The sequence below is a fragment of the Allobosea sp. TAF32 genome, assembly GCF_052113585.1.
In the GTDB taxonomy this organism is placed as follows: Bacteria; Pseudomonadota; Alphaproteobacteria; order Rhizobiales; family Beijerinckiaceae; genus Allobosea.
Map to the genome: position 1 here is coordinate 112474 of NZ_JBFRDM010000005.1, position 225948 is coordinate 338421.

General features: G+C 66.4%; 209 protein-coding genes, 2 tRNA genes and 1 riboswitch (1 of these 212 only partly in view). Of the genes, 100 read left to right on the top strand and 111 right to left on the bottom strand.

Annotated elements, in window-relative coordinates; genetic code table 11:
- Positions 1-128: 128 nt before the first annotated feature.
- Both AB4Z16_RS12300 and AB4Z16_RS12305 read left to right on the top strand, forming a co-directional pair.
- Positions 129-1331 carry a winged helix-turn-helix domain-containing protein gene (locus AB4Z16_RS12300; RefSeq protein ID WP_441511633.1) on the top strand — a complete coding sequence of 401 codons (1203 nt, stop codon included), beginning with the start codon at positions 129-131 and terminating at the stop codon, positions 1329-1331.
- A gap of 103 nt (positions 1332-1434) precedes the next feature.
- A complete protein-coding gene (locus AB4Z16_RS12305; protein WP_441511634.1) occupies positions 1435-2133 on the top strand; it encodes a DUF930 domain-containing protein in 699 nt (232 codons plus the stop codon).
- A gap of 12 nt (positions 2134-2145) precedes the next feature.
- Here AB4Z16_RS12305 and AB4Z16_RS12310 read toward each other — a convergent pair whose 3' ends face one another.
- The 5 genes from AB4Z16_RS12310 to AB4Z16_RS12330 all read right to left on the bottom strand — a co-directional run bounded on the left by AB4Z16_RS12310 (position 2146) and on the right by AB4Z16_RS12330 (position 6324).
- On the bottom strand, positions 2146-2550 hold the full coding sequence (locus AB4Z16_RS12310; RefSeq protein WP_441511635.1) for a (deoxy)nucleoside triphosphate pyrophosphohydrolase: 405 nt from the start codon (positions 2548-2550) through the stop codon (positions 2146-2148).
- Positions 2551-2561: 11 nt separating this feature from the next.
- On the bottom strand, positions 2562-3032 hold the full coding sequence (locus AB4Z16_RS12315; RefSeq protein ID WP_441511636.1) for a carboxypeptidase regulatory-like domain-containing protein: 471 nt from the start codon (positions 3030-3032) through the stop codon (positions 2562-2564).
- A 41-nt stretch (positions 3033-3073) separates the two neighbouring features.
- Positions 3074-4003: a DMT family transporter gene (locus AB4Z16_RS12320; RefSeq protein WP_441511637.1), complete on the bottom strand. Its 930-nt coding sequence runs from the start codon at positions 4001-4003 to the stop codon at positions 3074-3076.
- On the bottom strand, positions 3984-5234 hold the full coding sequence (gene argJ / locus AB4Z16_RS12325) for a bifunctional glutamate N-acetyltransferase/amino-acid acetyltransferase ArgJ (RefSeq protein WP_441511638.1): 1251 nt from the start codon (positions 5232-5234) through the stop codon (positions 3984-3986). Before argJ ends, AB4Z16_RS12320 begins: the two co-directional genes overlap by 20 nt.
- A gap of 232 nt (positions 5235-5466) precedes the next feature.
- Complete coding sequence (locus tag AB4Z16_RS12330; protein WP_441511639.1) at positions 5467-6324, bottom strand: peptidylprolyl isomerase; 858 nt, start codon at positions 6322-6324, stop codon at positions 5467-5469.
- 370 nt (positions 6325-6694) lie between these two features.
- Here AB4Z16_RS12330 and secA point away from each other — a divergent pair, with 370 nt between their 5' ends.
- Entirely contained in the window at positions 6695-9478 is a 2784-nt protein-coding gene (secA, locus tag AB4Z16_RS12335; protein ID WP_441511640.1) for a preprotein translocase subunit SecA, read from the top strand.
- A gap of 99 nt (positions 9479-9577) precedes the next feature.
- Here the strand turns inward: secA and AB4Z16_RS12340 are convergent, their stop codons facing one another.
- Both AB4Z16_RS12340 and AB4Z16_RS12345 read right to left on the bottom strand, forming a co-directional pair.
- A complete protein-coding gene (locus AB4Z16_RS12340; protein ID WP_441511641.1) occupies positions 9578-10630 on the bottom strand; it encodes an acyltransferase family protein in 1053 nt (350 codons plus the stop codon).
- Positions 10631-10808: 178 nt separating this feature from the next.
- Complete coding sequence (locus tag AB4Z16_RS12345; protein WP_441511642.1) at positions 10809-11306, bottom strand: c-type cytochrome; 498 nt, start codon at positions 11304-11306, stop codon at positions 10809-10811.
- Positions 11307-11861: 555 nt separating this feature from the next.
- Here AB4Z16_RS12345 and AB4Z16_RS12350 point away from each other — a divergent pair.
- The 4 genes from AB4Z16_RS12350 to serA all read left to right on the top strand — a co-directional run bounded on the left by AB4Z16_RS12350 (position 11862) and on the right by serA (position 16438).
- Entirely contained in the window at positions 11862-12863 is a 1002-nt protein-coding gene (locus AB4Z16_RS12350; protein WP_441511643.1) for a DMT family transporter, read from the top strand.
- Between the two features lie 773 nt (positions 12864-13636).
- Complete coding sequence (locus AB4Z16_RS12355; protein ID WP_441511644.1) at positions 13637-14617, top strand: SPFH domain-containing protein; 981 nt, start codon at positions 13637-13639, stop codon at positions 14615-14617.
- A gap of 7 nt (positions 14618-14624) precedes the next feature.
- Positions 14625-15071, top strand: coding sequence for an NfeD family protein (locus tag AB4Z16_RS12360; protein WP_441511645.1), 447 nt, complete (start codon positions 14625-14627; stop codon positions 15069-15071).
- Between the two features lie 107 nt (positions 15072-15178).
- Positions 15179-16438, top strand: coding sequence for a phosphoglycerate dehydrogenase (gene serA, locus AB4Z16_RS12365; RefSeq protein ID WP_441511646.1), 1260 nt, complete (start codon positions 15179-15181; stop codon positions 16436-16438).
- Between the two features lie 18 nt (positions 16439-16456).
- On the opposite strand, the gene AB4Z16_RS12370 is transcribed toward serA, so the two are convergent.
- The gene (locus tag AB4Z16_RS12370; RefSeq protein ID WP_441511647.1) at positions 16457-16633 is read right to left on the bottom strand and encodes a hypothetical protein; all 177 of its coding nucleotides are present in this window, start codon (positions 16631-16633) and stop codon (positions 16457-16459) included.
- A gap of 190 nt (positions 16634-16823) precedes the next feature.
- On the opposite strand from AB4Z16_RS12370, the gene AB4Z16_RS12375 reads away from it, so the two are divergent.
- Both AB4Z16_RS12375 and AB4Z16_RS12380 read left to right on the top strand, forming a co-directional pair.
- Positions 16824-17831, top strand: a complete 1008-nt coding sequence (locus tag AB4Z16_RS12375) for an LLM class flavin-dependent oxidoreductase (RefSeq protein WP_441511648.1) — start codon at positions 16824-16826, stop codon at positions 17829-17831.
- A 154-nt stretch (positions 17832-17985) separates the two neighbouring features.
- A complete protein-coding gene (locus tag AB4Z16_RS12380) occupies positions 17986-18453 on the top strand; it encodes a Fur family transcriptional regulator (RefSeq protein WP_441511649.1) in 468 nt (155 codons plus the stop codon).
- A 24-nt stretch (positions 18454-18477) separates the two neighbouring features.
- Here the strand turns inward: AB4Z16_RS12380 and AB4Z16_RS12385 are convergent, their stop codons facing one another.
- Positions 18478-18750, bottom strand: a complete 273-nt coding sequence (locus tag AB4Z16_RS12385; RefSeq protein WP_441511650.1) for a GNAT family N-acetyltransferase — start codon at positions 18748-18750, stop codon at positions 18478-18480.
- 16 nt (positions 18751-18766) lie between these two features.
- Positions 18767-20386, bottom strand: coding sequence for an OpgD/OpgG family glucan biosynthesis protein (locus AB4Z16_RS12390; RefSeq protein WP_441511651.1), 1620 nt, complete (start codon positions 20384-20386; stop codon positions 18767-18769).
- 278 nt (positions 20387-20664) lie between these two features.
- Here AB4Z16_RS12390 and AB4Z16_RS12395 point away from each other — a divergent pair, with 278 nt between their 5' ends.
- From AB4Z16_RS12395 to AB4Z16_RS12410, 4 genes are all read left to right on the top strand, one after another.
- Entirely contained in the window at positions 20665-21225 is a 561-nt protein-coding gene (locus tag AB4Z16_RS12395) for a glyoxalase superfamily protein (RefSeq protein WP_441511652.1), read from the top strand.
- 793 nt (positions 21226-22018) lie between these two features.
- Positions 22019-23164: a type III PLP-dependent enzyme gene (locus tag AB4Z16_RS12400; protein ID WP_441511653.1), complete on the top strand. Its 1146-nt coding sequence runs from the start codon at positions 22019-22021 to the stop codon at positions 23162-23164.
- Between the two features lie 233 nt (positions 23165-23397).
- On the top strand, positions 23398-23934 hold the full coding sequence (locus AB4Z16_RS12405) for a GNAT family N-acetyltransferase (RefSeq protein ID WP_441511654.1): 537 nt from the start codon (positions 23398-23400) through the stop codon (positions 23932-23934).
- Positions 23935-24085: 151 nt separating this feature from the next.
- Positions 24086-25522: a homospermidine synthase gene (locus tag AB4Z16_RS12410; protein WP_441511655.1), complete on the top strand. Its 1437-nt coding sequence runs from the start codon at positions 24086-24088 to the stop codon at positions 25520-25522.
- A gap of 15 nt (positions 25523-25537) precedes the next feature.
- Here AB4Z16_RS12410 and AB4Z16_RS12415 read toward each other — a convergent pair whose 3' ends face one another.
- The 4 genes from AB4Z16_RS12415 to AB4Z16_RS12430 form a co-directional block, all read right to left on the bottom strand.
- On the bottom strand, positions 25538-26935 hold the full coding sequence (locus AB4Z16_RS12415) for an MFS transporter (RefSeq protein ID WP_441511656.1): 1398 nt from the start codon (positions 26933-26935) through the stop codon (positions 25538-25540).
- Positions 26932-27603 (bottom strand): LON peptidase substrate-binding domain-containing protein, encoded by a 672-nt coding sequence (locus tag AB4Z16_RS12420; protein WP_441511657.1) that lies wholly within the window; start codon positions 27601-27603, stop codon positions 26932-26934. The genes AB4Z16_RS12415 and AB4Z16_RS12420 overlap by 4 nt, the downstream gene beginning before the upstream one ends.
- Before the next feature lie 23 nt (positions 27604-27626).
- The gene (trxA, locus tag AB4Z16_RS12425; protein ID WP_441511658.1) at positions 27627-28526 is read right to left on the bottom strand and encodes a thioredoxin; all 900 of its coding nucleotides are present in this window, start codon (positions 28524-28526) and stop codon (positions 27627-27629) included.
- Positions 28527-28607: 81 nt separating this feature from the next.
- Positions 28608-29135, bottom strand: coding sequence for a prolyl-tRNA synthetase associated domain-containing protein (locus AB4Z16_RS12430; RefSeq protein ID WP_441511659.1), 528 nt, complete (start codon positions 29133-29135; stop codon positions 28608-28610).
- Between the two features lie 233 nt (positions 29136-29368).
- Here AB4Z16_RS12430 and AB4Z16_RS12435 point away from each other — a divergent pair.
- Positions 29369-29443 (top strand) — tRNA-Gly (locus AB4Z16_RS12435).
- A gap of 203 nt (positions 29444-29646) precedes the next feature.
- Here AB4Z16_RS12435 and AB4Z16_RS12440 read toward each other — a convergent pair.
- From AB4Z16_RS12440 to AB4Z16_RS12475, 8 genes are read right to left on the bottom strand one after another with little or no spacing between them, the layout of a single operon-like run.
- Complete coding sequence (locus AB4Z16_RS12440; RefSeq protein WP_441511660.1) at positions 29647-30432, bottom strand: SDR family oxidoreductase; 786 nt, start codon at positions 30430-30432, stop codon at positions 29647-29649.
- Positions 30432-31361 carry a dihydrodipicolinate synthase family protein gene (locus tag AB4Z16_RS12445; RefSeq protein WP_441511661.1) on the bottom strand — a complete coding sequence of 310 codons (930 nt, stop codon included), beginning with the start codon at positions 31359-31361 and terminating at the stop codon, positions 30432-30434. Before AB4Z16_RS12445 ends, AB4Z16_RS12440 begins: the two co-directional genes overlap by 1 nt.
- Before the next feature lie 8 nt (positions 31362-31369).
- The gene (locus tag AB4Z16_RS12450) at positions 31370-32794 is read right to left on the bottom strand and encodes an FAD-binding oxidoreductase (RefSeq protein ID WP_441511662.1); all 1425 of its coding nucleotides are present in this window, start codon (positions 32792-32794) and stop codon (positions 31370-31372) included.
- A 3-nt stretch (positions 32795-32797) separates the two neighbouring features.
- On the bottom strand, positions 32798-33481 hold the full coding sequence (locus AB4Z16_RS12455) for an aspartate/glutamate racemase family protein (RefSeq protein ID WP_441511663.1): 684 nt from the start codon (positions 33479-33481) through the stop codon (positions 32798-32800).
- The gene (locus AB4Z16_RS12460) at positions 33478-34140 is read right to left on the bottom strand and encodes a flavin reductase family protein (RefSeq protein WP_441511664.1); all 663 of its coding nucleotides are present in this window, start codon (positions 34138-34140) and stop codon (positions 33478-33480) included. The genes AB4Z16_RS12455 and AB4Z16_RS12460 overlap by 4 nt, the downstream gene beginning before the upstream one ends.
- 4 nt (positions 34141-34144) lie before the next feature.
- On the bottom strand, positions 34145-35389 hold the full coding sequence (locus AB4Z16_RS12465; RefSeq protein ID WP_441511665.1) for a Zn-dependent hydrolase: 1245 nt from the start codon (positions 35387-35389) through the stop codon (positions 34145-34147).
- Between the two features lie 5 nt (positions 35390-35394).
- On the bottom strand, positions 35395-36744 hold the full coding sequence (locus tag AB4Z16_RS12470) for a dihydroorotase (protein ID WP_441511666.1): 1350 nt from the start codon (positions 36742-36744) through the stop codon (positions 35395-35397).
- Between the two features lie 51 nt (positions 36745-36795).
- Positions 36796-37893, bottom strand: coding sequence for a DUF917 domain-containing protein (locus AB4Z16_RS12475; RefSeq protein WP_441511667.1), 1098 nt, complete (start codon positions 37891-37893; stop codon positions 36796-36798).
- A 178-nt stretch (positions 37894-38071) separates the two neighbouring features.
- Between AB4Z16_RS12475 and AB4Z16_RS12480 the strand changes: the two genes are divergently transcribed.
- From AB4Z16_RS12480 to AB4Z16_RS12500, 5 genes are all read left to right on the top strand, one after another.
- Positions 38072-38998, top strand: a complete 927-nt coding sequence (locus AB4Z16_RS12480) for a LysR family transcriptional regulator (protein ID WP_441511668.1) — start codon at positions 38072-38074, stop codon at positions 38996-38998.
- A gap of 144 nt (positions 38999-39142) precedes the next feature.
- Complete coding sequence (locus AB4Z16_RS12485; RefSeq protein ID WP_441511669.1) at positions 39143-40018, top strand: substrate-binding periplasmic protein; 876 nt, start codon at positions 39143-39145, stop codon at positions 40016-40018.
- A gap of 14 nt (positions 40019-40032) precedes the next feature.
- Positions 40033-40782, top strand: coding sequence for an amino acid ABC transporter ATP-binding protein (locus AB4Z16_RS12490; protein WP_441511670.1), 750 nt, complete (start codon positions 40033-40035; stop codon positions 40780-40782).
- Between the two features lie 9 nt (positions 40783-40791).
- Positions 40792-41466 carry an amino acid ABC transporter permease gene (locus tag AB4Z16_RS12495; RefSeq protein WP_441511671.1) on the top strand — a complete coding sequence of 225 codons (675 nt, stop codon included), beginning with the start codon at positions 40792-40794 and terminating at the stop codon, positions 41464-41466.
- Complete coding sequence (locus tag AB4Z16_RS12500; RefSeq protein WP_441511672.1) at positions 41463-42140, top strand: amino acid ABC transporter permease; 678 nt, start codon at positions 41463-41465, stop codon at positions 42138-42140. The genes AB4Z16_RS12495 and AB4Z16_RS12500 overlap by 4 nt, the downstream gene beginning before the upstream one ends.
- A gap of 20 nt (positions 42141-42160) precedes the next feature.
- Here the strand turns inward: AB4Z16_RS12500 and AB4Z16_RS12505 are convergent, their stop codons facing one another.
- Positions 42161-43012 carry an NHL repeat-containing protein gene (locus AB4Z16_RS12505; protein WP_441511673.1) on the bottom strand — a complete coding sequence of 284 codons (852 nt, stop codon included), beginning with the start codon at positions 43010-43012 and terminating at the stop codon, positions 42161-42163.
- Positions 43013-43086: 74 nt separating this feature from the next.
- On the opposite strand from AB4Z16_RS12505, the gene hydA reads away from it, so the two are divergent.
- Positions 43087-44529 carry a dihydropyrimidinase gene (gene hydA, locus AB4Z16_RS12510; RefSeq protein ID WP_441511674.1) on the top strand — a complete coding sequence of 481 codons (1443 nt, stop codon included), beginning with the start codon at positions 43087-43089 and terminating at the stop codon, positions 44527-44529.
- 18 nt (positions 44530-44547) lie between these two features.
- Here hydA and AB4Z16_RS12515 read toward each other — a convergent pair whose 3' ends face one another.
- Together AB4Z16_RS12515 and AB4Z16_RS12520 are read right to left on the bottom strand one after the other, a co-directional pair.
- The gene (locus AB4Z16_RS12515; protein ID WP_441511675.1) at positions 44548-45495 is read right to left on the bottom strand and encodes an N-carbamoyl-D-amino-acid hydrolase; all 948 of its coding nucleotides are present in this window, start codon (positions 45493-45495) and stop codon (positions 44548-44550) included.
- A 342-nt stretch (positions 45496-45837) separates the two neighbouring features.
- Positions 45838-47076 carry an MFS transporter gene (locus tag AB4Z16_RS12520; RefSeq protein ID WP_441511676.1) on the bottom strand — a complete coding sequence of 413 codons (1239 nt, stop codon included), beginning with the start codon at positions 47074-47076 and terminating at the stop codon, positions 45838-45840.
- A 336-nt stretch (positions 47077-47412) separates the two neighbouring features.
- Between AB4Z16_RS12520 and AB4Z16_RS12525 the strand changes: the two genes are divergently transcribed.
- Both AB4Z16_RS12525 and AB4Z16_RS12530 read left to right on the top strand, forming a co-directional pair.
- Positions 47413-48126 (top strand): orotate phosphoribosyltransferase, encoded by a 714-nt coding sequence (locus AB4Z16_RS12525; protein ID WP_441511677.1) that lies wholly within the window; start codon positions 47413-47415, stop codon positions 48124-48126.
- A gap of 4 nt (positions 48127-48130) precedes the next feature.
- Positions 48131-48766 (top strand): TIGR00725 family protein, encoded by a 636-nt coding sequence (locus AB4Z16_RS12530; RefSeq protein ID WP_441511678.1) that lies wholly within the window; start codon positions 48131-48133, stop codon positions 48764-48766.
- An 11-nt stretch (positions 48767-48777) separates the two neighbouring features.
- Here the strand turns inward: AB4Z16_RS12530 and AB4Z16_RS12535 are convergent, their stop codons facing one another.
- Positions 48778-49290, bottom strand: a complete 513-nt coding sequence (locus AB4Z16_RS12535) for a MarR family winged helix-turn-helix transcriptional regulator (RefSeq protein ID WP_441511679.1) — start codon at positions 49288-49290, stop codon at positions 48778-48780.
- A gap of 45 nt (positions 49291-49335) precedes the next feature.
- Between AB4Z16_RS12535 and AB4Z16_RS12540 the strand changes: the two genes are divergently transcribed.
- Positions 49336-50220 carry an alpha/beta hydrolase gene (locus AB4Z16_RS12540; protein WP_441511680.1) on the top strand — a complete coding sequence of 295 codons (885 nt, stop codon included), beginning with the start codon at positions 49336-49338 and terminating at the stop codon, positions 50218-50220.
- A 95-nt stretch (positions 50221-50315) separates the two neighbouring features.
- Here the strand turns inward: AB4Z16_RS12540 and hemH are convergent, their stop codons facing one another.
- On the bottom strand, positions 50316-51380 hold the full coding sequence (hemH, locus tag AB4Z16_RS12545; RefSeq protein WP_441511681.1) for a ferrochelatase: 1065 nt from the start codon (positions 51378-51380) through the stop codon (positions 50316-50318).
- A 184-nt stretch (positions 51381-51564) separates the two neighbouring features.
- Here hemH and AB4Z16_RS12550 point away from each other — a divergent pair, with 184 nt between their 5' ends.
- Positions 51565-53085, top strand: coding sequence for a bifunctional metallophosphatase/5'-nucleotidase (locus tag AB4Z16_RS12550; protein WP_441511682.1), 1521 nt, complete (start codon positions 51565-51567; stop codon positions 53083-53085).
- Positions 53082-53780 (top strand): uracil-DNA glycosylase, encoded by a 699-nt coding sequence (ung, locus tag AB4Z16_RS12555; RefSeq protein ID WP_441511683.1) that lies wholly within the window; start codon positions 53082-53084, stop codon positions 53778-53780. Before AB4Z16_RS12550 ends, ung begins: the two co-directional genes overlap by 4 nt.
- A 115-nt stretch (positions 53781-53895) precedes the next feature.
- On the opposite strand, the gene AB4Z16_RS12560 is transcribed toward ung, so the two are convergent.
- The 11 genes from AB4Z16_RS12560 to AB4Z16_RS12610 form a co-directional block, all read right to left on the bottom strand.
- Positions 53896-55128 (bottom strand): phenylacetate--CoA ligase family protein, encoded by a 1233-nt coding sequence (locus tag AB4Z16_RS12560; RefSeq protein WP_441511684.1) that lies wholly within the window; start codon positions 55126-55128, stop codon positions 53896-53898.
- Positions 55129-55284: 156 nt separating this feature from the next.
- A complete protein-coding gene (locus AB4Z16_RS12565; protein WP_441511685.1) occupies positions 55285-56130 on the bottom strand; it encodes an ABC transporter ATP-binding protein in 846 nt (281 codons plus the stop codon).
- 67 nt (positions 56131-56197) lie between these two features.
- Positions 56198-57529 (bottom strand): ABC transporter substrate-binding protein, encoded by a 1332-nt coding sequence (locus tag AB4Z16_RS12570; RefSeq protein WP_441511686.1) that lies wholly within the window; start codon positions 57527-57529, stop codon positions 56198-56200.
- A gap of 104 nt (positions 57530-57633) precedes the next feature.
- Positions 57634-58713: a branched-chain amino acid ABC transporter permease gene (locus AB4Z16_RS12575; protein WP_441511687.1), complete on the bottom strand. Its 1080-nt coding sequence runs from the start codon at positions 58711-58713 to the stop codon at positions 57634-57636.
- 13 nt (positions 58714-58726) lie between these two features.
- Entirely contained in the window at positions 58727-59641 is a 915-nt protein-coding gene (locus tag AB4Z16_RS12580; RefSeq protein ID WP_441511864.1) for a branched-chain amino acid ABC transporter permease, read from the bottom strand.
- Between the two features lie 364 nt (positions 59642-60005).
- Positions 60006-60806: an ABC transporter ATP-binding protein gene (locus AB4Z16_RS12585; protein WP_441511865.1), complete on the bottom strand. Its 801-nt coding sequence runs from the start codon at positions 60804-60806 to the stop codon at positions 60006-60008.
- Between the two features lie 11 nt (positions 60807-60817).
- Entirely contained in the window at positions 60818-62803 is a 1986-nt protein-coding gene (locus AB4Z16_RS12590; RefSeq protein ID WP_441511866.1) for an AMP-dependent synthetase/ligase, read from the bottom strand.
- A 331-nt stretch (positions 62804-63134) separates the two neighbouring features.
- A complete protein-coding gene (locus tag AB4Z16_RS12595) occupies positions 63135-63440 on the bottom strand; it encodes a hypothetical protein (protein ID WP_441511688.1) in 306 nt (101 codons plus the stop codon).
- A 79-nt stretch (positions 63441-63519) separates the two neighbouring features.
- The gene (locus AB4Z16_RS12600; RefSeq protein ID WP_441511689.1) at positions 63520-63726 is read right to left on the bottom strand and encodes a hypothetical protein; all 207 of its coding nucleotides are present in this window, start codon (positions 63724-63726) and stop codon (positions 63520-63522) included.
- Between the two features lie 80 nt (positions 63727-63806).
- Positions 63807-64481 (bottom strand): Crp/Fnr family transcriptional regulator, encoded by a 675-nt coding sequence (locus AB4Z16_RS12605; protein ID WP_441511690.1) that lies wholly within the window; start codon positions 64479-64481, stop codon positions 63807-63809.
- Between the two features lie 167 nt (positions 64482-64648).
- Positions 64649-68206 carry an indolepyruvate ferredoxin oxidoreductase family protein gene (locus AB4Z16_RS12610; protein WP_441511691.1) on the bottom strand — a complete coding sequence of 1186 codons (3558 nt, stop codon included), beginning with the start codon at positions 68204-68206 and terminating at the stop codon, positions 64649-64651.
- Positions 68207-68521: 315 nt separating this feature from the next.
- Between AB4Z16_RS12610 and AB4Z16_RS12615 the strand changes: the two genes are divergently transcribed.
- Positions 68522-69166 (top strand): DUF1007 family protein, encoded by a 645-nt coding sequence (locus tag AB4Z16_RS12615; RefSeq protein ID WP_441511692.1) that lies wholly within the window; start codon positions 68522-68524, stop codon positions 69164-69166.
- On the top strand, positions 69157-70179 hold the full coding sequence (locus AB4Z16_RS12620; RefSeq protein WP_441511693.1) for a nickel/cobalt transporter: 1023 nt from the start codon (positions 69157-69159) through the stop codon (positions 70177-70179). The genes AB4Z16_RS12615 and AB4Z16_RS12620 overlap by 10 nt, the downstream gene beginning before the upstream one ends.
- A 107-nt stretch (positions 70180-70286) precedes the next feature.
- Here the strand turns inward: AB4Z16_RS12620 and AB4Z16_RS12625 are convergent, their stop codons facing one another.
- From AB4Z16_RS12625 to AB4Z16_RS12645, 5 genes are read right to left on the bottom strand one after another with little or no spacing between them, the layout of a single operon-like run.
- Positions 70287-70670 carry a nitrile hydratase accessory protein gene (locus AB4Z16_RS12625; RefSeq protein WP_441511694.1) on the bottom strand — a complete coding sequence of 128 codons (384 nt, stop codon included), beginning with the start codon at positions 70668-70670 and terminating at the stop codon, positions 70287-70289.
- Positions 70657-71316 carry a nitrile hydratase subunit beta gene (gene nthB / locus AB4Z16_RS12630; protein WP_441511695.1) on the bottom strand — a complete coding sequence of 220 codons (660 nt, stop codon included), beginning with the start codon at positions 71314-71316 and terminating at the stop codon, positions 70657-70659. Before nthB ends, AB4Z16_RS12625 begins: the two co-directional genes overlap by 14 nt.
- Complete coding sequence (gene nthA, locus AB4Z16_RS12635) at positions 71313-71939, bottom strand: nitrile hydratase subunit alpha (protein WP_441511696.1); 627 nt, start codon at positions 71937-71939, stop codon at positions 71313-71315. The genes nthB and nthA overlap by 4 nt, the downstream gene beginning before the upstream one ends.
- Before the next feature lie 12 nt (positions 71940-71951).
- Entirely contained in the window at positions 71952-73148 is a 1197-nt protein-coding gene (locus AB4Z16_RS12640) for an amidase (protein WP_441511697.1), read from the bottom strand.
- Between the two features lie 3 nt (positions 73149-73151).
- A complete protein-coding gene (locus AB4Z16_RS12645; RefSeq protein WP_441511698.1) occupies positions 73152-74741 on the bottom strand; it encodes a gamma-glutamyltransferase family protein in 1590 nt (529 codons plus the stop codon).
- Between the two features lie 401 nt (positions 74742-75142).
- Here AB4Z16_RS12645 and AB4Z16_RS12650 point away from each other — a divergent pair, with 401 nt between their 5' ends.
- On the top strand, positions 75143-75382 hold the full coding sequence (locus AB4Z16_RS12650) for a hypothetical protein (protein WP_441469324.1): 240 nt from the start codon (positions 75143-75145) through the stop codon (positions 75380-75382).
- Between the two features lie 106 nt (positions 75383-75488).
- On the opposite strand, the gene AB4Z16_RS12655 is transcribed toward AB4Z16_RS12650, so the two are convergent.
- The 3 genes from AB4Z16_RS12655 to AB4Z16_RS12665 form a co-directional block, all read right to left on the bottom strand.
- Positions 75489-75884 carry a DUF1850 domain-containing protein gene (locus AB4Z16_RS12655; RefSeq protein WP_441511699.1) on the bottom strand — a complete coding sequence of 132 codons (396 nt, stop codon included), beginning with the start codon at positions 75882-75884 and terminating at the stop codon, positions 75489-75491.
- Positions 75851-78151, bottom strand: a complete 2301-nt coding sequence (locus AB4Z16_RS12660; protein WP_441511700.1) for a TRAP transporter permease — start codon at positions 78149-78151, stop codon at positions 75851-75853. Before AB4Z16_RS12660 ends, AB4Z16_RS12655 begins: the two co-directional genes overlap by 34 nt.
- A gap of 73 nt (positions 78152-78224) precedes the next feature.
- Positions 78225-79193, bottom strand: a complete 969-nt coding sequence (locus AB4Z16_RS12665) for a TAXI family TRAP transporter solute-binding subunit (protein WP_441511701.1) — start codon at positions 79191-79193, stop codon at positions 78225-78227.
- 227 nt (positions 79194-79420) lie between these two features.
- On the opposite strand from AB4Z16_RS12665, the gene AB4Z16_RS12670 reads away from it, so the two are divergent.
- Positions 79421-81055 carry an OpgD/OpgG family glucan biosynthesis protein gene (locus tag AB4Z16_RS12670; protein ID WP_441511702.1) on the top strand — a complete coding sequence of 545 codons (1635 nt, stop codon included), beginning with the start codon at positions 79421-79423 and terminating at the stop codon, positions 81053-81055.
- On the opposite strand, the gene AB4Z16_RS12675 is transcribed toward AB4Z16_RS12670, so the two are convergent.
- Positions 81034-81900 (bottom strand): hypothetical protein, encoded by an 867-nt coding sequence (locus AB4Z16_RS12675; protein ID WP_441511703.1) that lies wholly within the window; start codon positions 81898-81900, stop codon positions 81034-81036. The two genes, AB4Z16_RS12670 and AB4Z16_RS12675, sit on opposite strands and share 22 nt — an antisense overlap.
- 13 nt (positions 81901-81913) lie before the next feature.
- On the opposite strand from AB4Z16_RS12675, the gene AB4Z16_RS12680 reads away from it, so the two are divergent.
- The 7 genes from AB4Z16_RS12680 to AB4Z16_RS12710 all read left to right on the top strand — a co-directional run bounded on the left by AB4Z16_RS12680 (position 81914) and on the right by AB4Z16_RS12710 (position 87284).
- Positions 81914-82060: a hypothetical protein gene (locus AB4Z16_RS12680; RefSeq protein WP_441511704.1), complete on the top strand. Its 147-nt coding sequence runs from the start codon at positions 81914-81916 to the stop codon at positions 82058-82060.
- Positions 82061-82073: 13 nt separating this feature from the next.
- Positions 82074-82808, top strand: a complete 735-nt coding sequence (aztA, locus tag AB4Z16_RS12685) for a zinc ABC transporter ATP-binding protein AztA (RefSeq protein WP_441511705.1) — start codon at positions 82074-82076, stop codon at positions 82806-82808.
- 186 nt (positions 82809-82994) lie between these two features.
- On the top strand, positions 82995-83825 hold the full coding sequence (locus AB4Z16_RS12690) for a metal ABC transporter permease (RefSeq protein WP_441511867.1): 831 nt from the start codon (positions 82995-82997) through the stop codon (positions 83823-83825).
- A 36-nt stretch (positions 83826-83861) separates the two neighbouring features.
- Positions 83862-84821, top strand: a complete 960-nt coding sequence (locus tag AB4Z16_RS12695) for a metal ABC transporter substrate-binding protein (RefSeq protein ID WP_441511706.1) — start codon at positions 83862-83864, stop codon at positions 84819-84821.
- Positions 84822-84995: 174 nt separating this feature from the next.
- A complete protein-coding gene (locus AB4Z16_RS12700) occupies positions 84996-85958 on the top strand; it encodes a CobW family GTP-binding protein (RefSeq protein ID WP_441511707.1) in 963 nt (320 codons plus the stop codon).
- 14 nt (positions 85959-85972) lie between these two features.
- Positions 85973-86980, top strand: coding sequence for a WD40 repeat domain-containing protein (locus AB4Z16_RS12705; RefSeq protein ID WP_441511708.1), 1008 nt, complete (start codon positions 85973-85975; stop codon positions 86978-86980).
- Between the two features lie 7 nt (positions 86981-86987).
- Positions 86988-87284: a hypothetical protein gene (locus AB4Z16_RS12710; RefSeq protein ID WP_441511709.1), complete on the top strand. Its 297-nt coding sequence runs from the start codon at positions 86988-86990 to the stop codon at positions 87282-87284.
- A gap of 145 nt (positions 87285-87429) precedes the next feature.
- Here AB4Z16_RS12710 and AB4Z16_RS12715 read toward each other — a convergent pair whose 3' ends face one another.
- Complete coding sequence (locus tag AB4Z16_RS12715) at positions 87430-87582, bottom strand: OmpA family protein (RefSeq protein ID WP_441511710.1); 153 nt, start codon at positions 87580-87582, stop codon at positions 87430-87432.
- 94 nt (positions 87583-87676) lie between these two features.
- Between AB4Z16_RS12715 and AB4Z16_RS12720 the strand changes: the two genes are divergently transcribed.
- From AB4Z16_RS12720 to AB4Z16_RS12730, 3 genes are all read left to right on the top strand, one after another.
- Positions 87677-89491 carry a glucan ABC transporter ATP-binding protein/ permease gene (locus AB4Z16_RS12720; protein ID WP_441511711.1) on the top strand — a complete coding sequence of 605 codons (1815 nt, stop codon included), beginning with the start codon at positions 87677-87679 and terminating at the stop codon, positions 89489-89491.
- Positions 89492-89619: 128 nt separating this feature from the next.
- Entirely contained in the window at positions 89620-90732 is a 1113-nt protein-coding gene (locus AB4Z16_RS12725; protein WP_441511712.1) for a calcium:cation antiporter, read from the top strand.
- Positions 90733-90831: 99 nt separating this feature from the next.
- Entirely contained in the window at positions 90832-91167 is a 336-nt protein-coding gene (locus AB4Z16_RS12730; protein ID WP_441511713.1) for a DUF1330 domain-containing protein, read from the top strand.
- 6 nt (positions 91168-91173) lie between these two features.
- On the opposite strand, the gene aroB is transcribed toward AB4Z16_RS12730, so the two are convergent.
- Entirely contained in the window at positions 91174-92313 is a 1140-nt protein-coding gene (gene aroB / locus AB4Z16_RS12735) for a 3-dehydroquinate synthase (protein WP_441511714.1), read from the bottom strand.
- A gap of 5 nt (positions 92314-92318) precedes the next feature.
- Positions 92319-92912: a shikimate kinase gene (locus tag AB4Z16_RS12740; RefSeq protein WP_441511715.1), complete on the bottom strand. Its 594-nt coding sequence runs from the start codon at positions 92910-92912 to the stop codon at positions 92319-92321.
- Positions 92913-93087: 175 nt separating this feature from the next.
- Between AB4Z16_RS12740 and AB4Z16_RS12745 the strand changes: the two genes are divergently transcribed.
- Positions 93088-93234: a histidine kinase gene (locus AB4Z16_RS12745; protein ID WP_441511716.1), complete on the top strand. Its 147-nt coding sequence runs from the start codon at positions 93088-93090 to the stop codon at positions 93232-93234.
- Entirely contained in the window at positions 93231-94178 is a 948-nt protein-coding gene (locus AB4Z16_RS12750; RefSeq protein WP_441511717.1) for a site-specific tyrosine recombinase XerD, read from the top strand. Before AB4Z16_RS12745 ends, AB4Z16_RS12750 begins: the two co-directional genes overlap by 4 nt.
- 110 nt (positions 94179-94288) lie before the next feature.
- Here the strand turns inward: AB4Z16_RS12750 and AB4Z16_RS12755 are convergent, their stop codons facing one another.
- The 4 genes from AB4Z16_RS12755 to AB4Z16_RS12770 form a co-directional block, all read right to left on the bottom strand.
- The gene (locus AB4Z16_RS12755; protein WP_441511718.1) at positions 94289-95179 is read right to left on the bottom strand and encodes a hypothetical protein; all 891 of its coding nucleotides are present in this window, start codon (positions 95177-95179) and stop codon (positions 94289-94291) included.
- 318 nt (positions 95180-95497) lie between these two features.
- Complete coding sequence (locus AB4Z16_RS12760) at positions 95498-95854, bottom strand: HdeA/HdeB family chaperone (protein WP_441511719.1); 357 nt, start codon at positions 95852-95854, stop codon at positions 95498-95500.
- 60 nt (positions 95855-95914) lie between these two features.
- A complete protein-coding gene (locus AB4Z16_RS12765) occupies positions 95915-97345 on the bottom strand; it encodes a DUF1254 domain-containing protein (RefSeq protein ID WP_441511720.1) in 1431 nt (476 codons plus the stop codon).
- Positions 97346-97574: 229 nt separating this feature from the next.
- Positions 97575-97907 carry a helix-turn-helix domain-containing protein gene (locus tag AB4Z16_RS12770; RefSeq protein WP_441511721.1) on the bottom strand — a complete coding sequence of 111 codons (333 nt, stop codon included), beginning with the start codon at positions 97905-97907 and terminating at the stop codon, positions 97575-97577.
- A 197-nt stretch (positions 97908-98104) separates the two neighbouring features.
- Here AB4Z16_RS12770 and AB4Z16_RS12775 point away from each other — a divergent pair, with 197 nt between their 5' ends.
- The 5 genes from AB4Z16_RS12775 (at position 98105) to AB4Z16_RS12795 (ending at position 103009) form a co-directional block, all read left to right on the top strand.
- A complete protein-coding gene (locus tag AB4Z16_RS12775) occupies positions 98105-99106 on the top strand; it encodes a helix-turn-helix transcriptional regulator (protein ID WP_441511722.1) in 1002 nt (333 codons plus the stop codon).
- Positions 99107-99441: 335 nt separating this feature from the next.
- The gene (locus AB4Z16_RS12780; RefSeq protein ID WP_441511723.1) at positions 99442-100206 is read left to right on the top strand and encodes an ABC transporter permease; all 765 of its coding nucleotides are present in this window, start codon (positions 99442-99444) and stop codon (positions 100204-100206) included.
- Positions 100199-100969 carry an ABC transporter ATP-binding protein gene (locus AB4Z16_RS12785; protein ID WP_441511724.1) on the top strand — a complete coding sequence of 257 codons (771 nt, stop codon included), beginning with the start codon at positions 100199-100201 and terminating at the stop codon, positions 100967-100969. Before AB4Z16_RS12780 ends, AB4Z16_RS12785 begins: the two co-directional genes overlap by 8 nt.
- Positions 100966-101922: an ABC transporter substrate-binding protein gene (locus tag AB4Z16_RS12790; protein WP_441511725.1), complete on the top strand. Its 957-nt coding sequence runs from the start codon at positions 100966-100968 to the stop codon at positions 101920-101922. Before AB4Z16_RS12785 ends, AB4Z16_RS12790 begins: the two co-directional genes overlap by 4 nt.
- A gap of 55 nt (positions 101923-101977) precedes the next feature.
- The gene (locus AB4Z16_RS12795) at positions 101978-103009 is read left to right on the top strand and encodes an MsnO8 family LLM class oxidoreductase (protein WP_441511726.1); all 1032 of its coding nucleotides are present in this window, start codon (positions 101978-101980) and stop codon (positions 103007-103009) included.
- Between the two features lie 64 nt (positions 103010-103073).
- On the opposite strand, the gene AB4Z16_RS12800 is transcribed toward AB4Z16_RS12795, so the two are convergent.
- The 4 genes from AB4Z16_RS12800 to AB4Z16_RS12815 are packed head-to-tail and all read right to left on the bottom strand — an operon-like array spanning position 103074 to position 107155.
- On the bottom strand, positions 103074-104015 hold the full coding sequence (locus tag AB4Z16_RS12800) for an amidohydrolase family protein (RefSeq protein ID WP_441511727.1): 942 nt from the start codon (positions 104013-104015) through the stop codon (positions 103074-103076).
- A gap of 27 nt (positions 104016-104042) precedes the next feature.
- Positions 104043-105242 (bottom strand): M24 family metallopeptidase, encoded by a 1200-nt coding sequence (locus tag AB4Z16_RS12805; protein WP_441511728.1) that lies wholly within the window; start codon positions 105240-105242, stop codon positions 104043-104045.
- A gap of 46 nt (positions 105243-105288) precedes the next feature.
- The gene (locus tag AB4Z16_RS12810; protein WP_441511729.1) at positions 105289-106644 is read right to left on the bottom strand and encodes an LLM class flavin-dependent oxidoreductase; all 1356 of its coding nucleotides are present in this window, start codon (positions 106642-106644) and stop codon (positions 105289-105291) included.
- Positions 106645-106654: 10 nt separating this feature from the next.
- A complete protein-coding gene (locus tag AB4Z16_RS12815) occupies positions 106655-107155 on the bottom strand; it encodes a flavin reductase family protein (RefSeq protein ID WP_441511730.1) in 501 nt (166 codons plus the stop codon).
- A gap of 173 nt (positions 107156-107328) precedes the next feature.
- Here AB4Z16_RS12815 and AB4Z16_RS12820 point away from each other — a divergent pair, with 173 nt between their 5' ends.
- On the top strand, positions 107329-107841 hold the full coding sequence (locus AB4Z16_RS12820) for a MarR family winged helix-turn-helix transcriptional regulator (RefSeq protein ID WP_441511731.1): 513 nt from the start codon (positions 107329-107331) through the stop codon (positions 107839-107841).
- Here the strand turns inward: AB4Z16_RS12820 and AB4Z16_RS12825 are convergent.
- Entirely contained in the window at positions 107829-108797 is a 969-nt protein-coding gene (locus AB4Z16_RS12825; RefSeq protein ID WP_441511732.1) for a D-2-hydroxyacid dehydrogenase, read from the bottom strand. The two genes, AB4Z16_RS12820 and AB4Z16_RS12825, sit on opposite strands and share 13 nt — an antisense overlap.
- 133 nt (positions 108798-108930) lie before the next feature.
- Here AB4Z16_RS12825 and AB4Z16_RS12830 point away from each other — a divergent pair, with 133 nt between their 5' ends.
- On the top strand, positions 108931-109905 hold the full coding sequence (locus tag AB4Z16_RS12830) for a Bug family tripartite tricarboxylate transporter substrate binding protein (RefSeq protein WP_441511733.1): 975 nt from the start codon (positions 108931-108933) through the stop codon (positions 109903-109905).
- 320 nt (positions 109906-110225) lie between these two features.
- Here the strand turns inward: AB4Z16_RS12830 and AB4Z16_RS12835 are convergent, their stop codons facing one another.
- The 4 genes from AB4Z16_RS12835 to AB4Z16_RS12850 all read right to left on the bottom strand — a co-directional run bounded on the left by AB4Z16_RS12835 (position 110226) and on the right by AB4Z16_RS12850 (position 113632).
- Positions 110226-111725, bottom strand: a complete 1500-nt coding sequence (locus AB4Z16_RS12835) for a tripartite tricarboxylate transporter permease (RefSeq protein ID WP_441511734.1) — start codon at positions 111723-111725, stop codon at positions 110226-110228.
- Positions 111726-111741: 16 nt separating this feature from the next.
- Positions 111742-112188: a tripartite tricarboxylate transporter TctB family protein gene (locus tag AB4Z16_RS12840; RefSeq protein ID WP_441511735.1), complete on the bottom strand. Its 447-nt coding sequence runs from the start codon at positions 112186-112188 to the stop codon at positions 111742-111744.
- Positions 112189-112531: 343 nt separating this feature from the next.
- Positions 112532-113230: a carbonic anhydrase gene (locus tag AB4Z16_RS12845; protein ID WP_441511736.1), complete on the bottom strand. Its 699-nt coding sequence runs from the start codon at positions 113228-113230 to the stop codon at positions 112532-112534.
- Between the two features lie 69 nt (positions 113231-113299).
- Positions 113300-113632 carry a DUF167 family protein gene (locus AB4Z16_RS12850; protein WP_441511737.1) on the bottom strand — a complete coding sequence of 111 codons (333 nt, stop codon included), beginning with the start codon at positions 113630-113632 and terminating at the stop codon, positions 113300-113302.
- 131 nt (positions 113633-113763) lie between these two features.
- On the opposite strand from AB4Z16_RS12850, the gene AB4Z16_RS12855 reads away from it, so the two are divergent.
- Positions 113764-115257, top strand: a complete 1494-nt coding sequence (locus tag AB4Z16_RS12855) for an amidase (RefSeq protein ID WP_441511738.1) — start codon at positions 113764-113766, stop codon at positions 115255-115257.
- Between the two features lie 44 nt (positions 115258-115301).
- A complete protein-coding gene (locus tag AB4Z16_RS12860; RefSeq protein WP_441511739.1) occupies positions 115302-116882 on the top strand; it encodes an ABC transporter substrate-binding protein in 1581 nt (526 codons plus the stop codon).
- A gap of 179 nt (positions 116883-117061) precedes the next feature.
- On the opposite strand, the gene AB4Z16_RS12865 is transcribed toward AB4Z16_RS12860, so the two are convergent.
- Positions 117062-118669, bottom strand: coding sequence for a gamma-glutamyltransferase (locus AB4Z16_RS12865; RefSeq protein ID WP_441511740.1), 1608 nt, complete (start codon positions 118667-118669; stop codon positions 117062-117064).
- A 109-nt stretch (positions 118670-118778) separates the two neighbouring features.
- Positions 118779-119069 (bottom strand): YggT family protein, encoded by a 291-nt coding sequence (locus AB4Z16_RS12870; protein ID WP_441511741.1) that lies wholly within the window; start codon positions 119067-119069, stop codon positions 118779-118781.
- 118 nt (positions 119070-119187) lie between these two features.
- Between AB4Z16_RS12870 and AB4Z16_RS12875 the strand changes: the two genes are divergently transcribed.
- From AB4Z16_RS12875 to AB4Z16_RS12895, 5 genes are all read left to right on the top strand, one after another.
- Positions 119188-119263: transfer RNA gene (locus tag AB4Z16_RS12875), tRNA-Ala, on the top strand.
- A 442-nt stretch (positions 119264-119705) separates the two neighbouring features.
- The gene (locus AB4Z16_RS12880; RefSeq protein ID WP_441511742.1) at positions 119706-120638 is read left to right on the top strand and encodes a LysR family transcriptional regulator; all 933 of its coding nucleotides are present in this window, start codon (positions 119706-119708) and stop codon (positions 120636-120638) included.
- 131 nt (positions 120639-120769) lie between these two features.
- Entirely contained in the window at positions 120770-121192 is a 423-nt protein-coding gene (locus tag AB4Z16_RS12885; RefSeq protein ID WP_441511743.1) for an organic hydroperoxide resistance protein, read from the top strand.
- Between the two features lie 108 nt (positions 121193-121300).
- Entirely contained in the window at positions 121301-122506 is a 1206-nt protein-coding gene (locus AB4Z16_RS12890; protein WP_441511744.1) for an HlyD family secretion protein, read from the top strand.
- Positions 122507-122564: 58 nt separating this feature from the next.
- Positions 122565-124169, top strand: coding sequence for a DHA2 family efflux MFS transporter permease subunit (locus AB4Z16_RS12895; RefSeq protein WP_441511745.1), 1605 nt, complete (start codon positions 122565-122567; stop codon positions 124167-124169).
- Between the two features lie 32 nt (positions 124170-124201).
- Here the strand turns inward: AB4Z16_RS12895 and AB4Z16_RS12900 are convergent, their stop codons facing one another.
- The 3 genes from AB4Z16_RS12900 to AB4Z16_RS12910 all read right to left on the bottom strand — a co-directional run bounded on the left by AB4Z16_RS12900 (position 124202) and on the right by AB4Z16_RS12910 (position 125871).
- Positions 124202-124651, bottom strand: coding sequence for a MaoC family dehydratase (locus tag AB4Z16_RS12900; RefSeq protein WP_441511746.1), 450 nt, complete (start codon positions 124649-124651; stop codon positions 124202-124204).
- Positions 124652-124799: 148 nt separating this feature from the next.
- Positions 124800-125558 (bottom strand): sulfite exporter TauE/SafE family protein, encoded by a 759-nt coding sequence (locus AB4Z16_RS12905; RefSeq protein WP_441511747.1) that lies wholly within the window; start codon positions 125556-125558, stop codon positions 124800-124802.
- Between the two features lie 73 nt (positions 125559-125631).
- Complete coding sequence (locus AB4Z16_RS12910; protein ID WP_441511748.1) at positions 125632-125871, bottom strand: YjiS-like domain-containing protein; 240 nt, start codon at positions 125869-125871, stop codon at positions 125632-125634.
- A gap of 178 nt (positions 125872-126049) precedes the next feature.
- Here AB4Z16_RS12910 and AB4Z16_RS12915 point away from each other — a divergent pair, with 178 nt between their 5' ends.
- The gene (locus AB4Z16_RS12915) at positions 126050-127393 is read left to right on the top strand and encodes an aminotransferase-like domain-containing protein (protein ID WP_441511749.1); all 1344 of its coding nucleotides are present in this window, start codon (positions 126050-126052) and stop codon (positions 127391-127393) included.
- An 81-nt stretch (positions 127394-127474) separates the two neighbouring features.
- Here the strand turns inward: AB4Z16_RS12915 and AB4Z16_RS12920 are convergent, their stop codons facing one another.
- Positions 127475-128272 (bottom strand): SDR family NAD(P)-dependent oxidoreductase, encoded by a 798-nt coding sequence (locus tag AB4Z16_RS12920; RefSeq protein ID WP_441511750.1) that lies wholly within the window; start codon positions 128270-128272, stop codon positions 127475-127477.
- Between the two features lie 356 nt (positions 128273-128628).
- Here AB4Z16_RS12920 and AB4Z16_RS12925 point away from each other — a divergent pair, with 356 nt between their 5' ends.
- The 4 genes from AB4Z16_RS12925 to AB4Z16_RS12940 are packed head-to-tail and all read left to right on the top strand — an operon-like array spanning position 128629 to position 131337.
- The gene (locus AB4Z16_RS12925) at positions 128629-129582 is read left to right on the top strand and encodes a metallophosphoesterase family protein (protein ID WP_441511751.1); all 954 of its coding nucleotides are present in this window, start codon (positions 128629-128631) and stop codon (positions 129580-129582) included.
- A 32-nt stretch (positions 129583-129614) separates the two neighbouring features.
- The gene (locus tag AB4Z16_RS12930; RefSeq protein ID WP_441511752.1) at positions 129615-129962 is read left to right on the top strand and encodes a cupredoxin domain-containing protein; all 348 of its coding nucleotides are present in this window, start codon (positions 129615-129617) and stop codon (positions 129960-129962) included.
- Between the two features lie 47 nt (positions 129963-130009).
- On the top strand, positions 130010-130540 hold the full coding sequence (locus tag AB4Z16_RS12935; RefSeq protein WP_441511868.1) for a sigma-70 family RNA polymerase sigma factor: 531 nt from the start codon (positions 130010-130012) through the stop codon (positions 130538-130540).
- Complete coding sequence (locus AB4Z16_RS12940) at positions 130537-131337, top strand: anti-sigma factor family protein (protein WP_441511753.1); 801 nt, start codon at positions 130537-130539, stop codon at positions 131335-131337. Before AB4Z16_RS12935 ends, AB4Z16_RS12940 begins: the two co-directional genes overlap by 4 nt.
- Before the next feature lie 47 nt (positions 131338-131384).
- Here the strand turns inward: AB4Z16_RS12940 and mctP are convergent, their stop codons facing one another.
- Both mctP and AB4Z16_RS12950 read right to left on the bottom strand, forming a co-directional pair.
- A complete protein-coding gene (gene mctP / locus AB4Z16_RS12945; protein ID WP_441511754.1) occupies positions 131385-132932 on the bottom strand; it encodes a monocarboxylate uptake permease MctP in 1548 nt (515 codons plus the stop codon).
- Positions 132933-132986: 54 nt separating this feature from the next.
- Positions 132987-133193, bottom strand: a complete 207-nt coding sequence (locus AB4Z16_RS12950) for a DUF3311 domain-containing protein (RefSeq protein ID WP_441511755.1) — start codon at positions 133191-133193, stop codon at positions 132987-132989.
- 315 nt (positions 133194-133508) lie between these two features.
- On the opposite strand from AB4Z16_RS12950, the gene AB4Z16_RS12955 reads away from it, so the two are divergent.
- Together AB4Z16_RS12955 and AB4Z16_RS12960 are read left to right on the top strand one after the other, a co-directional pair.
- Positions 133509-134981 carry a DUF2252 domain-containing protein gene (locus tag AB4Z16_RS12955; RefSeq protein WP_441511756.1) on the top strand — a complete coding sequence of 491 codons (1473 nt, stop codon included), beginning with the start codon at positions 133509-133511 and terminating at the stop codon, positions 134979-134981.
- A gap of 240 nt (positions 134982-135221) precedes the next feature.
- Positions 135222-136211, top strand: a complete 990-nt coding sequence (locus tag AB4Z16_RS12960) for a LysR family transcriptional regulator (protein ID WP_441511757.1) — start codon at positions 135222-135224, stop codon at positions 136209-136211.
- On the opposite strand, the gene AB4Z16_RS12965 is transcribed toward AB4Z16_RS12960, so the two are convergent.
- The gene (locus AB4Z16_RS12965) at positions 136180-137424 is read right to left on the bottom strand and encodes a Zn-dependent hydrolase (RefSeq protein WP_441511869.1); all 1245 of its coding nucleotides are present in this window, start codon (positions 137422-137424) and stop codon (positions 136180-136182) included. The genes AB4Z16_RS12960 and AB4Z16_RS12965 overlap by 32 nt on opposite strands.
- Before the next feature lie 895 nt (positions 137425-138319).
- On the opposite strand from AB4Z16_RS12965, the gene AB4Z16_RS12970 reads away from it, so the two are divergent.
- Positions 138320-144496, top strand: coding sequence for an ExeM/NucH family extracellular endonuclease (locus AB4Z16_RS12970; RefSeq protein ID WP_441511758.1), 6177 nt, complete (start codon positions 138320-138322; stop codon positions 144494-144496).
- A 234-nt stretch (positions 144497-144730) separates the two neighbouring features.
- Here AB4Z16_RS12970 and AB4Z16_RS12975 read toward each other — a convergent pair whose 3' ends face one another.
- Positions 144731-145489, bottom strand: coding sequence for an AraC family ligand binding domain-containing protein (locus AB4Z16_RS12975; protein ID WP_441511759.1), 759 nt, complete (start codon positions 145487-145489; stop codon positions 144731-144733).
- A gap of 95 nt (positions 145490-145584) precedes the next feature.
- Here AB4Z16_RS12975 and AB4Z16_RS12980 point away from each other — a divergent pair, with 95 nt between their 5' ends.
- The 4 genes from AB4Z16_RS12980 to minE all read left to right on the top strand — a co-directional run bounded on the left by AB4Z16_RS12980 (position 145585) and on the right by minE (position 148828).
- A complete protein-coding gene (locus tag AB4Z16_RS12980; RefSeq protein WP_441511760.1) occupies positions 145585-146781 on the top strand; it encodes an MFS transporter in 1197 nt (398 codons plus the stop codon).
- 202 nt (positions 146782-146983) lie between these two features.
- Complete coding sequence (gene minC, locus AB4Z16_RS12985) at positions 146984-147718, top strand: septum site-determining protein MinC (protein WP_441511761.1); 735 nt, start codon at positions 146984-146986, stop codon at positions 147716-147718.
- Positions 147719-147752: 34 nt separating this feature from the next.
- A complete protein-coding gene (gene minD, locus AB4Z16_RS12990; RefSeq protein ID WP_441511762.1) occupies positions 147753-148568 on the top strand; it encodes a septum site-determining protein MinD in 816 nt (271 codons plus the stop codon).
- Positions 148565-148828 (top strand): cell division topological specificity factor MinE, encoded by a 264-nt coding sequence (minE, locus tag AB4Z16_RS12995; protein WP_441511763.1) that lies wholly within the window; start codon positions 148565-148567, stop codon positions 148826-148828. The genes minD and minE overlap by 4 nt, the downstream gene beginning before the upstream one ends.
- Positions 148829-148870: 42 nt before the next feature.
- Here the strand turns inward: minE and fhuB are convergent, their stop codons facing one another.
- Positions 148871-150868, bottom strand: coding sequence for a Fe(3+)-hydroxamate ABC transporter permease FhuB (fhuB, locus tag AB4Z16_RS13000; RefSeq protein ID WP_441511764.1), 1998 nt, complete (start codon positions 150866-150868; stop codon positions 148871-148873).
- Positions 150861-151751, bottom strand: coding sequence for an ABC transporter substrate-binding protein (locus AB4Z16_RS13005; RefSeq protein WP_441511765.1), 891 nt, complete (start codon positions 151749-151751; stop codon positions 150861-150863). The genes fhuB and AB4Z16_RS13005 overlap by 8 nt, the downstream gene beginning before the upstream one ends.
- A 301-nt stretch (positions 151752-152052) precedes the next feature.
- Here AB4Z16_RS13005 and AB4Z16_RS13010 point away from each other — a divergent pair, with 301 nt between their 5' ends.
- Positions 152053-152859 carry an ATP-binding cassette domain-containing protein gene (locus tag AB4Z16_RS13010; RefSeq protein WP_441511870.1) on the top strand — a complete coding sequence of 269 codons (807 nt, stop codon included), beginning with the start codon at positions 152053-152055 and terminating at the stop codon, positions 152857-152859.
- A 36-nt stretch (positions 152860-152895) separates the two neighbouring features.
- Here the strand turns inward: AB4Z16_RS13010 and AB4Z16_RS13015 are convergent, their stop codons facing one another.
- From AB4Z16_RS13015 to AB4Z16_RS13075, 13 genes are all read right to left on the bottom strand, one after another.
- On the bottom strand, positions 152896-153756 hold the full coding sequence (locus AB4Z16_RS13015; RefSeq protein WP_441511766.1) for a glycosyltransferase family 2 protein: 861 nt from the start codon (positions 153754-153756) through the stop codon (positions 152896-152898).
- A gap of 16 nt (positions 153757-153772) precedes the next feature.
- Positions 153773-155236, bottom strand: coding sequence for a polysaccharide pyruvyl transferase family protein (locus AB4Z16_RS13020; protein ID WP_441511767.1), 1464 nt, complete (start codon positions 155234-155236; stop codon positions 153773-153775).
- Positions 155233-156417: a glycoside hydrolase family protein gene (locus AB4Z16_RS13025; RefSeq protein WP_441511768.1), complete on the bottom strand. Its 1185-nt coding sequence runs from the start codon at positions 156415-156417 to the stop codon at positions 155233-155235. Before AB4Z16_RS13025 ends, AB4Z16_RS13020 begins: the two co-directional genes overlap by 4 nt.
- Complete coding sequence (locus AB4Z16_RS13030; protein WP_441511769.1) at positions 156414-157595, bottom strand: polysaccharide pyruvyl transferase family protein; 1182 nt, start codon at positions 157593-157595, stop codon at positions 156414-156416. The genes AB4Z16_RS13025 and AB4Z16_RS13030 overlap by 4 nt, the downstream gene beginning before the upstream one ends.
- 32 nt (positions 157596-157627) lie before the next feature.
- A complete protein-coding gene (locus AB4Z16_RS13035) occupies positions 157628-158932 on the bottom strand; it encodes a glycosyltransferase family 4 protein (RefSeq protein WP_441511770.1) in 1305 nt (434 codons plus the stop codon).
- A gap of 2 nt (positions 158933-158934) precedes the next feature.
- Entirely contained in the window at positions 158935-161121 is a 2187-nt protein-coding gene (locus AB4Z16_RS13040) for a glycosyltransferase family 2 protein (RefSeq protein WP_441511771.1), read from the bottom strand.
- A 4-nt stretch (positions 161122-161125) separates the two neighbouring features.
- A complete protein-coding gene (locus tag AB4Z16_RS13045; protein ID WP_441511772.1) occupies positions 161126-161878 on the bottom strand; it encodes a hypothetical protein in 753 nt (250 codons plus the stop codon).
- A complete protein-coding gene (locus AB4Z16_RS13050) occupies positions 161875-163122 on the bottom strand; it encodes a glycosyltransferase family 4 protein (RefSeq protein ID WP_441511773.1) in 1248 nt (415 codons plus the stop codon). Before AB4Z16_RS13050 ends, AB4Z16_RS13045 begins: the two co-directional genes overlap by 4 nt.
- A complete protein-coding gene (locus AB4Z16_RS13055) occupies positions 163119-163952 on the bottom strand; it encodes a class I SAM-dependent methyltransferase (RefSeq protein ID WP_441511774.1) in 834 nt (277 codons plus the stop codon). Before AB4Z16_RS13055 ends, AB4Z16_RS13050 begins: the two co-directional genes overlap by 4 nt.
- A complete protein-coding gene (locus AB4Z16_RS13060; RefSeq protein WP_441511775.1) occupies positions 163949-166240 on the bottom strand; it encodes a glycosyltransferase in 2292 nt (763 codons plus the stop codon). Before AB4Z16_RS13060 ends, AB4Z16_RS13055 begins: the two co-directional genes overlap by 4 nt.
- A 118-nt stretch (positions 166241-166358) precedes the next feature.
- Entirely contained in the window at positions 166359-167153 is a 795-nt protein-coding gene (locus tag AB4Z16_RS13065; RefSeq protein ID WP_441511776.1) for a calcium-binding protein, read from the bottom strand.
- Between the two features lie 287 nt (positions 167154-167440).
- Positions 167441-168796, bottom strand: coding sequence for an HlyD family type I secretion periplasmic adaptor subunit (locus tag AB4Z16_RS13070; RefSeq protein WP_441511777.1), 1356 nt, complete (start codon positions 168794-168796; stop codon positions 167441-167443).
- Positions 168793-170547 carry a type I secretion system permease/ATPase gene (locus AB4Z16_RS13075; protein ID WP_441511778.1) on the bottom strand — a complete coding sequence of 585 codons (1755 nt, stop codon included), beginning with the start codon at positions 170545-170547 and terminating at the stop codon, positions 168793-168795. The genes AB4Z16_RS13070 and AB4Z16_RS13075 overlap by 4 nt, the downstream gene beginning before the upstream one ends.
- A gap of 324 nt (positions 170548-170871) precedes the next feature.
- Between AB4Z16_RS13075 and AB4Z16_RS13080 the strand changes: the two genes are divergently transcribed.
- The 15 genes from AB4Z16_RS13080 to AB4Z16_RS13150 all read left to right on the top strand — a co-directional run bounded on the left by AB4Z16_RS13080 (position 170872) and on the right by AB4Z16_RS13150 (position 184743).
- Positions 170872-171486: a MarR family winged helix-turn-helix transcriptional regulator gene (locus AB4Z16_RS13080; RefSeq protein WP_441511779.1), complete on the top strand. Its 615-nt coding sequence runs from the start codon at positions 170872-170874 to the stop codon at positions 171484-171486.
- The gene (locus AB4Z16_RS13085) at positions 171435-172628 is read left to right on the top strand and encodes a glycosyltransferase (RefSeq protein ID WP_441511780.1); all 1194 of its coding nucleotides are present in this window, start codon (positions 171435-171437) and stop codon (positions 172626-172628) included. Before AB4Z16_RS13080 ends, AB4Z16_RS13085 begins: the two co-directional genes overlap by 52 nt.
- 92 nt (positions 172629-172720) lie before the next feature.
- Positions 172721-173635: a LysR family transcriptional regulator gene (locus tag AB4Z16_RS13090; protein WP_441511781.1), complete on the top strand. Its 915-nt coding sequence runs from the start codon at positions 172721-172723 to the stop codon at positions 173633-173635.
- 91 nt (positions 173636-173726) lie between these two features.
- The gene (locus AB4Z16_RS13095) at positions 173727-174551 is read left to right on the top strand and encodes an NAD(P)-dependent oxidoreductase (protein WP_441511782.1); all 825 of its coding nucleotides are present in this window, start codon (positions 173727-173729) and stop codon (positions 174549-174551) included.
- The gene (locus AB4Z16_RS13100; protein WP_441511783.1) at positions 174551-175537 is read left to right on the top strand and encodes a Bug family tripartite tricarboxylate transporter substrate binding protein; all 987 of its coding nucleotides are present in this window, start codon (positions 174551-174553) and stop codon (positions 175535-175537) included. Before AB4Z16_RS13095 ends, AB4Z16_RS13100 begins: the two co-directional genes overlap by 1 nt.
- Positions 175538-175541: 4 nt before the next feature.
- Positions 175542-176660 (top strand): 4-oxalomesaconate tautomerase, encoded by a 1119-nt coding sequence (locus AB4Z16_RS13105; protein ID WP_441511784.1) that lies wholly within the window; start codon positions 175542-175544, stop codon positions 176658-176660.
- A 22-nt stretch (positions 176661-176682) separates the two neighbouring features.
- Complete coding sequence (locus AB4Z16_RS13110) at positions 176683-177408, top strand: PIG-L deacetylase family protein (RefSeq protein WP_441511785.1); 726 nt, start codon at positions 176683-176685, stop codon at positions 177406-177408.
- Positions 177405-178088: a 4-carboxy-4-hydroxy-2-oxoadipate aldolase/oxaloacetate decarboxylase gene (locus tag AB4Z16_RS13115; RefSeq protein WP_441511786.1), complete on the top strand. Its 684-nt coding sequence runs from the start codon at positions 177405-177407 to the stop codon at positions 178086-178088. The genes AB4Z16_RS13110 and AB4Z16_RS13115 overlap by 4 nt, the downstream gene beginning before the upstream one ends.
- A gap of 49 nt (positions 178089-178137) precedes the next feature.
- Positions 178138-179313 (top strand): ABC transporter substrate-binding protein, encoded by a 1176-nt coding sequence (locus AB4Z16_RS13120; protein WP_441511787.1) that lies wholly within the window; start codon positions 178138-178140, stop codon positions 179311-179313.
- A 34-nt stretch (positions 179314-179347) separates the two neighbouring features.
- Complete coding sequence (locus AB4Z16_RS13125) at positions 179348-180205, top strand: branched-chain amino acid ABC transporter permease (RefSeq protein WP_441511788.1); 858 nt, start codon at positions 179348-179350, stop codon at positions 180203-180205.
- On the top strand, positions 180202-181206 hold the full coding sequence (locus AB4Z16_RS13130) for a branched-chain amino acid ABC transporter permease (RefSeq protein WP_441511789.1): 1005 nt from the start codon (positions 180202-180204) through the stop codon (positions 181204-181206). Before AB4Z16_RS13125 ends, AB4Z16_RS13130 begins: the two co-directional genes overlap by 4 nt.
- The gene (locus tag AB4Z16_RS13135) at positions 181206-181958 is read left to right on the top strand and encodes an ABC transporter ATP-binding protein (RefSeq protein ID WP_441511790.1); all 753 of its coding nucleotides are present in this window, start codon (positions 181206-181208) and stop codon (positions 181956-181958) included. The genes AB4Z16_RS13130 and AB4Z16_RS13135 overlap by 1 nt, the downstream gene beginning before the upstream one ends.
- Positions 181951-182658, top strand: a complete 708-nt coding sequence (locus AB4Z16_RS13140; protein WP_441511791.1) for an ABC transporter ATP-binding protein — start codon at positions 181951-181953, stop codon at positions 182656-182658. Before AB4Z16_RS13135 ends, AB4Z16_RS13140 begins: the two co-directional genes overlap by 8 nt.
- A 25-nt stretch (positions 182659-182683) precedes the next feature.
- Positions 182684-183793 (top strand): 5-methyltetrahydropteroyltriglutamate--homocysteine S-methyltransferase, encoded by a 1110-nt coding sequence (locus AB4Z16_RS13145; RefSeq protein WP_441511792.1) that lies wholly within the window; start codon positions 182684-182686, stop codon positions 183791-183793.
- Positions 183790-184743: a catechol 2,3-dioxygenase gene (locus AB4Z16_RS13150; RefSeq protein ID WP_441511793.1), complete on the top strand. Its 954-nt coding sequence runs from the start codon at positions 183790-183792 to the stop codon at positions 184741-184743. Before AB4Z16_RS13145 ends, AB4Z16_RS13150 begins: the two co-directional genes overlap by 4 nt.
- A gap of 16 nt (positions 184744-184759) precedes the next feature.
- Here the strand turns inward: AB4Z16_RS13150 and AB4Z16_RS13155 are convergent, their stop codons facing one another.
- The 6 genes from AB4Z16_RS13155 to AB4Z16_RS13180 are packed head-to-tail and all read right to left on the bottom strand — an operon-like array spanning position 184760 to position 190584.
- A complete protein-coding gene (locus AB4Z16_RS13155; RefSeq protein ID WP_441511794.1) occupies positions 184760-185527 on the bottom strand; it encodes an SDR family oxidoreductase in 768 nt (255 codons plus the stop codon).
- Positions 185524-186516 carry an ABC transporter substrate-binding protein gene (locus AB4Z16_RS13160; RefSeq protein ID WP_441511795.1) on the bottom strand — a complete coding sequence of 331 codons (993 nt, stop codon included), beginning with the start codon at positions 186514-186516 and terminating at the stop codon, positions 185524-185526. Before AB4Z16_RS13160 ends, AB4Z16_RS13155 begins: the two co-directional genes overlap by 4 nt.
- Positions 186517-186520: 4 nt before the next feature.
- Complete coding sequence (locus AB4Z16_RS13165) at positions 186521-187270, bottom strand: ABC transporter permease (protein WP_441511796.1); 750 nt, start codon at positions 187268-187270, stop codon at positions 186521-186523.
- A complete protein-coding gene (locus AB4Z16_RS13170) occupies positions 187267-188046 on the bottom strand; it encodes an ABC transporter ATP-binding protein (RefSeq protein WP_441511797.1) in 780 nt (259 codons plus the stop codon). The genes AB4Z16_RS13165 and AB4Z16_RS13170 overlap by 4 nt, the downstream gene beginning before the upstream one ends.
- A gap of 7 nt (positions 188047-188053) precedes the next feature.
- Complete coding sequence (locus AB4Z16_RS13175; RefSeq protein WP_441511798.1) at positions 188054-189502, bottom strand: acyl-CoA reductase; 1449 nt, start codon at positions 189500-189502, stop codon at positions 188054-188056.
- Positions 189503-189507: 5 nt separating this feature from the next.
- Positions 189508-190584, bottom strand: a complete 1077-nt coding sequence (locus tag AB4Z16_RS13180) for a LuxE/PaaK family acyltransferase (RefSeq protein ID WP_441511799.1) — start codon at positions 190582-190584, stop codon at positions 189508-189510.
- An 89-nt stretch (positions 190585-190673) separates the two neighbouring features.
- A riboswitch (TPP riboswitch) is annotated at positions 190674-190801 on the bottom strand.
- 139 nt (positions 190802-190940) lie between these two features.
- On the opposite strand from AB4Z16_RS13180, the gene ggt reads away from it, so the two are divergent.
- Together ggt and AB4Z16_RS13190 are read left to right on the top strand one after the other, a co-directional pair.
- The gene (ggt, locus tag AB4Z16_RS13185) at positions 190941-192617 is read left to right on the top strand and encodes a gamma-glutamyltransferase (protein WP_441511800.1); all 1677 of its coding nucleotides are present in this window, start codon (positions 190941-190943) and stop codon (positions 192615-192617) included.
- Positions 192618-192636: 19 nt separating this feature from the next.
- Complete coding sequence (locus tag AB4Z16_RS13190) at positions 192637-193602, top strand: 2-hydroxyacid dehydrogenase (protein ID WP_441511801.1); 966 nt, start codon at positions 192637-192639, stop codon at positions 193600-193602.
- 140 nt (positions 193603-193742) lie between these two features.
- On the opposite strand, the gene AB4Z16_RS13195 is transcribed toward AB4Z16_RS13190, so the two are convergent.
- From AB4Z16_RS13195 to pobA, 6 genes are all read right to left on the bottom strand, one after another.
- Positions 193743-194459 carry an ABC transporter ATP-binding protein gene (locus AB4Z16_RS13195; RefSeq protein ID WP_441511802.1) on the bottom strand — a complete coding sequence of 239 codons (717 nt, stop codon included), beginning with the start codon at positions 194457-194459 and terminating at the stop codon, positions 193743-193745.
- Positions 194440-195204 carry an ABC transporter ATP-binding protein gene (locus AB4Z16_RS13200; RefSeq protein WP_441511803.1) on the bottom strand — a complete coding sequence of 255 codons (765 nt, stop codon included), beginning with the start codon at positions 195202-195204 and terminating at the stop codon, positions 194440-194442. The genes AB4Z16_RS13195 and AB4Z16_RS13200 overlap by 20 nt, the downstream gene beginning before the upstream one ends.
- Positions 195201-196208 (bottom strand): branched-chain amino acid ABC transporter permease, encoded by a 1008-nt coding sequence (locus AB4Z16_RS13205; protein WP_441511804.1) that lies wholly within the window; start codon positions 196206-196208, stop codon positions 195201-195203. Before AB4Z16_RS13205 ends, AB4Z16_RS13200 begins: the two co-directional genes overlap by 4 nt.
- 1 nt (position 196209) lies before the next feature.
- Positions 196210-197073, bottom strand: coding sequence for a branched-chain amino acid ABC transporter permease (locus AB4Z16_RS13210; protein WP_441511805.1), 864 nt, complete (start codon positions 197071-197073; stop codon positions 196210-196212).
- 84 nt (positions 197074-197157) lie between these two features.
- Positions 197158-198285, bottom strand: a complete 1128-nt coding sequence (locus AB4Z16_RS13215; protein ID WP_441511871.1) for an ABC transporter substrate-binding protein — start codon at positions 198283-198285, stop codon at positions 197158-197160.
- Positions 198286-198608: 323 nt separating this feature from the next.
- On the bottom strand, positions 198609-199781 hold the full coding sequence (gene pobA, locus AB4Z16_RS13220; protein WP_441511806.1) for a 4-hydroxybenzoate 3-monooxygenase: 1173 nt from the start codon (positions 199779-199781) through the stop codon (positions 198609-198611).
- A 128-nt stretch (positions 199782-199909) separates the two neighbouring features.
- Here pobA and AB4Z16_RS13225 point away from each other — a divergent pair, with 128 nt between their 5' ends.
- Positions 199910-200785, top strand: a complete 876-nt coding sequence (locus tag AB4Z16_RS13225) for a helix-turn-helix domain-containing protein (RefSeq protein WP_441511807.1) — start codon at positions 199910-199912, stop codon at positions 200783-200785.
- Between the two features lie 6 nt (positions 200786-200791).
- On the opposite strand, the gene pcaDC is transcribed toward AB4Z16_RS13225, so the two are convergent.
- The 5 genes from pcaDC to AB4Z16_RS13250 all read right to left on the bottom strand — a co-directional run bounded on the left by pcaDC (position 200792) and on the right by AB4Z16_RS13250 (position 205129).
- Positions 200792-201973 carry a bifunctional 3-oxoadipate enol-lactonase/4-carboxymuconolactone decarboxylase PcaDC gene (pcaDC, locus tag AB4Z16_RS13230; protein ID WP_441511808.1) on the bottom strand — a complete coding sequence of 394 codons (1182 nt, stop codon included), beginning with the start codon at positions 201971-201973 and terminating at the stop codon, positions 200792-200794.
- 10 nt (positions 201974-201983) lie between these two features.
- The gene (locus tag AB4Z16_RS13235) at positions 201984-203123 is read right to left on the bottom strand and encodes a lyase family protein (protein ID WP_441511809.1); all 1140 of its coding nucleotides are present in this window, start codon (positions 203121-203123) and stop codon (positions 201984-201986) included.
- Positions 203120-203782, bottom strand: coding sequence for a 3-oxoacid CoA-transferase subunit B (locus AB4Z16_RS13240; RefSeq protein WP_441511810.1), 663 nt, complete (start codon positions 203780-203782; stop codon positions 203120-203122). Before AB4Z16_RS13240 ends, AB4Z16_RS13235 begins: the two co-directional genes overlap by 4 nt.
- Positions 203782-204492, bottom strand: coding sequence for a CoA transferase subunit A (locus tag AB4Z16_RS13245; RefSeq protein WP_441511811.1), 711 nt, complete (start codon positions 204490-204492; stop codon positions 203782-203784). The genes AB4Z16_RS13240 and AB4Z16_RS13245 overlap by 1 nt, the downstream gene beginning before the upstream one ends.
- Before the next feature lie 196 nt (positions 204493-204688).
- Positions 204689-205129 carry a PACE efflux transporter gene (locus AB4Z16_RS13250; protein WP_441511812.1) on the bottom strand — a complete coding sequence of 147 codons (441 nt, stop codon included), beginning with the start codon at positions 205127-205129 and terminating at the stop codon, positions 204689-204691.
- A gap of 87 nt (positions 205130-205216) precedes the next feature.
- On the opposite strand from AB4Z16_RS13250, the gene AB4Z16_RS13255 reads away from it, so the two are divergent.
- From AB4Z16_RS13255 to AB4Z16_RS13275, 5 genes are all read left to right on the top strand, one after another.
- Positions 205217-206104 (top strand): LysR family transcriptional regulator, encoded by an 888-nt coding sequence (locus tag AB4Z16_RS13255; protein ID WP_441511813.1) that lies wholly within the window; start codon positions 205217-205219, stop codon positions 206102-206104.
- A gap of 243 nt (positions 206105-206347) precedes the next feature.
- Positions 206348-207913 carry an ABC transporter substrate-binding protein gene (locus AB4Z16_RS13260; RefSeq protein WP_441511814.1) on the top strand — a complete coding sequence of 522 codons (1566 nt, stop codon included), beginning with the start codon at positions 206348-206350 and terminating at the stop codon, positions 207911-207913.
- A gap of 95 nt (positions 207914-208008) precedes the next feature.
- Positions 208009-208950, top strand: coding sequence for an ABC transporter permease (locus AB4Z16_RS13265; protein ID WP_441511815.1), 942 nt, complete (start codon positions 208009-208011; stop codon positions 208948-208950).
- Positions 208951-208960: 10 nt separating this feature from the next.
- Entirely contained in the window at positions 208961-209806 is an 846-nt protein-coding gene (locus tag AB4Z16_RS13270) for an ABC transporter permease (RefSeq protein ID WP_441511816.1), read from the top strand.
- Positions 209807-209912: 106 nt separating this feature from the next.
- Complete coding sequence (locus AB4Z16_RS13275) at positions 209913-210896, top strand: MurR/RpiR family transcriptional regulator (RefSeq protein ID WP_441511817.1); 984 nt, start codon at positions 209913-209915, stop codon at positions 210894-210896.
- Between the two features lie 117 nt (positions 210897-211013).
- On the opposite strand, the gene AB4Z16_RS13280 is transcribed toward AB4Z16_RS13275, so the two are convergent.
- A complete protein-coding gene (locus tag AB4Z16_RS13280) occupies positions 211014-211886 on the bottom strand; it encodes a MurR/RpiR family transcriptional regulator (RefSeq protein ID WP_441511818.1) in 873 nt (290 codons plus the stop codon).
- Between the two features lie 92 nt (positions 211887-211978).
- Between AB4Z16_RS13280 and AB4Z16_RS13285 the strand changes: the two genes are divergently transcribed.
- The 8 genes from AB4Z16_RS13285 to AB4Z16_RS13320 all read left to right on the top strand — a co-directional run bounded on the left by AB4Z16_RS13285 (position 211979) and on the right by AB4Z16_RS13320 (position 220117).
- Complete coding sequence (locus AB4Z16_RS13285) at positions 211979-213592, top strand: ABC transporter substrate-binding protein (RefSeq protein ID WP_441511819.1); 1614 nt, start codon at positions 211979-211981, stop codon at positions 213590-213592.
- Positions 213593-213671: 79 nt separating this feature from the next.
- Entirely contained in the window at positions 213672-214649 is a 978-nt protein-coding gene (locus AB4Z16_RS13290) for an ABC transporter permease (protein WP_441511820.1), read from the top strand.
- Positions 214646-215554, top strand: a complete 909-nt coding sequence (locus AB4Z16_RS13295; RefSeq protein WP_441511821.1) for an ABC transporter permease — start codon at positions 214646-214648, stop codon at positions 215552-215554. Before AB4Z16_RS13290 ends, AB4Z16_RS13295 begins: the two co-directional genes overlap by 4 nt.
- Positions 215551-216531: an ABC transporter ATP-binding protein gene (locus AB4Z16_RS13300; RefSeq protein ID WP_441511822.1), complete on the top strand. Its 981-nt coding sequence runs from the start codon at positions 215551-215553 to the stop codon at positions 216529-216531. Before AB4Z16_RS13295 ends, AB4Z16_RS13300 begins: the two co-directional genes overlap by 4 nt.
- Positions 216528-217547, top strand: coding sequence for an ABC transporter ATP-binding protein (locus AB4Z16_RS13305; protein WP_441511823.1), 1020 nt, complete (start codon positions 216528-216530; stop codon positions 217545-217547). Before AB4Z16_RS13300 ends, AB4Z16_RS13305 begins: the two co-directional genes overlap by 4 nt.
- Positions 217544-218419 carry an alpha/beta hydrolase family protein gene (locus tag AB4Z16_RS13310; protein ID WP_441511824.1) on the top strand — a complete coding sequence of 292 codons (876 nt, stop codon included), beginning with the start codon at positions 217544-217546 and terminating at the stop codon, positions 218417-218419. The genes AB4Z16_RS13305 and AB4Z16_RS13310 overlap by 4 nt, the downstream gene beginning before the upstream one ends.
- A gap of 225 nt (positions 218420-218644) precedes the next feature.
- Positions 218645-219289, top strand: coding sequence for an outer membrane protein (locus tag AB4Z16_RS13315; RefSeq protein WP_441511825.1), 645 nt, complete (start codon positions 218645-218647; stop codon positions 219287-219289).
- 144 nt (positions 219290-219433) lie between these two features.
- Positions 219434-220117, top strand: coding sequence for a response regulator transcription factor (locus AB4Z16_RS13320; RefSeq protein WP_441511826.1), 684 nt, complete (start codon positions 219434-219436; stop codon positions 220115-220117).
- Positions 220118-220123: 6 nt separating this feature from the next.
- On the opposite strand, the gene AB4Z16_RS13325 is transcribed toward AB4Z16_RS13320, so the two are convergent.
- Positions 220124-221467, bottom strand: a complete 1344-nt coding sequence (locus tag AB4Z16_RS13325; protein ID WP_441511827.1) for a sensor histidine kinase — start codon at positions 221465-221467, stop codon at positions 220124-220126.
- A 147-nt stretch (positions 221468-221614) separates the two neighbouring features.
- On the opposite strand from AB4Z16_RS13325, the gene AB4Z16_RS13330 reads away from it, so the two are divergent.
- Complete coding sequence (locus AB4Z16_RS13330; RefSeq protein ID WP_441511828.1) at positions 221615-222346, top strand: EipA family protein; 732 nt, start codon at positions 221615-221617, stop codon at positions 222344-222346.
- Positions 222347-222368: 22 nt separating this feature from the next.
- Here the strand turns inward: AB4Z16_RS13330 and AB4Z16_RS13335 are convergent, their stop codons facing one another.
- The 4 genes from AB4Z16_RS13335 to AB4Z16_RS13350 all read right to left on the bottom strand — a co-directional run.
- Entirely contained in the window at positions 222369-223052 is a 684-nt protein-coding gene (locus AB4Z16_RS13335) for a lysophospholipid acyltransferase family protein (protein WP_441511829.1), read from the bottom strand.
- A 124-nt stretch (positions 223053-223176) separates the two neighbouring features.
- Positions 223177-224298, bottom strand: a complete 1122-nt coding sequence (locus tag AB4Z16_RS13340) for an amino acid ABC transporter permease (protein WP_441511830.1) — start codon at positions 224296-224298, stop codon at positions 223177-223179.
- 1 nt (position 224299) lies between these two features.
- Entirely contained in the window at positions 224300-225472 is a 1173-nt protein-coding gene (locus AB4Z16_RS13345; RefSeq protein WP_441511831.1) for an amino acid ABC transporter permease, read from the bottom strand.
- A 184-nt stretch (positions 225473-225656) separates the two neighbouring features.
- On the bottom strand, positions 225657-225948 hold the 3' end of the coding sequence (locus AB4Z16_RS13350) for an amino acid ABC transporter substrate-binding protein (RefSeq protein ID WP_441511872.1). 731 nt of this gene lie beyond the right edge of the window; only the last 292 of its 1023 coding nucleotides appear in the window; the start codon falls outside the window, past its right edge; the stop codon is at positions 225657-225659.

Sequence of the window (225948 nt, forward strand, 5' to 3'; positions counted from 1 at the left end):
ACGCGAACCGGTGTCCGCCTCGCTCGAAAATGCTCTGGCGGCCGGGGCTCTCGCTCCCGCCACGGGCTGTCAGCGGCTGCGGGCTGCGCCCCTTACGGCGCGGCGCGGACGAGGCTAGCCTGCGGATCATGCCTCCACGACCCCGCAAGCCCCTTTCCCTGACGATCCAACAGGCCCGGCGCATCTGGCTGCACGCCCAGCGTCTCGATACGCGCGAGCCCTTCGGGGCCGGGCCTGCCGCGGCGCGGGCGGCGGTCGAGCAACTCGGCTATGTGCAGATCGACACGATCAACGTGATCGAGCGCTGCCACCATCACATTCTCTATGCCCGCATTCCCGGTTATCGCCGGGCCGATCTCGCCCATCTGCAATCGATCGAGAAGAGCGTCTTCGAATACTGGACGCACGCCCTGTCCTACGTGCCGACCCGCGACATCCGCTATTTGCTGCCGGAGATGAAGGCGCATCGCGCGGAGCCGAAGCGTTGGTCGGCAGTCGGTGCGCGCGAGGAGACGCGCAAGCTCCTGCGCCGCATCCGCAAGGACGGTGCGCTGACGATCCGGGACATCGAGGAGGAGCTGATCGAGAAGGCGCATCTATGGGCCAGCAAGAAGCCGTCCAAGGGCTTGCTGGAGCGCGCCTTCTACGACGGCGAGCTCGCGATCTCCGCGCGCTCCGGCATGCTCAAGACCTATGAGCTGTTCGACCGGCACTTCCAGTGGGAGAAAAAGCCGACACCGGCGAGCGAGCGGCAGGTCACCGCCTACAAGCTCGACCGTGCCCTGCGCGCGCAGGGGCTCGTCAGCCTCGATTCCGCCTGCCATCTCGACGCGCCCAGCAAGAAGGCGGTGGCCGAGCTGATCGCGGCCCGCGTCAAGCGCAAGGAACTTGTCGAGGTCGCGGTGGAGGGCGCCGGCAAGACGCAGCATTGGGCGACGCCGGCATCGCTGGAGCTGTCGGAGGCGCCGGAAGAGACGCTGATCCACATCCTCTCGCCCTTCGATCCGCTGATGATCCAGCGCAAGCGGGCGAAGCTCTTCTTCGATTACGCCCATATCTTCGAGGCCTATCTGCCGAAGGAGAAGCGGGTCTACGGCTATTTCGGCCTGCCGGTACTGGCGGGGGACCGTATCGTCGCGGTGCTCGACCTCAAGACCGACCGCGCCGCCGGCAAGCTCCTGATGCAGCAATGGAGCTGGCTCGACGGTTATGAGGCGCCGGCGCTGAAGGCCGCGATCGAGGAGGAGCTGCAGCGCTTCGAGCGCTTCCAGCTCGGGCGGGGCGAAGCCGAGGTCGAGCCGCTGCCCGAGATCACAAAAATGTCGGCTTGATCGGCGCTGTTGCGCCCATCGGGGGCGGAAGGCGCGAAACGAGCGGATGACGGCGAATTTCCGGACCGGTGATTTCGTGCCGCCGCAGGATGCGGCCTGAGCCATGTCGGCCGCGATTCGCATGCGCCGGGCGATGCCCGATCCCGGCCTGCCAACCGCATTGCTCGTCCATGTGGCACTGCTGGCCTGGCTCGCTTTCGTCACTGTCCAGCAATTCGACCAGACCCCGGCCTTCGTCGAGCAGAGCGTCGATGTCGAGCTGCAGACGCCCGAGCAGTTCGAGGCGATGATGCGCCCGCCGCCACCGCCACCCGCGCCGCCGGCCGAGCCTGCTCCGGTGCTGCAGTCGGCTCCGCAACTGCCCCTGCCGTCAGCCCCGGCACCCGCGGAGCCGCGGGCCTCGGCCGAAACGGACGGGCTGGTCCGGCCGCGGCGCCTGCTGTCGCAGCAGGTTCTGGCCGATCCGCGCAGCCGGGAGACGTTGGCGCTGCTGCCGCGGCTGGCGCCAGATGAGCGCGCCGAGCAGCTCTGCGGGCTGGAGGCCATGGGCCAGATCCATGCCTGGCAACGCAGCTACGAGCCCGACCGCGTCAGTGCCTATGCAACGGCCGACACCCGCTATGCCGGCCATATCATGCGGGCGGAGGGGGCGGCTTTCCGCAGCAGGCGTCGCTGGTACGGACTGCGTTTCGAGTGCACGATTTCCCCCGATCTCAAGCGGGTGACGGCGTTCGCCTTCCAGGTTGGCGATCCGATTCCGCAGGCCCGCTGGGAGGCGCTCGGCCTGCCGGCCGTGCACTGAGGCAGCGCGTCGTCAGGCGCCCAGCAAGTCGATCAGCGGCGGAATCAGCGGCTCGTCGGCCGGCGGCATGGCGAGATCGCGCAGCTTGCCGGGGCGGACCCATTTCAAAGCCTGGCCCTCGCGGGAGGCGACGCTGCCTTCCCAGCGCCGGCAGATATAGAGCGGCATCAGCAAGTGAAATTCGGGAGAGGCGTAGCTGGCGAAGGTCAGCGGCGCGAGGCAGTTCTCCTTCACGGCGATACCGAGTTCTTCATGAAGCTCGCGGATCAGCGCCGGCTCCGGCCGCTCGCCGGCTTCGAGCTTGCCGCCGGGGAATTCCCAGAGGCCAGCGAGCGCCTTGCCCTCGGGGCGCCGCGTGACGAGCACGCGGTTGTCGGCATCGATCAAAGCGCAGGCGACGACGAGGAGCAGCTTCACGGAGGTGGGACTCAGTTGCCGGAGAGGATGACCTGGACGGGCTCGGTTTCTTTGCCCGTCAGCGTGACGCTGTCATAGACCAAGCCGCCCTCCCGCGTGAAGGCGTTCTCATCGCCCCAAATCACCTGGGTGGTGACGAAATAGGAGCCCGGCGCGACCTTGTCGAAGGCGAAGCGGCCATTGGCCTCGGCCTTGGTCGTGCGGGTGTATTCGGCATAGGCCGGATCGACCGTGTCAGCAGCCGGGTAGGCGTGATGCGGGACGTATTTGCCCTGGCCGTAGAGATTGGCGAAGCGCTCGCGGGCAAAACCGGTGGCGGGGATGAGGCGCACGACCTGGCCGGCGGCGTTGACCACCGTGCCGCTCGGCTTGGTGCGGAAGGCATGTCCGGCGATGACCCCGTTGCCCGGCTTCTTGATGACGGCAGCCTCGTCCGTGGAGAACGCCACAGTAGCCGGCTGGCGCTCGACGCAGCCAGCCATGGCGGCTCCAGCCAAGATGGCTGCCGCGATAGTCCCGATCCTCATGAGGCCCCCACCTTGCGCGGCGCCGTCGTGACGAGGAAGACGCCGGCCAGGATGATGCAACCGCCCAGGATTTGACGCAACCCCAGGTGTTCATGCAGGACGATGACGCCGAGGATCACCGCTACCGTTGGCACGAGATAACCGGTCATCGCGGCCCGCGTCGGCCCCGCCGCGCGGATCAGCCGCATGAAGACGGTCACCGGGATAGCGGTGGCGACGATGCCGAGGGCCAGCATCGCCGGCAGATGGCCGCCAAGCGGGACGAAGGCCGCGGGGCCGAGCACGACGAGCGTCAGCGCGGTCGCGATGGTGCCGGAGAACATCTGCTGGCCCAATGCGAGCCGGGCCGGATCGCCCGTCGCGGTCGGCACGGTGCGGACATAGAGATTGGCGACGGCGTAGCTCAGCGTCGCGCCGATCATGGCGAGGACGCTCAGCGCGGTGCCGCCGCCCTCGAACAACCGAGGGCCGATCAGCAGCGCGACGCCAGTCATTCCAAGCAGGATGCCGCCGAAGCGACGCCGGCTCAGCCGCTCCTCGGAGAAGATGAGATGGGCGGCAAGCGCGGTGACGAGCGGTCCCGCCGACTGGATCATCGCTGCCGGCCCGCTGGCGAGCTGGATCAGCGCGTAGCCGACGAGCACGTTCGGCAGCCAGCCATTGGTGGTGCCCAGTACGAGCCAGGGCAGGATCTCGGCGCGCCGCGGCAAGGGGCTGCGCCCCCGCCCCAGGCTCCAGAGCGACAGCACGGCAGCGCCGAGCAGGCCGCGGCTGGCGGCGATCGCCAGCGCCGAAACCTCGCCGCTCATCAGCTTGATGAACAGGTAGCTCGACCCCCAGAGCAGGGAGCAGATCGCGAGGTTGACGGCGATGAAGCTGCGGCTGGGTTCCTGCTGCGGCGCGGCCTCAGGAGCGATAGTCGCCATTGATCTCGACATAGGCCTTGGTCAGGTCGCAGGTCCAGACCGTGGCCTTGCCGCGTCCGATGCCGAGATCGGCTGTGATGACGATACTGTCGCCCTTCATGTAGTCCGACACCGCCTGCTCGTCATAGGACGGAGCGCGAGCACCCTGCTTCGCCACGAGGATGTCGCCGAAGCCGATATCGAGCCTGTCGCGATCGGCCGGCTCGCCGGCCTTGCCGACGGCCATGACGACGCGGCCCCAATTGGCGTCCTCGCCGGCGATGGCGGTCTTGACCAGCGGCGAATTGGCGATGGAGAGCGCGACCCGCTTGGCCGAGCGGGCCGACGCCGCGCCGCTGACGCGCACCTCGACGAATTTCCGCGCGCCCTCGCCGTCCTTGCAGACGAGATGGGCGAGTTCCAGCAGGATCGAGTTCAGCGCCCGCTTGAAGCCGGAGAGGCGGGTATCGTTGATTTCGGTGATGGCGGGCACGCCGCGCTCCGCTGCCTTGCCGGTGGCGAACAGCATCAGGGTGTCCGAGGTCGAGGTGTCGCTGTCGACGGTGACCGCGTTGAACGAACCCTTCACGCCCTTGGAGAGCATGGCCTGGAGCACGGGCGCGGCAATCGGGGCATCGGTGAAGACGAAGGAGAGCATCGTCGCCATGTCCGGCGCGATCATGCCGGCGCCCTTGGCGATGCCGGCGATGACCACTTCCTTGCCGTCGATCTTGGCCTTGCGGGTCAAGGCCTTCGGAAAGGTGTCGGTGGTCATGATCGCCTTGGCGGCGTCGATCCAGGGGCCCTCAGCGGCACGCTTGGCGCAATCGTCGAGCACACCCGTGAACTTGGTCGCGTCCAGCGGTTCGCCGATCACGCCGGTCGAGGCGATGAAGACCTCCTGCGGCTTGCAAGCCGCAGCCTTGGCGGCGATCTCGGCGGTGAGCTTGACCGCGTCACGACCTTTCAGGCCCGTGAAGGCGTTGGCATTTCCGGAATTGACGACGATGGCGCGGGCAGAGCCTTGCGCGAGGTTCTCGCGGCACCAATCGACCGGGGCCGACGGGCATTTCGAGCGCGTGAAGACTCCGGCGACCTGGGTCCCTTCGTCGAGCAGCGCGAACCAGACGTCCTGGCGGCCCTTGTAGCGGATGCCCGCCTCGGCGGTGGCGAAGCGCACGCCCGGAACCGGCGGCACCTTGGGCTGGCGCTTCGGCGCGAGCGGGGAAACGGGGACATCCTTGCCGGCCATCGGAGCTCCTCCTGCGGAGCACTGCTCGAAGACCGGCGAATCGTTTACTCACCGGGGCAGTGCGTCTCGTTCAGAAGCCGTCTGCCGCAGGCCGATGACGAAAACAAGAAGGGCGGCCGCAAGGGCCGCCCGCAAAATTGAGGGTTTGCGCCATGCTCGGGCTCGCCCGAGCACCTCTCACCGGAGATTCTCGGCTCTGCGCTTTGCCTCGCCCGAGAATGACGACGTCGGATCAGTTCTTCTTCGGCTCGGCAGGCTTGGCGGCATCCGGGGCCGGAGCGGCGGGCACCGCCGGCTTGTCGAGGCGCTCGATCTTGGCCTTCTCGCGCATGGCAAGCACGAGGTCCTGCTGGGCCTTGCGCTCGAGATACTGGTCGATCTGCGGCTTCACCGAGGCGAAGTCGGGCAGCGGCTTGGAGCGCTTGTCCTCGAGCCTGATGACGTGCCAGCCGAACTGGCTCTTCACCGGCTCGGAGACCTCGCCCTTCTTCAGCTTGAAGGCGGCCTCGGCGAATTCCGGCACCATGCGGTCCTTGGTGAACCAGCCGAGATCGCCGCCCTCCTTGCCGGAGCCCGGATCCTTCGAAACGTCGGCGGCGACCTTGGCGAAATCTTCGCCCTTCTTCAGCCGCTCGACCACGGCCTTGGCCTGGGCCTCGTCCTCGACGAGGATGTGGCGAGCATGAACCTCTTCCTCGGGCGTCATCGCCTTGGTGGTCTCGTCGAAGAGCTTCTTGGCGGCGTCGGCGGTGACGGCCTTCTTGCCTTCGCGCGTCAGGTACTCGTCGAGCAGCACCTTCTCGCGATAATAGGCGAGGCGGGCCGCGAAATCGGGCGTATCGGTGATCTTGGCGTCGGCCGCGGCCTTGGCCCCGAGCTTGAGGTCGACGAGATAATTGATGACCTCGTCGCGCTTGCGGTCATCGGGGAGCTGGGCGAGGCGCTCGCCGAGATCCTCGCTGGCAAGCTGGATGTCCTTCTCGGTAATGGCGATGCCGTCGACCTTGGCGACGACCTTGTCGGCCTGGGCGAAGGCCGGTCCAGTCAGCAGCGCGAAGCCGAGGAAGGCAATGAGACGGGCTGAGTTCATGAGTGACGGCCTTTCGTCGGAAAACCCGAGACGCTTTGGCGGCTGCACTGCCAGCTGAACGCGGCAAAGGCAAGGCGGTTCAAGCGATTGCAGCGACCGATCACGCAGCTTTGCACCGCCCGGAGGGGCGCGCGATGCCGCAACGTCGTGCGATCTCAAGCTTCCGCCCTTGGAAGCAGCCGGGAAAACACCCACATCCAGAGCCGAATTCACTTGCCGTTTCGCTGCCGATTGGACGAAACGCACGCTGGACCCTGCCCGCGCACGCGTCTAAACACGCGGTCGCATTTCGAGAATACCGGGCTTCCGACCCAGGCGCGAAAGAGGTCCGCGCCGGCCGGGGGCTCAAGCATCACCTGAAAGGCCCAACATGCTTGGCGCGCTCGCAAAGAAACTCTTCGGCTCGTCGAATGACCGCCGCGTCAAGGGCTACCAGCCCCGCGTCGCCGCGATCAACGCCCTCGAGAACGAGATCGCCGCGCTGAGCGACGAGGCGCTGAAGGCGCGCACCGACGAGTTCAGGCAGCAGCTTGCCAATGGCGCCAAGCTCGACGACCTGCTCGTGCCGGCTTTTGCCACCGTTCGCGAGGCGGCCAAGCGCGTGCTCGGCCAGCGCCCCTACGACGTCCAGCTCGTCGGCGGCATGGTGCTGCACGAGGGCGCCATCGCCGAGATGAAGACCGGCGAAGGCAAGACGCTGGTCGCGACCCTGCCGACCTATCTCAATGCGCTCGAAGGCAAGGGCGTCCACGTCGTCACCGTCAACGACTACCTCGCCCGGCGCGACGCCGAGTGGATGGCGAAGCTCTACAACTTCCTCGGACTCACGGTCGGCATCATCGTGCACGGCCTCGATGACGAGGAGCGCCAGCGGGCCTATGCCTGCGACATCACCTACGGCACGAACAACGAATTCGGCTTCGACTATCTCCGCGACAACATGAAATACGACGTCGCGCAGATGAGCCAGCGCGGCCACCACTTCGCCATCGTCGACGAGGTCGACTCGATCCTGGTCGACGAAGCGCGCACGCCGCTGATCATTTCCGGCCCGCTCGACGACAAGTCCGAACTCTATGTCGCGATCGACAAGGTGCTGCCGGGCCTCGTCGCCGGCGATTACGAGGTCGACGAGAAGCAGCGGACGGTGGCACTGACCGAGACCGGCAACGATCATATCGAGGAGCTGCTGCGCGAGGCCGAGATATTGAAGGAGGGCGATCTCTACGACGCCCATAACGTCACGCTGGTCCACCACGTCAACCAGGCGTTGCGCGCGCATTCGCTGTTCACCCGGGACAAGGACTACATCGTCCGCAATGACGAGGTGGTCATCATCGACGAGTTCACCGGCCGCATGATGCCGGGGCGGCGCTATTCGGAAGGGCTGCACCAGGCGCTTGAAGCCAAGGAACAGGTCACCGTCCAGCCCGAGAACGCGACGCTGGCCTCGATCACCTTCCAGAACTATTTCCGGCTCTACGGCAAGCTCGCGGGCATGACCGGCACGGCGGCGACCGAGGCCGACGAGTTCTTCCAGATCTACAAGCTCGAGGTCGTCGAGATTCCGACCAACGTCCCGATCGCCCGCAAGGACGAGGATGACGAGGTCTACCGCACCTTCGAGGAGAAGGTCCGCGCCATCATCCGCGAGATCCAGGCGGCGCAGGCCAACGGCCAGCCGATCCTGGTCGGCACCACCTCAATCGAGCGCTCCGAGCTCGTCGCCGGCATGCTGGAGAAGGCGGGCTACAAGCTGCTCGACTTCACCGACCCGACGGCGCTGGAGCCGGTCTACCAGGCGGCGCGCGAGGGCAAGACGACAAAGGCCTTCGCCGTTCTGAACGCCCGCTTCCACGAGCAGGAGGCCTATATCGTCGCGCAGGCTGGCGTGCCCGGCGCGATCACCATCGCCACCAACATGGCCGGCCGCGGCACCGACATCCAGCTCGGCGGCAATGCCGATATGCGGATCAATCACGACCTTGCCGGCATCGAGCCGGGCCCGGAGCGCGACGCCAAGGCGGCGGCGATCCGCGCCGAGGTGGCCGATTTCAAGCAGCGCGTCCTGAAGTCCGGCGGCCTCTACATCGTCGGCACCGAGCGCCATGAGAGCCGGCGCATCGACAACCAGCTGCGCGGCCGCGCCGGGCGCCAGGGCGACCCCGGCCGCTCGAAGTTCTTCCTGTCGCTGCAGGACGATCTGATGCGCATCTTCGGCTCCGACCGGATGGACGGCATGCTGACGAAGCTCGGCCTCAAGGAGGACGAGGCGATCGTCCACCCCTGGATCAACAAGGCGGTCGAGAAGGCGCAGGGCAAGGTCGAGGCGCGCAACTTCGACATCCGCAAGAACATCCTGAAGTACGATGACGTCATGAACGACCAGCGCAAGGTGGTCTTCGAGCAGCGCCGCGACTTCATGCGCCAGGCCAGCGTGCGCGAGACGATCGACGACATGCGCCACGGCGTGGTCGAGGATGTCGTCGCCCGCCACATCCCGGAAGACGCGTATCCCGAGCAGTGGGATACTGCCGGCCTCAAGCAGGAGGTGATCCAGTCCCTCAACCTCGACCTGCCGGTCGAGGACTGGGCCAAGGAAGAGGGCATCGCCGACAGCGAGATCCGCGAGCGCATCCGCAAGCTCGCCGACGAGGATTATGCCGGCCGCATCGAGCGCAACACCGACGAGGTCATGACCTATGTCGAGAAGCAGGTGCTGCTGCAGTCGCTCGACCATCTCTGGCGCGAGCATCTGGTCACGCTCGACCATCTCAGGCAGGTCATCGGCTGGCGCGGCCTCGCCCAGCGCGACCCGCTGCAGGAATATAAGCAGGAAGCCTTCGAGCTGTTCGACGGGCTGATCGGCCAGCTGCGCCAGCAGGTCACCGGCCATCTCTCGCGCGTCGAGGTCCGCTTCGAGCAGCCGGAAGATCAGCAGGCTCAGCAATTCGCGCAGGACGGTGCCGGCTCAGGCTTCGGCGGCGGCGACTACGGGGGCGGTGGCGTGCAGTTCGCCGCGGTCGATGCCGATACGGAGGTTCTGGACCGCAACCCGGCCGATCCGGCGACCTGGGGCAAGGTCGGCCGCAACGAGCCCTGCCCCTGCGGTTCCGGCAAGAAGTTCAAGCACTGCCACGGCCAGTTCGTCTGAGGCAGCTTTTCCCGCTGACGATCCCCGCGCCCGGCCCTGTGCCGGGCGCAATGCGTTTCAGGGCCGCTTGCGACGTTTCGCGGCGACATTTGCCGCCGATCAGAGCGAGGAGCCGATCTCCTGCTGTCTCGCCGAGCGGGGCCGCGTGCCGAGCCATGCCGGGCGTGCGAAAAGAAAAGCCAGCGGCGTGCCCCTGACCAGCCGGTGCAGCAGCAGCGGCACGGCGACTGAGATCGCGGTCAGCAGCAGCGCGGCGACGCCGGGGTCGAGCGGGATGCCGGAGCGCAGCAGCACGGCCCGCCCGATCACCATCGGCAGGAAGAAGGCGAGATAGATCGGCAAGGAGTTGCGTCCGCAATAGTCGAGCCAGGGCAGCTGCCCGGCCACCAGCACCGCGCTGAGCAGGATCCCGGCCACTCCGGCGATGCCCAGGAGCAGGTGCACGCCCGGCGCCGCATTCTGGACGTCGTGGCCGAGAAAGGGCGTAGCGAGCGCGCTGAGCGCGAACCAGCCGGCCCAGATCGCGAAGGTCTTGCGGCGATGGTCCGCAGCCCTGTCCGCGGCGGCGCGGATTTGCGCCGAGAACACGGCTCCGGCGAGGAAGAAGACGAAATAGGCGGTGAACTGGTCGGGCACCATCCAGCCGGTGCTCAGCGGGGCGAGCGCCAGCAGCGCTGCCGCGATCAGCGCCGCATGGCGCCAGCGCCAGACGGCCTTGGCAACGGCGAAAAACACGGTGAGCAGATAGATGAACCAGAGCACGCCGAAGGGATCGACGAGACCGAGCGCATAGTCCTGCGCGAACCCGGAGAAGCCTGCCTCGCCCCAGGGCGGAAAGCGCATGAGCGCGTTGATGGAGAACCAGAGCAGGTAGAAGTAACTCAGCGGCACGATCTTCCGGTCGAGGAAGGCGTTCCAGCCGAGCCCGACGAGACGTGGCACGAACAGGCCCGAGAGCAGGAACAGGCCGGGCATGCGGAACTGCTTGGCCCAGGCGATCAGCGGGTCGATCCAGCTCTCCTGCCCCGTGGCGCCTTCGAGCCCGCCGGCCACATGCATCAGCACGACCAGGATGATGCAGATGCCCTTGCCCGTATCGACCCAGCCGATGCGGCTGGCCGGGCGATGGGGCGTTGCAGTCGTTTCAGCCATGATGCCGGTTCCTCCAAGCGGAGCTTGGCACGGCCGGCTTAGCAGGGGGTTAGCATCGCTGCCGGGCAGGATCGGGTGCCGTTAAGCTTCCAGCAAGGGTGGCGAGCAGCCTTGTGAGGGGCAGACACGGCTTGGATGGCCCGGCCGCTTCGAGCCGACAATCCGGCCGGGATTGTGCTCACTGCTCCTTCTCATAGGCGGCATATTGCTCGGCCGACATGCCCGGAAGCTTTTGCACGAAGGCGACGACGGCCCGCAGGTCCTCGTCGCTATGGGATTCGGCGAAGGCCGGCATCCCCGTCATCCGAACGCCGTTCTTGACGATCCAGAAGATCTCGGCAGCGCTCCAGCGCTGGATCGTGTCAGGCAGGAATGGTGGCTCTGGATTGAGGCCCTTGCCGATATCGACCGGGTCCTTCCCCGGGCCGCCATGGCAATAAACGCAGGTCTCGTCGTAGAGGCGGAACCCGCGGGCCATGTCGGTGGACGGTGCCGGCGCGGGCACGCTGGCCGCCTGGCGAGCCACCGATTGGCGCATGGCGGTCTGCAGCAGGAAGAAGACCGGTGCGCTGTGTGGTTCGCGGGCGGCGATATTGACGAGGCCGCCGAAGACGACGGCGAGGCCTGCGATGGCCAGGAGGATGAAGGCTGAGACGAAACCGGCGATGAATCGCATGGCGCCCTCCCGCGCGGGATGCGGCCCGGCTGTCGCTTCGTTGCCGGGCGACCGTTATGCTGCGGCTGATCGATGCTACCTGAATGATAGAGGGGCGAACAGCGCCTGCCGGCCGAGGCTGGCTTCATCGTTGTCCGAATTGTCCCGCGACTGGCCTTTCACCGTCCGGGCGGGCAGATTGCGCTCCTGAACTAACGAAAGGCATTCCCGAACATATCCGTCTGACGAGCCGGCGCGCCTATGCCCGGCTGCATATAGGCCGGCCCATCCGCCCTTTTGCTGGGAACGGTATCTTGCGTGACGCAACCGACTGGCCCGAGAAGGATGAGCACCACGGTGACACAGCGTTTCAGCACGGCGAACTCCTTCGTTGCATTTCGGAACCAGCGCCAGGCGCCTTCTTCGGAGCGCTCCGCATTTCCCCTATTATTCGTACGCCTTGAAGCTGGAAAGCTGTCCCTTGGGACGATCTGCGACAGGAGATCGAATTTCGCTGTCGCATGACGGCAGGCGCGTGACGGTGACAATCGAGAGCAGACATGACCGAGGTCCGGCTTGGGTCGGGAGCTGCCATGCTGTTGGCGTAGCGACTGGCCTGCGATAACGCTCGGATCATCCTGCCACCGGCGACTGCCCCTCATGAACGATGCCTCTGTATCTGCCTCCGTCGTCTCCGCACGGAGCCTTGGCGCCGCGCTTTTGCTCGCGGTTATGTGGGGCTTGTCGATCCCGATCACGAAGTTGGGCCTGTTGACCTTGCCGCCGCTCGTTCTTACCGGGCTGCGGTTCCTGATTGCGATACCGCTGATGTTTCTTCTCGTAGTCGGGAAGCAGCGATTGCCTTTGAAGGCTTTACCTCGCGTAGCGGCGCTGGGAATTCTTGGCATTGGCATCGGCCAAGTCGCACAAACATTCGGCGTAGCCGGTACATCTGCTTCGGTGGGCACGACGATCTCGGCGGCTATCCCGGCTTTCGTCGTCATCTTCGCGGCCCTGCGGTTGCGGCAACCGGTGACCATCGTGCAGGCGCTCGGCATTGCCGCGGCCTTCATCGGCATCGGTTTTGTCGCTTGGGGGCGCGGTGAGGCTTCCTCGGCCGCGACGCAAACGAGCCTGTCCGGTGCCGCGCTCGTACTGCTTTCAGCGCTGACGATCGCCTTCTACTATGTCTGGAGTGTCGAACTGTCGGAGCGGCACGGCACAGTTGTCGTCGCTGCGTGGAGCACGCTGTTCGGCTTCCTCGCACTCTCGCCTTGGACGATCTGGGAATTGATAGAAGTGCCGTTCCAGTTGACGGTCGTCGGAGTGTCGTCCGCTCTCTATCTCGGCGTCATGGTCACGGTTGCCGGGCTCTTCCTCTGGCTACATCTGCTACGCACTCTTCCTGCCCGGATTGCCGCCAGCATCCAATACCTCCAGCCGATCATCGGCGTGGCTGCCGCCGCCCTGATCTTCGGGGACCGGCTGGGACCGCTCTTCATCGTCGGCGTCGTCCTCGTGCTCGCGGGGTTGACGCTCACGGTCGCGACGAAGCGGAAGGGGCAGCTGTCCGCTTAGGGTCGAAAGCGGACTCCCACTGTGCGACCATGGCGGTGGTTTTCGCACGAACTTATCCTCGCCTCACAATCCATGCCTATGCTCGGCCCACCTCATCCCCGAGGGGCGGCCACCCGGAGGTATGCCAGGGGCGGGAGGAGGTTCGGCGCCTGCGGGTGGAGTTACGATCCACTCCCGGGAGGCTTCGGGGCACCGCCCTGGGGGTACTACGGCCCCTGTGCGAGGAGCTCGCTGGAAGGTTGGGGCAACCAGGGTCTGGCGCGGAACGGATGACAAGGCGATGAGCCGAACTGATCCGCGAGGCGCCGGGCACGAGTGCCCCAGCCGTATAAGCGCGGCCCGGAGTCAGAAATCGCCGATGAGCGGAGCGCCACGGGGCGTGCGGAAGGTGGCTCGATCCTTCCGCGCCGCATCCTGGCTCAATGGAAGCGGCCCGATACCCACGCGCCTCGCGGCGCTCCGCTGCCCCTCAGATTGAAACGACCGCGCGCGAGCACGGGCGGGTGAAGACCTATGGGCGGGAGGCGCTGCCGTCATGGTCGGGCCTGTCCCGACCATCCACGTCTTGGAACCGGACTGCCGCTCGACGCGCGCAAGACGTGGATGCTCGCCACAAGGGCGAGCATGACGGTGGTGTTCCGTTCGATGGCGCAGGCCGGCCAGCGGAAGGCAGCGTTTGGCCGCCAGCCCTCCTTGCATCCGCTCGCGTCAACCGCCAGTTTGGGCGCTGTCACGGGCAGGGGCGGCGCCGACAGCGCCGCGAGGGGCGTGGGATGGATCTGTCGGGCTACAATATCGCTGTCATCGTCGTCGTGGCGTTGGTCATCCTGACGATCGCGCGCGGCGTCCGCACCGTTCCACAGGGCTACAATTACACCGTCGAGCGCTTCGGCCGCTATTCGCGCACGCTGAGCGCCGGGCTGGGCCTGATCGTGCCCTATATCGACCGCATCGGCCACAAGGTGAATGTGATGGAGCAGGTGCTCGATATTCCCTCGCAGGAGGCGATCACCAAGGACAATGCCGGCGTGCGCATCGACGCCGTCGCCTTCTTCCAGGTGCTCGACGCGGCAAAAGCCAGCTACGAGGTCGCCGCGCTCCACGATGCGCTGATGCTCCTGACCATGACCAATATCCGCACCGTCGTCGGCTCGATGGACCTCGACCAGCTCCTCTCCCACCGCGACGAGATCAATGAGCGGCTGCTGCGCGTCATGGACGCCGCCGCTTCGCCCTGGGGCGTCAAGGTCACGCGCATCGAGATCCGCGACATCCTGCCGCCGGCCGACATCGCCGGCGCCATGAACCGGCAAATGAAGGCCGAGCGCGAGAAGCGCGCCACCGTGCTGGAGGCCGAGGGGCAGAGGCAGTCCGAGATCCTCAAGGCCGAGGGCCAGAAGCAGGCGCAGATCCTCGCCGCCGAGGGCCGCAAGGAAGCGGCGCTGCGCGACGCCGAGGCGCGCGAAAGGCTGGCCCAGGCGGAGGCGACCGCGACCGCCATGGTTTCGGAGGCGATCAGCCGCGGCGACATCCAGGCCGCCAATTTCCTCATCGCCGAGCGCTATACCGATGCGCTGAAGGCGATCGCCAGCAGCAACAACAGCAAGGTGGTGATCGTGCCGATCGAGGCCGCAGCGCTCGCCGGCACGGTCGGTGGCATCGCCCAGCTCACCAAGGCCGTGTTCGGCGAGGAGGCGGTGGCGCAGCGCCGCGGCTCGGGTTCGGTGCCGGCCGCGAGCCGGACGGGCGGCTGAGGCGGCCATGCCGGAGTGGCTGATGAACCATAGCGGCTGGCTCTGGGCGATCCTCGGCCTGCTGCTGATCGGCGGCGAGGTGCTGGCACCCGGCGTCTTCCTGATCTGGCTCGGCCTTGCCGCGCTCGTCACCGGCGCGCTCGCCGGCCTCACCGGCATGGGCTGGCAGGCGGCGATGCTGGTCTTCGCTGTGCTCGCCGTCATCTGCGTCCTCGCCGGACGTCTGCTGACCCGCCGCCGGAGCGAGGAGCCGGATGCCGCGACCGGCCTCAACGACCGTGGCCGCCAGCTGATCGGCAAGGTGTTCCGGCTGGAGGCGACGATGACCGGCGGCGAGGGCCGTATCCGCGTCGGCGATTCGTCCTGGCGGATCATCGGGCCGGAGCTACTGGCAGGGACGGAGATCAAGGTCGTACGCGTTGAGGGCTCGACGCTGGTCGTGGAGAAGGCATGAGGTTTTTGCATCCGATGCGGGGTTTTTCGCGTCGACGTTGCGTCTAAGGCGTTGGCCTCGCGCGCCACGAGGACTATAGCAACCGCTCCCTCACGAGCGCAGCAGCCATGACCAGCCTCAGCGAACGCCTTTCCCTTCCGAAGGACCGCATCAAGGTCCTGCTGCTGGAAGGCATCAACGATTCCGCCGTCGAACTGCTGCAGCAGGCCGGCTACTCCAATCTGGAGCGGCTGCCCAAGGCGCTCGACCGCGAGGCGCTGCTCAAGGCGATCCAGGGCGTGCATGTGCTCGGCATCCGCTCGCGCACGCAACTGACTCCGGAGGTCTTCGCCGCTGCCGACCGGCTCTTCGCCGTCGGTTGCTTCTCGGTCGGCACCAATCAGGTCGATCTCGAGGCGGCGCGCCAGCAAGGCGTGCCCGTCTTCAATGCGCCGTTCTCCAACACCCGCAGCGTCGCGGAACTCACCATCGGCGAGATCGTGATGCTGCTCCGGCGCATTCCGGACCGCTCGCGTTCTGCGCATGATGGCGGCTGGGACAAGTCGGCCAACGGCTCCTTCGAGGTGCGCGGCAAGACGCTCGGAATCATCGGCTACGGCAATATCGGCAGCCAGCTCTCGACGCTGGCCGAGGCGATGGGCATGCGCGTGATCTACTACGATCACACCGACCGGCTGCGCCATGGCAACACCGAGCCTACGAAGAGCCTGAACGCCCTGCTCGGCGCCGCCGACATCGTTTCGCTGCATGTGCCGGAGACGCCGCAGACCGCCGGCATGATGGGCGCCGCCCAGGTCGCCAAGATGAAGCAGGGCGCCTACCTCATCAACAACTCGCGTGGCACCGTCGTTGATCTCGACGCGGTCGCGGCGGCGCTGAAGAGCGGTCATCTCGCGGGTGCCGCGGTCGATGTCTTCCCGATCGAACCCGCCTCCAACGCGGAACGCTTCGTCTCGCCGCTGCAGGGCTGCGCCAACGTGATCCTGACGCCGCATATCGGCGGCTCGACCGAGGAGGCGCAGGAGCGTATCGGCGCAGAGGTCGCACGCAAACTTGTCGACTATTCCGATGTCGGCTCGACGGTCGGCGCGGTGAACTTTCCGCAGGTGCAGATCCCGGTGCGCGCTGTGGGCACGCGCTTCATCCATGTCCAGAGAAACGTGCCGGGCATGCTGCGGCGCCTCAACGACGTCTTCGCGAACCGGCAGGTCAACATCGCCGCGCAGAATTACCATACCGACGGCGAGGTCGGTTATGTCGTCATTGAGGCCGACAAGGTCTCGATCACCGAGGCGCGCGACATCCTGCGCGAGATTCGTGCTCTCGACGGCACGATCCGCGCCCGGCTGCTCTATCAGCGCGACTGACACGCCGGGGAGGGCATTTCAGTCGCGGCCGCCCGGCTTGGTCGGCGTTTCCAAGGCGACAGGGTCACTGGCGGGGAAGGTGTCCTTCAACGCCTGGTTGAGATCGGCGTCCTTGCCGTGCCTGCGCTCAGCCTTGCGCTGTTCCTTCTGCTCCTTGCGCAGGCTTTCCTTGGCCGGATTGGCGGTCGTGGTCATGGTCGCTCCTTCGGCGTGGGTGGCTTTGCAAATCAACTCCGCAGGGCGAGGGGCGTTCCGCCATAACGTCAGCGCAGGCGCGCCATGACGAGCCGCGCCTGCCTCTGGACCAGAGCGCGCAGCCTTCCCATCTGGTGAAGCTCAGCCTTCCCGCCGGCCCTTCGTCCGGCGCCAGCCAGCAGGGGCCGTCATGGTCGCGATCTCCGTCCTCGATCTCGTTCCCGTCGTCGAAGGGGAGGGGCCGCGCCAGGCGCTGCTCAAGTCGATCGATCTGGCGCGCCATGCCGAGAGGCTCGGCTACACCCGCTACTGGGTGGCAGAGCACCACAACATGGTCGGCATCGCCAGCGCGGCGACCTCGGTCGTCATCGGCCAGCTCGCGGCGGCGACCAGCACGATGCGCATCGGCGCCGGCGGCATCATGCTGCCAAACCACGCTCCGCTCGTGATCGCAGAGCAGTTCGGCACGCTGGAAGCGCTCTTCCCCGGGCGCATCGATCTCGGTCTCGGCCGGGCGCCCGGCACCGACCAGCTGACGCTCAGGGCGCTGCGCCGCAGCCCGATGTCATCAGACAGCTTCCCTCAGGACGTACTGGAACTGCAGGCGCTGTTCGCGCCGGCCGGGCCCAACCAGGCGATCCGCGCGGTGCCGGGGGAGGGGCTGAACGTGCCGCTGTGGATCCTCGGTTCCAGCCTGTTCGGCGCGCAGCTCGCGGCGGAGCTCGGCCTGCCCTACAGCTTCGCCTCGCATTTCGCGCCCGATGCGCTGTTGCAGGCGCTCGCGGTCTATCGCGAACGCTTCAAGCCTTCCGAGCAGCTCGCAACGTCCTATGCGATGCCGGGCATCAATGTCGTCGCCGCCGAGACCGACGAGGAGGCGCGCCATCTCGCGACCTCCCTGCAGCAGCGTTTCGTCGGAATGGTCCGCGGCGCGCGTGGCAAGCTCCAGCCGCCGATCGACGATATCGAGCAGTACTGGTCACCGGCGGAGAAGGCGCATGTCTCGCAGATGCTGCGTTATGCCTTCATCGGCTCGCCGGAGACGCTGAAGCGTTCTCTCGGCGCCTTCATCCGCGAGACCGGCGCTGACGAGATCATGATCACCGCGCCAATCTTCGACCACGAGAAGCGCAAGCGCTCGTTCGAGCTGGTGGCCGGAATCGCGGCTGATCTCCGCGCGGCGCGGAGCGCAGCCTGAGAGCGGCAAACCTGCCGGATGGTCCGTCATGTTGCGCAACATGACGGACGTAGCGGCCATTGCGATAGAAAATCATTTGCAATAATAATGCAAATGAGAGTGATTATCATATAGGCGAATTTGCAAAATCACTCGTTCGCGGTATCTCCGTGACATGATCGAAGTGGACCGGCGCGTCGCCGTTTTCGAAAACCAGCTCAAGGGGGCCGGGCTGCGCATGACGCAGCAGCGGCGGTTGATCCTGCGCGTGTTGGCGGAGGCGGATGATCACCCCGATGCGAAAGGCATCTTCACGCGCGCCTTCGCCCTCGATCCGACACTCTCGCTCTCGACAGTCTATCGCACGATGAAGGTGCTGGAGTCGCAAGGGGCGATCGAACGCCACGCCTTCGAGGACGGCGTCTCGCGTTATGAGCATGCCGGCCAGGAGCATCACGACCATCTGATCGACATCGATTCCGGCGAGGTGATCGAATTCTCCTCGGACGCGATCGAGGAGCTGCAGCGGCGTATCGCCGCCGAGCTCGGCTATGAGCTCGTCCGGCATCGGCTGGAGCTCTATGGGCGCAAGATGCCGCCGGCCAAGACGCCGGCGCAGCGCAAGAGCCGCAAGCAGAGCTGACGCGCTCCGACCTGGGCCGATGCTTCAGCCGTCGATGATGTCGTCGTATTCGCGATGCTTCGCGATCCAGCCCTTGAGGAACTCGCAGCGGACCACGGCCTTGCGTCCGCTCGCGCGGAGCAGCTCGAAGACGCCCTTCGCCAGACGCGAGCCGACGCCCTGCCCGGCGAACTGCTCGGGCACCTCGGTATGAACAAGCACCACCCGATCACCGTCCAGCCTGTAGGCAACGAGGGCCGTGCCGCCATCGAGCGCCAGTTCAAATCGGTTCTGTTCAGGTCTCTCGACGACGTCCATGGTCGGCTCCTTCAGATCAGCCTTGCGCGTCCGAACGCCAGGGATAGCTCCAGGTTTCGGTCAGGGCCTTGCCGCCGCTCTTGAGGAAGGCGCGCATCTCGGCGAGCTGGCCGGGCTCGACCACGACATCGATGAAGGCGCGGAAGCCCTTGGTCTTCTGGTTCGGCACGATGAAGGCGCGATCGATGCGGCCATAGGCGATCGAGGGCACGATCTCGACCTTTTCCGGCTGCTTGACGTGATAGTCGAGGTCGCCGCCGGCGAAGTCGACGATGAAGCGGCGGGCGCCCTCCGTCACCGGCTCGCCCGAACCCAGCGCCTTCGGCTTGGCCTGGTAAGTGTTGATCACCCGCCCGCCCGGGTGCAGATCGCTGGAGTCAAGCATGGCGGTGAGCTTGTAGGCGAAAGAGAATTCCTTGCCGGGTTCAAGCGGCGTCTTCGGCGCCCAGAGCGCAACGACATTGTCGTTGGTCTCGTCCGAGGTCGCCATCTCGATCAGCTCGACGACGCCCTCGCCCCAGTCGCCCTGCGGCTCGATCCAGTAGGACGGGCGCAGCTCATAGGCGAGGTCGAGATCCTGATAGTGCTCGAAGGTGCGGTCGCGCTGCATCAGGCCGAAGCCGCGGACATTGCGCTCGACGAAGGAGGAGACGGCCTGCTGCTTGGGATTGCGCAGCGGGCGCCAGATCCACTCACCGCTGCCGGAATGGATCATCAGCCCGTCCGAATCATGCAGCTCGCTGCGGAAATCGTCGAAGAAGCGGCGGTCGTTCTCCCCCGTGAAGAACATCGAGGTCAGCGGCGCAAGGCCGAGCTTCTCGATCGGGACGCGCGGATAGAGTGTCGCCGCAACATCGATCACCGTGTCGAGATCGGGATAGATGGTGAAGCGGAAGGCGCCGGTCACCGAGGGGGAGTCGAGCAGCGTGTGGATGATGACGCGCTCGGCATCGGCCGTGGGTTGCTCGACCCAGAACTCGCGGAAGACCGGGAATTCCTCATTTGCCGTGCCAGCCCCGATCGAGAGCCCGCGTGCCGAGAGGCCGTAGCGCTGGCCGCGGCCGAGCACGCGGAAATAGCTGGCGCCGATGAAGGAGATCAGCTCGTCGAAGACGCGGGGGTCGTTGAGAGGATAGTGCAGCCGGAAGCCGGCGAAGCCGAGATTGACCGGCAGCGGCTTGTCGAACTTGACCTTGCCGTAATCGAACAGGTTGGCGGCATAGGGCACAGGGGTCGGCACGCCGTCGCGGACTACGTTCACCGTGACCGGCCGGGTGAACAGGAAGCCCGGATGGAACATCTGCATGCGGAAGGGCGAGCCGTTCTGAGCGAGCAATGCCCGCTCGGGCCGGAAGCGGATGTCGCGCCAGGCATCGTAGTCGAGCTTCGCCAGCGCCTCGGGCAGGCTCGCGCTCGGCTCATAGGCGACGGCGGCGATCTCGCGCGCCCGGCGCTGCACGTCCTCGAAGCTGAAGCGCGGCTGCGGCGCCGCGTTCTGAGGCGGCTGCGGCTGGGGCTGGCCTTGCGGCGGTGTCTGAGGCCGCGGCTGCTGCGCCAGAAGGACGGAGGGCGCTGCCGAAAGGCAGAGCGCGGCTGAGAGTCCCCCCAAAACCCGGCGGCGATCTGTCATGGTCATGCGTGGTCCGTATTCCCCGTCGCGGCTGTCCGCGAAATTGAGCAGCAGCCGAGACTTAAGGCCATCAAATGGGGCCGGTCTAGGGCATCCGCCATTGACAGGAGATGAAGATATCGCAACCTTCGCGACCGGCCGGATGCGGCCAGCCGCTCGCGCCCCGAAGGGGCAAGGTGAACGCATCCAGATGAAGTCCCTGTCCTGATCCCGATCGACTCGTGGACGGATATCGGCAAGGCGAGCCCCGATCACTCCCGTCCGCAGCGAGAAGGATCACGACGATGCGTAGCTTCCGCGATGCGAAGCAGATGGCGAAGAGCCTGCGCGAGACCATGGCCGCGAGGCAGGTGACGCTCTCCCATTCCGAAACCCTCGAAATCGTGGCGCGCCAGTTCGGCTATGACGACTGGAACGTGCTGGCGGCGAAGATCGGGGACACCGCGCCCGATGCGCCGGCTGCGGCGACCGACGGGGCCGTACGTCTGCAGATGGGGATTCCGGTCCTCAGGATCTTCGACGAGGCCAAGGCGAAGGAGTTCTACCTCGACTTCCTCGGCTTCACGATGGACTGGGACCATCGTTTCGGACCGAACATGCCGCTTTATATGCAGGTGTCGCGCTCCGGCCTGCAGCTCCATCTCTCCGAGCATCACGGCGACGCCAGCCCCGGATCGACCGTCTTCGTCTGGATGGTGGGGATCCATGCCCTCCATGCCGAGCTGATCGGCAAGCGCTATACCTATTCGAAGCCGGGCATCGAGGAGGATGGGCCGGGCGGGCGCACCCTGCAGGTGCCGGACCCCTTCGGCAACCGAATCCGGTTCTGCGAAAAGCGTGGCTGACGCGTTCGACGAATGATCGGTGCCGAAGCGCGCACCGCACCGCCATGCTCGCCCTTCTGGCGAGCATCCACGTCTTGAACCCGGTGTTCGACCAGCGAAGACGTGGATGGTCTGGACAAGCCCGACCATGACCGGAGGGACGTGTTCATAGACTCCGTGCTTCTCTCTCAGCGAAGCCCGGAGCGCACGGCATGAATTCCGCATCGACATGGCACATGCTAACCCATAGCCGGCGAAGAGCTTTTTGCCGTTAATCCGTTCCCGAATGGGCTCGGATCGACCCTGCAAAAAAATGCGGCTCAGGGTGCACAAAACACTTGTGGTCCGGGGCCGGCATCCGTATATCGCGTTCACCCAATTCGCACGTGCCTGTGGCCGCGTGCTGGTCGGTGGGCATCCGGACAAGAGGCCGGACAGCCGCCAGGGGTTGGAAGACGGATGGAGGGGATGGACATCCCTCAAATCACGCTTCCCGTTTCTCGCAAGAGAGACGTTCCCCGACACAGACCAGCAGCCGGAGGCAAAACCGGCGAACCCCGAATCTCCACGGGGGACGCAGCTTAAAGCAACGACGGAGCGGGCTTTTTTGGTCTCGCCGGCTTTCCACAGGCCGGCACCGAAGAGGCTTGTCCTTCATTGCCGGCCGTGCGGGGTCTTCCCCAATCGAACGGTGTTTCGGGTCCGGACGTTTCGTCCGTTGTCGAAGGCGTCTCCACAGCGCCTTGCGATGACAGCGATTCGTTCGGCGATACATCGCATCGACGCCGCTTGCGTCGTAGGGGAGTCGCGTCTCATGACCGACCGCATCCGTGAGTTTCTTCGCACCCGACGTGAGGACGGGCCCTGCGTCGTCATCGACACCGATGTCGTGCGTGAGAATTATCATGCCTTCGCCCGCGCGCTGCCCGACACCCGCGTCTTCTACGCGGTGAAGGCTAATCCGGCGGCGGAAGTGCTCGCCCTGCTGGCCAAGCTCGGCTCCTGCTTCGATTGCGCCTCGGTCGTCGAGATCGAGCTCGCGCTCGCTGCCGGCGCCACCGCCGACCGCATCTCCTTCGGCAACACCATCAAGAAGGAGCGCGACGTCGTGCGCGCCATGGAGCTCGGCGTGCGTCTTTTCGCCGTCGACTGCACGGCCGAGGTCGAGAAGGTCGCTCGTTCTGCCGAGAAGACCGGCACGACGGACGCGCGCATCTTCTGCCGTATCCTCTGCGACGGCGCCGGCGCCGACTGGCCGCTGTCGCGCAAGTTCGGCTGCGTGCCCGAAATGGCCGCGGACGTGCTCGAGCACGGCCATCGCCTCGGCCTGCTGGCCTATGGCATCTCGTTCCATGTCGGCTCGCAGCAGGCGAATGTGAACGCCTGGGATTCCGCCCTGGCCTCGGCCTCGGCGATCTTCAAGGAGTGCGCCACCCGCGGCATTTCGCTGTCGATGGTCAATTTGGGCGGCGGCTTCCCGGCGCGCTACCTGAAGCCGATTCCGGGCGTGCCGTCCTATGGCGATGCGATCTTCCGGGCGCTGTCGAAGCATTTCGGCAACCAGCTGCCCGAGACGATCATCGAGCCGGGCCGCGGCATGGTCGGCGAAGCCGGCCTGATCGAGGCCGAGGTCGTGTTGATCTCGAAGAAGGCCGAGTCGGACGAGGTCCGCTGGGTCTATCTCGACATCGGCAAGTTCAATGGTCTCGCCGAGACCATGGACGAGGCGATCCGCTACCCCATCCGCACGACGCGCGATGGCGATGCGACCGTCCCGTGCGTGCTCGCCGGCCCGACCTGCGACTCTGTCGACGTCATGTACGAGAAGACCCCATACATGCTGCCCTTCTCGCTGGAGATCGGCGACAAGGTGCTGATCGAAGGCACGGGCGCCTATACGACGACCTATGCGTCCGTCGCCTTCAACGGCTTCCCGCCGCTGAAGCAGTACGTCATCTGACGGAAAGTACGGGGCGGCTTCCGCCGCCCCCATGCCAATCGGGTCCGGCGAAGCGCCCTGCCGCATGGCAGGCTGTCCGACGCCAGTCGGGTGGAGCGTTCGTATCTCCAGAACGGAGATGCGGGCGTGGCTCCCGCCGGACCCCCTTCCACACAATCCATCCGCTTGTGGCCGCGCTCGCGCGGCGCCGGGAAGGTCTGCGTGAGCGCAGGCGCTCCGGCAGGAGGTGCGTCATGATCACGATCCGCGACGAGATCGCCAACGACATTCCCGCCCGCGAGGCGCTGCTTGACCGTTGCCTGGGCGAGCGCCGCACCGCCAAGTCCAGCGAGCGCCTGCGCGAGGGCCGTCTGCCGGCGCAGGGGCTTGCCCTGACCGCCGAGCGTGACGGCGAGCTGCTGGCGACGGTCCGCCTCTGGCATGTGGAAGCCGATGGCGTGCCGGCGCTGCTGCTCGGCCCGCTCGCGGTCAAGCCGGAACTCCAAGGCGAGGGGCTCGGCAAGGCGATGATGCGCGAGGCGCTCTGGCGTGCGGCCTGCCGCGGGCATGGCGCGGTCATCCTCGTCGGCGACGCGCCCTATTACGCACGGTTCGGCTTCGATGCGGCGTTGACCCGCGACCTCGCCATGCCCGGCCCGGTCGAGCGCGAGCGCTTCCTCGCCATCGAATTGCGCGAGGGCGCGCTCGATGGTGCAAGCGGCGTGCTCGTAGCCGGCGGTGCCATGATCCCAGCGGCCGTGGAAGCGGACGAGGTGGCGCAGGCCGCCTGACGCTTCACATCCATCGTCATCGCGCCGTCATCGCCCGGCGCTTTCCATGCGCTCACCCGCATGGAAGGCGTTCCGGCGATTGACGGCGCGATTTTGCGCCCATACGACCCTTTCGACCTTTTTTACCCCCAGAACCCAGGAGTTACAGAGAATGACGAATTGGCCCGTCTACGGCGAGATCACCGGCCCGATCGTGATGATCGGCTTCGGCTCGATCGGCCGCGGTACGCTGCCGCTGCTCGAACGGCACTTCAAGTTCGACAAGAGCCGCTTCGTCGTCATTGCTCCCGATGATTCCAATCGCCACCTGCTCGACGAGCGCGGCATCCGCTTCATCCAGGAAGCGCTGACGCCGGCTAACTACAAGGAGATCCTGGAGCCGCTGCTGACCGCCGGCGGCGGGCAGGGCTTCTGCGTGAACCTGTCCTGCGATACCGGCTCGCGCGATCTGATGGAACTCGCCTCCAGCCTCGGTGCGCTCTATATCGATACGGTCAACGAGCCCTGGCTCGGCTTCTATTTCGACGAGAGCAAGGGCCCGGCCGAGCGCTCGAACTATGCGCTGCGCGAGATGACGCTCGCCGCCAAGCGGGCGCGCCCGGCGGGCAGCCCGACGGCCGTCTCCTGCTGCGGCGCCAATCCCGGCATGGTCTCCTCGCTGGTGAAGCGGGCACTGACGAACCTTGCCGCCGATATGCGTCTCAATGCGACGCAGCCGAACACCCGTGAGGAATGGGCGGCGCTGATGCAGCGCGTCGGCGTCAAGGGCATCCATATCGCCGAGCGCGATACGCAGCGTTCGAAGAACCCCAAGCCGCCGGGCGTCTTCGTCAACACCTGGTCGGTCGAGGGCTTCATCGCGGAAGCCGTGCAACCCGCCGAACTCGGCTGGGGCACCCACGAGAAGTGGATGCCGGCGAATGCCCATGGCCACGAGACAGGCTCGCAGGCGGCGATCTATCTGATGCAGGCCGGGGCCGAGACCAAGGTCCGCAGCTGGTGCCCGACGCCCGGCCCCCAGTACGGGTTCCTCGTGACGCATAACGAGTCGATTTCGATCGCGGACTATTTCACCGTGCGCGACGAGACCGGCAGCGCCATCTTCCGGCCGACCTGCCACTACGCCTACCACCCGGCGAACGATGCCGTGCTCTCGCTGCACGAGATGTTCGGCAATGCCGGCCGCCCGCAGGAGGAGCAGCACATCCTCGAGGAGAACGAGGTTGTCGACGGCATCGACGAGCTCGGCGTGCTACTCTACGGCCATGAGAAGGGCGCCTACTGGTTCGGCTCGCAGCTCTCGACCGAGGAGGCGCGTTCGCTCGCGCCCTACCAGACCGCGACCGGTCTGCAGGTGACCTCTTCCGTGCTCGCCGGCATGGTCTGGGCGCTGGAGAATCCGCGCGCCGGGATCGTCGAGGTCGAAGAGCTCGACTTCAACCGCTGCCTCGAGATCCAACGGCCCTATCTCGGGCCGGTGAAGGGCTATTACACCGACTGGACGCCGCTCGATGGCCGTCCGGGGTTGTTCCCGGAGGATATCGATACCAGCGATCCCTGGCAGTTCCGGAACATCCTGGTTCGCTGACGATCAGAACGGGCGCTACGGCGCCCGTTTCACTGTGACGCCGGCGAGCAACGCCGCGCCTGCCAGGAAGAAGACGATCAGGACGGCAAGCCCCGCCCGCTGACTGGCGAAGACGCTGGTCGCCAGCGCGACCAGCGTCGGGCCCATGAAGGACGTGACCTTGCCCGACAGGGCGAAGAGCCCGAAGAACTCGCCGATGCGGCCGGGCGGCGCGAGCCGCGCCATCAGGCTGCGGGAAGCCGCCTGCAACGGGCCGGCGACGAGGCCGATCAGCAGGCCGAGACCGAGATAGACCCGCTCCGGCAGCGAAGCGTAGAGCCCGTCGCCGGGAGCGTGCGGGGTGGCCGGGATCACGAACAGGATATGGTCGGCACTCAGCGAGAGGATGCCCAGGCAGGCAAAGAGCAGGCAGGCGATCGCCCCTAGAATGACCGGCTTGCCTCCGATGGCGTCGTCGAGCTTGCCGCCGAGCCAGGCGCCGAGCGTGCCGGTGAGGGTGAGCAGAATGCCGAAGACGCCGAGCTCGATGGTCTGCCAGCCGAAGACGCCGGCCGCATAGATTCCGCCGAAGGCGAAGAGCGCGACCAGCGCATCCTGGTAGATCATGTTGGCGAGCAGGAAGCGGCCGAGCGATGGCAGCTTCGGCAGCTCGGCCAGTGTCGCCTTCAGCCGCCCGACGCCACCGCTGGCCGCCTCGGCGAGGCTCAGGCCCGTCTTGCGCGAATTCGGGGTGAGCAGGAACATCGGCGTGACGAAGATGACGAACCATAGCGCCGTGAGCGGGCCGGAGAAGCGGTCGCCCTCCCGCGCGGCCGCGTCCAGCCCGAAGATCGGCGCGATGCCTGCCAGCGTCTTGCCGGTATGCGGATCGGCCGCAAGCAGCCCGAGCGTTATCGCGAGCGACAAGAGCCCGCCGAGATAGCCGACGGCCCAGCCTGTGCCGGAGAGCCAGCCCAGCCGCTCCGGCGGCACGAGCCGCGTCATCATCGCGTTGTTGAAGGTCGTCGCGAACTCGGCGCCGATCGTCGCGATGACGAAACCGGCGAGTGCGATCGTCACCGCGAAGGCCGAGCCCGGCACCGCGAACCAGAGCATCGCCGAGCCGACCACCAGCAGCGCCCCGAAAGCCGCGATCCAGGGCTTGCGCGGCCCGGTCCTGTCGGCGATGCCGCCGAGCAGGGGCGAGAGCAGAGCGATGCAAAGGCCCGCTAGCCCGGTCGCATAGCCCCACAGCGCCTGCCCCTCCGCCGGATCGCTCGTCAGCACCGAGGCGAAGAACGGCGCGAAGACGAAGGTGGTGATCAGCGTGAAGAAAGGTTGCGCCGACCAGTCGAAGAAGATCCACGCCACGACCGCGCGGCGCGGCGGCCAGACTGTCGGCGGAGCTTCGGCAGGTGGCGCGGCGACGGTCACTGCAGGGTGGTGTCCGGGTCGCTGCCGCCGCGGGCCAGCTCGATCTCGGTGATCGCGACCAGCACCTCCGCCCGATCCTTCAGCGTCCGCGCCTCGAGAAGTGCCTGTTTCTCGCGCGGCCCGAACGGGCACATCATCGAGAGCGCGTTGACGAGGGCCTCATTGGGAGCCTCGTTGACGCCCTTCCAGTCGATCTTGAGGTCGTTCGCCTTGGCGAAGTCTTTGAGCGCTTTGAGCAGGCCCTTGCGATCGACCTCCTCCTCGCCGGTGCGGGCGACGAAATCCGCGGCGAAGGGCTCGTAATCGACGCGTGCCTGCCGGTAGGGGGTTGTGACCGACAATTCATCCAGCAGCCGGAACCGGCTGATCCCGGTCAGGGTGATGATGTAGCGCCCGTCGCCGGTTTCCGCGAGCTGAGTGATCCGGCCGAGGCAGCCGACCTTGAGCAGCGGAGGGATTTCCGGCTGGCGGCCAACCTCTGGCTCGGGCTGAATCATGCCGATGACCCGCTCGCTCTTCAGCGCGTCGTCGATCATGGCAAGATAGCGCGGTTCGAAGACGTTGAGAGGCATCTGGCCGCGCGGCAGGAGCAGCGCGCCGCTCAAGGGGAAGAGCGGGATCACCTCAGGGCAATCCCCGGCCCCCTCATAGACGGCGTTTATGCCCATGTGCGGTTCCGTCCTCTCGGCGGTCAGGAGAACAACAAGGTCGACAGCTTGCGGCGGCCGGCGACGCTCGCGTCATCCATCGGGCCCCAGGCCTCGAAGAACTGCAGGAGCTGCTTGCGCGCGCCATCATCGTTCCACTTCCTGTCGGCCCCGATGATGGCGATCAGATGGTCGACCGCCTCGTCGCGCCTGTCGCGGGCATTCAAGGCCAGCGCCAGATCGAAGCGGGCCTGATGATCCTTCGCATTGGCCGCGACCTTCGCCTCGAGCTCGGCGGTGTCGCCGAGCGAGGCAGCCTGCTCGGCGAGTTCGATCGCGGCGCGCAGGGCCGTGACGGCCGGGTCCGCAGCCTTGTCCTGCGGTGCCATGGCGAGGATGCCCTTGGCCCCTTCGATATCGCCGTTGTCGAGATGCAGCCGCGACAGCCCGGCGATGGCGGCGAGATTGTCAGGTTCCACCTGCAGCACGCCGGCATAGAGCTCGCTGGCGCCGGCCGGGTCGCCGGCCTCGATGGCGGCCTGCGCAGCCGTGATCAGTTCCTCCGTCGCGCCGGGGCCCATCGGGCCGACGAGGCGCTCGATGAAGGCCTTCACCTGGCTTTCCGGCTGGGCGCCCATGAAGCCGTCGATCGGCTGGCCCTGCTTGAAGGCGATGACGGCCGGAATCGACTGGATGCCGAGCTGGCCGGGAATCTGCGGGTGATCGTCGATATTCATCTTGACGAGCTTGACCTTGCCGCCGGCAGCCTTGACCACCTTCTCGATGACGGGGGTGAGCTGCTTGCAGGGGCCGCACCAGGGCGCCCAGAAATCGATCAGCACCGGCTGCTTCATCGATTCGGCGATGACGTCCTCGCGGAAGCCCTGTGTCGTGGTGTCCTTGATCAGGCCGGGTTGCTCGGCCGCCTCGCCATTGACCAGCATGGGTCGCCCTTCGTGATGCTTCGTAGAGGCGCCGGCGCGCCGGAACGGGCGCCTGCGCAGTTGCCCCATAGATGGGATGCTTCAGCCGTTCTGTCCATCGGGCGGGACGGGCAAATCGACGATCAGCGGCTCATGGCCGGTCTGCCTGAGGAAAGCGAGGAAATCGTCGCGGCCGACCCTGAGCGTGGCCGTATTGATCAGCGGGTGGAAGTTGACGTCCTCGCCGGTCATCAGATTGGCGTCCAGCACCATGGTGACGTCGCAGGCACGGTCGTTGACCACGGCGAAGGCGGTGACCGAGCCCGGCGTGACGCCGAGCTTCTCCATCAAGAGCTCGGCGGAGCCGAAGGAGAGCCGGCCGCTGGCGCCGATCGTCTCGTGCAGCCGCTTGAGATCGATGCGCGCGTGAGCCTCGGCCGAGACCAGGAACAGCCGCCCCTTCTTGTCCTTGAGGAACAGGTTCTTGGTGTGGTGGCCGATCATCTCGTCGCGGTGCGGCGCCGTTTCGGCCACGGTGAACACGGCTGGATGATCGGTGCGGTGGAAGGCGATGCCGCGCTCGGACAGATATTGGCAGAGCTGATCGGGCGTGATGGGCGTGTTCATCATGGCAAGCCGGTGGTCGCAAGCGTCGGAAACAGGTCGGGCACGGCGCTTATCCGCCGCTGGAGCGGGAGGCGGCGCTATTTGGGATGCCTAGCCTCGCCTCGTGCCGACGGCAAGCGGCCCTGCCGGCGGGGCAGTTATCAACGGCCGGCAAAAAACTTTCGCCAGGTGCTTGCGCTCCGCCGCGCTTTGGGGCAATAACCCGACCGCGCCGCCACGGCGCGACTGTCTCGGATGCGGGTGTAGCTCAGGGGTAGAGCACAACCTTGCCAAGGTTGGGGTCGAGGGTTCGAATCCCTTCGCCCGCTCCAGACAATCTCAGGACTTGAGAAGCATGCAAGCGTCGGATCTTCCGGCGCTTTTTGCTTTTCTGGCGCCGTGTCGAGGCGGGTGAGGCCATTCGCGCCTGTGCCGGCGACGAGTCACCGACATGCCATCCCACAGATCGATATGGGGGCGTCATGTCCCTGAAACTGCGCCAGCGCTCTTGTCGCTGACGCAGACGGGCGCGCGCTCAGATGCCTCTGATCAGGCCGCCATCGATGCGGATCTTCGCGCCGGTCACGTAGCTTGCCCGCTCGCTGGCGAGGAAGGTGACGACATCGGCGAATTCCTGCGGCTTGCCGTAGCGCCCGGCCGGGATCGTCGCCATCGACGCCTGCGCGACGGAATCGCGTGTCCCGCCGCTGCGTGTGGCCGCGGCATCATCGAGCTGGTCGACGCGCTCGGTGTGGATGCGGCCGGGCAGGACGACGTTGACCGTGACGCCACTACCGGCGACTTCCGAGGCGAGGGTCTTCGACCAGCCGATCACGGCGGCGCGGATGCCGTTGGAGAGAGCGAGGCGCGGGATCGGCTGTTCGACGCCGGAGGAAGCGATGGTGACGATGCGACCCCAGCCGCGCTCCGCCATGCCGGGCAAAAGGCGCTGCGTCAGATGGAAGAGATTCGCGGCCATGCCCTCGAAATGCTTCAGCCAGTCGTCGCGTTTGGCGTCCCGCGCTTCGCCGGGCGGCGGGCCGCCGGAATTGCCGATCAGGATGTCGACCCCGCCTTCCGCGACGAGGCGGTCGGAGAGTGCGTCGACCGAAGCAAGATCGGCGAGATCGAGCTTGGCGGCGCTGACACGGCCGCGCTGGCCCGCCGGCAGGGCCGCGATCCAGCTTTCCGTCACATCGGCGCTGCGGGCTGCGGCGATCACGGTCGCGCCTTCCGCGGCGAGCGTCCGTGCGATCGCCGCGCCGAGGCCGCGGCTGGCGCCCAGTACGAGCGCGCGCTTTCCGACGAGTCCCAGATCCATCAGCCGATCTCCTTGAGGCGCAGCTCCTGCCGCGCGATGAGCCGCTCGATATCGGCGATATCGACCTTCGACAATGCTCCGCCGGGCTTGCGGAGCGCACCGGAGGCGATCGCGCCGCGCTTCGCCAGGATGTGCTTGCGGATGGCGAGGCCGAGGCCGGGCTGCTGCTCGTAGCGGGCGAGCGGCAGATAGGCGTCGAAGAGGTCATGCGCCCGCTCGACGTTGCCGGCGGCATGCGCCTTCCAGACATCGACCATCATCTCGGGATAGGCGAAGCCGGTCATGGCGCCGTCGGCGCCGCGCGAGAGCTCTTCCGGCAGGAACATCCCGCCATTGCCGACGAGGATCGAGATGCGCCGGCCGCCCTGGTCGCTGGCCGCGCGCAGGGCAGAAATCTTGGCCAGGCCGGGCCAGTCCTCATGCTTGAGCATCACGCAGCTGGGATGGGCAGCTACGATCTTGAGGATCACCGCCGGGGTGATCTGCACCTGGGTGACGAGCGGGAAATCCTGCAGGACGAAGGGCGTCTTCGGCCCCAGCGTCTCGGCCACCATGGCGTAGTAGGAGACGATCTGGTCGTCGGTGCGCAGGTTGGAGGGCGGTGCGACCATGACGCCGGCGGCGCCGTCATCCATCACGCTGTCGCTAAGCTCGCGCATCGCTGCGAAGCCGGGCGCGGAGACGCCGGCGACGACCGGGACGCGGCCCTGCACCCGCGCCAGCACGCGGCGCACGAAGATGCGGGATTCGTCGGCGGTCAGCTTGGGTGCTTCGCCCATCATGCCGAGCACGGTGAGGCCGGTCGCGCCCTTCTCCAGATAGAAATCGACCATGCGGTCGGTACTGTCGAGATCGAGCGCACCGGTTTCGGTGAAGGGCGTCACCGCGATGACGTAGACACCCCCAGCGGTTTCATCGAGCAGAGCCATGATCGTCCTCAGTTCTTGGTGGATGGCGGCAGAAGCTTGCCGGGATTGAGCAGGCCTGCCGGATCGAGCAGGTGCTTGAGCTGGTGCATCAGCTCGAGTTCGAGCGGCGCCTTGCGCCGCGGCATCTCGGAGACGCGCAATTGGCCGATGCCGTGCTCGGCGCTGATCGAGCCGCGACGCCGGCCGATCTCGTCGTGGACGACGCGGGTGAGCTCGGGCGCAAGTGCCGCGAAGGCTGCGGGATCCTGTCCCTCGGCCGGCAAGAGGTTGTAGTGCAGGTTGCCGTCGCCGAGATGGCCGAAGACGATCGGGCTGATCCCGGGCGCCACGGCGTGGACGGCGGCATCGGCCGCGGCGACGAAATCGGCCATGGCGGAGACCGGCATCGAGACGTCGTGCTTGGCGGCCTTGCCTTCGCGCACCAGCGCTTCCGACACGCCCTCGCGGATGCGCCAGAACGCCCTGGCCTGCGCGCCGTCCTGCGCGATGGCGGCGTCGAGCACGAGACCCGCCTCAATGCCGTCGGCGAGCGCCGCTTCGAGACGTTCGCGCAGTCCGGCTTCATCGTCCTGGTCGGAAAGTTCGATCAGCACCGCGGCCTGCGGCATCGCTGCGAGCGGCAGGCGCGCGTCGCCGATATGGCGCAGGATCAGCGACAGGCAATCGCCCGTCATGAACTCGAAGGCCGTCAGCCGGTCGCCGCAGCGGTCTCGCACCGCGCCAAGGAGCGAGAGAGCGGCGGCAGCGCCCGCGACGGCTACGAAGGCGCTGGCGCGGGCATGTGGCTGGGCGAAGAGCTTGAGTACCGCTCCGGTGATGACGCCGAGCGTGCCTTCCGAGCCGATGAAGAGATCGCGCAGGGCGTAACCGGTATTGTCCTTGCGCAGCGCCGTCAGCCCGTCCCAGACGCGGCCATCGGCGAGGACGACCTCCAGGCCCAGCGTGAGTTCGCGCATGGTGCCGTAGCGCAGCACGGCGACGCCGCCGGCATTGGCGGCGAGGTTGCCGCCGATGGTGCAGCTGCCCTCGGCGCCGAGGCTGAGCGGGAAGAAGCGCCCGGCTGCGTCGGCCGCCTGCTGCACCTTCGCCAGAATCACGCCGGCATCGACGGTGATCGTGTTGCCGACAGCGTCGATGTCGCGAATGCTGTTCAGCCGTGCGAGCGACAGGACGACGGCCTTGCCGGTTTCATCCGGCGTCGCACCGCCCGACATGCTGGTGTTGCCGCCCTGCGGAACGACGGGCGCGGCGTGGCGGGCGCAGATGCGCATCGCGGCGGCGACCTCCGCGGTCGAACCCGGCCGAATGACGGCTCGCGCGGCGCCATGATATTTGCCGAGCCAGTCGGTGAGGAACGGCGCCTGGTCCTCTGGGGTGACGAAGACATTCGCCTCGCCGAGCACCCCGGCGAGTTCGGCAATCAGATCGTCCATGGTTCAGCCTTTGCGGAGGGGGCGCCCGCCCCAGCCCAGACGCACGCGCCCGATCGCCATCGTCACGGCGGCTTGCGTCGGCTCGACGACGGGAATGCCCAGTTCCTGCTCCAGCGGCTCGCGGAAGCGCGCCATGCCGGCGCAGCCCATGACCAGCACGTCGGCATGATGCGTATCGCGCAGGCTGCGGCCGACGCCGATCATGCGGCCAAGCGTGAGTTCGTCGTCGGCCATCTCGGCGATGGTGAGGTTGACCGGCAGGTCGCCGGCGAAGCGGTCCATCATCCCCATCGCGCCGAGGTAGCGCAGATGGCGCGGGATCGAGTTCTGGAGCATGGCGACGATGCCGAAGCGCTGGCCCAGCGTCAGCGCCGTCAGCACGCCGGATTCGGCGATGCCGAGCACTGGCTTCTCGCTTTGCTCCCGCAGCGCATGCATGCCGGGATCGGAGAAGCAGGCGACGACGAAAGCCGCCGCCTCGTTCTCAAGCCCGGCAGCGCGCTTCAGCAGGGCCGGGATCAGCCCGTCGATATCGCGCTGGGACTGGATGCCGGGCGGTCCCTCGGCCAGAGTCAGGCATTCGATGGCGGGTCCGCCGGCCATGCGCAGCGGCGCGACGGCGACGTCGATCTCCCGCGTCACGCGTTCGGTCGAATTGGGATTGATGACGTAGATCGTGCCGCTCACGACGCCTCTCCTTCCGGGGTGGACCGCGTCCGTTCGCGCCAGCCTGCGAGCGTTTGGCGCGGAGCCTGGAAACGATCGCGCAGCCCGACATACCAGTCGGCGCCATGCAGGCGGCCGACGAGGTCGAGCTTGTCGACATCGACATGCAGGCGCTCGTCGACGATGCCGTCGCGGATGTGGAGATGGACGATCTCGCCGACGACGAGATTGCGATGGCGCGTGCCGAGCGAGAGCGAGACCGTCTCGCGGCATTCGAGCTGGACGGGGGAAGCGGCGAGCCGCGGCGCTGCAATCGCGGCGCTCGGCGCGGTCGTGAGCCCAGCGGCCTCGATCTCGTCGACCTCGCCGGGAAAGTCGATGGCGCAGATCTGCATCGCCTCGACCATGGCACGATCGACGAGATTGACGACGAAGCTGCCGGTGTCGCGGATGTTCCGCATCGTATCCTTCAGCGGCGAAACCGCGCCATCACGCCCCTCGATGCCGAGCACGACCAGCGGTGGCGCGTGGCTGAAGACGTTGAAGAAGCTGAAGGGCGCGGCGTTGGCGCGCCCTTGCGCATCGACGGTGGTGACGAGCGCGATCGGGCGCGGCAGCACCGTGTTGACGAGCAGCTTGTAGAGATCGCGTTCCTTGAGGTCGCCCGAAGCCCAGTCCATCGGCTCAGCCCAGGCTCACATCGAGCAGACGCACGGTCTCGGCCAGCACGCGGGCGCCGTCGCCAGCCTGCTCGGGCGTGATCGATTCCTCGGGCGCATGGCTGCGCCCGTCGAGGCAGGGCACGAAGATCATGCCGACCGGACCGATATGGGCGATTTGCACGCCGTCATGCCCGGCGCCGCTCGGCAGGTCGCGCGTGGCGAGCCCGAGCGAGGTCGCGGCATTGGCGATGGCCGAACGGATTTCAGGCGCACAGGCCGTTGGCGCGACGTGGCTGATCGGCTCGACCGCGATGGTGAGGCGCAACTCCTCAAGGGCAGGGCGGAGGTCGCGCACCAGCGCTTCGCCAAAGGTCTTCACCGCCGCTTCGTTGCCGGAGCGGACTTCCAGCGTCAGCACGGCCTCGCCGGGGACGGCATTCGCCGCATTGGGGCTGACTTCGATGCGCCCGAAGGTGGCGACCAGCGGCTGGTTGTCGCGCGCGGTCGCGAGCGCCCGTTTATAGGCAGCCTCGACCAGCCTCGCGGCGCCGACCAACGCGTCGGCTCTGAGCGGCATCGGCGTCGCGCCGGCATGGTCGGCCCGGCCGGTCACGGTGATGCGCTCGCGGCGGATGCCGACGATGTCGGTGACGATGCCGATCGGGATGCGCTCATTTTCGAGCACGCGGCCCTGCTCGATATGGACTTCGACATAGGCCGCGACGTCGCCGGCAGCGCGCTTGACGGAGGCCAACTCCTCGGGCCGCCCGCCGACGAAGGCGATGCCTTCGCGCAATGTCATGCCGTCCGCGCGGGCGAGGGCGAGATGCTGCTCGTTCAGGGCGCCTGCGAGCGCGCGGCTGCCGATACAGGAGAGGCCGAATTCGCTCGGCTCCTCCGCGAGGAAATCGACGACCTCCAGCGTGTGGCGCAGCCTGTCGCCGCGCTCGCTGAAGCTCTGCGCCACCTCCAGCGCGGCGAGCACGCCGAGGATGCCGTCATAACGGCCGCCGGAGGGCACAGTGTCCGAATGCGAGCCGATCAGGATCGGCTTCAGCGTGGGATCGGCGCCCGCGAGCCGGCCGATCAGGTTGCCGGCGGCGTCGAGCTCTGTTTCCAGCCCGGCCTCGCGGAACTCCGCGGCTAGCCATTCTCGTCCTTCGAGGAAGCGCGAGGTGAAGGAACGGCGCGTCCACGGACGCTCCGGGTCGGTAATCCCAGAGAGCGCCTCGATGCGCCGCCAGAGCCGGTCCTGATCGATCGCCATGGCGTTTACGCCGCCGGGCGCAGGAAGCGGCCGTCGCCGGCCTTGTTGCGGATCTGCTGGCCATCCCAGGTGAGCTGGCCGCGCACGTAAGTTGCGGCGACGCGGACGCGGAACTCGCGGCCTTCCATGGAGCTCCACTTCACCGCCGCGAGGCTCTTGCTGGGATCATGGATGAAACGGCCGGGCTCCAGCACGGTGATGTCGGCATCGGCGCCGGCTTCGAGCCGGCCCTTGTCGGCGAGCAGGAAGGCCTTGGCGGGCCCCTCGCAGAGCTGCTTCACCACGATGGTCGGCGAAAGCCCGTGTTCCTCGCAGCCGGTCCACAGCGCCGGCAGCAGCGTCTCGATGCCCGGGCCGCCCGAGGTGTTCTTGAAGATCATCGGATCGCCCTTCTTCTCCAGGCCCCAGGAGACGTGGTCGGACGAGATGAAATCGCAATGACCGGCGGCGAGGTGGCTCCAGAGCAGGTCGCTCTCGGCCTTCGGGCGGATCGGTGGATAGTGCTTGATCTTGGCGCCGAAGCGCGGGCCGTGCTCCTCGGCATTGAGCATGAAGTACTGCACGCAGCTCTCGACCGTCGCCTTGGTGCCGGCGCGCTTGTACATGTTGCAGATCTCGAAACCGCGCGAGGTCGAGACGTGGACGGCGTGGGCGCGAGCGCCCGTCTCGGCGCCGATCTCGTAGATGCGGGCGGTGGCGAGGTTCTCGATCAGCGGGGTATGGGCGCGTAGGAAAGCGTCGGGGCCGGTATCGCCGGCTTCGATCAGCCTCGCGATATTGCGCCTTGTCATCTCCTGGTCCTGGTTGTGGACGCCGCAGAGCAGGCCGGTCGGCTCGATCAACTTGAAGGCTTCGTAGAGCGTGTCGTCGCCGATGCGCGGGAAGCGCGTCGGGTTGGCCTCGAAGGTCGAGAACTTGAAGGCGCAGGCGCCGGCCTCGACCAGTCCGGGAATGGCATGGAGCCCGTTCTCGATGGTGATCGTGGCGTAGAGCGCGACATCGACATGGGCGTCGCGCTCGACCACCGCGACCTTCTCGTTGAAGAGCTTGGCGCTGGTCACGGGCTCGGGCTCGTCATAGGGCATGTCGACCATGACGGTGACGCCGCCGGCCGCCGCCGCGCGGGAACACATGCCGATGCCCTCGTGATCGGCCTGGCTGTCGGAATGGACCTGGCCGTCGATGACGCCCGGCATAATCCACTGGCCCCGGAAATCCTGGGTCTCGCGGGCCGAAGGTGGCGCGCCGGACCCGACCTTGCCGATCTTGCCGCCGGTGACGGCAACATAGCCGTCCTCGATGATCCGGTCGGACAGCACGATGTTGCCGCGGAGGACGAGATCGAAATCGCTCATGGTCGGGGTATCCGGTTGATCCTGCGGGGTGTGCGGAGGGGCGAGCGCCGACTAGTCTGCGCGGCCGAGCGCGTAGTCGGTGAAATTCATGCCGAGCGCCTTCTCGACGATCGGATAGACGCTGGGATCGGTCACGCTGGAGCTCAGCGGGATCTTGCTTTTGGGCACGCGCAGCACCGAAAGCTCCATGCCCTCGCGGACATGGCCGGCGCTGACCGGCTGGCCGTCGGAGCCGAGGGTGGTGATCACGTCGGGGAAGCAGGCATGCCGGGCGCCGTCGAGATCGGTGACGGCCATGTACTCGTTCATGACATGGATGACGCGTGCGGCCGCGCCGGTGCCGACCTGGATCATGCCGATGTCGAAGGCCTCGTTGGTGTAGCGCACATCTTTCTTGGCAACCGGGCCGCGCGCGATGATCGAGCCGCCGGTCTGGTCGCAGATCGCGTCGATCACGGCGCTGCCGCCCTTCGGCTTCGCGTCGAGGATGCGTTCGCCCAGCGCCAGCGCCATCGAGATGCCGCCGAGCGCGGCGTTCTTGCGGACATAGGCAGCCGAGACCGGGTTGCGGCAGGAGGCGATGAAGCCGCCGGACATGTCGGACGCCGTGCGCAGGATCGGCGAGACCTTGGCCGTCGCGCCGCGCGTCACCAGCTCGATGTACTGGTTCTTGGAGCGGTTACCGCCGACGGCGACCTGGATCGTCGCTTCCGGGCTGTTGGCGAGGCCGATCGAGCCCATGTCCCCGGTGGGATGGGCACGGATGTCCCCGACCGCATCGACCACCTTCACGCCGAGGATCGCGCTGGGGAGCCAGGCATTCAGCGTGCTCGACATGCCGTTCTGGCCGATGATGAGGCCGTAGATCGGCTTGCCCAACGCCTCCTGCAGGAGCTGCACCGCCTTGACGTAGTCGATGCCCCACATCTCCCACTCGGTCGTTCCGGCGGGGGCGCCGATGGCGGCGGCGGTGGCGATGATCGCGTCGTCGGGAATCTCGTCCATGGTGACGAGTTCGGGCTTGCCGGTATTGACGGCTGCGGTGCCGAGCATGCGGCCGTGATCGGCCCAGCCGCCTCCGCCCGCCGCGAAGACCGACCCGCCGGCAACCGCGGCCTCGACATCCCTCATCGTCAGAAAGCGCTTCATCGGCCGGCCTCGTCCCGCACAAGTCGAGAGCATTGCTTAAGCGAAAAACCGGGTTCCACTTTTTCGCGCAATGCTCTGTCGCGAACCGGTCGTTGCCGGCACGAGATCGAACTTAGAGCGCTATGCGCGAAATGAATCATGCTTATTATGCGGCCGACCATAAACGGATGTTATCCTCATGCGCCTCAATCTCCGGCAGATCGAAGTCTTCCGGGCCATCATGATCACCGGCTCGATCAGCGGCGCCGCCCGGCTGCTCTCGGTCTCCCAGCCGGCGATCAGCCGCCTGCTGGCCTACACGGAGGACCGGCTGGCGCTGCGCCTGTTCGAGCGCGTGCGAGGGCGCGTGCAGCCGACTCCGGAAGCACGCCGGCTGTTCCAAGAGGTCGACCAGGTCCATCAGGGCGTGGTCCGGGTCAACGAGTTGGCCGACGAACTGCGCGAGCGCGGCACCGGCTCGGTGCGGATCGTCGCGAGCCCGAGCGTCGGCCAAGCGCTGGTGCCCGATGCCATCGCCCGCCTGCGCGAGCGTTTCCCGGATCTGCGCGTCGAGTTCGAGGTGCTGACGTTGCTGGAAATCGTCGTCAAGATCGTCAGCGGCCGGGCAGATCTCGGCGTCTCGATCCTGCCGATCGACGAGCCGACGCTCGATATGGAAATTCTGACCGAAGGTCGCCTGATGGTGATCATGCCGCGCGATCATGCGCTGGCGCGGCTGCGCGTCATCCGCCCGGCCGATCTCGTGCCGTATCCACTGATCGGCTTCGGGCCACAGACGCCTTATGGCGACGTCGTCGGGCGCGCGCTCGCGCTGAAAGCGGCGCCGCTCCGGATCAGCACCGTCGTCCGCTTCACGCCCGTCGCCTGTGCAATGGTGCGGGCGGGTGCCGGCATCGCCGTCGTCGACGAGTTCGTGCTGCGCGGGCGGACATGGCCGGAGCTGGTGTCACGACCGCTGGCGCCCAAGACGCGGGTGCGCGCGCATCTGCTGACGCCGCGTTTCGAGCCGCTCTCGCGGACGGCGAGCGCTTTCGTCGACATATTGCGCGGTCTGGTGCCGCCTATGCCCAAGGGCAAGGACGCCGAGCCGGCCGAGGGCGCTTAACATCATGTTATGGAAACCCGACAACAAATAATTGGCAGGGCATGATTTCGCCCTGTTAGGTTTCGCTCCAGACGTGGCCGGATTGTTGCAGGAACAGGGGCGCAGCGATCACGGCGTGGCCGTCGCATAACGGGAGCGGGAAGCATGAAACTGAATTCGATCGGGATGGCGCGCGCCGCTGTCAGGGGCGTGGCATTGGCCGCGCTCATCGCCATGCCGGCCATGGCAGAGGATGCCGACCATCCGCAGAACGAGAAGCTGAAGGTGGCCTGCGATCTCGGCTTCGCGCCCTTCTGCTTCAAGACGCCCGCCGGCGAGACCACCGGCTTCACCTATGACATGTCCGCCGCGATCGCCCAGAAGCTCGGCCGCCCGGGCGTCGATGTGACGGATTCGAACTTCTCGGCGATCTTCGCCGGTCTGTTCTCCAAGCGCTACGAGATGATCCCGGCGCCGACCAACATCACGACCGAGCGCGCGGCGCAGATGCTGTTCAGCGAGCCCTATATGCCGACCGGCCTTGGCTTCCTCGTCAAGAAGGGCGGCAAGATCGCCGGTCTCGAGGACCTGAAGGGCAAGGCCCTTTCCGTCAATAACGGCTCGATCTCGGACAAGTGGCTGACCGATAACGAGGCCAAATACGGCTACACCATCCAGCGCTACAACAAGAACGCCGACGCCGTGCAGGCCGTCATGATCGGCCGTGCCTTCGCCAATGTCGCCGATGCGCCGGTCTCGCGCTATGTCGCGACCCAGACGCCGATGGCCGAAGTGCCCTTCGTTCTCGACGGCGGCCGCAATTTCGGCATCGCCTTCCGCAAGGAGGACGCCGCCTTCCGCGCCCAGGTCGAAGTCGCGCTGGAGTGCATGAAGACCGACGGCACGCTGGCCAAGATCCACGAGAAGTGGTTCGGCGTGAAGCCGGAGGCCGCCTCATCTACCGCGACGGTCTATCCGGGTACTGGCGCGCCGGGCTTCGAGGGTTATGACGCGACCGAGCACAAGGCCGCGTGCAAGTGACGTCGCAGCCCGCCATGACGGCCACGCTCCCTGAGACGATCGTTTCGATCGAGGGGCTGCGCAAGAGCTTCGGCAATGTCGAGGTCCTGCGCGGTGTCGATCTCAAGGTCGGCAAGGGTGAGGCCGTCGTGATCGTCGGCTCCTCCGGTTCGGGCAAGAGCACTTGCCTGCGCTGCATCAACCGGCTGGAGGAACCGACGGCGGGCGCAATCCGCGTCGGTGGGCAGGAGATCACCGGTCCGAAGGTGGACCTCAATCTCCTGCGCCGCCGGATCGGCATGGTCTTCCAGGGCATCCATCTCTATCCGCACAAGACGGCGCTGGGGAACGTGATGCTGGCGCTGCGCAAGGTCGTCGGCCTCGGCAAGGAGGAGGCCGAGCGCAAGGCCCGCCACCATCTCGAGGTCGTCGGCCTCGCCCACAAGGCCGATGCCTATCCGGCCGAGTTGTCCGGCGGGCAGCAGCAGCGCGTCGGCATCGCCCGCGCCATGGCGCTGGAGCCGCAGGTCATGCTCTTCGACGAGCCGACCTCGGCGCTCGATCCCGAGCTTGTCGGCGAAGTGCTCAACGTCATGGTCCGCACCAAGGAGATGGGCATGACCATGATCGTGGTGACGCATGAGATGAAGTTCGCGCGCGATGTCGCCGACCGCGTCGTCTTCATGGACCATGGCGCGATCCTGGCCGAGGGCACGCCGCAGGAGATCCTCGTAAACCCGCAGCACCAGCGCATCCGCGACTTCGTGATGCGCTCGCACGGCTGACGGGCGCCCATGGACCAGATCGTCCGCTATTTCTTCGATTTCGGGCTGTTGTCGGCCTATTGGCCCGACATCCTGCGCGGCTTCCTCATCACCGTCGAGATGTCGATCCTGACGGTCGTGATCGGCATCCCGCTCGGCCTCGTCCTCGCGGTGTTGCGCCTCTACGGCATCCGGCCGCTGAACTGGCTCATCATCTTCTACATCGACTTCTTCCGCTCGATCCCCCAGCTTGTGCTGATCGTACTGGCCTATTTCGCGCTGCCCTATTTCGGGCTGGTGCTGGAGCCCATCACCGCGACCGTGCTGGCGCTGGCGATCGTGCTCTCGGCCTTCGCCGAGGAGATCTTCTGGGCCGGCATCAACGCCGTGGCTAAGGGGCAGTGGGAGGCGGGGCGCTCGACGGGCCTCGGCTTCACCCAGACGCTGGCCTACATCATCCTGCCGCAGGTTGTGCGCATGTCGATCCCGCCGCTGACCAACCGCGCCATCGGCATCAGCAAGGGCACGACGCTGGGCTCGGTCGTGGCTGTGCCGGAACTGCTCAACGTAACGTCGAGCATCCAGTCCAACGTCGCCAATCCGACTGCGCTGACCGTCGGCGCGCTGCTGTTCCTGCTGCTGTTCCTGCCCTTCGTGCGCTTCACGCGCTGGCTGGAACATGTCTACGCGCATCCGAGGTCATGATGGACGAGCTCGTCACGACCTTCTTCAATTTCGACGTCCTCAAGCAGGTCTGGCCGCTGCTGCTGCAGGGCTTCTGGATGACGCTGGCGCTGGCCGCGGTCGCCGTGCCGCTTTCGGTGCTGACCGGCATCGCCATCGCCATGGCGCAGGACGTGCCGAACAAACTGCTGCGCTTCGTGCTGGTCGCCTATGTCGATGTGATGCGCGCCATCCCGCCGCTGGTGCTGCTGATCTTCATCTTCTTCGGCCTGCCGTTCCTGGGCTTGAAGCTCAACGAGTTCACGGCAGCCGTGCTGGCGCTGACGCTGAACGGTTCGAGTTATTTCGCCGAGATTTTCCGCGCGGGCATCGAATCCGTGCCGAAGGGCCAGCGCGAGGCGGCCCGCTCGACGGGCCTCAGCTGGTACAAGAGCATGATCCATGTCGTGGTGCCGCAGGGCACGCGCAACGTGCTGCCGGACCTGATCAGCAATACGGTCGAGCTGGTGAAGCAGACCTCGATCGCGTCTGCCGTTGCGCTGCAGGAGCTGCTGCGCTCGGCCCAGCTCGCCCAGGGCCTGCTCTACAACCCGACGCCGCTGATCGCGGTGGCGATCGTCTACTTCCTGATGTTCTGGCCCTTCGTGCGGCTGGTCTCACGCCTGCAGAACCGCACCGCCATGTCGGCTGCGTGAGGCGATTGTGACCCGTCGCGTCAGATCGCGGCGGGGTAGAGGCGGGTGATGCGGTTTGGGTTGGTCTCGGCGAGGAAAATGTCGCCGGACGGCCCGAGCCAGAGCCCATGGGCGCCATTGAGGACCGGCCGGCAGCGGCCGAGCAGAGCGCCGTCCGGCGAGAGCAGGCTCAGCGTCGGGATGGAATCGCAGACATGAATCCGGTCCTCGGCATCGGCGACGACATCCTGGGGACGCAGGAAGGCGTCCCACACCGCCAGAAGCTCGCCATCGGCGGTGAAGCTCTGCACACGGCTGTTCTCGCGATCGGCCACGATGACCCGCCCGTCGCTGAGCACGCAGATGCCGTGCGGCGTCAAGAAAGCGCCAGGTGCAGTTCCGACCGAACCCCAGCTCGCGATCAGGCCGCCGCTAGCGTCGAAGCGATGAATGCGGCCGTTGCCATAACCATCCGCGACATAGAAGCCCCCATCCGGCGCGAAGGCGATGTCGCTGGGATGATTGAAGGGATGGCCGGGCCGATGGCTCTCGCCGATCTGCTGCCGCACCTGGCCCTCGGCATCGCAGAAGAAGATGCGGTGAGCGTCGCGGTCCACGATGGCGAGGCCGCCATCGGGCATCGCCGCGATCTTGTGGGCATCGAGGCAGAGCGCCTCGCCCCAGCTCCGCAGGAACCTGCCGTCGGCTGCGAGCGTGACCACGCAAGGTCCGTCAGGATCGACGGCGCTGTCGCGGCGCAGCAGGACATGGACGAACCCGTCCTTGTCGACCGCCAGATCGGTGATCCGACCCGGCGTCGCGGGCAGGGCGCCCCAGGGACGCTCGACGCCGTAGAGCCTTTCGCCGAGCGCAACGCGCAATTCCGTTTTCATCCTGACCTCGTCGCCGTTTCGCGCGCTGTGGGTGGCCATCGTTTCAGGGCCCCGGCCGCATGGGGAGAAAGACCATGAGCGATTTCGATCTCGTCATTCGCGGCGGCACCGCCGTGACCGCCTCCGACATCGGGTCCTTCGATATCGGCATTGCCGGCGGCTTCATCGCCGCGATCGGAGAAGGGCTGCCGCGCGGCAAGGAGGAAGTCGGTGCGCGCGGCCTGCTCGTCCTGCCCGGCGGCGTCGATGCCCACGTCCATCTCGACCAGCCCTTCTCTTCGGGCGCTGATATCGCTGATGGCTTCGACAGTGGCACGGCCTCTGCCGCAGCGGGCGGCACGACGACGGTCGTCTGCCATGCCCCGCAGATCCGCGGCGGCTCGTTGGCCGGCGCGGTCGCCGCCTATGCCGAGAAGGCGAAGCAGGCGCGGATCGACCACGCCTTCCATCTTCTGGTCAACGATCCGACGCCGGAGGTTCTCGAAAACGAGCTGCCGGCGCTGGTCGAGGCCGGGCATCGCTCGGTCAAGATCTTCATGACCTATGACAGCAACCGTCTCGGCGATGCGCAGATCCTGCAGACGCTCGCCGCGGCCCGGCGCGCCGGCGCCCTCGTTTGTGTCCATGCCGAGCATCACGAGCTGATCGGCTGGCTGACGCAGGCGCTGCTGGCGGCCGGGCAGACCGCGCCGCGCCATCTCGCCTGGGCCAAGCCGATGGTGGTCGAGCGCGAGGCGACGCACCGCATCCTGGCCCTGGCCGAGGCGCTGGATACGCCGATCCAGATCTTCCACGTCTCCGGCGCGCAATCCGGCGAGGAGGTTCAGCGGGCGCAGGCGCGCGGCCAGAAAGCCTGGGCCGAGACCTGCACGCAATATCTCGTGCTCGACGAGGCCGACATGGACCGGCCGGGCTTCGAGGGCGCGAAGTTCATGATCTCGCCGGCGCTGCGCTCGGGCGCCGATCAGGAGGCGCTCTGGCGCTTCCTGCGTGAGGGCGTCATCGACATCGTCTCGTCCGACCATTCGCCGCTGCGCTATGACGATCCGCGCGGCAAGAAGCAGCATGGCGAGAACGCGCCCTTCAACAAGATCCCGAACGGCGTCCCCGGCCTCGCCGCGCGGTTGCCCATCCTCTATTCGGAGGGCGTCGCCAAGGGGCGGATCGATCTGCGTCGTTTCGTCGATCTCGTCGCGACCAACCCGGCCCGCCGCTTCGGCCTCGCGCCGCGCAAGGGCGTGCTCGCGGTCGGGGCGGACGCCGATGTCGTGCTCTTCGATCCCGATCGGCGCGTCACCCTGACCAACGCCATGCAGCACCATGGCAGCGACTACACGCCTTACGAAGGCATGGAGGTGCAGGGCTATCCGACCGCCACCTATCAACGCGGCCGGCTGGTGTTCGATGGCGAGCGGGTGCTGGCGCAGCCGGGGCAGGGGCAGTTGCTGGCGCGCGGCCCCTATGCCGAGATCGCGCCGACCGGCCACTTTCCGACTCCGTTCGATCCGTTCCGGTGAGGGAAGCAAGGAGAGCGCTCAGGCGCTCTCCGGCTTTCCGAGCGGAGCGCCGACGCCGGTGCGCTCGGTGAGCAGGCCGTAATGCTCGACGCGGCGATGCCTAGAGAAGTCGAAGATCGTCGCCTTGCCGAAACGGGTGTCGTCGAGGTCGCAAGGGTGGACGAGCACGCCATCCTCCTCATGGTCGATCTCGCCGACGATCTTGCCGTCGGGCGCCGCGATCAGCGTGCCGCCGAAAAGACGGTGGCCATCCTCGTTGCCGGCCTTGGCGACGGCCACCACCCAGGTGGAGTTCTGGTAGGCGCCGGCCTGCACCGAGAGGCGGTGATGGAACAGGCGGTCGGCCGTCGTCTCATGGGGCGATTGCGAGTTGGCGGAGGGGGTGTTGTAGCCGAGAACGACCATCTCGACGCCTTGCAGACCCATGACGCGATAGGTCTCGGGCCAGCGCCGGTCGTTGCAGATCGCCATGCCCATGAGCCCGCCCTCGAACTCCCAGACCGGGAAGCCCAGATCGCCGGGCTCGAAATAGCGCTTCTCGAGATGCTGGTGTGCCCGCTCCGTGTCGAACTCGACATGGCCGGGAAGATGGATCTTCCGGTATTTGCCCACGATCCGGCCAGCGCGGTCGACGAGGATCGAGCTGTTGAAATGGCGCCCGTCGGGGGTGAGCTCGGCATAACCGAAGCTCATGGCCATGCCGAGCTCTTTCGCCTTGTCGAAGAGCGGCTGCGTCTCCGGGCCGGGCATGCTGCGCTCGAACCAGTGGTCGGCCTCGGCGCGATCCTCATGATACCAGCGCGGGAAGAAGGTGGTCAGCGCCAGCTCTGGGTAGACGATGAAGTTCGCGCCCTGGGTCCTGGCCGTCTCCATGAGAGCGATCATGCGGTCGACGACCTGCTTGCGGCTCTCGGCCCGCTGGATCGGGCCCAGCTGGGCGGCGGCGACTGTGACGATGCGTGACACGGTTCTTCCTGATCAGATGGTGCTTCGGGGCCGCCCGATCACGACCTCTTTCGAGATCAGCGTGCTGCGTCCGAGCATGCTTTCCACGAGCCCGCCCCTTCGGGGTTGCTGGGCCGTGTCAAAGCCTTAGATCGTTGGCTTCCATTCTTCATATGCTTTGTTCGCGATCAGCCATAATCGCGCGTTATGCTCCGCGCCACGGTCCAGCAGCGCGAGAAGGCGGGGCTCGATATCCTGGCGCGATGCCGGCTCGCCCGCCCTGGGTGCCGATATGTCGTGAAGCTGCTGGCGCGGAGGCCGCGCCGGCAGTTCGCGGACTGTGTCGTGTTGCGGCGGTCAGGCCTACAGCAGCTCTTCGCCGCGCCTCTCGGGGATGAGGAGCCACATGGCGAGGATGTCGAGGACGTAGAGGGTCGCGAGCAGCGCGATGGCGGTCTGGAAGCCATAGGCAGCCGCGATCGCGCCCACGATGACGGGGCCGAAGCCGCCGACGCCGCGACCGATGTTGAACAGCACGTTCTGGGCGGTGGCGCGGGCCGCCGTCGGGAACAGCTCGCTCATCAGCGCGCCGTAGCCGCCGAGCATGCCGTTAACGAAGAAGCCCATCACTGCGCCCGCGACGAGGAGCTGCATCGGGTCGGTCAGCCGGGAATAGACGATGACCATCACCGCAGCGCCCAGCATGTAGCCGAAGAAGGCCGGGCGCCGGCCGACCCGGTCGGCGATATGGCCGAAGGCGAAGATGCCGAGCGCCATGCCGGCGATGGTCACCGCCGTCCACAGCGCCGATTGGGTGAGGGCGAAGCCGAACCGCGTCGCGAGATAGTTCGGCAGCCAGATCATCACGCCGTAATAGCCGAAGTTCTGGACCGAGCAGAGGATCACCATGCCGATGCTGAGCTTGGTGGTCTCCCAGTCCTTGACCAGCAGGCGTAGCGCGGATTCCTTCGGGCGGTCCTTCGAGCGGGCGACGAAGACGTCGGGCTCGTGCAGCGAATGCCGGATGAAATAGGCCGCGATCGCCGGCAGGACGCCGATGGCAAACATGCCGCGCCAGCCGATGGTGGGCAGCAGCAGCGGGGTGACGAGGGCGGCCGCGAGGACGCCGACCTGCCAGCCGAGGCCGACATAGGAGGAGGCGCGCGCCCGCTTCGAGGCCGGCCAAGCTTCGGCGACGAGCGCCATGCCGATGCCGAATTCGCCGCCGAGCCCGAGGCCGGCGATGGTGCGGTAGACCAGCAGGTCCCAGTAGCCCTGGGCGAAGGCGCACAGGCCGGTGAAGACGGCGAAGAGGACGATGGTCCAGGTCAGGACACGGACGCGGCCGATCCGGTCCGAGAGCATGCCGAAACCGATGCCGCCAAGGACGGCGCCGACGAGCGTCGCCGTCACCAGAGAGGCGGCCTGGGCTTGGCTCAATTGCAGATCGGCCGAGATCGCCCTGAGCATGAAGCCGAGGATCAGGAGGTCGAAGCCATCCATCGCATAGCCGATGGCGGCGCCCCACAACGCCTTGCGCGCCTTGTCGTCCACCGTCGTCGGTGCCGACAGCGCGGCGGCCGATGCTGTCCGATCGCTCATGGTTCAAGGCCCCTCGTTTTCGCCCGGCCGAAAGGATGCTGAGCTGCAAGCCAGATCGAGGCGCGCTCACATGCGTGATGTCGGCTCGACATGTCACGCTGCCGGAGCCGGCGCAATAATTCGCCCCGAATCAGCCTGTGGATGTGCCGGGAAACATTCGCGTGTGTGGCTTTATCGACAGCGCGGCGCTGGCCCTGGCGCCATGGTGGAAATCGCGGGGCGGGGATTGACCTGCCGGGCGGGGGCGATCAGAAGGGGCCGTTTGCCAATTCGACCAGCCCCTGCGCCCTTGCCGTTCCCGGCGAGCGGCGTCGCTCAGCCCAAGGAAACCGCGCCATGCCCAATCTGTTCACCCCCACCGACCGGGCCGTGATCGCGCGCGAAGCGGCCAAGATGCTGCTCGAGATCAAGGCTGTGCACTTCTACAGCGACAAGCCCTTCTTCTTCACTTCCGGCTGGGCGAGCCCGGTCTATATCGACTGCCGCAAGATCATCTCCTACCCCCGTCTGCGCTCGACGCTGATCGATTTCGCCGCCACCACGATCGTGCGCGACATCGGCTACGAGTCGCTCGACACCATCGCCGGGGGCGAGACGGCCGGCATTCCCTTCGCCGCCTGGATCTCCGACCGCCTGGCACTGCCGATGCAGTATGTCCGCAAGAAGCCGAAGGGCTTCGGCCGCAATGCCCAGATCGAGGGCTCGGTCGTCGAGGGTGCGCGCACGCTGCTGGTCGAGGATCTCGCCACGGACGGGCGCAGCAAGGTCAATTTCGCCGAAGCGCTACGCAATGCCGGCGCCGATGTGCAGCATTGCTTCGTGCTGTTCTACTACGACATCTTCCCGAAGAGCCGCGAGCTGATGGCGGAGATCGGCGTGAACCTGCACTACCTCACCACCTGGTGGGATGTGCTGGCCGTCGCGAAGGACAGCGGCCATTTCGAGCCGAAGATCCTTGCCGAGGTCGAGAGCTTCCTCAACGACCCGGCGAGCTGGTCGTCCAAGCATGGCGGGATCTCCGCCTTCGGCGAAGAAAAGAAGCCGGCCTGAGCCGGTGCTTCACGACCCGCAGCTGCGTCTGGATGTCGAGAACGGACAGCTGCAGGACGGGCGCGGCCGGGTGTTCGATCCGGCGGCGCGGCGCTGGTGCGAAGCCCCGCTGGCTGCGCTGGGCGAGCCGGTGTCGGCCGCCAATGCCTTGCGCTGGCTTCAGCGTGAGAGCGGGATGGCTCTGCGCACGCCCGTCGCCGTGATCGGGACGCGCACGCCGACCGCTTCTCAGGCGGTTGCCGCCGAAACCTTGGGTCGGCTTCTCGCCGAGCACGGCGTCACCGTGCTGTGCGGCGGCCGCTCAGGTGTGATGGAGGAGGTCTGCCGCGGCGTCGCGCAGGCCGGCGGCCTCTCGATTGGCCTTTTGCCCGATGACGAGCCGGAGGCGGCCAATCCCTACGTCACGGTCCCGCTTGCCACCGGCATCGGCGTGGCGCGCAATGCGCTGATCGCCTGGGCGGCGTGTTGTCTGGTTGCGATCGGGGGCGGTTACGGAACGCTATCGGAGATCGCCTTCGCCTTGCAGTTCAAGCGGCCGGTCTTCCTGCTGGAAGGCGCGCCGACCGTCGACGGGGCGCTCGTCTGCTCCGATGCGGAGGCGGCGCTAGACGCTGTCGCGCGGGTGATCCTGGCAGTCTGAACGCCCTCCGTTCACGGCCTGTCGGGCCGGCCCGCTGCGGCGGCGCTGCGGGCTTCGAGCGCCTTGGCGACGCGGCGCATCGCCTCGCCGGCGGCATCGCACTCCTCGTCGCTGAGTACGGTCATCATCGCCTCGATCTCGGCGACGTGGATCGCCATCGCCTTGCGGGTCAGCGCTTCGCCTGCGGGTGTCAGCCAAAGTCGGCGCAGGCGCTTGTCGGCGTCGTCATTGCGCCGCTCGATCAACCCGCGCCGCTCCAGCACCGGCAGCAACATGCTCATCGCGCTGCGCCCGACGAGAAGCTTCTCGGCCAGCGCCTGCTGCGAGAGGCCGGGCGCGTGGAAGATGTTGGCGAGCACGTCGTAATGCGCGAGCTGGATGTCGAGCGGCGCAAGCGCCTCGGTGAAAACCTTCTCCCACAAGCTGTGAGCACGGGCGACGGAGACCCAGTTGCGGAAGCGCGGGAGATCCCAGGGCAGGATCTGCGACTCCGGCAAATCAGAAAGCGCTTGCTTTTTGTTCATGGCTGAACATATTCGTTCAGCGCTGAACAAGACAGGGTCCGTGCCATGACCGCTTCCGCCCTCCGTTACATGCGCCCGCTGGTCCGGGCCGCGAGCTTCGTGGCTCCTTCCGCGACCGGCCGGCTGGCTTTCCGCTTGTTCTGTACCCCGGCGAAGCCGTCGAAGCGAAACAGAAAATCGGGCGAACAGGCCACCGCGACGAGGCCCGGGCAAGCGAGCCGACGCGCGATTCCGTTCCCCTGCGGGAGCGTTCAGGCCTATGTCTTCGAGCCCGAGGCGGTCGTGCCGGCGGGCACGGTGCTGCTGGTCCATGGCTGGACGGGAGAGGCGGCCTCGATGACCGCTTTCATCGAACCGCTGCTGGCGGCGGGCTTCCGGGTCGTCGCCTTCGACTTGCCCGGCCATGGCGCCTCGACCGGGCGCGAGCTCAACATCCCGCTCGGTGTCGCGAGCCTTGCGGCCGTGGCACGGGTGTTCGGGCCGCTGCATGCAATCGTGACGCATTCCTTCGGCGGGGCGATCGCGCTTGCGGCATTGGCAGGCTCGGTGAGGGGACAGCCCGCGGTCAGCACCGGGCGGCTCGTGCTGATCGCCGCGCCGTCCTCGATCACCGAGATCACCCGGCAATTCGGCGCCGCGATCGGTCTCGGCAAGCGCGGGCAGGCGGCGCTGGAGCGGCGCATCCATGTCGTCGCCGGCAATCCGGTCGAGGTTTTCGAGGGGGCGCTGCAACTGGAGGCGATCGGGCTGCCGACCCTGGTGATCCACGACCGGCAGGATCGCGAACTCGGCTTTCATCATGCGCAGGCGCTTGCGGGAGCCGGAGCTTTCGTCACGCTGGAAGCGACGGATGGGCTCGGCCATCGCCGCATCCTGAAGGCGCGGCCGGTGGTTGAAAGCGTTGCGCGCTTCGTCGGAGCGGGGGGCTAGCGCATTCCCGCGAATTGCAGAAATGCGCTAGATCCTTGTTCTATCGCATTTTCTTCACGCGAACCGGTGCCCACTTGGCTTGAAAACGCTCTCGCTCAGAGCCAGCCCATCAGTTCGCGCTGGACGACCTCGGCGATGACGTCGACACCCTCGCGGGAGTCGTTGAGGCAGGGGAGATAGGCGAATTTCTCGCCGCCATTGTGCAGGAAGATCTCGCGGTTCTCGCCGTCGAGCTCTTCGAGCGTCTCCAGGCAGTCGGCCGAGAAACCGGGCGCGACGATCGCCATCGATTTCTTCCCGGCCTGGGCCAGCGCCTTCACCGTCTCGTCGGTATAGGGCTGCAGCCATTCGTCCGGGCCGAAGCGCGACTGGAAGGTCAGCGGGAATTGTTCCTCGGAGAGACCTAGCTCGGCGCGCAGCAGACGCCAGGTCTTGACGCATTGGCAGTAGTAGGGGTCGCCCTTCAGCAGGTACTCCTTCGGCATGCCGTGGAAGGAGCAGAGGATGACCTCCGGCTCGAAATCGAGCTTGGCGAGCGAGGCGCGCATCGAGCGGGCGAGCGCGCCGATATAGACGGGGTCGTCATGGTAGGGCGGCGAGACGCGCACCGAGGGCTGCCAGCGCATCTGCATCAGCGCGCGAAAAGCCTGGTCGCAGGCCGTGGCCGAGGTCGGCGCGGCGTATTGCGGATAGAGCGGCACCAGCAGGATGCGGTCGCAGCCCTGGTCGAGCAGAGCCTTCAGCCGGCTCTTCACGTCGGGAAAGCCGTAGCGCATCGCCCAGTCGAAGACGACGCGGTCGCCGGCCAGCGGCTTCAGGCGCTCAGCGAGCTGCTCGGTCTGCGAGCGGGTGATGGTCTTGAGCGGGCCTTCGTTGCGCTCGTTGTTCCAGATCGAGGCGTAATCCTTGCCCTTGCGGCCCGGGCGCGTCGACAGGATGATCAGGTTGAGGATCGGCCACCATTTCCAGCGCGGCTCCTCGATGACACGCCGGTCCGACAGAAACTCCTTGAGATAGGCGCGCATCGGCCAGTAGCCGGTGCCTTCGGGCGTGCCGAGATTCATCAGCAGCACGCCGATGCGGCCGTAGCGCACCTTGGGATGGTCGGGCGGCAGGGAAGCGGCCTCGCGGCCGGGCGCCGCGGCGATGTCAGCAGTCATGAGCGCATGCTCTCCTTAGCCTCGTGATTTAGACGAGTTCGCGCTTTCGTCCAGCCTGGAAGCCTGTCGAAGAGCAAGATGCGACACTACCGACAACCGCTGTTCGGGCCGGTCTGCCCTCTGGTCACTGCGGCTGAACTCTTGCTAGTCTGGAGCCGTTCTTAAGACCTGAGGGGCGCCCGCCATGACAAAGCTCACCCGCCGCAAGGCTCTCGGCGTCCTGGCGGCGCCAGCGACGCTCGCCGCGACCGCCCCTGTGGCGATGGCGCAGCAACCGGCGCCGAGCTTCACGCTGCTGCTCGTCAACGACATCTACAAGATGAGCGACGACAAGGGGCGCGGCGGCTTCGCGCGCGCCTCCGGTATCGCCAAGGCCGAGCGGGCCAAAGGCGTGCCGGTGCTTTTCTGCCATGCCGGCGATTGCTACTCGCCCTCGCTGATGTCGGGCTTCGACCAAGGCGCGCATATCGTCGCGATGCAAAACAAGATGGGCATCGACGTCTTCGTGCCCGGCAACCATGAATTCGACTTCGGCAAGGAGAACTATCTCAAGCTGACGGCAGCCCAGACCTATCCGACCTTCGCCGCCAATCTGCGCGATGCCGGCGGCAACGTGCTGCCCCACCACAAGGATTCGCAGATCTTCGAGCTCGGCGGCATCAAGGTCGGCGTGATCGGCACGACCTTCGATCCGACGCCGCAGCTCTCCAACCCCGGCGACCTGAAATTTTCCTCGACGATGGAGGCGCTGCGCCGCGAGGCTAAAGCGCTGAAGGGGCAAGGCGCCGATATCCTCGTCGCCGTCGTCCATGCCGACCGGGCGATGGACTACGAGATCGTTCGCTCGCGGGTGGTCGACATCGTGCTGACCGGCCACGACCACGACCTCGCGATCGCCTATGACGGCAAGGTGGTGATGGTTGAGTCGAATGAGGAGGGCAATTACGTCACCGCCATCGACATCGCCGTCAGCGTCAAGGGCGAAGGCGCGGCGCGGCAGGTGTCGTGGACGCCGACCTTCCGCGTCAACGATTCCCGCTCGGCGACGCCTGATCCTGACGTCGCCGCCATCGTGAAGGGCTATGAGGGCGAGCTCTCGAAGGAGCTCGACGTCGACATCGCCACGCTGGCCGTCCCGCTGGATTCCCGCACCGGCGTCATCCGCACGCAGGAGACCGCGATCGGCAACCTGATCGCCGACGCCATCCGCGCCGCGACCGGCGCCCAGCTCGCCATCACCAACGCCGGCGGCATCCGGGCCAACAAGCAATATGCCGCCGGGCAGAAGCTGACCCGCCGCGACGTGCTGAGCGAACTGCCCTTCGGCAATGCCACGGTGATGGTCGAGATCACCGGCAAGGACGTAAAGGACGCGATCGAGAACGGCTTGCGCGACGCCCCGCAGGGTGCCGGACGCTTCCCGGTGGTGTCCGGCCTCACATTCGAGGCCGACCTGAAGCAGCCGCAGGGCGCGCGCGTCACCACGGTCATGGTCGACGGCAAGCCGATCGATCCCGCCGCCAAATATACGGTCGCATCGAACAACTTCATGCTGGAGGGCGGCGACGGCTACACGGCGCTCGGTCGTGGCCGGACGCTGCTCGGTCTCACCGACGGCAAGCTGATGGCCAATGAGGTGATGGTCTATGTGCGCCGGCTCGGCACGGTCGATGCCAAGATCGAGGGCCGGGCCGTCCTGAAGTGAGCTGCACCGAGGCGCTTGCGACCTTCCTGGCGAGCGGAGCGTCGAGGGGCTGGCGTGACCTGCCGGTCTTCGCTGCTGGCGGCGATGCGACGCGCGCCTGCGCGGCCGTCGATGCCGAACGGGCGACCGGGCATGTCGTCGCGCCGGCGCCGGAGCGGGTCTTCGCCGCGCTGGCGCTGACGCCGCTCGACGCGGTCCGCGCCGTCATCCTCGGACAGGACCCCTATCCGACGCCGGGCCATGCCAACGGGCTCGCCTTCTCCTATGTCGGCCCGCCGCCGCTGCCGCGCTCGCTCGTCAATATCTACAAGGAGCGGGCCGAGGATCTGGGCGAGCCCGCCCCTGCGGATGGCGATCTGACGCGCTGGGCCAAGCAGGGCGTGCTGCTGCTCAACACGGCGCTGACGGTACGGGAAGGGGCCAGCAAGGCCGGCTCGCACCTCTCGCTCGGCTGGGCGAAGATCACGGATGCGATGATCGCGGCCGTCTCGCGGGAGCGGCCCCATGCCGTCTTCCTGCTCTGGGGGGCGCCGGCGCAGTTGAAGCGACCGTTGATCGATGAGAGCCGGCATCTCGTCATTGCCAGCGCTCACCCTTCGCCGCTGTCGGCGCGGCGCGGCTTCTTCGGCTCCAAGCCGTTCAGCCGGACGAATGAGTGGCTGGAGGGGCGAGGCGAGCGGGCGATCCACTGGTGAATGGCGCCACCGTCATGCTCGGGCTTGACCCGAGCATCTCAGGACGGAGGGGCGCCTTATCCTGTAAGAGATTCTCGGGTCGAAGCTTTGCTTCGCCCGAGAATGACGGGGGAGTTCACCCCACCGGCCGTTCGTCAGCGATGACCTTGCCGTCGTTCGGCAGCGCGCCCAATGGCAAGATCTCGACCGCCCCCTTCAGCTTCGTCACTTGCTGCAAGGTTGAAGAGACCGCGTCGACGAAACCGGCCGGCTCGGCGTAGATCTCGGCCTTGAGGGTCATGGTATCGGTTTCGTTGGCGCGGCCGACGACGAGCCTGAGTTTGGCGATCTCGGCATGACGCTTGGCGATTTCGGCGACCTGTTCGGGGCGCACGAACATGCCCTTGATCTTGGCGGTCTGGTCGGCGCGGCCCATCCAGCCCCTGATACGGGTGTTGCTGCGCCCGCAGGAACTGAGCCCCGGCAGGACGGCTGTGAGATCGCCGACGGCGAGCCTGATCTGCGGGTGATGCGGGTCGAGATTGGTGATGACGACCTCGCCGACCTCCCCCTCGGGGACGGGATCGCCTGTGCCGGGGCGGACGATCTCGACGATCAGGTTCTCGTTCAGCACCATGCCCTCGCGGGCCGATGTCTCATAGGCGATGACTCCGACATCGGCGGTCGCGTAGAGCTGATAGGCGTCGATGCCGCGCGCTTTCACCCATGCCTGTAGCGAGGGCGGGAAGGCTGCACCGGAGACGACGGCGCGCTTGATCGAGGAGATGTCGACGCCGCGCGCATCCGCCGCCTCGATCAGGATCTTGAGGAAGTCCGGCGTGCCCAGATAGGCGCTTGGCCGATAGGCGGAGATCACCTCCATCTGCTGCTCGGTATTGCCGGGCCCCGCCGGGATCACGGCGCAGCCGATAGCGCGAGCGGCCGAGTCCATGATAAAGCCGCCGGGCGTCAGGTGATAGCTCAGCGTGTTCAGGACGATATCGCCCGGCCGGAAGCCGGCGGCATGGAGCCCGCGCGCGGCGTTCCAGGCGTCGCGGTCGGTCCCCTCCGGCTCGAAGATGGGGCCGGGCGAGGTGAAGAGACGGCCGAAGGAGCCTGTCGGGGCCGGGACGAAGCCGCCGAAGGGGAGCGCCTGCTTCTGAAGCGCCGGCAAGTCGGCCTTGCGCAAAACCGGCAGGCGCACCAGTGCCGAGCGGCTCGTTACGGAGGCGGGGTCGATGCCGTGCAGCCGCTCGGCATAGGCGGGGGCTTCGATGGCGGCGGCGATCAGCTTCGGCAGCCGCGCGAAGAGATCGGCCTCGCGCTCCCCGGGCGAGCGGGTTTCGAGCGCGTCGTAATGCTCGGTCATGGCGATGTCTCGTTCATAAGGGGAACAGCCCTCATCCTGGGGAGCAAGCGAAGCTTGCGTCTCGAAGGACGCTCCAGATGGTTCCGGAGCTTCCAGGAGCATCCTTCGAGACGCCGCTTCGCGGCTCCTCAGGATGAGGGCTTGCGGGATAAGCTCTCACGACAGCCAGCGCTTGCGACGCTTGTAGCTCTTCACCTCGCGGAAGGACTTCTTGTTGCCCTCGGCGACGCCCAGGTAGAACTCCTTCACATCCTCATTCTCGCGCAACATCCGGGCTTCGCCGTCCATGACGACGCGGCCGGTCTCCATGATGTAGCCATAGGTGGCGTAGCGCAGCGCCATGTTGGTGTTCTGCTCGGCGACGAGGAAGGAAACTCCTTCATCGGCATTGAGCCGGCGTACGATCTCGAAGATCTCCTCGACGATCTGGGGGGCGAGCCCCATCGAGGGCTCGTCGAGCAGGATCATCTTGGGGTTCGACATCATCGCCCGGCCGATGGCGCACATCTGCTGCTCACCGCCGGAGGTGTAGCCGGCCTGCGAGGTCCGGCGCTGCTTGAGGCGTGGGAACAGCGTGTAGATCTTCTCGAGGTCGTGCTTGATCGCGGCGTTGCCGTCGCGGCGGGTGAAGGCGCCGGTCAGCAGGTTTTCCTCGATCGAGAGATGGCCGAAGCAGTGCCGGCCTTCCATCACCTGGATACAGCCCCGTTTGACGAGCTCGTTGGGGGAGAGCTTGTCGACGCGCTCGCCGTCGAAGACGATCGAGCCCTTGGTGACCTCGCCGCGCTCGGCCTTCAGCAGGTTCGAGATCGCCTTCAGCGTCGTGGTCTTGCCGGCGCCGTTCGCGCCGAGGATCGCGACGATGCCGGCGCGCGGAACGGTGAGCGAGACGCCCTTCAGCACCAGCACGACATGGTCGTAGATGACCTCGATATTGTTGAGCGACAGGATCGTGTCGCTTGCGGTCGCTGCGGCTGGTTTCTCGAGGGTGGCGGTCGACATCGGCCTCTCCCGGCAATCGGCAAAAAGGGGTGCCGGCGGCGGGAGCCCGCCGCCGGCCGTCGTCAGATCAGGACGACTTCTCGCAGGACTCGGAACGCTTCGGCCAGTTGCCGGCCTTCTCGACATAGTCCTTGGCGTTGGTCTCGATCAGCGGACGGACCTCGTCCTTCATCGGCTCGACCCAGTCGCCGCCCTTGACCCACTTGGTGCCGTCCCACTGCGAGACGAACATCTTGCTGTGGCCGGAGTGGTCGGTGCAGGAGATTGTGGTCGGCGTGACGAAGCCGCCGAGACCGATCTCCTTCAGGCGGGCGTCGGTGAGGTTCAGGGATTCGAGACCGCGGCGCATGTCCTGCGCGTCGATCACCTTCTTGCCGGTGAGCTTCTGCGCGTTGCGGATGCCCTCGACCACGAGCATCGCGTTGTAGACGCCGCGGTTGTAGAGGGCCTCGCCGACCTTCTCCTTCGGTGTCGTGCTCTTGCCCTTGTCGACCACGAGTTTGAGGATGTCCTGCATCGCGGGTGCTTCGGTGCCGCTCAGCGTCCAGCTCAGCGACTTGTAGCCCTTGGCCTGCTCGCCGCCGGCACGCGCGTCGTCGTCGCCGCCGGCCCACCAGACGCCGACCATCTTGTTCATCGGGAAGTTGTTCTTGGCCGCTTCCTTGACCGCGGTGGGGTTCATTGCGCCCCAGCCCTGGTTGTAGAGGAAGTCCGGCCGGTCACGGCGGATCGAGAGCCAGAGCGAGCCCTGGTTCTGCATGTCGGCTGCCGCCACCGGATAGAGCTTGACCTCGAAGCCGTATTTCTTGGCGAGGTTCTCGAGCACCGGAATCGGCTCCTTGCCGAAGGGCGCATCGAGATGGATCAGGCCGAGCTTCTTGCCCTTGAGCTTGTCGAGGCCGCCGAGCTCGGCCGCCATGTGCTTCACCATGACGGAGGCGCCGTCCCAATAGGTGAAGGGCGGAATGAAGACCCAGGGGAAGTTCGTGCCATCGGCCGAGGCGGACAGGCCATAGGCCATCGACAGGATCGGGATCTTGTCGACATGGGCGCGCGGGATCGCGGCCAGCGTCGCGCCGGTCGACCAGGGCGAATAGACGATGGTGTTCTTCGCTTTCGCCTGCTCGTAGCACTCGATCGACTTCTTGGTGTCGTAGCCGGTCTCGCACTCCTCGTAGATGACCTTGACGCCGTTCACGCCGCCGTCACGCTCGTTGATCATCGTGATGTAGTCGCGCATGCCGTCGCCGATCGGGATGCCCGATCCGGAGAACGGGCCGGTGCGATAGGCGTTGTTGGCGAAGTAGACGCTGTCCTGCGCCGCGGCCGGAACGATTGTCCCGGCAGCGGAGAGTAGGGCGCCCAGAGCCGCCCCCTTCATCAGAATGCTGGTCTTCATGGACTTCCTCCGTTCGTTTCCTCCCGACCAGACTGATGCCGGATCGGTCTTTAAGCGCCGGCGCTTCAGCGTCGCCGGTCGTTTCTTGGGTCCGTCCCCGAGCCTCAGTAGGGGAAAGGCCACGTCCGCAATTTCTGCTTGCCGATCTGCCAGAGCCGGGCGAGGCCGTGCGGCTCGACGATCAGGAAGATTATGATCAGCGCGCCGACGAGCATGAAGGTGACGTGCTCGGCTGCCGCACCGCCGATCGGGACGCCGAGCGCCGGCAGGCCGAACTTCAGCGCGGTCGGCAGGATCGACAAGAAGGCCGCGCCGAAGAAGGAGCCGATCAGCGAGCCAAGGCCGCCGATGATGACCATGAACAGGATGTTGAACGAGAGGCGGATCGAGAAGACGTCCGCCGCTTCGCCGCCGCCGTACCAGAGGAAGATCATCATCGCCCCGGCGACGCCGCAGAAATATGAGGAGACCGCGAAGGCCATCAGCTTGGCGTTGAGCAGCTTGATGCCCATGAGCTCGGCGGCGATGTCCATGTCGCGCACGGCCATCCAGGAGCGTCCCAGCTTGCCATGAACGATGTTCGAGGCGAACCAGGTCAGCACGACGACGAGGCCGAGGCAGACGAAATAGCGCGTCTCGGGCGTGGCGGCCGCGCCGGTGAGCGGCAGGCCGAAGAGGGTGCGCTGCGGCACCTCGATCGCACCCGAGGCATTGTAGTTGAACAGCCAGGGAACACGGACGAAAGCCCATTGCAGGAAGAACTGCGCGGCGAGCGTGGCCACGGCCAAATAGAAGCCCTTGATGCGCAACGAGGGCAGGCCGAAGAGCACGCCGATGCCGGCCGAGAACAGCCCTGACAGCAGGATCAGGACGATGATGTTCACGTTCGGGAAGAAGGTGGTCAGCTTGTAGCAGGCATAGGCGCCGACACCCATGAAGGCGGCGGTGCCGAGCGAGATCAGCCCGGTATAGCCGGTGAGGATGTTGAGCCCGATCGCCGCAAGGGAGAGGACGAGGAAGGGGATCATCACCGAGGCGATGAAGAAGTCGCTGCCGAGGAAGGGGATCGCGACGAGAGCGATCGCCAGGATGACGGCGATGCCGATCCGGTCTTCCCGGAGCGGGAAGACGGCCATGTCGGCGGAATAGGTCGATTTGAACTGGCCGGCCTCACGGTAGAACATGTTGTCCGGCTCCTCAGATGCGTTCGATGATCTTGTCGCCGAACAGCCCCTGCGGCCTGAACAGCAGGAAGCCCAGCGCGATAAAATAGGCGAGCCAGCTCTCGATGCCGCCGCCGACCAGTGGGCCCCAGTAGAACTCGCCGAGCTTCTCGCCGATGCCGATGATCAGGCCGCCGACGATCGCGCCGGGGATGGAGGTGAAGCCGCCGAGGATCAGCACCGGCAGGGCCTTCAACGCGACGATCTCGAGCGCAAAGGAGACGTCCGAGCGCGCGCCCCACATGATGCCTGTGATCAGCGCGACGATGCCGGCGGTGAACCAGACGATCACCCAGATCTGGTTGAGCGAAATGCCGACCGAAAGCGCCGCCTTGTGGCTGTCGGCCACCGCGCGCAGGGCTCTTCCGATGCGGGTGTACTGGAAGAAGGCGGCCAGCAGCGCGATCATCAGCGAGGCGATGACCGCCGCGGCGATGTCGATCTTCTGCAGCGAGACCAGCCCGCCGAGAATCTGCAGGTCAATGGCGCCCTTGGGCAGGTAGAGCTGCTCGGCGATCATCTGCTTGGGATTGCCGCCGAAGAGGGCTTCGCCGAATCCGATCAGGAAATAGGTGATGCCGAAGGTCGCCATGAACAGGATGATGTCGGGCTGGTTGACCAGTGGACGCAGCACCACGCGCTCGATGGTGACGGCAAGCGCGAACATGACGCCGAGCGTGATGATGACGGCGAGGAAGGCCGGCACGCCCTTCTCGTAGAGGCCGACCAGCGTCAGCGCCGCAAACACCACCATGATACCCTGGGCGAAGTTGAACACGCCCGAGGCCTTGAAGATCAGCACGAAGCCGAGCGCGATCAGGGCATAGAGAACGCCGGAGACGAGCCCTTCCCAGATCGTCTGCACCAGCAGGTCGGGCGCCTGGACCATCTGCTGGAACGGGTCGACGAAGATCGCGTAGAGCGTGTTGGTGGAATCGAGCCGGACACCGAGAGCGAGCGCGGCGACGATGGCGGCGAGGATGAGCCCCAACTTGACCAGCGGGCTGGCGAGCAGGTTCGGCGCCGGGCGGGTGGCGATGTCGCTCATGGCCGAAACCTCTGATTGAAGGGCGCGGGGAACTCTTCTCCCGTCTGGGAGAAGAGCAGGGATGAGGGCCCGCCCTCGAAGTCGAAGGCCTTAGCGGTGCCGCCGCGCTTGCTGGATAGGCGGCAGGCCCTCACCCCTGCCCCTCTCCCATCCGGGAGAGGGGTTCCCCGCGCGTTTTCGTCGAAACGTTGCACCATCACAGCCATCAGTGCGCCACTCCCAGATAGGCGTCGATGACCTTCTGGTTCGCCTTGACCTCGTCGGGCGTGCCGTCGGCAATCTTGCGGCCGTATTCGAGCACGACGACGCGGTCGGACAGGTCCATCACGACCCCCATGTCATGCTCGATCAAAGCGATCGTCGTGCCGAACTGGTTGTTCACGTCGAGGATGAAGCGGCACATGTCCTCCTTCTCCTCGAGGTTCATGCCGGCCATCGGCTCGTCGAGCAGCAGCAACTCAGGCTCCATGGCGAGCGCACGGCCGAGCTCGACGCGCTTCTGCAGGCCGTAGGGCAATTTGCCGACCGGGAGCTTGCGGATGTGCTCGATCTGCAGGAAGTCGATGATGTCCTCGACGACACGGCGATGCGCGATCTCCTCCTGCATCGCCGGGCCGTGGCGCAGCGCCTGCCAGAAGAAACCCTTCTTCATCTTGAGGGTGCGGCCGGTCATGATGTTGTCGAGCGTCGACATGCCCTTGAACAGCGCGACGTTTTGGAAGGTGCGGGCGATGCCGCCAGCGGCGGCGCGATGCGGGCGCATCTTGGCGCGGCGCTCGCCCTTGAAGACGATCTGGCCCTCCTGCGGTTGGTAGAAGCCGTTGATGCAGTTGAGCATCGAGGTCTTGCCGGCGCCGTTGGGGCCGATGATGGCGCGGATCTCGCCCTTGCGGATGTCGAAGGAGACATCGGTGATCGCCTTCACGCCGCCGAAGCGCAGCGAGATGTTCTCGACCGAGAGCAGGACTTCGCCCTTGTCGCGGATGGGGGTGCCCGTCACGTTCATCGGCTCCGCGTTCATGCCGCCTTCGCCGCTGCCGGCGCCTCCTGCACGGCCACCGGATAGATCTTGGCGTCGCGCACCTTGACGCGGGCCGAGATCACGCCCTTGCGGCCGTCCTCGAAGGTCACTTCCGTGGAGATGTCGGCGGCGTCCGAGCCGTCGTAGAGCGCGGTGACCAGCGGCGCGTAGCGCTCGGCGATGAAGCCGCGCCGGACCTTCTGGGTGCGGGTCAGCTCCCCGTCATCGGCGTCAAGTTCCTTGTGCAGAATGAGGAAGCGCTTGATCTGGGCGCCGCCCATCATCGGCTCGCTGGCGAGTGAGCGGTTCACCTCGTCGACGTGCTTGGAGATCATGTCGTAGACGAGGTCGTGCCCGGCGAGCTCCTGATAGGACGCATAGACCACGTTGTTGCGCTCGGCCCAGTTGCCGACGGCCGTGAGGTCGATGTTGAGCGCGACGGTGGCGTAGTCGCGGCCCTGGCCGAAGGCCACGACCTCCTTGATGTTCGGATAGAACTTCAGCTTGTTCTCGATGTATTTCGGCGGGAAGAGGTCGCCGCTGTTGAGCTTGCCGACGTCCTTGGCGCGGTCGATGATCTTCAGGTGTCCGCCCTCGTCGAAGAAGCCGGCATCGCCGGAGCGGACATAACCGTCGGCGGTCATCGTCTCCGCGGTCTTGTCCGGGTCCTTGTAGTAGCCGCCGAAGATTGAGGGCGAGCGGTAGAGCACCTCGCCATTGTCATCGATGCGGATCTCGACCAGCGGCGCGGGCTTGCCGACCGTATCGGCTTTGATCTCGCCATTGGGTTGCATGGTGATGTAGACGCCGGCCTCGGTCTGGCCGTAGAGCTGCTTCAGGTTGACGCCGATCGAGCGGTAGAACCGGAAGAGCTCGGGGCCGATCGCCTCGCCAGCCGTGTAGCCGACCTTGATATTGGTCAGGCCGAAGCGGTTGCGCAGCGGGCCGTAGACCAGCATGTCGCCGAGCCGGTAGAGCAGGCGGCCCTTCAATGGCACGCTCTCCCCGTTCAGGATCTTCTCGCCATAGCGCTTCGCGACGTCGAGGAAGTAGTGGAACATCCGGCGCTTCAGCGCGCCGGCATCCTCCATGCGCACCATGGTGATGGTCAGCATGTTCTCGAAGACGCGCGGCGGGGCGAAGGCGTAGGTGGTGCCGACCTCGCGGCGGTCGTCGATGACGGTTTCCGGGCCTTCCGGGCAGTTGACGCAGAAGCCGGCCAGCATCGCCTGCGCATAGGAGAAGACGTGGTCGCCGACCCAGGCGATCGGCAGATAGGCGATGACCTCGTCGCTCTCGTTGAGCCCGTCGAAGCCGCAGCCGATCTCGGCGGCGACGATGACGTTGTAGTGGCTCAGCATCACGCCCTTGGGCCGCCCGGTGGTGCCGGAGGTGTAGAGGATGATGCCGAGGTCGGCGCCCTTGCCTTGCTCCATCTCGCGGGCGAGCGCGGCCTCGACTTGGGGATCCTGCAGCGCCTTGGCGCCGGCCGCGATCACCGTCTCGATGGCGTGGAGCTTGCTGTGGTCGTAATCGCGCAAACCCCGCGGCTCGTCATAGAGCATGTGCCTGAGATGCGGCAGGCGGTCGGCGATGGAGAGCAGCTTGTCGACCTGCTCCTGGTCCTGCACCACGGCGAAGACTGCCTCGGCATGGTCGAGGACATAAGCCATCTCCTCGGCGACGCCGTCGGCATAGACCGGCACCGGGATCGCGCCGATCCACTGCGCGGCGCACATCGACCAGTACAGCTTCGGCCGGTTGTAGCCGATGATCGCGACCTTCTCGCCGCGTTTCAGCCCGAGATCCTGCAGCCCCTTGGCGAAGTTGCGGACATGGGCAGCCACCTCCGCCCAGTTCCAGGACTGCCAGATGCCGAGGTCCTTGTGGCGGAAGGCGACGCGCGAAGCGCGCTCCTTCGCGTTGCGCAACAGCAATTTCGGAAAGGTATCCGCCTGGCCGGCGGTGCCGCTTGCCACGATTGCGTTCTCCCTGACGAGCCGCCATGCGTCGTGGCGACTTCCTGTGAGCCGGTTCCCGGTCTCGTTGTCATGCAAGAGTTGCAGCCGGGCACGATCTTCGCAAGGAGGCGCTTGACAGACAATTCGCCTTTTTGTGAATATTGTCCCGCCGAGGTTTGATCATTGGCGCACTGCGCCGGTTTTCGCTCGGATTTCCTTCTTGCCGCTATGGATTTTGGGCTGTTGCCGCACGGCGTGGCGACGTGATCCTGTGCCTGGGACGAAAGTCTTACGCAAAAAACGGCCCGCAACTCGGGTGAGCTGCGGGCCGATCGAGACCTTGGCGAAGCGGTCAGTAGCGGTAATAGTGGTTCCGGCGGTAGCCGTGGGCCGGAGCATGCGGCGGCGGCCCGCCATAGCGCCGGCCGTAGTGGTGGCCGCGATCATAGCCGCGGCCGTGACGGTAAGAGTCGCGCCTGTGGTGTCGCTCCATGTTCCGCTGGATTTCCCATTCGCGGTGTTCGCGGGTGTGGCGGGTATATTCGGCGGGCAGCCGGTTCAGCGCCTCGGCCTGTGGAATGGAGTGCGGTGCGGCGCTGGCCGGCGTGGCCGCGATCGCAGCCAGAGCGAGGCCGGCGGCCATCAAAATTCTACGCATGGTCGTCTCCTTCAGTCGATGTGCCTCATTGGACCTAGAACGGACCCAATGCAGCCTGAACGGGCAGGTTGGCTGCCGTTCAGAAAGGCCCTCGCCTCCCGGCTTGGACGCGGCGCGGCGTCCCCGGGCTTGCACGGCGATCGACACTCACTTTGACCGGCTGGAGGATTTGGAAGGGGTCGGCCCAATCGCCCCAGACTCGCCGGGCGATGTCCGATTGAGCGGCGGCGTATTCAGCCGCCTGGTCGTTGACCCGCTTCATGAACAGATCGAAGAAGCCAAACATCTCGAAACTTCCTTTCTCAGCACAGGGCTGTTCGGGAAAGGCAACGCGCGAGATGCGATTTGGTGCCCTTTCGAGAACCCTCAACCTTCGTAGCGGGCGAGCTTGTCGAGGTCGCGGATGGTAATGCTGCCATGGCCCAATTCGATCAGGCCGAGATCGGCGAGCTTGGCCAGGCCCTGATTGGCCATCTGGCGCGAGATGCCGGCGAGCATGCCGAGCTCCTCCTGCGAGATCGCCAGCGTGCGGCCGAGATCGGGATAGAGGATCGGGTTGAACAGCCAGGCGAGGTTGCGGGCGAGGCGGCCGGTCGAATCGAGAGTGCGCTCTGTCTCGGCGAGCGAGATGAACTGGGCGAGGCGCTCGTTGAACTGGTGGACGAGGAAGCGGTTGAAGGCTGCCGAATGCTCGAACAGCCAGAGAAAGGTCGACCGGCGCATCAAAGCGATCCGGGACTCGCGCAGCGCCACCAATTCGTAGCGGCGCGGTTCGGCCTTGATCACAGTACCCTCGCCGAACCAGGCACCGGCGCGCAGGCCGGCAAGCGTGGCGGATTTGCCGGATTTGGAGGTGGTCGCCATCTTGACCAGCCCTTCGGCCACGCCGGTCCAGGATTCCAGCCGGTCCCCGACATGGCAGATCGAGGCGCCCTTGCCATAGCTCTTGAAGGAGATGCCGCGCCGCGCCTCGTCGAACTCGTCGTCCGACAGGTCATGGGACCATGAGGCGATGGCGCGCAGTTCCTCGGGGCTGATCAAGGTGGCGGTGATCCGGGTTGGCGAGAGATAGGCTTCGGGCGGCGTGGCGTCATTCTTGGGCGAAGCGAAGCGTAGACTCGAGAATCTCCTTCAGGAAGAGGCTCCTGAGCCTTCCTGTCACGAGATGCTCGGGTCAAGCCCGAGCATGACGAAGCGGAGCGTTGCGGCTATTCCGCCGCCTGCGGCAGGGCTGATGCGCTGTTTCCCTCGCGCAACTGCTTGAGCAACACAGCCTCCTCGGCCTTCGCCGCCTTCAGATGCCGCTCCTTGACGTGGCCGAAGCCGCGAATCTTCTCGGGGATGGCGGCGAGCGCGATGCAGAGCGCTTGGTTCGCGGGCGAAAGCCGCGTCAGCAGCTCGTTGAGCAGAACCTCGTAGTCGGCGATCAGCCCGCGCTCGATGCGGCGCTCTTCAGTGTAGCTGAAGAGATCGAAGGCCGTACCGCGCAGGCGCCTGAACTTCGCCAGTACGGAAAAGGCGCCCATCATCCAGGGGCCGAAGCTCATCTTGCGCGGCAGGCCCGTGTTGGGGTCGCGCCTCGCCAGCAAAGGTGGCGCGAGATGGAACTCATAGCGCAGCGGCTTGCCGTGATTTCCTTCTGCTTCAAAGGTCGCGGCGACCTGCTTGCGGAAGGCGCCGTCGCTGTAGAGCCGGGCGACTTCGTACTCGTCCTTAAAGGCCATCAGCTTGAAGAGGTTGCGGGCAACGGCCTCGCTGAGAGTGGTCTGGCCAGGTGTGACCGCCGCTTCCCGCGTCTGCGCGCGGGCGACGAGATGCCGGTAGCGCGCCGCATAGGCCGCATTCTGATAGGCGGTGAGGAAGGCGACGCGGCGCTCGATGATCTCGTCGAGCGTCTGCGAAAGCTGGCGGGCCGGTGTCGCCGCCTTGCTTTGCGAGAGGAGCCCGGCCAGCGCCTGCGGATCATGCGCGGCGCGGCGGCCGAGTTCGAAGGCCTTCCGGTTCATGGCGACGGCTTCGCCGTTGAGTTCGATCGCCCGGAGCAGCGCTTCGCGAGAGAGCGGGACGGCGCCGAGCTGCCAGGCATGGCCGAGCATGAACATGTTGGCGGCGATGGCATTGCCGAGGAAGGCCACCGCAGCGGCGGTGGCGTCGAGGAAATGCGTCTGGTCGCGGCCGGCAGCCGACAGGATCGCGCGCTTCAGCCGCTCGGTCGGCAAAGAGAAATCGGCGTTGCGGGTGAAATCGCCCGGCAGGCTCTCGGCGGTGTTGACGATGACCGTGCCGCGCTCGGGGCGGATCGCGCCGAGCACCTTCTTCGAGCCGGTGACGGTGAGGTCGCAGCCGAGGACGAGGTCGGCCTGGCCGGCGGCGACGCGGATGGCGTGGATGTCGTCCGGATGCGGCGCGAGCTTGACGTGGCTGAAGACGGCGCCGCCCTTCTGGGCGAGGCCGGCCATGTCGATCATGCCGCAGCCCTTGCCTTCGAGATGAGCGGCCATGCCCAGGATCGCGCCGATGGTGACGACGCCGGTGCCGCCGACGCCGGTCACGATCACCGCGAAGCTGCGGTCGAGCGCCGGTACGACAGGCTCGGGCAGTTCGGTCTCGCCGAGCGCCGAGGCGCCGAGCCTGAGCGGATCGGCCTTTTTCGGCTTGGCGCCATGGACCGTGACGAAGGACGGGCAAAAGCCCTTCACGCAGGAAAAGTCCTTGTTGCAGTTGGACTGGTCGATCTGGCGCTTGCGGCCGAATTCGGTTTCGAGCGGCTGCACCGAGACGCAGTTCGACTGCACGCCGCAATCGCCGCAACCCTCGCAGACGAGTTCGTTGACGATCACGCGCTTGTCCGGATCCGGGTAGGCGCCCCGCTTGCGACGGCGGCGCTTCTCGGTGGCGCAGGTCTGGTCGTAGAGCAGCAGCGAGACGCCGGAGACCGTGGCGAGTTCGCGCTGGACGGCGTCGAGCTCGTCGCGGTGGTGGAGCGTCGTGCCGGCCGGCCATTGCGTGCCCGGCGGATATTTGCCGGGATCGTCGCTGACGACGGCGATGCGCTTCACGCCTTCGGCCGCGACCTGCCGCGCCATCTGGTCGGGCGAGAGATGGCCTTCGGCCTGCTGGCCGCCGGTCATGGCGACGGCGTCGTTATAGAGCAGCTTGTAGGTGATGGTGACGCCGCTCGCGACCGCCCAGCGGATCGCGAGCGAACCGGAATGGGTGTAGGTGCCGTCGCCGAGATTCTGGAAGACGTGGCCACGCTTCGAGAACGGCGCTTCGCCAACCCAGTTCGCGCCTTCGCCGCCCATCTGGGTGAAGCCCGCGGTGTCGCGGTCCATCCACTGCACCATGTAATGGCAGCCGATCCCGGCATAGGCGCGCGAGCCCTCGGGCAGCACGGTCGAGGAATTATGCGGGCAGCCCGAACAGAAATAGGGCGTGCGCTTCGCGATCTCCTGCGCCTCGGCGAGGCGGCCTTGCGCCTTGGCGATCTCTTCCAGCCGTGCGCGCAGGGCGGGATCGTCGCGATATTGGAGCAGGCGCCCGCCCAGCGCGATCGCGATGTCGTTGGGGTCGAGCGCACCATGGACCGGGAACAGCCAGTCGCCCTTCTCGTCCTTCTTGCCGACCACCATCGGCTGGTGCTTGGCGCCGTAAAGCTCTTCGCGGACCTGCACCTCGATCAGCGAGCGCTTCTCCTCGACCACCATGATCAGGTCGAGTCCCCTGGCGAAGCTTTTCAGCTCGGCCGGATCGATCGGCCAAGGGCAGGCGAGCTTGAACAGGCGGATGCCGAGATCATTGGCGCGGACCTCGTCGATGCCGAGATCGGCCAGCGCCTGCTGCACGTCGAGATAGGACTTGCCGACGGTGGCGATGCCGATGCGTGGTTTCTTCCCGCCATGGCTGACGATGCGGTTCAGCTTGTTGGCGCGCAGATAGGCCAGCATCGCATCGCGCTTGTAGAGATGCATCCGGCGCTCCTGCTCGACGAAATCGAGCTCGCGGCGGATGGCGAGGCCGCCGGGCGGCGGGACATAGTCAGTCGGCGTGACAATCTCGACGCGATCGAGCGCGCCGTCGATCGAGGCGGTCGATTCGATGTTGTCCTTCACGCATTTGATGCCGACCCAGACCGAGGCGAAGCGCGAGAGCGCGATGCCGTGCAGGCCGTAATCGATGATCTCCTGCACGCCAGCCGGGTTGAGGATCGGCATCATCCGATCGACCAGCACGAACTCGGTCTGGTGGGCATTGGTCGAGGATTCCGCCGTATGGTCGTCGCCCATCAGGCAGATCACGCCGCCCTTGGGGTCGGTGCCGGCCATGTTGCCGTGGCGGAAGACGTCGCCGGAGCGGTCGACGCCCGGCCCCTTTCCGTACCAGAGCGCGAAGACGCCATCATGCTTGCCTTCGCCGCTCAGGCCGGCCTGTTGCGTGCCCCAGATCGCGGTGGCGGCGAGGTCTTCGTTCAGGCCGGGCTGGAAGACGATATTTGCCGCGTTGAGGGGTTTCGCCGCGCGCATCAATTGCTGGTCGAGCCCGCCGAGCGGGGAGCCGCGATAGCCGGAGACGAAGCCGGCCGTGTCGAGTCCGGCCTGCCGGTCGCGCTCGCGCTGCATCAGCAGCATGCGGGCGACTGCCTGCGTGCCGGTGAGGAAGACCTCACGCTTGTCGAGATCGTATTTGTCGTCGAGCGCGACGCTGCGCAGTCCGATCTGGCGCAGCGCTGCCGCCTCGGTGCCGGATTTACGCGGTATCTCGGCCATGCTCGGCCTCCCGGATCGTCGTTCCCGCCGACGGGCCGGTAGTCCCGGCCTCATGCTTCGCCGTCTTTGCGGCAAATATGTCAGTGATGCTGACATATCGACCGGAGGCGGTCAATTGATCTGGTATCATTCCAGTTTTCGCGGCGGGGTCCAATGGGCTTGTGGGAGCGGCCGCTGCGCGTCCCTCGGGAAGCGCCGCGATTTGGCCCTGTTTGGCGGGGATGGCTGTTGCGGTTGTCGCACGCCCGTCACGGCTGTTGACGATCGCTTAACCATGATCCACCCAGCGTGCCGGGACTGTGGAGGTTTTTGCCTGTGACGTGCCGTGCCCGTCTGACAGCCCTGTCCGGGTTTCTGCTGGCCGCCCTCGTGGCGGGCGAGGCGGCTGCGCATCCGCATGTCTTCGTCAATGCGAAGGCCGAAATCGTCTTCGCGCCCGATGGCTCGGTCCAAGCGATCCGGCATCACTGGAGCTTCGACGAAGCTTACTCCGCCTACATCACCCAGGGGCTCGACAAGAATGGCGACGGCAAGCTGAGCTCGGACGAGCTCGCCGATCTCGCCAAGATCAATGTCGAATCGCTGCCCGATGTCGAGTTCTTCACGGCAGCCAAGCTCAATGGCCGCAAGCAGGAATTCGGCACGCCGGGCGAGCAGGTCATGTCCTTCGACAACAAGGTGCTGACGCTGGTCTTCACCTTGCCGCTGAAGACCCCGGCGAAGGCGCGCTCCTTTGGTATCGAGATCGGCGACCCCACTTACTTCGTCGCCTTCGACATCGTCGATGCGCCGGATGCGGTCGTCACCAAGGGCGCGCCGCACGGTTGCGTCGTGCGGGTCAACCGCCCGCCCAAGCTCGACGATGCCACGCAGAAGCGCCTCGCCGAGGCCGACATCACCGCGACACCGGATGTCGGCGGGCTCGAAGTCACGACACGGGCGCTGGTCGCATGTCCCTGACGCCTGCGGATACTGCGCGTCCCGCGGGTGCGGCGATCTCGCGGCGGCTTCTGGCATGCGCGCTGGCGCTGCTCCTGGTCGCGGGGGTGGTTACGCTGCTCGCCATGCTGATCGCGAGCGTGAGCCCGCCGCCCCCGCCACCACCGCGCAACCCGTTCGGCACGGCTCTGCCGCGTGAAGCGCTGCCGTCCACGACCGGATTCGGCGCATTGCTGATCGCCTGGCAATCGAGCTTCTACCGCGAGTTGACGGCGGCGCTGAAGGCGATCGCGACTGCGCCGGGCGCGCTCTGGGGGCTGCTTGGGCTTTCGTTCGGATATGGCGTCTTCCATGCGGCGGGGCCGGGACATGGCAAGGCGGTGATCTCCGGTTACATCGTCGCCGACAACCGCAGCCTGAAGCGGGGCCTGGGCCTGAGCTTTGCCGCCGCGATCCTGCAGGCGCTGGTCGCCATCGCGATCGTGACGGTGGCGACGCTGCTGCTGCGGGTCACTGCGACGCAGATGAATGCCGCGACCACCGTGATCGAGCAAGGTAGCTTCCTCCTGGTGGCGCTGGTCGGGCTTTTGATGCTCTGGCGCAAGTCTGGAGCCTTGATCGCACTTGAGGCAGGCGCGGCACATGATCCGGCGGCTTGCGACCATGTCCATATGCCGGATGCCGATCAGGTGTCGCGGCTCAGCGGCTGGCGGGACATGGCCGGCGTCGTGCTGGCGGCGGGCTTGCGCCCCTGCGCGGGGGCGCTGATCATCCTCGTCTTCGCAGCCTCGCAGGGACTGTTCTGGGCCGGCGCGGCAGCGAGTTTCGCCATGGCGCTGGGCACCGCAATCACGACCGGAGCACTCGCGGCCTGCGCGGTCTTCTTCAAATTCGCGGCACTGAAATTCGCTGGCGGCGGCAGCCTGCGTTCGGCCCGGCTGCTTGCTGGGCTCGAACTTCTCGCCGCCGCCTTCGTCGCCGTGCTGGGCACGGCGCTTTTCACCGGGCTCTGGCTCGGCGGGATGGGGAGCTGAGGGGTTAGCGTCATTCTCGGGCGGAGCGAAGCGCAGACCCGAGAATCTTGTGACCAGAGGACACTGGTTTCCGAGATACTCGGGTCAAGCCCGAGCATGACGGCGAACTAACGCAGCGGGTCATTCTCCAGCAGGATCGGCTTTCCGTGCGGCGTCGCCTCGGCGGCGCGGGCCCAGGCGGCGGCGAGCGCGTCGACGCCGTCATGGGAGGTCAGGCCCTTCTCGATCAATAGATGCTCCAGCGCCTCGCACCAGCGCTCGTAATAATCCGAGCCGTCGCGGCAACCGCCGGCCGCCAGCGCTTCGCGGATTTCCGCGCCGAGCGCCTGCGCCCATTCATCCGCCGTGAAGACGCCCCTGTTCTGGAGGGCCACGACGAGGGCAAAGGCTTGGGCCTGCCAGGGTTCGGCGAAGACCGGGCCTTCGGCATCGCGGGGGATCGGGGTGGCGGCGGCGAGAGCCGCCGCCAGATCGGTCTCAGGCCGGCTCAAGATAGCTCTCCCAGGCCTCGATGCTGACGGTGGAGGTCGGGTCGGCGTCGCGGCCCCAGAGCTCCGGACCGGTGAACACTACTGTGTAGAGCCACTGCGCCGTCTCGGGCAGGCCCTGCGAGCCGGTATCGGGGAAGACGTGGCAGCCGACGATGCGTTCGATCGCGCCTTCCTTGCCGCGGGCATAGCGCGGCAGGCGGGTATGGTGCTGCGGATGCATCACGATGGTGCGGACCTTGTCGCCCACGGCGAAGCGCGCCGGCGCTGCGGCCTCGCGCTCATAGGGGAAGCCGCGGCGCAGGACGCCGGCGACCTCCTCGCCCTTGAGCACGCGCTTGGGCTCGCGGCGTTCGGGTGCCGGCTTGCCGCTGGCGAGCTCGTCGGCGCTCAGGAAGCGGTGCTTGACCAGCACCTTGTCGAGCGCGGCGAGCCAGATCTCGTAATAGGTCGAGGAAAGATATTGTGCGGGTGGCAGGCTTTCGCGGGCGTGGCGGATCTCGTCGATTGTCCAGGCGCCCATCGCGCCGGCCGCGACATTGATGGCGAGCACGCGCTTTTCCCAGTCGCCATGGAAGACCGGCTCGTTCGGCTCGGGAACGACCGGGCCGAAGGCCATCTGGCCGCCGAGATCATGGGCGCTGTTCATGCGGCGTCCTCCACCTTCGGCAGACCGGTGCCGATCATCGAATCGCGCGTGACGATGCCGGCGAGCTTTTCCTCGCTCCAGCCCTCGGTTCCGGCGGGGCGCATGGGGATGACGATGAAGCGGGTCTCGGCCGTCGAATCCCAGACGCGGATGCGCTGGCCCTCTGGCAGCGTCACGCCGAAATCGGCGATCGTGCCGCGCGGGTCGATCACGGCCTTGGCGCGGTAGGGCGGGGATTTGTACCAGACTGGCGGCAGCCCCAGCACCGGCCACGGATAGCAGGAGCAGAGCGTGCAGACGATGAGGTTGTGCTGCTCGGGCGTGTTGAAGCAGGCGACGATATGCTCGCCGCCGCGCCCGCCATAGCCGAGTTCGGCCGCTGCCGCCGTGCCGTCCGCCTTCAGGCGCTCGGCGAAGGCCGGGTCGGTCCAGGCCTTGGCGACGATGCGGGCGCCGTCGCGAGGGCCGATCTTGGTTTCGTAGGTGTCGATGATGGCGTCGAGCGCGGCCGGGTCGACATAGCCCTTCTCGACCATCAGCGTTTCCAGCGCCTTCACCCGCGCTTCGATGGCGGTGAAGTGGTTGTCGTGGTGGTCGTGATCGTGGTGGTGATGTCCGCCCATGGCGAAATCCTCTCAGGCGATCCGGATGCGTGCGGCGCGTTCGTAGCGTACCGCGAAGGCGACGAGCGAGCGATCGGAACCTTTCGGGCCGATCAGGGACAGGCCGAGCGGCGCGCCCTCGCGCTGCGCCACCGGAATCGTGACCTGCGGGAAGCCCGACAGGCCGGAGAGGCAGAGCAGCCGCAGTGCACGGTTGCGGAAATCCTCCAGCTCCGCCTCTTTCGCCGCGATCAACGGGGCGATGTCAGGCATGGTCGGCAGGATCAGCACGCCGTCCCGGCCGAGAAGGCGCGTAAGCCTGGCGCGGAAGGTTTTGCGGGTCGCTTCGCCACGCGCATATTCGGCGTCGGTCACCGCTTTCGAGAAGATGAAGCGCTCCTTCACTCCCGGCCCCAGCGGCGGGGCGAAGCGCTCGATCATGGCGCCGTCCGACAACCAGGCTTCGCGGCCCTGGATCCAGCGGAAGGCCCAGTAGAGCGCGTCGAGATCACGGACGAGCTTGACGCCTTCGGGCTGGCCAAGCTCGGGAATCGTGCGCTGCACGACATTGCGCAAGATCGTCTCGGCCTCGGGGATGGCCTGGGCGAACATGTCGTCGGCGATGATGAGGCGCGGGGTTTCCGGCAGCTCGGTCCGATCCAGATCGAACAGCGTGTTGGAGACACGGGCGAAGACCTCGCCGTCGCGGGCGAACCAGCCGGGCGTGTCGAGGCTCTCCGCCAGCGGCCAAACCCGCTTCAGCGAAAGCCGGCCATGGGTCGGGCGGATGCCGAAGAGGCCGCCATAGCTCGCGGGCGCCCGAACCGACCCGCCGGTGTCTGAGCCCAGGGCGATATCGACGAGGCGCCCAGCCACCGCCGCCATGGAGCCGCAGGAGGAGCCGCCGGTGATCCGCTCCGGCGCTGCCGGATTGATCGGCGAGCCGAAATGCGCGTTCTGGCCGTTGAGAGAGAAGGCGAGTTCGTCGGTGTGGGTCTTGCCGACGAAGCGGGCGCCGGCCTGAAGCAGGTCCTTCACGATCGGCGCCGTCTTCGTCTTGATGCCGGACTGCGCCAGCACCAGCGGCGAACCCGCCCCCGTCGGATAGCCCTTGACGTCGAAGAGGTCCTTCACCCCGAGCGTCAGCCCGGCAAGGGGCCCTGCGACGGCATGCTTCACCGGCGCATCGGGATAGGGAACGAAGCAGCGAAACGGATCGTCAAAGGTCATGCGTCAGATCCCCCTTGCATCGCCGTCCGAACGCGGGTCGTGCACCGCCTCGACATGGCCCTTGGCGTGCTTCACCAGCATGCCGGCATGGCCGAAGCCCTCGGAATAGGCCAGGCCGCTCTCCTCGACGGGATGCCCGGCGGCATCGAGCCGTTCCAGCAACGAGGAATCGAAGCGGCTCTCGAATTTGAGACTGGTGGAGCCGGCGCCCCAGGTCTTGCCGAAGAGCCAGCGCGGCGCATCGACCGCCGTGGCGAGGTTCTGGCCGGCGCGGTAGCGGGTCAGGATCTGCGCCTGGAACTGGGGCTGGCCGTCGCCGCCCATCGAGCCATAGGGCAGGATGCGCCCGTCGCCGAAGCGGGCGAAGGCCGGGTTCAGCGTGTGGAAGGGCTTGCGGCCGGGCCTCAGCGGGTTGGCGGCATTCCTGTCGAGCGAGAACGAGACGCCGCGGTTCTGCCAGTGGATGCCGGTCATCGGCAGTACGCAGCCGGAGCCGTATTCCCAGTAGATCGACTGGATATAGGAGACGGCGAGGCCCTTACCGTCGATGGCGCCCATCCAGATCGTGTCGCCGTCGCCATTGCGCAGCGGCAGCTTGGCCGCCCGCCTCCTGTCGACGGCTGCCGCCTCGCGCATGAGCACGGCATCGGTGAGGAAGTCGGCGGGCGGATGATCGAGCTCGGCCGGGTCGGTGACGTAGCGGTCGCGGATGGCGAAGGCGCGTTTCGTCGCCTCGATCAGACCGTGATGATGCTCGAAGCTGTCGAGCTTGGTGGCGCCGAGCCGTTCGAAGATGCCGAGGATCATCAGCGAGGCCAGCCCCTGCGTCGGTGGCGGCAGGTTCGAAACGGTGAGGCCGGGCAGCTTCAGCGTCAGAGGCGCGACGCTCCGCGCGCGATAGCGTGCGAGATCGGCGCGGGTGACCGGCGCATCGATGCGTTCGAGGTCGGCGGCGATCTCGCGGCCGACATCGCCGCGATAGAAATCGTCGAGCCCGGCATCGGCGAGCTGTTGCAGGGCGGCGCCGAGCGCTTCCGGCCTGCGGCGGGCGCCGGGCTTGGGAGGGGCGCCGTCTACCCAGAAATTGGAAACGAAGCCAGGCGCGGCCTTCAGGGCTTCCAGCTCGTTGGGCTTGTTGCCGAGCTCGGACTCCGAAACCGCGTAGCCCTCGCGGCAATGGCTGACAGCGTCGGCCAGCAATTCGCGGAGCGGAAGGCGCCCCCCGAGCGAGCGCGAGAGATCGAGCGCAAGCTGCCAGCCGCCGACGGCGCCCGCAACGGTGAGCGCCGCTTCCGGCCCGCGCGAGGGAATGGCGTCGTAGCCCTTGCCGCGGTAGCGTTCGATCGTGGCGAGAGAGCCGGCCGGGCCGCAGGCCTCGATGCCGTGCAGGCGGCCGCCCGGCTCATGCACCAGCCAGAAGCCGTCGCCGCCGATCGCGTTCATATGCGGGTAGACTACCGCGATCGTCGCGGCCATGGCGACCATGGCCTCGATGGCGTTGCCGCCCTCGGCGAGAATGGCCCGCCCCGCTTCGGAGGCGAGGCGGTGAGGCGCTGCCACGGCGGCGGAGGCGAAGACAGGCGTATCCAGCATCAGGGCTTTTCAAGCTCCGGAATCATGCCCATCTGCGGGCTAGAGGCTGTTATGAACCATGGAAGGGGATTTGACGCAGGCGATTTTGCGCGAATGCAAGGAGTTCGAGGACGCAAGCCTTTCGGCTTGCTACGAAGAACGACGTTGCAGTCGCGCAAAAGCGGCGCGCCCTGCGGGTGAGGTGAAAACGGCAGAGCTGCAGCGTCCCATCGCTTGCCGATACCAGCGGTATCGGCGGCGCAATGCTCCTCCCATCTCTGCCGTTTTGACCTCATCCAATCCCCTTCCATGGTTCATAACAGCCTCTCGGAGCGCGAATTTGTTGCATGGGGCGGCAAGCTCCGCTAGGTGCCTAGGGCGCATGGCGGCGTGAGGCGGCCTGCGCGTGAAGGAAGGACAGCATGGCCGGACGGCATATGAACTGGCGCAACCTGATCATGGTCTCCTCGTTCGGGATCCTGATCGCCGTCGAGCTCTTCGGCGTGGCGCTGGCGGCCGGCTGGGCGCTGGCTGGCCTGTTCGATCTCGGCGCCATCTTCGAATACATCATGATGGCGATCTTCTCGGTCTTCGCGGCCTACGGTCTGCTCAACCTGATGCGGCGGATGCTCAAGATCGAGCACCTGACCGAGGTCGACTGAGACAGCGTCATGCTCGGGATCGGCCTGAGCATCTCGGAAACCAGAGCCTTCCCGTCCTGATGTTCTCGGGTCTTCGCTCTGCTGCGCCCGAGAATAACGGTGCCGTTCAATCGCAAATCTTCAACGTGACCGGGTCGGCCTCGGCAGGCATGTAGTCTCCCATGGAACGGCACCGACCGGCGCTGCAGAGGCGCCAGTCGGCGGTCGCGCCCGAACGGCGCATCACCACCTCCTTCTGCGGCGGCAGAGCCGGGCGCCAGCGCCAGAAGCCGTCGATCAGCTTCGCGCCGTCGGGCGGGTCCATGCCGGCCCCCGAGCCTTCGATGCGGGCCTCGACGATTTCGAGCCCGGCGGGCGTTTCCCGCCAGACCTCCTCCCACAGCGTCTTCTGCACCGAATGGCGCCAGCCCAGCGTGATTTCGCCGCGGCCGAGCACGACGACGAGCGCGCCGGCCGCGAGGCACAGGCTCATGCGATGGCAGGTGCGCCGCGCGCGCGCCATAGATGCTGGCCGATCATCAATGCCGCGAGCGCAAAGCCGACCTCGTCGGTGACCGGCAGGGCCAGAACGAGGGATAAGGCGGCTGCGGCGGACAGCAGCCGCTCCCACACCACCAGATCGCGTTTCATGAAGCCGATCGTGGCCGCGCCCCATAGGAAGATGGCGAGCAGCGCCTTGCCGATGATGTAGGTAGCCGCGCCCGTATAGGCTAAGCCGCTCAGGCCCTGCACCGGCTGCAACATCAGGGCGGGGTCGTAGACGGCCATGAACGGGATCACGAAGCCGGCCATTGCGATCTTGATAGCCTGGAAGCCGATCTTGAAGCCGGACTCCTTGGCGATCGGTGCCGCCGCGAAGGCGGCAAGCGCGACCGGCGGCGTCAGATCCGCCATGATCCCGAAATAGAAGACGAACATGTGGCTGACGATCAGCGGCACGCCGAGCTTGAGCAGGATCGGCGCGGCCAGCGAGGAGGTGATGATGTAGTTCGGAATCGTCGGGATGCCCATGCCGAGGATCAAGCTGACGACCATCGTCAGGATCAGCGCGAGGAACAGCGAATCCCGTCCGACAGCGACCACCGCATTGCCGAAGATCGTGCCCACACCGGTGAGGGTCATCGTCCCGATGACGATGCCGACGATCGCGCAGGCGACGCCGACGGGGATCGCCTGACGCGCGCCATCGGCCAGCGCCTCGCGGCAGGCTGCGACCGTCTCCGCGCCGCCCTTGCTGAAGAGGTTCGCAAGGATGAGACCGACGACCATCGCGACGATGACGAGGATGCCGTACCAGAAGAACAGCCCGCAGAGCAGGCCAAGCCCGACCCAGAACAGCACGCGCACGGCGACCGGCCCGATGCCCAGCGCAAACGAGCCGCCGAGGATGAGGACGACGGTGAGCGCAAGGCCGACCGAACCCGAGAAGAGCGGCGTGTAGCCTGCGAAGAGCAGGTAGACGAGCACTGCGAGCGGCAGGATCAGATACCATTTCTCGGTCAGGGCCTTGCCCGCGCTCGGCAATGCCGAGCGGGGCATGCCGATAAGCCCCCGCTTGCCGGCTTCGAGATGCACGGCGAGGAAGGCCGCGGCGTAGTAGAGGATGGCGGGGACGATGGCGGCCTGGACCACGGCGGCATAGGGCACGTCGATGGTCTCGGCCATGATGAAGGCGACGGCGCCCATCACGGGCGGCATGATCTGGCCGCCCATCGAGGCCGTCGCCTCGACGCCGCCGGCGAAGGCGGCGCGATAGCCGAAGCGCTTCATCAGGGGAATCGTGAACTGGCCGGTCGAAACGACGTTGGCGACGCCGGACCCCGAAATCGTGCCCATCAGCGCCGAAGAGAAGACCGCGACCTTGGCCGGGCCGCCGCGGGCGCTGCCGAACAGGCCCATCGCGACGTCGGTGAAGAGCTGGATCATGCCCGCCCGCTCCAGGAATGATCCGAACAGGATGAACAGGAAGATGAAGGTCGCCGAGACGCCGGTCGGCGTCGCGTAGATGCCCTCGGTGCCGAACGACATATGCTCGATCACCTGCTCCAGCGAGTAGCCGCGGTGGTTCAGCGGCGAGGGCAGGTAGTTGCCGAGCAGGCAATAGGCGAGGAACAGGCCGGCGACGATCGGGAGGGCCGGGCCCATGAAACGCCAGCAGATCAGGAAGAGGACGGCGATCGCGGCGATGCCTACAACGAGATCGGCCTGCGTGACCTCGCCGGCGCGGGCGACCAGATCCTCGTAGAAGAACCAGTGATAGAGGCCGATGCCGAAGCCGGCGATGGCCAGCGCCCAGCCAATCGCTGCGCTCATGCGCGAATGGCTCTTGTGCTGGGCAAGCAGGCCGCCAGCCACCAGGCAGAGCATCCCGACATGAAGGGTGCGCAGGATCTGGTTGGGCACCGAACCGCCGAACCGCGCGAGCAGTTCGACGACGACCGCCATCGGAATCCAGGCCAGCAGCATCTCGGCCCAGGCCCTGCCGCGTGCGGCCTGGGCCAGGATCGCGACGAACCAGAGAACGATGGTGGCGCGCAGCAGATCGATGATGTCGACGCCGGCAAAGCGATGATCGAGCGGGACGTTGAAGGCGGTTGCGATCTGGAAGAGCGAGAACGCTACCGCGATCCAAAACAGCAGGCGTCCGGGCCAGCCCGGGCCGAAGCCGGGCGGCAGGCCGTGCTCGGGATCGACGATCGGCTGCTGCGTCTCGACAGGGACGCCGCCGGTATCCGGCACGACCAGGGGCTTATGCTTGTCTTCGCTCATGCGCTGGGTCCACCCGCCAGACAAAAGGGCGAGGCCCCGAGGCCCCGCCCGCGACTACGGCTTTTCAGGCGGCTCAGGAGCCGACCTTCAGGCCCTTTTCCTTGAAGTACCTCGCGGCGCCCGGATGCAGCGGGATCGGCATGCCTTCCAGCGCGGTTTCCAGCTTGATCGCCTTGCCGGCCGCATGAGCGGCGGCGAGGTCGCCCAGATTCTCGTACATCGCCTTGGTCATCTGGTAGACGAGGTCTTCCTTCACGCCCTCATGCGTCACAAGGTAGTTGACGACCGCCGCGGTCTGAACCGGCGCGCTCTGGCCGGTATAGGTATTGGCCGGGATGGTCGCCTTGATGAAGGGAGAACCCGCCTTGTCGACCGTCGCGGCCGGCACCTCCACGACTGTGATCTCGACGGAGGTTGCGAGGTCGCGCAGCGAAGCGACGCCGAGCCCGGCCGATTGCAGGGTGGCGTCGAGCTGGCGGTTCTTCATCAGCTCGACCGACTCGGCGAAGGGCAGGTACTCGATCTTGCCGAGATCCTTGTAGGTGATGCCGGCGGCGGCGAGGATGGCGCGGGCATTGAGCTCGGTGCCGGACTTCGGCGCGCCGACCGAGAGGCGCTTGCCCTTGAGGTCGGCCAGCGTCTTGATGCCGCTATCCTTCGAGGCGACGATCTGGACGTAGTTCGGATAGATCGCGGTAACGCCGCGCAGCTTCTTCAGCGGTGCCTTGAAGCCGGCTTCTTCCTCGCCCTTCCAGGCGGCATCGAGCGAATCGCCGAGGGTGAAGGCTATCTCGCCCTTGCCCTGCTGCAGCAGCACGAGATTCTCGACCGAGGCCTTCGTCGCTTGAACGGTCGGCCGGGTGCCGGGGACTTTCTCGCCGTAGATTTTCGAGAGCGCGACGCCCATCGGATAATAGACGCCGGAGGTGCCGCCGGTCAGGATGTTGACGAATTCCTCGGCGCGAGCGGCCGCGGGAGCCGCAGCTATGAGGACGGCGGCGGCGAAGCCGGCCAGACGATTGTTGCGGAACAGTGCTTTCATGACATCTCCCTGAACGTCGCTTCGGCTCATCCGGCCGATTGATCGCGTTTTTAGAGCACGGTGCCGACGAAAGGGAAAGCTCAACCGGGTCTGCCGCGTTCCGTCTTTAGCCCAAGCCCGCGGACTGGTTTCGCCATGATCGGCTGCCTATCTCTGGGGTTGCACCGGCGCCCGCCCTCCTGGGGACGGGGGCCGGTGCATCCGAGCAACGAGCTGACAGGAACGACATGCACGACCGTGCCGAGCAGGGTAGCAGCCAGGGGCCTCGCCTCGACCGACGGACTCTTCTCGCAGGTGCGGGTGCCACGGCGACGCTGGCGGCGTTGGGGTTCACGCCAGAGGCGCTGGCTCAGCAAGGGCTCAAACTTGGAGAGGCCGAGGATTTCACCTTCGAGGTGTTGAAGGTGCGGGCGAAGCAGATGGCCGCGCAGGCTTACCAGCCGCCGCCGAGCCCGCGGCCGGACGTGCTGCAGCGGATCGATTACGACGCGCACGGCAAGATCAGGTTCAAGCCGGAGATGGCGCTGTGGGCGAACGGACCGTCGCCCTGGCCGGTGACCTTCTTCCATCTCGGCCGCTATTTCCAGAAGCCGGTGCGGATGCATGTCGTCGAGGCTGGCCGAGCGCGCGAGATCATCTACGACGAGAGCTATTTCGAAATGCCGGCCGACTCGCCGGCGCGCGGGCTGCCGACCGGGGCCGGTTTCGCCGGCTTCCGCTTCCAGGAAAGCCGCAGTGGCCATCCCGGCCGCAAGGGCGAGACGCTCGACTGGAAGAAAAACGACTGGGTCGCCTTCCTCGGCGCGTCCTATTTCCGTGCCATCGGCGAGCTCTATCAATACGGCCTCTCGGCGCGTGGCCTCGCCATCGACCCGGCAGTCGCCGGCCGGTCGGAGGAATTCCCCGACTTTACCCATATCTGGCTGGAGACGCCCAAGGACGGCGCCGAATATGTCACTGTCTATGCGCTGCTCTCGGGGCCGAGCGTGGCGGGCGCCTATCGCTTCCGCATGCATCGCGGCAAGGGCGTCACCATGGAGATCGAAACCTCGATCCATCTGCGCAAGGATGTCGAGCGGCTCGGCATCGCGCCGCTGACCTCGATGTTCTGGTATTCCGAGACGTTGAAGCCGACGGCGATCGATTGGCGCCCGGAGGTCCATGATTCCGACGGGCTTGCGCTCTGGACGGGGCCGGGCGAGCGCGCCTGGCGGCCGCTCAACAATCCGCCGCGCACCATCGCCTCGGCCTTCGTCGACAACAATCCGCGCGGCTTCGGGCTGATGCAGCGCGATCGCGAAGCCGAGCACTATCTCGACGGCGTATTCTACGAGCGCCGCCCGAGCCTCTGGGTCGAGACGGAAGGCGAGTGGGGCAGGGGCTCCGTCCAGCTGATCGAGATCCCGACCGATGACGAAATCCACGACAACATCGTCGCGATGTGGGTGCCGGAGGCCTCGGCTAGAGCAGGCAGTTCGTACAACTACCGCTACACGCTGCACTGGCTCGCCGACGAACCGTTTCCGACGACGCTCGGCCGGGTTGTCGCGACACGGCTGGGAAATGGCGGCCAGCCCGGAACAGCGCGCCCCAAGGGCGTGCGCAAGTTCATGGTCGAGTTCCTCGGCTCGGCGCTGGAGACGATCCCCTTCGGGGTGAAGCCGGAGGTGGTGCTTTCGGCCTCGCGCGGCAGCTTCTCCTACATCTTCGCCGAGGCGATGCCCGACGATATCCCCGGCCACTGGCGCGCCCAGTTCGATCTTGCCGTGGGCGGCAGCGAACCGGTCGAGTTGCGCTGCTATCTCAAGGCCGGCGAGACGGTGCTGACCGAGACTTGGCTCTACCAGTATCTCCCGTTCTGAGGAACGGTGCCATCCAGCAGGCGATAGACATGCGCCCCGGCGATCGCAATGCCGACAACGACCCCCTGGCTCGCGACACCCGCGAAGGTGAGCGGATAAATGTAGGCGTCGCCATCGGCGACATCCATGCCGCCTGTCATGGCGATCATGATTCCGACTATGCCCGCCATTGTCGCGGCCACCGGCAAGGCGACGACCGCCAGGAGCCGCCATGTCAGGCCGCCCGTTCTCGCGATGGATTGAGCGAGCCCTAGATCCTGCCTTCCGAGCGCGAGGGCGCTGAACGCCAGCGTCGTCCTCAGTAGCAGCCAACTCAACACTATCGCGAAAACCAACTTCGCAACCATGATGACGGGAGATGTCGGGACGCTGCTTGAAATCACCAACATGATCGAGAGCGCCACGATGTTATAAGCGCCATATCGCAGGCTCGCGACTGAAGGCGCGCCGATCCGGAAATCCACAGCCCTCCCGGAGACGACCTCCCGTATTGCGAGGAGGCAAAGGGGCAGCCATAGGATCGCCGACAAAACACTCAGCAGCCACGACGCCCCGAAATTCTGGAGCGATGGCGCGTCCTGCCCGGCCAAATCCACCAGCACGAGCCGATAGTTGATCGGGATCGCACATATGGTTGCAACCAGAACCATCAAGGGATGGCGCAGCGGAAAGCGCAAGAGATCACGCAAGGTCGCGCCCGCGACCAAAAGCACTGGCAACGTCATGATAAGCCCCCCGGCCCGATGAGAACAAATAAAGTACAAAATTTTGCCCAGTGCAAGCGCCTTTGCCGTGATTTCGTGGAGGCCATGCCGGCTGCCATTGCTTTGCGCGTAATGTAACATTATACCAGTGCGCATGCCGTCGCAGAACCATGATCACTCCCATGCCGTGGCGATCGGGCCCGGTTTTTCGCTGCTGCGGATGTCCGCGCCGGCGCGGCTGGGGCTTGCCGGGTTCGTCGTCGCCTTGCTGTGGCTGGCGACGCTGGCCGTGATCCTTTGATCGAGTAGCGTTGATGTCCGCCATTCGCCTGAACGACCTGACGCTGGGCTATGACCGCCATCCGGCGGTGCATCACCTCTCCGGCGAGATCGAGGCCGGGAGCCTGACCGCCATCGTCGGGCCGAACGGGGCCGGCAAATCCACCTTGCTCAAGGGCATCGCAGGCGCACTCGCGCCGCTGTCCGGCGGTGTTGCGCTCGCCAAAGGCAAGAGGCTCGCCTATCTCCCGCAATCGGCCGATCTCGACCGCTCCTTCCCGATCCATGTCTACGACCTCGTCGCCATGGGGCTGTGGAACCGGGCGGGCATCTTCGGCCGCATCGGCGCAGGGGCCGCGCACAAGGTCGAGCATGCCATCGCGGCTGTGGGCCTGACCGGCTTCGAGCGCCGGCCGATCGGCACGCTGTCCGGCGGGCAGATGCAGCGGGCGCTGTTCGCGCGGCTTCTGCTGCAGGACGCCGAAATCATCCTGCTTGACGAGCCGTTCACCGCCATCGATGCGCGTACCACTGCCGATCTGCTGGAACTGGTGCAGCGCTGGCATGGCGAGAGCCGCACGGTCGTCGCCGTGCTGCACGATATCGAAACGGTGCGGCAAGCCTTTCCGCGGACGCTGCTGCTGGCGCGCGAGGTCGTCGCCTGGGGCGAGACCGGCGCGGTGCTGACGCCAGAGAACCTGCTGAAGGCGCGCCGCATGGTCGAGGCTTTCGACAGCCACGCTGCACCCTGCCAACGCGACGCAGCGTAAATGATCAAGCCCTCACCCTGAGGAACAGCCTTCGGCCTGCGTCTCGAACGATGCTCCAGTCCACGCTGAAACTTCCTTCGAGATGCCGCTTCGCGGCTCCTCCGGACGAGGGCTGAGGAAACAGACGGAACAGGCGCACCCGTGCTCTACGATCTCCTCATCGGCCCCTTCGCCGAGTTCGACTTCATGCGCCGCGCGCTCGTCGGCGTGACGGCGCTGTCGGTCTCCGGCGCGCCGATCGGCGTCTTCCTGATGCTCCGGCGCATGAGCCTGACCGGCGATGCCATGGCCCATGCGATCCTGCCCGGAGCGGCGCTGGGCTACCTCGTCGCCGGCTTCTCGCTGCCGGCAATGACGATCGGCGGGCTCGCGGCCGGCTTTGCGGTGGCTCTCGCCGCTGGCGCTGTGGCGCGCGCGACGGTGTTGAAGGAGGACGCCTCGCTCGCCGCCTTCTACCTGATCTCGCTGGCGCTCGGGGTCACCATCGTCTCCCTGCGCGGCTCGGCGATCGACCTGCTGCACGTCCTCTTCGGCAATGTGCTCGCGCTCGACGACGGCGTGCTGATCCTGCTCGCCGGTGTCGCGACCGTTTCGCTCACGGCGCTGGCGGCGCTCTACCGGCCGCTGGTGCTGGAATGCGTCGATCCCGGCTTCCTGCGCTCGGTCAGCCGCTCCGGCGGATTCGTGCACCTGACCTTCCTCGCCCTCGTCGTGCTCAACCTCGTCGCCGGCTTCAATGCGCTCGGCACGCTGCTCGCCGTCGGCATGATGATGCTGCCGGCCGCGGCCGCCCGCTTCTGGACGGCCGACATCACCCGGTTGCTGCTGCTGGCGACCGGATTCGGCATCGTCGCGGGCTATGCCGGGCTGGTGGTGTCCTATGCGGCGGGCTCGAGCCTGCCGGCCGGGCCGGCGATCATCCTGGCCGCCGGCGTGCTCTATCTGCTCTCGCTCCTGCTGGGGTCGCAGGGCGGTCTTGCGCGGCGCGCCTTGATCCGGCCACATCTCGAACGCTAGAAACGTTATATCGTTTCAATTCGAGCGGAGACTTTCATGCCCAGCCGTCGCAGCCTTGCCGCCTATCTGTTCGCGGGGCTCGCCCTCGCCACGCTGCCCGCCGCCGCTTTCGCGCAGGAGAACGCGCAGGGCACGAAGCTGCCGGTGGTGGCGAGCTTCTCGGTGCTGGCCGATTTCGTGAAGCAGGTCGGCGGCGAGCGGGTCAGCGTGACCTCGCTCGTCGGGCCGAATGGCGACGCCCATGTCTATTCGCCGACCCCGGCGGATGCGAAGGCCATCGCGGCGGCGAAACTCGTCTTCATCAACGGCCTGCATCTCGAAGGCTGGCTGCCGCGGCTGATCAAGTCGTCCGGCACGAAGGCCCCGCTCGTCACCGCTACAAAGGGCATCAAGCCGATCGAGGCGGCCGAGGAAGGGCACGAGGCCCGAGGATCCGGCAAAGGCGGGCACGACCACGGCCATGACGATCCGCATGCCTGGCAGAGCATCGCCAATGCCCGCGTCTATGTCGCCAATATCCGCGATGCGCTCGGCGCCGCCGACCCGGCCGGCAAGGCGAGCTATGACGCCAATGCCACGGCCTATCTCGCCAGGCTCGACGTGGTCGAGGGTGAGGTGAAGGCGGCGGTCGCGCGCATCCCGGCCGATCGGCGCCGGGCGATCACCACCCACGACGCCTTCGGCTACTTCATCAAGGCCTATGGCATCGCCTTCATCGCCCCCCAGGGCGTCTCGACCGAATCCGAGGCCTCGGCCAAGGATGTCGCCAGCATCATCCGCCAGGTGAAGGCGCAGAAGGTGCCTGCGGTGTTCCTGGAGAATATCAGCAATCCCCGCCTTATCGAGCAGATCGCGCGGGAGAGCGGCGCGAAGATCGGCGGCACGCTCTACTCCGATGCGCTTTCCGACGCCTCGGGCCCGGCGGGGACTTACATCGACATGATGAAGCACAATATAAGCGAGATCGAGAAGGCGCTCGCCGCCGGCCCGGCCTGAGAACCAAATCCGCAGGAACCACACCGTCATCCCGGACCAACCGCGTCAGCGGCGCCGATCCGGGATCCATCGAAGGGCGTTGCCGCGCTATGATGGATCCCGGCGCTTCGGCCGGGATGACGGACGCGGATTTGTTTTCGGTCCGGAATCGTTTTGAACGCAGCAGGTCAGACCATGTCCGAAAAAATCCCCGTCACGGTGCTCACCGGCTATCTGGGTGCCGGCAAGACCACGCTCCTCAATCGCATCCTGACCGAGGACCACGGCAAGAAGTTCGCCGTCATCGTCAACGAGTTTGGCGAGGCCGGCATCGATGGCGACCTCATCGTCGGTGCCGATGAGGAAATCTTCGAGATGAACAATGGCTGCATCTGCTGCACCGTGCGCGGCGACCTGATCCGCATTCTCGACGGGCTGATGAAGCGCAAGGGCAAGTTCGACGCGATCATCGTCGAGACCACCGGCCTCGCCGATCCCGCGCCGGTCGCGCAGACGTTCTTCGTCGATCAGGATGTCGGCGACGCCACCCGTCTCGACGCGGTGGTGACCGTGACCGACGCGAAGTGGCTGAAGGACCGGTTGAAGGACGCGCCGGAGGCGAAGAACCAGATCGCCTTCGCCGACGTCATCATCCTCAACAAGACCGATCTGGTGACGCCGGAGGAGCTCGCGGAGGTAGAGGCGGCGATCCGCGCCATCAACCCCTACGCCAAGCTGCACAAGGCCGAGCGCGCCAATGTCGATATCGCTGCTTTGCTCGACCGCAACGCCTTCGACCTCGACCGCATTCTCGACATCGAGCCGGACTTCCTCGAGGCCGGCCACCATCACCATCATGCCGAGGATGTCCGCTCGATCTCGCTGACCATTCCGGGCGAGGTCGATCCCGAGAAGTTCATGCCGTGGATCAACGACCTCACCCAGATCCAGGGACCGAACATCCTGCGCTCAAAGGGCATCCTCGCCTTCAAGAACGAGCCGCGCCGCTTCGTCTTCCAGGGCGTGCACATGATCCTGGACGGCGATCTGCAGCGTGATTGGAAGGATGGCGAGAAGCGCGAGAGCCGCCTCGTCTTCATCGGACGCGGTCTCAACGAGAACGAATTGCGCAGGGGGTTTGAAGCCTGCGCGGCCTGAGTTAAAGCCGCGTCATGACGACGATGACCCAACCCGTCTCGCTGCGCGAGCATGTCACTCCGATTGATGCGGAGGCGCATGTCGTCGCCGCCCGCTGGCTGAAACAGGGGCTCGCGCTCGCGCTTGCCGACGGGCGCGTGCTGCGTTGGCGCGACGGCGCGACCGACATGGTCGAGGCTCATGCGGGGGGCATCCTCTGCGCGACCGGCGATGGCGAAAGGCTGATCTCGGGCGGCGATGACGGGCGCGTCGTCGCGACCCGGATCGAGGGCGAGCCGGAGGAGCTGGCGAAAGACCCCAAGCGCCGCTGGATCGACGCGATCACGCTTACGGCCTCGGGCAATCTCGCCTGGAACACCGGCAAGACCGTGCATGCCCGCGACGAGAAGGGCCGCATCCGCACGCTGGAAGCGGCGAGCACGCCGCAGGGCTTGGTCTTTGCGCCGAAGGGCTACCGCCTGGCCATCGCCCAGATGAACGGCGTCTCGCTCTGGTATCCCAACACCGAGGCGAAACCCGAGTTCCTTGAATGGAAGGGCTCGCATCTCGACCTCGCATGGTCGCCGGATGGGCGTTTCGTCGTCAGCTCCATGCAGGAGAATGCGCTGCATGGCTGGAAGCTCGGCGACAAGCCCGGCCATATGAGGATGACCGGCTATCCGGCCAAGCCCCGCTCGCTGTCATGGTCGCATGACGGGCTCTGGCTCGCCTCCAGCGGGGCGGACGGCGCGATCGTCTGGCCGTTCCAGGGCGATGGGCCGCAGGGCAAGGCGCCGCGCGAATGCGGCGTGCGCCGCGCCCGCGTCACCCGCGTCGCGTTCCATCCGGGCGCTCTGGTGCTGGCGATCGGCTATGACGATGGTTGCATCCTGCTGGTCCGACTGACCGACGGTTCCGAATTGCTGGCGCGGCCCGCGGAGCGCGACAGCGGCATCAGCGCTTTCACCTGGGACAAGGCCGGCAAGCGGCTCGCCTTCGGCGCCGAGGACGGTGCCGCCGGCGTGCTCGTTCTGCCGAGCTGAGAACCGCATGCGCTTCGGGCTTTTCGGCAAGAGCGAGGCCCGCAAGGGCGGCGACGCAAAAGCCCAAGCGAAGGCTGCGGCCGAGCGATTGAAGGCGCAGGTCACGGAACTGCTCGGCCTATCCGAGACCACGGCGATTGCCGTCAACGAGATTCTCTGCGCCGATCCCGCCTGTCCGGGCACCGAGACGGTGATCCTGGTGATGGAGCCCGGCAAGAAGACCCGGGCCTACAAGCTGGCGATGGCGATGGGGGAAGTGACGGCGGAGGCGTTGGTCGAGGTGTTCCGAGATGCTCGGGCTTGACCCCAGCAACTCGGGAACCAGTGCCCTTTCGTAATGAGATTCTCGGGTCAAGCCCGAGAATGACGGGCTCGCCTTCCGCGCTCAGGGCTTGGGGCCATTCGGCAGTGCCGGCGCGTCGGCGCGGAGCACGATGCCGACGCGGCGGTTAGAAGAAGCGCTCGTTCGGCACTCCGGCATTGGCGAGGATTTCGCGGACGGCATTGGCGCGGGTGATCGAGAGACCCCAGAGATCGCCTTCCGGCGCGGTGCCCGGACGCGGCGTCGCGCTGTGGCCGGAGATGGCGATCTTGTTCGGCATCCGAGACCTGGGTTAACGATAATGATCAGCTCTCGAAGGAGGCGTTGAGCTTGACCGCTTGCCCGCCGCGCCCATTCGGCTAAAGCTCGGAGCGATGTCGCTTCTTTCGCTCTATGCCCGTGTCCTCGGCGAACTCGGCCCCGAAAGGCGGCTGGGCCTCGTCCTGGCATTGGCCAATGTGCTGCTGGCCGCGGTCGCCTTCGCGGAACCGATGCTCTTCGGCACGCTGATCGACCGGCTGACCACGATCCAGGCGTCCGGCGGCAAGCTGAGCTGGGACAGCATCGACTATCTCATCCTTGCCTGGGTCGGCTTCGGCCTCACCAATATCGGGCTCGGCGTCTTCGTTGCGCTCCATGCCGACAGGCTGGCCCATCGCCGCCGGCTCGCCGTGATGGCCCAGTATTTCGAACATGCGCTGACCTTGCCGCTCGCTTATCACACGCAGACCCATTCGGGCCGCGTGCTCAAGGTGATGCTCGACGGCGCCAGCGCGATGTGGGCGCTCTGGCTCTCCTTTTTCCGCGAGCATTGCGCCTCGATCGTCGCGCTGTTCGTGCTGCTGCCCTTCACCGTCTGGAAGAACTGGCAGCTCGGCCTGCTGCTGATCGCGCTCGTCATCCTGTTCGGGGCGTTGACGGCCTTCGTGCTGCGCCGGACCGACCGACTCCAGCGCAATGTCGAAGCGTATCATTCCAGCTTGGCCGAACGGGCCTCGGATGCGCTCGGCAATGTGCCGGTGATCCAGAGTTTCACACGCATCGAGGCCGAGGTGCGCGGCCTGCGCTCGACCATCACGAACCTCCTCAATGCGCAGCTGCCGGTGCTGTCCTGGTGGGCGGTGGCGAATGTCGCGACGCGGGCCTCGGCCACGCTGACGGTGCTCGCGATCTTCATCGTCGGCACCTGGCTCCTGATGCACGGCCAGACCACCGTCGGTGAGATCGTCACCTTCATGGGTTTCGCGACGATGCTGGTCGGGCGCCTCGAACAGATCGTCGCCTTCGTGAACTTCATCTTCATGCAGGCGCCGAAGATGCGCGATTTCTTCGAGGTGCTCGACACTTTGCCGACCGTGCGCGACCCGCCGAACGCTCCGGACCCCGGCCGGCTCAGCGGCGCCGTCGCCTTCGAGGACGTCTCCTTTTCCTATGACGGCAAGCGCACCGCGGTGCGCGACGTCTCCTTCTCGGTGCGGCCTGGCGAGACGATCGCGGTCGTCGGCTCGACCGGCTCGGGCAAATCGACCACGCTCGGGCTGCTGCACCGTGCCTTCGATCCGCAGTCGGGGCGGATCACGGTCGACGGCCTGGACATACGCGACATCTCGCTGCTCTCGCTGCGACGCAATATCGGCGTCGTCTTCCAGGAGCCGATGCTGTTCGCGCGATCGATCCGCGAGAACCTGCTGGTCGGCAAGCCGGAAGCTACCGATGCCGAGCTGATGCAGGCGCTCGACCGGGCCCAGGCGAGCGAGGTGATGGCGCGCCAGCCCGATGGCCTCGACACTCTCGTCGGCGAGCGCGGGCGCACGCTCTCCGGCGGCGAGCGGCAGCGAATCTCGATCGCCCGCGCGCTGCTCAAGAACCCGCCGATCCTGATCCTCGACGAAGCCACCTCGGCGCTCGACGCCGCGACCGAGGTGAAGCTGCAGAAGGCGCTGGACGAGGTGATGAAGGGGCGCACCACCTTCGTCATCGCGCATCGACTCGCCACGATCCGCAATGCCGACCGTATCCTTGTCTTCGAGCAGGGGCAGGTCGAGGAGATGGGCACCTTCGACGAGCTCGTCGCCAAGGGCGGGCGCTTCGCGGCGCTGGCGCGGGCGCAGTATCTCGTCAGCGACAATCCCGCGCCGCTCACCGAAAGCGACGTCAGTCCGCTGGCGCAAAAAATCACCGCCGGCTGATACGCCGCCGGCTCTTGGAAGGCCCTTCGCGAAGGAGCGCATGCGACATCAGCCGTTGCGCCGATGTCGCCTTTCCCGCTTATTAGGTCGCGCCCTTCCCGCAACAGAACTTCCGTGTGACGACGACGATGATGATCCTTCGCCTTGCCTGTGCCTGGGCTTCGGTTGCCGCCTTCCTGCTGTTCGGCGACACTTTGCTCGGTCAGCTTGGCGGGCCGCTGCCGTCGCTGCTTCTCTTCCTCTGGCTGCTCGGTATCATCGTCTGGTCGTCCTTCGGCGTGGTGCATGAGGCCGAGGAACTGGCCGAAAGGCTCGGCGAGCCCTATGGCACGCTGCTTCTGACCCTATCGATCGTCATCATCGAGGTGGCGCTGGTCGGCGCCGTCATGCTGGGCGCGCAAGGCGCGCCGACGCTCGGCCGCGACACGATGTTCGCGGTGCTGATGATCGTGCTCAACGGCGTGGTCGGCGTCGGCCTGCTCATCGGTGGACTCAGGCATTTCCAGCAGCGCTACAATCTCAAGGGCGCCACGTCCTATCTGGCCGTGATCATCCCGCTGACCGTGATCCCGCTCTTCCTGCCGAATTTCACGACCTCGACGCCGGACGGGACGCTGACCTCGTTCCAGGCGATCGCCTTTTCGATCTTCACGGTCGCCCTGTACGGCGCCTTCCTTGCGCTCCAGACGGGCCGGCACAGCATGTTCTTCCGGGAACCCGAGGAGGACGGCAAGCCGGCGTCGGCATCGGCTGCAGCGGAAGAAGGGGCGGCTTCGCCGTCTTCCGTGGGTGAATTGCTGCCGCGCGTCGGCCTGCTGCTTGCCAACATCCTGCCGATCGTCATCCTGTCGAAAAGCCTGGCGAAGGTGCTCGATTTCGGCATCGCTCAGCTCGGCGCCCCGGCGGCGCTCGGCGGCATCCTGATCGCGATGGTGGTGTTCACGCCGGAATGCATCGCGGCACTGCGGGCGATCACAGCCAATCAGCTCCAGCGCGCGGTCAATCTGTGCCTGGGCGCGGCGGCCTCGACGCTCGGCATGACCGTGCCCGCGGTGCTGCTGATCGGTGTCTTCACCGGCCAGCCGGTCGTGCTCGGCCTGTCGGCGACGAACATGGTGATCGCCGCCATGACGCTGCTGCTCTCGACGCTGACCTTCACCGGCACCCGCACCACGATGCTGGAAGGGGCGGTGCATCTCGCCGTGTTCTTCGTCTTCCTCGTACTGGTGTTCAGCCCCTGACCGGCGTGCGATAACCCCGCAGGTAATCGACCCGCGCCGCGCAGCGCGTCATGGTCTCTTGCAACGGCCGGCCCTTAGACGGCTGCCAGGGAGACGATCATGACCGCCTACGCCATCGCCCATCTGCAGGATGTGCGCCTCGGGCCCGAGATCATCGACTACATCAAGCGCATCGACGCGACGCTTGTGCCCTATGAAGGCCAGTTCCTGCTTCATGGCGCGACGCCCGAGATCGTCGAGGGGCCATGGCCGGGCGATCTCGTGATCATCGCCTTTCCCGATATGGAGCGAGCGCGCGCCTGGTACGCTTCACCAGCCTATCGCGAGATCCTGCCGCTCAGGACGGAGAATTCGCGCGGCGCGACGATGATCGTGAAGGGCGTGGCGCCCGGCTATCGCGCAACAGATTTCCTTGCCAAGGCCGGGCTGGCCTGACCCCGGTCAGGCCGCCAGTTCGGCCTCGATGAAGCTGCGGACCTCATCGGTCGCGACTCCCGGCGCTATGAAGCTCTTGCCGATGCCGCGGGCGAGGATGAAGGTCAGCACGCCGCGCTTGACCTTCTTGTCCTGCGCCATGGCCTCGACGATCTGATCGGCGCTGCCCGCCCCGCCCGGCACCTGCTGCAGACGGCTGGGCAGGCCGACATGGTCGAGATGACGCGCGACCCGCACGGCGTCCTGGCCGGAGCAGAGCCCGAGGCGCTGCGAGAAGCGGAAGGCGAGCGCCAGGCCGATGGCGACAGCCTCGCCATGGACGAGCCGGCTGGAGTCGTAGTTTGTCAGCCGCTCCAGCGCATGGGCGAAGGTGTGGCCGAGATTGAGCAGGGCGCGGTCGCCCTCCTCGCGCTCGTCGCGGGCGACGATCGCCGCCTTGGCGCGGCAGGAGACGGCGACGGCATGGTCGCGCTCCGGGCCGCCGGCGATGACGCGGTTCCAGTTGGCTTCGCACCAGTCGAAGAAAGCGGGATCGTCGATCAGCCCGTACTTCACCACCTCGGCATAGCCGGCCTTGAACTCGCGCTCGCTCAGCGTGTCCAGCAGGGCGGTATCGGCGATCACCAACGCCGGCTGGTGGAAGGCGCCGATCAGGTTCTTGCCATGCGGCGAGTTGATGCCGGTCTTGCCGCCGACGGAGGAATCGACCTGAGCCAGCAAGGTGGTCGGCACCTGGACGAAGCGCACGCCACGCCGGAGCACGGCTGCGGCAAAGCCGGTGAGGTCACCGACAACGCCGCCGCCGAAGGCGATGACGAGGTCGTTGCGCTCGACCTTCGCCGCCAGCAGCGCGTCGCAGAGCGCGATGAACTGGGCATAGGACTTCGAGCCCTCGCCCGGGGGGATGGTGATGCGGGTCGCAGTGATGCCCTCCTGACGCAGGCACGTCTCGAAGGCGGCGCCGTGCAGGGCGGCGACGCTCGTATCGGTAACGAGGGCAGCCCTTGCTCCCGGCGCGAAGGCGGCGATCAGAGCCGCCGCCTCGCAGAGCTGGTGGCGGCCGATATGGATGTCGTAGGCGCGGCCTTCGAGCGCGACGGGGACGACGATGCGCGCGCCGGCCTTCTCGGTCAGGGTGGCGTTCATGACGTTTATTCTCCGGCCGTCAGGCGCAGATAGCCGTTCAATGCGGCAATGGTGTCGCCGACCACGATTTCGTGAGGCTCGTCGCTCGACAGGATGGTCAGGTCGGCGAGGGCATAGACGGGCTCGCGCTCGGCCAGCATCCGGCGCAGCGTCGCCTCCGGATCGGCGGTCTGGAGCAGCGGACGATTCGAGCGTTTGCGGACGCGGCGCATCAGCACGTCCGGCTCGGCCTTGAGCCACACCGAGATACCGAACTGCTTGATCCGCTCGCGCGTCTCGGCATTCATGAAGGCGCCTCCGCCGGTCGCCAGCACGACGGGCGACTGCGTCTCGAGGATCCGGCTGATCACGCGCCGTTCGCCCTGGCGGAACTCGGCCTCGCCGCGTTGCTCGAATATCTCGGGGATCGTCATGCGGGCCGCCGTCTCGATTTCCACATCGGCGTCGATGAAGGGCATGCCGAGCCGCGAGGCCAACCGGCGCCCGACCGAGCTCTTGCCGGAGCCCATCATGCCGACGAGCACGATGGCGCGCCCGCCGAGGGCGGTGCGGAGATCGGCCATGTCCGGGGCGGCGATGGTGGCAGCGGCGGTCATCAATCTATTTTCCTTGGAAGGGCCTGTAGCACGCGGCTGCCGGCCACGTCATGCCTTCGTCATGGCTTTTTGGCCGCGCTTTGCGCGCAGCTGTGGCGTGCCAGCCCTTGCGCGATGTGGACGGCATCGCGGATAGTAACTCGGCCCAAGATCGCGCGATTGCGAAAGTCCGCCCGACGTGCCGACGTTATTCCGTTTCCTCGCCTTCGTCGCGATCATCGCCGGTCTGATCTTCGGGGGCATGATTGCGCTTGTGACTTTCGTCCAGCCGGTGCAGCGCGAGATGGTCGAGATCGTACCGCCCGCGAAACTGCAGCCGAAATGAGCCGCCTGGCGCGCCAGCGGCTGAATGCCTTCCTCGACATGTTGGCGGCCGAGCGCGGCGCGGCGCGCAACACGCTCGAGGCCTATGAGCGCGATGTCGAGGATTATCTCGAATCCCTCGGCGGCAAGGCGCCGGGGGACGCGACGCCCGAGGACATTCGCGGTTGGCTGGTGGATCTTTCGGAGCGCGGGCTCAAGGCCTCGTCCGCCGCGCGCAGGCTGTCCGCCGTCAGGCAGTTCCACCGCTTCCTCTACACCGAAGGTCTCGCGGGGACCGACCCGACCGCAGCGATATCCGGGCCGAGGCAGGGGAGGCCGTTGCCGAAGGTCGTTTCCGTCGGCGATGTCGACCGGCTGCTCGAAGCCGCGCGGATCGCCTGTCTGCAGGAAGGGCCGACACCCGCCGCGCGACTGAAGGCCTTGCGGATGCGCTGCCTCGTCGAGATGCTCTATGCCACGGGCCTGCGCGTCTCCGAGCTGATCGCACTGCCACGCTCGGCGGCGACGACGCGCGAACGCTTCCTGATCGTGCGCGGCAAAGGCGACAAGGAAAGGCTGGTGCCGCTGAACGAGGCGGCGCGCCAGGCCGCGCGGGACTGGCTGACGGCCTTGGCGGAGGCGGGGCTGGCCGATGGGCGCTGGCTCTTTCCGTCCGATGGCGAGAGCGGGCACCTGACGCGGCAGGTCTTCGCGCGCGATCTCAAGACGCTGGGCGGAGCGGCAGGGCTTTCAGCTCCGGCTCTGAGCCCGCACGTGCTGCGCCACGCCTTCGCCAGCCATCTGCTGCAGAACGGCGCCGATCTGAGGGTTGTGCAGGAATTGCTCGGCCACGCCGATATCGCGACGACGCAGATCTATACACATGTCCTCGACGAGAGGCTGAAGAGCATGGTGCGCGATCTCCATCCCCTGGCGGATGGAGATCGCGAAACCGGCAAGGAGTGAGGTCGACGCGACCGGCCGAGATTGCCTGCATCGACAGGCCAAATCGCATCATCCGTTCCCATCAGGCCGCGCGGCTCACTGGCTCTCGCATCCGAACGGCTCTCTTGTGCCTAGAACCGCAGGCTGAGCCCCACGACCGGTCCATGCTGGAGCATATCGAACGCGTAGCGTCGACGCCCCTCTCCCTGCTCGTAGTCGACGTAGAGCGCGCGGTAGCCGATGATGCCGGAATAGGTGACGCCGTTCTTCTCGGCAAAATCGAAACTATAGGCTGCGATGGCCTGCCAAGAGAACTTGCTGCCGCCCCCGCCGATATCGCCGCGCAGAAGCAATTCCTGCCCGGGAGCCACGGCGACCCGCATGCGGGCGCCGACAAAGCCGTCTAGCCAGTCCACCGAACCGGAACGGGCAATGGCCAGGTTGCGCGCAAAACTGAGATCGCCGATGTCGGTTGTCGTCGCGCGGTCAAACGACAGCTCGGCGCGCTGATACCAGTAGCGTGCGCCCCCCAGGACATCAAACCCCACAGAACCGAAGCGTGCGACCTCGTATGCGGAGCCGACCTCGAGCGTTGCCATTGAGACGCTCATATCGCCTGAGGTCCCGACCGTGCCGGTCACCCCCGGCACCACACCGCGCGACCTGACGTTGCTGCGGTCTATGCCGAGTTTTGTCCAGACGAAATTGCCGTAGAACGCCAGGGGCCCGTTGCGGGCCTCCAAATCCCCCATCAGACCGACGAGCGTGCCGCCATTTCCCGCGGTGGCGTCGACGATGTCGATGAAGCTTGCCGAGACCTTGGCGGTTCTCCCCTTTACGGTCTGATTTCCGTTGAGGGATGTGAGCCAACCATAGGGGGTGAAGCGGAACGTCCATGCCGATGTCATGGCAGGCGGCACAGGCGGGGCCGGGGGCGGCAAATCAGCAGCCTCGGCCCTCGCGCTGCCGAGGGTCAGGGCGACAAGGATGGAAAGCCCGCAATGTTTGGCGCTGAGAGTCAATGCAGTTGCCCTTAATCGCCCGTGGGTGCGCCGAGTCGGTAGTTCCTTTGTAGAGCCCGATTCGAGGACGGGTAAAGGGTCTGGCATTCCGAAAAATAGGCCGTCTGGGGTTGCCTGTTGGCAGGGTCTGCGCAGATCGTGGCGAGTTGCTCTTGCCGCGATTGCGACGTTTGACAGCCGGTGAGAATGGCGCTCGCCAAGACGACCGAACCAATCAATCGAAGTGATGTCATTGTGATCGCCCCTTTTTTGAGTTCGGATCATGGGCCGGGCCGGTAATCCGGCCCGGATAGTCAGCGGAAGGGCAGCGCCTTCGAATTAAGGCTTCATCTCGATGCCGCGCTCGACGCGCATATCCTTGAACACGACGGCGATGGCCTCGATCACGCGCTTGTTCGGATTGGCCTTGCAGTATTGAATGACCTCGTGCTCCGCCTCTTTTCCACGCTTGACGTTGAGCATGTGCTTTCGCGCAAGGCCATTGTACCACCCGCTGTACCAAGTCGTCAGCATGTCGGCGTCTTCTTGAAACGTACCGGCCAGCTGCGCACAGGTCAATTTTTGCACGTCGATGTAACCATTCTCGTCTGCATACGAGCTCAGCATGGTCTGTGCGACCGCGGGGGTGGCAAGCACGATCGCCAAGAGCGATGCAGACAGTAATTTTCCGTTCATTTTAATCACCTCACAGAATTGTGCCGGAAATTATCTTAAGGAAATTTTGCAGTAACCTTTTCAAGTCTGTTTCGTGACGGCGGGGATCGTCCAGGTTCCATTGATGATCGACGGATCGGTTTCGCTCGGCCAATACATGCGAAGCATCAGGATGAAGTCGCCGGCCGGCGCGGGGAGCCAGTTCGACTCCTTATCCTTGCCGGGCGATTCGTGCTGGATATACAGATCGGTGGAGCCGTCCGGATTGGATTGCAGGTTCTCGCGGGGGCTGATCGAGTACCGGTTGAGCGGGTTGTTCACGAAGAAATACTTGTCGTCATACATGGTCAGCGACCAGAACCCCTCCACGGGCGGCAAATGCCCTTTGGGGAAGCGCATGACGTACTTGTTGGCCCCGTTGTATTTGCGGCCCGCGGCATCGTGTTGCGAGGTTGGGTAGACTGCATCCTGGGGGCGATTGGCGCCGAGACCGATGGCGGTTACAAGCGCCCGCATCAGATAGTCGGTTCCGTAGATGCCGGTCTTTGTCGTAAAGGCAAAGCCGTTCTCGTTCTTGATCGCCCTGTTGATCTTGAATTGCAGCATGATCCTGTCAAAGGCGACTTCCGGGATGCGCTTCGCCAGGTCGACCTTGAATTTGCTCTCGTCGAAGTCCTGCCCCGGGACGATGCCGATGCGCGCAAACCGCGCCAGCTCGGGAGCATCGGCATCCGATGGCGGATTGCTCTTCATCAGCTCGCTGAGCAGTTTGAAGTAGGACACCGCATCCATGCGGTTGACCTGATCTCGCACGGGGGTCTTCATGTCGATCGACGGATCGACCTTGCCGGGCTGCGGCGTATAAGGCTTGCCGTAGGCGCTGAGCGGAACGAGCTTGAACTCGTCTTGCAGCTTGTGGACTGCCGCGTAGTCCTCGGGCGTGCCGGTGCAGTAGATCCGCCCGAGCAGCCAGACGATGTTCGTCAGGGATTTATATTCCTTCACGCCGTCCGGCAAAGTGCCTTTCCAGCCGGGGCCGGTGATCGCATAGGTCTGCGCACCGGTGCCGGTCGTGCGCTTGCCCGGGACCTGGAAGACCGTCGTCCAGCCGTCGAGCATCGGCAGCAGGAAGTATCGTCCCTTCATGTCGGGAACGCTGAGGACCCAGGGTTCCTTTCCGACATCGAAGAACGAGGTGGTGTAAAGCGTATCCGCGTTGGGCGCAGTGACGTCACGGAAGGACGCGTCGGGATAGCTGCGCAGCTTGATGATATGTCCCATCGGACCCCGCGTTCCCACGGGCTCGGCCACATTGGTGATGATCCGCCGGGTCATCTCCATGGTGACCAGCGGATAACCGAAGATGTAGGCGTCGGTCGCGAGCCAAAAATCCTCCAGGCCTTCGCCGATGCCGAGGAAGGCCCCTTGCTCGGCGAGTGCCGAGTGCCCCATCGTCGCGCTTGTCAGTGCGCCTATGCCGCCGAAGGCTGCAGTTCGCCGAGTGATCTTCATTGTGCACCTTCCACCTTGCGCCAGGCCGAAGCGAGCCGGTGAGCACTTGCAGCAGCGCGCCTCCGGGCACTCCTCGCGGGACCGCGCCGTTGAGCGCGATATTGCGCTTCGGCGACGGCGATTTAAGCTTGGGCATTTGGCGTCCCCGCTCGCACGGAATCTTGCCATTTCGCGCCAAAAGCGCGTGTGCGCGAAAGTGCTCAATGCCGGCGTTTGAGCTGAAGCGCCGTCATTTGCGTTGCTGCCGCCTGTAACGTGCAGGCTGGGTTTTCATAAGGCGCCTGAAGCTGCGGGAAAAGCTGGTCGGGCCGGTATAGCCGAGGAGCAGAGCAATCCGCGAAATCGTCTCGTTGGTTTCAGTCAGCAGGCGGCAGGCGGTGGCAAGCCGGACTTCGGCGACGATTTCGCTATGACTGGTTGCCTGCGCTGCCAGGTGCCGTTGAAGTGAGCGGGCGCTAACTCCGAGTCGACTTGCAATATGTCGAAGGGATGCGCCACTCTGCAATGACGCCGCGACAGCTTCTCGCACTGCGTGTTCGGAGGGGATATGTCCGAGCTTCATTATCTTGTCACGAAGGGCCGAAACCTTCGTGTCTCCGTCCACTCAGCGTGCCAATTAACGATCGATTAGATCACTCGTCTGGCCATCGCCCGCCAAAATCGGGATGGCGAGAGATTTCGCTTCGTAACAGGTAGATCATGGCCTGGCATTGATACGAGAAGTAGTTCCGTCGGGTAGCCTTGGGGGAGGCGATCGTTATGAGAAATATTCCTTTAGCACGCTGCCAATTCGTCATCCCTTTCGCCGATATCTGCGATGAGATTGGCGCTCCTACTGCATCATTGCTGGAAAAATCCCGGCTTCCCACTTCGCTCGAGGAGAAGGCAGACGATTTCATGCCTCTGCTGCGCGCGGTTGAATTCGCCGAGGAAGCACAGAGATCGCAAGGTATCGTGGATTTCGGATTTCAGGCAGCGAAGCGACTTCAGTTTTGCCACCTCAGCGCGAAGTTCCGGGCGGTCATCGGATGTTCACCGACGCTGTTCACCGCTCTGCAGCAAGTCTGCAAATGGGCGACGCTGGAGGACAACGTTCTCAATATGTGGCTCGAACGGGCCGATGATCATATCAAGGTATGCAGCAAGCTGATCGGCACATCAGGCATCCCTCACCTCGAACATTCGCAGTGGCTTCAGAATATTTTTTCGATTCATATCGTACAACAATTCGCTGGGCCCGAATGGAAGCCCGCAACAATAGCATTCGAAGCTCGCTACCGTCCAAGCGCAGAAACCCAAGCCCGATGGCCCAATACGCGGTTTCTTTCCGGACAATTTGCTTCGTGGATCGAAGTGCCGCTCTCCTTCATGGGATTTCCCGGCCGTGTGAGCGAGGTGCCGCTTGATTTTCTCGACGAGGATGTCGGGCCGGCCGGGGGGGAAATCATCGGTGCACTCAGGTTGATGTTGCCCTCCTATCTGGACGAAGGGGTTCCGAGCGTCGCGGAGATCGCCGAGATGGCGGGGACCAGCGTCCGGAGCCTTCAGCGCCGGCTCTCGGTCGCCGGCCTCACCTACTCGGAACTGCTCGAGGCCGCCCGGTTTGAAAAAGCGGCCAAGCTTCTGCTGACGACGGACGTCAAAGTGATCGACGTGGCGTTTGCCGCAGGCTACGCGGACCCGGCGCACTTCACCCGCGCATTCCGCCGCATGTCAGGTACGACCCCGCGTCGTTTTCGCGATGAAGCGAGATCGCGATAGCCTCGCCGTCTCCGTCCGCCGCTTGGCCTTGGTGTCTGCGACGCTCTGCCGATGTCCGGCCGCGCGCATTGCGTTGAGCGATCGTCGAGCCCTGACGATGTGTGGACGCGAACGCGGAAACTGCCTGCATAGATGTTTAACATCATGTTCCGACGTATATATCGAAGTGTACGTTTTATACTTGAGGTGAATCCAAATTCGCGTTTCTGATTTTGAGCATCTCTCAATTCGGTTTGGTATTTTTGGTTTAGAATAATTCTATTCAAGAGGCTTTCGCTTGCTATTCCTGCTCAGACGACTACAGGGCAAGCACTTTCGATTTCTGGTCACCTTGAATGCCACGACTTTCAACGCTGGCGGTTTTTGTCGCGACGCTGGCCGCGTGGCACGTGGCGAGCACCTCCGGCTGGGTTACGCCCTTCCTGCTGCCGTCGCCGCGGACCGTGCTGGAAACGCTGATCGAACTGGCCGGCTCGGGTGTCCTCGCCAAGCATATGCTGGTCAGTCTGAAGCGTGTCGGCGCGGGTTATCTGGTCGCGATCGGCCTGGCCGTTCCCGTCGCGCTGCTGTTCAGCCTCAGCGGCGCGCTACGCCGCATGGTCGAGCCGCTGCTGGAGTTCCTTCGCCAGATCCCGCCGCTGGCAATGATGCCGCTGCTGATCCTGTGGCTCGGCATCGGCGAGACGCAGAAGATCGGGATCATCGTTCTGTCTTGCTTCTTCCCGATCTTCCTGGGTGTGCGCGGCGGCATCGCAGCCGTCGACCGCAAGCTCATCGATGTCGGAACGGTCTACGGTTTCAGCCCCGCCGAGATCATGCTGCGGATCGTCCTCCCCTCGGCCTTGCCGTCGATCGTGGTCGGCCTGCGCATCGGCCTCGGCTATAGCTGGCGGGCCTTGGTCGGCGCCGAGCTCATCGCCTCCTCCGCCGGCCTCGGCTACATGATCGTCGACGCGGAGAACCTCGCGCGCACCGACATCGTCCTGGCCGGCATCCTGGTGATCGGAGTGCTCGGTCTCATCAGCGATCACCTGCTTCGATACCTCATCAGCCGCAAGGCAAGCTGGCTGTCCGGCGATCTGGAGATGGCGCGTGCTTGAGGCGCGCCATCTCGGCAAGACCTATCGGTTGGGCGAGACGGAGGTCGTCGCCCTCGCCGACGTCGATCTGGCCTTCCCGCGGGGCTCGATGACGACTGTGGTCGGCCGCAGCGGCTGCGGGAAGACCACCTTGCTGCGCCTTCTCGCCGGCCTCGAGCTGCCGACCAGCGGTGAGCTGATGCGCCAGGCCGGCCCCGTGCGAACGGGTGTCGTCTTTCAGGAGGCACGGTTGATGCCCTGGCTCGACGCGCTCAGCAATGTCGCCTTCGGCCTGCGCCGACGCTTGCCCGCCTCGGTCGCCGAGGAACGCAGCCGCGCCGCTCTCGAAACCGTCGGGCTGTCCGCCTTCGCCGACGCCATGCCCAGCCAGCTATCGGGCGGCATGGCGCAACGCGTCGCGATCGCCAGAGCCCTGGTGACGGAACCGGATCTGCTGCTGCTCGACGAGCCCTTCGCAGCGCTCGACGCCTTCACCCGCCGCGCCATGCAGAACGAACTGATCGCGATCTGGCAGAAGAAGCGGCCGACCATCGTCTTCGTCACCCATGATGTCGAGGAAGCCGTCCTGCTCGGTCAGCATGTGCTCGAGCTCGAGCGGGGCCGTGTCGTTGGCCATGAACCGATCGATCTGCCGTTCCCGCGCGATCCGACGGCGACCGCCGTGAATGATCACCGCCGGCGCATCCTCGCCAATCTCACCGCACCAGGGCGGAACTCCGCATCCGCAATGCATCCCGCCCTCGACAAGGAGCCCTCCCGATGAAACGTCTCGCTGCCCTGGGCCTTGCGCTCGCATTGCTGATCGGCCCCGCGGTGGCCGCGGACAAACCGAAGACGGTCCGCGTCACCTATGTGACCGCGCCCTTCAACGTGCCGTCCATCGTGATGCGCGAGAAGGGCTATCTCGACGAGGCCTTCGCCAAGTTCGGCATCAAGGTGGAGAATCCCGAGATCACCTCGGGTGCCCAGCAGACGCAGGCCCTCGCTGCCGGCGAAATCGATATCGCCAGCGTGCTCGGCGGCACCTCGGCGATCCTCGCGCGCGCCAATGGTGTCGACCTCAAGGTCGTGGCGGCCTATGCCCGCTCGCCCAAGGCCTATTTCCTGATGACCCGTGCGGATGGCCCAACGAAGATCGCCAATCTCAAGGGCAAGAAGATCGCCGGGCCGAAGGGCACGGTGCTGAACCAGCTGCTGGTCGCGGCGCTCGCCTCGCAGAAGCTGACGCTGAACGACGTCGAATACATCAACATGGACCTGCCGGCGGCGCGGGCGGCCCTGCTCGCCGGCCAGGTCGACGTCGCGACGCTTGCCGGCGCCAACGTCACCCTGGTCGAGAAGGCCGGCGGCAAGGCGCTGACCAGTGGCGAAGGACTGATCAAGCCGACGACGGTGATCGGGGCCCGCACGGCTTTTGTCGAACAGCATCCCGATCTGCTCGCCGCCTATTTCGAGGCCCATCGCAAGGCTCTCGACTTCATGGCCAAGAACCCGGAGGAGGCGCTGGCGATCGCGGCGAAGGAGCAGAAGATCTCCATCGAGGATGCACGCGCGCAGATGCCTCTCTATGATTTCACGCCCGCGATGACCGAGGCCGACATCGCCAATCTGTCCGAAGATCAGGACTTCATGATCCAGGCGGGCATGCTGCCCAAGGCCAAGGCGATCGACGTCAAGACGAGCCTTGTCGCACCTTCCGCCTTCACCCTGAAGTAAGCCAGCGCGGCGCCGGTCGGCTCGGCCGGCGCCGCCTATGCCCGGTACCGGAATCATGCGCCTTTCGATTCTCGATCCCATCGTGCTGCCGAAAGGCGGCACTTCCGGCGATGCTCTGCGGACAGCGATCGCCATGGCGCGGGCGACCGAGCAGCTCGGCTTCACCCGCTATTGGGTCGTCGAGCATCACGACGTCGCCTTCGAGGCCAACCCCGCACCGGAGGTCTTCGCCGCGGCGCTGGCCGGCGCGACCTCGCGGATCAGGATCGGGGTCGGCGGCGTGCTTCTGAACCATTACAGCCCCTACAAGGTCGCCGAGGCGATGCGCACCTTGAGCGCTCTGTTTCCCGGCCGCATCGATGTCGGGATCGGCCGCGCCACGGCAGGTCCGCTGGCCGACCACGCCCTGCAGCGACTGCGGGATGCTTCGGTTCCGGACGACCATGCTGCGCATGTCGAGGAACTGATCGGCTGGCTCGGCAATGATCTGCCCGCCGCTTCGCCCTTTCGCGGCATCCGGATCATGCCGGACGAGCCTCCCGGACCACTGCCGTGGATCCTCGCTGTCAGCGAGGAAAGCGCCGAGAGGGCTGCGGCCCTGGGCCTCGGCCTCGCCTGCAGCGCCTTTCATAAGCCCGAACAGGCTCCGCATGCGGCGGCTGCCTATGCAAGGAACTTCACGCCTTCCCGCTACGCTGCCGGCATCGGCACCCCGCAGGCCTTCATCGCCGTGCGCGTCATCGTCGGCGAGACACAGGAGGAGGCGGAGCGGCTTGCCATGCCGGTGCGCGCGGTGTTCAAGCTTCGGCGGTCTCCGGAACGGGTCATGGTGCCGCATCTGCCCGATCTCGACGAAGCGATCGCCATCATGGGCGGAATGATCCCCGCAGAGACCGCCGAGTGGCCCGCCTATGTCATCGGCACGCCGGAGCGCGTGATGGCAACGCTGTCGCGCATGGCGGAGCGGACCGGAATCGACGAGTTCATGATCCAGGATTTTCTGGACGATCCCGGGCTCCGCTTGCGCAACTACGAACTTCTTGCCGCTGCTGTCGGGCAATCTCGTCGCGGCGCCGTCCGGCCATAGGTTCGCCTGACGGCTTGCCCGAAATCGCGCCGTCGATGCTCTATCCGACGCTGCGCGCGTTGGATCAGAGCGCGAACAGGGCCCGCGCATTCGCCGACATGATCCTGTCGCGATCCAGGTCGCTGATCGCAGCGGAATCGATGAAAGCGCGTGCCTCGGTGTTCGACCAGAACGGATAATCGACGGCGAACAGCACGCGCTCGGGGCCGATTTCCGCCAGAGCGCAGGCGAGGGCGGGGTGGGAGAATTTGCCGCTCGTCGACAGATGAAAATGGCCGCGAAAATACTCGCGGAACCGCCGCTTCATCGTGACATGCCGGGCGATGATCGCGTCGCAACGCTCCATCATGAAGGGCAGGCCCTCGCCGAGATGGCCAAGCACGATCTGCAGTTTCGGGAATGCGTCCAGCGCGCCGCTGAGCACCAGCCGCATCGCTATCGTCGCCGCCTCGACCGTGAAGCCGAGCGCGCCGCGGATCAGGACCGGATAATCCTTGTAATAGGCATCTATCACCGGAGCGGCGGGCGTCGCCGGATGGATATAGATCGGAACGCCCAATCCTTCCGCGCGCTCGAAAATGCCCCAATATTTGCGCGCGTCGATGAACTCGCCGCGGGTCAGCCCATGGATCATGGCGCCGCGGAATCCGTTTGCGGAAACGCGTCGTTCAAGCTCCCTGGCCGCCTCCTTCGGATCCGGGGTCGGCAACATGGCAAGGCCGCAGAAGCGGTCGGGGTGGCGCTCCACCGCTGCGGCCAGAAGATCGTTCGACAACCGCGCAAGCCGGACGGAGTCCACAGCCTCGAAATTCTGCGCTCCAGGCTCCACTTCGGATAAAATCTGCACGCCGATGCCGGCGGCGTCCATCGCGGCGATGCGGCCGGCTCCAAGATCGGTGAGCGCCGCGTCGAGTGCGGCGCTGCTCATCACGTCATGGCCGCGCCGCAGATCGCGCAGTCTCGGCGTCCAAAAATGCTCTTCAACGGCGACAATGTCGGACGACATGCTTCGATCCTCGATAGCCCGGGAGCCTCAGTTCAATTCGACGATCCTGCGAGGCGTCTTGTGCAGCCGCTCGGCGATGCCGTCGGACCGGGTCAGGAAATTGTCGCAGACGGTCACGAACAGCCGGTCGGTCGAGAGGCTCGGATGGATGCCGATATTCATGCCGGGCGCGATCGCCATCGTCTCCTCGGCATGCGCCAGCGGTCGTTCCACGGCGTCGCAACCCTGGCCATGGCAATGGACGCGGCGCTCCGGCGGAAAGCCGCGACGGACCATATAGTCGTTGTAGGCTGCGAGGATTTCGTCGCACCGTGCGCCGGCCGAGAGAAGCGACACGGTGAAATCCTGCGCCTCGGCCATGCGGGCGAAGCCGTCGGTTAATTCGGCCGGCGCCTTGCCGAGCGTGAAATACCGGGCGATATGGACGAAATATCCACCTGGCCCGCTATTCTCCGCCTGCAGCAGCAACGTGTCGCCCTCGCGCAGCGTGCGGCCATGGAACGGGCGGATGAGCATTGGGGTCGGTGCGCCCGCCGCGGCCGAGGAGCCGAGAAAATAGCCGGTCTGGCTGCCCATCGTCTGGCCGAGATAATAGGCGCAGGCCATCACTTCGAAATCGCGCATGCCGGGCTGGATGAACGCGCCGATACGCGCGAAGATGTCGTCCTGCATGGCGGCCGCGCGGCGAATGAAGTCGAGCTCGACCTCGCTTTTGACGGCGCGCGCATCGTCGACAAGGTCGCTGGCGTCGGACCAGCTGATATTGCCGGCGCGTCTCTGAAGCCCGGACGCGAAGCCGTGATACATGGCGTTCGCGCCGACAAGCCCGACCGCTTGAAAGCCAGAGCGCGCAATCTCGGCGGCGACTGCTTCCGCGTCCTGTTGGGCGGCATATCGAACCATGGGAAAATTCGCGGTGAACACGCGGCGGCCGACGCCGGGCAACGTCTCATCGCGATCTTCGAGATCGACGACGCGCCCGGCGGCTCCATGGGAGACGAGAGTCATGAGACCGTCGGCCGGTACGATCAGCGTCTGCGCCGGGTTCGGCAATGCGCCAAGGCCGGTGAACCAGCGAAAATAGCCGCCGCCGGCGGCGAGGTTGTTGGCGCCTTGGACGATCAGGGCGTCGAGCTTTCGCGCACGCATGCCCTCGCGAACGGCCCTCCACCGGCGCTCCATTTCGGCGCGCGGGGTTGGGTCGGAGAATCTGTCGATCATGCTCATTGGCGCGCGATTCCCGATTGTGGCCGCGGGTGGATGAAGACGACGATCAAGGGAACCGAGGCGTCAGCTTGTAGCGGCTTTCAGGGCGCGGCAGGCCCAGCCCGTCGCGCAAGGTTTCGCCGTCATAGTCGCGGTGGAACAGGCCACGCCGCTGCAGCTCCGGCAGAGCCAGCGTGGCGAATTCGTCGAGGCTGCCGGGCAAATACGAGGGTTGAACGATGAATCCGTCGCTGCCGCCTTGCCGGAACCACTCTTCCATCTTGTCGACGACCTGCTCGACCGATCCCTTGATCGTCAGCTTTCCGCGCGCTCCCGCAAGTCTGAGATAGAGCTGGCGGATCGTCAGCTTTTCGCGCTGCGCCAGCTTGACGATATTCTGATAGAGGCCGCTCTTGCTGGCGTCCGTCGGCGGCAGATCAGGCAGCGGACCGTCGAGCGAACAGGATGAAAGATCCGCGCCGCCGAGCATGGTCGACAGGATTTCGCGTCCGACGACCGGATGGATGAGCGACTGCATGTGCGCGTGCTTCTCGTTCGCTTCGGCCTCCGTTCGGCCGACGATCGGGTTGATGCCCGTGAGCACATGCAGATGTTCGGGGCGGCGGCCGTAACGCGCCATGCGGCCTTTCACGTCGCGGTAATATTGCTGCGCGCTGGCGAGGTCCATTTCGGCCGTAAAGACGATCTCGGCCGTCGCGGCGGCGAACTCACGGCCATCTTCGGAGGAACCGGCCTGGACGATGACCGGATGGCCTTGAATCGGTCGCGGAACATTCAGCGGCCCGCGAACGCTGAAGTGCCTGCCCCGGTGTTCAAGCGCATGCAGCTTTGCCGGATCGAAATAAGCGCCGCTCTGCTTGTCGCGCAGGAAAGCGTCATCATCCCAGCTGTCCCAGAGCCCGCGGACGACGTCGAGGAATTCATGCGCCCGGTCATAACGCTCGGCGTGGCCATAATGCTGGTCGCGCCCGAAATTTCGGGCCTCGGCATGCGCGGTTGAGGTAACGACGTTCCAGCCGGCGCGGCCGCCGCTGAGATGGTCGAGCGACGCGAATTTGCGCGCCAGATGATAGGGCTCGTTGTAGCTCGTCGAGGCGGTCGCCACGAGTCCGATCCGGTCGGTCACAACCGACAGCGCCGACAAGAGCGTGAGAGGCTCGAAATGCGCGGTATACTGCGCCGACCGGCTGAGCGCGTCCGGATGCGCCTCGCGCACGGCTACCTGATCCGCGAAGAACAGGAAGTCGAATTTCGACTGCTCGGCCGTTCTCGCCATGTCGAGATAGTGGCGAATGTTGACGCCCGCATCGGCTTGCGCGTCGGGATGGCGCCAGGACGCGACGTGATGGCCGGTGTGGTTGAAGAACAGGCCGAGCGTCATCGTGTCGCGAGATCGCATCATGTGGCGCCTTTCAACGGTGTGCCGGGGATGGCCGGACCGCGGCATAGGCTCCGCGCAGATAAACCAGCGGCGCCTCGGCGATCTGCCCGCGGGCGTCGCGGACGAGCCCCACGAAAATCGAGTGGGTCGGCGTCTGGTATTCGCTTGAGAGCTCGCAATCGAACACCGCGATCGCATCGAGCAGAACGGGCGCTCCGGTTTGGAGCGTGGTCCATTGGTCGCTTGCAAAGCGCGCTTCGCCGGCGATCTGTTCGCGGCCGGCGAAGCGGTTGGCCAGCATCTGCTGATCTTCCGCCAGCACGTTCACGCTGAAGCAACGATCGGCGCGAATGCGGGAGTGAGCGCTGGCGTTTCGATTGACGCAGACAAGCAGGGCGGGCGGATCGTCGGATAGCGAACAGATCGACGTCGCGGTCAATCCGGTCCGTTGACCCTTTTCCTTGCCTACGGCGATGACCGCAACCGTGCCAGTGACATTGCGCATCGCGCATCTGAAAGCGGCGGCGTCCATCGTCACAAGTCTCCGCGGTATGAGACAATAGGTAGCATGCGTATTAATATGATAAGTATGCTACCTAACTGTCAAGCCGCTTCTCTGCGGATGGGATCGAGCCGGACATCGTTGTCGGCGGGAGCTGAAAGGCATATTGATGCGGTGTTCACCGATTTCGCAAAGCGCGGGCCATGCTTGATGAGATTGCGGATATTGCCGACCTGAGGGACAAGCCTGGCTTTCTCATCCGGCGCGCGCATCAGATTACTGTCGCCGACATCGAGGCCAAGCTGGCGGCCTACAAGGTGACGGCGCCGCAGCATCTGGTTCTTACGGTGCTTTACCTGCATCCGAAGATCGACCAGGCGACGCTAGCGGATCTCATCGCGCTCGATCGCGTCACAGTCGGGCGCATTCTCGTCGGGTTGGAGCGGCGCAATCTGGTGCGCCGCGATCGCTCGCGTGTCGATGCGCGAGCGCGCGTGCTGAGCCTGTCGACGCCCGGAAAGCGGCTTGTGCTGGCGCTTCAGGACGCTGTGCGGCGATCCCAGACGGATATCCTCGCGCCGCTGTCGGATGAAGAGCGGGGCCAGTTCTTCCACATCATGCGCCGGCTTGTCGGCTTCGAGCCGCCTGCGTCCATTGCCGCTCTTGCTGCGGAAACGCCGGAGCAGCCGGCCGGCGGACGGGTTCACGGACCATAGATCGCCGGATCGTCGATCTCGTTCAGCAGCGGTCTGGCGGCGATGAAGCGGCCGGCGTTCTCGATCACCAGCTCGACCGCCCGCGCCAGCGACGGCGCATGTCCGCGCCCGCCCATATGCGGTGTCAGGATCAAATTCGGGCAGTCCCAGAGCGGGTCGTCTTCCGCCGGCGGCTCGGGATGGGTGACGTCGAGCCCGGCACCGCCAAGTTCGTTGTTGTGCAACGCGTAGCGCAGCGCCGCAGAGTCGACGAGCGCGCCGCGCCCGACATTCACCAGCAGCGCCGTCGGTTTGCAGATCGCCAATTGTCTCGCGCCGATCATGTGCCGCGTTTCGGAGGTGAGGGGCGCGGCGAGGACGATGATGTCGGCACGGGCGAGTGCGCCGTCGAGTTCGTTGGTGCCATAGACCTCGTCGGCTAGCGGATCGGGCATCGCCTGGCGCTTGACGCCGATGATGCGCATGCCAAAGGCGCGCGCCCGGCGCGCGATCTCCCGTCCGATTGCCCCGAGCCCGACGACGGTGAGGACCGCGCCGTCGAGCGCTTGCATGCGGTCGGCGTAGTCCGGAGCCCAGGCGCAGGCGGCTTGGCGCGCAAACGACAGATCGAGCCGACGCGCGAGGCCAAGCATGAGCGCCATCGCATGTTCCGCAACCGCGCTGGCATAGGCATCGCCGACGGTCGTCAGCCGGGCGGCGGCGGGAATTCCGTGCACGCGCGCCGCGTCGTAGCCCGAGAGCAGAAGCTGAACCCAGCGAATATCCGCGCCCAGATCATGCAGCGCCCGCGCCGTCTGCGCGTCGCGCAGCTGGCTCATCGTGACGAGCGCGCGGGCGCCTGGCAGCGCGGCGGCGAAGCCGGCCTGGTCATCGACCCGCGCGACTTCGGCGCCGAGCGCTTGCAGACCTCGCGCAAGATCGGACGCGGCCTGCGACGTCCAAACGATGACTTTCATGGTTTCCCCAGCTGCGATGCGAGCTTTCGATATTGATGGCATGCCAATGATCGGCATACAATCAAAAAGCCCGGCCATGCCTGGGCCAACGAACCGGCCAGCAGCGTCTGGCTCAATGAAACGGGAGGGATGAATGCTTACACGACGGGCGGTTTCTCGATGGCTTGGCGCCGGGCTCATGGCGGGTGCGACCACGACGGGGTTTGGCCAATCTTTCCCCAGCAAGCCGCTGCACATCATCGTGCCCTATGCGCCGGGCGGCAGCTCGGATCTGATAGCCCGCACCCTCGGTCAGAAGCTGCAAGAAAATCTCGGCCAGCCGGTGATCGTCGACAATCGCCCGGGAGCCAACGGCGCGATCGGCATCGAAGCGATGATCCGAATGCCGGCGGACGGCTATACCTTTGCCGTGATTTCTACCGGCGCGCTAACCGTCAATCCGCATTTCGAGCAACTGCGCTACGATCCGCTGAAGGATCTGACGCCGATCTCCATGGCGGCGATCAGTCCGCTGGTGCTGGCCGTGAATGCGAAGATGACGGTCAATTCGGTCAAGGATCTCATCGCATATGCGAAGGAGCGGCCGGGCTACGTCACCTACAGCATTCCGGGACCGGGAAGCCTGCCGCATCTTGCGGGCGAATTGCTCAAGCGCGAGGCCGGGCTCGATATGCTCGCGATCCCCTATAAGGGCGGCTCGCCCGCTTCGGTCGCGGTCGCGTCGGGCGAGGTGATGGTCGGCATCGTCGATACCGGCGCGGTGCTGCCGCTCGTTCGCTCCGGGATGGTGCGCGCGCTTGCAATGACAGACCCGAAACGCTCGCCCTCCATGCCTGATATTCCGACGGTGTCGGAAGCGGGCGTGCCGGGGTTCAGCGTCAATTCCTGGATCGGCGTCCTGGCGGCGGCGGCCACGCCGCCGGATCTGGTCGCAAAACTCAACGGCGAGATCACCAAGGCGCTGCAGGCTCCCGATGTGCGCGGGCGGTTCGCCGCCGCCGGGCTCGATCCGGCGCCGACAAGCGCGGATGAGATGGGCAGGATCATGCGCGCCGACTTCGCGCAGTGGCAATCATTGATCAAGGCGGCCAACATCAAGGCGCAGTGAAGTGCAATAGGCTGGCGAAAGCCGATGGCCGCCGCATCCGAGGTCGACGGGATCTCTGGTGCGGCGGTCTCTTCTTCGCAATCGTCGCTTCCGTTCCGATGTGGCTGGCGGAATGGAATTGCGCATGGGGTCTGGTTACGGCGGGGCTAACGATCGAGGACGAGCCGGATTTGGGCCGAGTGCGATCAGTTCCTGGAGCCGGCCGTCGCTCGTCAATCGGGACTCGCCGCCTGCGGGATCAGTGCAGCTAAATGCCCGAGGGACATGTCTGAATGCTGCGCGTCGCGGCCATGCTCGGCTGCGCGCAGCATGCAGGGATGTCATTCAACAAACGTTTCCTCGCGCTTGCTTTTGATCGCCGGCAGCACCACCAGAATCATGAGCAAGATCGACATCGCCAGGAAGAACGCGCTCAGCGGGCTATAGAGGAACGTCATCGGGTCGCCGCGCGAGAGCAGCATCGCGCGCCGCAGATATTCCTCCATGATCGGTCCGAGAATGAAACCAAGGATGAGCGGCGCCGGTTCGAACGCCAGCTTGACGCAGGCGTAGCCCAGCAGACCGAAGAGCGCCAGCAACAGGCAATCGAATGCGCTGTTCGACAGGCTGAACACCCCGATGGCGATGAACACCAGGATCGCCGGGAACAGCAGCCGGTAGGGAACACTCAGAAGCCTGATCCACATGCCGATGAGCGGCAGGTTGAGCACGACCAGCATCAGGTTTCCGATCCACATCGAAGCGATGAGGCCCCAGAAGAGCTCCGGCTTCTGCGTCATCACCTGCGGGCCTGGCGCGATGCCCTGGATCATCATCGCCCCGATCATCATCGCCATCACCGCATTGCCGGGAATGCCGAGTGTGAGCATTGGAATGAACGAGGTCTGCGCGCCGGCATTGTTGGCCGATTCCGGCGCCGCGACGCCCTCGATAGCACCCTTGCCGAATTGCTCGGGATGTTTCGAGATCTTCTTTTCGAGCGTGTAGGCGGCAAAGGACGCAAGCAGCGCGCCGCCGCCGGGCAGGATCCCGAGCGCGGAGCCGAGCGCCGTTCCGCGGAGAACCGGCTTCCAGGAGCGCCTCAGATCGTCCTTGGTCGGATAGAGATGGCTGACCTTGTTGACGAAGATCTCTCGCTCCTCCCTTTGCTCGAGATTCAGAATGATCTCGGCGACGCCGAAAATGCCCATGGCCACGATCACGAAGCCGATGCCATCCGACAATTCCGGTATGCCGAATGTGAAGCGCAGCGTGCCGGTCGTGACATCCGTGCCGACGAGGCCGAGCATGAGGCCGAGCAGAGTCATCGCCACGGCTTTGAGCAACGAGCCATTGGCGAGCACCACCGAAGTCACCAGGCCGAGCACGACCAGCGAGAAATATTCCGCAGGCCCAAAGGCCAGCGCCAGTTCCGCGAGCGGGCGCGCTGCGAAGGCAATGACGAGCGTGGCGACGCAGCCGGCGAAGAAGGAGCCGAGCGCGGCGATGGCGAGCGCAGGGCCGGCGCGCCCCCGGCGGGCCATTTGATAGCCGTCGAGACAGGTGACGACCGATGTCGCTTCGCCCGGCAGATTGACGAGGATCGCGGTGGTGGAGCCGCCATATTGCGCGCCGTAATAGATGCCGGCGAGCATGATGAGGGCGCCGGTCGGATCGAGATTGAAGGTGATCGGCAACAGCATCGCGATGGTGGCGAGCGGACCGACGCCGGGAAGGACGCCAATCAATGTGCCGAGCAAGGCGCCGATCAGCGCAAACAGCAAGTTGAGCGGCGATGCCGCGACAGAGAAACCCAACCAAAGATTGCCGACGATATCCATGGCGTCTTCAACCCGCTCAGAATGATGGCCAGACAGGGAACGGCAGGCTCAGCACTTTCACGAAGATGAGCGCCGAGAAGATCGCCATCGCCGCGGCGAGGGATGCGACTTCCTTCCAACGGAATTCGTGGCCGGCAGCGGCGCCGATCAAAACAAGCACGACGATCGCGACGAGCAGCCCGCATGGGCCGACGAGATAACCGAAGCCTGCGATGGCCGCGAGAATGAGGACCAGCGGCCGCCAGTGGAAGCGGCCAATCTGCGGCCCACCGGCTGCCAGCGCGTTGAGGGCGATGATCAGGCCGAGCGATGCCAGCAAGGCGCCGAGGATAACCGGAAAATAGGCCGGTCCCATCCGGACCGCACTTCCTATCGGGTAGTAGATATAGGCCCAGACCGAGCCGAACAGGCCGACCGCAATCAGCAAAAGGCCGGACCAGAGGTCCGCAGACCGCTTCGCCATACTTGTCCCCCCAACATTTTTCTTTTCGGCCGTTATCGGTCCGGTTTGTTTGGGCGGCAGCCGGGTATGGCAGCCTACCGATTGTTGGTATACTACCTTTATATGCGGCTTGGCAAGGCGAGGGCTCGGTCACGGGCGGCGCGCGTCCGGCGGCGCGGCCGCTCGTCCGCAGACGCGGCGCCTCGGACCAGCCTCATCTTTCGAGACTGGTTCAGCCTCGGTGAGATTCGCAAGGAGAGTGCGGGAGCGCGGTTGCGTCAGGAGCGACGCGCGGACTCCACCTGAGAAGGAGGGACGCCGATTGCCACCATGCTCGGATCATGCCCGAGCATGACGCAGGGGCTCATGCCTCAGAGCAACGGATCTGCTGGACGCGCTTGGGCATCTCGCCGACGGCCGGGATGAACTGGCCGGTGCCCGGGTCGAGGATCATCAGCACGCCGGTTGCGACGGCGAAATAGGCGCCGTGCAGGTGCAGCCTGCCCTTGCTCTCCAGGATCTGGACGCAAGGGAAAGTGCGGAGATTGGCGAGCGATTGCTGGATCGAGGCGAGCTCCAGCCGCTGGAGATAGTCGTCGAAGTTCTCGTTGCGGCCGCGCCCGCCAGTGCGTTCGGCGGCCGGGCCGATCAGGGTGATCCATTTCCCGATGAAGTCGCCCGGCGAGAGAGCCTGCTGGCTGTCGTCGGCGAAGGCGCGGATGCCGCCGCAGCGGCCATGGCCGAGCACGACGATATGCCGGACCTTGAGGGCCTGCACGGCATATTCAAGTGCCGCCGAGGTGCCGTGGAGCTGGTCGTCCGGCTGGAAAGGCGGCACGAGATTGGCGATATTGCGGGCGACGAACATCTCGCCCGGACGCGCATCGAAGATGACTTCCGGCGAAACGCGCGAGTCGCAGCAGCCGATCAGCATGATCTTCGGCGTCTGGCCGTGCTCGCCGAGCTCTTCGTATCGGTCCTTTTCGCGGAGGAAACGGTCGTCGAGGAAGGCACGGTAGCCTTCCGTCAGGCGCTGCGGGAATGGCTCTGCAGGCTTGTCCATGGCCCTTCTGGAACAGGAAACCGCGGCTTTCGTCAAGTCGATGTTGCGGCGCGGGATCGGCGAGCCCGCTTAGGTGACCCTGTCGAGGCATGCGGCCAGCGCCGCGGCCAAGGCGGCGGCATCGCCTTGCAGAGCCACGGTTTTCACCCGTGCCGTGGCCCCGCTCGCGATGGAAAGCTGTGATCGGGGCAGCCGCAGCTCGCCGGCCAGCAGCGGGATCAGAGCGGCATTCGCTTCGCCATCCGTCGGGGCGGCGCGGACGCGGGCCTTCAGGACGAGGCGGCCGTCCGCGAGCGCCTCGACGCCATCAAGCGCATCGCGCCCGCCGCGCGGCGTCAGCCTGACGTCGAGGGCGAGGCCCTTCCCCGTTTCGCGCCAAGGCCGGGCGGTCGGCTCGCTCATGAGCCCTCTCTTCCGGAAGGGGCGGCCATGCGCCGCCGCCACATGGACATATGCCTGTCGTCGCCTAGTCTGAGGCGCCGGCCCGTGCGGCATAGCGCTTCCGAGGGCCCGTGCGCAACGGAGACCGAGCCTTGACCGAACCCTGCGATCTCAGCGCCGTCGACGCGCGTGCCCTCATCGGCGCCAAGAAATTGTCCGCCCGCGAACTGCTCGAAAGCTGCATCCGTCGCATGGATGCGGTCGATCCGGCCGTGAATGCGATGGTGGCGCGCGACGACGAGGCGGCGCGCAAGGCGGCGGCCGCCGCGGACGAGGAGACGGCGCGCGGCGGCAAGCTCGGCGCGCTGCACGGCCTGCCCGTCGGCATCAAGGATCTGGAGAACGTCGCGGGCCTGCGCACCACCTATGGCAGCGCGCTCTATCGCGATTTCGTGCCGAAGGAGGACCAGCTGATCGTCGCCTCGGTGCGCAAGGCCGGCGCGATCATTGCCGGCAAGACCAACACGCCGGAATGGGGCGCGGGCGCCAATACGCGCAACGCCGTCTACGGCGCGACCGGCAACCCATTCGATCCCTCGAAGAGCGCAGCCGGCTCCTCCGGCGGCTCGGGCGTCGCACTGGCGACGGGGATGGTGCCGATCGCGACCGGCTCCGACACGGGCGGCTCGCTGCGCAATCCGGCGGCCTTCAACGGCATCGTCGGGTTCCGACCGACGCCGGGGCTGGTGCCGAGCGAGAAGCGGCCCCTCGGCTGGAACCCGCTGCCCGTGCTCGGGCCGATGGCACGCAACGTGCCGGATCTGTGCCTGCTGCTCTCGACCATGGTCTCCGACAACGGCGCCGACCCGCTGGCGACGACGATCCGTGGCAAGACGGTGCGGAGCCCCGAGGATTTTGCCCGGCCCGACGCCATCGATCTCGCCTCGCTCAAGGTCGCGCTGACGCCGGATTTCGGCTTCGCGCCGACCGAGCGCCTGATCCGCGAGAGCTTCGCGGAGAAGACCGGCGCCTTCAGCCATCTCTTCCACGCGGCTGAGGAGGCGACGCCGGACTGCGACGGCTCCGACGAGGTCTTCGAGATCCTGCGGGCGGTCAACTTCCTCGCCAGCCATCTCGACAAGGTGCGCGACACGCCCGAGATGGTCGGGCCGAATGTCCGCGCCAATGTCGAGGAGGGGCTGGGCTATTCCGCCCTCGACGTGACCAGGGCGATGAAGCAGCAGACGGTGATCTATCATCATTGGCAGCGCTTCTTCGAGCGCTACGACGTCATCCTCTCGCCAGCGGTGACGCTGAGCCCGCGGCCCTGGACGGAGCTCTTCCCGGCCGAGATCGACGGCAAGCCGACGCGGACCTATTTCCATTGGCTCGCGCTCGCCTATGCCGTCACCAATGTCGGCCATCCCGCGATCTCGCTGCCGGTCGGGCTCGATCGCAACGGCATGCCCTTCGGCCTCCAGATCGTCGGGCCGCGCGGCGGCGATGCCAAGGTTCTGGCGGTGGCGGCCGCCCTGGAAGCGGCCCTTGCCGGCGACGCGCTGACGGCGCGGCCGGTCCCGGATCTGGCCAGGCTCGCCAAGGCGCGGCCGATCAGCGAGAGCCCGAATTTCATGGGGTTTGCCTGAGCAGGAACGCGCAGAGATTACCAATCAAAAAAGGGGAGAACACAATGAAACGTCGCGATTTTCTCACCGGAACGGCGGCTCTCGCCATTGCCGGCCCGAGCCTGATACGCACTGCTGCCGCGCAGAGCGCCGCGGTTCTCAAGTTCGTGCCTCAGGCGAACCTGACAGCGCTCGACCCGATCTGGACGACGGCGACCGTGACCAACAACCACGGTTATTACGTCTTCGACACGCTCTATGGCGGCGACGAGGACCTGAAGCCGCAGCCGCAGATGGCCGAGGGGCATGAGGTCTCGGCCGACGGCAAGACCTGGCGCATCCGCCTGCGCGAGGGCCTCGCGTTCCATGACGGCGCGCCGGTGAAGCCGGCCGACTGCATCCAGAGCATGAAGCGCTGGTGCCAGCGCGATCCCTACGGGCAGTTGCTCGCCAAGGTGGTCGAAGTCTGGAACGCTCCGGACGAGCGCACCATCGAGATCAAGCTGACCCGGCCCTTCCCGATGATGCTCGACCTGCTCTCGAAAGCGGACAATCCGCCCTTCATCATGCCGGAACGTCTGGCGCAGACCGACGCGACCAAGCAGGTGACGGAGATGACCGGCTCCGGCCCCTACAAGTTCGTCGCCGGCGAATTCGTCACCGGCAGCCGCGCGGTCTATGAGAAATTCGACGGTTACAAGCCGCGCAGCGAACCGCCGAGCCGCAATGCCGGCGGCAAGGTCGCGAACTTCAAGCGGATCGAATGGCACATCCTGCCCGACCCGGCGACGGCAGCGGCGGCGCTGACCACCGGCGAAGTCGACTGGTGGGAGCGCCCGCTCGCCGACCTGCAGCCGATGCTGGCCCAGAGCCCGGACATCAAGCGCGAGGTCATCGACAAGGCCGGCCGCGGCGCCATCATCCGGCTCAACCATCTCCAGCCCCCCTTCAACAATCCGAAGGTGCGTGCCGCCGTCCGCATGGCGGTGAAGCAGGAGGATTACATGCGCGCCGCCCAGGGCGACGACACCTCGATGTGGCAGGTCTGCCGCAATCTCTGGTGGCGTGGCACGCCGTACTATACCGGCGAGCAGGAAGACCTGATGCCGGGCAGCATAGAGAAGGCCAAGGCCGCCCTCAAGGAATCCGGTTACAAGGGCGAGAAGGTCGTCATCATCAACCCGACCGACTTCCCCGATATCGGCCCTCTCGGCGAAGTGACCTACGAGCTGCTCAAGCAGCTCGGGATGAATGTCGAGATGGCGGCGAGCGACTGGGGCACGGTGATCCAGCGCCGCAACAGCCGCGAGCCTGTCGAGAAGGGCGGGTGGAGCATCTTCCACACCACCGGCTCGGCCGTCGGTTGGGGCAATCCGGCGCTGTCCAACCTCGTGCGCGGCCAGGGCGAGAAGGGCTGGTTCGGCTGGTGGACGAGCGACAAGGCCGAGGGCTTGGCCGAGCAATGGCTCTACGCGCCCGACGAAGCCGCCCAGAAGAAGGTGGCTGCCGAACTCGGCCGGCTGGCGCTGGAGGAGTGCGCGACCATTCCGCTCGGCCAGTTCGTGATCCGCACGGCCTATCGCAAGAACCTGACCGGCATGCTGCCGGGCTCGGCGCCCTATCCCTGGGGGCTGAAGCGGGTCTGAGACCGCACGTCAACGCTGCTGCGGCGGTCGACTGACGGCGTTTTCTGCGCTTCCGGTGCTCGCGTACTGATGTACGCTCCGCTCCGGTTCTCGAAAACACCGCCATTCGACTCCCCCGCAGCGCGTCGCCAAACAATCTCCACGGGGTTGATTGCAGGGAGCGGGAGTAATCCCGCCCCTTAATCTTCCGATGAGTGCCGGGCAGCGACAGCGGCAGACCACGGCGAGGCGGCGTCGCTCGACCCCTCCGCGCCGTCGCGGTCGACGCGGATGAAGTTCGGGCAGGCGAAGTTGATCGGCATGACAGCGTGTTCGGCCAGCGTCGTCGGGCCAACCTGTTCCAGAGCGGCCAGCGCCTCGGCCGGCAGCCGCAGATCGGCAGTGGCGGAATCCGGGCCGGAGACGTCGATGCGCGGCTGATGCGCCGTTTCCTCGGTCCCCATGCCGAAATCGAGCTGCCAGGCCAGGGTCTGGTAGACGCTGGCGAGGATGCGCCGCCCGCCCGAGGAGCCGGCCGCCAGGCGCGGCCAGCCGCCATCCCGCGGCGTCACCACGACCGGGCACATGTTGCAGAGCGGGCGAGCGCCGGGAGCGATCGCGTTGGCGCTGCCCGGCCGCGGGTCGAACCACATCATGCCGTTGTTCATCAGCACGCCGGTCGAGGGCAGCACGACGCGGCTGCCCATCGAGGAAAGCAGGGTGGTGGTGACGGTGACGAGATTGCCTTCGCCATCGACCACGGTGAGGTGGGTTGTACAGGTGTCGCCCGGCTCCTTCGCGGCGGTCGCGGCGCCGAGGCCGTCGAGGCGTTCGCGATAGGCCTGCCGCATGACGCGCGAAAGCTGGGCGAACCAACTGGCCGTGGGACCTTCGCCGTCGATCGGCGCATCGGTCATGCCGGCGATGACGCGCTCCAGCGTCGGAGCGGCAGTGAGGCCGCCGGCGGTGTGGACGAGGTGGCTGCCGCGCCAGTCGATCGTCGGCGCGGGACGCAGCTGTGCGACGCAGCCGGCGAGATCCTGTTCGTCCACGACGCCGCCAGCCGCTGCGATATCGGCCGCAAGACGGCGGGCGACGTCGCCACGGTAGAAGTCGTCGAGGCCGGCCTCGGCCAGCCGCTCGAGCGTGCCGGGCAGCCGGCCCAGGGTCATGAAACCGGGCGTGCCCTGGTAGGGCGGCACGGGCGGCAGTCCGCCGGGCAGATAGATTCGCGCGCTCTCCTCATAGAGCCGCAGGACCGAAGCCGAGGAGGCGATCTTCAGCGTGGTGTACCAATCGGCCGGCAGGCCGCGCCTAGCGAGCGCGATGGCCGGTGCGAGGATGTCCGCGAGCGGCAGCTTTGAGCCGAAGGCTTCCTTGAGCTTCGCATAGCCCGCGACGGAGGAGGGCGTGACGAAGGAGAGGGGCCCGTGGATGTTGCGGTCGCCGACGACCTCGGGCCAGGTGAAGAGGTCCTTCTTCATCTCGCCCGTAAGCGGGTAATCGGCAGGATCGGCGCGGCGCGGGGCGACCGGCCCGAAATCGACGACCTGCGCCCGGCTCTCGCCTGCCTTGAGCACGACCGCGAAGCCGATGCCGCCCAGGCCGCTGTTCCAGGGCTCTACCGCGGCCAGCGCGAAGCATGCCGCGACTGCGGCGTCGGCGGCGTTTCCGCCCTGCTCCAGGATCGCGGTTCCCGCTTCGGCGGCCTCGCGGCTCTGCGAGACGACGATACCGTGCTTGCCGCGGGCGGCAGGCTTGGTCAGAAGCCAGTTCTGGCTGCGAAAGGGGCGGGCGGCTGCGGCCATGCTGGCGACCTCGGGCGATTGCAGAGGCCGCCATACTGCATACGGCTCACGGCAACGTCGAATGCGTCGTCGCGGCCGGAGAGCCGCGCCGCATGCAGGACGGACGCCGTCAGAACACGTTGGGGTAGATGTAGCGGACGATGACGCTCTGGATGAAGTAGATGATCAGCAGCAGAATGATCGGCGAGATATCGATGCCGCCGAGATTGGGCAGCATGTTGCGGATCGGGCGCAGGGCCGGTTCGGTGACGCGATAGAGCGAATCCCAGACGGTGGAGACGAACTGGTTGCGCGTGTTGATGACATTGAAGGCGATCAGCCAGCTCAGCACCGCCGAGGCGATCAGAAGCCACACATAGATCTGCAGAGCGAGCAGAACCACGTCTAGAACGGCGCGCATCGATCTTCCCTTTTAGCCTGACTGGAGAGGGTTCGCGGAATATCCCCTGCTCGCGCCAAATCAGATGGCGGAAGTGATTGACATCCACGCGGCGCACGGCCTAGAAGGCCAGCGCCTTGGGGCTGTAGCTCAGATGGGAGAGCGCTGCAATCGCACTGCAGAGGTCAGGGGTTCGAATCCCCTCAGCTCCACCAAGGCCATCCTTAAAAACAACTTGGCAGATTCAACGACTTAGTTGAGGCCATGGCTTCGTCTTGCTCCTGGCGATACCCTGGGCGTGCCAAAAGATCGCGATGAGCCCCGGAGCCTACCGGGGATCGCCCCTTTGCCGGCAGCCGCGGCCCGCAGCCACTGGCCAGGCAAGCCGGCCGCTCAGGATTTCGGTCCAACGCCGATGATGCAGCGTTTCCATGTTTCGCGCGCATCTGCTTGGGATGTTCGCTGCGGAGGGCTGCACCGCGGCGCTCGTCGGCAAAAGGCGGCTGGACTTAGCCTCCCTGAGCTTCTCCCCAGCCGGCGGCCGCCATGGCCGCCGCGGCGACCAGACGTTAGACTGAGGTCGGCCATGCAATGGGACGAGGCCGAATTGATGCGAATGCGCCGTCGCAGCGGCGTCAGAGAACAGGGTCGTATCTCGTGGACCGCTTCGATGCCATGCAGATCCTGCTCGCGGTGGTCGACGCCGGCAGCTTGTCGGCGGGCAGCCGCAAGCTGAACGCGCCGTTGCCAAGCGTCAGCCGCAAAGTCGCAGAGCTCGAGCGCCATCTCGGCACGCGCCTTCTCGTCCGGACAAGCCGCAACATCCAGCTCACCGACGCAGGCCGCGACTATGTCGATGCGGCGCGCCAGATCAAGGCGCAGATCGAGGATGCGGAACTGCGTGCCTCGGGTGAATATGACAAGCCCCGAGGCGTCCTGACGATCACGGTGCCGATCGCATTCGGGCACGATCATGTGCTGCCGCTCGCCTATGACTTCCTGTGCGAGCACCCGGAGATCGCGCTGAACGTGCTGTCCGTCGATCGTGTCGTGAGCCTCGTTGACGAGCATGTCGACATCGGCATCCGGCTCGGCGAGCTCGCCGATAGTTCGCTTCATGCGGTGAAGGTCGGCGCGTTCGGCTTCGTGACCTGCGCCAGCCCGGCCTATCTGGCGCGCAAGGGCCATCCGTCGAGCCCGGAGGAACTCGATGGTCATGACGGCGTCGTTTTCGGGCAGATCGTCGAGCCGGGCTGGATCTACCAGCAAGACGGCCAGAGGCTTGAAGGCAAGCCGAACATCCGGATGCGCGCGAACACGGCGGCGGCGACCGTCACGGCTGCCCTGCATGGGGTCGGAATCATCCGCGCCCCGCAATATCAGGTCGCCAGGCAGGTGCAGTCGGGCGCCCTGGTCGCCCTGTTCAAGACTTATGAGAGCCAGTCTTTCCCGGTACACCTCATCTATGCCCGCCAGGGGCTGCTGCCGCTGAAAGTGCGCGTGTTCATCGACTGGATGGCGCCACGGCTGAGACGTGCCTTGAAGGATCTCGCGGCATGCGGCACCGCGGAGGACCAGGCGCGGGAATAGTAGCCTTCCATCGGCATCGGCCGGCGCATATCGGCCCCTGAGAGCCTGCCTATCGATTTGACCGTCTGCAGGCGAACCGAGGTCTCCACTAGGTATCGGGCACCCCGAATACCGGAACAGGAGACTTCAACATGTCTGCCAAGACTCTCTTCGCCGCCCATGTCCACACCGTCGGAGGCCGCGAGGGCTGGGCCAAGAGCTCGGACGGCCAGCTCGACGTCAAGCTGTCGGTGCCCGGCTCCAACCGGCCCGGCACCAACCCCGAGCAGCTCTTCGCGGCCGGCTGGTCCGCCTGCTTCGAAGGTGCGCTCGGGCATGCAGCCAGGGAGCTGGGCGTCAGGCTTCCGCCCGAGACCGCAGTTGATGCCGAGGTGAAGCTCTCGCTCGACGACGCAGAGGGTTACTTCCTGGCTGCCCGGCTGAACGTCACCATCCCCGGCCTTGCCGAGGACGTCGCGCAGCAGCTCGTCGACCGCGCCCATGCGACCTGCCCGTATTCGAAGATGACCCGCAACGGAATCGACGCGAGCGTCGCACTCGCGGTCGCTGCGTAGGTCAAGCCGGGGTTCGCGGCCCCCGACAACTTCCGCCTCCGACACGTCAGGGGCGGAAGAGGGCCGCGACCCGATTTTCCGCATTCGCCAATCTGAAAGGGCCGGGCCATGAGCCAACACCAGACGGTTTTCGCAATCGAGAGGCCGCTTCCCGCGGGCGAAGCCGCGCCCGGCATGAAGATGCCGCAGGAGCCGGTTCCCCCGGCGCACACCGCACCGGACGAGACACCGCAGCCGGCCCGCCAGCGCCGGCTGCGGCCGCTTCTGTTCGCGGGCGTCGCGCTCGCCGCCCTGGCGGGCACGGCCGATTTCGGCTGGCGCTACTGGACGACGGGGCGTTTCGAGGTCTCCACGGACGATGCCTATGTGAAGGCCGACAGCACGACGATCGCACCGAAGATCTCCGGCTATGTCGCGGCCGTGCTGGTACGCGACAACGAGGCGGTGCGGGCTGGGCAGCTCCTCGCCCGCATCGACGACCGCGACTTCAAGGTCAGCCTGGCACAGGCCAGCGCGCAGGTCGAGGCGGCACAAGCCAACATCGCCAACAAGCACGCCGCGCTCACCGCCCAGTTCTCCGCAATCGACGCCGCGAAGGCGACGCTGGAAGCCGACAAGGCCACCCAGACCTTCGCCGAGCAGGACGACCAGCGCTACGCCCAATTGGCGAAGACCGGCTACGGCAGCATCCAGAACACGCAGCTCGCGACTTCGCGCATCGGCGTGGCCCGTGCGGCGGTGACGCGCGACATGGCAGCCCTCGCCAGCGCGACCACCCAGCTCGACGTGATCAAGGCCGAGCTCGCCCAGGCACAGGCGGCACTCGACAGCGCCAGGGCCGCGCAGGATCAGGCCGAGCTGAACCTGTCCTACACGGCGCTCGTCGCGCCGGTCGACGGCGTCGTCGGCAACCGCACCTTGCGCGTCGGCCAATATGTCCAGGCAGGGACGCAGCTCATGGCCGTCGTGCCGACGGAGGCCGCCTATATCGTGGCCAATTACAAGGAGACGCAACTCGCCGGGGTCCAGGCCGGACAGAAGGTGACGATCGCAATCGACACTTTCCCCGGCCGGGTCTTCCAGGGCCATGTCGACAGCCTCTCGCCCGCCAGCGGCCAGGAATTTGCGCTGCTGCCGCCCGACAACGCCACCGGCAATTTCACGAAGGTGGTGCAGCGCATCCCCGTGAAGATCGTGCTCGACCACGCAGGAGCGCTGCCCGTCGTGCTGCGAACGGGCATGTCTGTCTATCCGACGATCGACACGAGGTTCGCGGCGACCAAGGCGGCAACGGCTTCAATGAGCATCGAGTGAGTGCGTCCAGACGCCCGTCTTCCCAGCCGGGACACGGCAGGAGGGAATGATGCCCACCATGACACCGACGATTTCACCCGCCTCTCGCGATACCGCTACGGCGGCAGCCTCGCCCGAGAAGGCCAGCTCCGCCGCCTGGATCGCGGTGGGCGCCGGCATGATCGGCGCCTTCATGGCGATCCTCAACATCCAGATCACCAATGCCTCGCTTCTCGACATCGAAGGGGGCATCGGTACCGGCGTCGATAACGGCGCCTGGATCTCGACCTCCTATCTCATCGGCGAGATCGTGGTGATCCCGCTCACCGACTATCTGAGCCGCGTCTTTTCGTTCCGCCGCTACATCCTGGCCAACGCCATCCTGTTCCCGATCTTTTCGGCAGCCTGCGCCTTCGCCCATGATCTCGGCACGATGATCGTGCTGCGCGGCCTGCAGGGTATTGCGGGCGGCGTGCTGATCCCGATGGCCTTCACCATGGTGCTGACCAAGCTGCCCAAGCCGCAGCAGCCTTTCGGGCTCGCGCTCTTCGCGCTGTCGGTCACCTTCGCGCCCGCGATCGGCCCGACCATCGGCGGCTACCTGACCGAGAACTATGGCTGGCAGTCGATATTCTTCGTCAATGCGCCGCCCAGCATCGCCATGGCCGTCGCGCTCTTCTTCACGCTGGAGAAGAAGCCGATGCAGCTCGCTTTGCTCCGCGAGGGCGATTGGGTGGGCATCGTTACCATGGCGATCGGTCTCTCGGCGCTGCAGACCGTGCTCGAGGAAGGCAATAAGGACGATTGGTTCCAGTCCCCCTTCATCGTCAAGCTAGCGGTCATCGCGGCGATCTTCCTGGCCGCCTTCATCGTCATCGAACTGACCGTCGCGAAGCCCCTGGTGCAGCTTCGCCTCCTGAAGCAGCGCAATTTCGGCATCGGCGTTTTGGTCAATGTGCTGGTCGGCGTCGCGCTCTTCGGCACCGTCTACATCCTGCCGCAGTATCTCGGCCAGGTGCAGCGCTACAATGCCCAGCAGATCGGCCTCGTGCTGGCCTGGACCGGCCTGCCGCAACTGCTCATCATCCTGCTCGTCCCGCTCCTGATGAAGCGGTTCGGCGCGCGCCAGGTCGGCTTCGTCGGTATCAGCATCTTTGCTGCAAGCTGCTTCATGAACGTCACCCTGTCGCTCGACAGTGCCGGCGATCAGTTTTTCGTGCCCAATATCGTGCGCGCCGTCGGTCAGGCGCTGGTGCTGACGCCGATCACGCTCATCACCACCGCGGGCATCGCGCCCGGCGAGGCGGCCGCGGCGTCAGGCCTCTCGAACATGCTGCGCAATCTCGGCGGCGCGGTCGGCACGGCGACGCTGGGAACCGTGCTCAGCAAGCGCGAGCAGTTTCACTCCAACATCATCGGCCAGTCCGTCACGCTCTATCGCGAGGAGGTGCGCGACAGGATCGACCATCTGACGCAGTATTTCGTGGCGCATGGCGTGAGCGATATCGCGCTCGCTAAGCAGAAGGCGATTGCCGCGATCGGCGCGAGCGTGCACCGCCAGGCGCTCATTCTCGGCTTCAGCGACACCTTCGCGGTGATCGGCGTGGTGCTCGCGCTGGCGGCCGTCGCGCTGCTTTTCACGCGGAAGGTCGACCTCGGCGGCGGAGGCGGGGGCGCGCATTGACCGCCCTGCGGCGGGCCGGCGAAAGCGGCTGTTCAGCCCGCCGGCCTGCGATACACAACCAGTCGGGCGGTGAGGATCTGCAGAACCTCGCCGCGCTGGTTGAGCGTCCTGCTGACGATGGTGGCGATGGCGCGATCGGGGCGCGAACGGGAGGGGACGACGTTTTTCACCTCGCTTTCGACATGGAGGATGTCGCCCGGCCGCGTCGGAGCCGGCCATTGGATCTCCCCGCCCGCGCCGATGATGCCATTGGCGAGCGGCAGGCCCGACTCGACATTCAGCCGCATGGTGATCGCGGCTGTGTGCCAGCCGCTGGCCGCGAGGCCGCCGAACAGCGTCTTCTCGGCGGCCTGCCCGTCGAGATGGAAGGGCTGGGGATCGAACGCCCTGGCGAAGGCCTTGATCTGCTCCTCGTCGAGCTCATGGGAAGCGCTGACGAAGGTCTGCCCGGGTTCGAGATCGTCGAGATAGAACTGCTTCACGTCGCGCCCTCCCATGCCATGTCGCCCGTCCAAAGGCCGCAGCGCTGCCGACCCTGCACCCGGCAGGCAGCTTGCGTCAGCATACGGGCAATCACCAGCGCGACGCACCTTGCGGGGCGCCGCGCCGGAAAATGGATGAGGCGACCGCTCAGGCGAGGTAGCCGGAGACGCCGTCCCACAAGAGCTTCAAGGCCGTCACGGCCAGCAGAGCATAACAGGCGCGGTAGACCTGGCGCTGATCCAATGCGCCATGCAGCCGCCAGCCCGACCACACGCCCGCGGGGATGGCGAACAGGCAGATCGCCATCAGCATCCAGGTGCCGGCCGCCGGCTGCACCAGCAGCAGCCACGGCACCAGCTTGGTGGCGTTCCCGACAGTGAAGAACAAACTCGTCGTGCCCGCATAGATCTCCTTGGTAAGGCCGAGAGGCAGCAGATACATCGCCAGAGGCGGACCGCCCGAATGCGCCACCATCGTGGTGACGCCGGAGGTGAGGCCGGCGGCGATCGCCTTGGGCGTGGAGCGAGGCCGGTGTGTGACTTCTCCGCCCCGCAGGAGCCAAAGCCCGACGAAGACCAGCGTGATTGCGGCCATCATGATCGCGATGGCCCGATGATCGAGGGCGCGGAACAGCAGATAGCCGAATCCGACGCCGGTCACGAGTCCCGGCAGGAGCAGCCTGAGATCCGGCCTCGACCAGGTCGAGGGCTTCCAGTACCGCAACGCGTAAAGGTCCATCGCGATGAACAGGGGCGCAAGCAGGCCGCCTGCGGTGACCGGATCCATCACCGTCGACAGGAGCGGAATGCCGACGATGGCGAAGCCGCCACCGAAGGCGCCTCTCATGAAGCTGATCAGGAAAACGCCGGCAAAGGCGACCAGAACGGTGGCGAGCGTCAGTTCCATGTCGCAGCCTCCGCATCGGTCGCGCGCCGGCGAGCGCCGACGCACGCATTCCGGGACATGAGGATGGGCATCGTCACCTCCGCGGCCAATCGGGAATGGAGATGTCGAGGCCGCGGATCGCAGGCTCGATCTGGCCGCGGGTGAGGCCGATGTCGAGCAGCTCGGAATCGCTGAACTCGCGAAGCCGCGCGAGGGCCTCGCGGCGGGCGAAATAGCGTTCGATGCCGCGGCGGCAGACCTCGAACAGCCGGAAAGCGCGGCCGGAGCCGTCGGTCACGTCAGGCCGGTCGATCGCGGAAAGGAGCATAGCCATGTCCAATCTCCTGCTACTTACTCCGGGCAAAGCGGCCCCGCGCACCCAGGCGCCCGGGTCAGGCCGCCTGCGCATCGATCGGCGAGATCAACGCCGCTTCCCGGTGCAATCTGTTGATGCGGAGAGAATGATCCGATGATATAGTCGGAGCAATCGAAACATTGCTCTCGGTGCAATAATGTCGAGGCTGGATTATCTGAAGCTTGCCGACACGATTGCCGCGGAGATCGCGGAAGGTCGGCTCAGGCCGGGCGATCGCCTGCCGCCGCAGCGCAGTTTCGCCTATGAGCGCAACATCGCGGTCTCGACGGCGAGCCGGGTCTATGGCGAGTTGCTGCGCCGCGGGCTCGTGGTCGGCGAAGTCGGCAGAGGGACGTTCATCTCGGGCGAGGCCAGGCGCGGCGCGACTGCGCCGGGCGAGCCGCGCGGCATCCGGATCGATCTCGAATTCAACTATCCCCTGCTTTCCGACCAGACCGCGCTCATCGCGAAAAGCCTGACCGGCCTCGACCAGCCGGCAGCTCTCGATGCCGCCCTGAAGCAGGGCACCAGCATCGGAAGCCCGGCGGCTCGGAGAATCGCAGCGAGCTATCTCTCGCAGGCCGGCTGGACGCCGTCCGCCGAGGAATTCGTCTTCACCGGCAATGGGCGCCAGGCCATAGCCGCCGCGCTCGCCGCGACCGTGCCGACGGGCGGACGCTGCGGCGTGGAGGCGCTGACCTATCCGTTCATCAAGGGCGCCGCCGCCCGGCTCGGCATTTCGCTGGTGCCGCTGGCCATGGACGATGGCGGCGTCCGGCCCGATGCCGTGGAGAAGGCACATCGCGAGGCCCATCTCTCGGCCATCTACATCCAGCCGGCGGTCCAGAACCCGCTGGGCATGACGATAAGCGCAGTGCGTCGGGCCGATCTCCTGCGTGTCGTCGAAAAGCTCGGCCTCACGGTCATCGAGGACCATGTCTACGGCTTCCTCGACGACGAGCCGCCGCTCGCGGCGCTCGCGCCGGAATCCTGTATCGTCCTCGACAGCCTGTCGAAGAAGGTTGCGCCGGGCCTGACGCTGGGCTTCGTCGTGCCGCCGCCACGTCTACGGGAGAACGTGATCGCCGCCGTGCGCTCGGGCGGCTGGACGGCATCGGGCTTCGCATTTGCGGCCACGCAGCGGATGATGTCCGATGGCACGGCCGCCGAGCTCGTCAGGCTGAAGCGCAGCGATGCGCGGGCGCGTCAAAAACTGGCGGCCGATCGACTCTCGGACTTCACGATCCAAGCCAACGAGAAATGTTATCATCTGTGGCTGACCCTGCCGCCACACTGGCGCTCGCAGAGTTTCGTCGTCGCCGCAGCCCGGCGCGACATCGCGCTGACCCCCTCGACCACTTTCGCGGTCACGCCCGGCCACGCGCCGAATGCCGTCAGGCTGGCGCTGGCGGCACCGGCGATGGATCAGCTCGATAGCGGTCTGCGGACCCTCGCGGCGATGCTGAACGCGAGGGAGGACGACTTCTACGCAACGGAATGAGGCCAGCCTCGCCGTTGCTCTCACCTCGCCAGCAGGAAAGGGCCTCGATAACATCGAGGCCCTTCGTCGCGGGCAGAAGCGTCAGGCCGCAGCCCGGTAACGAGGCGCAGGCTCGGCTGTCGACAGCTTGCCGAGCATCGCCTGCCGGGCGGCTTCGTAGGCATCGAAGAGACGGCCGTCCTGAAGGGAGGGGATGCTGGCGAATTCGCCGCGATCGAGCCCGACGAGCGCCGCATCGACGAGGTCTTCGCTGCGCATCACGATCGCGCTCGGCAAATGCTCGACCGGCCGCCCGGCGATCGCCCAGAAATCGGTGGCGGTGGCGCCCGGCAGCACGACCTGAACGGTGACGCCGGTCCCCGCGAGCTCGTGCCGCAGGTTCTGGCTGAAGGCGAGGACGAAGGCCTTGCTGCCACCATAGACGCCGTTCAGGACCTCCGGGTTGATGGCGACGATCGAGGCGATGTTGATGATCGCCCCCGCGCCGCGCGCGACGAATTGCGGGACCACGGCATAGGTGAGGCGGGTGAGGGCGGTGACGTTAAGCGCGATCAGCGACGTCATCTGGTCGATGTCGGATTCAAGCAGCGTCAACGCCCCGCCGAGACCCGCATTGTTGACGAGGAGAGTGACGTCGGGGGTTTCGCGAAGGAAGGCCTCGACGCGGGCGAGGTCCGATGCGTCCGCCAGATCGGCGGGCAGGACATCCACCTTGCGGCCGGTCCTGGCGCCGATCCGCTTGGCGACGTCGGCGAGCCTGTCGGCGCTGCGCGCGACCAGGACGAGATCGTACCCCCGCTCGGCGAGCCGGTCGGCATAGACCGCCCCGATGCCGCTAGATGCGCCGGTCACCACCGCTGTTCCCATGGTATCTGACATTCTCATATCTCCCGCGTTGATCCACGAGGCGTCATGCTCTCGCGCCATCTGGCGTTCGAGGAGACTAGGGTTGGCGGATGTCGTGCGGCAGCGATTCAGATTGAAAACCTGCCTCTCAAAACGAGAGGGTTGAGGCAGAGCGATCGGTGCGATTGCGCCTGACCTGTCCGATGGAGCGGGCGGCCTTCGGTTTCCTGCATGATTGGTTTTTGGGTGGTGGCGCGATGGCGGCCGGTTCGCTCGGGCTACATGCCATCACGCCCCTGTGAACGTCTGGTGCTGCGGGCGCGGGAATAAACGGGCTTCTCGTCCGGTCTTCTCAGCATCCGCCATCGGCGGCATCGCAGGAGGCCGACATGACCCATGACCACGACAGCAATGGCGAACCGACTGACCGCCGTCATGCCCTCGAATGCATGATCTGGGCGGGCACCGGGATCCTTTGGACGGTTTCGGGCGGCGTGCCCGTGTCGCTCGGCCTGCTCGGCGAAGCCGAGGCGGCCGAAGGCGCGTCCACAGGTTTCACGTTCCTGCAAATCTCGGACAGCCATATCGGCTTCGACAAGGCCGCCAACCCGCATGCCGTCGACACATTGAAGGAGGCGATCGGCAAGGCGCGGGCACTGCCCGAGAAGCCGTCCTTCATGATCCACACCGGGGACATCACCCATCTGTCCACGGCTTCGCAGTTCGACACCGCCGCGCAGATCATCGGTGGCTCGGGGTTCGACATGCATTATGTGCCCGGCGAGCATGACGTCATCGACGAGGGGACCGGCCGCGCCTATCTCGACCGCTATGGCAAGGGCACCAGGGGCGCCGGCTGGTATTCCTTCGACCAGAATGGCGTGCATTTCGTCGGCCTGGTCAATGTCGTGAACCTCAAGGCCGGAGGACTCGGCAATCTCGGCGCTGAGCAACTGGCCTGGCTGGCAGACGACCTGAAGGCCGTCAGCGCCTCCACGCCCGTCGTCGTCTTCGCCCATATTCCGCTCTGGGCGGTTTATCCGGAATGGGGCTGGGGCACCGATGATGCGGCGCAGGCGCTCGCCCTGCTCAAGCGCTTCGGCTCGGTCACCGTGCTCAACGGGCATATCCACCAGATCATGCAGAAGGTGGAGGGCAACGTTACCTTCCACACCGCCCTCTCGACCGCCTTCCCGCAGCCGGCGCCCGGAACCGCGCCATCGCCCGGGCCGATGACCGTGCCTCCCGGCCAGCTGCGCAATCTCCTCGGCATCACCAATGTCGCGGTGAAGCGGGGCAAGGAGGAACTCGCGATCATCGACAGCACGCTCGCCGGAAGCTGAGCCCCGTGGCGCATCACAAAAGGACGACTGCCATGATCCGCACAGGCCTTGCTCCTCGACAGCTCGCCTGCTTCGCGCTTGTCGGTCTCGGCGTCATCGCCATGGCGCAGACCCCGCTCCGGGGCGCGGAAGCCTCACAGGTCAAGATCGAGAACTTCACCTTCGCGCCCAAGGCCCTCTCGGTGAAGGTCGGAACGGTCGTGACCTTCGAGAACGACGACGATATTCCCCATCTCGTCGTCGCGAACGATGGTTCGTTTCGTTCCAAGGCGCTCGACACAGGCGATTCCTACGCCTTCACTTTCACGAAATCGGGCGAATATCCCTATTTCTGTGCGCTTCACCCGCATATGCAGGGTAGCATCACCGTTACACCCTAGGAGTGCTCGGGCGAGCCGTACCCGGAGAACCGGACGATGCCGCGGTGTTGAGTGACAAAGCCTCGGCGGAACGCTTTGGCGAGGTGGTCCTGCCCCATCTCGCCGACGCCCTGGCGCTCGCCCGCTGGCTGACCGGCAATGTCGATGATGCCGAGGATGTGGTGCAGGAGGCCTGCCTGAAGGCGCATAAGGGGCTCGCAAGCTATGCGGGCGGCAATGCGCGAGCCTGGCTGCTGACGATCGTGCGCAACGAGTCCTATGCCTGGCTTGCGCGAAACCACCCGCGCCGCATCGTCGCCATCGGCGATCTGGCCGATCTCGATGCCCTTGGGGCCTGCGCCGAAACAGGGGCCGATACGCCGGAAGCGACCTTGATCGCCAAGGCGGACGCTGCGGCGCTGGAGGCGGCGGTCACGCTGCTGCCGCATCCCTTTCGCGAGGTTGTCGTGCTGCGGGACATCAACGACCTCAGCTATCGAGAGATTGCGGCGATGCTCCATGTGCCTCTGGGCACGGTGATGTCCCGCCTGTCGCGCGCGCGTCGGCTGCTGATCTCGGAACTGGGGAACAACCGATGAAAGGAGCCATGGAATTGCCGCTGGAACCTGCGGATCTTCGGCTGCTGCTTCACGCTCTGGTTGATGGCGAGCTCGATGCAGCCACGGCCCTGGCCGTGGAGCGGCGCCTGGCAGAAGATCCGGCTCTTGCGGCGGAGCACGCCCGCATCGCCGCGGCGCAGGCCGCCATTCGCAGCCTGCCTCGGCCCGAGGTCCGCGAGGAATTCCGGACCCGCATCGCCGCGCTTGGCGCTGGCGCCGCGCTGGCGGCACGGCCGGCAGCTCCCCGCTCCGGCTCGTTCGGCTGGCGCGCGATGGCGGCGTCGGTGCTCGTCACAGCGGTTCTGGCAAGCGGGCTGACCCAATGGACGATCACACGCCGCGCGCCTGACAGGTTTGCGGAGGCGGTCGCCAGCAGCCATCGCCGCAGCCTGCTCGCCGCAAGCCCGGTGGACGTCGCCTCGTCGGACCGGCACACGGTCAAGCCATGGCTCGATGGCCGGATCGGTTTGTCGCCGGCCGCGCCGGATCTTGCAAAGGAAGGGTTTTCGCTCCTCGGGGGCCGCGTCGAAGTGATCGGGAACAGAACGGTGCCGGCTCTCGTCTACAGGCACCGGGAGCATCTGATTACACTCGTGGCCGCGCCGCAGGAAAGCGGAACCGTATCCGCGCCGGTCGCGATCGAGCGTTCCGCCGGCGGCTTTTCATTGCTCCGCTGGACCGACGGCGCTTTTTCCTATTGGGCGATCTCGGACACGGACCGCGCCACGCTCGAGGATTTCGTCAGCCGTTTCCGGATCGCGGCCGCGGCGGGCTGATGCCGGCGTCGTCACCCGCGAAGGGCTCCGGTCCGGCTTCGGGATCGTCAGGCGAAGTAGTCGGCCGCGATCGTCTCGTCGGGCGGGGCCGAATGAGCCTTCAACGCCCGGATGACCAGGGTCAGCACGACTGCGGTGATGAGGTTGAGCGCCAGCGTGTAGACGGCGGTATAGCCCGGGAAGACATAGCCGCCGAAGCTGAGCGGAAAAGTCGGCGTCAGATTGGCCGCGAAGGCCATGAGCGTTCCCGTGGCGATCCCGGCGATCCAGCCGATCAGCAGGGCCCAGTCGTCGAACCAGCGTGTGTAGACGCCGAGCATCACCGCCGGCAGCGTCTGGATGATCCAGATGCCGCCGAGCAGCTGCAACTGGATGGCGTATTGCGTCGGCACGAACAGAATGAAGATCAGCGCGCCCAGCTTGACGATGAGCGAGACCCATTTCGCCATTTGCGCTTCCTGCCGGTCGGTCGGGTTCCGGTTGATGAATTCCCGATGGATGTTGCGGGTATAGAGGTTGGCGGCCGCGATCGACATGATCGCTGCCGGGACCAGGGCCCCGATGCCGATGGCTGCGAAGGCGATGCCGACGAACCAGGGCGGGAAACTGTGCAGGAACAGGGCCGGCACTGCGAAATTATTGCCGAACTCGGCGAACCCCGCCGCGTATTCGGGCATGGCGCGGACGCCGGCGGCGATCGCGAAGAAGCCGAACAGCGCCAGGAGACCCAGCAGGAAGGAATAGGCCGGCAGCATGGCCGCGTTGCGCCGCACCGCCTTGCCACTGCTGGCGCTGAGAATGGCGGTCATGGAATGCGGGTAGAGGAACAGCGCGAGAGCCGATCCTAATGCGAGCGTCGCGTAATTGCCGTAGGCGCCGGTGGTGCCGGGGCCGGGCGTTTCGAGCAGGAGCTTCGCCTCCGGGACGGCGGAAAAGATCTTGGCGAAGCCGCCGAGCTGCGTCGGGATGACGATGATCGCGGTGAAGGCGGTGACATAGATCAGGATGTCCTTGACGATCGCGATCGAGGCTGGAGCGCGCAGGCCGCTCGAATAGGTGAAGGCCGCCAGGACCAGGAAGGCGATGATCAGCGGCAGGTCCGCCGCAAAGCCGGTACCGGAAATGCCGAGCGCGCCGATCACCACCTGGATGCCGACGAGTTGCAGCGCGATATAGGGCATGGTCGCGACGATGCCCGTAATGGTCACGGCCAGTGCCAGCCAGCGATTGCCGAAGCGGCCGCGGACGAAGTCGGCGGCGGTGATGTAGCCGTGCTTGTGGCAGACGCGCCAGAGCCTGGGAAAAACGAGGAACAGGATCGGGTAGATCACGATCGTATAGGGCACGGCGAAGAAGGCCACCGCTCCGGCGCCGAAAGCCAGCGCCGGTACGGCGATGAAGGTGTAGGCGGTGTAGAGGTCGCCGCCGACCAGGAACCAGGTGATCCAGGTTCCGAATCTGCGACCGCCGAGGCCCCATTCGTGGAGTTGGTCTAGATCTCCCTTGCGCCAGTTGGCAGCGGCGAAGCCCAGCCACGTGATGAAGCCGAACAATGCCACGAACACCGCAGTGGCGGTCCAGTTCACGTCCTGCATGACACGCTCCTGTCGGAACTCGTCGTGGTCAGGCGCAACGTCTGGTCAGGCGAGTCAATCCTTGGTCGCGAAGTAGACGATGGCTGTGAGGACGGCCCCGATCAGCACCCAGAGCATCTGGTACCAATAGAAGAACGGAACGCCGGCCCAGGTTGGTTCGATCCGGTTGTAGAAGGGCGGCCAGAGGACCGCGATGAACTGCACGATGAAGAGCAGGTACCACCAGCTCCACCCGGTCCGTCTTTCCTCGGTGCCGTTCATTCCGAGCCCTCCCGACATCATGCCTTCGGGTCAGAACCCGAATTATGCGCCTCCTGAGCGGTCTCTGGCAATGGATTTCCGAATACGCACTGCTCACCGGTTCGATATTTGTGAGAATCGGAATCGGCCATTTTGCGAGCAACGAGTATTTCGCAATCACGGTTGCGTCATTTGACGAAGTGGAGCGAGGCGCCGCACCTATCTCCGCTGGATATCAGAATGCGCGGAATGCCGGGGCGCGGGGGTATCGCCGGCAAGGGTGAGCCCGCTGACGCGGACGCCATGCGGGCCGGACCGTTATGATCGAGGTCACCGATGGCACGACATCAATCGACGAAGCCGCTCCTCCTGTCCCGTGCCGAGCGCTACGCCGCCGGCAAGGCCCTGCGCGGCAAGGTTCCGCGCGAGAGCCATGCGCAATGGTCGCTTCGCGACGGCGGCGAGGCGGTCTCGATTCTCGCGGAGACCGATGGCAGCCGCATTCCTGATCTGCTGCCCATTCGCTATGAGCGGATGATGGCGAATCCGTTCGCCTTTCTGCGCGGCGCCGCGGCCGTGATGGCGGCGGATCTTGCGGATCTCCCAGCGGCGGGCCTGGACGTGCAGGCCTGTGGCGACTGCCACCTCATGAATTTCGGCGTCTTCGCCACGCCGGAGGAGAATATCCTTTTCGACATCAACGACTTCGACGAAACGCTGCCGGGCGTCGATTTCTCCGTCGACCTCAAGCGCCTGGCCGCCAGTGTCGCCGTAGCGGCGTTGGACGCCGGATTTTCGAAGAAGGCCGCCCGTCTCGCCGTCGCCGCGACGGCCGGGGCCTATCGCCGCCGGGTGCGCAGGCTCGCCAAGCTCGCTCCGATTGAGGCCTGGCAGGCGCGCACGGAAATCGGACAGGAATTGGAGCGGATCGACGATCCGGCGCTGCGCCGGCGCGTGCAAAGCCTCCTCACCAAAGCGCGGAGCAATCCGCAGCAGGACGACAACTTCCCCCATCTGGCAGCACCGGCGGACGGCTCCTGGCGCATCGAGGATCGCCCACCCCTGATCTACCATCTTCCAGAGGAGCGCGACGGCACGCGAACGCTGCAGGCCCACAAGGTCTTCCATCATTACCGCGAGACCTTGCCGCGGGAGCGCCGCGTGCTGGTTGCGCGCTACGGTCTGCGGGATCTCGCCTTCAAGGTCGTCGGCGTCGGCAGCGTCGGCACGTTCTGCGTGGTCGGATTGTTCATGACGGCGGATGACGAGCCGATGTTCCTACAGGTCAAGGAGGCCCAGGCATCCGTGCTCACCCGGCTGACGAAGGGACGGAGCCCGGCGCAGCCCCATCAGGGGCAGCGCGTGGTGGAGGGCCAGCGCATGCTGCAGGCGGCGAGCGACGTGTTCCTGGGGTGGGCGGACGACGCTGCCAGCGGGCGCCAGTTCTATGTCCGGCAGCTCAAGAACCGCCGGCTGGGATCGATCGCCGAAATGGTCGAGGGTCAAGCGCTGACGGCCTATGCCGAATTGTGCGGCCGGACGCTGGCGCGCGCGCATGTCCGCTCCGGCGATGCGGCAGCCATCGCAGGTTACATGGGCGGGTCCGAGATATTCGACGAGGCAGTGACCTCCTTCGCCATGGCCTATGCCACGCAGACCGCGCGGGACCATGCGGCGCTCGTTGCCGCCAAAGGCTCCGGCAAGCCGACGGAGAAACCTGCGGTCAAAGCTGGACCGAAGGCCTCCGGTGTCGGTCGCGTCGGCCACGCAACTCGCCATGCGGAGACGCGGACATCCGGCAGGCACTGACCGAAGGAGCGGCCTCGCTCCGGGCGCGGGCGATCATTTGCTGCCGAGCGCATCGCGGGCGCCGTCCCCGAGCAAGTTGACCGAGGATGAGCTGGCACAGCCCGGTACCTGGAAGCGCGATCAGCCAGGGATCGAACAGGATGTTCTCGCGCCCTTCTGCGGAGCTGGCCAAACGCGGTCCAATAGCTCGCCGCGGCAAGAGAGTTGCACTATGCCGAGAGCGACCAGGGAGACAGGCGCTTGAGCGGCAAGAAGCCAAAACTGCATCATCTGAACTGGAATCTGCTGCACAGCTTCCTCGTGATCGTCGAGGAACGGAGCATCACGCGCGCCGCCGACCGGCTGCTCGTCCGCCAGCCGACGGTCTCCGCCGCCCTGCAGAGGCTGGAGGAGACGCTCGGCGGCCAGCTCATCCAGCGCGACAGCCGGCGCTTCGTGCTGACCAAGCGTGGCGAGCTGCTCTACAAGGAATGCGTCGACATCTATCGCAGCGTCGCGCGCATCGGCGACCGGCTTTCCGAAGACCATGACGATTTGACCGGCCTGGTGCGGCTGCTGGTCGTGACCCATGTCGTGCTGCCGCCGCTCGACCGGACACTGACGCAGCTCAACCGCAAGCACCCCGGCGTCAGCCTGCGCATCGACGTGGCCAACAGCCAGGACATCATTCGCGCCGTGTCGCAAAAACTCAGCCCCTTCGGCTTCTGCCTGCTTGCCAAGCCGCTGGCCGGACTCGATTGCCGCCCGCTGCTGCGCGAGGAATTCGGCATCCTCTGCGGCCAGGGCCACCCGCTGTTCGGGCTTTCCGACGTAACGCTGGCGGAATTGCGCGATGAGCCCTTCGTCGCGCTCGCCTGCGGGCAGGACGGAGCGCTGGAGCCTATGGTCTCCGTGCGGGAGGGGGCCGGCCTCGGGAGCCGCGTCGTAGGCTCAAGCCCCAATCTCGAGGAGGTCACCCGTATGATCGCCGCCGGCATGGGCATCGGCATTCTGCCGCTGGCCGCGGTGGAGGAGGCTCTGGCGAACCGCACCCTCTGGAACCTCGCGCGAGCCGAGGATCTGCTGGGCGCCGATCTCTATTTCGTTTCCAACCCCGCCATGCAGCTCAGTGCCGCGGAAGCAGCGTTCCTGCGCCTGTTCGAGCAGCAGCTCGTCGCGGCGGGCGAGGAGCCGGCGGCGGAAGCCGCCGAGGTCGCGTTCAGCGATCCGCCCGCGCTACCACAGCATTGAGCAGCACGTTGAGGCCGGGTTCGAGGTCCTCGCGCGTGCAGAGCTCGGCATTGTTGTGGGTGATGCCACCCTTGCAGGGCGCGAAGATCATCGTCGTCGGAGCATGGCGCGCGACGAAATAGGCGTCATGCCCGGCCTGGCTGAGGATGTCCTGCGTGCGGTAGCCCAGCGCCAGAGAGGTCTCGCGGACGCTGTCGATCAGCTCCTGTGCGAAGATCCTGCCGCCCCATTTCCAGATATCGAGGATTTCGGCCGTGCAGCCGGCGCGGGCGGCGGATTCGCCGACGGCGCGGCGGACGCGCTCTGCCATGACCTCGGAGGTTTCCGGATCGGGATGGCGGACGTCGCAGACGGCCTGCGCCCAGTCGGAGAGGATGCCCGGCTTGTTCGGCCAGGCGACGAGCCTTGCCGCAGTGGCCTTGCCGCCGCCGCCGGCATAGGCCCAGCCGATCTCGTCCGTCTCGACCAGAAGGCGCGCGCCGGCGAGAAGCGCATTGCGCCGCCGTTCCATCGGCCAGGGGCCGGTATGGGCGGTCTCGCCCTTGAATTCCACCAGCATGCCGGTGCTCGGGAAGCCGCCGGTCACGACGCCGATCTGCATGCCGTCGCGGTCGAGATAGTAGCCTTGCTCGATATGGAACTCGAAATAGGCATCGAAAGCGTGCGGCTGGGCCTCCATCTCGCCGCGATAGCCGATCTGCTCCAACTCTTCGCCGATCGACTTGCCGTCATCGTCGCGGCGCCCCTGCGCCCAGTCCAATGCGTAAGCGCCGACGAAGCAGCCGGAGCCGACCATCGGCGGCGAGAAGCGGGCGCCTTCCTCATTCGTCCAGTTGACGATCTCTATCGGCCTGCGCGTGCGGTGGCCGAGCGCATCCAGCGCCCGGCAGACTTCCAGCCCGCCGAGAACACCGGCGATGCCGTCGAAGCGGCCACCATTGATCTGCGTGTCGAGATGGCTGCCCATCACGACGGGCGGGAGGGTGTCGTCGGTTCCGGCGCGGCGCGCGAAAATATTGCCCATGCCATCGACGCGAACCGCGAGGCCCGCCTCGCGGCACCAGGCGACGAACTGGTCGCGCATCTGCTTGTCCGCATCGCCGAGGGCGAGGCGCGACAGGCCGCCCGGGCGGCCGGGGCCGATCTCGGCGGAGCGTTCGATCGTGCTCCAGAAGCGCTCGATATCGATGCGAAGCTTGTCGGTGCCGGGCATGGCGATCTCCTCGCCCGCCGCGACGGCGGAGGCGAATAACGGGATGAAGCGCGGTGGCATCCGGATCTGACGGCCGCCGGCAACGGCACAAGGATTGAGCGATACGGCCGGGCGGGCAAATAGATATTGCCTATGCTTGCCATTGGGTGCCGATCGAGATGACCTAAGCGCCCGCTTGCGGGATCATTCGAAGCCGGTTTTTGGCAGCTCCGTTGCCGCAGCTTCGCGTTGGAGGCCGGTGAGGCCATCGGAGCCTGACCCATCGAAAATACCCATGCCCCCCGTTGCCAGAATGGATTCGTGTGTGCCGCGAGCCTGTCATAGCTTGGCGTCGATACCGGATGACCGGCATTGCGGCGTTGCCGGGACTATGGCGTTGACCTTGGTGTCTTCCGCGTTGAATTTAAGTTTATATAAGTAATATTTATCTGTTTGCCACGCGTATCTCGCTATATCTGTGGCTGTGAATAAATTTAACGTCCTTTCCCGATGCAATTTTCCGGGAACAAATGTCCATTCAATCGTTCATTTCTTGAAATGACGTCGACATGGCGCATTGAATTTCGATTCAATTCTCGAATTAATTTGTTTCGTTAATGAAGCGTTAAACAACCGTCATCTTGGACGGGTCAAAAGCCCGCATCCGGCTCGCCTTATGCGGGCCGGCCACCCGGTTGGCGGCGGCCGGGGTTTCGATGTGCTGGCTAAAAAGGATCTGCCCGTGACGTGCTCCGGTTCGATCGACTTCGTCTGAACATCGCCCGCAATCGCCCGGGCTCCTGCGGGAGCACGGGCAATCCGTAACGATCAATGCCGAGCGCGGCGGGGCGGATTGTGCCCGACGCCGCCCTTCGCCTCCACGTCAAACCCCGGATCGGGAACAGGGATTTCAGCCATGGCGCTCAGTAAAGGTTCGATTGCGTTCGTCGGTTTCAATGCCGACGGCAATGACAACATCGCTTTCGTGGCGCTCACGGAAATTCCGGCCGGCGAGACCATCATCTTCGAGGATAACGAGTGGAACGGCTCGGCCTTCGCCGACACCAATGAGGGAGCGTTCAGCTGGACCTCCGCGGGCGTCGCAGCCGGCACGATCGTGCGCATCGACAATATCGGCGCGGGGACGATCTCGGCGAGCACCGGCACCGCGGTCGCATCCGTGGCCGGACGCGGCACCAACCGTGGCATCGGCGCGGCCGACGAGACGATCTACGCCTATCAGGGCTCGGCCTCGGCGCCGAACTTCATCACGGCTATCGCCAATGGCGGTTTCAACAGCGCCAACGGCGTGCTGACCAATACCGGCCTGACCGCGGGCGCGGATGCGCTCGACCTGAGCACGCTCGATGACGACACCGACATCGCCGCCTTCAACGGCGCGCGCAGCGGCGGCGCCTCCTTCGATTCCTATCGCGCGGCGATCAACACGGCCTCGAACTGGGTCAGCCAGGACGCGACCGGCGATCAGAGCAACGATGGCACCGCCCCGGACGTGCCGTTCTCGGCGCAGTCCTTCACCGTGGCGGGCGGCGGCGCGGTCTCGGTCTCCTCGGTCACGGTCGACGCGGCCTCCAAGCCTGAGGGTCAGAGCTTCCTCTTCACGGTCACGCTGAGCCAGGCCGCGGCCACCGATACCGTCGTCAACCTCGCCGTGTCGGGCGCGACCGGCGACATCGGCAGCGTTCCCGCCGCGGTCACGGTCCTTGCCGGCCAGACCACTGCAAGCTTCAGCGTAGCGACGATCGACGACGCCGTGGCGGAGCCCGACGAGAGCTTCTCGGTCACCGCGACGCTGGGCACCTCCTCCCAATCGGCCAGCGCGACGATCGTCAACAACGACGGCACCCCGATCACCCTGATCAGTGCCGTGCAAGGCACCGGCCTCGGCAGCACGATGGTCGGCAAGACCGTCACGGTCGAGGCCATCGTCGTCGGCGACTTCCAGAACAGCGACGCCGACGGCGCCCGCAATCTCGGCGGCTTCTGGCTGCAGGAGGAGGCTGGCGACTCCGACGGAAACGCCCTGACCTCCGAAGGCATCTTCGTGTCCTATGCCAGCCTGGGCGTCGATGTGAAGGTCGGCGACAAGGTCAGCGTCACCGGCGTGGTCGCCGAGAATTTCGGCAATACCGAGCTCAACGCCTCCACCGTCGCGATCGTCCAGGCCGGAGCGGTGGCCGACGTGAACAGCATGGCGGTCGAGATCGACCTGCCGAGCGTCGGCGTGCAGACCGCCTCGAACGGCACCTATGTCGCCGATCTCGAGCGCTACGAGGGCATGCTTGTCCGCTTCACCGAGACGCTCACCGTCACCGAGCAGTTCAATCTCGACCAGTTCGGCGAAATCCGCCTGGCCCAGGGTGAGCGCCCGAACTCCTACACCGTCGATCACGATGCCAGCGTTTCCGGCTACGACGCGCATCTGCGCGACATCGCCTCGCGCTCGGTCATCTTCGACGACGGCCGCAGCGTCTCCAACCCCAATCTCGACAACACCGTCGTCGATGGCGACTACAACGCCACCACCGCGCCGCGCATGGGCGACACCATCACCGGTCTCACCGGCGTGCTCGACTACGACTTCAACCAGTTCCGCGTGCACGCGGTCCAGAACGGGCCGGGCATCAACGACGTGGTCTCGGCCAATCCGCGGCCGACGAGCTATCCGGATGTCGGCGGCACGCTGAAGGTCGCGAGCTTCAACGTGCTCAACTACTTCACCACGCTCGACAACGGCCAGCTCACGACGAACGGCTTCGAGCCGCGCGGCGCCGAGACGCAAGCAGAGTTCGACCGCCAGACCGCCAAGCTGGTCAACACGATCCTGTCGCTCGATGCCGACGTGCTCGGCCTGATGGAGTTGGAGAACAACTTTATCGAGGGGTCGAGCGGCAACGCCATCGACTATCTCGTCGACCAGCTCAACAGCGTCTCCGGCTCCTTCAAGTTCGACTGGGTGCGTCCGGGCCAGAACTTCGTCGGCGGCGACGCCATTGCGGTCGGCTTCATCTACGACGTCACTTCGGTGCGCGTCTCCATCGACACCCACATCGCGATCCTCGACGACAGCGACGTTTCGTCCGAGCTTCTGGGCCAGAGCACGCTCGGCCGCATCTTCAACGGCGAGAACACCAGCCGCGCGGCGGTGGCTGTGACCTTCGAGGAACTCGCCAGCGGGGGTGAGTTCACCGCGGTCGTCAACCACTTCAAGTCGAAGGGCGGCTCCGGCACCGGTGAGGATGCTGACATCAAGGACGGCAACGGTGGCTGGAACAACCAGCGCGAGCTTGCCGCCAAGGCGCTGGTCGACTGGCTTGGCACCGATCCGACCGGCTCGCATGACCAGGACGTGCTCGTCCTCGGCGACCTCAACGCCTATGCGAAAGAAGATCCGATCGACGTGCTGCTGAACGCCGGCTTCACCGATCACGGCGCCGACGGCTACAGTTACGTCTTCGACGGCCAGACCGGCTCGCTCGACCATGTCCTGACCAATGGCAGCCTCTCGGCCCAGGTCACCGGCGTCGCCGACTGGCACATCAACGCCGACGAGGCCGATGCGGTCGACTACCAGCTCAATTTCAATGCCGATCTCACCACCAATGAGCGCGATCCCTCGATCTTCAATTCCGAGGTGATCGCCCGCGTATCCGATCACGACCCGATCATCGTCGGGCTTGATCTGACGGAGAACCCCGTGTCTACGACCGCCTTCACGCTCCAGCTCCTGCATTTCTCCGACGGTGAAGCCGGCCTTCTCGCCGGCCAGACCGCCAAGAACCTCGCCGCTCTGGTCGATGCTTTCGACGACGATTTCGCCAATACGCTGACGCTCTCGGGCGGCGACAACTTCCTGCCGGGTCCGTTCATCGCCGCCGGGACCGATCCGTCCGTGCGCGCGGCGATCAACGCGGCTACCGGATCGACCATCGCCGCCGGCGTCAACCAGCCGATCGCCGCGGCCGACATCGCCATCATGAACGCGATCGGCATCGACGCCTCGACAATCGGCAACCATGACTTCGACCTCGGCTCGAAGGTGCTGCGCGACGCGATCACCGCAGGCTCGGTCGCCGGCTGGAAGGGCGCCGACTTCGCCTATCTGTCGTCGAACCTCGACTTCTCGGCCGATGCCGACCTCAACCCGCGCTACACTAACACGGTCGGCAACGGCGCGACGCCGACGCCGGACGTCGACACGCTGAACGGGCGCATCGCGCCGGCCGCCATCATCACCAAGGGCGGCGAGAAGATCGGCCTGATCGGCGCGACCACACAGATTCTCGAGCGCATCTCCTCGCCGACCGGAACCGAGGTAAAGGGCTTCCCCGGCGATGGCGCCGAGGTCGACGATATGGATCTGCTGGCGAGCCAGCTGCAGCCGATCATCGACGAGATGATCGCTGAAGGCATCAACAAGATCATCGTGCAGTCGCATCTGCAGCAGCTTGAGTACGAGCAGCTGCTCGCGACCAAGCTGCGCGGCGTCGACATCATTCTGGCGGCTGGCTCCCATACCCGGCTGGGCGATGCCGACGACGTGGCCGAGAACTTCCCGGGCCACAGCGCTGAATTCGACGGGCCGTATCCGATCGTCACCGCCGGTGCCGACGGCAAGCCGACGCTGATCGTCAACACCGACGGCGAATACTCCTATCTCGGCCGGCTCGTGGTCGATTTCGACGCCCAGGGCAACATCATCGTCGACAATCTCGCGGGCAAGACCGCGATCAACGGCGCTTATGCGGCGACCGATGCGAATGTCGCCGAAGCCTGGGGCACCACCGTCGGCAATCTCGAGAACACCGCCTTCGCCGAGGGCACCAAGGGCGACAAGGTGCGCGATGTGACCGATGCGGTCCAGTCCGTCATCAACGTCAAGGACGGCACCGTCCACGGCTACACCGACGTCTATCTGGAGGGCGAGCGCGCGCTCATCCGCAACCAGGAGACCAATCTCGGCAGCCTCTCGGCCGATGCCAATGCCGACGCGCTGCGCGATGCGCTCGGTGCGGAGAGCCCGGCCTTCGTCGTGTCGGTCAAGAACGGCGGCGGCGTGCGCTCGCAGATCGGCACCTTCTCGGCTCCGGATCCGGTCACCGGCCAGGTCGACAAGCTGGCGCCGCCGGCCAATGCCGCGACCGGCAAGGCCGAGGGCGGCGTCTCGCAGCTCGACATCGAGAACTCGCTGCGCTTCGACAACAAGCTGATGGCCTTCGACACCACTGCCCAGGGCCTCAAGGTCATTCTCGAGCACGGCGTCGGGCTCCTCGGCAACCAGGGGCGCTTCCCGCAGATCGGCGGCATCGCCTTCTCCTACGACCCGGACCTGCCGGCCGGCAGCCGCGTCTCCGATATCGCGCTGATCGCGGAGGACGGCACCACGATCGCCCTTTACGATGACGGCGTGCTGCAGGCGGGCGCGCCCGCCAAGATCACGATGGTGACGCTGAGCTTCCTCGCCAATGGCGGTGACAGCTACCCGATGAAGGCCAATGGCGAGAACTTCCGCTATCTGCTGGCGGATGGCGGCCTCTCCGGCCCGGTCGACGAGGCGCTGGACTTCACCGCCGCTGCCGTCGTGGCGGCCAACACGCCCGCCGGCTCGACCCTGCTCGGCGAGCAGCAGGCCTTCGCCGAATACATGCAGGAATTCCACGCCACCAAGGAGACGGCCTACGACGTCGCCGACACGCCGATGGAGCTCGACCAGCGCATCCAGAACCTGAATGTCCGCCAGGACACGGTGCTGGCCGATGCTGCGGAGCTGCCGGTCGGCACCGACGGCGACGACTTGCTCGTCGGCATGTCGTGGGGCGAGGTCATCCTTGCCGGCCTCGGGGACGACGAGGTGTCGGGCCGCGGCGGCAATGACGCCATCGATGGCGGCGAAGGCGACGATACGCTGTCCGGCGACGAGGGCGACGACCTCCTCAAGGGCGGCGCCGGCGACGACGCATTGTTCGGCGGTGTCGGCAACGACGTGCTGAGCGGCGGGGCGGGCGACGACCTTCTCGACGGCGGCGCTGGTATCGACACGGCCGACTTCTCCGGCGACGCTGCTGGCGTCGTGGTCGATCTCGCAAGTGGCATGGCCTCGGGCGATGCGACCGGCGAGGACGAGCTCGTCTCGATCGAGACCGTCATCGGCGGTTCCGGCAACGACATCCTGATCGGCGACGCTGCGGACAACCACCTGCTCGGCGGCTTCGGCGACGACGTACTGAAGGGCGGCGCCGGCAACGACCTGCTCGACGGCGGCGCCGGCCATGACGTGCTGCAGGGCGGCGCGGGCGACGACATCATCCTCGCCGGTCTCGGCGACGACGTCATCGACGGTGGCGAAGGCTTCGATACGCTCGATCTCTCGGCGGCGACGGGCCCGGTCACGGTCAATTTCGCCGCGGGCAAGGTCTCGGGCGCCGGCATCGGCAATGACAGCTTCAGCAACATCGAGAAGCTGCTCTTCGGTGCGGGCAACGACAATGTCACCGGCGGCAATGGCGACGACGCCTTCGACGGCGGTGCCGGCAATGACAACCTCAAGGGCGGTGCCGGCAACGACAAGCTCTGGGGCGGCGCGGGCGACGACCTTCTCGACGGCGGCTCGGGCGACGATCAGGTCTTCGGCGGCATCGGCAACGATACGATCACGGCGGGCTCCGGCAACGACAATGTCGATGGCGGGGAAGGCAACGACCTGATCGATGCGGGCTCCGGCAACGACCTCGTTCTCGGCGGCGCCGGCAACGATGTGATCGACGCGGGCTCCGGCGACGACCGTGTCGTGGGCGGCGCGGGCAACGACATCCTGACCGGCGGCTCCGGGCATGATGCCTTCGTCTTCGCGGCCGGCTTCGGCAAGGACACGATCACCGACTTCCGGACGTCCGGCTCCAGCGCCGACGTGCTGGAATTCTCGATCGGGGTCTTCGCCGATTTCGATACCGCCATGGACGCCGCCGCGCAGATCGGCGCCGACACCGTCATCTCGATCGATGGCGACACGACCCTGACCCTCAAGGGCGTGCAACTCGCAAGCCTCGCTCACGACGATTTCCGCTTCGTCTAAGCGAGCATCGCAAGCATGGAGGAAGGGGCGCCCGACAAGGGCGCCCCTTTTTGTCGATTTAGGTTAGGTCGCGCCGTTTGACCGCACCGCTTCGAGGGCATTTGCCGGCGAATCGCTCGGACTGGGCGCTTGACGTGTCGTCGTCGGATCCTTGCATCATGACGCATCGATGCTCGCGCATCGGGTCAAAGCTGACGCCGCGGAGCTTGGACGCGTCGGGGTCGTCTTCGTCACTCACCGCCATGACGAGCTCGCGCCGCCAAGGATGCGTTCGGCCGCTACCCTGAGCGCCCGCAGATCGGCGTAGCCGACGGCACGGACGATCTGATGCGGGGGGCAGCCATCCGTCGCCATGGCCAATGCCCGGACCACCCGCAAGCGTGCTCTCCAATCGCCAAAGCTCATGCCTGTCTCGGTCCGGAAGCCGCGTGTCAGCGTGCGCCGGCTTGCCCCGGAGCGCTGCGCCCAGCCGTCGAGGTCGAGGGGCGAGGCGGGGTCCTGCAGCAAGGCCTCGCAGACGCGCCGCACCCGTGGATCGCGCGGCAGGGGCAGGGTCAAAGGCGTTTCGGGGGCGCGCGCGATTTCATCCAAGATCAGCGCGGCAAGATGGCCGCCGCGCCCGCTCTCGTCATAGAGGAGAGGCTCGGCCGCCAGCGCCGCCATCGACGAAGCCAGCAACGACGTCACCTGCAGAACGCGGCAACCCTTCGGCAGGACGCCCACGGTCTCAGGCGCGACATAGGCCGAGCACATCGAGACCTTTCCATGCATTCTCACTTCATGGAAAAGCTGCGGCGGAATCCAGAGCGCATGCTGTGCGGGCAGAATCCAGGTGCCGTCCTCTGCCGTCACCAGGGTCAGCCCGGCGGTGGCGTAGAGAAGCTGGGCGCGCGGATGGCTGTGCCAGCCGGTGGTCGCACCCGCCTCATAGGTCTTCGGCATGACGCCGATGGCGCGGGGAACGGTCTGATAGGCGTCGCTGTCGCCGCGCATCGTGCTCTCCAGTTGGCCCGATTATGCAGAATTACGGCCCGCATGGCGCCACGGGTCAAGCTACAACGAACGCCGTCCTTGTCGTGAGCATCGCCATGAGCACCGAAACCCTGTCCAAGCGCACGCTTTTCTTCGTCAACGCAGCTCATGCGCTCGATCACTTCGTGTTGCTGATCTATCCCACGGCGGTGATCGCCATCGCGGCGCAGACCGGCCTGAGCTATGCCGAACTCATCGGTCTGGCGACGGGCGCCTTCGTCGCCTTCGGCCTGTGCTCGCTGCCGATGGGGTGGCTCTCGGACCGCTTCGGCCGGCGCAATATGCTCGCCGTCTTCTTCCTGGGCTATGGGCTGTCCTGCCTCGGCGTTGCCAGCGCGAACGGGCCGACGGCTTTTGCTGCCTGGCTCCTCGTTCTCGGCGTGGCCTCAGCGATCTATCACCCGGTCGGCTCGACCATGCTGGTCAATCATGCCCGTCAGCTCGGGCGCGACCTCGGGATCAACGCCGTCTGGGGCAATCTCGGCGCGGCGTCGGCGGCCGGCGTCACCGCGCTGCTGGCCGCCACTCTCGGCTGGCGCACGGCTTTCGTGCTGCCCGGCCTCGTCTGTCTCGTGCTCGGAGCGGCGTTCCTCGCGCTCGTTCCCGGCGACGGGGCGCCGCATGCGAGCCGCTCGGGCAAGGCGGAGCTCATTCCCGTCGGCCGGCCCATGGCGCTTCTCACTGTCTTCGCCATCGCGATCATCGCCGGCGGCATGACCTTCAACATCACGACCATCTCCTTGCCGAAGGTTCTCGACGAGCGGCTCGGGCTGGACCTGCCGCTGGCACTGACCGGCTCGCTGGCGACCCTCGTCTTCGTCTTCGGGGCTGGCGCGCAATGGCTGATGGGCCGGCTCGTCGACCGCTATACGCTGCCGGCCCTGTTCGTCGGCCTCGCCCTTCTGCAGCCGCTCGGCCTCGCGCTGGCAGCAACGGCCCAGGGGATTACGCTACTGCTCGGCCTCGTCCTGACGATGACCGCTATCTACGGGCAGGTCGTCGTGAACGATGCGATGGTCGCGCGCTACGTGCCGGCGCAGCACCGCGCCAAGGCATTCAGCGTGCGCTATTTTCTCGGCTTCACCGTGAGCGGCTTCGTGGTGCCCATGCTGGCGGTTCTGTATGCGCGGGGCGGCTTCGGGCTGGTCCTGGGCGGAGCTGCAGTGTTCGGCCTGATCGTCTGGCTCGCTTCGCTGGCGTTTTATTTCCTCGCTCAAGGCTCCGCGTCGGAAAAGGCCGCTCCGGCTGAATAGCCCGCGTTCTCCGGCGCGCTTGCCATTGCCGATTTGGCCGGGTTTTTCGCATGCCGCGAAGCCCGGCGCAGGCGCTCGGCACACCCTGCCAGATCGGTCGGTCCGGCGCGCGAGGCCGGCTTCTTGACGTGGATAAGCGGCGCCGGTTTACCGCTTGTTAACCATGCGCTCGATACACCGAAGCAACCGAAAATTTACCAAGATGACCGGCGTGTTAACCCAATCCCGACCCATTCGTCTCAAGGGCCGCAGCTTCCTCGCGCTGGCCCTGACACCCGAGCTTCCCTTCGAGGATTGGCTGGTCCGGCTCGATGATCTGGCCTCGCGCTCGACCGGTTTCTTCATGCGCCGGCCCGTGGTTCTCGATATCAGCGGGCTCGACATCGACCGGCCCCAGCTGCGCGACCTGATCGACAGGCTCGGCGCCCGCAATGTGCGGATCATGGGCATCGAGGGCGCACGTCCCTCGCTGCTCGGAACGGATCTGCCACCGGCGATGACGGATGGCCGCCCGACCTCGGATATCGAAGCGCCGGTGGTCGAAGAGGGCGGCAAACCGCAGGCGCCCGAGAGCGTGGCCCCGCCGGCCGTGGCCGTGCCGCAGGCGTCGCCGTCCCTGGTCGTCACCCAACCCGTCCGTTCGGGGCAGTCGGTGATCTTCGCCGAAGGCGACGTGACGATCGTCGGCTCGGTCGCCTCCGGGGCGGAGGTCATCGCCGGCGGCTCGATCCATGTCTATGGCACGCTGCGCGGCCGGGCCATGGCCGGGACGATCGGCAATGCGGCGGCGCGCATCTTCTGCCGGAAGCTCGAGGCCGAGCTCGTCGCCATCGACGGCTACTACAAGACGGCCGAGGACCTGGAGCCGGAGCTGCGCGGGAAGGCCGTCCAGTTCTGGCTGGAAGGCGACAGTTTCAAGGTCGGATCACTCGCCTGAGCTGAGGGCGCGTCCACACAAACAGGAGAGGTCTATGGGCAAGGTCATCGTGGTCACATCGGGCAAGGGCGGCGTCGGCAAGACGACCTCCTCGGCCGCACTGGGTGCGGCCCTCGCACGCAACGGCGAGAAGGTCGTGGTGGTCGATTTCGACGTCGGCCTGCGCAATCTCGATCTCGTCATGGGAGCCGAAAGGCGGGTCGTCTACGACATCGTCAACGTCATTCAGGGCGAAGCCAAGCTCACGCAGGCGCTGATCCGCGACAAGCGGCTCGAGTCGCTCTATCTGCTGCCGGCCTCGCAGACGCGCGACAAGGACAACCTGACGGCTCAGGGAGTCGAGGCGGTCATCGGCGCACTGAAAACGTCGTTCGACTGGGTGATCTGCGACAGCCCGGCCGGGATCGAGCGCGGCGCGACGCTGGCGATGCGCCATGCCGACATCGCGATCGTCGTGACCAACCCGGAAGTCTCCTCGGTCCGCGATTCCGACCGCATCATCGGCCTGCTCGATTCCAAGACGCTGAAGGCCGAGAGCGGCGAGCGGATGGAGAAGCACCTCCTTCTCACCCGCTACGATCCGGCCCGGGCCGAGCGCGGCGACATGCTCAAGGTGGACGACGTCCTCGAAATCCTGTCGATCCCGCTCCTCGGCATCGTCCCCGAGAGCATGGACGTGCTGCGCGCCTCCAATGTCGGCTCGCCGGTCACGCTGGCGGACGAGCGCAGCGCGCCGGCGGTCGCCTATTTCGATGCCGCGCGCCGGCTCAAGGGCGAGACCTTGCCGATCACCATTCCCGGCGAGAAGCGCAGCTTCTTCGGCAAGATCTTCGGAAGGAAGGCGGCATGAACCTGCTTCGTCTTTTCTCCCGCTCCCAGTCGGCTCCCGCGGCGCGCGAGCGGCTGCAGGTCCTGCTCGCCCATGAGCGGGCCGCCGTCGGCGACTCCGATCTCGTCACGAAGCTCCGAGACGAAATCCTCCGCGCGATCTCGAAGCACATGCAGGTCGACGACGAGAAGGTCAGCGTCCGCATGGAACGCGGCGCCAAGGTCTCGACGCTGGCCGTCGATATCGAAATCCCATTCGACTCGGGTAAGAAGGCGGCCTGACGGCCGCCTTCTTACATTCGATTCGCCTGCGGATTGGCGGTCTCAGCGATTTCGGCTTCCTCCGCGGTTCAGCAGCCAGATCAGGTAGGGGCCGCCGATCAGCGCGGCGAACAGCCCGACGGGCACCTGATAGGGAAAAGCGACGAGACGCGCGAGCCAATCCGCGATGATCATCACGCCGCAGCCGATCAGGGCGGAGGCGAGAAGCTGGTCGCGGCTGCGTGCGAAGCCGGCGAGGCGGGCGAGATGCGGGGCGATGAGCCCGATCAGGCTCAAGGGACCGACCAGAAGCGAGGCCACCGCCGTCATCAGCGCTGCCAGCGCTGCGAGGCCGAGGCGGCTGCGCTCCACCGCGAGGCCGAGGCTGCGGCTGGTGGCATCCCCGAGCGGCAGCAGATCGAGCCAGCGCATCGCGAGCATCAGAGGGGCGATCAGCAGAACGCATGCGATAAGCCCGGTCCAGGCCTCGATCTCGCCGGCGCGGTTGGTCGAGCCTGAAAGCCAGACCAGCAGCATGTAGGCGCGCAGATCGCCCTGGGCGAGCGCGGTCGAAACGACCGCCATGCAGAGCGCGCCCATGGCGATGCCGGCAAGCAGCAGGCGCTGCGGCCCGATGCCCCGGCGGGCGGCGAGCAGCAGCATGACGAGGAGCGCCGCGAGCGAGCCGCCCGCGATGCCTGCCAGCATCGCGAAAGGGCTTGCCGGCAGGAATGCGAGCGCGAGCAGCAATCCGACGCCGCCAGCGGCGCTGACACCCAGCACCTCGGGACCGGCGAGAGGGTTGGCGGTGAGGCGTTGCATCAGGCAGCCGGCAGCGCCGAGCAGAACGCCAGCCGATCCGGCCGCGGCAAGGCGCGGACCGCGGAACGGCAGCAGATCCCAGAACAGAGAACCCGTCGCCAACTCCCATCCCTGTGGTCCGCGCCCGAGCACGAGACCGAGCGCCGCGACGAGTGCCATGATCGCGGCGAGCGGAACGAGCGCCCGGAGCGAGCGTGCCGTCCGGTCCAGGCGCCAAACGGGATCGGTCGCCTGCGGCGGCAAGGTGGGCGGGACCCTGCGCATCAGCCACAGCAGCAACGGCCCGCCGAACAGGGCGGTGGCGGCACCGGTCGGCGCGAGATCGTTGAAGCCGGAGCCGAGCAATTGCACCGTGCTGTCGGTGACCGAGAGCAGCAAGGCCCCGAGCGCTGGTGCCGCCAGCAGCAGCTGGCGCGGCGTGCGGGCGCCGAGTTCGCGCGCCAGAGCCGGCGCGGCGAGGCCGACAAAGCCGATCACACCGACCTCGGCGGTGACGCTTGCTGCCAGCCAGACGGCGATGCCGAGAATCGCGAAGCGTGTCGCGTGAAGGGCGAGGCCGAGGCTGCGGGCCATGTCCTCGTCGAGACCCAAAAGGGCGAGAGGCCGCAGCAGCAGTGCGGCGGCGAGGACGCTCAGCACCAGATGTGGGCCGAGCGCGATGGCTGCGTCCCAGCTCTGCTGGTTGAGCGAGCCCGCGCCCCAGATGAACAGCGACAGCACATATTCGCCCTTGGCGAGGATGACGGTCGCACTCGCTGCCGCCGCGACGAGCGAGACGACCATGCCGGACAGGACGACCGTCATCGGATCGAGTCGCCGCCGCCAGCTCAGGCCGAGGACGAGAGCAACCGCGGCGATGGCGCCGGCAAGCGCGACGCCTTCGCGCGAAAAGGCCATCAGGGTGGGCGCATAGGCCGTGGCGACGGTCAATGCGAGCTGTGCGCCGGAGGCGATGCCGAGTGTCGAGGCGTCGGCGATCGGATTGCGCAGCACACGCTGCAGCAGCATGCCGGAGAGCCCGAGCGCCGCGCCGCAGATCAGGGCGGTTGCGGCGCGCGGCACGAGGCTATGCCAAAGCAGGATCGATTCGAGGGTCCGGGCGAGCTCAGGCGATGCCGGCAACGACGGGCGCGTCACGACCACCGCCAGGAAAAGGGCTGCGGCCGTCAGCGCCGCCAGAAGCCAGGCGCCGAGGTGTCGATCGGGTTGAAGGCGCATGTGACGGACCGCTTCAGCCACGGGCCGTCTCTGCCGCGAGCAAGGCGTCGGTCAGCAATCGCGCGAAACGCCGCGCCGCCGGCAGACCGCCATAGGGATTGATCGAGCCGAGCTGCAGGAGACGGCCTTCGCGCAGGTTCGGCAAGGCGTTCCAGAAGGCGCTGGCTGCGAGGGTCTGCATGGCGCCGGGCGGCACCGGCGGGATCAGAGCGATGTAGGCTTCCGGAACACGAACGAGCGCTTCAAGCCCGATCGGGGCCATGGCCGAATAATTCGTCTGCTCGGTCCAGGCATTGGCGAGGCCGAGCCGCTTCAGCACCTCGCCGAACATGCTGTCATCGCCGAAAACACGGAAATGCCGGGCATCGCCGAGATTGACCGGGATCACCGGACGCGCGCCCAGAGGCTTCAGCCTTTCGCGCAGGCCCGCGAATTCAGCCTCGGTCTCGGCGATGTAGCGCTCGGCCGTGGTCGCGATGCCGAGGCGCCCGCCGACGCTGCGGGTCATCGCGACCACCGGCTCATAGGGCGGGCGGTGCGGCGCGTAGATCGAGAAGCTTTCGACCGGAGCGATCCGGCGCAGTAGCGGCTCGGAGGCGGCGTAGAAGCTCGATGAGAAGATCAGCTCCGGCCGTGACAGCAAGAGCAGCTCGAAATTGATCGTGCCGCGCAAGCCGAGATCGTTGACACCTGTGGGAACGGCGGGTTCTACCGCGACTTCTCGGAATTGGCGCAGTTCCGGTGCCGCGATCGGCGGCACTCCCAGCGCAAGCAAGGTCTCCAGCACTGACCAGTCGACGGTCGCAACGCGCAGTTGCGCTGCCACGGCTGGCAGCGGGAGGCCGGTGGCGGCGAGGAGCGCCAATGCGCCGCGTCGTGTCGGGGATGACGGGATGCCGATCATGCGCTCGGGTCTAGCACAGCCCCGGCGAGGGAGCTTCTTGCCAGCATTCGTTTGCCGAGACGATGACGGGGCAAGGCGGCGAGTCGATGGATTGAGGCGATCGATCGGCCGCGGCTCGCGCAGGCACGGGTCCGGTGGCTTTCCGAGACGGAACAACTCGGCTTTCGCGATGGGCCGCGGCGGTGTAGGCCGAGGAAGCAGCGGCTGAAAACCGATGATCCTGAAGGCGCGTTCGATCATGGCGAGCAAGGCTTCCGCATTTCCGTCCGGTGATGGGTTTCTGGCGGCGAAGGCGCTTGCGATGACCGGGCCCGGCCCGCTTGCTGAAGGTCAGGGTGAGCTTTTCGAACTCGAAGGTGTCACCTTCAGCGTCCCCGGCCGGGTGCTGCTGGAGCCCCTGACATTGTCGCTGCCGAAGCGGCGCGTGATCGGGCTGATCGGCCATAATGGCTCGGGCAAATCGACACTGCTCAAGCTGCTCGCTCGCCAGCAGGCGCCTTCGGCCGGGGCGCTTCGGTTCGAAGGCAAGGCGCTCGATGCCTGGAATGGCCGGGCCTTCGCGCGCAAGGTCGCCTATCTGCCGCAGCAGACGCCGCCCTCTTCGGGGCTGCTGGTCAAGGAGTTGGTCGCGCTTGGCCGCTATCCCTGGCATGGCGCACTTGGTCGCTTCGGCGCGAAGGATCGCGAGATGGTGGCCGAGGCCATGGCGCTGACCGATGTCGCGTGTTTTGCCGATCGGCTGGTCGACACGCTCTCCGGCGGCGAGCGCCAGCGCGTCTGGCTCGCGATGCTCGTCGCGCAGGATGCCGAGTGTCTGCTCCTCGACGAGCCAACCTCGTCGCTCGACATTGGCCACCAGATCGAGGTGCTCTCGCTGGTGCACCGGCTGTCTTCCGACCGGGGACTCGGTGTCATGGTCGTGCTGCACGACGTCAATATGGCGGCGCGGTTCTGCGACGAGATCATTGCGCTGCATTCCGGCAAGATGATCGTCAGGGGGACACCTGAGGACGTCATGACCACGCAGCAGCTGGCCCGTATCTACGGCGTCGAGATGAGCGTCATCTCCCATCCACAGACGCAGCGCCCGATCGCTCTCCCAGCCTGAAAGGGGGCCCCGGGAGGTCCGGCTGCGGCGAACTGTTTAAAACAGTCCGCGGAAACTGTCCGGCAGACGCCAGGCTTCCGTGCCGGCGATATTGAGTGGCGCCACATACATCGTGCCGACCTCGTCGCCGCGCTCCGAGGGCCTGATGCCTGCAATGAAGCTTTGGCAGCAGCGCTCGATCGCATCGTCGTCCCAGTCCCGGCGCTCGAGCCGGTCGAAGCTGCGATAGAGGTTGAGCAGGTCGAGATCGCTGCGGCGCTGGTGATGGCCCTGGTCGACCTGGGCGAAGTCGAGCCCGCGCGTCAGCGATTGCCGGTGCAGGCGCTCGCCGAGATCGGCGTATTTGAGGTGGAACAGATAGGCGCCGCGAAAATGCGGCGGCTGATTGGCGTGATGGAAGCCGCCGCCCCAGCGGATGGGTTTGCGCACGATCAGCGTCTTGCACATCGGCGAGACGAAGCGGACATGGCGGCGCTGACGCAGGATCGGCCCGTCGAGCAGCGCCGCATTCTCCTCCTGCAACATCGGCGTCACGTTGAGGCCGATGCAGGTCGCGTGCTCGAAATCAGTGGCGTCGAGCCAAGCGCCGAAGCTGTCGAAGCGGCGCGGATCGTGGCTGATGAACTCGTCGCAATCGCAGTAGATCACGGTCTCGTAGAGCTCGAGCAGCGCGCTGACGAGTTTCGAGACGAAGCGCGCGCGCTCCTGATCGTCGAGCGCCGAGCGCGGATAACGGACGACGCTGACGCCCTGCAGGGTCTCGCGTATTGCCGCGTCGCTGTCGTGGTCGATGACATAGAGGTTCTCGCGGCCGATAAGACCGGAATAGTAGTCGATCCAGCGCGAGACGTAGAACGCCTCGTTGTACTGCATCGTCACCACGGCGACCTTCTTCACCTCCCATATCCTCCGGTCACATCCGGTGCGGGACGCCGTTGCGGTCGAGGAAAGCGCGCATACGGTCGTAGGAGGCGGCATAGGATTTGGCGAGCCCGTTGAGCGCCGCCTCGCGATAGACCGCGCGCCAGCCGCCTTCCGCCAGCGCCTCTTCGGGCACGACCGGGATCTTCAGCGTCTCGGCCAGTTCCTGGCTGCGCGTGTCGTAAGCGACGAGCACGCCCGGTACGCCGTGGGCGACCGCCGGCAAGACGCCATGCACGCGATAGCCGACGGCGAGGTCGACGCTTTGTGAAAAGCAATCATAGTCCTCGACGTCGAAGAAGCTGAAGAGCTTGCGCTCGTAGATCTCGCGCATTCGCGTATCGTTTGGGCCGTCCCACCAGCCGGTCCTGGCGAATTCGGCGATGGCCTTCTCCTTGGCCGCCTCGTCGCGCAGGAAGAAGGCCTTCTCCTCCTGCTCGCCATGGGACGACATGACCATCTCGCTCTGGGCATCGACCTTGAGCAGGGCGGCGCGCTGGTTGCGTAGATAGGCTTCGGGATCGATCGTGTAGCTCTTGTCGGCCTCGCGGCGCAGGCTGAAGGCGACCTTGCGGATGGCGCGCTGATCGGGCACGCGGATCTGGAGATCGCGGTTGCAGGTGCGGAAGATCGAGGGGCAGCCGACGATTTCGACATTGCCGATGCCGTTGCGCCGCAGCGTCTCAGCGCTGAAGGCGCCGCGCACGCCGATGGCAGCGCAGCGGTCCGCGACGATCTGCCAGAAACGCTTCGAACTTTCCGGCAGCTCGATCGCGCGGTTCTGGCTGGCCTGCGCGCCGACGCCGATGGCATAGACCGGCAGCTTGACCTTCTCGAGCACCTCGACGGCGCGGAACCACTCCATCTTCTCATGGATGAAGTTCGAGCCGCGCACGAAGACGAAATCGAACTCGCTCGCATAGCGCTCGATATCGGCATCGGTCGGATTCATGATCTTCATCGGCTCGATATCGACGTAGTCGAGCAGCTTCAGCGTCGAGTCGTAGACGATCATGTCGCCGATATTGAAGTAATCGGCGAGGAGCTTCTCCAGCGGCGCGCGATACCAGCGCACCTTGTCGTGGTCATAGACCTCGCCGGCCGGATAGATCACCAGCGCCCGCAATGGCCTCGTCCTGGCGATGGGGCGCAGTTGCGAACCGGGCGCGAGCGCGCCCGTCCTCGCATCGGCCACCGCGATCGCGCGCAGCCGTGTTTCGGGCAAAGCCGGCAGCGGAATGGCGATCTCGGCCACCGTCGCGTCGCCGGTGACGAGCGCGTCGGGATGGATGGTGGCGTAGTCCTGCCCATCAAGGATCAGGCGCAGCGTGGGCCAGCCGCAGCCGGGCTCGCGGACGACGAGGACGACGACCTCCTGCGTGGTGGCGCGCAGGATCTTCATGGTCGGCACGGCCTGGCTCACGGCAAATTGCTGCGCGGGCGCATTCGCGTTCATGGGGTTTCCTTCACGATGCGGACCTTGATGCGGACAAGGTCGCGCTGCGGCCCCATCTTGCAGTTGGCGACGTGCATCTTGGTCATGAACAGGTAGGGCTCATCGCCCGTCGTCTCGAAATTGCGCGAGGGCGAGGCGGGGTCGGCGATGGCGCCGTAGGAATAGCGGACGCTGTCGCCGCAATCCTTGCTCCACATCGTCGGATGGGTGAGGAGCGTCTGCAGCGGCGACCACTTCATCAGGTCCTTCGACCAGCTATAGGCGACGCGCCCGCCGGCGATGCCCTGCTTGGGATCGGGGCCGAGATGGAAGATCGCGAGCCATTGTCCGCTCGCCTCGTGGCGGGTGACCGAGCCGACGACCGTGGGGAGCACCTTGAGCGGCTGGCAGGGCTTTGCCTGCGACGTGTCCTCGCGATAGGGATCGACGGCGCGCACAGTGAAATCCTGCCCGTCGAAGGCGCGCCACGCCTTGGGATCGGTGATGTCCGTGGAGCGATAGAGGCAGGTGCCGCCCTTCTGGCCATTACCGCCGGTCGTCGCGATCAGCGCATACCAGGCGCCATCCTTCTCGACGATGTTGGAGGGGTTGAAGAAGCCGCGATGACGACCCTGATCGACATCCTGCTTGAAGGTCGGCGCGGCCACGACCGTCGGCGGATCATCGACCTTGAAGCTTGCGCCGCCGTCCTGCGAGCGCGCGGCCGTGACGACATTGTACCAGCAGGCCATGCCGGCCTTGAACCGGCAGGCGCCGGGGTGCTGGTCGGCATGGTACTCGTCATGCATCAGCGCGTAGACGTCGCGGCCATTCCTGGTCCAGGTCGCGGCGATCCAGCTCATGTCGCTGTATTGGCTGGGATCGGCGCTGTTCTTGGCCTCGAACGAGATTGTGCAGGTGGTCTTGATCCGGTCGAGGCGATTGCCGATCAGCGCGCGGTTGCGATGGTGGCTGGCGAAGGCGACGACCTCGCCCTTGTCGTCGCGGAAGGCCCGCAAGGGCGCGTCCGGGATGTGCCACTCCTGGCAACGCTCCTTCGACCAGTCGAAGACGATCTCCTCCTGCGCCCCGGGCGCAAGTTCCAGCCGGTAGCGCGGGCTTTCCGCGGCTGCGGCGAACGAGGCGGCCAACAGCGCCGCAAGCAGCGGCGCGGTGTGCCGGAAGCTGCGGGCGCTCCTCACGCCACCTTCCGCTGCGGCTCCGCAGCCACGCGGTCCACCATCTTGTTGTCGACGCGGTTCTCGACGAGGAAGTCGCGCATCTCCCTGTAGACCCGGGCATAGGCTGCGTTGAAGCGGTCGAAGCGCGCCTGATCCCAGTACTCCTCCAGCTTGAAATCCTTTCCGCCGAAGACATCGACGCTCGGGATCTTGAACGTATCCGCGAATTCGACGGTACGGCTGTCATAGGTGAAGTAGATCGAGGGCGTGCCATTGGCGAGCGCCATCAGGTTCCCGTGCAGCCGGTAGCCGAGCACGAGATCGAGCCCGCGCACCAGCCGCTCATATTCCGCGACGACGTCGGAATAGAACATGCGGCTCTGGTAGAGCCCCTCGACCTGTTCATCGAGATACCAGTTGTTCGCCCATTCGTTCTCTTGCAGCGCCGCCATGGCTTGCGCCTTCTGCTCGGGTGTGCCGAGCGCGAGCTTCTTCTCCTCGACCTCGCCTTGCGCCATCAGCGTGACCTCGAAACGATCAGCCATCGCCTTCACCAGATCGCGGTGGAAGGTGAGGTAGCGCTTGATGTCCTGCGCGTAGGTCTTCGAGACCTCGCGCCGCAGCGTGACGCCGACCTTCTTGATCTGGTCGAGTGCGGGCAGGCGGATGGCAAGGTCGGGATTGTTGTTCCGGAACGCGGTCGGGCAGCCGATGATGCGGACATTGCGGATGCCGAGATCGTTCAGCACCTCGGCCGAGTAAGCGCCGCGCACACCGAGCGAGGTGGTGGAATCGGAAATGAGCTTCAGGACGGTCTTGGTGTCCTCGCTCAGTTCCAGCTTGCCGCTGACGGGCGCCTGCGCGCCGATGCCGAAGGCGATGACCGGCAGCTTGAGCCGGCGCAGCACGTCCGCGGCCTTCGACCAGTTCATCTGCGCATGGATGTAATTCGAGCCGCGCAGGAAGACGTAGTCGTACTCGGCATTGAGCCGGTCGATCCTGGCCGCATCGACATGCGCGATCGGCAGCTCATCGAGCTTGTCGAAGTTGAGCAGTTTCAGCGAGGAATCGAAGACGAAGGCGTCGCCGATATTATGGTAGTGATTGATGTGGTTCTGCAGGTCGGCATAGCGATACCAGCGCACATTGTCGTGGTCGTAGACCTCCCCCGACGGGCTGATGACCAGGATGCGGGTCATGTGCAGGTCTCCCCTGTTATCTCGTTATGGTTTCAGGCGATCATCGCGGCGGGGTCTTGCCGCGCGGGCGCAGGCCGGCTGCGTTCGGCCAGGAGGCGGCGATAGAGATCGAGATGCGTCTGGGCGCATTCGCGATGGCTCAACGGCCGCTTGATGCCGCCGCGCAGGCGATCCCAGAGCTTGGGCTCGGTCAGCGCGCGCGTCATGCAGTCGACGAGGTCTTCCGGGCTGCCGGCGCGAAAATGCAGGCCGTCGACCTCGTCGGTGATCTTCTCGGCCATGCCGCCGAGATGGCTCGCCAGGATCGGGCGGCCGTGGAAGAACGCCTCCTGGATGACGATGGGTGAGTTCTCCCACCAGACCGAGGGCATCACCACCCAGTCGACCGAGCGCATCAGGTTCGGCATCTCGTGATTCTGGAAGGCGCCGCAGAAGCGCACACGGCGCCCCGCGCTCTCGACCAGCTTGGCGAACTTGTCCTGATAGGCTTTCGGCTGGCGCTCGAGATTGCCGCCATAGACAAGCAGGATCGCGTCGTCGTCCCAGAGGGAATCGGGGATGCGCGTCACCGCATCAATCAGCACATCGGCGCCCTTATAGGGCGTGAGCTGGCCGAAATAGGCGAAACGGGAGCGCCGCGTCTTGCCCTCGGGCAGTGGGCGCGGCGGCGCCACGCTGGCGACGTCGATACCGTTCTCGATCACCGAGAAGCGCTCCTCGCTGAGCCCCCAGTCGACATAGCGGTCGGCGAGGAAGCGGCTCGGCGAGACGAAATGGTCGGCCAGGCCCAGCATGCCCTTGATGAAGGTCTCGCGCGCCAGGAAGCGCGCCGGCGAGATGTCCGGGAAGCAGGCGTTGCAATCCGTTGGCGAGGCCCGGTAACAAAGCTTGAAGGCGCCGGTCTTCACCATCTGGCCGTGGTGATGGCAGATGCTGAGATATTCGTGGAAGGTCACGACGATCAGCGCATCCGGCAGAGCGTCGCGCACCGCGAACAGGCATTCCAGCCCGAGCCCGATGAAATGGTGGAAATGCACCACGTCCGGCTTCAGGTCATGAAGAACGCGCACGAAGTCGCGCTCGATCTCTTCCGTCGCACGGTTGGAGATGAGGAAGTGGTCGTAATCCTCGGCATAGTAGAGCAGCTCGCCGCCGCGCTGGCGCAGGCTCATCAGCGCCGTGCCGGCATGGCGCGGGGTCGGGGCACCGACGCGGGCGAGGTAATGGGAATCGACACCCTCGCCGGTCTGCAACCCCTTGTGCAGGTTGTAGGACGCCATCTCCGCCCCGCCCAAAGAGAGCGAGGGATGGCCGTGCGATACCACGAGAACCCGCATCCTCAGCCTTTCATGTTGGAGATGGCGAGCGCCCAGCGCCGGTCGAAGCTGGTCCGGTCGGCGAGTTGCGCGAGCGCGCCGGCATGCGGCGCCGCCATCTCGCCGTCATCGACCGCATAGACCTCGACGTCGGGAACCCAGAGCGAGGGCGAGCCCGCCATCCTGAGCTTGAGGCAGAGATCGAGACCCTTCTCCGCCGTCGTGAAATAGTTGCGCGCGAAGCCGCCGACCTCGATGAAGGCAGCGCGCGAGAGCACACAGCATTCGCTCGCACCGGCTGCGACCTCCATGGGGCCGAGATTGCCGACCGCCTCAAGCGGATAGCCGACGAAACGGTTGGCGATGCGCCGGCTCGTTCCTTCGCCCTCCAGCCAGGCGCCAGCCCAGCGGATCGAATCGTCCTCGAACAGCAGCGTCGGGCTCGCGACGCATTGGCCGCCGCGGGCGCGGTAGGCCCGTTCGAGACGACCGAGCCAGCCAGGCATGCGGATCTGCGCTGCGCCCGAGAGCAGCGCGACCGTCTGGAAGCGGCAGGCGCGAACGCCCGCCTCCAGTGCGTCACAGGTATCTTCGACGCCCTCGACGGCGACGAGGCGCACCGAGAGACCATAGAAGCGCCCGAGCCGCCGCGCCTCGGCGCCAACGCGGTCGAAGCTCTCGGACGGAGCAGCAAGCACGATCGGCAGCGGCCTGACCTCGGGGTCCATCGCCATCAGCGCAAACAACGCCGAAATCTCGCGGTGGCGGTGGTCGAAGCCGATGACGAGGCCGAGCGGCGCCTCGGGGTCGAAGGGGCCGACATCGAGCGTTTCGACGGCGCGGGGCGGGGCGATTTCGGCTGCTTGCAGCGCCGGCGCAATCTGGCGCTCGACGACGGCGTTCGCGGTCGAGGAGCGCGGGTCGAGCAGCCCGAGGATGCGCTCCAATGCGCGGCGCGCCTGGGCGCGGCTGGGTTCGAGCGGCAGGAAGGCCGGGCCGGTGCCTTGCACCTCGAAGGCGAGATGCAGCGGCTGGCTCGGCTCCGGAACGAGCTTCGGCGCGAAGACGATGAAGCCGTGGCTGTTGCGCCGCGAAGCCAGAGCTGGCCCGAAGCGCGGATCTTCCATGAAGGCGGTGGTGACGTCCGGGCGCTGCACGCGCGTCCAGATTCGGTCGACGGCGCAGGACTGGCTGCCGCTGCGCAGTGTGACCGCATCGACCCGGCGCTCCGGATCGAACAGCCAGCCGATGATCAGCACGCCGGTATCCTCGACGATCGTCACGGCATCGATGCCGGCGCGCACCGGTTCTTCAAGCAGACAGACGGTGTCTCTGCCGTCGAAGCGTTGGGAGGCGCGCCGCAGCTTGTCGGTGGTGGCCTGCGGAGCGGTACCGCGCTGGAGCCCGTCGCGCAGATGGCCGGGAACAGTGATCGGTTCGAGCAGGACATAGCGCTCATAGACTTCGAGCGCGCGCCAGCCGTCGCTTCCACGGAAATAGAGCCGCTCGATCTCGCCGGGTTGCTGGGCCTGGCAATCCTCGAGCAGGCCGAAGAAGCCGCGGGCGCCTTCGCCGAGATCATCCCGCTCCAGGGTTCCAGCTTCGAGATTGGCGGGGGAGAGGCCGCCATGGGCGATCAGCAGCTTGATCCGCCCGGCTGCGAAATGGGAGGTCCAGCCCTGCAGGAAGATGCCGTCGCCATCGAGCGAACCCATCACCTCAACGAAGCCGCCGGGCCGTGCGACGGTCTGCAGGAGCATCGCGACCGCGCGCAGGCGGCGCGGATTGGGGGCGCCAGTCAACAGCACTTCGAGCAGCCCGTCGACAACGCTCGGGAAGGCCTGTCCGGCGTCGTCGGCGAGTTCGGACAGGAAAACCTGAAGCGGCTGCGGCTTCGGTGCCAGGATCAGACGCAGCGGCCGGCCGGGGCGGCCGATCAAGAGCGCGCCGGTGCCGCTGTTGTCGACGTTGGGCGCTGGCGCCAGACAAAGAAAGCCGGTGGCCGCCGAAGGCTCGGCCCCGGGCCGGCGCCAGCTCAGCACCATGGTCTGCGCGCGGTTGCGCGGATTGCCGTCGACTGCGACCGGGACCTTGGCCGGAATGGCGTCGCAGGTGCTGCGGACGAGGATGGCGTTCTCGCCGAGCGGCGTCCAGGCGACGGTCGGCGCCGGGGCGACCGCCGTCCTCTCGGGAACGATGACCTCGCTCATCGCCTCAGCCTCCCCAGAGCGTCACGGCGAGGGTGACGAAGGACATCACGGCAGCGAGCAACGAGAGGAAGCCGAGGATGACCGTGACCTGCCGCAGCGGGGCGCGCGCCTCCTTGCGGATCGCATCAAGCCGCTCGTCGAAGCCGCGCAAGGTGCCATCGAAGCGCAACTGGAAGACGTCGAGCTCGCCAAGGCGGCGGACGATCTCGCTCTGGCTTTCGGTCTCGGCCTTGGTGGCTTCGGCGAGCGCGTGGTTCTCTTCCAGGCGCGCGGCGATGCGGTCGAGCTTTTCGTTCAGCTCCTTCTGGGCAAGCTGGCCGCGCCGGTTGAGCGCGATCAGCAATTCGACCTTGTCGAAGAAGCGGGCGAGCGGCACGGCGATTGCGGCTTCCGCCGCGAGCTCGTCCGCTGCCGGCAGGCGCAGCTCCAGCTCGGCGCCAGTTGCCGGCGAAACACCAACGACGGTGAGACGGTTGCGGGCCGCGACCAGCGCCTCGTCGAGCTCCATCGAGAAGGCATGCTTGCCGTCGCCGATGCCGTTGCGGCGCAGGTCGATGCGACTCTGATCGGCCTTGATCTCGCTGGCGAGTTGGCCGTCGCAATAGAGCTTCACCGTGATGGCCTCGTCGGGCCGGGCCTCGTCCCAGATCCAGCCATGCAGGCGGCTGCCGTCAAGGGCGTCGATCCGCCCGTTCAGCTTCGCCGGATTGACGTTCGGCAGGCGGACTTCGTTGTCCTGTCGGGGAGCTGTCGTCATGCGGCCTCCGCAAGCTTAAGGCTATCGAAGAGGGTGAGGTGACGGCCGGCGCATTCGGCGAGCAATGGCTGCTCGGCAATGCCGTCGACGAGGCGCTGCCAGAGCCCATACTCGTCCATCGCCCGGCGTATCGTGCGGGCGAGCGCGGCCGGGTCGCCCGGCCGGACATGGAGCCCATCGACGTCGTCGCGGACCATCTCGGCCATGCCGCCGATATTGCTGACGATCAGCGGCCGGCGATGCTGGAACGCCTCCTGGATGACGAGGGGCGCATTCTCCCACCAGATCGAGGGCATCACGACCCAATCGACCTCGGCCATCAGTGCCGGCACCTCCTCACGGGCGTAGGCGCCGCAATGGGTGACGACACCCGCGGTGCCGGCGAGGGCAGCATCGAGGGCGGTGGTGAAAGCCTCGCTCTGGAACGGGGCGCCGCCATGGATGCGCAGCGAGAACTCCCGTTCTCCGGCCGTGCGCAGCAGCTGCGCCGCCTGGAGCAATGGGAGAACACCTTTCCAGGGATTGAGATTGCCGAAATAGCCGAAGCTCGCGCGGCGCCCGTCGCCTTGCCTGTGCGGGGCCGGCTCCTGGCTTGGGCGGGCGTTGGCGATGACCTCGATCTTCTCGGCCGGCAGCCCCCAGTCGACATAGCGCTGGCGCAGGAAGCGGCTCGGCGCGACGAAGCGGTCGACGGCGGCGAGATGCGTCTTGATGAAGCGCTCGCGCAGCAGGAAGCGGTCGGAGCCGATCTCCGGGAAGCAGCCATGGCAGGCGGCAGGCGAGGCGCCCGAGCAGCGTTGCCGGTCACCGGGCCTGACCATCAGCCCGTCATGGTGGCAGATCGGGTAGTAGTCATGCAGCGTCATCACGATCGCGGCTTCCGGCAGGAGCCTGCGCGCCAGCGTCAGGAACTCCGCACCGATCAGCATGAGATGGTGGACATGGATCACATCCGGCCGGAACTCGCCGAGCAGGGTCCCGAGATCCTGCAGCGTGCCGTAATGGTCGATCTGGCTCATGTGGAAGCGGTCGTAATGAGCGCTCCAGAGGACCACGTCGTCGCCGACGGATTGCAGCGCCGTGCCGGGATGCGGCTGGCGATGGATCGCGTTGGTCGCGCCGAGGAACAGCACCTCGCAACCCTGCTCGCGATAGGCGCCAGCAAGATCATGCGCGAAGATCTCGGTGCCGCCCGGATGCAGAGCGGGATGATTGTGCGCGACGACGAGGATGCGACGGGTCATCGGCGGTTACCCGGCTTCGTCGCGATCAGCACGTCCTGATAATGCGCTGCGCTGATGCCGCGCCAATGGCCCGGGCGCAGTGGCTCGACTGCCAGACCAGCCTGTGCGGCCTGCTCCAAGAGGAAGCCCTGATCGATGCCAGCGGCGGCGAGCGGCGCTTCGTCGATGGCGTACCAGCCCGGACCGTCCTGCCAGCGCTTGAACGACAGGCGCTCCTGGCCCGTGGCGGCGCCGTCGATCGCAAAGGCGGTCAGGAAGAGACGGCCGCCCGGCGCCAGAAGCCGCGAGGCCTCCTGCAGATAGACGACGAGCTCGTCCGGCGGCAGATGCGTGGCGACGGAGATCATCGTCACAAAATCGAAGCTGCCATTGGCGAAGCCGAAGCGGACCTCGGCGCCGGGCAGCGAACCCTGCGGATTGTAAAGCGGGTGGGCGATGTCGAGCCGCTGGAAGCGGAAGCGCGGATAGGCCGGGGTGATCGTCTGGGCGCACCAGAGGATACCCTCCATCACCGGGTCGACGCCGTCATAGCTGCCGCGTTCGGTGTCCAGATACTGCGTCAGCGGGATGGCCATGCGGCCGATGCCGCAGCCGATGTCGAAGACGCGCTCATGCGGCTTCAGACCACCGATCCGGATGAAGTGCCCGAGGAACTCGGCGCCGATCGCGCGGTAATCGCCATCGCCGACGAAGATCGAGTCGGGCGGCGGGTGGGGCATGAACCGGTTGGTTTGCAGCGAAGCCATCAGCCAATCGAGCTGTGGTCCGATGGGGTTGTTCTCGGGCGCCGGTTCGGGCGCGATCGGTCTCAGGGCCGTGATAGCCGTCATGCCGCGGTCGCTCTCCTGAAGCTGAAGCGGGGAACAAGGTTGGGTTCGCTCGGCGCTGGCTCGCGCAGTGCAGGTTCCGCCGCAGAGGTCTCGAAGGCCTGCATGAGCGCGTCGATCTGCGCGTCCCAGCGCCGGGTCTGGAGCCAGGCATTGTGCTGGGAGGCGGCGCCGCGCGTGTAGTCGACGCTTTTGGAGATCGACTGGCGCTCGAGGTGATAGAGCGCGGTATCCGGCGCGTAGAGGATGCCGTATCCGGCGCGGCGAATCTTGAGGCAGAGGTCGCTGTCCTCGTAATCGCCGATGACATAGCTTTCGTCGAAGCCGCCGAGCTCGTCGAAGAGTTCGCGCGCGATGACGATGCAGGCGCCGGTGACGCCCGGAACCGGGCGCTCGATATTGGCCGGCGCATAGCTGCTCGGCATGCCCTTGAAGTAATGATGGTTGAGCCAGGTGCCTTTGCTGTCGCGCTTGAAGTAAAGCCCGGCGTGCTGCAGCGAGCCGTCATCGTAGAGCAGCTTCGGCCCGACTGCTCCGACGCGGCGGCGGCGGTCGAGTTTGGCGATCAGTGCCGCCAGCCAGCCGTTTCTGCTGGGGATCACGTCGGAATTGACGAGCGCGAGAGCCTCGCCGCGCGCGTGGCGGGCGCCGGCATTGCAGGCGGCAGAAAAGCCGCCATTGCGCCGCATCGCGACGAGGCGCATCGGCAGGCCGTAAGCAAGGTAGAGCCCGCCGAGGAGATGCGCGACCTCCGCCTCGTGCTCGGGCGAGTCGAGCACATAGATCAGCTCGGCATTCTCGACGAACCAGGGATCGCCGGCGAAGGCTGCGACCTGCACGCGCAGGAAATCGTAGACGCGATAAAGCGGGATCACCACGGAAGCCTTCGGCCGACCCCAGGGCTGTCCGAATTCCCTAATCGTCGGTTCCGGACGGCTTTCGCTCAATTCGTCCTGGCAGGCAGCGAGGATCGGCGCGAGCGTCTCTTCCAGCATCGTGGCCGTCAGATATTGCGGCGGGATCGCCGCGAGGGCCCGGGCGCGAATCGTGGCCGCGTCGGCCGGCTGGACCGCCGGGCGCAGCGTCAGCGTCGTCCCGGACTTCAGCTTGATCTCGCAGCGGGGCTGCAGCACCGGCGCTCCCGCGGCGTAGTCGGAGGCGAAGGCGGCGAAGCCCGTTGCCGTGCGCGTTTCGCCTTCCGCACCCGTCGGTAGTCTCACGGGGAAGCGCTGGAGGCGGGAGAGCATGGCGATCGGCTCTCCGGCGCCGCGATGCAGCAGCACCTCCTGCAGGAGATCGTCGGGATCGCGCAGCCAGCCGCCGATCAGCAGGCCGGCACGGTTGCAGACCGCGAGGTCGAGCTCGGCCGCGGGCAGGTCGTCGTTACGGCGGACATGCTGCACCGCGAGCGGAACGCGCCGCTGCATTTCGACGGCCAGCAGCCGCCCCTGCTCGGACAGGGCTGCCAGCTGTTCGACGACCCAGTTGCGCAGGCCGTCGCGGCTCGCGGCCTTGCCCGCCCACCAGCGGCCGAGCGAGGGCGCCGCCTGACGGCCCGGCAGCGCGCGGACGATCAGGGTGCGCTCGCTCTGCAGGATCAGCAATCCGCCGCCACGAACGGGCGGCTCTTCCAGCACAAGGTGCAGCTCGCGCTTGCCGCTGCGATCGGCGGCGCCGATGCGCGACTTCACATCCAGGCGGGTGAGGCCGGCACCGTCGAGGCGAGACGCCGTGCGCAACGCGCCGAAATCTGCGGGCACGAAGGTCTCGAACAGCCATTGGCCCGCGACCAGCGCCGCGGTGGGCTGCATCGCGGCCGGCTTGGCGAACAAGGTCAGCAGAAGCTGGCGCAGAAAGGACAGGTAGTTGGGAATCGCGGAAAGGCCGAACAGCGGCGGCCAGGCACGCACCAGCGCATTGGCCAGCGTCACGCGGGCTTGCGGCGTGAGATCCTTCAGAATCTCTGCGGGATCGGCGAGGCCATGGACGAGTGCAGGGTCGAAAGAAGCAGTCACGTCGCCCTGGGGCCCCTGATCGGAAAGCGTCGCGACGATGCTGTCATGGCCTGAGGCGCGGAAGGCGATGGCAAGCCGTTCGCGTCCGTCACGCAGGCCGAGCGAAATCGATGCGGCCGCGAGGCGCCTGCCTCCTCCCGTCAGGGCGATCGACGGCTTGCCGAAGGGGGAAGCCTCGAGTGTCCAGCAGAGCAGGAATACCGATCCGCCGAGGCGATGGAGTTCGAGCTGGGCCGGGGGTGTCACCGCAACAGGGGCGGGCGCAAGTGAAAGCATGAAGGCGTTCCTGCGGCACTGGGGAGCCTGGAGTGCCCCGTGAAGGGCGCTCCAGGACGGTGTTGGGCTGTTGTCGACCCSCCCSAACAWGGCCGGGCGGGTCGACGCGTCAGGTCGATCAGGCGACCGAGAAGTAGGAGTGCGGATCGGCCTGCACGTCCTCGGCGTGCACGCCGACGAGGGTCAGCGTGTCGCCATTGCCGAGATCGATGACGGTGTTGCCGCCGACCGTGGTCGCGCGCGCCGCCACGTCCTCGGCCGAAGCCACGCCGGTGCCATTGATGTCGTGCGCGATCTGCAGCATGTCCGACCCGGCCTCGAAATCGAGGACGACGTCGTTGCCGCCGCCGCCGGCGAAGACGAAGACGTCGCTGCCGGCGCCGCCGTGCAGAACGTCGTTGCCGGCGCCGCCGAAGAGCATGTCGTCACCAGCGCCGCCTTGCAGGACGTCGTTGCCGTCGCCACCGTAGAGGATGTCGGCGCCATCGCCGCCCTGCAGGACGTCGTTGCCGTCGCCACCCTGCAGGATGTCGTTGCCCGGCCCGCCTTGCAGCAGGTCGTTGCCCTCGCCGCCGATCAGCACATCGTCGCCGGCATTGCCGCGCAGGATGTCGTCGCCGGCGCCGCCAAGCAGCGTATCGTTACCCTCGCCGCCGAACAGGGCGTCGTTGCCCGCATCGCCGGAGAGGATGTCGTCACCGAGCCCGCCGAAGAGGATGTCGTTGCCCTCGCCGCCGAACAGGGCATCGTTGCCGCCATCGCCATAAAGCAGGTCGTTGCCTTCCTCGCCGAAGAGCGAGTCCACGCCGTCGCCGCCATGAACGATGTCATGGCCGGCTCCGGCGAGGATGACGTCGTTGAACCGACTCCCAATCAAAAAATCGTCGAATGCACTTCCTTCGATCGTCGCCATACGGCACCTCCATAGCGATCTGATGATCCCGGTCGTTCGGCGGGGGCGCCGCGGAACTAAAAGTCCAGGAACGGTTCCGACAGCTCCGCATAGGTTATGCTGTCGCTCGACGACCTAAGAATTACTCAATGTGTGCGTTGCAGCAAGGATTTTGTTGTGACGATTTTGCGATGCGTCACAGTTTAGTCTTTAATTTACGGAGATAATTCTTTCGAAGATACCGTAAATATACTTCCAAATTCGAAATACGCGCCGATCGGCTGCATGGCGGCGGCAGGCCGCGCCGGTCAGTCCTCGCGAAAGGCGCGATTGAAGCTGTCGGTGAACGGCGAGACCAGATAGTCGATCGCCCGGCGTGCACCATTGACGATCATGACTTCCGCATTCATGCCGGCGTGCAGCGTAACCTTATAGTCGCGCAGGCTTTCCTGATCGATTTCGGCGCGCACGATGAAGTAGGCCGCGCCGGTCTTCTCATCGACGAGCTGATCCGGAGCGACATAGGTCACCTTCGCTTGTATCGGCGGCAGCAGACGGGAATTGAAGGCGGTGAGGCGCACGCGGGTATTGGCGCCGACGCGGACCGCATCGATGTCGCGCGGATCGACCTTCGCTTCCACGATCAGCGGTTCGCGCTCCGGCACGATGTCGAGGATCGCCTCGCCGGCGGCGATCACGCTGCCGGCGGTGCGCATGCGGATATTGGCGACGATGCCCTCCTGCGGGGAGGTCACGATCAGGCGGCGCAGCACATCCTCGGCCTGCACGATGCGTTCGGTGACCTCGGAGAGCATGAGCTGGGATTCCTGGATCTCCCTTGCGATGTCGTTCTGCCGTTCGAGGCTGATCGAGAGGATTTCCAGATTGGCCCCGGCCACCGCCTGCTCCGCCTTGGCCTTGCGCGCGGCGAACTCGCCCGCCCGGCCGACGAGTTCGCTCTGCTTGGTCTGCAGTTCGACGAGCTGGCTGCGCTTGGCGTAGCGCTTTTCATAGAGGTCGGCCATGATCCGGACCTCTTCGTCGATGAGCGAGCGCTGCTGAATGGTGGCGTCGATCTGGGCCTTCAGCGCATCGGCCTCGGCCTGATGCTGTTCGATGACGCGCTGCTGGATTTGGATCTTGCCATCCTGAACCTGGCTGCGTGACTTGAAGAAGGTCTGCTCGGCCCGCAGCACCTCGCGTGCGATCGGCGTTTCCATGCGCGCGATATCGGCAGGGAAAGCGATGCCGGTTGCGTTCGTCTGTTCGGCGCGCAGGCGGGCGAGCTTTGCTTCCAGTCCGATGCGCTTGGCCTGCAATTGCTGCAATTCGGCGCGGGCCCGGGCGTCTTCGAGCCGCAGCAGCGGTTCGTCCTTGGCGACCCGCTCACCTTCCGCCTTCAGCAGGGTCTTCAGGATGCCGCCCTCGAGATGGCTGACGGTCTTGCGCTTGCTGTCGACCGCGACGACGCCACTCGCGACGGCGGCATTGTCGAGCCGGGCGGTGACGGCCCAGGCGCCGAAACCGCCGAAGCCGACGCCGATCGCGGCCACGCCGGCGAGGACCAAGCTGCGCAGGCTCGGGACACGCTCGTCCTGCGGATCCGCATCGATCTGCACGGCCAGGGACTGTTCAGGGCGCTTGATCAAGGAACGTCCTGTCATGCCTTCACCTCACGGATCGGGGTCGGTGGGGCGGGTGCGTTGGCGGCTGGCTCCATTTCGATGCGACCGCTTGGCGTGATCATGCCGGCGATGGCGGCGCGCGGGCCGAATTGCTGCACGCGGCCCTCGCGCAGAACGAGGAGCTTGTCGACGACCTGCATCACCGAGGGGCGATGGGCGATGAGCACGACGATCGCGCCGCCTTCGCGCGCCGCGGCGATCGCGCGGATCAGGCTCTGCTCGCCTTCGGCGTCGAGATTGGCGTTGGGCTCGTCGAGCACGATCAGCCGCGGCGAGCCGTAGAGCGCCCGCGCCAGGCCGATGCGCTGGCGCTGGCCCCCCGAGAGCGTGAAGCCGGTATCGGCGACATTGGTGTCGTAGCCGAGCGGCAGGCGGCCGATCAGCTCGTGAACCCCGGCGATGCGCGCGGCTTCCAGGATGGCGTGGGGATCGGGCTCGCGCATGCGGGCGATGTTTTCGGCGATCGTGCCGTTCAGCAGCGAAACCGATTGCGGGAGATAGCCGACCATCGCGCCGAAGGAGCCGCGTTCCCACAGGAAGGTGCTGTGTCCATCGAGATAGACGCCGCCGACATTGGGCTTGAGCACGCCGACCAGAAGCCGCGCCAGCGTCGACTTGCCGGCCCCTGAAGGGCCGACCACGCCGAGCACCTCGCCCGGTTCGAGCGTGAAGGAGACGCTCTTGATCACGGTCTGCTCCGAGCCCGGGGGCGCGAAGACGACGCGGTCGACCACGAGGTCGCCCTGGCAGGGCGGGGTCGGCACCGTCTGCCGCTGCGAGCTGCGCGCCAGAACAAGGTCGCGCACGCGCTTCCAGGCGGCGGCGGCCAAGACCCATTGCCGCCAGTCGGTGATCATCGAATCAAACGGCGCCAGCAGCCGGCCGCTCAGGATGCTCGCGGCCATCAGCGTTCCGGCGGTGACCTCGTTGCGGATGATGAGGGTTGCGCCGGTTGCATAGACGGCAAGCTGCATGGTCATGCGCGCGGAGCGCGTCACGGCGGCGATGAACTTGGCGCGCCGGGTGCCCATGTCGAGCTGCTCGATCATTGCGAGCTGCTGGCCGCGCCAGCGCCTGGAAAGCGCGGGCAGCATGCCCATGGCCTCGATCGTTTCGGCATGGCGCAGGCTTGCGCCGACCTCGTTGATGCTGGCGACGCCCGCCTCGTTCGCCTCCTTGAGGGTCCGGCGTGTGAGCATGTCTGACAGCACGCCGAGCAGCAGCAGGATGATCAGCGAGGCCAGAGCGACCAGCCCGTAGATCGGATGCAGTGCGAAGAGAACGGCGAGGAAGATCGGCGACCAGGCCGCCTCCAGCGGGGTGGCGATGGCCGAGCTGGCGATGAAGAAGCGGATGTCGTTCAGGTCTCGAATCGCCTGGGTCGCCTGTCCCGAGCCCTGCTCCAGAGAGGAGCTCACGGCCGCCTGCAGCGCCGGCAGATTGAGCCGGCGCGCAAAAATGCTGGCCATGGTCTGGAATGTCAGGGAGCGGATGAACTCGACCGTGCCGTACAGCGTCAGGGCTCCGATGGCGATGACGAGGAGCATCGTGAGCGTGTCGTAGCTATGGCTGACGATGACGCGGTCCTGCACCTGCATCATGAACAGCGGAACGGTCAGCAGCAGCAGATTCACGCAAAGGCTGAGGAACGCCGCGTAGCCGAGGCCGCCGACGAAGGATCGTTGGAGGGTTCGGATCAGGGCGTCAGGTGCCAGCATCGCAGCCTTCATGCATGACTCCGGGATCGTGATTGGGGTGCGGGGTGTGGAGGCAAGACCGCCAAACACGTGCCCGCCATCAGCAAGGCAAACGTGATACGGAGGGAGTGTCAAGATTATGACAGATTAGAAATGTAGTCCATCGATTCGATGGAAAGCAAATGAGGCAAAATCATGCAAAACTTTGAATTTCGAACTAGTTTCCAGCCATATCCGGATTGATGCAATCTTAATTATTAGCCACTGAATATGGCATGTGCTTTGCCTATAGGCTGTTAGTAGAGAAAGGGGACAAACGGGGTGGATTGTTCATTTTTCGATCAGGCGGAGTAAGGGATGCACTATAAATTGCATAGCGGCGGGCAATTCCTGGGCAGATCCTTGAATGGCGATCATCGGGCGGATGGGTCCGATGATCTCGAAGACGAACCCGATCGCGGAATTTCTCCGTTCGATCTGGCTCGCGTTATCGAACGAGTCAGCCGGCGCTTTCTGGACTACCTGCGCCAGGAGCTGAACAAGCTGGGCATCGACGACATCTCGCCATCGCAGGTGATGGTGCTGATGACGATCGGGCACGGCGAGATGGCGGTTCGCGATCTCCTGGACCGTGGACATTACGGAGGGTCCAACGCGTCCTACAATCTCAAGCAACTGGTGGAGAGTGGCTATCTCGACCGCGGGGCCTCGCCGCGCGATCGCCGGCAGGCACGGATCTCGCTCTCGTTGAAGGGGCAGATGCTGTGCGAGCGTCTGCGGCTTCTCGACGAAGCCAGCCAGTTCGGCCAGCGGCTCGAAAGCAACCGCGACACCGACCTGCGCACCACCCACGAAACCCTGCGCCATCTCGAACAATGGTGGAATGACGCGCTCCGCTACGGCGGGGTGCTACTCGCATCATGCATGTCCTATTCGTTCATCGCGCAGGATCTGGTCAGTTCGCTGCTCTGATCGCGAGCCTCGTCGCCGAGGGCGTCGAGGTGTCGCTGATCACGGAGCGCCCTGAGCAGGAGCAACCCGGCGTCAGTCAGCTGGTGTATTCGGTGGAGGAGACGTCGACGCGGCACCCCGCGCTCGCCGCCACCGAATATCACCTGCGGACGGGCGAGGCGGTGGCCCAGCTCATGGAGCGGCTGAAGAGCACCGACCCACCCGATATCGTCCTCGGACATATCGGGTGGGGCGGGCTGCTGTTCGCCCGCGACGCGCTGCCCGATGCCGCGTTGATCGGCTACTGCGAGTATTATTATCGCAGCGCGGGGTCCGACCTGGATTTCGGCATGAGCGATCCGGTTCCCGCGGCCGACCGCTATCGCGTCCGCATGCGCAACGCCGCGCAGCTTCTGGCTCTCGACACGCTCGACGCCGCCTATGCGCCGACGCAGTGGCAGCGCCAGCAATATCCGATGGCCTACCGCAAGCGAATCGCCGTCTGTCATGACGGCATCGACACGACCGTCTGCCGGCCCGATGCGGATGCGTCCTTCGTGCTGCCCGATGGCCGCGTGCTGAGACCGGGCTCGCCGGTGGTCACCTTCGTCGCCCGCGATCTCGATCCCTATCGCGGCTACCCCCAGTTCATGCGCGCTGCGGCTATTCTCGCCGCCCGCCATCCGGACCTCGTCTTCGTCGTGGTCGGCGGTGATGGAGCCGGCTATGGACGCCCGCGTTCCGATGACAACAGCTGGCGTGAGGCGATGTGCGGCGAGACCGGGCTTGGCGAGCGCATCGTCCACATTCCCTGGCTGCCTTACGAGAATCTGATTCGGCTGTTCCAGGTCTCGGCCGCGCATGTCTATCTCACCGTTCCCTTCGTTCTGTCCTGGTCGCTTCTCGAGGCGATGGCCTGTGGCTGCCTCGTCATCGGCTCGGATACGGAGCCGGTGAGGGAGGTCATCCGCGACGGAGGCAACGGCCTGCTCACGCCGTTCCATGACGAGGAGCTCCTGGCCGAGCGCATCGCCGAGGCACTGGCGCAGCCGGTACTCGCCCGCTCTCTGAAACGAGCCGCCCGCGAGACGGTGATTGCCAGCTATGAGCGGGAGCGCTGCATCGACCGGCAGATCGGCTGGATCCGCCAGTTCGGCGAATAGGGCTACGGGATATTTGTCAGCAGCGCGGTTGCTGATACCGGTGACGGATCGCCTTCCGTCGGCGGCTGCCATCGCGAGGATCAGGCAATCCCATGCGCGCGGATGTTCTAGGGCTTCAGGCGTTCATCAGCATCGCGGAGCGCGGCAGCTTCCGCGCCGCCGCCTCGCATCTCAACCTGTCGCAGACGGCGCTCAGCCACCGCATCCGCAAGCTCGAGGAATCGCTGGGCACGCCGCTGTTCCTGCGCACCACGCGTCAGGTCTCGCTGACGGCGGCCGGCACGGCGCTGCTGCCCCGCGCGCGGCGCATCTTCGAGGATCTCGGCTCGGCGCTCGACGAGGTCCGAGTCGATGTCCGGGAGGGCGATGAGCAGGTCTCGCTCGGCTGCCTGCCCACGGTCGCGGTCCATTGCATGCCCTCGGTGATCGCCGCCTTCGCCAAGCGCCATCCCGGCATCGGGGTCAGGGTTCACGATAATTCGGCTTCGGAGATCGCAGACAAGGTGCAGTCCGGCGAGGCGGAGTTCGGCGTCACCATCGTGGCCGCGAATCGCTGGGATCTGGAGCTCAAGCCGGTGGTGAAGGAGCCCTTCGTGCTGGTCAGCCATCGCAGCATGCCGCTCGCCCAGGCGTCGTCGCTGACCTGGGCGCAGCTGCAGGGAGAGCCCCTGATCCGCATCAGTGCCGAGACGGGCAACCGCATCCTCCTCGACGATGCGCTGGGCGCCCGGCGGGAAACGCTGACCTGGCGCTACGAGGTCCAGCGCGTCGTCACCGCGGTCAGCCTCGTGCGTTCCTGCATCGGCTATGCGGTGGTGCCGCAGCTCGCGCTCGATGTCGTCGATGCGGGCGATCTGGTCGCGGTGCCGCTGCGCTCCCCGGCGGTGACGCGCACGCTCGGCATCGTCACCCGCAAGACCGTGCCGCTGCGCCCGGTGGCGCGCGATCTCCTTTCGCTGCTGAGCCAAGCCTTGAAGCGCTCGGTCTCGGCGCGCCGAGATGAATGAAATTAATCAATCGCTGCATTCTTATCATTTGATGAAGCAATGAGCCTGCTCCACCCTTGCTGCGGGAAGAAACGCACAAGGAGTGGCGACGATGGCTGGAACAGCCGCGATCGCGTTCATCGGGTTCGGCGAGGTCGGGCAGGTCTTTTCGCGAGGCCTCGTTGCCAATGGCGCGACCGGAATCCGGGCCTATGATCTGCTGTTCGGCAGCGATGCCGGCCAGCGGCTGGAGGATGCGGCGCGGCAGATCGGGGTGAGCTGCGGCACCTCGCCCGGCGAGGCCTGCGCTGAGGCGAGTTTCATCTTCTCTGCCGTGACGGCCGATCGCGCCGAGGCAGTCGCCGCCGAGGCGGCGCGTTGGCTGAAACCCGGCCAGATCTTCGTCGACGTGAACTCGGCCGCACCCTCGACAAAGCAGCGGGCGGCAAAGGCGGTCGAGGCCAGCGGCGCTGATTATGTCGAGGCTGCGGTGATGGCACCGGTGCTGAAGCCGGGGCTCAAGGTCGCCATCCTCGCCGGCGGCCCGAAGGCGCAGGCAGCAGCCGGGACGCTCAACGAGTTCGGCATGAACCTGACGCCGGTCTCCGAGATGTTCGGCCGGGCGTCGGCGATGAAGCTGTGCCGCAGCATCGTCATCAAGGGGTTGGAGGCGCTGATGGTGGATTGCGCTGCTGCCTGCGAGGCCTGGGACGTCAAGGGCCCGGTTTTCGCCAGCCTGCACGCGACCTTTCCCTCGATCGATTTCCATGCGCTCGCCGTCGACATGCGCGAGCGCGTCGCGACCCATGGCATCCGCCGGGCAGCGGAGATGCGCGAGGCGGCCGAGATGCTTGCCGCGGCCGGGCTCGCACCGGGCCTCGCCAGTGCCATCGCCGACGCCCAGGAGCGCGGTGCGCGCCGGAAGGGAGGCGCCTGATGACGCTCGATCGTCGCTCCGTTCTGGCCGGTCTCGGAACGGCCGGTCTCGCAGGGCTCCGTCCGGTGCGGGCCCAGCAGGGCTGGCCGACCCAGGTCATCCGCCTCGTCGTGCCGTTCACGCCGGGCGGCAGCACCGACGTGCTGGCCCGGCTGATCGCCGCCAAGCTTGAACAGACGATCCCGGGCAAAGGCTTCGTGATCGAGAACCGGCCGGGCGCCGGCGGCATGACGGCGGCGGGGCAGGTCGCGAAGTCCGAGCCCGACGGCCACACGCTGATGATGGGCCATATCGGCACGCTGGCCTTCGCGCCCTCGCTCTACCCCAATGTGCCCTACGATCCGGTCAAGGATTTCCAGCCGGTCGCGCTCGTGGCGATGGTGCCGAACATCCTCGCGATCAACCCGAAGCTGCCGGCCAAGACGCTCGGCGAATTCATCGCCTACGCCAAGGCGAACCCCGGCAAGCTGAACTACAGCTCCGGCGGCCAGGGCAGCGCCGCGCACATCGCGACGGCCTATCTCACTTATCGTGCCGGCATCGACGCCGTGCATGTGCCCTATCGCGGCACCTCGCCTTCGGTGAACGATCTCGTCGCCGGCAATGTCCAGTTCACGCTGACCGGCGGCCCGGCCGTCCTGCCGCTGTCGGAAGGCGGGCAGCTCCGGGTGCTCGGCGTCGCCAGCCGCGAGCGCGTCGGCTTCGCGCCGGACCTGCCCACGCTTGCGGAAGCCGGGCTGCCCGATTTCGAGGCGGTGCAATGGTACGGGTTGGTGGCGCCGGCCCGGACGCCGCGCCCGATCGTCGACAGGCTCAACCGCGAGATCAACGCCCTGCTGACCCAGCCGGATTTCGCGGCGGCGCTCGCCCGGGACGGTGCCATCGCGCGGCCGGAATCGCCGGACCGGTTCGGCGAGCTGATCGCGTCGGAATTGGCGCTCTGGCGCGACGTCGTCACGCGCGCCGGCATCAAGGCGGGAGAGTGAGGCGATGGGGCAGATCGCCGTTCCCTGCATGCTGATCCGCGGCGGCACCTCGAAGGGGGCCTATTTCCTGCACGACGATTTGCCGGAGGATATCGCGGCGCGCGATGCCTTCCTGCTTGCCGTCATGGGTTCGCCCGACAAGCGGCAGGTGGACGGCCTCGGCGGCGCGCATCCGCTGACCAGCAAGGTCGCGATCGTCTCAGCATCGAGCGCGCCGGGCTGCGACATCGATTTCCTGTTCGCGCAGGTCGGCATCGAGACGGCGCAGGTCGATACGACGCCGAACTGCGGCAACATTCTCGCCGGCATCGGGCCGTACGCACTGGCGCGCGGGCTCATCAAGGCGAGCGGCGCGCGGACGACCGTCCGTGTCCGGACCATCAATACCGGTACCATCGCCGACCTGACGATGGATACGCCCGGCGGCGAGGCCAGCGCCGAGGGCAGCGCGCGTATCGACGGCGTGCCGGGCACGTCGGCGCCGATCGATATCGGTTTCCTCGATGCGGAAGGTTCGGTCTGCGGGGCGCTGCTGCCAACCGGCAACGTCGTCGATGTGATCGAGGGCGTGCCTTGCACGCTGATCGACAATGGCATGCCGGTGATCGTGATGCGCGCCGCCGATGTCGGCCGCACCGGTTACGAACCGCGCGAGCAACTGAATGAGGATACCGAGTTGAAGGCGCGGATCGAGCGTATCCGCCTCGCTGCGGGGCCGCTGATCAATCTCGGCGACGTGGCGAAGAAGGTCGTGCCCAAGATTGCGTTGGTCGCGCCGCCGCAAGCCGGCGGGGCAATCTGCACCCGCAGCTTCATTCCGCATGAATGCCATGGCTCGATCGGCGTCTTCGCCGCAGTGACGGTGGCGACCGCCGCCGTGCTGCCCGGTTCGCCCGCGGCCTCCGTCGCGGCAATGCCCGTGGGTCGCCAGCGTACGGTTTCGGTCGAGCATCCAACAGGAGAGTTCACCGTGACGCTGACCGTGGGAGGGACGGCCGAGCGGCCGGTGATCGAGAGGGCCGGGCTGCTGCGGACCGCACGCATCCTAATGGAAGGCCGCGCCTTCGTACCGGCGCGCGTCCTGGCGGCACATGCGGGCGGTGCCCGTCACGCTGCCGAATGAGGTGAGAGAGGGCTGAATTCCGATGGCTAACCTGCAGAAGACAGGTCTGGTGATCACCGCGCATCCCGGCGATTTCGTCTGGCGGGCGGGTGGCGCCATCGCGCTGCATGCGAAGCGCGGCATGCGCGTGAAGATCCTCTGCCTGTCCTATGGCGAGCGCGGCGAGAGCCAATTCGCCTGGAAGAAGGCGGGCGTCCGCATGGATGATGTCAAGACCCAGCGCCGCGAGGAAGCGGAGGCCGCGGCCGAACTGCTCGGCGCCGAGATCGAGTTCATGGATGCGGGGGATTATCCCCTGCGCACCACGCCCGAAATGCTCGACCGCGCCATCGACATCTTCCACGAGCTTGGGCCCAACTTCGTGCTGACCCATGCGCTCGAAGACCCCTACAATGTCGACCACCCCGAGGCGACGCGCTTTGCCCAGGAGGCGCGCATTATCGCGCAGGCCGCCGGGCACAAGCCCGACCCGGAGCGCGCCTATGCAGCGCCGCCGGTCTTCCTGTTCGAGCCGCACCAGCCCGAGCAGTGCAATTTCAAGCCGAACGTCATCCTCAACATCGACGAGGTCTGGGAGCAGAAGCGCCGGGCTTTCGAGATCCTCGCCGCGCAGAAGCATCTCTGGGAGTACTACACCCGCGTCGCGCTCAATCGCGGCATGCAGGGTGGCCGCAACTCCGGCAAGGCGATGACCTATGGCGAGGCCTATCAGCGGCTCTTCCCGGAAGCGCTGGAGGCGCTGGCATGACCCCTGTCGTTATTCGCACCAAAAAGCGCGCGCCGGCTGCGGCGACGGCCGACCTCAAGGAGCTGGGCGTCTCGACCGCGCATGAGGCCATGGGCCGGAGCGGGCTGATGAAGCCCTATATGCGGCCGATCTATCCGGGCGCGCAGATCGCCGGCGGGGCCGTCACCGTGCTCGCCCAGCCCGGCGACAACTGGATGATCCATGTCGCGATCGAGCAGGTGCAGCCGGGCGATGTGCTCGTCGTCGCCTGCACCACCGACAACACCGACGGCATGTTCGGCGACCTGCTCGCGACCTCGCTCAGGGCGCGCGGCGGCGCCGGCCTCGTCATTGATGCCGGCGTGCGCGATGTGCGGGTTTTGACCGAGATGGGCTTTCCGGTGTGGTCGCGTGCGATCTCGGCCAAGGGCACGGTCAAGGCGACGCTGGGCTCGGTCAATGTGCCCGTCGTCTGTGCCGGGGCGCTCGTCCAGCCCGGCGACGTGATCGTCGCCGACGACGACGGTGTCGTTGTGGTGCCGCGGCTGGAGGCGGAGGCGGTGGCGGCGGCCGGCCGCAAGCGCGAGGCCGCCGAGGAGGAGAAGCGTCGGAGGCTGGCCTCTGGCGAACTCGGGCTGGACATGTACGCTATGCGCGAAGGCCTCGCCAAAGCAGGCCTGGTCTATCGCGACGACGATTGAGACGACGAACGGGCTTCGCAGAAAGCCAGATCAGGGGAAGGGAACGGCAATGACGCATCGCAGGACGATTCTGGGTGGCATGCTCGGGCTGGCGCTCGCCACCTCGACGAGCGGGTTCGCGCTGGCGCAGGAGGCGGTGAAGATCGGCCTGATCCTGCCGATGACGGGGCCCTTCGCCTCGACCGGCAAGCAGATCGACGCGGCGGTGAAGCTCTTCCTCGTGAAGGAAGGCGCGGTTCATGGCGGGCGCAAGCTCGAGGTGATCCTCAAGGACGATGCCGGCAATGCCGATGCGACGCGCCGCCTCGCGCAAGAACTGGTCGTCAACGACAAGGTTTCGGTGCTTGCCGGTTTCGGCCTGACGCCGCTCGCCATGGCGACCGCACAGGTCGCGACGCAGGCCAAGGTTCCGGAGGTGGTCATGGCGGCGGCAACGGCGTCGATCACCGAGGCCTCGCCCTATATCGTGCGGACCTCCTTCACCCTGCCGCAGGCCTCAGAGCCGATGGCCGACTGGGCCGCCGCAAACGGCATCAAGAAGGTCTTTACCGTCGTCACCGATTACGGGCCGGGTATCGATGCCGAGACCTCCTTTGCGGCCAAGTTCAAGGCGGCGGGCGGCACGGTGGAGAGCGTACGCGTGCCGCTGCGCAACCCGGATTTCGCGCCCTTCCTGCAACGGGTCTCGGAAGCCAAGCCCGATGCGCTCTTCGTCTTCGTGCCCTCGGGCATCGGAGCGCAGTTCATGAAGCAATTCGTCGAGCGCGGTCTCGACAAGGCGGGCGTCAAGCTGATCGGCCCCGGCGACGTGGTCGACGACGACATCCTCGAAGGCATCGGCGATGTCGCTGTTGGCGCGATCACCACGCATCACTATTCCGCTGCGCATGACAGCCCGGCGAACAAGGCCTTCGTCGAGGCCTTCCAGAAGGCCAATCCCGGCATGCGGCCGAACTTCATGGCGGTCGGCGGCTATGACGGCATGAAGCTGATCGCCGGGGCGTTGGAAGCGACCAAGGGCGATGCCAGCGGCGACAAGCTGATCGCGGCGATGAAGGGCGCTGCCTGGGAGAGCGTGCGCGGGCCGGTCAAGATCGACCCCGATACCCGCGACATCATCCAGAACATCTATGTCCGGAAGACGCAGAAGGTCGGCTCGGAGCTCCACAATGTCGAGTTCGCGACGATCAAGGACGTCAAGGACCCGGTGAAGGCCCGCAAGTGACGGGCAGACATCCGACCGCAGCGGATCGACGCGCATGTTGACCATCCTGTTCGACGGCGTCGCCTATGGGATGGTGCTGTTCGTCCTCGGCTGCGGACTCTCCGTGACGATGGGGTTGATGAACTTCGTCAACCTCGCCCACGGCGCCTTCGCGATGCTCGGCGGCTATGTCGCCGTGCAGGCGATGCAGCGGCTCGGCGTGCCTTTCCTGGCCAGCCTGCCGCTGGCTTTCCTTGCGGCGGCATTGGTCGGGATCGTGCTGGAGCGGCTGATCTACCGGCCGATGTATGCCAAGAGCCATCTCGATCAGGTGATGTTCTCGATCGGGCTGGTCTTCATGGCGGTGGCCGGCACGGACTGGCTGATGGGCTCGAGCCAGCAGTTCATCCATTTGCCGCCCTGGCTGCAGGGGCGCTTCGAGATCGCCGGCATCGGCATCGGTCGCTACCGGCTCTTCGTCATCGTCATCTGCGGTTTGCTGGCCTTCTCGCTGCAATGGGGCTTCACCCGCACCCGCTTCGGCAGCCGGCTCCGGGCGGCGGTGGACGATGCGCGCGTTGCGCGCGGGCTCGGCATCCCGGTCAACCGGCTTTTCGCACTGACCTTCGCACTCGGCTGCGGCCTGGCTGGGCTGGGTGGGGCGCTCGGGATCGAACTCATGGGCCTCGATCCGACCTTTCCATTGAAGTTCATGATCTACTTCCTGATCGTCGTGACCGTCGGCGGCACCTCCAGCATCACCGGCCCGTTCTTCGCGGCGATGCTCCTCGGCGTCGCCGATGTCGTCGGCAAATATCTCGTGCCTGAGATCGGTGCCTTCATCATCTACGCGCTGATGGTCGTGCTGCTGATCACCAGGCCGCATGGGCTGTTCGCGAGGGCGCGGGCATGAGGGCGGAAACCTTCGACAGCCGTGTGAGGCAAACGCTCTATGCAGGTCGACGCTGGCATCCGGCCGAGATCGCCTTCTGGCTTCTCGCCTTTGCCGCCTTCCTGCTGTTTCCGCGCAACCTCCTGCTGCTCAACGAGATCGCGATCCTCGCCCTGTTCGCTCTCTCCCTCGATCTGATCCTCGGCTATGCCGGCATCGTCTCGCTGGGGCATGCCGCCTTCCTCGGCATGGGCGCTTATGCGGCGGGGCTCTTCGCCAAGCATGTCGGGGGGGATCCGTTCGCCGGCCTCCTCGTCGGCATGGGTACGGCGGGGCTGCTCGGCCTCGTCACCAGCCCGCTCGTGCTGCGCGGCACCGATCTGACGCGGCTGATGATCACGCTCGGCGTGGCGCTGATCCTCTACGAGCTGGCGAATTCCTTCGGCTCGCTGACCGGGGGTGCCGATGGTTTGCAGGGCATCATGATGGCGCCGGTGCTCGGCTTGTTCGACTTCGATCTCTTCGGCCGCACCGCCTATTTCTATTCGCTTTCGGTGCTGTTCGTCCTGTTCCTGATCGCGCGGCGGGTGGTGCATTCGCCCTTTGGCCTGTCGCTACGCGCGATCCGCGACAACCCGCTGCGGGCCTCGGCTTCGGGCGTGCCGAATGCGCGCCGGCTCGCCGCCGCCTATACGCTCGCCGCAGCCTATGCCGGGGCGGCCGGCGCGCTGCTCGCCCAGACCACGCAATTCGTTTCGCTCGACGTGCTCGACTTCCACCGTTCGGCCGATCTGATGCTCGTGCTGATCATCGGCGGCGCCGGCTATCTCTATGGCGGGCTCATCGGCGCCATCGCCTTCAAGCTGCTGCAGGACGCGATCGCGACGTTCACGCCGCAATACTGGATGTTCTGGATCGGGCTCTTCCTCGTGCTCTTCGTGCTCGGTGGGCGCGAGATCATCCATGGCGCGATCAAGACTATCGCGGGCCGCTTCGCCCGGTTCGGGCGGGGAGGGGCATGATGAACGTCGCCCTCCGGACCGTCGATCTGAGCAAGAGCTTCGGCGGCATCACCGCTACCGACCATGTCGATTTCACGCTGGCGAAAGGCGCGCGCCATGCGTTGATCGGCCCGAACGGCGCCGGCAAGACCACCTTCGTCAACCAGCTCACCGGCGTGCTCAAGCCGAGCTCTGGCCGCATCGAATTGATGGGCGAGGACATTACGAAACTGCCGCGCGAGGCGCGGGTGAAACGCGGGCTTGCCCGCACCTTCCAGATCAACCAGCTCTTCGCGACGATGACGCCGCTGGAGATGATCGCGCTCGTCACTTCCGAGAGGCTCGGGCGCGGCAGCCATCCGTTTCGCGCGCTCGACCGTGACACGGAACTCGTCAGCCAGGTCTCGGAAATCCTGACCCGCTTCCGGCTCGACGACATCATGGATCGGACGATCGCGACGCTGCCCTACGGCAAGCAGCGCCAGATCGAGATCGCCGCCGCCTTCGCCGCGCGGCCCTCGGTGCTGCTGCTCGACGAGCCGGCGGCCGGCGTGCCGGAGGCCGAGCGGCGTGAATTGATGCAGACGGTCGCCGAATTGCCAGACGACGTTTCCGTGCTGCTGATCGAGCACGACATGGACCTCGTTTTCCGCTTCGCGACGCGCATCACCGTGCTGGTCAATGGCCGTGTGCTGGCGGAGGGAACGCCGGAGGAGATGGCACGCGATCCGGCCGTCCGTGCGGCCTATCTCGGCGAGGACGCCCATGTCTGAGCTCTTGAAGATCGAGAAGCTCAGCGCCGGCTATGGCGAGGCGCAGGTGCTGTTCGATATCGACCTTGCGCTGGCCGAAGGGCATTCGCTTGCTTTGCTCGGCCGCAACGGCGTCGGCAAGACGACGCTGGTCAACAGCATCATCGGCGTCACCCGCCGCCGCGGCGGGCGGATCGTGCTTGCAGGGCGCGACCTGACCGCTGCCTCGCCCGAGCAGCGGGCCCATGCCGGCATCGGCTGGGTGCCGCAGGAACGCAACATCTTTAAATCGCTGACCGTGCTGGAGAACCTGACCGCGGTGGCGAGGCCGGGGCCATGGGACACCGCCCGCGTCTTCCGCATGTTCCCGCGGCTGGCCGAACGTAAGGCCAATCTCGGCAACCAGCTCTCCGGCGGCGAGCAGCAGATGCTGGCGATCGGCCGGGCGCTGATGCTCAACCCGAAGCTCCTGCTGCTCGACGAGCCAACCGAGGGGCTGGCGCCGATCATCGTCGAGGAACTGCTGCGGGCGCTGAAGACTTTGTTTCGCGAGGAAGGGCTTTCCGCCATCGTGATCGAGCAGCATGCGCGCAAGATCCTCGAGCTGACGGACGACGCCATCGTGCTGGAGCGCGGCCGCGTCGTCCTCGCCGAGCGTAGCACCACGCTCATCGCCGAGCCCGAACGGCTCGAACATCACCTCGGCCTCGCCGCCGCCTGACCATCAAGAACCGGGAGGAACAATCATGACACAGAGGACAAAGCCGCCGTTCCGGGGAGACATGGTCGGCAGCCTGCTGCGCAGCGCGCCGGTCAAGGAAGCTCGCGCGAAGGTCGCGGCCGGAGAGATGGATAAGGCCGAACTGACTGCGATTGAGGACGAGGAGATCAGAAAACTCGTCAGGAAGCAGGAGGAGATCGGCCTGCAGGCGGTGACCGATGGCGAATATCGCCGCGCCTTCTGGCATTTCGACTTCCTCGACGGCCTGACCGGCGTCACGACCTACGAGACCGACGCAGGCATCCAGTTCAAGGGCGTCGCGACCAAGGGGCACGGCATCCGCGTCACCGGCAAGCTCGACTTCCCGGCGGATCACCCGCATCTGGCTCATTTCAAGTTCCTGGCCTCGGTCACCAGCCGCGTGCCGAAGATGACCATTCCGAGTCCGTCCATGCTGCACTATCGCGGCGGGCGGAAGGCGGTCGATCCGTCCGTCTATCTCAGGATGGAGGATTATTACGAAGACCTCGCCAAGGCCTACGCCAAGGCGGTCAAGGCCTTCTACGATGCCGGCTGCCGCTCTCTCCAGCTCGACGACACCAGCTTGTCCTATTTCTGCGATCCGGAGCAGCGCAAGATGCTGGCCGATCGCGGCGACGACCCGGACAAGCTGATCTTCATCTATCGCGACGTGCTCAACGCGGCGCTGAAGGCGAAGCCAGCCGACATGCAGATCACCACCCATACCTGCCGCGGCAACTTCAAATCGACCTTCATCGCCTCGGGCGGCTATGAGCCGGTGGCCGATCTCGTCTTCAACCAAATCGACGTCGACGGCTACTTCATGGAGTGGGACGACGACCGGTCCGGCGGTTTCGAGCCGCTGCGCTTCCTGCCCAAGGGCGACAAGCAGGTCGTGCTCGGCCTCGTCACCTCGAAGTTCGGGGAGATCGAGAGCAAGGACAATCTCAAGCGCCGGATCGAAGAGGCCGCCAAGTTCGCGCCGCTTGAGCAGCTCTGCCTGTCGCCTCAATGCGGCTTCGCCTCGACCGAAGAAGGCAATGTGCTGGCCGAGGACGAGCAATGGGCCAAGCTTTCGCGCATCCTCGAAGTTGCCAAGGAAGTCTGGGGATGAGCAGCGAACCCTGTTTCGACATCGCCCATCTCGGCCATGTCGAGCTCTTTACCAACAAGCCCGAAGCCAGCCTTGACTTCTTCGTCAACATCTTCGGGCTGACGGAGAGCGGGCGTGAGGGCGACTCGGTTTATCTGCGCGCCTGGGACGATTACGAGTTCCACACGCTGAAGCTCACGGCGTCGAACACGACCGGCGTCGGCCATATCGGCTACCGCGCCTCGAGCGAGGCGGCGCTGCGGCGCCGCGTTGCAGCGATCGAGGCGATGGGGGCCGGCATCGGCTGGAGCGAGGGCGATCTCGGCCATGGCCGGGCCTATCGCTTCCGAGACCCTGACGGCCACATTTTCGAGATCTATTTCGACACCAACAAATATGTCGCGCCGGAAAACGAGCGGCCGGCGCTGAAGAACCAGGCGCAGCGCAACCATGGTCGCGGCTGCGCCGTGCGCCGGCTCGACCACCTAAACCTGCTGGCGCAGGATGTCGCGGTGATCCGCGACTTCATACCGAAGGCACTGGGCAGCCGTGTCACCGAGCAGATCGTGCTGGATTCCGGCGAGGTCGGCGGCTGCTGGTTCACCGTCAACAACAAGAGCTACGACATCGCCTATACGCGCGACCACACCAAGGCGCAGGGGCGCTTCCATCACGTCACCTATGCGGTGGACCAGCGCGAGCACATCCTGGAAGCGGCCGATCTCTTTCTGGAGAATGGCGTCTTCATCGAGACCGGCCCGCACAAGCACGCGGTGCAGCAGACGTTCTTCCTCTATGTCTACGAGCCCGCCGGCAACCGCGTCGAGATCGCCAATGCCGGGGCGCGGCTGATTCTCGATCCAGACTGGCGGACCGTGACCTGGACCGAGACCGAGCGGAAGAAGGGACAGGCCTGGGGGCTCAAGACGATCGAGAGCTTCCATACGCACGGCACGCCGCCGGCGGCGTAGCCCGGGCGGTCTCCGTTCAGGCCATCACCAGCCCGCCGTCGACATGCAGCGTCTGGCCGGTGACGAAGCCGCTCCAGTCGCTGGCGAGGAAGAGCACGGGGCCGGCGATATCGGCCGGCGTCGCGATCCGGCGCAAAGGCGTCTGGGCGATCAGCATCTCGCGCACCTCCTCCGGTGTCGTCTCGCTCGCCTGCGTCGGGTAGACCAGCCCCGGAGCGACGCAGTTCACCCGGATGCCGAGCGGGCCGAGCTCGGCCGCGAGGTTGCGGCTGAAGCCGATGAGCGCCGCCTTGGCGGTGGTGTAGTCGTGATAGGGAATGCTCGGCCGCGTCACCAGATCGCTCGCGACATTGACGATGCTGGCACCGCTGCGGCGCTGGAGCAGCGGCAGCATCGCCCGGCTGACCGTGTAGGCCGCCTTCACTGCGCCCTCGAACTGCTGGCCATAGGCCTCCCAGGGCATTTCCCAGAAGCGGGCGCGATTGTCCGGGTCGAAGCGATAGGGCGCGAAGGCGTTGTTGACGACGACGTCGAGCCGCCCGACCTCCTCCGCAATGCGCGCGGCCATGGCGGAGACCGCTTCCGGGGCGGTGACGTCGGCTGCGATGGCGAGCGCCTCGCCGCCAAGTGCGCGGCATTCGGCTGCGACGGCTTCGGCCGCCGCCTCGTTCGTCCGGTAGTTGACGACGACGATCCCGCCTTCGGCAGCGAAAGCCCGGGCGATTGCCGCGCCGATCCCGCGGCTCGCGCCGGTGACGAGGATGGCTCGGTCGCGGAATTTCACGGCGCGCCGTCCTTCTGAGGGATCAGGTCGCTCTTCACGATCGCCTTCATGTCGAGCGGGCGGGCGATCAGGCCGAGGCTGCGGAAGGTATCGGCGCCCTTCTGCAGGGCATCGAGATCGAAGCGGCCGAGACCCTCGCGCTCCGTCATCGGCGAGACGCTGGACAGATTGCGCAGCTTGATGATCTCCAGATTGACCGCTTCGTCGCGGCCGTTGATGGCGCGGGCGACGGCGAGGCGCGCGGCCTCTTCGGGCTTCGCGATCATCCAGGCGGCGGAGTCGCGATAGGCGGCGAGGAAGCGCTTCAGCAGCGGCTTGTTCTGCTCGTAGAAGGCTTCCTTCACGACGAAGATGTCGCTGGGAAGGTTGAGCTGGTCGCGGACTTCGATGACATCCGCCTCGCCCAGCCCCTTGGCGCGGGCAACGAGCAGGCCGGTATCGGTGGCGGCGGTGGCATCGACCTGGCCCTGCATCAGCGGCGCGAAATTGAGCAGGCCGGTGGGCTGGATGGTGACGTCCTTCTCGCCGAGACCAACCTGATGCAGCAGCACGAGCAGGTTCTGATAGGTGCCGCTGGCGAGGCTGTAGACGCCGATGCGCTTGCCCTTGAGATCGGCGGCGCTGCGGATGCCACTGGTTTTCAGCGCGACGACGTTGAAGACGTTCTGCGGATAGATGTTGTAGATTGCGACGAGCTTCTCGCCCTTGTCGAGCGCGATGTAGAGCGAGGCGGGGTCGGTGAAGGCGATATCGGCCTGCCCCGTCAGCATGTTCTGGATCGCCGCGCCGCCGCCATTGCCGGGCACATAGTCGAGCGCGATTCCCCTGGCCTTGAAGAAGCCCTTGTCCGGCTCGGCCAGCAGGTTGGTGATCTCGCTGATCGGCTGGCTCCAGCCGGCGACGGTAACCTTGTCCAGCTGCTGCGCCATGGCGGGGGCGGCGATGAGGCACGACAGGGCAAGAGCAAGGAAAGTGCGGCGGATTGGCATGGATCTAGCCTTTCGAGAAGCGGTGCAGGACGCGGCGCTCGATGAGGCGCACGGCCTCGTAGAGCAGCATGCCCAGCGCGGTGATGACGATGAAGAGCGCGAAGATCAGGCTCGAATCCATCACGCTCTGCGCGGCGATGATCGAGGCGCCCAAGCCGGTGCGCCCCCCGATGAACTCGCCGACCACGGCGCCGACAAGCGCGAGCACGACAGCGACGCGCAGGCCCGCCATGATGACGGGAAGGGCAGCGGGCAGCTTGAGGCGCAGCAGGGTCTGGAGGCGGCTCGCGCGGAGCATGCGGAAGAGTTCGCGCTTGGCCGGATCGACCTCGCTCACGCCGGTCAGCGTGTTCTCCATTAGCGGGAAGAAGCAGATCAGCGCGGTGATGACGATCGTCGGCGTCATGCCGAAGCCGAACCAGATGATGAAGAGGGGCCCGAGCGCGAGCTTGGGCACGAGCTGGCTCGCCAGCACATAGGGGCGCAGCAGGCGGCTGAGCGCCGGCACTTCCGCCAGGAGGATGCCCACACCGAGCCCGACGACGGCGCCGATGCCAAGGCCCAGCGCCATCTCCGCCGCCGTGACGGCAAGATGCGGCCAGAGGCGGCCGGTGACGATCTCGCTCCACAGCGTCGCGAGCACGGCGGAGGGCGGCGGGAGGACGAGCGCCGACAAGCCGCCGAGCCGGCACCAGATCTCCCAGCCCGCGAGCAGGGCGAGCAGCAGCAGGAGGGAGGGCAGGCGCGCGGTCATGCAGCTGGCCTCCGGCTCGTTGCGGCCGTCGCCTCGCCATCCATGGCGTCGCGCAGCTCATGGCAGGCGGCGGCGAATCCGGGAGCGTAGCGCATGTCGCGGTGGCGCGGGCGGGGCAACTCGATGCGGCGCGCATGGGTCAGGCTGCCTGCGGCCATCACCGCGACCTTGTCGCCGAGATAGACGGCCTCGCCGATGTCATGGGTGACGAAGAGCGCGGTGGTGCCGTTGAGTGCGCAGAGCCGCAGCAGGTCATCCTGCAATTCCTCGCGCGTCAGTGCGTCGAGAGCGGCGAAGGGTTCGTCGAGCAGCAGCAGATCGGGATTGTCGACCAGCGCACGGGCGACAGCGACGCGGCTCTGCTGGCCGCCCGAGAGTTCGGAGGGCCGGCGCGCGGCGAAATCCACGAGACCGATGCGGGCAAGCAAATCGAGTGCCGCGTCACGGTCGGCTCCCGTCGGCCGGCGCTTCAGCGAAATCGGCAGCAGCACGTTGTCGAGGGCGCTCAGCCAGTCGAGCAGCGTCGGGGCCTGGAAGACGAAACCGGCGCGGGCGCTCGGGCCATGCAGCGCCTCGCCGCCGATGCGGATGGCGCCTTCGCTCGGCATGAGCAGGCCGGCCGCGAGCTTCAGCAGCGTGGTCTTGCCGCAGCCGCTGCGACCCAGCAGGCAATGGATCTTGCCGCGCGGGATCGCCCAGTCGACGCCGTCGACGACCGCGGAACCTGCCGCGCCATAACGATAGCGGACCTGTTTGATTGTGACGAAATCGGACATGGCAGGGTCAGTCGACATAGGGCGCGAACCCCTCTGCCGCCGCTTCCGTCGATTGCTCGATCTCGGTGAAGGTGGCGAGGTCGAGCAGGCTGAAGCGCCCGTCATGATGCCAGCCGGCTTCCGGTGCGGTCATCCGGCCCAGCGGGGCGATGCGGCTGATGCCGACTTCGCCCAATTGCTCCGCGAGCCGGAACAGCCTCTCGGGGGCTGCGGCGGCGCCCGCCGTTTGCAGGAAGCTGCGATAGGGCGCGACGAGGGCGGGGACGTCATCGAGGCTTTCGACCGAGACCAGCTTGAGCGTGCGGTTCAGGCCGGTCGGGTTCAGGGCTTCCGGCGCATCGACATGAACCACGCTCCAGCCATCGCTGGGCTCGCCGAGGAGTTCCGCAGTGCCTTCCAGCGCGCGCATCTCCTGTGCGCCGCGCCATGCGGCGATGGAAGAGGCTTCGCCTTGCGAAAGCGCGCGGCGGGGGTGGCGGGAGGCGAGGGCGGCGAGTTCCTGCGCGACGTAGCGCGCGAATTCGGCGGGGCTGACGCGTCCACCGCGCTCGACGAAGAGCATTTGCGGCGAATAGCAGCCCTGCTGCTCGTAGCGGGCGACGTCATGGGCGGCGAGCCGGGCCAGGGCCGGAGCCTTGCGGCTGTCGAGCGCTTCGCGCGCGATCACGCCGAAGCCGATCTTGTGGCCATGCGGCAGGAAGCGGGTCGTGATCGGCAGTTTCGCTCGCAGTGCCGCGAGCGTGTCGTTGCCGCCATAGGCCATGACGGTGTCGGCCGCGCGCAGGAACGCCGGTTCGGCAGCCGCTTCGCCGCCCTTCCACCAGACGATGGCGAGGCATTCGCCGAGTTCCGGGTCGATTTCGGCGAGGAGGCCCGCGAACCAACCGGCCGTCAGCGGCTCGGCCGAAGCGAGCTTGCCGACGCTGCCGGCCTTGACCAGCAATCCGCAGATCAGGCTCCAGAGCGAGAGCGCCGGGACGTTGCCGGCCCAGACATGCAGCAGGAGCTCTGGGCCATGGGCGCGCAGGTAACCGCCCTTGGCCGTCGGCTGGAAGCCGTCGAGCATGGCGGGATTGGCGAAATCCTCGGCCAGGAAGCGCAGGAGCTGCGGGCGCCGGAAGGTCTTGAGATAGCTGGTCAGGCCGAGACGGACCGTCTCGCGGTCATAGCCGGTGACGATCGGTAGCAGGTGCTCGGCCTTGCGCCGTAAGGGGTGCTGCCGGTCGAGCAGGCGCGCGACGGCGGCGTCGATCGCCGCGACGATGCGCGCCGTGTCCATCCGCTTCAGCCGGGCGCGGGCATTGCTGCGCACATGCTCGCAGAGCGTCGCGGCCTGAGCCTCGTCGAGTTCCGGCAGCGCGACCGAGACGCTCTCGCCCCAGGCGCTGTGGCCGACCTCGCGCCAGCGCAGTGCCTCGCGGCTCAGGCCCGGCAGATGGCCCGCATGCTCGATCACGTCCGTCAGCCCCGCGCCGCGGCGAGGAATTCGGCCACGGCGACGGAGCAGCCCTTCGAGGCCTCGCCATCGACACGGCCGAGCAGCTTGAACCCGCCCGGAACGATCTCGCCGGCATCCTCGGTCAGGATCGCCGCGACGCAGTTGAAATGGGCGAGGTCGTGATGGACGATCACGCCGCGCTCGCCCTCCGGCAAATCCGCTCCGCTCAGCGGATCGACGACGCGGCTGCGGATCCAGTGCGGGCCGGATTTCACCGACGGGCAGACCGCATTGCCGTCGTCGTAGAGCTGCGAGCTCAGCTCGGTCATGCCGTACATGTTGATGCAGGATGAGCGCGGCACGCCGAAGGCGGCGGCGAGCCCGTCATAGAATTCGTCCGGCGTAAGTTCGCGCGACTGGCCCTTGAAGCCGCCGGTGTCGAGGATGAGGCTGCCTTCCGGCAGAGCAAACCGCAGGCCGCGTGCCGCGAGCTCATCCATCAGTGGCACGAAGGAATAGCTCGCGCCGAGCAGGGCATAGGGCTCGCCGCTGGTCTCGGCCTGCGCGAGCGCCGGCAGCAAACGATTCAGATCGAGACCGGCGGCGCCAATGAAGACCTGGGAATCGTGCGTGCCGCATTCGCGCCGGGCGAGCCCGAGATAATGCGCGAGCGAGGAATTGGGCAGCTCCGTCTCGTCGGGGAAGAGGATGCCCATGCGGATGCGCTCGCGGCCGCGCATGAAACGCTCTCGGAAATTGACCAGCATCGAGCGCTTCCAGACGGCGAGCGTCGGGTGGTAGCTGCGGCCGCGCACGCCCTGGGTAGTGCCGCTCGTCATGAAGACGTACTCGGCCGCTTCCGGGGGGCTGCAGCTCAGCGTCAGGTCCTTGAAGGCGGTGATCGGCACGGCCGGGATGTCGCGCCAGCGCTTCACCGAGAGCGGCGTGCGGCCGCGCTGCAAGCAGAAGCGCTTGTAGGGCTCGTTGTTGCGGAACTGATAGGCGAAGACCTTCAGCGCCATGGCCTCGAACTCGGCTTCCGACGCGTCGGGAAGCGCGATGAACGCCAGCAGCGCCTCGATGATCTCGGCTTGCGTCACTGCGGCCCACTCCGTTCGGACGCTCGCGGCCAAGCCGGGAGCGTCGATCGCAAAAGGATCACGGGCGCAAGCTGGAGTCAGGGCCTTGGATGGCCGCATGTCCCGCATCCCTACGCCGGTATGATCCGGATCAGGTTCGGAGGGTCACCGCGTTGCCGGTCTCAAGAGCCAGCCGGCGGAATCTCAGCCTCCTAGCGAGGCCCCCCTGGGAACAGCGTTTAGGTGGGGCTTCGGGCCATGGCTTGTCAAGCGTTGCCGGCGCAAGGCCAGGTTGGGGCCGACTCGAAATCCTGACATGGCGCGCATGCCGAAGAAGAGGCTCGACGCCGGCCTTCAAAACCGTTTCTGTGCCGGCCATGAACCTTTCCGCGCCGCCGCCCCGCATCGCCTCCTTCACCTGCGAGAAGAAGCCGGCCACCGGCTCGCGCGGGATGGTCGTCACCAATCATCCGCTCGCCTCGGCGGCGGGCGCGCAGATGCTGCTCGCCGGCGGCAATGCGATCGATGCGGCGGTGGCGTCGCTGTTCGCTCTGACGGTGGCCGAGCCGATGATGGTCGGTATTCTCGGCGGTGGCCTGAGCCATATCCGCCTCGCGGACGGCCGCCATGTTGTGATCGATAATCTCTCGACCGCGCCGGGCCATGCGACTCCGGACATGTATGACTGCCTGTCCGACGAGATCGGCAGGCAGCGCGACACCCGCGACCGCGAGAACGTGGTCGGCGCCAAGGCCGTTGCGGTGCCGGGCGCGCTCAAGGGCTGGTGCGAGGCCCTGGCGCGCTTCGGCACGCTGCCGCTGGCCGAGGTGCTGCAGCCGGCGATCGGTCTGGCGGAGCGCGGCTTCGTGGTCACGCCCTATCTTTCGAACTGCATCACCGACAACGCCGCCGATCTCGCCCGCGATCCGGGCCTCGCCGCGCTCCTGCTGCCGGTCGGCCAGCCACTCCAGCCCGGCATGCGGCTGGTTCAGTCGGACTATGCCGCCAGCCTGAAGCTGATTGCGGTGGAGGGGCCGGATGCGCTCTATGGTGGGCGGCTCGGGCGGGCGCTGACCGACTACATGGCGGCCCATGGCGGGCTGATCGATCAGGCCGATCTCGCGAATTACCGCATCGAGTTGCGCGAGCCGATCCGCGGCTCCTATCGCGGCTATGAGATCATCGGCCCGCCGCCGCCCTCGTCCTCGGGCGTGCATATCGCGCAGATGCTCAACATCCTCGAAGGCTACGATATCGGCTCGCTCGGCTTCGGCTCGGCGGATGCGGTGCATCTGTTGGCCGAGGCGCTGAAGATCGCCTTCGCCGACCGGGCGGTGGCGACGGCTGATCCCGCCTTCGTCAAGGTGCCGGTCAACAGGCTGATCGACAAGGGCTATGCGGCCGAGCGGCGCGCCCTGATCGAGATGGGCCGGGCGAAGAGCTGGACGGCCGGGCTTTCGGGCGGTGAATCCGCCGACACCACCCATGTCACTGTCGCGGATGCGCAAGGCAATGTCGTCAGCGCGACTCAGACGATCAACGGGCTGTTCGGCGCCTGCGTGCAGATTCCGGGCACCGGGATGATCGCCAACAACTACATGTTCAACTTCGATCCGCATCCCGGCCGCGCGCTCTCGATCGCGCCGGGCAAGCGGGTCTTCACCTCGATGGCGCCGATGATGGCGCTGAAGGAGGGCAAGCTTGCCTTCGCGCTGGGATTGCCGGGTGCATTGCGCATCTTCCCCTCGGCGCTGCAGGCGATCGTCAACCTGATCGACCACCGGATGACGCTGCAGGAGGCGGTCGAGGCGCCGCGCGTCTGGACCGAGGGTGGCGTGCTCGAGCTCGAGGAAGCCATCCCCGAAGCGGTCGCGCAGGCGCTCGCGGCCCGCGGCCACAGGATCCTGCGTTCGCCGCGCGTCGCCGGCGGGATGAATGCCATCGCCTTCAACCCGGATGGCACGCTGACGGGCGCCGCCTGCTGGCGCGCCGATGGCACGCCGGTCGCCATCTCCGGCGGGCTTGCCCGTGCCGGCGCACGCTTCACCATCTGACCTATTTCCGGACCTTTCCATGCCCGAGACGATCGTTCTCCTCGATATGACCAGCCCCGAGCGGGCCGACCGGCTGCGTGCGCTGCTGCCTGATGGCTTTGTGCTGACGCATGGGACCGCGCGCGGCGACGAGCACATGAAGGAGATCATCGCCGAGGCCGACTACGCGATCTCCGGGCAGGTCGGCGTCTCCGCCGATGTGCTGCGGGCGGCGAAAAAGCTGAAGCTGCTGCACAAATGGGGCGTCGGCTACGACAACATCGACATCGCCGCAGCCAAGGAACTCGGCATCCAGGTCGCGCGCACGACCGGCTCCAACGCCGTGGCCGTTTCCGAATTCGCGATCGGGTTGATGCTGTCGACCCTGCGCCTCATCGCCTACGGCAATGCTGAGCTTAAGAAGGGCCATTGGCGCACGGGTCAATTGCCGTCGGATACCTATACGCTTTCGGGCAAGACGGTCGGCATCGTCGGCTTCGGGGCGATCGGCAAGAATGTCGCGAAGCTGCTGAAGGGCTTCGGCTGCACCATCCTCTACAGCAAACGCACGCCGCTCGACGCTGCCGAAGAAGCAGCGCTGGGCGTGAAGCATGCTTCGATGGCCGAAATTCTGGCGCAGGCGGACGTCGTCTCGCTGCATTGCCCGCTGACGCCCGAAACCAAGGACCTGATCGATCTGGCGGCCTTGAAGGCGATGAAGAAGACGGCGGTGCTGATCAATGTCGCGCGTGGCGGCGTCGTCAACGAGGCCGATCTCGTCACGGCGCTCAGGGCGAAGGAGATCGCTGGCGCGGCAATGGATGTCTACGAGATCGAGCCGCTGCCGGCCGAGAGCGAATTGCTCACCCTCGACAATCTCGTGACCACGCCGCATCTCGCCGCCATGGCGTCCGACAATTTCGCCCCGGTGGTGAAGCGGATGTTCACCAACATGCAGCATGTGTCGCGTGGCGAGCCGGTGCCGCCGCTCGATCTGGTGGTGTGAGTCGGCGCTGTCTGCCGGCTTGGGTATCCGTCATTCTCGGGCGAAGCGCAGACCCGAGGATCTCGTGACGAGAAGGCGCTGGTTTCCGAGATGCTCGGGTCAAGCCCGAGCGTGACGGCCCGGTTTGGGTGCGGTGAAGCTCAATGCAGCCCGCCGACGCCGACATAGCGTTCGAGCACGGCGGCATCGCTCCGCAGCGCGTCGGGCTTGCCCGACCAGACGATGCGCCCGCGTTCGAGGATGATGACGTCCTCGGCGAAAGCGAGCGCGCTTTCCAGGCGCTGCTCGACGAAGAGGATCGTCATCGCGCTGCTCGCGGCGAGGCGGGTGAAGGCTTCCATCAGCATGTCGCAGATGACTGGGGCCAGGCCCTCCAGCGGTTCGTCGAGCAGGAGTACCGAGGGCTCGCCGAGGATGGTGCGGGCTGTCGCCAGCATCTGCTGCTCGCCGCCCGAAAGCTGCGAGCCCAGGTTGCGGCGGCGTTCCTGCAGGCGGGGAAAGAGCGCATAGGCTTCCTCGATCGCGCTCCGCGGGCGGCCCTTCAGCCCGGCGAAGAGGTTTTCCTCCACGGTCAGGCCCTTGAATACCTCGCGTGTCTGGGGGACGAGGCCGATGCCGCTATGGGCGCGGGCGGCGGTGCCGAGTGCGGTGATGTCCGTGCCGCCAACGCTGATGCCGCCGGAATAGCGTCGTGTCAGCCCCATCAGGCTCGCCATCAGCGTGGTCTTGCCCATGCCGTTGCGGCCGAGGATGGAGAGGCGCCCGCCCGCCGGCACAGAGAACGAGACATCCTCCAGCACATGGGTCTGGCCGTAGCCGGCGCTCAGGCCGCGGACGTCAAGCGTGGCTGCCGGCATGCGCGTAGTTCCCGAGATAAGCTTCACGGACCTTGGGGTCCCTGGCGACATCGGCCGGCAGGCCCTGGAAGATGAGTTCGCCGGCAGCGAGCACGACCACCCGCTTGGCGAAGCGGAAGACGAGGTCCATGTCGTGTTCGATCATCAGAACCGCGAGGGAGGCGGGCAGGCGGGCCAGCGCCTCCTCGATGCGCGGGGTATCGGCGGAGGGCACGCCGGCCGCGGGCTCGTCGAGCAGCAGCACCTTCGGGCGCTGCGCCAGCGCGATCGCGATTTCCAGCAGGCGTTGCTGGCCATAGGCAATGGTGGCGACCTTGCGGCGCGCGACCTCGGCAAGCCCGAGCATGGCGAGGATCTCGTCGGCTTCGTCGCGTGCTTCGGAAGCTCCGTGGAAATGGGCGAAGATGCGCGTCGCGCGACCCTGCCGCTGCAGGATGGTCATGACGACATGCTCTTCCGGCGTCATGTCCGGGAAGAGGCGGGTGACCTGGAAGGTGCGGACGAGACCGCGTCGCACGCGTTTCACGGCGCCCAGGCCCGTGATGTCCTCGCCGGCGAGGCGGACGCTGCCTGCGCTCGGCGGGATGCGGCCGGTGACGAGGTTGACGAAGGTGGTCTTGCCGGCGCCGTTCGGGCCGATCAGGGCGAGGCGCTCGCCCTCGGTCATTGCCAGCGAGATGTCGCGGCTGACCTTGAGCCCGCCGAACTCCTTCGTGAGATGCGAGACCTCGAACACGGCGCTCATCGGCCGGCCCCCCAGCGGTTGCGCGTCAGCAAGCGTGCGATTTCGTCCAGCGTCCCGGAAAGCCCGCGCGGGGCGAAGAGCACGATGGCGATCAGCACGGCGCCGACCAGCGTCATCCAGTGGAAGGGGTTGATCGCGGCGACGATATGCTCGAGCGCCATGAAGATCACGGTGCCGATCAGCGCCCCGTAGAGGTTGCCGATACCGCCCAGCACCAGCATGACGAGCGCGTTGGCCGAGATCTCGAAACTCACGCTGTCGAGCCCGACGACTTGCGTCGCGATGGCCGCGAGCGCGCCGCCCATGCCGGCGACCGCGCCGGAGATCACGAACATCTTGAGCAGCACCGGGAAGGCGTAGATGCCGAGCGCGCTGATGCGCAGCGGGTCTTCCTTGAGGCCACGGCAGACCATGCCGAAGGGCGAGCGCGTGATGAGGCGCAGCGCTGCGAAGACGATGACGAGCAAAGCGAGGCCGAAGAGATAGGCGCTGCGGCCCCAGAGGTCGAATTCGAAGATGCCGAAGAGCGGGGCGGGGACCATGCCGGAGAGGCCGTCGCTACCGCCTGTCAGCGAGGAGGCCTTGTTGGCGGCCTCGTGCAGGAGCTGGACGATGGCGATCGAGAGGACGAGCTGCGGCAGGCCATGGGCGCGCAGCATCACCGCGCCCATGAGCAGCCCCATGACGGCGCCTGCTGCGGCGCCGATCAGGATGAGCAGGAAGGGCTCGGTCACGCCATGCACGCAGGCGATACCGGCGGCATAGGCGCCGGCACCGTAGAGCGCACCCTGGCCGAGCGAGGCGATGCCGCAATAGCCGACGATCAGGTCGAGCGAGAGCACGAGCAGCGCAACCGAGATGACGCGGGTCAGGAAGGCGAGGTTGTCAGGGAAGAGCACATAACCGGCGAGGCCGACCAGCGCGATGACGGCGAGGCCAAGGAGATCGCGGCCGAGCGTGCGGAGACGATGCGTGCCGGGATGCCGGAGCGTGGCGTCAGTCATCTTACTGCGCCCGCCCCATCAGGCCGCGCGGAAAGGCACAGACCACCAGGATCACTGCGAGATAGAAGAAGAAATTGCCGAATTCCGGCATGAGATAGCGCCCGGTGACATCGATGGCGCCGAGCAGCAGGCAAGCGGCAAGCGCCCCTGGGATCGAGCCTGCGCCGCCTACGGAGACCACGACCAGGAACGTCACCATATAGCGCAAGGCGTAATAGGGTTCGATCGGCAGGAATTCGGCGCCGACCACGCCGCCGAAGGCGGCGAGACCGATCGCGAGCGCGAAGCTCGCTGCATAGATGATCTCAGTGCGCACGCCGAGCGCGCGCGCCATCGGAGCGTTCTCGACGGCGGCGCGCAGATGGATGCCGAAGCCGGTGCGCTCGATCAGGAGCCACAGACCTCCGGCGACGACGAGGCCGCTGACGATGACGAAGATCCGGTGGCCGGCGATGCTGCGGAAGCCGAGATCGATCGGCCGGGCGAGCTCGGCCGGCAGCGGGATCGTCTTCAGCGTCGGGCCGAAGAAGTAGTTGGTGATGCCGATGACGCAGAAGGTGATGCCGATCGTCATGAGCACCTGCGAGAGCTCGCTGCGGTCGTAGATGCGGCGATAGAGCAGGCGCTCCAGCGGGATCGCGAGCAGCACCGTGCCGACCATGGCGAGGATGATGGCGAAGCCGTAGCCGAGGCCGAGATCGCGCGCCGCATAGGAGGCGATGTAGCCGCCGATCATGGCGAAGGCGCCATGCGCGAGATTGACCACCCGCATCAGTCCCATCGTCAGCGACAGGCCGATGCAGATGATGAACAGCGCCATGCCATAGGCGAAAGCGTCCATGGCGATGCTCAGCGCGGTCTGCATCTGCGGGCCTCGTCGAACCGGACAGTGGAGAGCGAGGGTGCCTGGCGCACCCTCGCGAATCTTAGTGCTGGTTGCCGGCCGCGCTCACTTGGCGAGGCCGGGGTCCTTCTGGTCCGGGAAGCTGGCGATCTCCCGGTTGATCCAGCGGCCCTGCGCATCCTTGGCGACCTCGCGCAGATAGATCGTCTGCGTGATGTGCCGGGTCTCGGGATCGATCTTGACCGGGCCGCGCGGGCTCTCCCAGGCGAGGCCCTTGACCGCCTCGACCGCCTTTTCCGCATCCTGCTTGCCGCCCGTGGCCGCGATCATCTTCGAGATCACGAACAGGCCGTCATAGGCTCCGACGGCGGGGAAGGAGAGCAGATCCGGCGCGCCGATCGCCTTGTCGGCGGCGGCGACGAAGCGCTTGTTGATCTCGGAGTCGTGCGAGACGGCATAGTGGAAGGAGGTCACCATCCCCGCCGCCGCCTCGCCGAGCGCCGGCAGATCGGACTCCTGCGTCAGGTCGCCGGTGGCGAAGAGCTTGACGCCCGCCTGCTTCAGGCCGGTATCGCTGAAGGCCTTGACGAAGCCGAGCGTCGGCGGGCCCGAGGGCAGGAAGGCGAAGACGCCTTGCGCGCCGGCATCGCGGATGCGCTGCATGATCGGGCTGAACTCGGTGGTGTTGAGCGGCATGCGGATCGATTCGGCGACTTCGCCACCAGCCGCTTCGATCGCCTTCTTGAAGGCGCCTTCAGCATCGACGCCGGGGCCGTAATCGCTGACGACCGAGACGAATTTCTTGATGCGGCGGTCGACTGCGGCCTTGCCGATCGGCGTCGCGGTCTGTGCGGTGGTGAAGGAGGTGCGGACCACCAGCGGCGAGGAGGTCATGATCGCCGAAGTCGCGGCGTTGAAGATCACGAGCGGCACGTTGCCCTGCTTCAGCAGCGGCGTGATCGCCATGGCGTCGGGGGTGAAGTAGACGCCGCCGAGATACTGCACCTTGTCGCGGACGATCAATTCTTGCGCCAGGGCACGAGCCTGCTGCGGATTGGCGGTCGGCAGGTCGCGATAGACCAGCTCGATGTCGTGGCCGGCGACGGTCTTGCCGTTCTGCGCCAGCCAGGCCTCGGCGCCGGCCTGGAAGTTCTTGCCCTGCAAGGCGAAGGGGCCGGAGAACGGCCCGATGATGCCGATCTTGATGGTGTCGGCGCTGGCTGCGCCGGCCATGCCCAGAGTGCCTGCAAGCGCCAGGGCGCCGGCACGCAGCAGCCGGCCGAAGGATGTCTTCTGCATTGTCCCTACCTCCCGATCTTTCCTCTGCCGCGGCCGCCTTTTCGCGCGGTGCGACAACTCTTGCCGTTCGTTCCTGGCCGGATCGCTGCGCTGCGGCGCCCGACTCTTGTTGTCACCAACGCAATTTTTCGCGCGAGGGCAATGCCCATCGCCGTCCGGAACTCAAAACCCTCGAACTGAGGCTGGCTGGAGATGAATTCGTCCTTCCGGGGCTAAAAATGAAGATGATCCTGCTGAGGTGCTGGGCGAACCCGGCCCTAATAGGGCAGGCCGACATAGTTCTCCGCGATGGTGACGCCCGCCGCCCGCGAATGCGTGAGGTAATCGAACTCGGCCTCCTGAATGCGTCGGTCGAAGCCGTCCTTTTCGGGAAAGCGGTGCAGCAGATTGGTCATCCACCAGGAGAAGCGTTCCGCCTTCCAGACGCGGGCAAGCGCGCGGGCCGAATAGGCGTCGAGGCCGGCATCCGAATGATCGCGATAGTGCTCGCGCAGGGCGTCGAAGAGATAGCGCACATCGCTCGCCGCCAGATTGAGCCCCTTGGCGCCGGTCGGCGGCACGATATGGGCGGCGTCTCCGGCGAGAAAGAGCCGGCCGAAGCGCATGGGCTCGGCGACGAAGCTGCGTAGCGGCGCGATGCTCTTTTCCAGCGAGGGACCGGTCACGACGGCATCGGCGATCCCTGTGGGGAGACGCCGGCGCAACTCGTCGAAGAAGGCATCGTCCGACCAGTTCGCGACCCGCTCCTCCAGCGGAACCTGGACGTAGTAGCGGCTGCGCTCGGCCGAACGCATCGAGCACAGCGCGAAGCCGCGCTCGTGATTGGCATAGACCAGCTCGTGCGCTGCCGGCGGACGGTCCACCAGCAGGCCGAGCCAGCCGAACGGGTAGACGCGCTCGAAAATCTGTAGCGCATCCACAGGGACGGAGGCGCGGGAGATGCCGTGATAGCCATCGCAGCCGGCGATGTAGTCGCAATGCAGCTCCTTGGCCTCGCCGTTCGCCTGGAAGGTCACGCGCGGCGAGGCTCCGCCGAAATCGTGCAGCGCGACATCTTCGGCTTCGTAGAACGTCGTCCCCCCGAGCCGCTGGCGGGCGTCGATGAGATCGTGTGTCACCTCGGTCTGGCCGTAGACGGTGACCGTCTTGCCGCCGCTGAGCCCCTTCAGGTCGATGCGGTGGAGCGTGCCGCGGAAGGCCAGCGCGAAACCGTCATGGACGAGACCTTCGCGATCGAGCCGCTCGCCGACGCCCGCCTCGTGCAGGAGATCGACCATGCCCTGCTCGAGCACGCCGGCGCGGATGCGCGACAGCACATAATCGGCGCTGCGCCGTTCGAGGATGACGTTGTCGATGCCGGCACGCGACAGAAGCTGCCCGAGCAGCAAGCCGGCAGGTCCGGCGCCGATGATGGCGACCTGCGTTCGCATTCTTTTTGACCTCCCACGGAGCGTCGATTTGCACCGTTCGATCCGTGGTCCAAGGATAACCTACGCAAGGCGATTGACGGAATGGAGGATTCGCGCATTGTCTTGGACAAATCGATCCTGAGGAAAGCATGCCCGGCAGGAGCGTCCCCGCCTATTGGCTCTATGGCGAGCGCCTGACGGATCGCTTCCCCGACGCGCTGCATATCGAACCGATCGTGGCACGCAGCTCGCTGCATGGCTGGACGATCCAGCCGCATCTGCATCACGATCTCTTCCAGTTCTTCCTCGTCACGGAGGGCGGCGGCCGGACGCGGGTCGACGGTCGCGAGCACCAGCTGACGCCGGGATCGGTGCTGCTTTTGCCGCCGTCGACGATCCATGAGTTTGCCTTCCTCGACGATACCAACGGTTTTGTTGCCAGCGCGGCCGCGACATCGTTGAAGCGCCTGTTCGGCAACGAACCGGAGGCGCATGCCCTGTTGGGGGCCGCGGCGGTGCTGCATGCGCCGGTCGGGAGCGCGCAGTTCGCCGCACTCGATGCCACGATGCGGCTGGCGATGAGCGAGTTCGCGGCGAACCTGCCGATGCGGGAATTCTCGCTCGGCGCCTATGCCGACCTGATCGCGTCCTGGTTCGTGCGGGCGATGCGGGGGGCGCGCGCGGTTGCCGAGCCGGCGCGGGATGCACGGGCCGAGCTGGTGCGCCGCTTCGTCGAGCGGGTCGAGACGCGCTTCCAGCATCATGACGCGCTCACGGACTACGCCCGCGCGCTCGGTGCCTCGGTGCCGCATCTGTCACGCAGCTGCCGGGAACTGCTTGGCCATTCGGCGGCGCGCGTCATCCAGGACCGGCTGATGATCGAGGCGCGGCGCGATCTCGTCTACACCGCGATGACGATCTCGCAGATCTCGTTCCGGCTGGGATTTTCCGACCCGGCTTATTTCTCGCGCTTCTTCGCCAAGCGCGCGGGCTTGTCGCCCTCGGACTATCGGGCGACGCCCTGACGCCGGTCAGCCCGCGGCCTCGATTTCCTTCATCACCGCGGCAGCCTCGGCAAAGGCAGTGTTGCCCGCGGGCACGCCGGCATAGATCGCCGTCTGCATCAGTACCTCCTTGAGATCGTCGGCGGTGAAGCCGCCGCGGGTCAGCCCTGCGCGGACATGCAAGCGGAATTCCTCCCAGCGGCCGAGGCTCGCGGTGATGGCGAGGACGAGCAGGCGCCGCGTCCGGTCGTCGAGGCCGGGGCGGCTCCAGATTTCCTGCCACGCGATGCGGGTGATCATCGCCTGGAACTCGGCATTGAAGGGCGTGCGATTGGCGAGCGATCGATCGACCCACGCGTCGCCGAGGACGCGGCGGCGGTTCTTCAGGCCAGCTTCGAACAGGGTTTCTGCAGCGCCGGCCGCATCGGGGCCGGGCGACAGGAAGCCACGCAGCGCTCCGGCCAGGGCAGCGGGCGCCTCGAGCGGGGCGAGATGGCCGCAGTCGAGCCGTTCGAGGGTCGCGCCCGGGATCGCGGCGACGAGATTCTCGCCATGGCCGGCGAAGGGGGTGGAGGCGTCGCGATCGCCGACGACGACGAGTGTCGGGCAGGAGAGACTGGCGAGCCGGCCGATCAGGTCCATGTCGCGGATGGCGGCGCCTGCGCCGGCATAGCCTCCGCTGTTCATGGCGATGAGACCGCGCCGGACGCTCTCAGCGACTGCCGGCTGGCCTGTGGCGAAAGCCGGCGAGAGGAAGCGCTGCATGGCGAGATCGGCTATCGCCACTGTGCCGCCGGCGCGGACCTTCTCGACGCGATCCTGCCATGCCGCCTTGTCCATGGTGGCCGAAGTGCAGATCAGTGCCAGCGCCGCAACCCGCTCCGGCCGGGTGAGCGCGAGCTCCATCGCGATCATGCCACCGAGCGAGACGCCCGCGACTGCCGCACGCTCCACGCCGGCTGCGTCCATCACCGCGGCAACATCTCCGGCCAGCTGGGCGAGCGTGTAGTCGCCGCTCGGCGCGTCGGTGGCGCCATGGCCGCGGGTGTCGAGCCGCAGGACACGGAAGGAGGGGAGGAGAGCGGGCATAGCCGCGTCCCAGAGGCCGAGATCGGTGCCGATCGAGTTCAGCAGGACGAGGGCCGGCTTGTCGTCCGTGCCTTCGAGCTTCCAATAGATGCGGGCGTCGCCGCTTGCTGCGAAAGGCATCGTTCGTCCCTTAGTCGTTCTGCGCGAGCAACGCGGCGACGAGTGCCGCACTCTCGCCGATATCGGTTCCGAGGCCGGCGGCCGCGAGATTACGGGCGATGGCGGCTTCGTCGACCTCAAGCCCTTCCGCGACCATCGCCATGGCGCCGGCCGCGCCGGCCGCGAGCAGAAAAAGCTCTGCCAGGGCGGGACCCTCGGCCTGCCAGCCGCCGAGACCGCGCTCCTGCTCGGCCGGGAGACCGGCGAGGATGCCGGCAACGAGGCCAGGAGCGCGCAAGGCGGCGGAGAGTGCGACCTGACAGCCGGTGGGGTTGCGTTTGTGGGCCATGGCGGAGGAACCGCCACGGCCTGGGATCGCCGGCTCGCGGGCCTCGCCAATGCCGTTCTGGGCGAGGAGCGAAACGTCGCGCGCCAATTTGCCGAGGGCCCCGATGGCGATGGCTAGGGCCGTGGCGATACCGGCGATGCCGCCGCGGCGTGCATGCCAGGGCGGAGAGTCAGGCAGGCCGAGGGCGGCAGCGAGGCGGGCGGAGACGGCCGCGCTCTTGCCGCCGAGACCGGCGCGCGAGCCGGCGGCGCCGCCAAATTGCAGCGTTGCGCCGGTTTCGACCTCGCGGTTCAGGCGGGCGGCGGCTTCCACGATGCCGGCCTGCCAATGTGCGATGCGCAGACCGAAGCCGATCGGCAGCGCGTCCTGCAACAGCGTGCGGCCAATCGCCGGGGTCTCGGCATGGCGTCGTGCGAGTGCGGCGAGCGCCGTCGCGATACGCGTGAGATCGCCGCCGAGCAGATTGCTGGCGGCGTGGATCTGGCAGGCCAGTACGGTATCGGCGACATCCTGGCTGGTGGCGCCCTTGTGGAGGGTCTTGGCGGCCTCGCCGGTCAAGGCGGCGCGAAGCCGTGCCACCAGCGGGATCGCCAGCGTGCCGGCCAGCGCTGCCTCCTCGGCAAGCGCGGCAGGGTCGATCGCGATCTCCGCGCAAAGCGCGGCGATCGCGCCCGCTGCATCGGTGCCGATCAGCCCTTCCGCCGCCTCGGCACGGGCGAGTTCGGCTTCGAAGGCGAGCGCGTGCCGAAGCGTGGCCGCGTCCGAGAACACGGCCAGCATGGCTTCGGTGGTCGCCGGCCTTGAGCGGAGGAACCCGCTCACGCGGCCTTGGCGAGGCTCGGCGCCACAGTGAACGGCGCCGCCGTCTTGGCCTTGACCTCGTCGAGGGTGACGCCGGGGGCGAGCTCGATCAAGGTGAGGCCACCGCCATTCTCCTTGTCGCAGCTCAGGACGCAGAGGTCGGTGATGATGAGGTCGACCACGCCGGCGCCGGTCAGCGGCAGCGAGCAGCGCTCCAGCACCTTGGATTCGCCGGCCTTGTTGGCGTGATCCATCACCACGATGACCTTCTTGACGCCGGCGACGAGATCCATCGCGCCGCCCATGCCCTTCACCATCTTGCCGGGGATGGTCCAATTGGCGATGTCGCCATTCGCAGACACTTCCATCGCGCCGAGGATGGTCAGGTCGATATGGCCGCCGCGAATCATCGCGAAGCTATCGGCCGAGGAGAAGAAGCTGGAGCTCGGCAGGGTCGTGATCGTCTGCTTGCCGGCATTGATCAGGTCGGGATCGGCCTCGCCCTCATAGGGGAAGGGGCCGATGCCGAGCAGGCCGTTCTCGGATTGCAGCGTGACGTCCACACCCTCGGGGATGTAGTTCGCCACCAATGTGGGAATGCCGATGCCGAGATTGACGTAGAAACCGTCCTTCAGCTCCTTGGCCGCGCGGGCGGCGACCTCTTCGCGGGTCCAGGCCATTATGCCGCCTCCCTCTTGCGCTCGGTCAGCTTCTCGATGCGCTTCTCGTTGATCGTGCTCTTGATGATGCGGTCGACATAGATGCCCGGCGTGTGGATCGCCTCGGGATCGAGCGAGCCGACCGGCACGATCTCCTCGACCTCGGCCACCGTCACCTTGCCGGCCGTCGCCATGTTCGGATTGAAGTTCCGCGCCGTCTTCCGATAGACGAGGTTGCCGGCGGTGTCGGCCTTCCAGGCCTTGACGATGGCGAGGTCGGCCCGGAGCCAGGTCTCGCGGACATAAAGGTGCCCTTCGAATTCCTCGATCGGCTTGCCTTCGGCGACGACGGTGCCGACGCCGGTCTTGGTGTAGAAGGCCGGGATGCCGGCGCCGCCGGCGCGGATGCGCTCGGCCAGCGTGCCCTGCGGGTTGAGCTCCAGTTCGAGCTCACCGGCGAGATATTGCTGCTCGAACAGCTTGTTCTCGCCGACATAGGACGCGATCATCTTCTTGATCTGCCGGGTCTGCAGCAGCATCCACAGGCCGAAGCCGTCGGCGCCGGCATTGTTCGAGATCACCGTCAGGTTCTTCACGCCGGAATCGCGGATCTGCGGAATCAGGCTTTCCGGGTTGCCCGACAGGCCGAAGCCGCCGGACATGATCGTCATGCCATCGAAAAGCAGCCCCTCCAGCGCCGCGGCGGGGCTGTCGTAAATCTTGCGCGTCATCTGTCCTCCCTGGGCGAGGCTTGTGGCCTCAGCGTTCGCTCCGGTGTTCCGGCTGCCTCGGTGCCGGCGGCGCCACAGTTAGACCGGTCCAAAGTTTCCGGCGCGATCAGAATACGAACGTGGGAGAATGTCTATGGCCGTGACGCAACTGGCACGGCCTTCGCGCAATGTCGACGTGTTCCATCTGCTACCGGCTTCAGGCGGCGGCCAACCGCTGAGATCCCGGGATCGGAAATACCCGGTCATAGGCCAGATTGAACAGGAAGGCGTAGACCACGTAGAAAATCACGATCGCGAGATCCATCAGGAAGGTCTCCCACAGGCCGATGCCGAGATACCAGGCGATCGGCGGCAGCAGCAGCAGGAGAAGGCCGCCCTCGAAGAGCAGCGCATGCAGGACGCGCGCCGGGATGTTCTTCTGCGTGTGCCCGACCAGCCGGTGCATGGCGTGATCGAAGCCGAGGTTGAAGAAGAAGTTCCAGAACGTCGCGACGGTGGCCGAGCCGACGCCGATCACGCCCATATGCGTCGCGGGCAGCCCGAAGAGCTGGGCGCCGCCGGGAATCACGAGCGCCAGTCCGATCACCTCGAACAAGAGCGTGTGGCGAACCCTGTCGGGAAAGGAGCGCATCGACATTCAAAAACCCGTTGTTCTCGTTGACGCCCGGTCTTCTATCGCCAAATTTGAGCGTCTCAAGTTGGGTATTATCTGGATTACAGATAGATGAGCGTCTCCTTCGAGCAGTTGGAAGCCTTTGTCGCGGCGGCCGAGCACGGCTCTTTCTCGGCGGCGGGCCGGGTCCTGCGCAAGGCGCAGTCGGCAATCAGTACGCAGGTGGCCAATCTGGAGGAGGATCTCGGCATCGTGCTGTTCAGCCGTGCCGGCCGCAACCCCGTGCTGACGGCGGCCGGCGAGAGGCTGCTGCGCGAGGCGAGGGTGATCCTTGACCGGCGGGAGCATCTGCTCGGCGTCGCCAGCGGCTTTGAGGCGCATGTCGAGAACCGGCTGGTGGTCGCGATCGACGAGCTCTATCCGGAACATCTGCTGGGTGCGCTCTTCGCGGATTTCGCCCGGCAGTTCCCGCATGTCGAGCTGGAGCTGCTTTTCCCGCTGATGGAGGATGTCAGCCAGCTCGTCCTGGCCGGGCAGGCCGATATCGGGGTGATGTGGCGGCAGGAGGTGCTGCCGGCCGAGCTCGGCTTCCAGACGGTCGGCTGGGTGCCGATCAAGCTCGTCTGCGGCAAGGAGCATCCGCTGGCCGGCACCCGCGTCGACTGGGAGGATCTCAAGCGGCACCGGCAAATTCTTGTCGCGGCGCGCGGCGACGGGCCGGAGAAGCAGCGCCTGCGCGTCGCGGCGGAGGTCTGGTGGGTCGAGAGCCACTGGGTCATCCTGCAGCTGGTGAGGCAGGGCATCGGCTGGGCCTTCGTTTCCAGCTCCGTGATCGAGCATTCGCCGGTCGCCGCCGATCTCGCCATGCCCGATCTCCAGTTCGACAATTTCGACCTGCCCGTCGCGCTGGAAATGGTCTGGCACAAGCAGCGTCCCTGCGGGCCGGCTGCGAGCTGGCTGCGCGAGCGCTTCGCCGCTGCCCGCATCGGTGCGGCCTGATCGCATCAGCGCTCGTGCTTTCGCTTCGAAGCGCGGTAAGGGTCGAATGCGACAGGTTTCGGGAATTAAATTACATATCTACGGCGGCGTGCGCGGATGAGTTTGGTCTACAAAGTCCGATAGCGTCGGAGTTTGTCGAGAGCGATCGATGCACCATCTTGCCACGCGAGGCAGTGTCGAATATCGTTATCAGTAATAAAATTTCATAATGCCGCCGAGGGCGGTTTCATCCGGGGAGTGACGATGCACAACGATTCCTTCTCTCGCGCCGGTTTGACGCGCCGTGGCCTGGGCGGCCTTGCCGCCGGTCTTGCGGGCTCGACCATGCTGGCTCCGGCTGTGGCCTGGGCCCAGGCCGCTTCGAGCGCGAACCTCGCCATGGTCGGTGAGCCGCAGTCGCTCGATCCGATGGCGTCGACCGCCGATCTCGTCGGCACGATCATGCAGCATGTCTACGAGCCGCTGTTCACCTTCGACGCCAACTGGGCGACGCAGCCGATGCTGGCCGCCGCGCTGCCGGCCGTATCCGCCGATGGCAAGACCTACCCGATCGAGCTGCGCAAGGGCGTGAAGCTGCATAATGGCCGCGACCTCGACGCCGAGGACGTGGTGGCATCGCTGAAGCGCTGGTTCGACATGACGCCGCGCGGCAAGGGCTTGGCGAAGAGCCTCGCCAGCCTGACCGCGAAGGGGCCGACCACGGTCGAGATCGTGCTGAACAAGGTCGAGCCGGCGCTGCTGGCACATCTGGCGCTGCCGTCTGGCTTCGCCGCGATCATGGCGAAGGAGACGATCGCCAATCCGCTGACCGAGTTCGTCGGCACAGGCCCCTACAAGTTCCGCGAGCGCAAGCCCGACCAGTTCGTCGTGCTGGTGAAGCACGAGGGCTATGCTTCGCGCAGCGAGCCGGCTTCCGGCTATGCCGGCAAGCGCGAGGCCAAGATCGACGAACTCCGCTTCATCCCGGTGCCGAACGCCAATACCCGGCTCGAGGGCGTCATCGCCGGCCAGTACCAGTTCTCCGACCAGCTCGCGGTCGAGAGCTTCAAGAAGCTGTCCGGGGCGAGCGCGGCGCGCGCCGTGCTGACCATGCCCTTCGGCTTCCCCTATTTTCCGACCAACACCAAGCAGGGCCCGATGGCCGATCTGAAGGTCCGCCAGGCCTTCCAGATGGCGCTCGACCTCGAAGAGGTGCTGATGGCCGGTTTCGGCGAGCCGAAGTTCTTCGCGACCGCTGCCGAGCACTTCCCGAAGGGTTCGCCCTTCTTCTCCGAGGCAGGCAAAGACAAGTACAGCAAGGGCGATGCGGCCGGCGCCAAGAAGCTGCTGGCCGAGGCCAAGTATGATGGGACGCCGATCCGCATCCTCAACTCGAAGCAGTACGACTTCCATCACCGCATGGCGCTTGTCATGGCCGAGCAGCTGAAGGCGGCCGGCTTCAAGGTTCAGCTCGACGTCGTCGACTGGGCGACGCTGATCCAGCGCCGCGGTGATCCCGCGCTGTGGGACATCTACATCACCCATTCGGCCTTCCTGCCCGAGCCGATGCTCTCCCCGCCGCAGCTCGGCGAAGGCGCGCCGGGCTGGTGGTCGAGCCCGGCCAAGGAAGCCGCGCTCACCGCCTTCAACGCCGAGCCGGACCCGGCCAAGCGTGGCGCGCTCTGGGGCAAGGTCCAGCAGGTTGTTTATGACGAGGTGCCCTATATCCGCGCCGGCAATTTCGGCGCGCTCTCCGGCGCCTCGGCCAAGATGACCGACTACGCCGCGATGCCGTGGCCGTCCTTCTGGAATGTCGGCCTGACCAAGTAGCCGCTGGAGCTACCGGCCCTAGTCGGCCCCGGCGCGGCAGAGCCCGCGCCGGGGCCATTTTCAGACACGCCGATTTCGCCAACGGAGCGTATTGGATGCTCGCGCATATCGGACGCCGCTTCGCCGGCCTGCTGCTCGTGCTCTTCATCGTCGCCGCGCTGGTCTTCTTCCTGACGCGGCTGGCGCCGGGCGATCCGGCGGCGCTGATGCTGGGCGAGCAGGCCACGGCCGAGGACATCGCGCGGCTGCGGACCGCCTATGGCCTCGACAAGCCGCTGCTGCTGCAATTCTTCCTCTGGCTGAAGGAGGTCGCGAGCGGCAATCTCGGCCAGTCGATCTTCCTGCAGCGGCCGGTGACGCAGGCGCTGCTGGAGCGCGCAGAGCCGACCTTCTTTCTGGCGATGTTCTCGCTCGCCATCGCTGCGGCGATCGGCATCCCCGCCGGCATCGCCTCGGCGGTCTGGCGCGGACGCCCGGTCGACCAGACTGTGAGCGGGCTTGCGATGCTGGCCGCGAACATCCCGAGCTTCTGGCTCGGCCTGATCTTCATCCAACTCTTCGCGGTCAAGCTCGGCTGGTTTCCGGTCGCCGGCTATGGCTCGCCCGGGGCCAGCTTCACTGAGCGGCTCCAGCACCTCTTGCTGCCGTCGGCGGTGCTCGGCGTCGTCAATTCCGCGCTGATCACGCGCTTCACCCGCGCCAGCATGCTCGACATTCTCGACGCCGATTTCCTGCGCACGGCGCGGGCGAAGGGGCTGTCCGAGCGCCGCGTCCTGCTCGGGCACGCCTTCCGCAACGTGCTCGTCCCGGTCATCACCGTGCTCGGCCTGACGCTGGCACTGCTGATCGGCGGCGCGATCGTGACCGAGACGGTGTTCGGGCTGCCGGGCATCGGCAATCTCGTCGTCTCCGCCGTGCTGCGGCGTGACTATCCGGTGATCCAGGGGGCGCTGCTGGCGGTCGCCGCGATCTATGTCCTGATCAACCTCCTGATCGACCTGATCTACACGCTCGTCGATCCGCGTGTCCGCTACTGAGGGAGCGACGATGAACTCTCCCGTCCTGGCTTTCCTCCGCAGCCTGTTCCGGCGCAAGCTCGTGCTCGTCGCTGCCTTCGTGCTCGCGGTGGCCTTCGTCCTTGCGGTGCTCGCGCCCTGGATCTCTCCCTATGATCCCGGCGCGATGCGGGTGGCGCGGCGCCTGCGCCCGCCGAGCGAGGTCAACTGGTTCGGCACCGACGAGCTCGGCCGCGACATCTTCTCGCGCATCGTCTGGGGCGCGCGGGCCTCACTGGGCATCGGCTTCGCCGTGGTGGCGATCTCGGTCACGGTCGGCACCGCGTTCGGCCTGATCGCCGGCTATTTCAAGCGGCTGGATGCGCCGATCATGCGCCTCGTCGATGCGCTGATGGCGCTGCCTGACATCCTGCTGGCGATCTTCCTCGTCGCGGTGCTCGGGGCCTCGGCCGGCAATGTCATCCTGGCGCTGTCGATCGTCTATACGCCGCGCGTCGTGCGCGTGATCCGGGCGTCGACCTTGGTCGTGCGCGAGCTGCCCTTCGTCGAGGCGGCCCGCTCGATCGGCGTCTCGACGCCGCGTATCCTGGCGGTGCATCTCCTGCCGAACATCGCTTCGCCCGTGCTGGTCCAGGCGACCTTCATCTTCGCCTATGCGGTGCTGGCGGAAGCCGGGCTGTCCTTCCTCGGCGCCGGCGTGCCGCCGGAGACACCGACCTGGGGCACCATGATCGCCTCCGGCCAGCAATATGCCGACGATGCCTTCTGGATCGTCGCTTTCCCGGGCCTCGCCATCGTCTTCGTGGCATTGTCGTTGCAAGTTCTCGGCGACGGGTTGCGCGACATGCTCGATCCGCGCCTCAGAAAGGCCTTGTGATGTCCGGGGTTCCGCTCTTCCCTTCGGCCTGCGGCGATCTCGCGCGGCGGGTGAGGATCGGAACGACAGGTATCCGCAAGGCCGGTTTCGGCGGAGCTCACCGGACATGACCGGCGAGTCCGATCCCATGGCGATGGCGAGAGCCGCAGGGTTTGAGGAGACGGTCGGTGCCTCCGACATCCTCAGCGCGATCCGCGCCGGCCTCGGCCAGATGTCCGAAAGCCAACGGCGGGTCGGGATGCTCTTCCTCGACGATCCCGATTGGGCGGTGAAGGCCAATGTCGAGGATATCGCCGCGCGCGCCGGAGTCAGTGCGCCGACAATCGTGCGTTTCGCCCGGGCGATCGGCTGCGAGGGCCTCAAGGACCTGAAGCTGAAGCTCGCCGGGGCGCTGGCGCTGGGCGCGCCCTTCCTGCATCGCTCCGTGCATGTCGGCGAGACCGCGGCCGACGTGGTGCGCAATGTCACCGGCAGCATGACGACGGTGATCGCCGACTGGCAGCGCCGGCTCGACCCGGCCGAGCTCGACCGGGCCGCGGCGGCGATCAAGCGTGCGCGCCGGATCGACTGTCTCGGCACCGGCGCGACCTCGCATTTCCTGGCGCAGGACCTGCAGGCGCGCCTCTTCCGCCTCGGGTTGACGGCGAACGCCTTCTCCGACGCCCATTTCCAGCTCGTCGCTGCCGCGACCCTGACCTCGGCCGACGCGCTCGTCGCGATCTCCTTCGTCGGCCGCATGCCGGCGCTGCTGCGCGCCGTCGAAGTCGGCCGGGCGCGCGGGGCGACGATCATCGCCTTGACGCAGGCGCGCACGCCGCTCGCCGAACTCGGCCACATCGTCCTGCCGATGGATGTGCCGCGCGATGCGACCATGCTGGTCGGAACGGACGCCTATGTCGTCCAGCTCATCGCGATCGAGATCCTGATGATCATGGTCGGGCTGCGTCAGGGCCCGGAACTGATCGCCCGCATGAACGATCTCCATCACGTCCTGAATACCTACGGGGTCGACCGCGAAGATCCGTCCGTCCTGCATGCCGGCTGGCGCCAGATGCTGGATTCCGATCCGGGGTCGTCCGAAACGGGCTGACGCGGCCCGCTAGAGCATTTCCGCGTTTCTTCGAAGCGCGGAAATGCTCAGGCCTTTGTTTTATATCATTTTCTTCACGAGAACCGGTATCCACTTCGCTTGAAAATGCTCGTGCTGCTACTGGTGAAAGGTCCAGAGCAGGCTCTCGCTTAATTCCTTCAGCGCCTCGACGGCGTCCGGCCGCTCGCGAGCGACCGCGGCGATCAGGGCGTCCGCGATCGCGAAGACGGCCGTGGGGGAGTTGGGCAGCAGGCGGCTGCGCGCCGGCGCGAAGAGCGTGACATCGGCGATCGAAGCGAGCGGCGATGTCGGGCCGTCGGTCAGCGCCAGAAGCTTGGCGCCGCGCTTCTTGGCGAAGCTCGCCAGATCCACCGTCGAGCGCGAGTAGCGCGGGACGGAGATCGCCACCAGGAGATCGTCCGGCCGCGCCGACATCATGTGGCGGACCGCGCGCTCCGGGCCGGTGCGTGCGGAGGCGAAGATCACATCGGCGCCGAGATAGAGCGCAAGCCCGTCTTCGAGGAACGAAGCGACGTGGTGGCTTGCGCCCGAGGCGGCGATGAAGACGCGCGGGGCCTTGAGCAGCAGTTCGACCGCCCGTGTCACGGCTTCCTCGGTCAGGCTTTCGCGGGCCGCCTGCAGATTGGCGGCCTGGTCGGCAAGAGCAGCCTCGACGGTCGCGAAGGTCGAGCCGGCGGCCGAGCGGGCGCCGGCGAAGCTGTCGACCGGAGCATGGGCGAATTTCAGCGCGGCCGAGAGCGCGCCACGAAACTCGCCATAGCCGCCATAGCCGAGCGCCCGGACGAAGCGGGTCACCGTCGCGTTGGAGGTGCCGCTCCCTTCGGCCAGCCCCTCGATCGTCATCGTCGCGACGTCGAGCGGGTGCTGCAGCACGAAATCGGCCGCGCGGCGGTGGCCGTTGCTGAGGGAGGGGTAGATCTGCGCGATCCGGTTCGAGAGATCCGTCGAAGGCCTCAGGCCCTGGGACATGTGCCTCCGCCCTGTTGACGTTCAAAAATTTTCATGTTTGCTACCCGACGAAAATAAACCTGTCAAAACGACAAGCGGGAGCGGATACCATCATGCGTCAATCCCTGTTCGTCGCGGCATTCGCCGCAACGTGCCTGTCCGCCACGGCGGCTTCGGCGCAAACCCTGCGCATCGCGCTGGCTTCCGAGCCGACCGCCGTCGATCCGCATTACCACGACCTCACCCCGAACAACGCCCTGGCGCAGCACATCTTCGACTCGCTCGTCGCCCAGGACGAGAAGCAGAAGCTCCATCCGAGCCTCGCCACCTCCTGGGAAAACGACGGCAAGAACCGCTGGACCTTCAAGCTCCGCGACGGCGTGAAGTTCTCCAATGGCAAGCCGTTTACCGCCGAGGACGTGGTCTTCACCTTCTGCCGCACCTTGAAGAACGAGACCAAGGTGTCGGATTCCTTTGCCGACGTCACCGGGAATTTCGCCTCGGTCGAGTCGCCCGATCCGCAGACGCTGGTCATCAACACCATCAATCCGGAGCCGCTGCTGCCGAACCTGCTCTCGGCGCTTCCCATCCTCTCGGCCTCCATCGTCGAGCACGGGCCGATCAGCTACGACATCGCCAAGAACTGCGGCGTGACGGGGCCCTGGCCGACCGTCAGCGGCTTCAATGACGGCTCGCTCGCTATCGGCACCGGCCCCTACAAGCTGAAATCCTATGTGCGGGGCTCGGCGATCGAGCTCGAGCGCAGCCCGACCTATTGGGGCAAGGCCGAGCCCTGGGAGCTGGTGCGTCTGCTGCCGGTGACCAATGCCGGGCCGCGCCTCGCCGGCCTGCTCGCCGGCGATTACGACGTGATCGAAAATCCGGCCGCGCGCGATCTCGGCCGGATCAAGGATGACAAGCGCTTCGGCCACGTCATCACGCCCTCGACCCGCGTGATCTATTTCCAGCTCGACGTCGCCCGCGACCAGAGCCCCTTCGTCAAGGCCGAGGATGGCAAGAACCCGCTGAAGGATGCGCGCGTTCGCAAGGCGATGTCGCTCGCCATCGACCGCGACGCCATCGTCAAGCGCATCATGGATGGCGCGGCTGAGCCGGCTTACCAGTATCTGCCGACCGGCATGTTCGGCACGCTGCCGAACCCGCCGAAGCTGGCTTATGACCCCGCGCAGGCCAAGAAGCTGCTGGCCGAGGCCGGTTATGCCAAGGGCTTCCAGCTCACCCTGTCGACCACCAATGACCGCTACATCAACGACAGCCAGATCACCCAGGCGGTCGCGCAGTACCTGACCCAGATCGGCATCAAGACCGAGGTCGACGCGATGACGCGGGCGATCTACTTCCCGCGCCGTGCCAAGAAGGAATTCAGCGCCGCGCTCGGCGGCTGGGGCTCCGGCACCGGCGAGGCCGCGTCCTTCCTGCGCCAGTGGCCGCCGACCCCCAACGAGACCAAGACGCTGGGCGGCTCGAACTATGGCGGCTACAAGAACGACCAGTTCGACAAGGTGATCCGCGAAGCCGTCACCACGCTCGACGACGCCAAGCGCGCTGAATTGCTGCAGGAGGCCGGCAAGCTCGTCCTCGCCGACGGCGCCTTCATCCCGCTGCACTTCGAGAGCGGCGTCTGGGCCTTCAAGTCCAACCTCGCTGTCACCGGTCGCGCCGATCAATACATGCTGGCGATGTCAGTCAGGCCGGCCGCCAAGTAGGCCTCGCCGATCACCCCAAAAATGACGGGCGGTCTGCTGGACCGCCCGTTCGGAACATGTAGCGGAGCCGGTCTCAGCCATGACCGCCTATGTCCTGCAACGGCTGATCCAGAGCGCGCTCGTGCTGCTCGCGGTTTCGGTCGTCGTCTTCTTCGCCGTCTACGGCATCGGCGATCCGATCGAGCTTCTGGTCTCGCCCTCGGCCAGCTCGGCCGAGCGCGAGGCGCTGATCCGGCGCCTCGGCCTCGACCTGCCGATCTGGCAGCAATATTTCGTCTTTATGGGCAATGCGCTGAAGGGCGATCTCGGCCGCTCCTTCGTCCATGGCGTGCCGGCGATCGAATTGATCCTCGCCCGTCTGCCCGCGACCTTCGAGCTCGTGCTGCTGGCGATGACGCTGGCGATCGTGACCGGCGTGCCGCTCGGCCTCTATGCCGGGCTCGATCCGGAGAGCCGTCCCTCGCGCATCATCCTGGGCAGCACCATCCTCGGCTTTTCTTTGCCTAGTTTCTGGAAGGGCATGATGCTGATCCTGCTGTTCGCCGTGCTGCTCGGCTGGTTGCCGACGGCGGGGCGCGGCGAGACGGTATCCATCCTCGGCTTCAAGACCAGCCTGCTGACGCTGGACGGGCTCAAGCATCTGGCGCTGCCGGCGATCAACCTCGCCATTCCCAACATGGCGCTGATGATCCGCCTCGTCGCCGCCGGCACGACCGAGACGATGACGCAGGACTACGTCAAATATGCCCGCGCCAAGGGCGTGCGTCCCCGGCGCATCGTCGGCCGGCATGTGCTGCGCAACATCCTCATCCCGGTCGTCACCGTGGTCGGCATCGAGTTCGGCAGCCTCGTCGCCTTCTCCACCATCACCGAGACGGTCTTCGCCTGGCCGGGCATGGGCAAGCTGCTGATCGACTCGGTCTACCAGCTCGATCGGCCGGTCGTGGTCGCCTATGTGCTGCTGGCGACGCTGCTTTTCGTCACGGTGAACTTCCTCGTCGACATCCTCTATGCCGCGCTCGACCCGCGAGTGAAGCTGACGGGAGAGATGGCATGAGCGCAAAAAGCAAGGCGCCCGCCGTTCCCGCCTATGCCGATACACCGTTGCGGGAGAGGGTGCTCCGCCGCATCCGCAACCGGCCGACGACGCGCGGTGCCGCGATCCTGCTCGGCATCATGGTTCTTCTCGCGCTGCTGGCGCCGGTCATTGCGCCACAGAACCCGCACGATCTCGCCGCGCTCAGCGTGATGGACAATCGCCTGCCGCCGGGCGAGACCAGCATGAACGGCATGACCTACTGGCTCGGCACGGATTCGCAGGGTCGCGACATGCTGAGCGCGATCCTCTACGGGCTGCGCACCAGCCTGATGGTCGGCCTCTCGGCGACGCTCGGCGCGCTCTTCATCGGGATTTCCGCGGGGCTTCTCGCGGCGCAGTTCGGCGGACCCGTCGATGCCATCATCATGCGCGTCGTCGACTTCATGCTCGGCTTTCCCTCGATCCTGGTCGCGCTCGTGCTGCTCGCCTCGATCGGGCGCGGCGTCGACAAGGTCATCCTCGCCATCGTGCTGGTGCAATGGGCGCAATATGCCCGGCTGATGCGCGCCTCCGCGCTGGTGGAGCGGCGCAAGGAGTATATCGAGGCGGCGCTGAATTTCGGCCTGCCGACCCGGCACATCATGATCGCGCACCTGCTGCCGAACTCGGTCGGCTCGGTGCTCGTGGTCGCCTCGATCAGCGTTGCCAGCGCGATCACGCTGGAGGCGACGCTCTCCTTCCTGGGCGTCGGCGTGCCGGTGACGCAGCCCTCGCTCGGCCTGCTCATCGCCAACGGCTTCGAGTTCCTGCTCTCGGGCGAATACTGGATCGCGGTTTTCCCGGGTATCGCGCTGGTGCTGCTGATCGTCTCGCTCAACCTCGTCGGCGACCGGCTGCGCCGCAGCTTCAACGTGCGCTCATGACCGACGCCCTGCTCGATGTCCGCGGTCTCAGGACCGTCTTCCATGCGCTCGACGGTGCCTGGCCCGCTGTCGACGGTGTCGATCTCAGCGTCGCGCGCGGCGAGGTGCTGGGGCTCGTCGGCGAGTCCGGCTCTGGCAAATCGGTGACCGGCTTTTCGCTGGTCCGGCTGATCGATGCACCCGGCGAGATCGTCTCTGGCACGATCCGCTTCGACGGCGAGGATCTGCGCAACGCGACTGAAGAGCGGCTGCGCGATCTGCGCGGCGACCGCATCGCGATGATCTTCCAGGACCCGCTGATGACGCTGAACCCGGTGCTCAGCATCGGCGAGCAGATGAGCGAGGCAATCCTGGAGCATCGTCAATGCACCCGAATGGAGGCGCTGGCCGAGGCGGCGAAGGCGCTGGCGCGCGTCGGCATCTCCTCGCCGGAAGCGCGGTTGAAACAGTTCCCGCACGAATTCTCCGGCGGCATGCGCCAGCGGGTCGCGATCGCGACGGCGCTGCTCAACGCGCCCGACCTGATCATCGCCGACGAGCCGACGACGGCGCTCGATGTCACCATCCAGAGTCAGATCCTGTTCGAGGTGCAGAAGCTCGCCCGCGAGACCGGCACGGCCGTACTCTGGATCACCCATGATCTTGCCGTCGTGGCCGAGCTCGCCGACCGGGTCGCGGTGATGTATGCCGGCCGCGTCGTCGAGATCGGCCCGGTCGATCAGGTTCTCGATGCGCCGCGCCACCCCTACACGCTCGGCCTGCTCAACTCCTCGGCCGCCAATGTCGCGCCCGGCGAGCGGCTGAACCAGATCGACGGCGTCGCGCCGCGCATCGATGCGCGCCCGAGCGGCTGCCCGTTCCGGCCGCGCTGCCTGCGCGTGCAGCCGGTCTGCGCCGAGCGCGATCCCGAGACGGTGGGGGAGGGCGCCCGCAGCTTCCGCTGCCATAATCCGGTGCCGGTGGGAGAAGCGGCATGAATGCCCAATCCAGCGCCCCGATCATCGAGCTCAAGGGCATCACCAAGCATTTCCGACGCAAGCCGACGCTGGCTGAGCGCATCCTGATGGCGACCGGCCGCGGCAAGGCACCGCCGGTGCTGCGCGCCGTCGACGGCATCGATCTCAGTGTGAAGCGCGGCGAGGTGCTTGGTCTCGTCGGCGAATCCGGCTGCGGCAAGTCCACGCTCGCCCGCGTCGTCACCGGCATCCTGAAGCCGACCGCCGGCGAGGTCGTCTACGAGCAGCGGCCGGTGGCCGGGCTCAGAGGCAAGGAGCGACTCGACTTCCTGCTGAAGGTCCAGATGATCTTCCAGGACCCCTACGCCTCGCTCGACCCGCGCATGAAGGTGAGCCGCATCGTCGGCGAGGCGCTGAGCGTCCACAAACTCCTGCCGAAGGCCGAGATCGATGGGGCTGTCGACCGGGCGCTGAGCGAGGTCGGGCTCGATCTCGCCTATCGCGAGCGCTATCCGCACCAGTTCTCGGGCGGGCAGCGACAGCGCATCGGCATCGCGCGGGCGCTGGCCGTGAAGCCGGATTTCCTCGTCTGCGACGAGCCGGTCTCGGCCTTGGACGTCTCGATTCAGGCGCAGGTCGTCAATCTGTTCATGGATGTGCGCGAGCGCCATGGGCTGACCTATCTCTTCGTCAGCCATGACCTCGGCCTCGTCCGCCATATCAGCGACCGGGTCGCGATCATGTATCTCGGCCGCATCGTCGAGGTTGGGCGGGCGGCGGAGATCTTCGCAGAACCGGCGCATCCCTACAGCGCCGCGCTGATCGCCGCGATCCCCTCGGCGGCGCGGCGCAAGCGCGCCTTCCAGCCGCTCAAGGGCGAATTGCCGTCACCGCTGGCGCCGCCGCCCGGCTGCCCCTTCCATCCGCGCTGCGAGCAGGCGATGCCGGTTTGCCGCGAGGTCCGGCCGAAGCTCACCGAGATCGCGCCCGGCCGCAGCGCCGCATGTCATCTGCACAAGGCTCCGGAGTCCGCATGACCACCACCACCCTCAACCCGCCCGTCGGTCGCAGCGCGCTGCCCTTCATCGACCGGCGCCATCCGGACAGGCCGCTGGTTGTCAACTTCTACCGCCCGGAGCGCCACCAGCCGAACGACCCGGTCATCGTCGTGCAGCACGGCATGATGCGCAACGGCGACGACTACAGGGATTTCTGGATCGATGCGGCCGAGAAGCACAATCTGCTGATCGTCGCGCCGAGCTTTCCCGACGAGCATTTCCCCAAAGCCGAAGGCTACAACAACGGTCTGGTCGTCTCCGCTGACGATGCCATCGCTCCGCGCGAGCAGTGGCTCTACGCGGTGCCCGAGCGCGTGCTGGATGCGCTCCGGGCCGGCGGCGTGATTGATAGCCCCGTCATCCGCATTTTCGGCCATTCGGCCGGCGGCCAGTTCGTGCACCGGATGCTGGCGACGGAGGGCGGTGAGCTCTTCGCGGCGGCGATGGCTTCCAATCCGGGCTGGTACACGCTGCCGACGCTCGATCGGCGCTTTCCGGAAGGGCTCGGCGGGCTCGATCTCGACCGTAGTGCGCTCACACGCTGGCTCGCCTATCCCATGATGCTCTTCGCCGGGGACCGCGACATCGTCACCGACGATCCCAACCTGCCGGCGCAGGCCGAGGCGCTGGCTCAGGGGCCGCATCGCTATGGCCGCGCCCATTTCATGCTCGACTTCGCCCGGGCCGAGGCCGCGCGTCTTGGCGTGCCCTGCAACTGGCAGCTGATCACGGTGCCGGGGATCGGCCATGACGGCGGGGCGATGTCGCGCGCGGCGGCGGCCTATTGGTTCGAAGCCGGCCGGATTCCACCGGTGGAGGAGCTTGGAAAGCAGGTCGAACCCGTACTCTGACAACTCCTGCTGCGGCGCAATATTGCTGACCCGGTGCGAGGGCCGCCGGGGTTGGTCGGGCTTCCCGCGCGGGGCGTTTGAGCGCCCCGTCACCGCCTCGTCCATGGGCAACGCTCCCGTAATCTTCGCACGCGATCTGCGGATGCCGACCCGCTCCGATTCACGGACCCAGGGCGCAGGCAGATGCGTCGGCGGCGGGGAAAGCCGCCGCAAGGAGTTGTTGTCATGTTTCGCACCATCCCGATGGCGGGCCTCGGCCTGCTGGCCCTGTTCGCGGTGCCCGCGGCGGCGGCGGACCGCCTGCTGCCGCGTACTCAGGAGTGGCCGGCCTATACCGCGCCGCGCACCTACAACTGGAACGGCATCTATGCCGGTATCCATTCCGGCGCAGCCTTCGACCGCTTCGACGGCGCCGCCAAGAAGAGCCGCAACGAAGTGCTGCTCGGCGGCCAGCTCGGCTACAACCTGCAGCTCGGCAGCATGGTCTTCGGCATGGAGGGCGACATGTCGATGAACGGCCTCGGCAACAGCTCCAAGCAGCGCGGTGCCGGCACCGGCGCCGACATGCGATATGTCAGCACGCTGAAGGCACGCACCGGTGTCGCCTTCGATCGTGTGCTGATCTACGGCACCGGCGGTCTCGCTTATGGCAGCCTGAAGGCCACGGACGGCCTGCTGTCGAAGACCAAGAGCAAGATCGGCTATGTGGTTGGTGCCGGCGCCGAATACGGCATAACCGACAACCTCTCCGCCAAGCTCGAATACAACTACGTCTCGCTCGGCAAGCAGGACTTCCAGTTCGGCAATACCCGCAGCCGCATCGGCGTCACCGAGCATCTCGTCAAGGCCGGCCTCAACTACCGCTTCTGACCCCGCCATAGCGGCCGGTTTCGCGAATCCGGTCCTGATTCACGGCCTTCTTGGCCGTTCTCTGGTAGGGATGGGGCGGGGTGTTCGGAAATCCCGTCCCTTGTCCGGCATCACGTTCCATCCCTGCACCTCTACAGGACAGACATGCGCGCATTGATCGTTGAGGACGAGCCGGATCTGATGAGCTTCCTGTCCTCGCTTCTCACAAATGCGGGGTTGATCGTGGATCGGACCACGACGATCGATGCCGCATTGGCGGCCCTGCGGACCGCGCCCTTCGACATCGCCATCGTCGATAGGCGCCTGCCGGACGGCGACGGCCTGTCGATCGTCAAGGCGCTTAGCGCCGACGATGCGCGTCCGGCCTTCCTGATCCTGACCGCGCGCGACGCCAAGGCCGACGTCATCGAAGGCCTCAATGGCGGCGCCGACGATTATCTGGTGAAGCCTTTCGAGCCGGGCGAGCTGCTTGCGCGCCTGCGGGTGATCGTGCGGCGGCGTCATCCCAAGCGATCCCTGGTCATTGCGGCCGGTAACCTCTCGCTCGACCTCGAGGGCCGCAGCGCCTGCGTCGGAGCCAAGCCTCTCGACCTGCGCCGGCGCGAGGCGCTGATCCTCGAAGCCCTCGTGCAGCGCGTCGGCCGCGTCGTCACCCGCGATGTACTGATCGAGGCCGTCTATGGCTTTGACGATCTGATCGAATCGAACACGCTGGAGGCGCAGATCTCGCGCCTGCGCCGCAAGCTTCGCGACGCCGGTGCCCAGGTCGAGATCACCTCGCTGCGCGGCATCGGCTACATGCTGAAGACGACAGTTTCGGCGCTCTAGCGCCTCTCAATCGCGGCTGGTGCCGTCCGGCGGGAATGCCAGGCGCACCGTTGTGCCGCCATCCTCATTGCCGAGAATGGCGATGGAGCCGCCATGGGCGGCCATGATGTCGCGCACGATGGTCAGGCCAAGACCCGCGCCGGTCGAACTCGGCGACATACGGTTGAACGGCTCCATCGCCTGCGGGCGCTTCGCCGCTGCGATGCCGACGCCGTCGTCGATGACCTCCAGGACGGCTCCGTCGAGGACGCGGACCAGAATGGTCGATCTGGCCTTTGCATGGCGCAGGGCGTTGTCGACGAGGTTGGCGAGCGCGGCCCGGACCGTGGGCTCATTGGCATCGATCACCCCATTCAGATCGCCTTCCTCTTCCAGCGCGACATCGACGCCGTGGCTGAGGATGAGCGGAGCGAGCTCGGCCAGGACGGAGCGAGCGAGCGCGTTGAGCTGCAGCGGTTCGAAGGGCAGTTCGGTCGCATGCAGACGGGCGAGCTGCAGCATCGAGGAGACGATGGTGGTCAGCCGGCTCAGATCCGTGGTCAGCTGGAGGCGCGCCGGCTCGTCCGGGAGCGCGTCGACGCGGCTGCGCATCACCGCAAGCGGGGTGCGCAGTTCGTGCGCGACATTGTTCATGAAGCGCCGTTGTCCCTCCATGTTGCCGGCGATCTGGTCGAGCGCCGAATTGAGCGCGGTTGTCAGGGGCATGAGCTCGATCGGGGTTTCCTCGGTCGGCAGCAGGCCGCGCGGCGCGCGGGGATCGATGCGGGCCGCCGCTTCGGCAGCGCTGCGCAGCCGCGCACTGATATAGGAGACCGACATCGCGATTGCGGCAGCGATGATGATGCCGAAGACCACCGAGATCGCGAAGGCCGGACCGGCGATCGCGCGCAGGAAATAGCCGAGGATCAGGTCCCAACCCGGCACGCCGCCGCCGGTCGCGACGATGACGCGGCTGCCATCCTTCTCGATCACGTCGAAGGCGAGTGCGTTGTCGCCGCCGACGCGCATCTGAGCCGCGATCGTCGGGCCATCCAACCGGATGTCGATGGGCAACCCCGGACGCAACTCTGGCGCATACTCGACGACGGAACGTCCATCGGAGACGAGATACCAGAGCCGGGGGCTGGCCTGCTCGATCTGCACAAGTCCCGCGGTCTTCTCGACCTGCAGTCCGCTGCCCGTCGACGGCCGTACGCCTTGCTGGATGATTTGTGAGGTGACGTCGTTGCGTAGGGCGCCAGGGTCTTCGGTGATGAAGGTGAACGCCAGAACGGCCGCGATGAAGGCCGCGAACAGGACGATGCCCAGCAGGCCTAGCCGGAGCGTAAGGGCACGCGACAGCGAGGTCACGCCGGGCCCCCGTTCTCACGACGGCCGTGAGCGTTCGAAGTCGCCGGCGACGGCCTCACGGAAATCGGTTCAATGTTGCGGGTCGTCACGGAGCCTCTGTGCGGGTATGGCTTGTCGGACAGGGCGCGCTGCTCTGGCTCGCTCTGCATGGACCGTAATAGCGTTGCCGTTCAACACTTCCATCGATCTGCCAACCTGATGCCTGTGTTGCGCACCGTGGCAAGGGGGAGCCGTCCGGTCTGGGCGTTGGCGGCGCTGCTCGCGGCCGCGCCGATCGAAGCCACGGCATTGGCACAGGGCAAACCGCCGGCGAAGGAACAGATCCGGCCGGGCCAACTGCCGACGACATCGCGCAACGATATCTTGCGATTGGTCGAGGGGGTATTCGACACCGCGTCGAAGACGGTCAGCCTTCCGATCGAACGTGCGTTCGCCCTGTTCGGCGAGCCCAATGCCTATATCGTCGGTGGTGAGCTGAGCGGCTCTTTCGTTGTGGGCGGGCGGCATGGCAGCGGCGAGTTGCGTTTTTCGGACGGGTCCCCCGAGCCGGTGATCTGGTCGGCGCTGTCGGTCGGCATCGGACTCGGCGCCGATTACGGCCGGGTGATCATGCTGGTCTACGGGCTTGACCGGCGGGAGGACGTGTTCGGAGACTATGCCAGCCTCGGCGGCAGCGCCCATTTCCTGGCCGGGGCCAATGCGACGATCCTCGCCTCGCCGCGCGCGCGGATCGTCCTCATCTCGTCGGGCCTTGGCCTGCGCTTCTCGGGCGATCTCAGCCGCATCCGCATCGAGCCGGCGGGCGCGCCGGAGATCCTGCGCCCGCCAGCAAAAATCTGCGGCAATCCGGCCGATTGTCCGCTGCCTGGACGCCCCTAACGGGACGATGGGAGGGACAGGCTCAGCGGGCCCGCTCGAGCGATTGGTAGGCCGCAGAGTGGAGCTCGTCGAGGCGCGCCGAGATGTCCATGGCGATGAGGCCGACCTCGCGATCGTCGGCACCCTTTCGGACATAGAGCGGCTCCGACCATAGAATGCAGCCGCGGCCGAAGGGCAGGGCGATGCTGGACCGGTCCCAGTTTGTCAGATCGAAGCGCGCGCTCGTGACGGCGGCGAAGAGGTAGATCGGCCGACCGGTGACGCGGGCGAGCTGCACGGCGCCCTTGCCGGCCACGCGCGACACTTTCGGCACGTCTGCCGTGAGAACGACGCTAGTGCCGTCGCGGAGCGCGTCCCGCATTTCGAAGAACGCTGGAATTGCCCGCTTGGTCTGAATTTTCGGGCGGCTCTGCGTCCCCGAGCCACGGATGGTCCGGAAACCGGCCCGTTCGACGACGGAGGCGACGACCTCGCCATCGAAATGCAGCGAGGCCAGGATTGCCACGCGCGATGCGCCCTCGAGCGCCGCAAGGCTCAGCATCTGCTGGCCGTGCCATGTCAGGGCGATGAACGGCTCGCGGCTGCGCTCCCAAGGACAGGCCCCGGGAATGACCGGCCTGAACCGGGTGGTTCGCTGCACGAGGTTGATATAGCCGTGCAGTGCGCGGCCGGCGAGCGCCGCTGACTGGCCTGAGCTGGGACGCATCTTCCGCTCTCCATGATGAATCACATGGAGTGGTCGGTGCCCCGGCTTGCTGGAACATTGCGCGGCCGCCGGCGGGGAGGCCGGCTTCGCACAAAATCAGGGTTTGAACGCGCTTGCCGCCCCGTCAGGCGCTCCGGCCATGGCCATGGTCCGTCCGCAGGCGGCGCTCGATGAAGCGGCTATAGGAGCCCATGCCGTAGCTGAGCAGGGCATAGACCAGCGCCGCGAAGACATAGCCCTCGAGCACGGCGATGCCCTGCCAGACCGGATCGCGCATGGCTGAGCGCACCGTGTCGAGGAAGTCGAGCAGGCCGATGATCGTGACGAGTGTCGTGTCCTGGAAGAAGCCGATGAAGATGTTGACCAGCGGCGGGATGACGATCTTGAGCGCCTGCGGCAGCACGATCTTGCGCATCGACAGCCAATAGCCGAGGCCGAGCGAGGCGGCGGCTTCGTGCTGGCCCTTCAGCACTGCCTGCAGACCGCCGCGGACGGTCTCGGCGATATAGGCGCCGGCGAAGATGATGATCGCGACCTGCGCCCGCAGCAATTTGTCGATGGTGACACCGTCCGGCATGAACAGCGGCAGCATCACCGAGGCCATGAACAGGATCGAGACCAGCGGCACCCCGCGCACCGTCTCGATGAAGATGACGGCGATGACCTGGATTGCGGGCAGCTTCGAGGAGCGCGCCAGCGCCAGCAGCACGCCCAGCACGAAGCCGAAGGCGAGCCCCACCGAGGAAAGCATGAAGGAGAGCGGCAGGCCGCCCCAGTTCGTGGTGCTCACCACCATGAGGCCGAACAGCCCGCCATACATCAGCACGCCGCAGACGATGACGACAGCGAGCCAGAGCCAGAGCAGGCGCCGCGACCAGAAGCGCGAAATCATCGAGATGATCACCGCAGCGAGGAACAGCAGCACGGCGAGCGCCGGGCGCCAATGCTCCTCGTAAGGATAGAAGCCGAAGATCATGAAGCGCAGCTTCGCCGCCAGGAAGGGCCAGCAGGCCCCGTTCCCGGCCTTGCAGGCCTGCGGCCCGCCTTCCGTCACCGCGCGGGTGACGAGCCAGCCCCAAGCGCCGGTCACGAGGCGATAGATCAGCCAGAGGCAGGCGAGGGTGACGGCGGCGTTGAGCGGAGAGCCGACAAAGGGCTTCAGCCCAGCGAGCCAACGCCGCTGTCCCTGCAAGGGGCGGTCGGCTCGTTCGACGCCAAGCATCGCCGTATTGGTGAGCTCGGACATCTCAGCGCTCCACCAGGGCGACGCGGGCGTTGTACCAGTTCATGAGCAGCGAGATCGTGATCGACAGGCCGAGATAGACCAGCATGAAGATCGCGATGCCCTCGATGGCCTGTCCGGTTTGGTTCATCGTGGTGTTGGAAACCATCACCAGGTCGGGGTAGCCGATCGCGATGGCGAGCGAGGAGTTCTTGAAGGTCGAGAGATAGGAACTGGTCAGCGGCGGAATGATCACGCGCAGCGCTTGCGGCAGCACGACCAGCCGCATCGTCTGGCGGTCGTGCAGCCCGACGGCACGCGCAGCCTCCCATTGGCCCCGCCCGACCGCGAGGATGCCGGCGCGGACGATCTCGGCGATGCCGGCGGAAGCTGAGAGGCCGAGCCCGACCAGAAGCGCGGTGAATTCCGGGGTGACCTGCAGGCCCCCGGTAATGCGGAAGCGGCCCTTTTCCGGCCAGTTCACCACGAGATCCGGCTGAAACAGCAAGAGGCCGATGAGCGGTGGCGCGAGGACGGCGACGAGCACATAGGGCCAGGCGGCGCGGGCGTGGCCGGACGCGACGCGGTGGCGCCGCATGAACGCGGCGACCACGAAGGCGAGCACGATGCCGGCCAAGGCGGAGACCAGCACGCCGGTATGGGCGGCGGACCAGCGCAGCGAAGGGACGATCAGGCCGCCATTGCTGAGGAAGACGTCGGGCAGCACCTGCCAGGCGTCCCGCACCGGCGGAAACACCGCGACGATCAGCGCATACCAGAGGAAGAGGTAGAGTAGCAGCGGCACATTGCGCAGCGCCTCGACATAGATCAGGGCGAGGAAGGACAGGAGCGGATTGCGCGACAGCCGGGCGATGCCGACGATCAGGCCGAGCACGGTCGAGAGGATAACGGCGAAGATCGAGACCCAGACCGTGTTGAGCAGCCCGACGAGAATGGCGCGGCCGTAGGTGTCGCTGGATTCGTAGCTGATGAAGGACTGGCTGATGACGAAGCCCGCCGGCCGGGAGAGATAGGCGAAGCCCGTCGCGATGTTCTGTTCGGCGAGCTTCCGCGAGACGGTGCCGAAGAGGTAGAGACCGACCCCGACGACGAGGACGACGGCCACGACCTGATAGAGCACGGCGCGCACGCGCACATCGTAAATGAGCCGCAGCGGGCTGGATGCTGGAGAGGCCATCGGGCTGTTCCGTGCTGGAGACGCACCGGCCGCGCGCGACGGCCGGCGGTCTCAGGTCAATCGAGGGAACGCCAGATCGCCGCGCGTCCCACCGGACGCGACGACGGCGATCTATTCATTTGATACTGCATCGGATTTTTCTAAAAAGCGGAAGCCACTTCTCGGTCCGATGCGATGGCCGGGATCACCGGAAGGGTGGGGAGTAGAGCAGGCCGCCCTTGGTCCAGAGCTGGTTCGGGCCACGGGTGAGGCCGAGCGGGGTCTTCTCGCCGAGATGGCGCTCGAAGAGCTCGCCGTAATTGCCGAGCTGCTTGATGGCGTTGTAGGCCCATTTGTTGTCGAGGTTCAGCATCTTGCCGAGGTCGCCGTTGACGCCGAGCAGGCGCTGGATCTCGGGGTCCTTGCTCTTGAGCTGCTCGTCGATATTGGCCTTGGTGATGCCGTACTCCTCGGCCGCGATCAGGGCGTTGACCGTC

Coding starts and splice junctions, on each gene's coding strand:
- AB4Z16_RS12300 (WP_441511633.1), top strand. CDS start 129: ATGCCTCCACGACCCCGCAAGCCCCTTTCCCTGACGATCCAACAGGCC.
- AB4Z16_RS12305 (WP_441511634.1), top strand. CDS start 1,435: ATGTCGGCCGCGATTCGCATGCGCCGGGCGATGCCCGATCCCGGCCTG.
- AB4Z16_RS12315 (WP_441511636.1), bottom strand. CDS start 3,032: ATGGCTGGCTGCGTCGAGCGCCAGCCGGCTACTGTGGCGTTCTCCACG.
- AB4Z16_RS12320 (WP_441511637.1), bottom strand. CDS start 4,003: ATGGCGACTATCGCTCCTGAGGCCGCGCCGCAGCAGGAACCCAGCCGC.
- argJ (WP_441511638.1), bottom strand. CDS start 5,234: ATGGCCGGCAAGGATGTCCCCGTTTCCCCGCTCGCGCCGAAGCGCCAG.
- AB4Z16_RS12330 (WP_441511639.1), bottom strand. CDS start 6,324: ATGAACTCAGCCCGTCTCATTGCCTTCCTCGGCTTCGCGCTGCTGACT.
- secA (WP_441511640.1), top strand. CDS start 6,695: ATGCTTGGCGCGCTCGCAAAGAAACTCTTCGGCTCGTCGAATGACCGC.
- AB4Z16_RS12340 (WP_441511641.1), bottom strand. CDS start 10,630: ATGGCTGAAACGACTGCAACGCCCCATCGCCCGGCCAGCCGCATCGGC.
- AB4Z16_RS12345 (WP_441511642.1), bottom strand. CDS start 11,306: ATGCGATTCATCGCCGGTTTCGTCTCAGCCTTCATCCTCCTGGCCATC.
- AB4Z16_RS12355 (WP_441511644.1), top strand. CDS start 13,637: ATGGATCTGTCGGGCTACAATATCGCTGTCATCGTCGTCGTGGCGTTG.
- AB4Z16_RS12360 (WP_441511645.1), top strand. CDS start 14,625: ATGCCGGAGTGGCTGATGAACCATAGCGGCTGGCTCTGGGCGATCCTC.
- serA (WP_441511646.1), top strand. CDS start 15,179: ATGACCAGCCTCAGCGAACGCCTTTCCCTTCCGAAGGACCGCATCAAG.
- AB4Z16_RS12370 (WP_441511647.1), bottom strand. CDS start 16,633: ATGACCACGACCGCCAATCCGGCCAAGGAAAGCCTGCGCAAGGAGCAG.
- AB4Z16_RS12375 (WP_441511648.1), top strand. CDS start 16,824: ATGGTCGCGATCTCCGTCCTCGATCTCGTTCCCGTCGTCGAAGGGGAG.
- AB4Z16_RS12380 (WP_441511649.1), top strand. CDS start 17,986: ATGATCGAAGTGGACCGGCGCGTCGCCGTTTTCGAAAACCAGCTCAAG.
- AB4Z16_RS12385 (WP_441511650.1), bottom strand. CDS start 18,750: ATGGACGTCGTCGAGAGACCTGAACAGAACCGATTTGAACTGGCGCTC.
- AB4Z16_RS12390 (WP_441511651.1), bottom strand. CDS start 20,386: ATGACCATGACAGATCGCCGCCGGGTTTTGGGGGGACTCTCAGCCGCG.
- AB4Z16_RS12395 (WP_441511652.1), top strand. CDS start 20,665: ATGCGTAGCTTCCGCGATGCGAAGCAGATGGCGAAGAGCCTGCGCGAG.
- AB4Z16_RS12400 (WP_441511653.1), top strand. CDS start 22,019: ATGACCGACCGCATCCGTGAGTTTCTTCGCACCCGACGTGAGGACGGG.
- AB4Z16_RS12405 (WP_441511654.1), top strand. CDS start 23,398: ATGATCACGATCCGCGACGAGATCGCCAACGACATTCCCGCCCGCGAG.
- AB4Z16_RS12410 (WP_441511655.1), top strand. CDS start 24,086: ATGACGAATTGGCCCGTCTACGGCGAGATCACCGGCCCGATCGTGATG.
- AB4Z16_RS12420 (WP_441511657.1), bottom strand. CDS start 27,603: ATGGGCATAAACGCCGTCTATGAGGGGGCCGGGGATTGCCCTGAGGTG.
- trxA (WP_441511658.1), bottom strand. CDS start 28,526: ATGCTGGTCAATGGCGAGGCGGCCGAGCAACCCGGCCTGATCAAGGAC.
- AB4Z16_RS12430 (WP_441511659.1), bottom strand. CDS start 29,135: ATGATGAACACGCCCATCACGCCCGATCAGCTCTGCCAATATCTGTCC.
- AB4Z16_RS12440 (WP_441511660.1), bottom strand. CDS start 30,432: ATGGATCTGGGACTCGTCGGAAAGCGCGCGCTCGTACTGGGCGCCAGC.
- AB4Z16_RS12445 (WP_441511661.1), bottom strand. CDS start 31,361: ATGGCTCTGCTCGATGAAACCGCTGGGGGTGTCTACGTCATCGCGGTG.
- AB4Z16_RS12450 (WP_441511662.1), bottom strand. CDS start 32,794: ATGGACGATCTGATTGCCGAACTCGCCGGGGTGCTCGGCGAGGCGAAT.
- AB4Z16_RS12460 (WP_441511664.1), bottom strand. CDS start 34,140: ATGGACTGGGCTTCGGGCGACCTCAAGGAACGCGATCTCTACAAGCTG.
- AB4Z16_RS12465 (WP_441511665.1), bottom strand. CDS start 35,389: ATGGCGATCGATCAGGACCGGCTCTGGCGGCGCATCGAGGCGCTCTCT.
- AB4Z16_RS12470 (WP_441511666.1), bottom strand. CDS start 36,744: ATGAGCGATTTCGATCTCGTCCTCCGCGGCAACATCGTGCTGTCCGAC.
- AB4Z16_RS12475 (WP_441511667.1), bottom strand. CDS start 37,893: ATGAAGCGCTTTCTGACGATGAGGGATGTCGAGGCCGCGGTTGCCGGC.
- AB4Z16_RS12480 (WP_441511668.1), top strand. CDS start 38,072: ATGCGCCTCAATCTCCGGCAGATCGAAGTCTTCCGGGCCATCATGATC.
- AB4Z16_RS12485 (WP_441511669.1), top strand. CDS start 39,143: ATGAAACTGAATTCGATCGGGATGGCGCGCGCCGCTGTCAGGGGCGTG.
- AB4Z16_RS12490 (WP_441511670.1), top strand. CDS start 40,033: ATGACGGCCACGCTCCCTGAGACGATCGTTTCGATCGAGGGGCTGCGC.
- AB4Z16_RS12495 (WP_441511671.1), top strand. CDS start 40,792: ATGGACCAGATCGTCCGCTATTTCTTCGATTTCGGGCTGTTGTCGGCC.
- AB4Z16_RS12500 (WP_441511672.1), top strand. CDS start 41,463: ATGATGGACGAGCTCGTCACGACCTTCTTCAATTTCGACGTCCTCAAG.
- AB4Z16_RS12505 (WP_441511673.1), bottom strand. CDS start 43,012: ATGAAAACGGAATTGCGCGTTGCGCTCGGCGAAAGGCTCTACGGCGTC.
- hydA (WP_441511674.1), top strand. CDS start 43,087: ATGAGCGATTTCGATCTCGTCATTCGCGGCGGCACCGCCGTGACCGCC.
- AB4Z16_RS12520 (WP_441511676.1), bottom strand. CDS start 47,076: ATGAGCGATCGGACAGCATCGGCCGCCGCGCTGTCGGCACCGACGACG.
- AB4Z16_RS12525 (WP_441511677.1), top strand. CDS start 47,413: ATGCCCAATCTGTTCACCCCCACCGACCGGGCCGTGATCGCGCGCGAA.
- AB4Z16_RS12535 (WP_441511679.1), bottom strand. CDS start 49,290: ATGAACAAAAAGCAAGCGCTTTCTGATTTGCCGGAGTCGCAGATCCTG.
- AB4Z16_RS12540 (WP_441511680.1), top strand. CDS start 49,336: ATGACCGCTTCCGCCCTCCGTTACATGCGCCCGCTGGTCCGGGCCGCG.
- hemH (WP_441511681.1), bottom strand. CDS start 51,380: ATGACTGCTGACATCGCCGCGGCGCCCGGCCGCGAGGCCGCTTCCCTG.
- AB4Z16_RS12550 (WP_441511682.1), top strand. CDS start 51,565: ATGACAAAGCTCACCCGCCGCAAGGCTCTCGGCGTCCTGGCGGCGCCA.
- AB4Z16_RS12560 (WP_441511684.1), bottom strand. CDS start 55,128: ATGACCGAGCATTACGACGCGCTCGAAACCCGCTCGCCCGGGGAGCGC.
- AB4Z16_RS12565 (WP_441511685.1), bottom strand. CDS start 56,130: ATGTCGACCGCCACCCTCGAGAAACCAGCCGCAGCGACCGCAAGCGAC.
- AB4Z16_RS12570 (WP_441511686.1), bottom strand. CDS start 57,529: ATGAAGACCAGCATTCTGATGAAGGGGGCGGCTCTGGGCGCCCTACTC.
- AB4Z16_RS12575 (WP_441511687.1), bottom strand. CDS start 58,713: ATGTTCTACCGTGAGGCCGGCCAGTTCAAATCGACCTATTCCGCCGAC.
- AB4Z16_RS12580 (WP_441511864.1), bottom strand. CDS start 59,641: ATGGTCCAGGCGCCCGACCTGCTGGTGCAGACGATCTGGGAAGGGCTC.
- AB4Z16_RS12585 (WP_441511865.1), bottom strand. CDS start 60,806: ATGAACGTGACGGGCACCCCCATCCGCGACAAGGGCGAAGTCCTGCTC.
- AB4Z16_RS12595 (WP_441511688.1), bottom strand. CDS start 63,440: ATGCGTAGAATTTTGATGGCCGCCGGCCTCGCTCTGGCTGCGATCGCG.
- AB4Z16_RS12600 (WP_441511689.1), bottom strand. CDS start 63,726: ATGTTTGGCTTCTTCGATCTGTTCATGAAGCGGGTCAACGACCAGGCG.
- AB4Z16_RS12610 (WP_441511691.1), bottom strand. CDS start 68,206: ATGGCCGAGATACCGCGTAAATCCGGCACCGAGGCGGCAGCGCTGCGC.
- AB4Z16_RS12620 (WP_441511693.1), top strand. CDS start 69,157: ATGTCCCTGACGCCTGCGGATACTGCGCGTCCCGCGGGTGCGGCGATC.
- nthB (WP_441511695.1), bottom strand. CDS start 71,316: ATGAACAGCGCCCATGATCTCGGCGGCCAGATGGCCTTCGGCCCGGTC.
- nthA (WP_441511696.1), bottom strand. CDS start 71,939: ATGGGCGGACATCACCACCACGATCACGACCACCACGACAACCACTTC.
- AB4Z16_RS12640 (WP_441511697.1), bottom strand. CDS start 73,148: ATGACCTTTGACGATCCGTTTCGCTGCTTCGTTCCCTATCCCGATGCG.
- AB4Z16_RS12645 (WP_441511698.1), bottom strand. CDS start 74,741: ATGCTGGATACGCCTGTCTTCGCCTCCGCCGCCGTGGCAGCGCCTCAC.
- AB4Z16_RS12650 (WP_441469324.1), top strand. CDS start 75,143: ATGGCCGGACGGCATATGAACTGGCGCAACCTGATCATGGTCTCCTCG.
- AB4Z16_RS12655 (WP_441511699.1), bottom strand. CDS start 75,884: ATGGCGCGCGCGCGGCGCACCTGCCATCGCATGAGCCTGTGCCTCGCG.
- AB4Z16_RS12660 (WP_441511700.1), bottom strand. CDS start 78,151: ATGAGCGAAGACAAGCATAAGCCCCTGGTCGTGCCGGATACCGGCGGC.
- AB4Z16_RS12665 (WP_441511701.1), bottom strand. CDS start 79,193: ATGAAAGCACTGTTCCGCAACAATCGTCTGGCCGGCTTCGCCGCCGCC.
- AB4Z16_RS12670 (WP_441511702.1), top strand. CDS start 79,421: ATGCACGACCGTGCCGAGCAGGGTAGCAGCCAGGGGCCTCGCCTCGAC.
- AB4Z16_RS12675 (WP_441511703.1), bottom strand. CDS start 81,900: ATGTTACATTACGCGCAAAGCAATGGCAGCCGGCATGGCCTCCACGAA.
- AB4Z16_RS12680 (WP_441511704.1), top strand. CDS start 81,914: ATGCCGTCGCAGAACCATGATCACTCCCATGCCGTGGCGATCGGGCCC.
- aztA (WP_441511705.1), top strand. CDS start 82,074: ATGTCCGCCATTCGCCTGAACGACCTGACGCTGGGCTATGACCGCCAT.
- AB4Z16_RS12690 (WP_441511867.1), top strand. CDS start 82,995: ATGCGCCGCGCGCTCGTCGGCGTGACGGCGCTGTCGGTCTCCGGCGCG.
- AB4Z16_RS12695 (WP_441511706.1), top strand. CDS start 83,862: ATGCCCAGCCGTCGCAGCCTTGCCGCCTATCTGTTCGCGGGGCTCGCC.
- AB4Z16_RS12700 (WP_441511707.1), top strand. CDS start 84,996: ATGTCCGAAAAAATCCCCGTCACGGTGCTCACCGGCTATCTGGGTGCC.
- AB4Z16_RS12705 (WP_441511708.1), top strand. CDS start 85,973: ATGACGACGATGACCCAACCCGTCTCGCTGCGCGAGCATGTCACTCCG.
- AB4Z16_RS12710 (WP_441511709.1), top strand. CDS start 86,988: ATGCGCTTCGGGCTTTTCGGCAAGAGCGAGGCCCGCAAGGGCGGCGAC.
- AB4Z16_RS12715 (WP_441511710.1), bottom strand. CDS start 87,582: ATGCCGAACAAGATCGCCATCTCCGGCCACAGCGCGACGCCGCGTCCG.
- AB4Z16_RS12720 (WP_441511711.1), top strand. CDS start 87,677: ATGTCGCTTCTTTCGCTCTATGCCCGTGTCCTCGGCGAACTCGGCCCC.
- AB4Z16_RS12725 (WP_441511712.1), top strand. CDS start 89,620: ATGATGATCCTTCGCCTTGCCTGTGCCTGGGCTTCGGTTGCCGCCTTC.
- AB4Z16_RS12730 (WP_441511713.1), top strand. CDS start 90,832: ATGACCGCCTACGCCATCGCCCATCTGCAGGATGTGCGCCTCGGGCCC.
- aroB (WP_441511714.1), bottom strand. CDS start 92,313: ATGAACGCCACCCTGACCGAGAAGGCCGGCGCGCGCATCGTCGTCCCC.
- AB4Z16_RS12750 (WP_441511717.1), top strand. CDS start 93,231: ATGAGCCGCCTGGCGCGCCAGCGGCTGAATGCCTTCCTCGACATGTTG.
- AB4Z16_RS12760 (WP_441511719.1), bottom strand. CDS start 95,854: ATGAACGGAAAATTACTGTCTGCATCGCTCTTGGCGATCGTGCTTGCC.
- AB4Z16_RS12765 (WP_441511720.1), bottom strand. CDS start 97,345: ATGAAGATCACTCGGCGAACTGCAGCCTTCGGCGGCATAGGCGCACTG.
- AB4Z16_RS12770 (WP_441511721.1), bottom strand. CDS start 97,907: ATGAAGCTCGGACATATCCCCTCCGAACACGCAGTGCGAGAAGCTGTC.
- AB4Z16_RS12775 (WP_441511722.1), top strand. CDS start 98,105: ATGAGAAATATTCCTTTAGCACGCTGCCAATTCGTCATCCCTTTCGCC.
- AB4Z16_RS12780 (WP_441511723.1), top strand. CDS start 99,442: ATGCCACGACTTTCAACGCTGGCGGTTTTTGTCGCGACGCTGGCCGCG.
- AB4Z16_RS12790 (WP_441511725.1), top strand. CDS start 100,966: ATGAAACGTCTCGCTGCCCTGGGCCTTGCGCTCGCATTGCTGATCGGC.
- AB4Z16_RS12795 (WP_441511726.1), top strand. CDS start 101,978: ATGCGCCTTTCGATTCTCGATCCCATCGTGCTGCCGAAAGGCGGCACT.
- AB4Z16_RS12800 (WP_441511727.1), bottom strand. CDS start 104,015: ATGTCGTCCGACATTGTCGCCGTTGAAGAGCATTTTTGGACGCCGAGA.
- AB4Z16_RS12805 (WP_441511728.1), bottom strand. CDS start 105,242: ATGAGCATGATCGACAGATTCTCCGACCCAACCCCGCGCGCCGAAATG.
- AB4Z16_RS12810 (WP_441511729.1), bottom strand. CDS start 106,644: ATGATGCGATCTCGCGACACGATGACGCTCGGCCTGTTCTTCAACCAC.
- AB4Z16_RS12815 (WP_441511730.1), bottom strand. CDS start 107,155: ATGGACGCCGCCGCTTTCAGATGCGCGATGCGCAATGTCACTGGCACG.
- AB4Z16_RS12820 (WP_441511731.1), top strand. CDS start 107,329: ATGCTTGATGAGATTGCGGATATTGCCGACCTGAGGGACAAGCCTGGC.
- AB4Z16_RS12825 (WP_441511732.1), bottom strand. CDS start 108,797: ATGAAAGTCATCGTTTGGACGTCGCAGGCCGCGTCCGATCTTGCGCGA.
- AB4Z16_RS12830 (WP_441511733.1), top strand. CDS start 108,931: ATGCTTACACGACGGGCGGTTTCTCGATGGCTTGGCGCCGGGCTCATG.
- AB4Z16_RS12835 (WP_441511734.1), bottom strand. CDS start 111,725: ATGGATATCGTCGGCAATCTTTGGTTGGGTTTCTCTGTCGCGGCATCG.
- AB4Z16_RS12840 (WP_441511735.1), bottom strand. CDS start 112,188: ATGGCGAAGCGGTCTGCGGACCTCTGGTCCGGCCTTTTGCTGATTGCG.
- AB4Z16_RS12845 (WP_441511736.1), bottom strand. CDS start 113,230: ATGGACAAGCCTGCAGAGCCATTCCCGCAGCGCCTGACGGAAGGCTAC.
- AB4Z16_RS12850 (WP_441511737.1), bottom strand. CDS start 113,632: ATGAGCGAGCCGACCGCCCGGCCTTGGCGCGAAACGGGGAAGGGCCTC.
- AB4Z16_RS12860 (WP_441511739.1), top strand. CDS start 115,302: ATGAAACGTCGCGATTTTCTCACCGGAACGGCGGCTCTCGCCATTGCC.
- AB4Z16_RS12865 (WP_441511740.1), bottom strand. CDS start 118,669: ATGGCCGCAGCCGCCCGCCCCTTTCGCAGCCAGAACTGGCTTCTGACC.
- AB4Z16_RS12870 (WP_441511741.1), bottom strand. CDS start 119,069: ATGCGCGCCGTTCTAGACGTGGTTCTGCTCGCTCTGCAGATCTATGTG.
- AB4Z16_RS12885 (WP_441511743.1), top strand. CDS start 120,770: ATGTCTGCCAAGACTCTCTTCGCCGCCCATGTCCACACCGTCGGAGGC.
- AB4Z16_RS12890 (WP_441511744.1), top strand. CDS start 121,301: ATGAGCCAACACCAGACGGTTTTCGCAATCGAGAGGCCGCTTCCCGCG.
- AB4Z16_RS12895 (WP_441511745.1), top strand. CDS start 122,565: ATGACACCGACGATTTCACCCGCCTCTCGCGATACCGCTACGGCGGCA.
- AB4Z16_RS12905 (WP_441511747.1), bottom strand. CDS start 125,558: ATGGAACTGACGCTCGCCACCGTTCTGGTCGCCTTTGCCGGCGTTTTC.
- AB4Z16_RS12910 (WP_441511748.1), bottom strand. CDS start 125,871: ATGGCTATGCTCCTTTCCGCGATCGACCGGCCTGACGTGACCGACGGC.
- AB4Z16_RS12915 (WP_441511749.1), top strand. CDS start 126,050: ATGTCGAGGCTGGATTATCTGAAGCTTGCCGACACGATTGCCGCGGAG.
- AB4Z16_RS12920 (WP_441511750.1), bottom strand. CDS start 128,272: ATGTCAGATACCATGGGAACAGCGGTGGTGACCGGCGCATCTAGCGGC.
- AB4Z16_RS12925 (WP_441511751.1), top strand. CDS start 128,629: ATGACCCATGACCACGACAGCAATGGCGAACCGACTGACCGCCGTCAT.
- AB4Z16_RS12930 (WP_441511752.1), top strand. CDS start 129,615: ATGATCCGCACAGGCCTTGCTCCTCGACAGCTCGCCTGCTTCGCGCTT.
- AB4Z16_RS12940 (WP_441511753.1), top strand. CDS start 130,537: ATGAAAGGAGCCATGGAATTGCCGCTGGAACCTGCGGATCTTCGGCTG.
- mctP (WP_441511754.1), bottom strand. CDS start 132,932: ATGCAGGACGTGAACTGGACCGCCACTGCGGTGTTCGTGGCATTGTTC.
- AB4Z16_RS12950 (WP_441511755.1), bottom strand. CDS start 133,193: ATGAACGGCACCGAGGAAAGACGGACCGGGTGGAGCTGGTGGTACCTG.
- AB4Z16_RS12955 (WP_441511756.1), top strand. CDS start 133,509: ATGGCACGACATCAATCGACGAAGCCGCTCCTCCTGTCCCGTGCCGAG.
- AB4Z16_RS12965 (WP_441511869.1), bottom strand. CDS start 137,424: ATGCCCGGCACCGACAAGCTTCGCATCGATATCGAGCGCTTCTGGAGC.
- AB4Z16_RS12970 (WP_441511758.1), top strand. CDS start 138,320: ATGGCGCTCAGTAAAGGTTCGATTGCGTTCGTCGGTTTCAATGCCGAC.
- AB4Z16_RS12975 (WP_441511759.1), bottom strand. CDS start 145,489: ATGCGCGGCGACAGCGACGCCTATCAGACCGTTCCCCGCGCCATCGGC.
- AB4Z16_RS12980 (WP_441511760.1), top strand. CDS start 145,585: ATGAGCACCGAAACCCTGTCCAAGCGCACGCTTTTCTTCGTCAACGCA.
- minC (WP_441511761.1), top strand. CDS start 146,984: ATGACCGGCGTGTTAACCCAATCCCGACCCATTCGTCTCAAGGGCCGC.
- minD (WP_441511762.1), top strand. CDS start 147,753: ATGGGCAAGGTCATCGTGGTCACATCGGGCAAGGGCGGCGTCGGCAAG.
- minE (WP_441511763.1), top strand. CDS start 148,565: ATGAACCTGCTTCGTCTTTTCTCCCGCTCCCAGTCGGCTCCCGCGGCG.
- AB4Z16_RS13005 (WP_441511765.1), bottom strand. CDS start 151,751: ATGATCGGCATCCCGTCATCCCCGACACGACGCGGCGCATTGGCGCTC.
- AB4Z16_RS13010 (WP_441511870.1), top strand. CDS start 152,053: ATGACCGGGCCCGGCCCGCTTGCTGAAGGTCAGGGTGAGCTTTTCGAA.
- AB4Z16_RS13020 (WP_441511767.1), bottom strand. CDS start 155,236: ATGAACGCGAATGCGCCCGCGCAGCAATTTGCCGTGAGCCAGGCCGTG.
- AB4Z16_RS13030 (WP_441511769.1), bottom strand. CDS start 157,595: ATGACCCGCATCCTGGTCATCAGCCCGTCGGGGGAGGTCTACGACCAC.
- AB4Z16_RS13035 (WP_441511770.1), bottom strand. CDS start 158,932: ATGCGGGTTCTCGTGGTATCGCACGGCCATCCCTCGCTCTCTTTGGGC.
- AB4Z16_RS13040 (WP_441511771.1), bottom strand. CDS start 161,121: ATGAGCGAGGTCATCGTTCCCGAGAGGACGGCGGTCGCCCCGGCGCCG.
- AB4Z16_RS13045 (WP_441511772.1), bottom strand. CDS start 161,878: ATGACGACAGCTCCCCGACAGGACAACGAAGTCCGCCTGCCGAACGTC.
- AB4Z16_RS13050 (WP_441511773.1), bottom strand. CDS start 163,122: ATGACCCGTCGCATCCTCGTCGTCGCGCACAATCATCCCGCTCTGCAT.
- AB4Z16_RS13055 (WP_441511774.1), bottom strand. CDS start 163,952: ATGACGGCTATCACGGCCCTGAGACCGATCGCGCCCGAACCGGCGCCC.
- AB4Z16_RS13060 (WP_441511775.1), bottom strand. CDS start 166,240: ATGCTTTCACTTGCGCCCGCCCCTGTTGCGGTGACACCCCCGGCCCAG.
- AB4Z16_RS13065 (WP_441511776.1), bottom strand. CDS start 167,153: ATGGCGACGATCGAAGGAAGTGCATTCGACGATTTTTTGATTGGGAGT.
- AB4Z16_RS13070 (WP_441511777.1), bottom strand. CDS start 168,796: ATGACAGGACGTTCCTTGATCAAGCGCCCTGAACAGTCCCTGGCCGTG.
- AB4Z16_RS13075 (WP_441511778.1), bottom strand. CDS start 170,547: ATGAAGGCTGCGATGCTGGCACCTGACGCCCTGATCCGAACCCTCCAA.
- AB4Z16_RS13080 (WP_441511779.1), top strand. CDS start 170,872: ATGCACTATAAATTGCATAGCGGCGGGCAATTCCTGGGCAGATCCTTG.
- AB4Z16_RS13085 (WP_441511780.1), top strand. CDS start 171,435: ATGCATGTCCTATTCGTTCATCGCGCAGGATCTGGTCAGTTCGCTGCT.
- AB4Z16_RS13090 (WP_441511781.1), top strand. CDS start 172,721: ATGCGCGCGGATGTTCTAGGGCTTCAGGCGTTCATCAGCATCGCGGAG.
- AB4Z16_RS13095 (WP_441511782.1), top strand. CDS start 173,727: ATGGCTGGAACAGCCGCGATCGCGTTCATCGGGTTCGGCGAGGTCGGG.
- AB4Z16_RS13100 (WP_441511783.1), top strand. CDS start 174,551: ATGACGCTCGATCGTCGCTCCGTTCTGGCCGGTCTCGGAACGGCCGGT.
- AB4Z16_RS13105 (WP_441511784.1), top strand. CDS start 175,542: ATGGGGCAGATCGCCGTTCCCTGCATGCTGATCCGCGGCGGCACCTCG.
- AB4Z16_RS13110 (WP_441511785.1), top strand. CDS start 176,683: ATGGCTAACCTGCAGAAGACAGGTCTGGTGATCACCGCGCATCCCGGC.
- AB4Z16_RS13115 (WP_441511786.1), top strand. CDS start 177,405: ATGACCCCTGTCGTTATTCGCACCAAAAAGCGCGCGCCGGCTGCGGCG.
- AB4Z16_RS13120 (WP_441511787.1), top strand. CDS start 178,138: ATGACGCATCGCAGGACGATTCTGGGTGGCATGCTCGGGCTGGCGCTC.
- AB4Z16_RS13125 (WP_441511788.1), top strand. CDS start 179,348: ATGTTGACCATCCTGTTCGACGGCGTCGCCTATGGGATGGTGCTGTTC.
- AB4Z16_RS13130 (WP_441511789.1), top strand. CDS start 180,202: ATGAGGGCGGAAACCTTCGACAGCCGTGTGAGGCAAACGCTCTATGCA.
- AB4Z16_RS13135 (WP_441511790.1), top strand. CDS start 181,206: ATGAACGTCGCCCTCCGGACCGTCGATCTGAGCAAGAGCTTCGGCGGC.
- AB4Z16_RS13140 (WP_441511791.1), top strand. CDS start 181,951: ATGTCTGAGCTCTTGAAGATCGAGAAGCTCAGCGCCGGCTATGGCGAG.
- AB4Z16_RS13145 (WP_441511792.1), top strand. CDS start 182,684: ATGACACAGAGGACAAAGCCGCCGTTCCGGGGAGACATGGTCGGCAGC.
- AB4Z16_RS13150 (WP_441511793.1), top strand. CDS start 183,790: ATGAGCAGCGAACCCTGTTTCGACATCGCCCATCTCGGCCATGTCGAG.
- AB4Z16_RS13160 (WP_441511795.1), bottom strand. CDS start 186,516: ATGCCAATCCGCCGCACTTTCCTTGCTCTTGCCCTGTCGTGCCTCATC.
- AB4Z16_RS13165 (WP_441511796.1), bottom strand. CDS start 187,270: ATGACCGCGCGCCTGCCCTCCCTCCTGCTGCTGCTCGCCCTGCTCGCG.
- AB4Z16_RS13170 (WP_441511797.1), bottom strand. CDS start 188,046: ATGTCCGATTTCGTCACAATCAAACAGGTCCGCTATCGTTATGGCGCG.
- ggt (WP_441511800.1), top strand. CDS start 190,941: ATGAACCTTTCCGCGCCGCCGCCCCGCATCGCCTCCTTCACCTGCGAG.
- AB4Z16_RS13190 (WP_441511801.1), top strand. CDS start 192,637: ATGCCCGAGACGATCGTTCTCCTCGATATGACCAGCCCCGAGCGGGCC.
- AB4Z16_RS13195 (WP_441511802.1), bottom strand. CDS start 194,459: ATGCCGGCAGCCACGCTTGACGTCCGCGGCCTGAGCGCCGGCTACGGC.
- AB4Z16_RS13200 (WP_441511803.1), bottom strand. CDS start 195,204: ATGAGCGCCGTGTTCGAGGTCTCGCATCTCACGAAGGAGTTCGGCGGG.
- AB4Z16_RS13205 (WP_441511804.1), bottom strand. CDS start 196,208: ATGACTGACGCCACGCTCCGGCATCCCGGCACGCATCGTCTCCGCACG.
- AB4Z16_RS13210 (WP_441511805.1), bottom strand. CDS start 197,073: ATGCAGACCGCGCTGAGCATCGCCATGGACGCTTTCGCCTATGGCATG.
- AB4Z16_RS13215 (WP_441511871.1), bottom strand. CDS start 198,285: ATGGCCGGCGCAGCCAGCGCCGACACCATCAAGATCGGCATCATCGGG.
- pobA (WP_441511806.1), bottom strand. CDS start 199,781: ATGCGAACGCAGGTCGCCATCATCGGCGCCGGACCTGCCGGCTTGCTG.
- AB4Z16_RS13225 (WP_441511807.1), top strand. CDS start 199,910: ATGCCCGGCAGGAGCGTCCCCGCCTATTGGCTCTATGGCGAGCGCCTG.
- pcaDC (WP_441511808.1), bottom strand. CDS start 201,973: ATGCCTTTCGCAGCAAGCGGCGACGCCCGCATCTATTGGAAGCTCGAA.
- AB4Z16_RS13240 (WP_441511810.1), bottom strand. CDS start 203,782: ATGGCCTGGACCCGCGAAGAGGTCGCCGCCCGCGCGGCCAAGGAGCTG.
- AB4Z16_RS13245 (WP_441511811.1), bottom strand. CDS start 204,492: ATGACGCGCAAGATTTACGACAGCCCCGCCGCGGCGCTGGAGGGGCTG.
- AB4Z16_RS13250 (WP_441511812.1), bottom strand. CDS start 205,129: ATGTCGATGCGCTCCTTTCCCGACAGGGTTCGCCACACGCTCTTGTTC.
- AB4Z16_RS13255 (WP_441511813.1), top strand. CDS start 205,217: ATGAGCGTCTCCTTCGAGCAGTTGGAAGCCTTTGTCGCGGCGGCCGAG.
- AB4Z16_RS13260 (WP_441511814.1), top strand. CDS start 206,348: ATGCACAACGATTCCTTCTCTCGCGCCGGTTTGACGCGCCGTGGCCTG.
- AB4Z16_RS13265 (WP_441511815.1), top strand. CDS start 208,009: ATGCTCGCGCATATCGGACGCCGCTTCGCCGGCCTGCTGCTCGTGCTC.
- AB4Z16_RS13270 (WP_441511816.1), top strand. CDS start 208,961: ATGAACTCTCCCGTCCTGGCTTTCCTCCGCAGCCTGTTCCGGCGCAAG.
- AB4Z16_RS13275 (WP_441511817.1), top strand. CDS start 209,913: ATGACCGGCGAGTCCGATCCCATGGCGATGGCGAGAGCCGCAGGGTTT.
- AB4Z16_RS13280 (WP_441511818.1), bottom strand. CDS start 211,886: ATGTCCCAGGGCCTGAGGCCTTCGACGGATCTCTCGAACCGGATCGCG.
- AB4Z16_RS13285 (WP_441511819.1), top strand. CDS start 211,979: ATGCGTCAATCCCTGTTCGTCGCGGCATTCGCCGCAACGTGCCTGTCC.
- AB4Z16_RS13290 (WP_441511820.1), top strand. CDS start 213,672: ATGACCGCCTATGTCCTGCAACGGCTGATCCAGAGCGCGCTCGTGCTG.
- AB4Z16_RS13295 (WP_441511821.1), top strand. CDS start 214,646: ATGAGCGCAAAAAGCAAGGCGCCCGCCGTTCCCGCCTATGCCGATACA.
- AB4Z16_RS13300 (WP_441511822.1), top strand. CDS start 215,551: ATGACCGACGCCCTGCTCGATGTCCGCGGTCTCAGGACCGTCTTCCAT.
- AB4Z16_RS13305 (WP_441511823.1), top strand. CDS start 216,528: ATGAATGCCCAATCCAGCGCCCCGATCATCGAGCTCAAGGGCATCACC.
- AB4Z16_RS13310 (WP_441511824.1), top strand. CDS start 217,544: ATGACCACCACCACCCTCAACCCGCCCGTCGGTCGCAGCGCGCTGCCC.
- AB4Z16_RS13315 (WP_441511825.1), top strand. CDS start 218,645: ATGTTTCGCACCATCCCGATGGCGGGCCTCGGCCTGCTGGCCCTGTTC.
- AB4Z16_RS13320 (WP_441511826.1), top strand. CDS start 219,434: ATGCGCGCATTGATCGTTGAGGACGAGCCGGATCTGATGAGCTTCCTG.
- AB4Z16_RS13330 (WP_441511828.1), top strand. CDS start 221,615: ATGGACCGTAATAGCGTTGCCGTTCAACACTTCCATCGATCTGCCAAC.
- AB4Z16_RS13335 (WP_441511829.1), bottom strand. CDS start 223,052: ATGCGTCCCAGCTCAGGCCAGTCAGCGGCGCTCGCCGGCCGCGCACTG.
- AB4Z16_RS13340 (WP_441511830.1), bottom strand. CDS start 224,298: ATGTCCGAGCTCACCAATACGGCGATGCTTGGCGTCGAACGAGCCGAC.
- AB4Z16_RS13345 (WP_441511831.1), bottom strand. CDS start 225,472: ATGGCCTCTCCAGCATCCAGCCCGCTGCGGCTCATTTACGATGTGCGC.